The following is a 170,667-nucleotide window of genomic DNA, read 5'->3' as shown; positions in this document are numbered from 1 at the left end:
GTGTTCCTTGGCCAGCCGGTCCAGGCCGGGCGCGAGAACCCGCTCGATCTGCAGTGCGCGGGCCGGGAAGTCCTCGTCGACGGCGATGTTGATCGCCTCGATCGCGGTGGCGGTCTCCTCGCCGAAGCCGTAGTACGTGGTGCTGGTGCTCTGCAACAGGGCGTCGTTCAGGCTGTCGTACGCCTTGCGGAAGACCGGCTCCCGGGCCACGTACGCGGAGATCGACGACTTGCCGCCGCCGAACGACTTGGAGGTGGTGACGACGTCGGGGAGCAGCCCGGGATAGCGCATGAAGTAGAAGAGCGTGCCGGTCTTGCCCCAGCCGGTGTAGATCTCGTCGAAGATCAGCACGATGTCCTCGGCGGTGCAGAGCTCGCGCAGCCCGCGCAGGAACTCCTCGTCGCAGTGGCGCATGGTGGAGGCGCTGAACGGCTCGACCAGGATCGCGTACACGTCACAGCCGCCGCGGTCGTCGCGGGCCGCGGCGACCTGCGCCCGGAGCGCGTCCAGATCGCCGTACGGGTAGGCGACCGTGCCGGAGATGCCGGGGAATTTGAAGTGGTTCTGCGCGCCGCCGGTGAGGCTGCCCGAGCCGAGCAGCTTGCCGTGGAAGCTGATGTCGGCGTGCATGATCGTGTTGCGTCGCCCGCCGTGGTACTTGTACGCCAGCTTCACCGCCCCCTCGACCGCCTCGGCCCCGGAGTTGGGCAGGAACGACATGTTCAGGTCCCCGGGGAGGACGGCGGCCAGGTTGTGGCTGAGCGCGGCGAGGTACGGTGAGAAGTAGGTCTTGTGCACCTCCATCCGGCGCCGCTCCTGGAACCGCTGCCGGGCGGCGAGGATCCGCGGGTGGTTGTGCCCGTGGTTGAGCACACCGACGCCGCCCGTGAAGTCGAGGATCTGCCGGCCGTCGCGGGTGTGGATTATCGCGCCCTCGGCGTGGTCCACGAGTTCCCGGCCGAAACCGAATGACGTCATCAGGTTGACCTGGCTGCGATTGACGTACCGCCGATAGAGGTCGTGGACCTGCTTGGCGGTCAACTGTTCGGCCTGATCCAAGCTCATCAGCTCAGGCATGGCTCGGTCCTCCACGGGGCGGGTCGACGGGGGCCGGCGGGTGCCGGTCGTGGCGACCCTAGGCCGGCTCGCGGCCCCGCCGGCAGGGCGCAGAGGCGCTGGGGGGCGAAGTCTGCACCAAGGTCGCAGCGGGTCGTACGACCAAGGTGGTAAGCCTGCTCCGATCTACGTCCGAAGCGGGAACGGTCAATCTGCGACCACCATTCCCCCAGCACCGCAATGCGGGGTCGATCCGGTCCGGATCCGGCCCCGGCAAAATTCGGGGATCTGGGGGAGAGTGCCGTGGGCGTAATTCCGGGTGAGTCCGCCGTGCTACCGGTGGTGTCCGTTGTCCGGCCTGGCGAATCCGTCCGTCTGGCCTGGGCCGAGTCCCGCCCGACCGTACAGATAATGTTTCAACTTCGTTTCCTCGCCGGCGCCCTGCTGGGGGTCACCGGGTTCGCCGCGGCGCCGGGCGCGGCGCTGTCGCTGCCGGCGCTCGCCGGCACGGTTCTCGGCGCGGTCGCCTGGCTCTGCGTGACGTGGCACATCTACCTGCTGAACGGGATCTGCGACCAGACGGAGGACCGGCACAACGGCTCGGGACGTCCGTTGGCCAGCGGCGCGTTGCCGCTCGGCGCCGCCCGGGGCGTGGCGGCCGGCCTCGCCCTGGTGGCGATCGGGGTGGCCGCCCTGCTCTCCTGGCCGATGGTGGTCACCGTGGTCGCGATGCTCGCGCTCGGCTGGGCGTACTCGGCCGGGCCGCGCCCGCAGAAGGCGAACATGGCCGGGTTCGTGCTGGTGGTGACGGCGGGCGGGCTCCTCACCTACCTGGCCGGCTGGCTGGCCGTCGGGGCGGTGACCGGGGTCGGCGGCGGGGAGGACCGCCCCTCGCTGCTGCCGCTGGCGGTGCTGGCCGGGGCGATGTCGCTGTGGATGAGTCTGGGCGGCATGACCAAGGACCTGTCGGACGTGTCCGGTGACCGGGCGGCGGGTCGGCGGACCCTGCCGGTGTTGCTCGGCGACCGGCGGGCCCGGGTCCTCATGGGATCGTTCGCGCTCGCGGTCGGTGCCGGGCTCGCGGTGGTGGCCGCGTTCGGCGTACCGGTGCTGCGCCCCGCCGCCGGGGTGCTGCTGGCCGGCGGCTGCGCGGTGGCGGCCTGCCTCGCCGCCCCGGCCAGCCGGGGGCGCCGGAGCCGGCTGCGCCTTCCGTACCGCGCCTTCATGACAACGCAGTATGCCGTTCACGGCGCCGTCCTGGGACAATGTCTACTCTGATGGGTGCTACCTTGGTAGCGCTCCCAGTAGAAGTGTCGGAATTCGAGTCGCGCCACTGTCTGTCCGTTCGGAAAATTGTACGTTCGGTCGATTGTTGACCGCCGTAGACGTCGTACGCCTCGGGGGGAGGCCGGATTTGAAGTCACGGCAGCCGGATGAGGGGTCGCACTGCGACATACCCTCGCTCGCCGAACAGGTCTTCGACAGATTCCGACTGCGCCTGGAGTCGGAAAATAGTGTTCTCGTGCGAAATGCGGACACCCTCGGCCAACTACGCCACCAGGTGGCGTCGGTGGTCGAGGACGTGCTGTGCCAGGTGCCCGGCCAGCGGACCGCCGCCGATCCGCCGGCCGCCCGGGACTCGCTGGCCATCGAGATCGGGACCAGCCGGGCCCTGCGCGGCGTACACCCGGTGGAGTCGCTGCGGGCGGCGTCGGCGCTCTACGACGCGGCCCTGTCCGTGCTGGCCGCCCGGCACCACAACGCGGACGGTGCGGCGCTGGCCGAGGTGAGCAGCGCGCTGCACCAGGCGGTCATGAACCGGGTGGGGCTGGCGTCGCTGGCCTACGTCAGCTTCCTGATGGAGAAGCTGCACGCGTCCCGCCAGGAGGAGAGCCGGCGGATCGCCCGGGAGCTGCACGACCGGGTCGGGCACGGGATGGGCCTGGCGCTCCAGCACCTCGACCTGCACCGGCTCTACGCCGCGCAGGACCCGCGCCGGTCCGAGGCCAAGCTGGACGCCGCGGTGGCCTCGCTGGGCGAGGCGTTGCGCACCGTGCAGCAGCTCTCGGCGGAGCTGCGCCGGTCCGTCGGTACCGACGGGATCGAGCGGTCGCTGCGGGCCTACCTGCGGGCGAACGTGCCGGCCGGCGTGCAGGCCACGCTGACCGTCGACGGAGAGGTGACCTGCCGCGGCGTCACCAGGGAGCTGTGCTGATCACCGCGGGAGCGTCCCGCAACCTGCGGCACGCCGAGCCGAGCCGGATCACCATCGAGGTCGAGGTCGGCGAGACCGCCGTACGGGCCGGGGTGGTCGACGACGGCCGCGGTTTCGAGCCCGACTCGCTGGCCGTGAGCCAGGGCGGCGGGCTGCCCTCGATGCGCGAGCGCGCCGAACTGCTCCGCGGCCGGCTGGACCTGGACAGCCGGCCGGGCGCGGGGACCCGCGTCCGGGTCCTGGTCCCGCTCGGCGAGGAGCGGCTGTGACCGACTCCCTGATCCGGGTCGCGCTCGCCGACGACCACACGCTGTTCCGGCAGGGCATCCGCGAGATGCTCTCCACCGACCCGGGACTGCGGGTGATCGGGGAGGCGGCCAACGGCCCGGACGCGGTCGCGCTCGCCGTCGCGCAGCGCCCCGACGTGCTGCTGCTGGACGTGGAGATGCCCGGACCGGGCGCCGCCGCGGTGATCCGGGAGGTGCGGCGGAGCTGTCCGCAGACCCAGATCGTCGTGCTCACCATGCACGACGACGCCGACGTCGTACGCGAGCTGCTCAACTGCGGTGCGGCGGCGTACCTGCTCAAGACCATCCTCCGTGACGAGCTGGTGGTCGCGGTCCGTTCGGTGGCCAGCCGCTCCGGCACCGTGCTGCTCTCCGTCTCCCGGCGTACGGTGTCCCAACTGGACGGCCAGCGGAGCCGGGAGCCCGAGAACGGGCCGCTGACCGAGCGCGAGCTGGAGGTGTTGACGCTGACCGCGCAGGCGTGCAGCAACGCGCAGATCGCCAGCCGGCTGCACATCACCCAGGCGACCGTGAAGCGGCACCTCACCAACATCTACGCCAAGCTCAACGCGGTGTCCCGGGTCGACGCGATCCGCAAGGCCACCGCCGCCCGGCTGATCAACCCGGAGCCGGAGCCGCCGACCCGCTGACGGCCGGCGCGGTGGGTTGCCGGCCGGGGCCCTGCCGGCGCCGTCGATCACCCACCGTAGTCAAGGTTTTCTCCACGCCCGGTCCAGTTCGTACCCCTAGCGTCTGGTCCATGACGACCTCAGCGATCGAGCCGGGCCAGGCGGTCGGGCCCGCTCCGGCGACAGCGCCGCTCGACCCGGCGGAGACCGCGACCAGCGGCGTCCCGACCGGTGCCCGCCGGCCCTGGCGGGACTGGTCGCGCCGGACCCGCTGGCTGCTGGTGGCCGCCGCGCTCTGGCTGGGGTACACCCTGGTCCAGCCCGTGCTCTCCGGCCGCTGGTGGCTGATGCAGCTGCCCGACCTGGCCCCGCCGCTGGTCTTCCTGGCGGTACCGCTGGCCCTGCTGGCGCTGGCCGCTACCGCGCGCGGCGCCCGGCGGCCGGTCGCCCTCCTCGCGGCGGCCGGCCTGGTCGCCGGCTCCGGCAACCTCGGGATCAACTGGTACGCCCTCGGTGACCCGCCGCCGCCCGCCCCGCCCGGCGCACTGCGGGTGGTCTCCTGGAACACCAGCTACTGGCACCAGAGCGAGGACGTGGCCGACTTCTACGCGTTCGTCAAGAGCCAGCCCGCCGACGTGTACGTGCTCCAGGAGTACCTCTACCACGATCCCGACCGGATGTGGATGGTGTCCTACGACGACCTGGCGCGGCTGCGGCAGGAGTTTCCCGGCTACCACGTCAAGGCGGTCGGCGAGCTGGTCACGCTCTCCCGCTTTCCGATCGTGGCGAGCGTGCCGCTCTGGGTCGACGCCGAGATGCCCGAGCTGGGCAACGAGTGGCCGGACTACTGGAAGGTCAAGACGCTGCGTACCGACCTGTCGGTGGGGGACCGGGTCCTCTCGGTCTACAACGTGCACCTCCAGGTGTCGGTCGACACCAGCGCGACCCCGGTCGAGCTGGTCAGCGACTCCCGGGGGCGGTTCGGCAACCGGCGGTTGCAGTACCGGGCGATCGCCGACGACGTGGCGGCCAACCCCAACCAGTCGCTCGTGGTGGGGGACTTCAACACCTCACCGTCGATGAGCGAGACCCGGGACTTCGACGGGCTGGTGACGGACGCGATCCGGGCCGACCGGTCGTTCTACCCGGTGTCGTGGCAGACCCAGGGACCGCTGCAACTGTGGCGGGTGGACCGGGCGTTCACCACCCCCGGCCTGACCGTGCACGACTACGACCTGGTCGATCCCCGGGGCCGCTCCGACCACGCCCTCCAGCGCCTCCACCTCTCCCTCCCCACCCCATGACCGCCGTGATCAGGGAGTTGTTCCGGCGTGTCGTCGGCGAGTCCCGCCGTCAACTCCCTGATCACGCGGATCTTCCCGCCGCCCCACACCGCCCCGCCCCACGCCACGCACAGCCGATCGGAGGCAACCCATGACGACCGCGACCGTCCGTACCGTCGGGTCCCGTCCGTCCACCGCCCTGCGGGTGGCGCAGGCCGTGACCCGGATCCACCTGGTCCTCGCGGTCTGCCTGGCCGGCTACCTCGCGCTCTGGGTGACCACCCTGCAGTCCAGCGAGGGGCAGCTCACCGCGGTCGGGGTGACCCGGACGGAGATCAAGCTGATGTGGTTCTCGCTGGCCGGAGTGGTGGTGCTGGCCGTGGCCGGCGCCCGCCTGGTAGCCGCGCTGCCCGGCGCCCCACCGGCCTGGGCCCGCCGGTGGGCGGTGGGCGTACACCTGCTGGCCGTGCTGAACGGCATCTGGCAATCGACAATGGTCTATCAGCATGTCACCCTGGCGATCGTCCTGGTGCCGCTGCTGGTCACCGCACTGCTGCTGGTACGCGTCGACCGGACGGCCCGAGCCGCCCGACAGTGAAAGGAACAGGTGTGCAAACCGTAGAACTCGGCCGTACCGGCGAACGGGTCAGCCAGCTCGCGCTGGGCGCGATGCTGATGGGCACCCTCACCGACGAGGCCGACTCGGTCACCATGCTGGACCGCTACCTCGACCTGGGCGGCGCCTTCGTGGACACCGCCAACTGCTACGCCTGGTGGCCCCGCCGGGGCAACGACGGCGGCGAGAGCGAGGAACTGCTCGGCCGTTGGCTGCGCCGCAGCGGCCGGCGGGACCGGGTCTTCCTGGCCACCAAGGGCGGCGCCGGGCAGCGCGACCCCGACCTGCTCTGGGGTGCGGGTCCCGATCCCGACTGGGAGGTGGCCCGGCGGAACTTCGAGGGTGCCGGCGCCGACACGCTGCGCACCGCGCTCGACGCGAGCCTGCGACGCCTCGGCGTCGACCACGTCGACCTGTACTACGTACACGTCGACGACCGGTCCACACCGCTGGAGGAGACCCTGGAGGCGCTGGCCGGGATGGTACGGGCGGGCAAGGTCCGGCACGTCGGCTGGTCCAACGTACGCACCTGGCGGCTGGAGCGGATCCGGCAGCTCTGCGACCGGTACGGCTGGCCGGCGCCGGTCGCCGTGCAGCAACAGCACTCCTACCTGCGCCGTCGGGCCGGGCTGGTCAACCCCTCCATAGTGGATGACGAGCAGCTCGACTACCTGCGTGAGCACGACGACGTGACGCTGGTGTCGTTCTCGCCCATGGTGAAGGGGATCTACGACGACCCGGCCAAGCGGACGGGCCACTGGGCGATGGCGCCGTACGAGGGGCCGGACGCCGAGGCCCGGCTGGCGGTGCTCACCGAGGTGGCCGCCGAGGTCGGGGTCACGCCCAACCAGCTCGTGATCGCCTGGCTGCTGCACCAGAGCGCGCCCCGGGTGGTCCCGCTGGTCGGGCCGCGCACCCTGGAGCAGTTCGACGCGGTCTGGCCGGCGCTGGACGTCAAGCTGACCGAGGAGCAGCTTGGCCGGCTGGACGCGGCCGGAGCCTGAGCCCGCCTCTGTGGCGGGTACGGGGCCGACGGCGGTGGGTCGGGCTTTCCGGGCACTGCGGTGCGGCAGCCCGGCCGGCGCTACGGTCGCGGGATGCGATCGTCATCCGAAGAGTTCCCGGCCAGTCTGGAGGGCCCGGCCCTCGGCGTCACCGACTCCCACGAACTGCTCCTGGGCTACCTCGACTGGTACCGGGAAGCCCTGCTGCGCAAGATCGACGGGCTTCCCGACGAGCGGCTGCGTACCCCGGTCGAGCCGTTGGGCTGGTCCCCGCTGGCCCTGGTGAAACATCTCGGCTGGGTCGAGCGGCGCTGGCTGCGCTGGGGCTTCCTGGCCGAGGACGTCGAACCCCGCCCGCCGGGCGGGCTCGACGGCGAGTGGCGGATCGGCGCGGCCGAGACCACGGCCGGGGTCCTGGCGGACTACCGCGCGGAGGTGGACCGCGCCCGGACCATCGCGGCCGGCGCCGACCTGGCCGAGCGGGCCCGGCTCGGCGGACGCTTCACCAGCCCGGAGCAGGCACCGTCGCTCGGCCGGATCCTCTTCCACCTGCTCCAGGAGTACGCCCGACACCTCGGTCACCTCGACATCGCCCGCGAGCTGGTCGACGGCACGACCGGCGAGTAGCCGATGGCGCGACCGGCGCGATTAGCCGGCGGCCGGTCGGGGCCGGGGAACGAGGCGCCGCCCGGACGCCTGTAGAGCTGCCCCGGTGGTGCGCCCAGGTCTACAGGCCGGCGGGGCCGGGTCACCCGCGCGGAGCCGTGCCTGCCGGCCGGCCCATCGGTCCCGATCGACCGAAAGGACTAGGCGAATGACCGCAAAGGCCGTCCCAATGGTCGTGACCGGTCCCGGAACGACGGCCTAGGCTCCCTTCATCCGATTCCTTCCGGAAGGAGTACCGTGCGCCGCCTCGTCAGAAGCGTGGTGACATCGGCGACCGTGGTCCTCACGCTGGTCGCCACCCCGGTGGTCGCCAGGGCCGCCGACAATCCGTTCGATCACTATCTCAACCAGGAACTCGCCTGGGGGCCCTGCCTGTTCGCGCCGATTGAGGGGATGCGGCCCACGGAGTGCGCCCTGGTGACCGTTCCCCGGGACTGGGCGGCACCGGCCGCGGGCGTCGACCTGCGGGTCTCGATCAGCCGGGCGAAGGCCACCGGAGAGCGCCTGGGCGCGATCCTCATCAACCCCGGCGGCCCCGGCGGGCAGGGCACCTCCCTGGCCGGAATGCTGGCCGCGCTCCAGCCGGCGGTCAGCGAGCGGTACGACTTCGTCGGGATGGACCCGCGCGGCACCGGTCACGAGGGCGGGACCACCCCGGAGCAGCTCGGTCTGGTGTGCGAGATTCCGATCGGCCGCCTCTCGACCCGGACCGACCTCGACGCCCGGGACCGCTCCCCGGAGAGCATCGCCGAACACCAGAAGGCACCCCGGGCGATCGCCGAGGCGTGCCAGAGCGAGGCGCTGACCCCGTTCATCACCACCTGGCAGACCGCGCACGACATGGAGCTCATCCGGCAACTGCTCGGTGACTCCACTCTCAACTACCTCGGCTACTCCTACGGCACCTGGCTCGGTGCGAAGTACGCCTCGCTCTTCCCGGGCAGCGCCGGCAAGATGATCCTCGACTCCAGCGTCAACTGGCAGGGCCGGCTACAGGCCGCCTTCGAGGCCTTTCCGATGATCGGGCAGCGGCAGCTCGACGACGTGTACCTGCCCTGGACGGCGCGGCAGTTCCCGGAGATCGTCGGCGCCACCCCGGCCGAGGCGGCGCGGACCTGGGAGCAGGCCCGCGACTATGTCAAGACCCTGGGCATCTCCGGCGACGACTACGACAGCCTCTTCGTCGGGATGGGCAACCAGCTCCAATGGCTCCTCGCCACCCTGATCTTCACGTTGGCGGCGCAGGAGATGAACGGCGAGACCCCCGAGACCGGTGTACCGGACACTCTGCGCACCGAACTGGACGCGCTGGCACGGACGGAGTACGGCGTACCGCTCGCCGAACTGACGCTGCGGAGGATCGCCGCCGAGGCTCCCGACGACTACGCGCCGTTCCCCGGCACCAGGATCGCCGTCGCCTGTGGCGACCAGCCGACCAGGTCCGCCGCCTGGTACCGGAACCTGAGTGACCGTCAGGGTCCCCGGTACCCGCTGTTCGGCTGGGCGTACGGGATCTCCGAGCCGTGCGGCTTCTGGTCCGACGCGCCCCGGCAGAGCCTGCCGAACCTCCCCGCGGAGGTGGCGTCGAAGATCCTCGTCGTGCAGGCCGAGTTCGACCCGCAGACCGGATACGAGCAGGCTCGGGCGGCGGTCCGCGCGGCGCCCGGGGTCACCCTGGTCTCGGTCGACGACGCCACCTTCCACGGCCAGTACGCGGTCGACGGGAACCCCTGCGTCGACGGCATGGTCAACGTGTTCCTGCTGCACAACTCGCGCCCGTCCGACGCGACCTGTCCGGCCGTGCCGCTGCCGAATGAGACCGAGGTCCACCCGGTCGCCGGCCCGGTGAAGCGGGACCGGGACAAGCTCGACTCGGCGGCGCGGCTGGCGGCCGAGAGGTTGCCGGAGTTGCGCGAACAGGTGCGGGAGCGGATCGCACTGCTCGACCCGCGCGGGCCCGTCGCCCGCTGACCCCACCGGTCGCCCCGTGGTCCGCACGGTGCCACGGGGCGACCGGCCAGCGGGGGCGTCGGGGGCGTCGTGGCCGGGCGCCGGTGCCTGGTGTGCGCACTACACTCCCAGCGTGGAGCCCGTGCCGTTCTTCGTCGCCGGCCGGCCGGTACACGGCCCGGAGCCGTTGACCGTGCACCACCCGTACGACGGTCGGGAGGTCGGGCGCACCAGCAGCGCCGGCGCCGACCAGGTCGAGGCGGCGGTGGCCGCCGCCGCCTCGGTCGCGGACCGGGCCGCCGCGCTGCCGGCGCACGTCCGGACCGGGGCGCTGGACCACGTCTCCCGCCGGCTCGCCGAGCGGGCCGAGGAGACCGCCCGGCTGATCACCGCCGAGAGCGGCAAGCCGATCCGGTGGTCCCGGGTCGAGGTGGCCCGCGCGGTCTCGGTGTTCCGCTGGGCGGCCGAGGAGGCCCGGCGCTGGTCCGGCGAGGCGCAGCGGCTCGACACCGATCCGGCCGGAGAGGGACGGCTCGCCCTGGTCCGCCGGGTGCCCCGGGGGCCGGTGCTCGGCATCACCCCGTTCAACTTCCCGCTCAACCTCGTCGCGCACAAGGTCGCCCCGGCGCTCGCGGTCGGCGCGCCGATCGTGGTCAAGCCCGCCCCCGCCACCCCGCTCACCGCCCTGCTCCTCGGCGAGCTGCTGGCCGAGGTGACCGAGCCGGACGGCCCCGGCACCGGGCTGCCGGCCGGGATGTTCTCCATCCTGCCGCTGCCCAACGACCGGGCCGCCGGGCTCGTCGCGGACCCCCGGCTGCCGGTGGTCTCGTTCACCGGCTCCGGGCCGGTCGGCGCGGCGATCCGGCGCTCCGCACCCCAGCGGCACGTCACCCTGGAACTCGGCGGCAACGCCGCCGCCCTGGTCTGCGCCGACTGGGCGTCCGACGCCGACCTCAACCAGGCCGCGGAGCGGATCGCCACCTTCGGCAACTACCAGGCCGGGCAGAGCTGCATCGCGGTGCAGCGGGTCTACGTGCACGAATGGCTCCTCGACGGATTCCTGCCCCGGCTGCTCGCCGCCGTACGCGCGCTGCGCACCGGGGACCCGGCCGACGAGGCGACCGACGTCGGGCCGCTGATCGACGAGGCCGCCGCCCGCCGGGTGGAGAGCTGGGTCGACGAGGCGGTGGCGGCCGGCGCGACCATCGAGGTCGGCGGCCGGCGCGACGGCGCGACCTACCCGCCCACCGTGCTGACCGGGGTGCCGTCGACCAGCCGGGTCAGCGCCGAGGAGGTCTTCGGCCCGGTGCTCGTGGTGGCGCCGGTCGCCGACGACGCCGCCGGGTTCGCCGCGATCAACGATTCGGCGTACGGGCTCCAGGCCGGCGTCTTCACCCACAGCCTGCAGACCGCGTTCGCCGCCCACCGCGGTCTGCGGGTCGGCGGGGTGATCGTCGGCGACGTGCCGTCGTACCGGGCCGACCAGATGCCGTACGGCGGGGTGCGGGGCAGCGGCGTGGGGCGTGAGGGGCTGCGCAGCGCGATGGAGGACTACACCGAGCCTCGGGTGTTGGTGCTGAGCGGCATCGAGCTGTGAATCCCGCCCCGATCGGTGCCCCGCCCCGCACGGTCGCCGAGGCGGAGGCCGTACAGGACGCGCTTCGTCCGCTGGTCGATCCGGTCGGTCCGGGGCCGGCCGCGCCCCGCACGGTGGCCGGCCTCGACGTGGCGTACGCCGAGGACGGCGACCGGCTCGCCGCCGCGGTGACCGTGCTGGACACCGGCACCCTGGCGGTGCTGGACGAGGTGGTGCTCCCCGGCCGGGCCGCGTTCGACTACGTGCCCGGCCTCTTCGCCTTCCGCGAGCTGCCCAGCCTGCTGGCGGCGCTCGGCCGGCTCACCGTCGAGCCGGAGCTGCTGGTCTGCGACGGGCACGGGCTCGCCCACCCGCGCCGGTTCGGGCTCGCCTGCCACCTGGGCGTGCTCACCGACCGGCCGGCGATCGGGGTCGGGAAGACCCCGCTGGTGGGCCGCTGGGCGGAGCCGGGCCCGGGGCGGGGCGCCTGGTCCGCGCTGCGTGACGGTACCGAGGAGGTGGGGCGGGTGCTGCGGACCAGGGACGGGGTCAGGCCGGTCTTCGTCTCCGTCGGGCACCGGATGAGCCTCGACAACGCGTGCGCGCAGGTGCTCCGGCTGACCCCTCGGTACCGGCTGCCGGAGACCACCCGGCAGGCCGACCGGCTCTGCCGGGCGGAGCTGCGCCGGCTCGCCGGGCACGGTTGAGCACACCTCGGACGATTCGACGGAGCGCCGGCGGGGCATGATCACGGGAGGCGGCGGGCCCACCGGTAGCCTGTGCCCGGACCCGCACGGTGACGAGTGAGGTGATCATGTCGGTACGGCGTGGCGCGACCTGGCTGGGGATGTTCTCCGCGCTTCTCGGGGTCGCGGTGGCGCTCGGCGCCGCTCCGGCCGCCGCCGAGGGGGAGTCGGTCAGGGTACGGGCGCCCAGCAGCTTCAACGCGGGCGGCTCGCCGGGCTCGGTGACGGTGAACGTCTCGAAGCGCGCCGACGGCTGCGTCACCGTGCGCACCGCCCTCGGCGTACGGCTGGCGGGGTTGACCCCTGACCGGGTCGAGGTGCGGGTCGCCGACGACGGCGACTGGCGGCGGGTACCGGTCTCCGCGGCCGCCGGCGGGCTGGTCGTCGCCCAGCGCACCACCCCGGAGAAGTCCCGGCTCTGCGAGCGCAAGAGCATCTCCAGCCGGTACCGGCTGACTCTGCTGGCCGGTGCGCCGGGCGGCCAGGTGACCGTGGTGGCCGAGGCGTACTCGGCCGGCGGGCAGCTGCTCGGTCGGGGTTCCGACAGCGCCCGGGTCGGCGGTCGGACCGCGCCCTCGCCGTCGCGCACCGAGCCGGCGGCGGTGCCGTCCGGGACGCCGGAGGCCACCGGGGAGGCCGCGGTGGCGACCGAGGGGGCCGCGGTGGCGACCGAGGAGGTGGCCGCCGCGCTGCCCGAGCAGCGGGCCGCGCCGGACCAGTCCGGGGGCGGGCTGGGCATCGGCGCCGTGGTGATCATCGTCGGTCTGGTCCTGGTCGGGATCGGGGCAGCCCTGCTGGTGATGCTGGTGCGGCGCAGCCGCGCGGACCGCACCGAGCCGGCCACCCAGCTGCTGCCGACCGGCGGGGGCGACGCCCCGATCGCGCAGACGATCCCGATGGTCCGGGGCGCCGGCCCGGGTGGCGGGATCGGCCCCGTCGTCGACCGGGTGGTGCCGCCGAACACCCCCGGCCTGGTCGGGCCGGCGTCGGCCGGGGCGGACGGGTTGGCCGACGGCGGCGACCGGACCCTGATCCTGCCGACCGCCGGGCGGACCCCGCCGCGCCGGACCCGTGCGGTGCCGCCCGCGCCGCCGGGCCCCGCGCAGCCGACCGCCGCGCCGCCGGCCCCCGCGCCGCAGCCCCCGCCGCCCACCGCCGGGGGCGACCCGACGCTGATCCTGCCGCGCAACCCTGAGCGGCGATAGGGCGACGGATCGCCTTGGGGCAGGCCCCGGTGGTCGGCTCCGATACGCTCAGGCCGTTGACCGAGTTCCCGGCTGAGGGGCGAAGCCTTGTCTGATTTGTCCGCTATCGTCAAAGCGTACGACGTCCGCGGTACCGTTCCGGAGCAGTGGGACGAGCGGGCCGCCGAGGCGCTGGGCGCGGCCTTGGCGCAGGTTCTCCGCACCTCCGGGGAGCAGCGCGACACGGTCGTGATCGCCCACGACATGCGGGCGTCCTCGCCCGGGCTCGCCGCCGCCTTCGCCCACGGCGTCCGTTCCGAGGGCCTGGGCGTGCTCGACGTCGGGCTGGGCAGCACGGACCTGCTCTACTACGCCTCCGGCAGCCTGGACCTGCCCGGGGCGATGTTCACCGCCAGCCACAACCCGGCGCGCTACAACGGCATCAAGATGTGCCGGGCCGGCGCCCGGCCGATCGGCCAGGACACGGGTCTGGCCGAGCTGCGGGACCGCGCCCAGGCCCTGCTGGACAAGGGCGAGTCGCGGCCGGAGGGGGGCCCGCTGCCGCCCCTCGAACGGCGTGACCTGCTGCCCGAGTACGCGGCGCACCTGCGCACCCTGGTGGACCTGACCGGCATCCGGCCGCTGAAGGTGGTCATCGACGCGGGCAACGGGATGGGCGGGCACACCGTGCCGGCGGTGCTCGGCGACGCCGCGCTGCCGGCCCTGCCGCTGGAGATCGTGCCGCTCTACTTCGAGCTGGACGGCTCGTTCCCCAACCACGAGGCCAACCCGCTGGATCCGGCCAACCTGGTCGACCTCCAGGCGGCGGTACGCCGGCACGGCGCCGACCTCGGGCTGGCGTTCGACGGCGACGCGGACCGCTGCTTCGTGGTCGACGAGCGGGGCGAGGCGGTCTCGCCCTCGGCGATCACCGGCCTGGTCGCCGTACGTGAGCTGGCCAAGCACCCCGGCGCCACGATCATCCACAACCTCATCACCTCCAGCGCGGTGGCCGAGATCGTCCGTGAGCACGGCGGCGAGCCGGTGCGCAGCCGGGTCGGCCACTCCTTCATCAAGGCCGACATGGCGCGGACCAACGCGGCCTTCGGCGGTGAGCACTCCGCGCACTACTACTTCCGGGACTTCTGGTTCGCCGACACCGGCATGCTCGCCGCGATGCACCTGCTCGCCGCGCTGGGCGAGCAGGACCGGCCGCTCTCCGAGCTGGCCCGCGCCTACGAGCGGTACGTCGGCTCCGGCGAGATCAACTCGACGGTGGCGGACCAGCGGGCCAAGGTCGCCGAGGTCCGGGCCGCCTATCCGGACGCGGAGACCGACGAGCTGGACGGGCTGACCATCCGGTTCGCCGACGGGGCGTGGATCAACCTGCGCTCCAGCAACACGGAGCCGCTGCTGCGGCTCAACGTGGAGGCGCGCACCGCGCAACGGATGGCGGCCCTCCGCGACGAGGTGCTCGGACTGGTTCGCCGATAAGATCCCTCGCGCCGGTCGGGTATGCCAGACCGCCGCCCCGACCGTCCGCACGACGTGGAAGGAGCCGACAGTGGCCCTCGATCCGCAGTTGCTGGAGATACTGGCCTGTCCGGACACGCACCACGCGCCGCTGGAGTACGACCCGACGGCGCAGACCCTGACCTGCACGGAGTGCGCCCGGATCTTCGAGATCCGCGACGACGTACCGGTGCTGCTCCTGGACGAGGCGCGCGGTGGCCCCGAGGAGCGGCAGCCGTGATGGACGGCACCGCCGGCCTGCGCGGGCGTCGGGTGGCCGACGAGGCCCTGCTCGACGACGTCGCGGCCCTATCCAAGATCGACCCCGGCGACATGCTCCGGCACACCGCCTCCGGTGGCTCCCAGGTCCGCGAGTCGGCCGCGCTGGCCGCCGAGGCGAACCTGTCGGTGCTGGCCGACGAGGGGCGTCCCCGGGCCGTGGTCGTCGCCGGCATCGGCACCGCCGCCCGGACCGGTGAGGTGCTCGCCACGGTGGCCGGGCCGCGCTGCCCGGTCCCGGTCATCTCGCACCGCAGCGCCGGGGTCCCCGGCTGGGTCGGCGCGGCGGACGTGGTCATCGCGGTCAGCGCGTCGGGACGCAGCCCCGAGGCGCTCGGCGCGGCCGAGGCCGCCGCCCGGCGCGGCGCCCGGCTGGTCGCCGTCGGGGCGCCGGACTCCCGGCTCCAGTCGGTCGCCGAGGGGGCCCGGGCGCCGTTCATCCCGGTACCGCGCCGCGCGCCCGCCCGGGCCAGCCTCTGGGCGCTGACGGTGCCGGTGCTGCTCGCCGCCCGCGCGCTCGGCCTGGTCAAGGTGAACGAGGCGGACCTGGCCGAGACGGCGGCCCGGCTGGACGCCGACGCCGACCGCTGCCGGCCCTCCGCCGAGTCCTTCGTCAACCCGGCCAAGTCCCTCGCCCTGGGGCTGGCCGGCTCGGTGCCGATCGTCTGGGGCTCCTCGCCGCTGGCGACGGCGGCGGCCCGCCGCTTCGGCGACACGCTCTCGGCCAACGCCCGCTACCCGGTGGTGGCGGGTGCCCTCGGCGAGGCGGGCCGGGGTCGGGTCGGCCTGCTGGACGGCGTCTTCGGCGGCCTCGCCGAGTCGAGCCGGGACATCTTCGCCGACTCCGACTCCGCCGCCGAGCCGGCGGGGACGCGGCTGCGGCTGGTGCTGCTCCGCGACGGCGGCCTGAACGCCGACGACGACACCGACGAGCCGCTCGTGGTGGAGGAGCGGCGGGCCGACGCGGTGCAGACCCTGGCCGAGCGGCGCGGCGTGCGCTGTGACGTGGTGACCGCCGAGGGCGGCTCGTCCCTGGAGCGGCTCGCCTCGCTGATCGCCGTCCCCGACTTCGCGTCGATCTACCTGGCGCTGGCACACGGCCTCGATCCGATGGCCGTGCCGGCCATCTCCGAAATGAAGGAGCTCTCGAACCCGTGACCGAGCAGACCGGCCCGCTCGGCGCCGCGGCGCCCCGGGCCCCCGAGGAGTGCGCCGAGGTGCGGCCGTGAGCGCCAGCGGCGGCACCAGGGCGATCGTCGCCGCCCTGCTGGCCAACCTGGGCATCGCGGTCACCAAGCTCCTCGCCTGGGGGCTGACCGGCTCGTCGTCGATGCTCGCCGAGTCGATCCACTCGCTGGCCGACTCCGGCAACCAGGCGCTGCTGCTGCTCGGCGGGCGCCGGGCCCAGCGCAAGGCGACCCCGGAGCACCCCTTCGGGTACGGGCGCGAGCGCTACATCTACGCGTTCATCGTCTCGATCGTGCTGTTCAGCGTCGGTGGCCTCTTCGCGCTCTACGAGGCGTACCACAAGTTCCACGAGCAGACGGGGCCGGAGGGCCCGCACGGCTTCGACAGCTGGCAGTGGGTGCCGCCCACGGTGCTGATCGTCGCGATCGTCCTGGAGACGTTCTCGTTCCGCACCGCTATCAGGGAGTCGAACCACGTCCGGGGCACGGCGTCCTGGAAGCAGTTCGTCCGCCGGGCCAAGGCGCCGGAGCTGCCGGTGGTGCTCCTGGAGGACCTGGGCGCGCTGCTCGGTCTGATCTTCGCCCTGGTCGGCGTCTCGATGACCCTGGCCACCGACGACGGTCGCTGGGACGCGGCCGGCACCGCGGCGATCGGCCTGCTGCTGGTCGCGATCGCGGTCATCCTGGCGATCGAGACCAAGAGCCTGCTGCTCGGCGAGTCGGGCACGCCGGAGGACGTGGCGAAGATCGAGCGGGCCATCGTCGAGGGCGAGGACGTCGAGCGGGTGATCCACATGAAGACGCTGCACCTCGGCCCGGAGGAGCTGCTGGTGGCGGCGAAGGTCGCGGTCCGGCCGTACGAGTCGGCGGCCGAGCTGGCCGAGGGGATCAACGCCGTCGAGGCGCGGATCCGCGCCGCCGTGCCGATCGCCCGGGTGATCTACGTGGAGCCGGACATCTACCGCGACGCCGGGCAGCCGGACCCTGCCGCACGGGCCGCCGAGGCCGCCCCGCCGGTCGCCGATCCCGGTCCGGGCATCCGGGAGGGCTGACGGTGGAGGCGCTGGAGGGCCGGATCCGTGACTACGCCTGGGGGTCGCGGACGGTTCTGGCCCAGCTCCAGGGCCGGCCGGCCCCGGCCGAGGGCCCGGAGGCGGAGCTGTGGCTGGGGGCGCATCCCGGTGACCCGGCCACGGTGCACCGGGACGGCGTCCCGCTGAGCCTGGTCGACGTCCTCGCGGCGGATCCGGGTCGTTGGCTCGGCGCCGATGTCGTCGACCGGTTCGGCCCCCGGCTGCCGTTCCTGCTCAAGGTGCTGGCCCCGGAGGCGCCGCTCTCCCTCCAGGCGCATCCGGACGCCGAGCAGGCCCGGGAGGGCTACGCGGCCGAGGGCACCGATCCGGAGCTGACCCACCGCAACTACGTCGACCCGTACCACAAGCCGGAGCTGCTGGTCGCGGTCTCGCCGTTCCAGGCGCTCTGCGGCTTCCGCGATCCGGCGCTCTCCGCGGACCTGCTGGCGGCCTTCGGGGTGGACGCGCTCGACCCGGTGGTGGCCGCCCTGCGCAGCGGGACGCCGGGGCTGCGCGACGCCGTACGCACGCTGCTCGCCTGGCCGGAGCGGGAGCGCGAGGCGCTGGTGTCGGCGGTCGTGGCGGCGGACGTCGCGAAGGAGTACGCCGAGCCGGCGACGCTGGCCCGGGAGCTGGCGGCGCGGTACCCGGCCGACACCGGCGTGCTGGTGGCGCTGTTGCTCAACCACGTCAGCCTGGCCCCGGGCGAGGCGATCTGGATGCCGGCGGGCAACCTGCACGCCTACCTGTACGGGGCCGGGGTGGAGATCCTGGCGGCCAGCGACAACGTGCTGCGCGGCGGCCTGACCCCCAAGCACGTCGACGTCCGGGAACTGCTCCGGGTGCTCCGCTTCGAGGTGCTCGCCGACCCGGTGGTGTCGCCGGTGCCGGTGGCGCCCGGCGTGGTCACCTGGCCGGTGCCGGTGGAGGACTTCGCGCTGCACGGGGTGCGCCTCGACGGGGCCCGCGACTCGGCCCGGGTCGACGTACGCGGTCCGCGGATCGCGCTCTGCATGGCCGGTGCGGTGACCGTGACCGATGGTGGGGGTACGGTCCGGCTGGGCCCGGGACAGGCAGCGGTCGGTCCGGCCGACGGTGGCCCGGTGTTCTTCGCCGGCGCCGGTGAGGCGTATGTCGCCTCCGTCGGTCTGCGCTGAGTCGACGTCCCGCCGCCAGTCGCCACAAATCGGAACTTTGCGGATCAGCTTGACAGCGCTTTTGCTCAGTGTGACGCTTTGAGTGCGCAGCGTTACCGGAGTGGGGGGCCGAGACACGCGCGCGGGGAACCAAACCGGGGGGATGCGCGGGGCGGCCGGATACTGGGTGGAAAGCTGCCCATGCCCGACCGCCCCGCGCGCTGTCCGGCCCGCACGACTCCGGCCACCGACCGGCGCGTACCACCGGCCCGACGTCTACCACCCGGCGGCCGTCCGGGTCGCGACCGGACCAGGAGCCACGGTGACATCGCCGGGGCGTAACGTGGAGGGTCGCGCAGACCGTACGACAGGAGTCTTGATGACCAGCACCCTCCCGGCCCCCACGGGTGGCGCGTCCACCCGGCCCACGACCCTCGCCGAGGGCGACTACAAGGTGGCGGACCTCTCCCTCGCGGCCTTCGGGCGTAAGGAGATCCAGCTCGCCGAGCACGAGATGCCCGGCCTGATGTCGATCCGTCGCGAGTACGCGGCCGAGCAGCCGCTACGCGGCGCCCGGGTCACCGGCTCGCTGCACATGACGATCCAGACCGCCGTGCTCATCGAGACCCTGGTGGCGCTCGGCGCCCAGGTCCGCTGGGCCTCCTGCAACATCTTCTCCACCCAGGACCACGCGGCGGCGGCCGTCGTCGTCGGTCCCGAGGGGACCGTCGAGGCGCCGGCCGGCGTGCCGGTCTACGCCTGGAAGGGCGAGTCGCTGGAGGAGTACTGGTGGTGCACCGAGCAGGTGCTGCTCTGGCCGGACGGACAGGGCCCCAACATGATCCTCGACGACGGTGGTGACGCCACCCTGCTCGTGCACCGGGGAGCCCAGTTCGAGGGTGCCGGGGCCGTGCCGCCGGTCGAGACCGCCGACTCCGAGGAGTACGCGGTCATCCTCCAGGTGCTGCACCGCTCGCTCGCCGAGGACGACCGCCGCTGGACCCGGGTCGCCGCCGGCATCAAGGGCGTCACCGAGGAGACCACCACCGGTGTGCACCGGCTCTACGAGATGCAGCACGCCGGGTCGCTGCTCTTCCCGGCGATCAACGTCAACGACTCGGTGACGAAGAGCAAGTTCGACAACAAGTACGGCTGCCGGCACTCGCTCATCGACGGCATCAACCGGGCCACCGACGTACTGATCGGCGGCAAGGTGGCGGTCGTGCTCGGCTACGGCGACGTCGGCAAGGGCTGCGCGGAGTCGCTGCGTGGCCAGGGTGCCCGCGTCGTGGTCACCGAGGTCGACCCGATCTGCGCGTTGCAGGCCGCGATGGACGGCTACCAGGTGACCACCCTGGACGACGTGGTCGAGACCGCCGACATCTTCATCACCGCGACCGGTTGCTACGACGTCATCACCAACGAGCACATGGCGCGGATGAAGCACCAGGCGATCGTCGGCAACATCGGCCACTTCGACAACGAGATCGACATGGCCGGCCTGGCCAAGCGTCCCGACGTCACCCGGGTCAACATCAAGCCGCAGGTCGACGTCTGGCAGTTCGAGGACGGGCACTCGATCATCGTGCTCTCCGAGGGCCGTCTGCTGAACCTGGGCAACGCGACCGGACACCCGAGCTTCGTGATGTCCAACTCGTTCGCCAACCAGACCATCGCGCAGATCGAGCTCTTCACCAAGACCGACGAGTACCCGATCGGCGTCTACACGCTGCCGAAGCACCTGGACGAGAAGGTGGCCCGGCTGCACCTGGACGCGCTCGGCGTCAAGCTCACCGAGCTGAGCAAGGAGCAGGCGGCGTACCTCGGCATCCCGGTCGAGGGGCCGTTCAAGCCGGACCACTACCGCTACTGACCAACGAACCCGGGGGGACGGGTCGGCGCTGCGCGGCCGGCCCGTCCCTCCGGGGCGGGTCCGCCCCGCTCAGCGCTGCCCGTCGCCCCGCCCGGCGCGGCGCGGTCGCACCCAGGTCCAGACGCAGTAGCAGAGCCAGGCCACCGCGACCGCGGTGGCGAGCGGTCGCAGCCGCAGCGCGTTCAACGCGATGACCACGGCCAGCACCGTGAGCCAGGGCAGGAAGGCCTTCACCGGACCCGACCCTCCGCCGGCGACAGTGCGGCCCACGGGTCCGGCCCGTGGGCGGGCGTCGCCGGTCCCGGCCCGTGGGCGGGCGCCCCGAGGTGCGCGGCGGTCCCGGGTCGCGGCGCGGAGGCGGCGGTCGCGAGTTCCGGCCAGAGCGTGGCGGTCACCGAGCGGTTCCGGACCAGCCGCCGGGTGGCCCGGGCGTGCCGTTCGGCGAGCACCGCGCCCAGGTAGGTCCACTCGGGCAGCCCGGGCGGCGGTGGCGGCGACGTCGCGGCCGCGACCTCGGCCCAGAGCGTGCGGGCCAGCCGGTCGCGGGTGGCACCGGTCAGCGACGGGTACCGGTCGACGAACTGGCGTACCCCGAGCGCGAGGCCGTCGTCCAACCGGGTGAGGTCCAGCGTCCGGGCCCAGCCCGCCAGCGCCGGCAACATCGTCGGCACCGTCCGGTGGAAGCCGGAGGGGCTCCGGTCGTGCACCACCATCGTGCCGGCCGCCAGGTCGCCGAGCCGCCGCCCGCGCGGATCGGTCAGCATCGTGGTCACGCCGGCCACCCAGGCGAGCAGCGGCAGCACCAGACCGGGCCACTCCACCGTCACGCCGACCAGGGTGCGGGTCAGCGCCTGCCGGAAACCGACCGGCCCGCCGTCGTCGCGGATCACCCGCAGTCCCACGGCCAGCTTGCCGACCGTACGGCCGTGGTTGAGCGTCTCGCACAGCACCGGGTAGCCGACCAGCAGCAGGACCACCGCGACGGTCTGCAACCCGGTGGTGACCGCCCGGTCCAGCCGTCCCGCCAACGCCAGGGCGGTGGTCACGATCCCGCCGAGGATCACCAGCACGATGGCGATGCCGACCTGCACCAGCACGTCGACCAGCAGCGCCAGCACCCGGGAACCGAGCCGGGCGACCCGGACGTCCAGCTCGACCGCCTCGCCGCTGACCAGGCCGGCATCCGAACCCGGGCCGGCCGGTACGGGCCGGCGTGGCGCGGGCGTCGACCTCGGTGGTTGCGCCGTCACCAGCACAGTGAACACTATGGTCGCGACAGCGGGGGAGGGCCGTGGATCTCGACGCGTACGTGGCGGAGCACGAGCGCGAGTGGCGCCGGCTGGACCAGTTGTGCCAGCACCGCCGGCTCGGTGCCGACGAGGCGGACGAACTGGTCGCCCTCTACCAACGGACCGCCACCCACCTCTCGGTGGTACGCAGCCGCTCGCCCGACCCGGCACTGGCGGCCCGGCTGTCCCGGCTGGTGTTGACCGCACAGGGCCGGCTCACCGGCCGCCCCGGCTTCTCCTGGCGGGCCGTCGGCCGGTTCTTCGGCACCACCTTCCCGCTGGCGGTCTACCGGGCCTGGCCCTGGTGGTGCGCGGTCGCCGTCGGGTTCGGCGCGGTCGCCGGCTTCTTCATCTGGTGGATCGCCGGGCATCCGGAGAGCGCCGCCGCGTTCATCGGCGAGGAGGCCGCCGCCGAGCTGGTTGACTCCGGTTTCGCCGGCTACTACACCGAGCACGACGCGCCGAGCTTCGCCTTCCAGCTCTGGACCAACAATGCCTGGGTGGCGGCCCGCTGCCTCGCCTCCGGCATCCTGATCGTGCCGGTCTTCTACCTGCTCTGGCAGAACGCCCTCAACCTGGGCGTGATCGGCGGGGTGCTCTTCTCGTACGACCGGGCCGGGCTCTTCTTCAGCATGATCACACCGCACGGCCTGCTGGAGCTGACCGGGATCTTCGTGGCCGCCGGCGTCGGTCTGCGGATCGGCTGGGCCTGGATCGCGCCGCCGGCCCGGCTGACCCGGGGCCAGGCGGTGGCCGAGGCGGGGCAGACCGGCATCCTGGTCGCGCTCGGGCTGGTCGGGGTGTTCGCGGTCGCCGGACTCATCGAGGCGTTCGTGACCCCGGCCGAGGTGCCCACGGCGGCCCGGGTCGGCGTCGGGCTGCTCGCCTGGCTCGGCTTCCTCGGCTACGTGCTGGTCTGCGGCCGGCGGGCCCGGCCGGCCCGGTCCGGAGCCACGGAGCCCTCCGGTGAGACCCCGGCGTCGCCGCCACCGGCCGGTCAGAGCTGACCGAGCGCCTTGAGTCGCAGGTAGGCGTCGCTCACCATCGGGGCCAGCCGGTCGGCGGGGGCGTCCACCACGACCACGCCGTGCCGGTGCAGCGCCGCCCGGACCCGGTCCCGGTCGGCGAGCGCCCGCCACGCCGCGGCCGAGGCGTACGCCTCCTCGGGGCTGACGGGTGACCGGTTGGTCAGGTCGGTCAGCACCGGGTCGTGCGGCGTGGCCACCACCACCCGGTGCCGGGTGGCCAGGCTGGGCAGGACCGGGAGCAGCCCCTCCGCGACCGCGCCCGGTTCGAGGGCGGTGAAGAGCACCACCAGCGCGCGCCGGCGCTCGCGGCGCAGCACCTCGCCGACCAGCAGCTCGAAGTCGGTCTCCACCAGCGACGGTTGCAGCGGGGCCAGCGCGTCCACCATCCGGGCGAGCAGCCGGGACTGGCTGTTCCCGGTCACCGCGACCCGGACCGCGCTGTCCACGGCGATCAGGTCGACCCGGTCCCCGGCGCGGGCGGCCAGCGCCGTCAGCAGCAGCGCGGCGTCGATCGCGGCATCGAGTCGTGGCTCGTCGCCGACCCGCACCGCCGAGGTGCGCCCGGTGTCCAGGACGCAGACCAGCCGCCGGTCCCGCTCCGGTCGCCAGGTGCGGACCAGTACGTCGGCCCGGCGCGCGCTGGCCCGCCAGTCGACGGAGCGGACATCGTCGCCGACGACGTACTCCCGCAGAGTGTCGAACTCGGTGCCCTGGCCACGGCCGCGACTCACCGCCGCGCCGTCGAGTACGCGCAGCCGGGCGATCTTCTCCGGCAGGTGGCGGCGGGACTCGAACCGGGGCAGCACCCGCAGGGTCCACGGTGGCGTCGGCGGCTGCCGGGCCCGCTGCCGGAAGGCCAGCCCCAGCGGGCCGAACGAGCGCAGGGTCACCGCCACCGCCGCCCGGTCACCGCGCCGGGTCGGCGTGAGCCGGCTGGGCAGCACCGTCCGCCCACCGGGGTCCACCCGGACCCTCGGCGCGCCGGGGAAGGCCGCCCGGGCGCCGGCCGACGGGACCCAGGCGTCCCGGACCAGGGCGCGCAGCGTACGGCCGGAGGTGTTGTGCAGCTGCACCGCGACGGTGGCGGTCTCGCCGAGCCGGACGGTCCGGTCGCCGTCCCTCGCCAGGTGGACCGCCTGCGGCGGGACGGCGAGCGCCCGGTCCAGCACCGCCAGGGCCAGCACCGCACCGGTCATCACCAGCACGCCCCACCACGGCGCCGGCCAGAGCGGCAGGGTCAGCCCACCCAGCCCGAGCAGGAGCGCCGCCCGCCAGGTCATCGCGGGGTCGGCACGGTGTCCAGCACCGCGTCCAGCACCGCCGCCGTGGTGACCCCCTCCAGCTCCGCCTCCGGCCGCAGCCGCAGCCGGTGCCGCAGCGTCGGCCGGGCCACCGCCTTGACGTCATCCGGGACGATGTGGTCCCGGCCGGCCAGCCAGGCCCACGCCTTGGCGGTGCCGAGCAGGGCGATCGCGCCCCGGGGCGAGGCACCCAGCTCCAGGGCGGGTGCCCGCCGGGTCGCCCGGCAGAGGTCCACGACGTACTCGAAGAGGGGCTCGGCGACCCCGACCCGGCCGACCGCCGTACGGGCCAGCTCCAGGTCGGCGGGGCCGGCGACCGGCCGGATGCCGGCGGCGGCCAGCTCCCGCGGGTCGAAGCCGGCGTGGTGGGCGCGGAGCACCCCGAGTTCCTCCTCCCGGCTCGGCAGCGGCACGGTCAGGTTGAGCAGGAACCGGTCCAGTTGCGCCTCCGGCAGCGGGTACGTGCCCTCGAACTCCACCGGGTTCTGGGTGGCGGCGACGATGAACACCTCCGGCAGCGCCCGCCGGCTCCCCTCCACCGAGACCTGCCGCTCCTCCATCACCTCCAGCAGCGCCGACTGGGTCTTCGGCGGTGTCCGGTTGATCTCGTCGGCCAGCAGCAGGTTGGTGAAGACCGGGCCCTCCCGGAAGGTGAAGGCGGCGGTGCGCGGGTCGAAGATGAGCGAACCGGTCACGTCGCCGGGCATCAGGTCCGGGGTGAACTGCAACCGCTTGGACTCCAGGTCGAGCGCGGCGGCGAGGGCCCGGACCAGCAGGGTCTTCGCCACTCCGGGTACGCCTTCGAGCAGCACGTGCCCGCGGCAGAGCAGGGCGATCACCAGCCCGGTGACGATCGCCTCCTGTCCGACGACCGCCTTGGCGACCTCGGCGCGCAGCCGGTGCAGGGCCGCCCGGGCCCGGTCCCCGTCGTCCGACGGCCCGGCGGGCGCCGGCTCCGACCGGGCGGGGCCGGGATACGGCGAGTCGGCGTACGAGGGGCCGGCGGATCGGGTCACCGGGATTCTCCTTCGGGGGAGCGGTCGTGGTGGGGGTGCTCGTGGCGGGATGGCTCGGGCGGAGAGGGCTCGTGGACGGGTGGCCCGTGCGGAGGGGGCCCGTGGCGGGGCGGCTCGGGCCGGTCGCCGCCGAGGGCCCGGGTCAGCCCGTCGAGGGCGCGGGCCAGGTCGAGCAGGTCGCGGTCGCTGGTCGGCGCCGGGCCGTACAGCAGGTCGTGCACCTGGGCCGCGTCCCGGCCGGTCCGCGCCGCCAGCGCGGCCGCCACCTCGGTCCCCGGCGTCTGGACGCCCCGGTTGAGCGGGGGCAGGATCCGGTGCAACGCCGCCGCCCGCAGGATCCCCGCGGCCGGCCCCCGGGCTCGGGCCCGCCGGTAGAGCCGGGCCCGGCCGAGGGTGGTCTCGGCGGACCGGACCGTCACCGGCAGGGGCTCGGGCACCGGTGGCCCGAGCCGACGGGCCCGCCAGAGCACCACCAGGAGCAGGGCCAGCGCGAGCTGCACCAGCAGGGCCCAGAACCAGGGCGGGAAGGCACCCCAGAGCGGGTTCGGGGGATCGGGCGGCGAGGCCCGCCGGTCGTCCGGTCCGCCCGGTGCGGCGGGGCCGGGCCCGTCCGCGGAACCGTCCTCGGGTCCGGCGTCGGCGGGTTCCCCGGAGTCCGGCAGACCCGACCCGGGTTCGGTGTCCGGGGGGCTCTCCGGATAGGCCGGTGGCGGCGGCTCGGGCCCGCGCAGGTCGAGCCAGACGACCCGGGTACGGGTGGCCAGCAGGCCGACGGCGAGGGCGGCGTTGTTCTGCTCGTCGATGCGGTCGTTGCGGAACGGGTCGCTGGCGCCGACCGCCACCAGTTCGGCGCCGCGCCATCGGGTCCTGGTCAGCCCGCCCTCGTAGCAGCGGTCGGCGGTCGCCCGCCCGGCGGCCGGGGCGGTGTACCGCTGCCGGAGCGCGGCGGCCACGCCCGCCTGGCGTACCTCGGGCAGTGGGCAGGGCCGGCCGTCGGCGTCGGTCCCGACGGCGCGGGCGGCCCAGCGGCGGTCGGCGGTGGTGAACGGCAGGCCCGCGGTGCCGAGGACCCGGCGCGGCGGGTCGACCAGCACCAGCCGGCCCGAGTCGGCCGGCTCGGCGAGCAACGGCAGGTACCAGGGGTGGACCAGCCCGGGCGCCGGTACGAACAGGGTCAGTCCGCCCCGGTCGCCCGCCGCGCGCAGGGCCTCCCCGCTGCTGGTCACCCGCTGTACGGCGACTCCCCGGGCCCGCAGCTCGGCCGCGAGCCGACTCCCGCCGTCGTCGCCGTCGTGCACCGGGGAGAGGAAGCCGGACTCGTCCGGGTCGGGCTGGTCGACGGCGTGGGTGATCCAGGTGACCGTCAGCAGCAGGGCCGCCACGGCGACCGGGAGGGCGATCCGGTGCCACCGCCGTCGTCTGGCGGGCGCCGCCCGCGGGGCCGTGGGTGTGGTCATGCCGGCCCCCGTCCGTCGTCGGTCGGACGGCTCCGGGCGGTGAGGGTCCGGTGCAGTTCGGCGGCGTGCTCGCGCATCCGGTCGTCGTGTTCGGCCCGGGCCGGCCGCTGCCCGTACCAGAGTTCCGAGAAGATCCCGCCGGCGGCGGAGAGCGGTGGCGCCACCTCCGGGCGGGTGCGGGCCGCCGCCGAGGCGAGTTCGGCGACGGTCATCCCCGGGCGCTGCTCCAGTACCCGGCGGTCGACGAGTTCCCGGACCATCCCGCGCAACCGCTCCCGGACCGACTCGGCGTACCGCCCCTCGCCGGCCAGCCGGTCCGCGAGGGCGACGAGCGCCGGGACCGGTGGCAGCTCGGGGGCCGGACGGGGAGACGGTACGGCGGGGGCGGACCGGCGCGGTGGCGTCGCGCGCCCGCGTCGGCGCCGGGTGGGCCAGCGCGGCAGGCGCCGGGGTACCCAGGCCGGAAAGTGGTACCAGCCGAGCGCGACGAGCGCGGTGGCGAGCAGCAGCAGGAGACCGACCAGTGGCAGGGGCAGGACGTCACCGACCGCCGCCGTGGTCTCGGTCCACCACCGGCTGACGCTCACCGGCGCACCGCCGGGTCGAGGGCCGCCGGGTCGAGGGCCGCCGGGTCGAGGGCCGCCGGGTGGGACGGTGCCGGCGTGGGCGCCGCCGGGTCGGGCGGCCACGGGATGGGATGGGGCAGCTCGCCGAGGTGTCGGCCGGTGCGTCGGGCCTGCGCCAGGGCGATGTCCAGCCCCTCCGTACGGATCCGGGTCTCCAGGTGCAGGACGGCGTCCAGGCAGGCGAGCGCCGGGTACGCGACGCTGTTGACCGCGACCCAGGCGGCGGCGCTCATCGGCAGCAGCCAGCCGGACGGCAGCAGGTCGAGCTCGTCGAGTCCGTTGACCACCCCCAGCGCCAGCCCGAGTCGGAGGATCCACCAGACGAGGTAGCCGAGCAGCCGGATGCCGCCGGAGCGGGCGGCCGAGCGGGCGGCCAGCGCCGCCGCCCGGCGCAGCGCGGGCAGGGGCCCGAGCCGGTCCACCACGATCGTCGGCACCAGGGGGCCCAGCAGGGCGAACCCGAGCAGCCAGGCCGGCCCGGCCAGGGCCGCGACGAACATGACGGCGCCGGCGATCACCGCGGCCGCCAGGGTCGCGCCGAACCGGGCGCCGCCCGGGCGGAGCAGCCGTCCGGCCGGCGCCGCCCGGCCGAGCACCACCCCGGTGGCGGCCCGGCCGGTCAGGTTGCCGAGCAGCGCGATCGCCACCCCCTCGGTCGCCGCCCCCACCGCCAGCAACAGCCAGTACGGCGGGAGCTGGTGCAGGTGCGGCAGGTGGGCGGGTGGCTCGGTGGCGGCGGCCAGACGCAGCGGATGGAGCACGAACTGCTCGCCCACGGCCAGCACCAGGGCGACCGGTACCAGCACCCGGACGTGCCCCCGGAAGAGCAGGACCGCCGAGTCGAGCAGTTCGCCGACGGTCAACGGACGCAGCGGCAGTACGGCGGTGGGGCCGGCGTCGGGCAAACGTACTCCTGGTGGGTGGAGGCTCCTGGCGGCCGGAGGCTCCGGACGGGCGCGGTTGCGTAGGTGGCGGGGGCGCGGTACGCCGCGCCGCAGGAGTCATGGTGGCACGCCGATTCCGCCGGGGTTGACCCGCGCGCCGCTGTCCCGGTGCGGCGATGCGCCGGCGGTGCCGTACCGGACCGCCCGCGCGCCGGGATCCGCCGTCGGGTCCGACCGGCCGACGGGTGGGCCCGCCCGGCCGCCCGATCGGCCCGCCCGGCCCCGGGTCCCGGACGGGCCGGCCGGATCGCCGGACCGGTCGGCGGGCCCGGCCGCCCCGAACGGTCGCTCCGGGTACCCGAATGATCGCCGGCCGCGACGATCATCCGGGGCCCGGCGACGGCCCGGCGCGGCCCCGACGCCTCGCGTCTGGCTCCGCAGGTCCGGTCGGGGTATGCTTCTGCGCTCCGTGACCTGGGCGGATCGGCCGCAACGGCGCCGCCCGTCCGCCGAGCGGGCCGAACCGGCCGGCTCCATCGAGAGGCGCGAGGGCCGCGGTTGTGGATAGAGAGTGGAATATTGGTGCCATGAGAGCCCGGGTACTGGTGGTCGACGACGACCCCGCGCTTGCCGAGATGCTCGGCATCGTGCTGCGCAGTGAGGGATTCCTGCCCTCCTTCGTCGCCGACGGGGAGCGGGCGCTGGCGGCGTTCCGTGAGAACCGGCCCGACATCGTCCTGCTCGACCTCATGCTGCCCGGCATGAGCGGCATCGACGTGGCCCGGGCGATCCGCTCCGAGTCGGGCATCCCGATCGTCATGCTGACCGCCAAGAGCGACACCGTGGACGTCGTGCTCGGGCTGGAGTCCGGCGCCGACGACTACGTGGTGAAGCCGTTCAAGCCCAAGGAGCTGGTGGCCCGGATGCGGGCCCGGCTGCGCCGGGGCGAGGACGCCGCCCCGGAGCTGTTGACCATCGGCCCGCCGGGCAACCAGATCAACATCGACGTGCCGGCGCACACCGTCAGCCGGGACGGCGAGGAGGTCAAGCTGACCCCCCTGGAGTTCGACCTGCTGGTGGCGCTGGCCCGCAAGCCGCGCCAGGTCTTCACCCGGGAGGTGCTGCTCGAACAGGTCTGGGGTTACCGGCACGCCGCCGACACCCGGCTGGTGAACGTGCACGTACAGCGGCTGCGGGCCAAGATCGAGCCGGACCCCGAGCGACCGGAGGTCATCCTGACCGTGCGGGGAGTCGGTTACAAGGCGGGCACCGGATAGCCTGGGTTCACTGTGACCCGCACCGTGACCTCGCTACACGCCCAGCTCGCCCGCGCCGGCTCCGCCGGGCGGCGGCTGCGGCGTACCGCCTCGGCGCGGGCGGCGGCCGGTGGCGCCGCCCTGCACCGCACCTGGCGGCGGTCGCTCCAGGTGCGCGTCGTGACGATCACCCTGGTCGCGTCGAGCCTGCTGGTCGGCGGCTTCGCGTACCTGATCGCGGACAACATCACCAAAATCGTGCTGGACAACGCGACCAACGACGTCTCGGGACGGCTCAAGGAGGGCCAGGAGTACGCCTCGGCGCAGCTCAGCAACCACACCAACGTCTCGGAGCAGGGGCTCAAGGCCACCTTCGAGAGCACCGTCAGCTACCTGGCCGGCGGTGATCCGGCGCAGCTCGGCGGGGTGGTGGTGGCGCTGCGGGCCGGCGACCGGGTCTCTCCGGCGACCTCGCCACCGGAGGCGGACGTCGGCGGGATGCTCGGTGAGCCGCTGCGCAGGGCGGTGGAGGGCGGCGACGTCGCGCACCAGATCCGCACCGGCGAGCTGTTCGACGGGGAGTCGGCGAAGTACCTGGTCTACGGCTCACCCGTGCCCACCGGGTTCGGTCAGGTCGAGCTCTACTACTTCGTCCCGCTGACCCGCTGGGAGTCGATCGCCACCGCCTCGCGCGCGACCGTCCTCGCCACCGGTTTCGCGCTGGTCGTCCTCCTCGGGCTGCTCTCCGGCCTGGTCACCCGGCTGGTGGTGAACCCGGTCCGGGTCGCCGCCCGCACCGCCCAGCGCCTCTCGGCCGGCCTGCTCGACCAGCGGATGGTGGTCAACGGCGAGGACGACCTGGCGTTGCTCGCCGCGTCGTTCAACCAGATGGCCACCAACCTGCAACGGCAGATCGTACGGCTGGAGGAGATGTCCCGGCTCCAGCGGCGGTTCACCTCGGACGTCTCGCACGAGCTGCGTACCCCGCTGACCACCGTACGGATGGCGGCCGACCTCATCTACGCGGAGCGGGACAGCTTCGACCCCGCGGTGACCCGTACCGCCGAGCTGCTGCACGCCGAGCTGGACCGGTTCGAGGACCTGCTCACCGACCTGCTGGAGATCAGCCGGTTCGACGCCGGGTTCGCCATGCTGGACGCCGAGCCCACCGACCTGGTGCCGGTGGTACGCCGGGTGACCGACCGGCTGGAGCGGCTGGCCAACCGCTGTGGTGCCCCACTGCGGGTGGAGGTGCCGGACGCCCCGGTGATCGCCGAGGTCGATCCGCGGCGGGTCGAGCGGATCCTGCGCAACCTGGTCGGCAACGCCGTCGAGCACGGCGCCGGGCGCCCGGTGGAGGTCGTCCTCGGGATGGACGAGACCGCGGTCGCGGTCACCGTGCGCGACCACGGGGTGGGTCTGAAACCCGGCGAGGAGAAGCTGGTGTTCAACCGGTTCTGGCGCGCGGATCCGTCGCGGGCCCGGCAGACCGGGGGCACCGGGCTCGGCCTGTCGATCAGCCTGGAGGACGCCCGGTTGCACGGTGGGTGGCTGGAGGCGTGGGGTGCGACGGGTCGGGGCGCCCAGTTCCGGCTCACCCTGCCGGCCCGGGCCGGCGACCGGCTGACGTCGTCGCCGTTGCGCCTGGTGCCGGCCGACATCGCCGCGTCGGCCACCGAGGCGCTGGCCGCACCCGCTCCCGGCGTGCTGGCCGCGCCCGGCCCCGGCGCGCTGACCGCCCCGGTGATCGCGGCGGCCCCCGCCCCGCCCGACCGCGCCGACGACACCGCCCCGGCCGGCGCGCTGCCCGGCGCCGCCCCGCCGGTGCCGGCCGCCCGGAGCCGGGCCGGGACATCCGGGGCGGGCAGTGACCCGGCCGGTCCGGACGTGCACGACGACCGCGCGGACACCGGGGCGGCGCTCGGGGGTACAGCCGGCGGCGATGCGGCGCACGAGGACAGGGCCGGCGGCGACGCGGCACACGACGGGACAGGTCCCGAGCGGAGCGAGGTGGCGCGGTGAGACGACTTCCGCTCACCCTGGTCAGCGGCGCGGCGGCACTGCTGGTCGGGCTGGTGGCATGCGGCATCCCGGAGCAGACCGACGTGCAGATCGACGGCCGGGGGCCGGTGGCCGACACGGTGCCCGCCGGCGGTACCCGCCAGCCGCCGCCGGGCCGGACGGCGAGCGGCAGTGACGAGCGGGCCTTCGTCCGCAACTTCCTGACCGCGGCCGCGGGCGAGGCGAGCGAGGCGTACAAGCGGGTCAACGAGTACATCGTCGCCGACCGGCAGTTCAACGTGGCGCCGGCCGACGAGCTGGCGATCAACATCGTCCGGGCCGAGGAGCCCGAGATCGCCCTGAACAAGGACGGCACCTACTCGGTGACCCTGGCCGGGGTGGAGCAGGTCGGCGTCCTGCGGGCGAACGGTTCGGTGGAGGAGCCGGTCGCGACCGGGTCCAGCTACACCTTCACGGTGGGCCCGGCGCCGACCGATCCGGGCTCCGACGCCGGCCTGTACGTCCTCGACCCGCCGCCGGTGGTGCTGATGACCACCGACGCCCTGCTGGGCTACTACGAGGAAACCACCGTCTACTTCTGGAACACCGCCCGTACCGCCCTGGTGCCCGACCTGCGTTATCTGCCGATGACGGTGCCGGTGGAACGGCGCGCCACCGAGGTGCTCGGCTGGCTGATCGGTGGTCCGGCGGACTGGCTGGCGCCCACCGTGCTCCGGTTGCCCGACGGCACCGGGATGCCGGGCAACGTACCGGCGCCGAAGGACGGCGGCCGGCTGGAGGTCAACCTCTCGGTCAAGGCCGGCGCGCTCGACAGCGAGCGGGACCTCAGCCAGCTCTTCACCCAGATCGCCTGGTCGCTCCAGCAGAACATCCTGCTCCGCGACGAGCTGGAGTTGAAGATCCAGAATCAGATCCGCAAGACCGAGTCCGTCACCGACTACCGCCGGGCCAATCCGGTCTACCGGTTGAGCGCGCCGGAGCGCTTCGCGGTGCTCGGTGGGGGGATCTACCCGCTGGTGGACTCCGCGGGGCAGCCGCCGCCGGTCGCCGCCGCGGCCAACCGCGACATCGTCTCCGCGGGGCTCAACCGCAGGGAAGCGGAGATCTCGGCGGCGTTGGTGGTCAGGGACGGCGACCACCTGCGGCTGCGGGTCGGGGCCGGACACACCACCGTGAGCCAGTTCCAGACCGGTCAGCCGGTCAGTTCGATGGGCCGGCCGGTGTGGTTGAAGGGCCCGGACCCGGGGGAGCCGACCGGGCTGGTCGTCTCCGGCAACGAGCTGTACCGGTTCACCGCCGACAACCCGAGGCTGGAGAGGATCCGGGGGGTCCCGGCCCGGGTCAGCTCGGTGGGGGCGGCGCTGGACGGCCAGCGGATCGCCTTCATCGCCGGCGGCCGGCTCCACGTCGCGACCGTACGCACGGACGGCGGCGGGATGAGCGTGGGCCCGGTACGCCAGCTGGCGACCTCGCTGACCGGGCTGACCCAGGTGGACTGGCTGGGGGAGAACATGCTCGCGGTGGCCGGGACGAACGCGATGGGCCGGGCGGCCATCGTGCGGCTCGGGGTCGACGGGGTCCGCGAGTCGCCGGAGGTGAGCGACATCGGCGCCCCGGTCACCCACCTGGCCGCCTACCCCAACAACCCGGTCTCGCAGGCCCCGTTGCGCAACCCGCTCTACGAGGCGAACCAGGTGGCGTACGCCGCCGGGGCGTCGATCAGCCGGGATCAGGTCTCGCCCGGTTCCGGGACCCTGCCGGCCGGTAGTCCCGTGGCCCCCTTCTTCCTCTACTGAGCCGGGGGACCCTGGTGTTGGCGGACATCTGGGCGGAGCTGGCCGACCTGGTGCTGCCCGCCGAGTGTGCCGGTTGTCGCGGTACCCGGCTGCCGCTGCGACAGGGCGCCTGCGAGAACTGCGCCGCAGCGCTGCGGGCGCTGCGCCCCGCGCCGGCCCGCCCCACCCCGGCACCGCCGGGGCTGCCGGAATGCGTGGCGCTGGGGGCGTACCAGGGTGTGTTGCGGGAGATGCTGCTGTCGTACAAGGAACGGGGTCGGCACTCCCTGGCCAGGCCGCTGGGCATGCTTCTCGCCGAGGTGGTGGCCGAGGCGGCCGGCGGGCGGCGGCCGGTGTTGCTGGTGCCGGTGCCGGCCACCGCGCGGGCCGTCCGGGCGCGGCACGGTGACCACCTCCGCCGATTGGCCCGGCACGCCGCCGTCCGGCTGCACGGGTCCGGCTGGCCGGTCGCGGTGGCGTCGCCGTTGCGGGCGCTGCCCCGGCCCGATTCGGCGACGTTGGACAGCGCCGGCCGGGCCGCGGCGGCGGCCGGGGCGTTCCGGCCACGGGGGCGGCGGCTGGCCGCGGTCCGCCGGCTGGCGGCCGGCCGTACGGTCGTGGTGCTGGACGACATCGTGACGACCGGGGTCACGTTGACGGCCGTGGCCCGGTTGCTCGCCGGTGCGGGCATCGGGGTGCGGGCCGCGGCGGTGCTGGCCGCGACCGTACGCCGTTCGGGTGACCGGGTCGGCGGGTCGGACCGCAATGGAGTGTCCTTCCCCGACGGAATCAGGACGTAGCCGGTTCGCCGGCCCTCGCTGGTCACCGTGGCCGCTCGCGCTTCACTCTGCGTACCGTCCATTACACCCTATCGTGCCGTGCTCGCGAATCTTCTCGAAACGGTCTTGGCATCGGGGGTGACTGCGGGCGCGACAGGGGTTAGCGTTTTGTTTACCGGGGGTATGAGGGGTGTCTCGTTGCCCCGGGGGCACCTGGAAGGAGGCGTAACGGACAGTTACCGGTCGAGCCGAACGAACTTCCCAGGGGGCGGGCTGACCGGGCTTCTTGTTTCTGCACGACTCTCCGATGGCGCAGGGAGGTCACGCATGGATCTCGTGGTCAAGGGCCGTAACGTCGAAGTGCCGGACCATTACCGGGTACACGTAGCCGAGAAGCTCGAGAAGATCGAGCGCTACGATCACAAACTCATCCGCGTCGATGTGGAACTCTTTCACGAACGCAATCCGCGACAGTCCGATCACTGCCAGCGGGTAGAAATCACCTGCGTCTCGCGCGGGCCCGTGATCCGCGCCGAAGCGTGCGCGAAGGATTTCTACAGCGCGTTGGACGCGGCGATCGCCAAGCTGGACGCCCGGTTGCGCCGGGCCGCCGACCGCCGCCGCGTACACCGGGGGCGGCACGCCCCGGTCTCCGTCGCGGCCGCCACGGCCGGACTGCCGGTCGCCGACTTCGGCTCGGCGGTGGGCACGCTGACCGCGCCCGAGCGGCCGAACGGCGCCGGGTCGGCGACCGAGCCCGAGGTCGACGGGTACGAGGACGACCAGCCCTGGCACATCGCCCGGGAGAAGCTGCACCCCGCCGAGCCGATGACCGTCGAGGACGCCCTGTTCCAGATGGAACTCGTCGGGCACGACTTCTACCTGTTCCTGGACAAGGAGTCGGGCCGGCCCAGCGTCGTCTACCGCCGCAAGGGCTACGACTACGGCATCATCGCCCTGGACGGCTGACCCCAGCCCCCTCCCCATGATCGCCGTGATCAGGGAGCTGTACGGGCGTGTCGCCGGCGCGTCCCGTGGTCGACTCCCTGATCACCGCGATCGTGGCGGGCGACGAACGCCTCGCCCGCCCCGCACGTTCATCCGCGCGGGGCGGGGGTGGCGGTCCGCCCGCGGTGGCCCGGCGCGGCATCCGGGCCCGAGATCCCCAGGTCGGCGGGGAGCAGCGAGCCGACCCAGGCATCGGTCCGCACACCCCGGTGGCTGAGCGCGTGCCGGGCCGTTCCCTCGAACGTGAAGCCGGCCTTCTCGACGGCCCGCCGCGAGGCCGTGTTGCCCACATTGGCCCGCCACTCGATCCGGTCCAGGCCCAGCGTGGTGAACCCCCAGGCGCAGACGGCGGTCACCGCCGCCGGGCAGTGGCCCAGACCGCGCGCCCACGGCGCCACGACGTACCCCAGGTCGCCGACCAGCGGATCGGCCGGGGAGAGGCGCAACTCCATGACTCCGGCGTACGCGTCCGCGGAGTCGGTGATCGCGAACACCGCCCCGGTGCCCCGGGCCCACACGCCCGGCCCGTACTCGTGCACGAAGAACTCCGCGTCCGACCGCTGGTACGGGTCCGGCACGGTGGTCCAGCGGACCGTCTCCGGATCCCGGCAGACCCGCACGATGGCGTCCAGGTCGTCGGCGCCGAGCGGGCGCAACCGGAGTTCCCCGCCGCCGCGCCGCCCGGCGTACAGGATCGGTTGTGGCGCGCCGAAGACGGCGGCCCGGCGGGCCTCCGGCGACCCGGGGGCGGCCCGGCCCGGGTCGCCGCCCGCCTCCGCCGTCTCCGGCTGGCCGGCCTCCGCCTCCGCGCCCGCCGGCTCGTCGGCCAGGTCGGCGGGGAGGAGCGAGCCGATCCAGCCGTCCAGGCCGCCGCGGGGATGCCGGTGCGCCAACCGGAGCCGGCCCTCGACCGTGAAACCGGCCCGGAGCGCCACCAACCGCGAGGCGTGGTTGCCGACCTCGGCCTGCCAGATGATCCGCCGCATGCCCAGCTCCGCGAAGGCCCAGCGGCAGACCGCCCGGGTGGCCCGGACCGCCACGCCCCGGCCGCGCGCCCAGGGAGCGGTCCAGTAACCCACCTCGGCCGACCGGAGTACGGAATCGATCGTGACCAGAGCGCAGGAGCCCAGGAGTCCCCCGGTCGCCGCGTCGCAGACCGCGAACGGGGCGCCGGTGCCGGTGGCCCAGGCCCGGGGCGACATGGTGCTGACGAACCCGGTGGCGTGTTCCAGCCGGTACGGGGCCGGTACGGTCGTCCAGCGCTGGATGTCCGGATCCTGGCACGCCCGGTGTACGTCGGCGGCGTCCCCGGCCCGCCAGGGGCGCAGCAGCAGTCCCGACGCGACGATCTCCACCGGTTCGGTCCGATCCTGATCCATCCGGCCATCCTGGCTCAACGTTCGCGCTCGGCGTAACCGGATTTTGCGGCCCAGGGAGGCTCTTGTGGGGTGGAATGCCCGGTTCGGTGAACTCGGCAGCCGCCGCGACTGACAGTAGGCCCGGTGATGCGCCTACGATGGTTCGGCAGACTGTCTAGGGGAGCGTTGATCCGTGTCGATTCTGGAAAAGGTCCTCCGCGCGGGCGAGGGGCGCCTGGTGCGCCGGCTCAAGGCGATCGCCAATGCCGTCAGCTCGATCGAGGACGACTACGTCAACCTCACCGACGAGGAACTGCGCGGCATGACCGACCAGTTCCGGCAGCGGCTGGCGGACGGGGAGACCCTCGACGACCTGCTGCCGGAGGCGTTCGCCACGGTACGTGAGGCGGCCTCGCGGGTGCTCGGCCAGCGCCACTACGACGTGCAGCTGATGGGCGGTGCGGCGCTGCACTTCGGCAACATCGCCGAGATGAAGACCGGTGAGGGCAAGACCCTGACCTCGGTGCTGCCGGCGTACCTGAACGCGCTCTCCGGCAAGGGCGTGCACATCGTCACCGTGAACGACTACCTCGCCGAGCGGGACGCGGCCTGGATGGGCCGGGTGCACGAGTTCCTCGGCCTGACCGTCGGCGTCATCCTGCCGAACCGGCCGGCCGCGGAGCACCGCGCCGCCTACGAGGCCGACATCACGTACGGCACCAACAACGAGTTCGGCTTCGACTACCTGCGTGACAACATGGCCTGGTCGAAGGAGGATCTCGTCCAGCGCGGGCACAACTTCGCGATCGTCGACGAGGTCGACTCGATCCTGATCGACGAGGCCCGTACGCCGCTGATCATCTCCGGCCCGGCCGAGCACTCCGCCCGGTGGTACAAGGAGTTCGCCGGGGTCGTGGCCCGGCTCCAGCCCGGCAAGGACGGCGAGGGCGACTACGAGGTCGACTACGCCAAGCGGACCATCGCGGTCACCGAGCGCGGCGTGGCGAAGGTCGAGGACCGGCTCGGCATCGACAACCTCTACGAGTCGGTCAACACCCCGCTGGTCGGCTACCTCAACAACGCGATCAAGGCCAAGGAGCTCTACAAGCGCGACAAGGACTACATCGTCAACGAGGGCGAGGTCCTGATCGTCGACGAGTTCACCGGCCGCATCCTGCACGGCCGGCGCTACAACGAGGGCATGCACCAGGCGATCGAGGCCAAGGAGGGGGTGGAGATCAAGCAGGAGAACCAGACTCTTGCCACGATCACCCTCCAGAACTACTTCCGCCTCTACAACAAGCTCTCCGGGATGACCGGTACCGCGCAGACCGAGGCCGGGGAGTTCAACAAGGTCTACAAGGTCGGGGTGGTCACCATCCCGACGCACCGGCCGATGGTGCGGTTCGACAAGCCGGACGTGATCTACAAGACCGAGAAGGCCAAGTTCAACGCCGTGGTGGAGGACATCGCCGAGCGGCACGCCATCGGCCAGCCGGTGCTGGTCGGCACGGTGTCGGTGGAAAACTCGGAGATCCTCTCCCAGCTGCTGCGCCGCCGGGGCATCCCGCACGCCGTACTCAACGCCAAGTTCCATGCCAAGGAGGCGGAGATCATCGCCCAGGCCGGGCGCAAGGGCGGCGTGACGGTGGCGACCAACATGGCCGGTCGAGGCACCGACATCCTGCTCGGCGGCAACCCGGAGTACCTGGCCAACACCGAGCTGCGGCAGCGCGGCCTGGACCCGGCCGAGCACGCCGACGACTACGCCAAGGCGCTCGAGGAGATCCTGCCCCGGTGGAAGCAGGCGTGTGACGCCGAGGCCGACGAGGTCTCCGCCGCCGGTGGGCTCTACGTGCTCGGCACGGAGCGGCACGAGTCGCGGCGGATCGACAACCAGCTCCGCGGCCGGTCCGGCCGGCAGGGCGACCCCGGCGAGTCCCGCTTCTACCTGTCGCTCCAGGACGAGCTGATGAAGCGGTTCCGGGCCGGTGCGGTCGAGGCCGTGATGGAGCGGTTCAACATCCCCGAGGACGTGCCCATCGAGTCGAAGATGGTCAGCAAGCAGATCAAGAGCGCGCAGGCCCAGATCGAGGGCCAGAACGCCGAGATCCGCAAGAACGTCCTCAAGTACGACGAGGTGATGAACAAGCAGCGCCAGGTGGTGTACGCCGAGCGCAAGCGGGTGCTCAACGGGGAGGACCTCAGCGACCAGGTCCAGCACATGATCGAGGACACGGTCAGCGCGTACGTCACGGGGGCCACCGCGGACGGCTACGCCGAGGACTGGGACCTCGACCAGCTCTGGACCAGCCTCAAGCAGCTCTACCCGGTCGGGGTCACGGTCGACGACCTGGTCGAGGAGTCGGGCGGGGAACGGACCAGCCTGGACGCCGACTTCCTGCTCGCGCAGATCAAGGAGGACGCCTTCGCGGCGTACCAGCGGCGCGAGGAGGAGCTCGGCGTCGAGGCGATGCGCCAGCTGGAGCGGATGGTGCTGCTCCAGGTCATCGACCGCAAGTGGCGCGAGCACCTGTACGAGATGGACTACCTGCAGGAGGGCATCAGCCTGCGGGCGTACGCCCAGCGCGACCCGGTGGTGGAGTACCAGCGCGAGGGCTTCGACATGTTCGCCACCATGATGGACGGGATCAAGGAGGAGACGGTCGGTTTCCTCTTCAACCTGGACGTCCAGGTTGAGGAGGCGCAGCCGAGCCCGGCTCCGGCGCAGGTCGCGGCCGGTCCGGCCCCGATGCAGGTGTCCAGCGAGCCGGCGGTGGAGATCCGGGCCAAGGGTCTGGGCCGGGCACCCCGGACCCAGGGCCTGCAGTATTCGGCTCCCGCCATCGACGGCGAGGCCGGGGCCACCGGTGGACCGGTGGTGGAACGGCCGCAGGCGCCCGCGCTCGGCGTGGGCGCTCCGGCGCCGTCCTCGCCCCGGCGCCAGCCCCAGTCCCAGGCCGCGGCGGCGACCGCGGACAACGCCCCGTCCCGGAACGCACCCTGCCCCTGCGGGTCGGGTCGCAAGTACAAGCGCTGCCACGGAGCGCCCGGAGGCGCCTGACCGACCCGGCCCGGCTCGACCGGGTACGGGCCGTTCGACCGCGCGTGAGCCCCGATCGCCATCCCGGCGGCCGGGGCTCAGGCCGTTCTCCGGCGAGGGCTCACAGCACCTCGATGGAGATGGCGAGCCAGTTGCCCCGGCGGCGCTCCATCCGGAAGGCCACCGCCCGGGTGCGGTCGGCGATGTCGACCACGGCAGCCGCCTCCGCCACGCCGGGACGCGGCTCGCAGACCCGCATCCGCCGCAGCCGTACGGCCGGGGCGGGGCGGCCGGGGCGGGGCCGGGCGCAGAGCCGGGCCGCCCCGGAGCTGAGCTGCTCCACGATGTCGGCCGCCTCCTGCGGGCTGGAGAGCCTCCGGAGGTGCCCGATCGGTCGGTGCCCGTTGACGATCTCCAGGCAGGTGTCCAGGAAGCGCCGGGCCGCCTGCCTCGCCTCCGGCGTCGCGCTCGCCACGGCCCCGGCCGGGGGCGGCACGCCGGGGAGCCACTGCGTGGGCGCCCCGCCCGGCTGGCCGGTGGCCGGGCGCCATCCGACGGGCGTGGTGCGGGCCGGGGAGCGCGGGGTGGGCCGGTCCGCCGCCACCGGGCCCCGCCGGTACGGCCCGGTCGGGCGCCCGTCCGGCCGGCCCGGCGGCTCGGGTGCGCGCCCGTCCGGTCGGCCCGGCGACTCGGCGGCCGGCGCGGTCGGCTCGGTGCGGGCGCCGGTGTCGGGTCGGCCGAGCCAGGTGGTGGCGGCGCACTCGTCGTCGAACGGCGGGTCAAGGGGAGGCACGGGGCGCAGCCGCACGGTGGGGCGGACTGGCGGCCGGGAACGTACGGCGGCCATGCGGGTCACCTTTCTCGATCTTGCGTTTGCCTTCGTTTGCCTCCGACGCGCTCCATTTTGTAGCGGAGCCAGTGTTGGTCGTCAATGATTGTCGGCTTCCGGTCCGACACTTACCCGGCGTCCCGGACCGGCGCCGGCGCCGACCGCCCTCGGCGAGGCGGTCGGCGAACGGTGCCGAGGAGGCGGGTTGCCGGTGGCGGCAGGGCGTGGACCCGGCGGTGAGCGGGCCCGGCGGGGTCCAGCGCTAGTCGGGCAGCCGCTCGACCAGGGGATTGCCGGCGACCCACTGGGCGGTCTCGGCGTACTTGTGCTGGATGTACTCCTCCAGCCGGGACCGTTCCACCCGCCACTGGCCACGGCCGCCGATCTTGATCGCCGGGAGTTCGCCGCTGCGCACCATGTGGTAGACCTGCGAGTCCGAGACGTTCAGCTCGGCGGCGACGTCGGACAGCAGCAGGAACCTGGGCTCCACGAGGAACTCCCGGAAGTCGGTGGTTGCCTCAGTTTGCCATCGACTGCGGCACGGCCGCCTCCACCGTTAGGTTTCGCCCGGCCCGCCCCGGGCCGGTCCCCCCGGCCCTCCGGCACCACGCCGTCGGCGCCGCTGCTTCCCCTCGGCGCGTCGTGGGTGTAGGACAGGAACGGCGTCGGACATGATCGGCGTTGGCGCGGCCGGTGTCGTCGCGTGCGGGCGTCGAGCGGGGGAGACCTTCGGTGACAGGACAGCTTGTCCGGGTGTATGTACCGGCCACCGTGCCGATGCTCGCGCAGTTGCGGCGGGAGGGGGTGCTGCCGGCCGGACAGGGCCATGCGGTAACCCCTGAGCTGCGCGAGTGGTACGCGGAAGGCGACGAGGAGGAGTTGGAGTACGTCGCCTTCACCCGGGCCGCCCAGGAGGCGCTGCGGCTGCTCCGCGCCGATCCGGCCGCACCACGCCGCCGGGTGGTGGTCTCCGCGGACCTGACCGCCGGGGCGGTACAGCGTGCGGAGATCGAGCTCGGCTCCAGCACCGTACGGCTGGCCGGGCCGATCGGGATCGCCAGCGTCGCCGCGATCCACGTGGACGGCCCGGACGCCGGGGACGACGTCGCGGCGGCGGCCACGGTGGTCGAGGAGGCGCTGGCCGGTGACCCGGACGCCCAGTTCACCGTGGACGGGGCCGAGGACCACGAGCTGGAGTGGTACGACGCGTCGGAGCTGGACGGCATCGTCGACCTGCCCCGCTAGGTGGCCTGACCGTCAGCGGCTGACCCCGACGGCGTGGCCGATCGCCTGCCTGCCTGGCCGGCCGGACGGTCAGCCGGGCCGGCGGGCCGGAGCCGGAGCGCTCAGCGGCCCGCCCCGGCGACCGGCCGCCCGCCGGCCGGCTCCGCCTCGTTGATCGGCTCCGCCTCGTTGATCGGTGCGGCCTCGTTGATCGGCTCGGCCTTGTCGTCGCCGGCCGCCTCGGCGTCCGCATCCGGCTCGCCGTCGGTGGACGGGTCCTGATCCGCGTCGCCGTCGTCGGCCCGGGGATCGTCCGGTACCTGCACCGTCGACTCCGTCGCGGGCCGGAGCGTACGACCGAAGGCGATCATCGCGGTCAGGCCGCCCACGAAGAGCACCAGCAGCGCGTGGTTGAACCGCGACCCGCCGAGCATGCTCTGCGCGGCGCGGTCCGCCTCGCTGATCGCGCCGGCCAGCCGCAGCACCTCCGCCCCGGCGGTCCGGGTCAGCAGTTCGGCGGCGATCAGCAGCACCCCCGGCCCGGCCCCCGCGACCAGGTAGGCGGGCCAGCGCAGCGCGGTGACGTCGCCGAGCCGCCCGGCGACCCGGCGCTGGGCCAGCCGCAGGTAGTGGTACGCCAGCAGGCCGGCGGCCAGCCCGCTGGCCAGCGAGGAGGTACGGGAGAACCAGCGGAAGGCGCTGAGCTGCGACGCCTGCGTGTCACCGGAGCCGTACAGGGAGAGCAGCGGTTCCTGATAGTAGCTGAGCGCGAAGCCGACCGCGAAGACGGCCAGGCCGGCGGTGATCACGGCGGCCACCACCAGCGTGCCGCGCAGCCCACCGGCGATTCCGCCGACCGTGGCCGCCGCGGCGGTGGTGCCGGCCAGCACCATGATGGCCGGACCCTCGCCGTAGCTGAGGGTCACCGCCAGCGCGCCCAGCAGGCCGGTGAGGAGCCCTCCGGCGAGTGCCACGGCGAACCGGGGAGTGCTGCGCGCCACTCCCCGCCGGGTCAGCAGGTTGGCCAGGATCAGGCTGACCGCCGCCCCGCTGAGCAGGCTCGCCGAGATCACCCCGGGCAGGGCGTACGCGGCCGAGGTGATCGCCATCGACTCGCCGCCGGAGGTGGAGATCTCCGCCTTCGCCGACCAGAGCATCGCGGCCAGCCAACCCACCGCCAACAGGGCGAGTACGACGGCACCGGGCGCCGGCACGGGTGACGGCGCGGCGGCGGTCGCCGGCTGGACCGGGCGATCCGGGGCCGGGAGCGCGGTGGCGCCGGACTCTTTCGTCATCATCTCCCCTTCAACGGGTGACCGGCCGCGTCGGTGGGGCGGCGGTGGCGGGAGCTGCGGCCTTCGCCGGCCGCCGGTCCCTCAGCGTACGCGGGCCGGTCGGGACGGTGGCGCTGTGCCGGCGGGCGCGTCGGGGTCCCCGGTGCGGGCCGGCCGGGACCTTGCCCGCCGCGGGCGGCGCTGCCCCGGGAGCGGGGAAGGGCCGAGGGGCGCGGGACGGCATCGACCGGCCCGACGGCGCGGCGGTGCGCCCGTCGGTACGGCCGGGCGGCCGGCGCCCGGCCTGGTGGGATGCGCTGATGACCATGCGAGGATTGGCCCAGGACCCGCCCCCGCGACCCGGGCATCCCTCGGCGGACGGGCGACGGTGACCGGCCGACCGGCCGCCACCGGCGGGTCCGGTTTCGCCGACGTTGTCGAGATCGCCCAGGAGCATGCGATGGACGCCGTTCTCTCCGTACCCGAGCCGCGCAACGAGCCGGTGCGCGACTACGCCCCCGGCAGCGCCGAGCGGGACAGCCTGCGACGCCGGCTCGGTGAGCTGGCCACCGAGCGGTTGGAGCTGCCGATGACGATCGGCGGTGCGCAACGGATGGCCGGGGGTGCCGCGATCGACGTCGTGCAGCCACACCGGCACCGGCACGTGCTGGGGGTCACCCACAACGCAACCAACGCGGATGCGCTGGCGGCGGTGACGGCCGCCAAGCAAGCCGCCCCGATGTGGCGTGATTTGTCCTTTGCAGACCGGGCTGCGGTGTTTCTCCGCGCCGCCGACCTGCTCGCCGGACCGTGGCGGGACACCCTCAACGCGGCGACCATGCTCGGCCAGTCGAAGACGGTCATCCAGGCCGAGATCGACTCGGCGTGCGAGCTGATCGACTTCCTGCGCTTCAACGTCGCCTTCGCCCGCAAGCTCCTGGCCGAGCAGCCGCTCTCCTCGGCCGGCACCTGGAACCGGTTCGACCACCGGCCGCTGGAGGGCTTCGTCTACGCCGTCACCCCGTTCAACTTCACCGCGATCGCGGCCAACCTCCCGGCCGCGCCGGCGCTGGTCGGCAACACCGTGGTCTGGAAGCCGGCCCCGACCCAGCAGCTCGCCGCGCACCACACCATGCGGCTCTTCGAGGCGGCCGGCCTGCCGCCCGGCGTGATCAACATGGTCACCGGGGACGGCATCGCCGTCTCCGACGTGGTCCTCGCCGACCCGGACCTGGCGGGCATCCACTTCACCGGGTCGACCAAGGTGTTCCAGAAGCTCTGGCAGGGGGTCGGGCAGAACATCGCCAACTACCGGGGTTACCCCCGGCTGGTCGGCGAGACCGGCGGCAAGGACTTCGTCGTCGCCCACTCCAGCGCCGACGTGGACGCGCTGCACACCGCGCTGATCCGCGGGGCGTACGAGTACCAGGGGCAGAAGTGCTCGGCCGCGTCCCGGGCGTACGTGCCGAGGTCGCTGTGGGACGGCGGCCTGCGGGACCGGCTGGCGGCGACCGCCGACTCGCTGGCGTACGGCGACGTCACCGACTTCGCCAACTTCGGCGGTGCGGTGATCGACGCGAAGGCGTTCGCCCGGCACACCACGGCGCTCGACATGATCTCGAACGACGCCTCCTGCCGGATCATCGCCGGCGGCACCGCGGACGACTCCGTCGGGTACTTCGTCCGGCCGACCCTGTTCGAGTGCGACGATCCGGGGCACGAGTCGTTCACCACCGAGTACTTCGGGCCGATCCTCGGCGTGCACGTCTACGACGACGCCCGCTTCGACGAGGTGGTGGGCCAGGCCGAGTCGATCGCGCCGTACGCGCTGACCGGGTCGATCTTCGCCACCGACCGCCGGGTCGTGGACCGGGCCGGCGCGGCGCTGCGCTACGCGGCCGGCAACTTCTACGTCAACGACAAGCCGACCGGGGCGGTCGTCGGACAGCAGCCGTTCGGCGGTGCCCGGGCCAGCGGCACCAACGACAAGGCCGGCTCCTGGCACAACCTCGCCCGGTGGATGTCACCGCGCACCGTCAAGGAGACCTTCGTCCCGGCGACCGACCACCGCTACCCGCACATGGGCTGACCGGCCGCGCTGCTCGGGCCGGGCCGGGCCGGGCGGGCGGCCCCGGTGGTGGTGGTGGTGGCGCCGGGCCCCGGCGCCGGCGGTGGGGGACGCAGGTCGGTTCGCCGGTCGGCCCGGTGGTCCGGTCGTCAGCCGGGCCCGACGGCCTGGATCCGGTCCAGAACGAACATCCGCTCGTCGTCGCGCAGGTGACACCAGGCGGTCAGCAGGTGACCGTCGAGGTCGATCGGCTCGACCAGCCGGCTGGAGAAGCCGCCCCCGGAGTCCCGATAGTCGATCTTCACCGGAGTGCCCCGCTCGATCGCCGTCGACAGCAGTCGCTGTTCCTCGGGGTCGAGCTGGCCGCAGTGGCCCCGTACCGCCCGCTCGACCTGGGTGCCGGCGGCCAGCGGCAGCGCGATGACGGGGGCGAGATGTCCGTCGGGTTCCGGCTCCGGCTCCGGCGCGGCGGCGGCGAGTAGCCGTGCGGCCAGCTCCACCGGGTCGGGCCGGGGTACGTCTCGACGCTGGTCGCCGGCACGGTGCGTCGGGCCCGGGTCGGCCGCCGGCCGCCGGCCCGCCGCCGCCGTACCGGCCCGCCGGGGCGTGGGCGCCCGCTGCGGCCGGACCCGTTCGATCAGCGGTTCGCCGGTGTTGTCCTCGGTGGCCGGGGCGTAGCCGGCGTCCCGCAGCGCGCGCAGGGTCTCGGCCACCGGTTTCGCGCTGGCCAGCACGGTCGGCGCGAGTACGGCGAGCGCGAGCGGACGCAGTGCCCGGGTCCGGACGATCTCCGCCACCAACGCCGGGTCCTCGGCCCGCAGCACGCACCCCACCGCGCGGACCCGTACCCGACCGTGCTGGCGTCCGACGTCGGCGACCAGGTACTCCAGCGCCTGCGGCAGCTTCCCGCCGGTTGCCACCGCCCGGAGCGCGCCGAGCAGTTCCGCCGGGCCGGTACCGGCGTCCAAAGCCCCCCGCACGGAGGCGGGACCGAACCGCCAGATCGCGGCACCGCCACCTGCCTCGCGCTCCGCGCTGGCGTCGAGCAGCCGGCTGAGGGGGACCGCCGGGATGCCCGGCACCACCGCGGTCAGGTCGTTCTGGAACAGCGCCGTCCGCACCGCGGCGGGCAGCAGTTCGCCGGCGATCGCCGACAGCCGCCCGGCGGCGCCGCCGGTCCCGCCCGGAAGGTCGTCCAGCAGCGCCCGGCCGAGCGGCGTCAGCGCGCCGTGCGCGACCGCGCCGACCAGGCCGGCCTCCCGCCACAGCGCGGTCGGCAGGGCGGCCGGCCGGGCCGCCCCCGGCCCCGACGGCAGGGGTTCGGGGTCGGCCAGCAGCGGCAGCCGCCAGCGAAGAGTGCCGGCCGGCCCGTCGGGGCCGCCGACGGCGTGTCCCTCCGGCAGCTCGCTCGCGCAGCGCAGCAGTTCCGCGCGCAGGTCGGCGGCGACCAGCGCCGTACCGTCCCGGAGCAGGGCGGCGGGCGTCGGGCCGAGCTCCGGCGGGCGCTCCGCCAGGGGGGCCGCGGGCAGCCGGAGCCACGCCCGCAGCAGCACCGGGAGACGCTCCGCCGGTGGGGTTGCGGCCCATTCGTCGTACGCCCCGGTCGGCCGTACCCGCTCGGCGGCGATGCCGAGCAGGCCGGCGGCGTACCCGAGCTCCAGCCAGAACCGCAGCTCGGGCTCGGGGCAGCCGACGGACCGGGCCAGTCGGCGCAGTTCCCGGGTTCCCACGCCGCCGGCCCGCAGCAGCGCCACCGGGGCCGTCTCCACGGCGTCGAGCAGGCTCGTCATGCGCTCGACGGCGGCCAGCGCGGCGGCCGCCGCCTCCCGGGCGACGGCGTCGGGGTCCACCTCGGCCAGTTCGGGCCGGGGCGGCAGCGGGTCGAACGGCGCCCGCCAGTCGGGTCCGCGCAGCGCGATCGCGACCTCGGCCGGCAACTCGACGTGCCGCCAGCCGTCCCGGACCAGCAGCCCGTGCCGTACCGCCCAGTCCAGCGCGGGATCCCCGGGTGGGTCGGCGTGCGTCGGAAGCACCGGCCCGAGGTGGGCGAGGTCGGTCAGCAGGGTCCGCGCCTGCGGCGGGGCCGACGAGACGAGCGCGCGGATCGCCGGGGCGTCGGCGAGCGCGGTGACCACGGCGGCCAGGGTCCGCTGCCGGTTCCCGGGCACCACCGCCAACCCGAGGGCGCGGGCGATCCTCCGCAGGTCCTCGGCGGGCACGGTGTCGAGCATCGTGGCGGCGGGAGCGCCGAGGCCGAGCGGGTACGCGAAGGCGGTCCAGAGTGGCCCGGCCATCCGCAGCTCGCCGCCGGCCGGCCAGACCAGGGCCCGACCGGCCAACACCGCGAGGGTGGCGTCCAGCTCGGGGTCGTCGGCCGGCCGGCCGATCATCCCGGCGACCCGCTCCCGGGACACCGCCGGGCCGCCGAGCGCCTGCATCACCTCGATCACCTGTACCGCCGGGCGGGGGAGCGCCGAGACGGCGGCGATCACCGAGTCGCGGGCCTGCAACCGGACGGCGAGGTCGGTCAGCGCGTCGACCGGAGGGCCGGCGAGCACGTCGGGGCGACGGGTCAGGAGCGCGGCGAGCTGCTCGCGGTCATGACCGGCGAGCCAACGGACCAGAGGAGACGCCACGCGGGCCCAATCTGCCGTACGTCCGCCGGGCGGGTCAACCGACCGGCCGGGTGGCACGTCGGCCGGTCGGTTCGGCACCGCTGCCGAGGTCCCCGGTTCGTGCCAGCCCGCTCCGCAGCCGTCCAACGGCTTCCTTGATCGCCTTAGCGTCACCTGAGAGAAGCGGAACGTGACCGTCCGTTCGTGGTGGGCGTGACGGCCGCGCGATGTGGGAGGAACGCCGTGGACCTGGTGCTGGGTGGTCGCTACGAGCTTCAGCGGGAGATCGCGTGCGGGGCGCTCGGGGTCGTCTGGCGGGCGGTCGACGTGTCCGATCAGGAGCCGGTGGCGGTCAAGATGCTCCGGGCCGAGGCGGCCGCCCGGCCCGACCTGGTGGCCGCCTTCGCCGCCGAGACGCGGCTCGTCGCCGGCCTCGACCATCCGGGCCTGGTACGCGCCCGGGACGTGGTCGGCGAGGGCCGGCAGCGCGCCCTGGTGATGGACCTCGTCGAGGGGGAGGACCTGCGCCGGCGGCTGCGCCGGGCCGGGCCGCTGCCGCCCGCGGTCGCGGCCGACGTGGCGGCGCAGGTCGCCGCGGCGCTCGGCTACCTGCACGGCCGGGGGATCGTGCACGGCGACGTCAAGCCGGGCAACCTGATCGTGCCGGCCGACGGCGGCCCGGTACGGCTGGTCGACTTCGGTGCGGCCCGCTGGGCGGGACCGGAACCGTGGTGGCCGGCCACCCAGGCGACCCCGGAGTACGTCGCGCCGGAGGTGGTCGCCGGGGCCACCCCGAGCGCGGCCAGCGACGTGTACGCCCTCGGCATCGTGCTCTTCGAACTGCTCTGCGGGCGCAGCCCGTACCGGGGCGGGTCGCCGGAGCAGGTGCTCGGCCGGCACCTCGGTTGCCAGCCCGTACCCCCGCCCGGGCTGCCGGCGGTGGTCTGGCCGTTCCTGGATGACTGTCTCGCCGCCGACCCTGCCCGCCGGCCCGGGGCGGAACGGGCGGCCGCCCGGCTGCGCGGGCTGGAACCGGCGCTGGACGGCGTACCCGCGCTGCCCCGGCTCGACGCCGACCAGGTGACCTGGTGGCCCCGCCGGCCCGGGTCGACCGTCGCCGCCGTGCCGGTGTCCGGGCCGGTGTCCTGGGTGTCGTTGCCCGCCGCGCCGGTCTCCCCCGCCGCGTCGCAGCTGGGCCGGATGGTCGCCGTACCGGCCGCCCCCGCGGGCGCTGGTGCTCCGGCCGGCCCGGGCGGTCGTACCAATGCCGGGACCGACGGGCCGGACCACCGGGGCGGCTCGGCGGCCGCCCCGGTGCACGGGGCTGTCCCGCACCGCCCGGCCGACCCCGCCGGAGGTCCTCGCAGGCGGACCGGGGGTGCGGCGGAGACCGATCCGGACGGACCGGTCCGGCCGGCCGGCGGGTCGGGAACCAGTTCCCCCTCGGCCGGGCCTCCGCCAGCGGGGCCGTCCTCGGTCGGGCAATCGTCAGCGCGGCCGGGTTCGGCCGGTCCTTCGTCGGCGGGGCCGTGCCCGGCCGGGCCCTCCTCGATCGGGCCGTCCTCCGCCGGGCCGTCCTCGATCGGGCCGTCCCCGGCCGGCGCACCGACGGCGCCGCTGCGTGCCCGCCGGCCACCGCTGGCCGCCGCCGTGCTGCTCGCGGCCGGCCTCGCGGTCGCCGCCGCCGTCCTCGCCGCGCTCCCCACCGTCGAGCCGGCCGGTGCACGGGGAGCTGTCCCGGTACGGCCGGGGAGCGGCGCCGCCGTCGGGACCGTCCTCTCGGGCTTTCCGGAGGTCGCGCCCGGAGCCGGGGCGTGGTAGCTTCCGGCAATTCCCCACGTAAGCGTCGAAAGTCTACTAATCTCCCGGATTGGTGCAGGGCGCGGTTCGATCCGCGCGGCCCGGGGCTCCGGTCGCGCCGCGCGGCGCGCTCCGGCGACCTGGACCAGGCAGCCGACCCGAGCCCGGCCGGGCGTCGCAGGCCGGTCCGCCGGCCGTTGGACCTGGGGACCGGGGGGCTCGGGAACAGGGACCGGGGGCCGGTCGAGCGGCCGCCGGAGAGCCGCCCCCGGTGGGTTCGCCGGGGGGCGGCCCGGAGGGGTGGCCGTGGAGGGTCGCCGGGCCTCCGCACGCGCCGTCGCGCCCCTCCAGGCATTGATCGTCCTCATCCGACTGTCTGTCCAAGACAGTGCACAATGGAGAGGTTGACCAGCGGATAGTGCCAAATCCTGGACGCGACGCCGGCAAAGTGGCAGCGTGGAGGCTATGGCGGAATCTGGTATCAACCCCACGGCGGCGGCCCTGCTCGGGCTGCTCCACGAAGGACCGATGACGGGCGGCCAGTTGATGGCCGCCGCCGAGCGGCGCCTGGCGCCCTACTGGTCTATGACGCGCAGTCAGGTCTACCGGGAATTGCCCGCGTTGGCCGATCAGGGGCTGGTCCGGCTCGGCAAGCCCGGCCCCCGCTCCAGCCAGCCGTACGCGATCACGGCGGCCGGAAAACGGACATTTTCCCGCTGGCTCACCGAGACGCCCGGTCGGGACACGGTGCGGAACCCGACCGCACTGCGGGTCGCCTTCGGCCCGCAGCACTCGTCGAACCAGCTCCGCAACCTCTACAGCGGCGCCAACGAGTACCACACCGAGGCGCTCGCGATGGCCCGTGAGCAGGCCCGGGACGCGAAGAAGGCGGGCGACTCGTACGGGGCCGCGGCGCTGGAGTTCGCCGTCGCGTACCACAAGGCGGCGCTCTCCTGGCTGAAGACCGCTCCGGCGAGCTGACCCCGGCCGACGACTCCGGTCGGTCGATCCCGGCGGGCTCCTCCGGGCCGGTTCGGGGCCGGTCGTGCGGAGGCGGACCGGCGGACGGCGGAGGTCGGCACGGCCGGTACGCGCCGCGCCCTGTCGCCGGCGGTGACCTGCTCGCCCGGGCGACCAGTATTCTTGACTGTCGTGACCGCTGCCGAGTATGCCGACCAGCTCAAAGATCTTGACGCTACCCTCCGCAACATCGAGAACGTCCTCGACGTTGACCGGCTGCGCCGGGACAAGGCACAGCTCGAGGAGGCGGCTTCCGCACCCGACCTGTGGGACGACCAGGCCCGGGCCCAGGACGTGACCTCCAAGCTCTCGTACGTCAACGGCGAGATCGGCAAGCTGGGGAGCCTGCGGAGCCGGCTCGACGACGCCCGGGTGCTGCTGGAACTGGCCGAAGCCGAGGCCGACGCCGGGGTGTTGACCGAGGTCGAGACGGAGATCGGCGGGCTCCGGAAGGCGATCGACGAGATGGAGATCCGCACCCTGCTCTCCGGTGAGTACGACTCCCGGGAGGCGCTGGTCGCGATCCGGGCCGGGGCGGGCGGGGTCGACGCCGCGGACTTCGCGGAGATGCTGCTGCGGATGTACCTGCGCTGGGCGGAGCGGCACGGCTACCCGACCGAGGTCTACGAGACGTCGTACGCGGAGGAGGCGGGCCTGAAGTCCGCCACCTTCGCCGTGAAGGTTCCGTACGCCTACGGCACGCTCAGCGTCGAGTCCGGCACCCACCGCCTGGTCCGGATCAGCCCCTTCGACAACCAGGGGCGCCGGCAGACCAGCTTCGCCGGGGTGGAGGTCTTGCCGGTTACCGAGCAGACGGACCATATCGACATTCCGGAAAATGAGCTCCGATTCGACGTCTACCGGTCGTCAGGTCCCGGTGGACAGAGCGTCAACACGACCGACTCCGCCGTCCGGATCACGCACATCCCGACCGGGATCGTCGTCACCTGCCAGAACGAGAAGTCGCAGTTGCAGAACAAGGCCTCCGCGATGCGGGTGCTGCAGTCCCGGCTGCTGGAGCGCAAGCGGCAGGAGGAACAGGCCAAACTGGAGGGCCTGAAGACCGACGCCGCCGGGTCGTGGGGCGACCAGATGCGCTCGTACGTCCTGCACCCGTATCAGATGGTGAAGGATCTGCGTACCGAGCAGGAGACGGGCAACCCGGCGTCGGTCTTCGACGGAGACCTGGACGACTTCATCCAGGCCGGCATCCGCTGGCGCAAGGAGCGGCAGTTGGCCGGCGAGGCGGCGTAGCCAGGGCTCATGTCCGCGCCGCCGCGCCCGTCGGCGCCGTGTCGTGCCGGTTCACCGGGTCGCCGTGCCGGCCCGGCGCACCGGCGCGCCCGTGCGGCGGAGCGGCTCCGGCGTGTGCATGGCGTGAGCGCCTCTCGACGCAGCGCACAATTGCCACAAATGACGGTCGGACAGGCCGACTCCGGACTTGGCGTTTCCGTCACGACGCGTAGACTCACCACCCGTGATTCAGCTTGAGCAAGTGACGAAGACGTACCCGAAGGCGTCCCGGCCATCGCTCGACAGCGTGTCGGTCTCGATCGAGAAGGGTGAGTTCGTCTTCTTCATCGGTCCCTCCGGATCCGGCAAGTCGACGATCATCAAGCTGCTGCTGCACGAGGTGACCCCCAACAAGGGCAAGGTGGTCGTCAACAACAAGGACGTCACGTCGATGCGCTCCTGGAAGATCCCCAACTTCCGGCGCTCGATCGGCTGCGTCTTCCAGGACTTCCGCCTGCTGCCCAACCGGACCGCGTACGAGAACGTCGCGTTCGCCCTCGAGGTGATCGGCAAGACCAAGGCGGTCGCCCGTCGGGTGGTGCCGGAGGTGCTGGAGCTGGTCGGGCTCGGCGGCAAGGAGCACCGGTACCCGCACGAACTCTCCGGTGGCGAGCAGCAGCGGGTCGCGGTGGCCCGCGCATTCGTGAACCGGCCGTTGATCCTGCTGGCGGACGAGCCCACCGGAAACCTCGACCCGGACACCTCGATCGAGATCATGCGCCTGCTGGACCGGATCAACCGCACCGGCACGACCGTGGTGATGGTCACGCACGACTCCAACATCGTCAACCAGATGCGTCGTCGCGTCATCGAGATCGAGAGCGGTCGCATCGTGCGCGACCAGGCTCGCGGTGTTTACGGCTGAGCGGGTCCCCCGACCCCTGCTGCGCCGGCCCTGATCCGACGACCGACCCTCTGCGGAGATCCGGAAGGAACCCCCGATGCGCTTGAAATACGTCCTGTCCGAGGTGATGGTCGGGCTGTGGCGGAACGTGACCATGACCATCGCGATGATCATCACGATGGCGGTCTCGCTCACCATGCTGGGCGCCAGTGGCCTGATGTACCTGCAGGTCGACGCCATGAAAGACGCCTACTACAAGGACATCGAGGTGTCGATCTTCCTCGACGCCGCGGTGACCGAGGCGCAGCGTACGGAGTTGCAGGCGTCGCTGGAGAACGACCCGTTGGTCCGGGCGGTCAAGCACGAGACCAAGGAGGAGGCGTTCCAGCGGTTCCAGCAGCTCTTCGCGGACTCGCCCGACCTGGTCAAGGCGGTCCAGGCCGACAAGTTGCCCGAGTCGTTCCGGGTCAACCTGGTCAACCCCGAGCAGTACCAGCAGATCTTCGACCGATACAAGGACACCGAGGGCATCGACGACATCGTCGACCAGCGGCGGTTGCTCGAAAAGATCTTCAGCATCCTCGGCGCCGTACAGACCATGGCCCTGGTGTCGGCCTCGGTGATGGCGATCGCCGCCCTGTTGCTGGTCGGCAACACGATCCAGGTGGCGGCGTACAGCAAGCGGCGCGAGGTCGCGGTCATGAAGCTGGTCGGCGCCTCGAACTGGTTCATCCAGGCACCGTTCGTGCTGGAGGCGGTGGTCGCCGGCATGCTCGGCGCGATCATCGGCTTCGGTGCGCTGGTGCTCGGCAAGGTCTTCCTGCTGGACGGTTCGCTGCGGGACCTGACCGACCTGCTCACCCCGATCGAGTGGAGCACCGTACTGCTGATGTTCCCGTTCATGGCGGGCGTCGGCGGTCTGGTCAGCGCGATCACCGCCTGGGTCACGCTCCGCTTCTACCTGCGGGTCTAGGGCCGTCCGCCGGGCTTCCGGCGGGCAGCACCGATCCGGTCCGCGAACACGGCGGGGCCGACCCGACCCTGGCTACCAGGGTCGGGTCGGCCCCGCCGTCGTCGCGGACCGGCCCGTCCGGCCGCTCCCCGGACGGGCGCCGGACGGGCGCCGGACGGGCGCCGGCGCGGCGGAAACCCGGGCGGGGGGCCGGCGGCGCCGAGGTAGCATTGCGCGGTTGATCCACGAGTGAGAGGGGTGTGGCGCGGATGCCACGGGAGAAGGGGCGCAAGGTCGTCGCCTCCAACCGGAAGGCGCGCCACGACTACGCCATCCTCGACACCTTCGAGGCCGGCATGGCGTTGACCGGTACGGAGGTCAAGTCGCTGCGCGCCGGGCGGGCGTCGCTGGTGGACGCCTTCGCCCAGGAGCGCGACGGCGAACTCTACCTGCACGGGATGCACATTCCGGAGTACACCCAGGGCACCTGGACCAACCACGAGCCGCGGCGGACCCGCAAGCTCCTGCTCAACCGGATGGAGATCAACCGGTTGATTGGGAAGTTGAAGGAGAGCGGCCTCACCCTCGTGCCGCTCTCGCTCTACTTCTCGGACGGTTGGGCCAAGGTGGAGATCGGGCTGGCCAAGGGCAAGAAGTCCTACGACAAGCGGCAGGATCTCGCCAAACGCGACGCCGAGCGGGAGATGCTGCGGGTGTCGGGCCGGCGCGGCAAGGGGATGGAGTGATCCGGCGCCCGTCGCGACGTGCGTCCGTATTGTCGGGAATCTAGCGATCCGGTGTGGCTGTCCGCCCCGACCTGACGCGCCGGGCCGGTATCCGGGATGAAGTCCGCCGGGCGAGGCGTTAGGCTTAGGGTGACCGCCGATCAAGGTGGTCACCGGAAACCCGCCGGTACCGCCGGTGGGACGCAGGGGGTGACTGGTTTCGACTTCGTACGTTGCGGCAGGGGAAGCGAGCCGAGGAAGCCGACGTCGTCTCGAGAATCGGTCGTCGGAAACCAATAAGCGCCAAGCACAATCGCGCTGACTTCGCTCTCGCCGCCTGAGGCGAGTAGTGAGTCTGTCGGCCTGGGAACGCCTTCGTCCCAGTTAGCCGGCATCAGCTAGGAGGCTGGCCAATCGAATCCGGTCGCGGGGTTCGTGCGGCGAGATTAATCAGCGGCTGGGCCCGTCACACCGACTCGCTCGCGTGATCGGAGGGGCCGAGTAGAGGCATAGCGAGCTGCGCTCGGAGAAGCCCTGGTAAGACGCCGAAGGACCCGGGTTCGATTCCCGGCACCTCCACGACAGCGGCTGCGCCCCGGTCACCTTGACCGGGGCGCAGCCGCTTTTCGGGATCTCTGATGTGACCATCGGGACCGGCGCGACGGCTGGGGCCGATGAGGCAGATGAGGCCGGCCGGATGCCTGGACACCGGCCACTGGCCGGGCCCACCATCGGGACATCCGATGCAGGTGCCCTCCGGGAGGTGTCATGCCGACCGACCCGAACCAGCACCAGTCACCGATCCCCGGCCGCATCGTCCCGCCGGTCTCCGGCGCCGCGGTCCCGGCTCCACCGATTCCCGCCCTACCCGTCTCCGGGCTGCCCGTCCACGCTCCGGTGACGGCCGTCCAGGCTCCGGTGGCGGCGGCGCCGGACGACGTGCCGGCGCTGCGGGTCGCGCGCCGCAACCGGGCCGCGTTGCTGGGCGAGATCCACTGCCTGGAACAGGCCGTCGCGGCACCGGGCCGGGAACCCGGTTGGCGAGGCCGGGTGGGTGCCCGGCTGGGCGGTCTGCGGGGCGCGTTCGCGGCGCACATGATGGTGACCGAGGGCGCCGACGGCCTCTACGCGGAACTGCTCGACCACGCGCCGCGGCTCGCCCGCGGCGTACACGTGCTGATCCGCGAGCACGCCGCGCTGGCGGCCACGATGGCCGCGCTGCAACGCCGGGTCGACCTTCCGGAGACCTCTGTGGAACAGGTACGCGGCTGGGCCGGCGACCTGCTGCGGGAACTCTCCCGGCACCGGCAGCGCGGCGCCGACCTGGTCTACGCGGCGTACCAGACGGACATCGGCGGCGAGACCTGACCGATCGGGCTGGTCGGGCACCCGGGTCGTGGGCTCAGGGCAGCTCGATGGGGAGCTTGATCCCCTCCAGGCTGGCCGGGCAGGGGCAGGTGCGCTCGGTCGAGAGCCGGCCGATCGCGTCGAGCAGAAGCTCCCGCAGGCGTGCGGTGTTCTCGCCGAAGACGCGGAACACCTCCTCCTGGGTCACCCCGTGCTCGCCCTCCACCCCGGCGTCGAGATCGGTGACGAGCGCGACAGCGGTGTAGCAGAGCGCGAGTTCGCGGGCGAGCACCGCCTCCGGATGCCCGGTCATGTTGATGACCGCGCCGCCGATCGCCGAGTACCACCGGGATTCGGCCCGGGTGGAGAAACGCGGCCCCTCCACCACGACCATGGTGCCGCCGTCGTGGGCGGCGATGTCGTGGTCCCGGGCCGTCGCCAACACCGTGCCACGGCCGACGGGGCAGTAGGGGTCGGCGAAGGAGACGTGCACCGCCCCCTGGTCGTAGTAGGTCTGCGCCCGGCCGTTGGTCCGATCGATGAGCTGGTCGGGCACCACGAACGTCCCCGGGCCGAGCTCCGGGCGGAGCCCGCCGACCGCACAGGGAGCCAGGATCTGGCGTACGCCGATCGACCGCAGCGCCCAGAGGTTGGCCCGGTACGGGATCAGGTGCGGCGGATAGCGGTGGTCCCGCCCGTGCCGGGGGAGGAAGGCGACCGTACGGCCAGCCACCTCCGCGATGGTGACCGCGTCGGAGGGCTCCCCGTACGGCGTCGAGATCCGGTGCTCGGTGGCACCCTCCATAAGGGCGTAGAGGCCGGATCCGCCGATCACGGCGAGTTCTGCCTGCGGGCGCATGACCCCTGCCTTTCTCCTCCGGCTCGCGGCTCGCCGGGAAAGCGCTCTGTGGACTAGCCCCACAGACCTTAACCAGCGCCAGTTGCGCAGGCTATGGTGCGAGGCATGGCGTTGACTGCGCACACGTTCGCGACCGCTCGTCGAGGCTCCAGGGGCCAGGCGGGCCACCCGGTGGGCACCCATCCCGAGATCAGCCGGCTCACCGGGCTCGCGTACGGGTAGCGGGGTGACTGGCGTGCATGGCGAGGGGCAGGCGATCGGGGGGCGGTCTATGGAGTCGATGACCGGGCAACTGCTGGTCGCGACCCCTGCGCTGAAGGACCCGAACTTCGACCGTACGGTCGTGCTGATGGTCGCCCACGAGCCCGGCGGCGCTCTCGGGGTGGTGCTGAACCGGGCCACCGAGGTGCCGGTCTCCGAGGTGCTCGGCCCCTGGGGCGGGCTGGCCCGGGATCCGGCGGTGCTCTTCGAGGGCGGGCCGGTGCAGCCCGAGTCGGCGATCTGCCTGGCCCGGATGCGGACGCCCCACCAGCGGGTGAAGGGCATCCACCAGGTCTCCGGCGCGGTCGGCACGGTGGACCTCTCCGTCGACCCCGACCGGCTGCGGGAGGCGGTCAGCGGGATCCGGGTCTTCGCCGGCTACTCAGGCTGGTCTCCCGGCCAGGTCGAAGAGGAGATCGCCCGCGGCTCCTGGTTCGTCCTGGACGCGCTGCCCGGCGACGCCTTCATGGAACGCCCGGATGATCTCTGGCCGATGGTGCTGCGCCGCCAGGGCGGGATCATGGCGGCGGTCGCCCACTTCCCCCCCGACGTGACGCTCAACTGATCTTCCGGCTCGGTGCCCCCTCGGATGACCGCCCCGGGGAAGCTGTGTAATATTGCGCGGGTGCCCGGGAGACCGGGCAGGCAAGGGGCCGTGGCGCAGCTGGTAGCGCACCACACTGGCAGTGTGGGGGTCAGGGGTTCGAGTCCCCTCGGCTCCACCTTGTTCCACCGCAGGTGGGAGATCGGAATCCATCGACTTGGTTCGATGGATTCCGATCTTGTGCTCACCGTCGTGCTCACAATGATCCGTTACGCTGATTCCCATGGCGCTCGGCTGTGAGCACGGGAGGAACAGGTGGCGGTCTGTAATCCAGGTACAGGGCTAGTTCCTGACGCCCCGTCGTACCCGACGCGTAGCACCTCGACGGCCCCACGCGGGTCGACGATGAGAAGGGCCGCTGCGCGGTCAGATTTCCACCTGTCCCCCCGTAACGCCTCCGCTCGCCGCTTCTGCGGTACCTACGCGGGATGGCCCTCTCAGCCGTAGCGCTCCCGATAACCCTGGCCGCTCACGATGAGCGCGGTGAGATCACCGCGCTCCGGATCGTCGCGCCCAGGCATAGAAGGCGGTCCCGGCCACGTGCTCCACCACCTGACCGGGACCTTGATTGGACTCAGGAGGTCCAACCCATGAACCACCCTAAGACCCGACGATCGCGGACCGCTCAACCGGTCGCATTCGCGATTGTCCCGGCAAGCCGTCTAGCCGCGTACGAGCCGGCCTACGGCCGGTGGGCCGTCGCCCGTCGGGCAACTGCGGATGAACGCTTCTACGCCCACGCCTCGCTGAACGGGGGCGTGCGATGAGCGTCCGACAAGATCCGAAGCGGAGCACCTGGTACTACGTCATCGATCTGCCGCGCGGAGATGACGGCAAGCGTAACCAGAAGTTTGTCCGTGGGTTCGAGACGGAGAAGGAGGCGCTAAAGGCCGAGGACTTGGCTCGCAAGCAGTTCGGCCAAGCCGAGTTGGCGGCAGACGGGACGGTCGCCGCAGAACTGGTCAAGTGGCTGGAAGAGCGCGAGCTAGACGTTGCGGTGACGACGTTGAGCAACTACCGCAACGCGATCATGAAGTACATCATTCCACGGCTGGGTGCTCGGCGACTGTATGACCTGGACAAGCAAGTCATCAATGACTTCTATCGTCATCTATTGAAGAAGGGGGGAAGGAAGGGTACAGGGCTATCCGCAGAGACGGTCAGGCACGTCCACCGCACACTGATGAAGGCGCTCAAGGACTTTGGTGTCGTGATCGATGGCGTCCGGCAGCCTCGCCCGGACGAACGCGAGGAGTATGGCCGTAAGGGGATTTGGACGGCGAAGCAGTGTGCTCAATTTCTGGAGTATGTCGCCGGTGACCGGCTCTACGCAGCCTGGGTGCTCGTCATCGTGGCCGGTATGCGCCGCGGAGAACTGGCCGGGTTGAAGTGGCCGAAGATCGACCTGGAGCGCAAGATCGTTCATGTCCACTGGCAGCGCGCAGTTGCGTCGGGCGAAGTCGAGGGCGGTGTCGTCGAGAAGGCGCCGAAGGGCAAAAGCAAGAGGACCATTCTCTTCGGCTCTGCGCTGGGCATAGTGCTGTCGGATCACCAGCGCCGACAGCAGAAGGAGATGGCCGACGCTGGTCTGTTGTACAAGGAACTCGGGTACGTCTTTTGTAAGGAAGACGGCACGCCTTACCACCCGAAGTATTTTACGGACCGCTTCCGGGCTCTCTGCATTGCCGCAGGTGTACCCGTGATCGTGTTGCACGACGGGCGCCACACATCCGCGACCGTTGGTGCCGATCATGGGGTGCCGCGACACGCAATGCAGAAGCGGCTGGGTCATGCGCGGGCGAGGATGACGGACGAGGTCTACACCCACGTTCTACCGGAGTCGGAGCGACGATCCGCTGAGATCATGGAAGAGACGATCCTGGGAAGGCTTGCCCACCAGTAATCAAGGCGATACGGACGACGGGGCGGAGTCTCAAATGGGCTCCGCCCCTGCCGTGCTTCCGTCGATGCCCCTATGTCTGCGGACCGATCAACTGATTCCTCGTGCCGCCCGCCCTCCTGGCGGACGTACGGTGCTTGTATACGCGTGGGCCGCCGGGTGGGAGACCTGAGAACGCAAGGCGGTGGCTAGCCTTCGCAGCCGTTCAGCAGCGAGTTGCGCGGCGCGGGCCTGGTGAAGCCTGTCCTGGGCCTCGCGTATGGCGGCTAGGTTGTCCGCGATCATCGACATGCGCAGTACCAGTTGCAGCGCGGCGGCGGTGTCATGCTCGCTGGTGAGCCGGCCTGCTGCTGAAATGAGTCGAGACATGGACCGGAGCTGACCCGCAGCAGGATGCAGGGAACGGGGACGTCGTCGGCGTGGCTCGCGTGCCGCCCGGTCGAAGGTTTCCGAGGCGTCGGTGAGGTGCCCACCTTTGCGGCCCTCGAACGCCCGCGCCGTGGACGCTAGGACGTCGGCTGCGGCCTCGGCGAGGGATGCGATGTCGTCCTCGTCGCCGATTCGGTCAGCCGTGAGGTGACGGGCGCCTTTGTCCGCCGCTGCTGTTGCCCGACGGAACGCGTTCGTCCGGTGCTGGACCCCTGGGCGCCCCGGGTGCTGGGCGCTGCCGTGCGAGATCGTTCCGGAGCCTGAGCCCCAGCGTCGTCGGAGCTGGGGGAGGGTGAGATCCGGGGCGAGCCGGCCGCCGCCGTACCAGACGGTGTCGCCGGTGCTTGTGTGGTGGTCGGGGAGTCCGACGGCGTAGCCGGTGACCTCGTCCGGGTTGGCGGTGCTGTGCCGGAGCCGCACGAGAACACCCGCCGATTGGAGGCGGTCGACGAAGTCGTTCTCGTCGGCCGCTGCGGCTGCGGCGGCACGTACCTCGCGGCGGAGCCTGTCCCTGGGAATCTCTGGCTGGCCCTGTCGGTGGGACTTGTTCTGCTCGGCGGCGGTAGGTCGGCGGTGGCTGGTGTGGTCGACCGGGCCGACCTGGTGCAGGCCGTAGCGTTGTTCGAGGTCGCGGGCGGCGGTCTGGGCCTTGAGGCGTTCGTTCCAGGCCCAGACGGCTTCGCCGTCCTGTCGGACGAGTGTTGCCACGATGTGGATGTGGTCGTCGGCGTGGCGGACCGCCACCCATCGCACGGCATCTGGGTCGCCGTGCGGGGCGATACCGACGGCGGCGACCATCTCGGCGGCGATGTGCGCCCACTGGCTGTCACTGAGGATCCGGTCGGTGATGTGGTTGCGGACGGAGGCGTGCCAGACGAACTTCTGCGGAGGGTTCTTGCCGGCGCGGACCGGCTGTTCGAGCAGGCGGGCCAAGGCCCGGACGTCGTGGCGCCCGGATGCTTGGGTCGGCGGTTCCAGAGACGGTAGTTGGCTGGGGCCGGACCATGCAGCGACGAGGTGGGGGTTGACGTGTTCCTCAGCCTTCCCCGGGCCGAACAGGTAGCGGAGTAGGCCGCCTACATTCGTGCCGCGGGGGTGGATGGCGGGGATCAGTGCAGCCGCCGGTCGATGTCGGCCACGAGGGCGTCGAGTTTGTCGAGCGCCTGCACGCACCGCCTGACGGCGTGGTCGAGCCATACGGGCGCCTCGCCGGTGGCGTTGAATGCCGTGGTGGCTTGATTGAGGTTGGTGCCGGTGCGCGTTACGGCGGTCCGAGCAGCGAAAAGTTCCCGCTGCATGGTGGCGAGCTCTGCTCGGGTGACGCCAGTTCCGGCGATCAGGCCGCCAGGTGCGGTGTTGCCCCTGGCGGCGGCCAACGCGGCATCGGCGCAGAAGCCGGTCGGTGTCAGCCCGGCGCGGGCAGCAGCTGTCACCACGTCGCCGTGTTCGGCCTCGTCGAGTCGGAGGTTGATCCGTTGCCGCCGGCCAGGGAACTGGTGACGCCGGTCAGCGCCACGTGGGCTTGACGTGTCGCCGGTCGCTGCTCGCGTACGGATGTCCACCCTCGTCGCCTCCGCTTCGTACGTTCCTGCGTCCGAACGTGCGGCGGCGGGGTTATCGGAGACGCTACGGGCAGCGGTTCCGGCTTGGTTCCGGTTCCGCTTCCGGTCGTGCGTCACAGCGGAAGCAAGAGCCCACAACCGGAAGCGAACCCGCCAGACCGTCCCGCCGAGGGCGGAAGCGGAACCAGTCGAAATTGATCCGATGCGATGTAAGGCTTCCGCTCTGCAAGGCGGAAGCCTCCCAGAGGGTCGCAGGCGTGGTCGAGGTCGTGCGTGAGGGTATCGCTGTGTAGCCGAACGCTACGATCCCGGGGTGACAGAGCTGGAGTCCCTTGAGCACGAGCCGATCCGGGTACCGGTCCTGTACCAGCTGGGCTGGTTCCGATGGCTGCCACATGCGGCACTTGATTTCGAGATGATCCTGAATCAGTTCTCCGAGATCGCCCGGAGTGAACTCCTGGCTGCTCAGAACATCCTGCACGCTCGCCGCATTGGTATAGATCTGGACCGAGGCGAGGATCCCGAAACGCTCGTGGCGAGCCTTCCCGAGGCACCTGCATGGGAGCCAGCGGCGCCGCCGTCAGACGATGACCGCGACCCCGATGACCCAGATCATGATCCAGTCCAGGCGTTCGAGGAAGAGGTTGCCGAGCGCGCGGCGCGGGTCGCTGAGTACGACGTGCTGACGACGCGGATGGGTCTCGCGCCAGTCCGTACCGCAGAGCAGGTGCTCGACCTGATGGTCGCCGTAGGTCTCGTCCAGGCTGAGGCGCGTGGCGATGAGGACGTGCTGCGCCTGGCTGCCGATCCACCGTTGCCGACCGAAGCGCTTCCCATGACGCCCGAGGAGCGGGCGGCCGAGGACCGTGTGCGCTGGCAGTCCCGGTACGCCCGGCTGTCCCAAGCCGTCCTGCGGCAGTTCCTTGATGAGGACGGCGCCATCGCGCAAACCTCGCTGCCCTCCAGCCTTGACCGCCTCGCCGCGGCAACTGCCAGTGACCCAGAGGATGTGCGGCACGCCGTGCTGGTGCTGCTCGACGAGGGAGACTTCGCCGCGTTGCGCCACGGTAGGCCGGCCGACGTTGAACGCCTGGAGTCTCACCAGCGATTCGACCTGGTGCTCGATCCAGAGCGCTTCTACGCCGACAGGCTGTCGATCCAGCTGAACAGTCCTGTCGACCGCCCGGAAGCCTGACGTAGCGGCGCTACGGTGCCCACCGCGCTCCCCTCTTCACTGACCCCGCCGGGTCAGTGCTCCTACCGGTTGCCGGATGTGCCGACCGCGCTCGGTCGGCACATCCGGTGACCGGTACTACAACTTGCTCCGCCCCTCCACGCACCCGGGCTCCGGACTGGGACGGCGCAGCAGCGGCCGACTCGAATCACCGATAGGGCGGCGGTGTCCGACAACTCGATCTTGGGTCGCGCTGCCGAGGCGACTTGGCTGTCGGTGCCGAGGGGTGCAGTGGTGGCCAACGGAGCTGTGGTCGTTCCCCGTTTCTGCAGGTCAGATGACCTGGGAGGCTACCGCCCTCGACATTGATGCGGTATCATTACAAGTGGAAGGAGATCGAATCCTTCCGGACAGAATCCAGACCCCTTCCGGAGGTTCATGTGCCCCGTAGCGCTTCGGCTCCCGAGGAACGTTTCGACGTGATTCGCGCAATCCTGGTGGACGCTCGACGTGAGATCGCGGCTGCCATCGAGACCGTGCACCCGGCTGCTGCCCAATGCCTCCCGGTGCCCGAGTTGGTGGTGCCGGACATCAACGGCTTCACGGCCGTCTCTTCTGCCCTGAATGCCAACCTGTTCACAGCCAACGGCGGAAGGGCTGTGGCCTGGGTTGTGGCCCGATCTGGTTGTCCGCACGGCTCGGGGGCTGCCGTGGCCGCCTACGAACTCTGCTACGCCTGGTATCAGCTCATCAATGCCGGTCGTTCGCACATCGAGTCGACACCCGGTTGGACCAACTACATCGAACGGCTGTTGGAGATGCTGCCGGGGCGCATCGCTCGGCTGATCGGCACAGCCGCTCGCGTCGATCCGGGAGAGGCTGTATCGACCACCGATCGGCGCCAGTCCTAGATGCGGCATCATTACAAGGAGTGGGTGACGATGAACCTGATCAAGGAAACCGTGTTGTTCCGCTGGCAGTTCTGCGGCGGCGCCGACGAGGACTCCGCCGACGAGGTGCGTGCCTGGGCCGGCGCGCATGGGGACGTGTGCCTAGCGGTGGCCCTCCGCTCACCGGACGGCGGATGGCATCTGGGCTCCGGCGACGTGTGGTCGCCCGACCTCAGCGAGATGGATCTGCGGTTCAGCTCCGCACGCGCGGCGATCGAACACCTCGCAGAGGCCAACGCGGTGGCCCTTGTGCAGGCCGTTTGCCGCTGCGGCACACCGGCCGACTGCGACTAAACCCGTCGCCTTTGGTGCCCGTTAACCGCTGCCACCGGCCGCTCGTACGGCTCTGACCTCCCGACGTGTGTGGCCTACGGGTGTCGCTACCACCCGGCTCACGTCGTCACCGACAACCGCCAGACAGAAGGATCGTCCATGACGGCTCAAGGCAAGAAGACCACCGCCGGCCTGGTCCTCGGTGACCGGATCCTCATCACCGACGACCCGGCCAAGGCATCGACCCGCACTCGGGGCGACTGGCACCCGAGCCGAGTCAAGACCGGCGCGACCGCAGCGACGGTCCTCGACAAGGAGGCCCTCTCCGGTCGGCGCGCCCGCTACAACGTCGTCACCGACGCCGGCACGGTGCAGGACCTTTCCGGCGGACAGACCTTCCTGCTCGCCCCACCAGCACCATCATCCAAGGCGACGGGTACGGAGACGGACAGCATGATGGTGCTGCCGCACACCGGGCTGCGGGCGCCGCACGGACGCTTGCGCGCGCGAGACCTGCGGCAGCGCGACCTCGGGGGCTCCAGGGTGGGATACAGCGCCGTGCTGTATCTCGATGAGCAGGTTGCCGGCCGAATCCTCAACGACTACGGCACCGATACCTGGTTCGAGCCCGTCGAGGCCACGCCGTTTGACCTGGCGGAGTTCGTGGGGCAGTGCCGCGACGAGGCCGGTGCGGCCGTGACCGTCGAGACCGTGTTGGACGCCCTGATCGATGAGCAGGAGACAGCCGACGCCGTGCGTCAGGTGTTGACGAGGGGCCTGACGCCGGTCCGCCTGCTCACGCCGATCCAGCCCGCCGGGCAAGGCCACGGCCGCGTCAAAAGCCCCCCATTTGGCGCCGCTGCACCGGCCGACCCGACCTGGTGGGCTGCCATCGTGCGGGCGCTTCATCACAAGCGGCTCCTGAACGACGGCGAGACCTACCAGATCTGGACCGGACAGGTGTGGGAAGCCCTTCCGTCGATCGAGAACGTGACCAGGGTCGAACGCCCCGGCGGTGTGCAGTGACCGGCCAGGAATCCGGCGACGCCGAGCACTCGAACCCTGCGCCGGCCGAGAACGTGATGCCCACCCGCCAGTCCGCGACCTACATCGTCCTGACCCCCCTGCGCCCAGACGCCGGCCTCATCGTCGGAGGCGTGTGGGCGGTCGCCCACGCGGAGATCACCCGGCGTCTGCACGGCCCCGCCGTGCGCGATGCCCTCGTCGCGGTGTACGTCCGCATGGCCGACGCGCTGGTGCCGGTCGACGTGGAGACCGCCGAGCTACCCGCCGCCGACGGGATGGCCCGGTATCGGATCCGCACGTGGATGCACCAGCAACTGATAGGTCAGTGCGAGCTGGAGATCTCGCTGGACTGAGCGTAGCGGTGCCGGCCCGCGCGGTCTTGCGTCGCGCGGGCCGACACCGGGGCTCCAGGCCGCTACAACCCGAGCCCGGCGTACCGCCAGACGGCTCGCACGGGCCAGCGTAGCCGCTGCGGCCCGTAGCGCAGCTCATCGCCCTCCCACCCCCTCACCAACCGCCGCCGACGCGGTGGGCCAACCGTGCCCGCTGCCGTCGCAGTCGCTGCTGCCCGCACACTCCTTGGAAGGACCTTCACCGTGACGCTCCCTGCTCCCATGACGGCCACGGCCACCGCGACCGCCGTCGAAGACGAGCAGTTCGATGACGAGCAGTTCGAGGATGAACTGCTTCGTGTCGACCCCGCGACCCTGGTCGTAGGCGCCAACGTGCGCCTGGACCCACGGTTGCGCAAGACCTACGTGGAGAACGTCCGCACTCGTGGCGTCCTGGAGCCGGTTGTCGCCTACCGCGACGACCACGGCCGCCTCGTGGTGCTGCGTGGGCAACGCCGGACCCTCGCGGCCGTGCAAGCCCAGCGCCCGTGGGTGCGGGTGATGGTGGTCCCCAAGCCGGACGAGGCCGATCGGCTGACCGACCAGGTGAACGAGAACGACCAACGCGAGCCCCTCACCGTCGCTGAGCGCGTGGCCGCGTACGACCAACTCGCCCTGTGCGGTGTCCCGGCCGGGGAGATCGCCAAGCGGATGTCCACGAGCCGGCCCGTGGTCGACAAGGCGCTCACCGTGGCCCGCAGCAAGCTCGCCCGCGGCGCGACCCAACGGTGGGAGTTCCTGAGCATCGACCAGGCCGCAGTGGTCGCGGAGTTCGAGGACGACGCGGAGGCGGTCAAGCGGCTCGTGGTCGCCGCTCAGCGCGGCGGATTCGACCACGAGGCGCAGAAGTTGCGTGACGCCCGCGCGGAGGAGGCGGCGAAGGCCGAAGCCGCCGCAGCCCTCGCCGCCGCCGGGATCACCGTGGTTGACCGGCCGTCGCGGAACGACGAGAAGGTCAAGCGGCTGTCGGAGCTGAAGCACGGCGAGGAGCAACTCACCGAGGACAACCACGCCTCCTGCCCGGGGCACGCTGCCTTTCTCGACGACGAATGGGTCCACCCGGACGAGGACGATGCCGACGAGGACGACGGGGACGATCCGTGGGGCGACGACACCCCAGCCGAGGCAAACGAGGACGCTGAGGACCCGGAACCCGCGCGCCCGTACCGCGCCTGGCTGCCTGAGTACGTGTGCACCGACTTCGCCGCCCACGGACACGCGCCGCGCTGGCGGGGGCACGACTCCGGCAGCGGACGCAAGACCGTCACGGAGATGACTGACACCGAACGGGAGGAAGCCCGCGCCCAGCGCCGTGACGTGATCCAGTCCAACAAGGCGTGGGACAGCGCCGAGACGGTCCGCCGGAGCTGGCTGCGCACGTTCCTCGCTCGCAAGGCCGCGCCGAAGACGGCCGCCGCCTTCATCGCCGGCAGCCTCGCCCGTACCGACCACGCCGTCACATCGGCGCTGACCGGCGGCAACCAGCTGGCCCATGACCTGCTCGGCCTGCCGGACCAGGCTCCCACGCTCGGCCGGCGAGCCCCGGCGATGGTCGAACTCGTCGGCAAGGCCAGCGACGAGCGCGCCCAGATGATCGCGCTGGGCCTGCTGCTCGCCGCGTACGAAGAGGCGACGAGCCGCAACTCGTGGCGCACCGTCAGCGACAGCACCACCCGCTACCTGCGCTATCTCGAAGCCAACGGGTACGAGCTGTCCACGGTCGAGCTGCGGGCATGCGGTGAGTCACCGCTGCCGGCCACCGACGCCAACCCCGGCACCCTGGCCGCCCCCGAGGCGTAGCCAGCCGCGCGGCTCTCCGGCCGCCGCCTAGCGGTGGCCGGAGGAACCGGCGACCAGCGACGCCAATGGCGCCCAGGTCGACCTGCCCAGGGGCGGCGACCCGCCCGCTCACACCCCTCGAACAGATCAACGGGGGCACACCATGCTTGAACAACTCTCCCTGTTCGACCCTGCCTTCTGCCAGCGGTGGCGCGGCGGTAACCACACCTGGCGGCCGGTGCACGAGGGTGGCTTCGACCAGCGCCGCTACCGGCTGGAACCGGTACCGGAGGCTGCGGCCCGCCGATTCGTCGCCGAGCACCACTACAGCAGGAGTTTTCCAGCCGCCCGGATGTCCTTCGGGCTGCTCGAAGGCGACCATCTGGTCGGGGCGGTTGTGCTCGGCGTGCCGATGCACCCCGCCGTGCTGACCAAGCCGTTCCCCACCCTCGGACCCGGCCGGGCTGCCGAGATCAGCCGCCTTATCCTGCTCGATGAGGTGCCGTCCAACGCGGAGAGCTGGGTCCTGGGCCAACTGTTTCGGCTCGCCGCCGAGCAGGGCATTCGCGGGCTCGTCGCCTTCTCCGACCCGATGCCCCGGATCCTAGCAGGCGAACTCCTCATGCCCGGACACGTCGGGCACGTGTACCGCGTTACTCGCGGAAGGTACCTGGGGCGGGGAACCGCCAGGACCATCACGATCCTGCCGGACGGCACCGTACTGACAGCCAGAGCGGGCCAGAAGGTGCGCGCCGGGGAGCGCGGGGCGTCGGGTGTCCGGGCTCGGCTCGTGGCTCTGGGCGCCCGCCCGTTGCCAGAGATGGTGGCCGAGTACGCGCGGGCCGGCATGGACCTGACCCCCGGCGAGTGGCTGGAACTCGCCCTCGCCGGGATCGGCGCTCGGCGGGTCCGTCATCGCGGCTGCCACCGCTTCGCCTGGCCGGTGGGGGACAGGGGCTGGCGCAGGCGTTGCCCGATCGGCCTGGTCGAACTGCCGTACCCGCTCGCGACGGACCCGGCGGTGACCCTGTGACCCCGCTGCGGACCGAAGCTGACCTGCTGCGCACCCTGGAGCGTGGCTGCTACACCCTGCCCGAGCTGTACCGGCTGGCCGAGCAGGCGGGCCTGGCCGACCGGGCGGACGGCCGCCGGACCATCCAGGATGGTCAGGCCCAGTACAAGCGGCGACTGCGCTCGGCGCTGCACGCCTTCAAACGGCAGGGCCGCGCCCGGCCGGCGGGTACCGGAAAAGCCGTCTGGCTGCTCGAAGGCTCGACCACCCGGCCGCGCCGGGCGCTGCTGATTTGGCTGCCCGCCGACCCGTCGCACATCGAGCTGGTGCTCGGCGCGGCGGCCACCGTGCTGCGCGATGCGGCCGAGCCGATCGACCTCATCGTCGCGGACCCGCCGTGGGCGCTCGGACGAGGTGACCACCGTTCTGCCTACCGGCGCACGTACGGCCGGAACCAGGACCAGGTGATGCCGGGATACGTGGACGTTGACCCGGCCGCCTACGCCGCGTTCACCTCGGAGTGGATCGGGGCGGCCAGCACGGCGCTTCGCCCCGGCGGCTACCTCGCTGTGGTCACCGGCGCCCAGCAGGCAGCGCGGGTCCAGGTGACGGCCGAAGACGCGGGGCTCACCTACGTTAACTCGATCGCCGTCGCGCGCAGCTTCGGTCTCTACACCCGGCGCCGCTTCGTCCACCAACACCACCGGGTGACGCTGCTGTGCAAGGGACCGCTCACCGACCCCGCCCGGGTGTTCCACCTACCGCCGGAGATGCCCCGAGGCCGTACCGGGCAGATCTACGCCACGGACCTGTGGACCGACATCCCCGAGCAGCGCCGCCGGAACCTCCTGCGCTACGACAACTCGCTGCACCCGGCGCTGGTGTCCCGGGTGATCCGGGCCACCACCGACCTCGACCATCTGGTCGCGGACCCGTTCCTCGGCTCGGGCACCACCGCGATCGCAGCCCTCCAGGATGGGCGACGCTTCTACGGCGGGGACCTGAACGCGGAGAGCTTGCGCCTGACCATGGGGCGCATTCTCGCCGAGGTCGTGCCCGTCCTCCGGCCCGAGACCGAGCAGCTCACGCTCTTCGACGCGCCGGCCGGAGCGCCGGCATGACCGTCGACACGATCCGCCGCGTCACCGTCCCAGCCTCCGGCGTCTCCCCGCGACGAGCTGCGGAACTGCTGGCGTTCCTGGGAAAGCAGAACCTGACGCAGTGGCCCCCACCGCCACAAACGGCGCAGGAGCGTCGCGCCCGCTGGGACGCGCACGCGGCCCGGTTCGGCCTCGGCCCCGAACGCGTGGGCACGCCCTGGGGGCCGGTCACTCCCTGGACCATCAGCGAGTCCCATCCCGACGCCGCGCGCCGGACCACCTTCTACCTCGGGGTGGGGCATCCCCATCGGCTGAACGAATCACCCGTGCCGCTGTTCCTCTCGGCGACCACCCTGTCCAGGTACCGGCGGCGCGGCGACGACTTTCCGGTACGGATGAACGGGGCACCGTGGGCCGGTGACTCCGGCGCCTACGCCGCACTGATCCTGCGCGCCGATCCGGAGGGACACCCCTGGTTCGCGCACCCGGACGAGTACGGGGCCATGTGGACCCGCTTCCAGGAGGACGTGGGACCGCCCGATGCCGTCGGCATCCAGGACTGGCCCTGCGAACCACAGTGCCTGCGCCGCACCGGAGCCACCGTGCGGGAGCACCAGGAAGCGACCCTGACCAACTACCTCTACCTGGCCGAGCAGTTCCCGCACATCCCGTGGCTGCCGACGTTGCAGGGGTGGCATCCATGGGAGTACGTCGAGCACCACCGCATGTACCAGGCCGCAGGGGTGAACCTGGCCGGCATGCGCGTTGGTGTCGGCAGCCTGTGCCGGCGTGGCTCCCAGCGTGAGGTGGCCCGCGTCCTGGGTACCCTCACGCCGCTGGACATGCGGATGCACGGATTCGGCGTGAGCATCAACGCGCTACGGCTCGTCGGCCCGCTGCTGGCCAGCTCCGACAGCCAAGCCTGGTCGGCCACGGCCCGAAGAGAGCGCATCCGCCTGCCCGGTTGCACCCATCTGAGCCGTCCGGACCCTGCGACCGGCTGCCGAGTTCCTACCGACTGCCGTAACTGCTTCCGCTACGCCTTGGCCTACCGAGAGGAGGTGATGGACGCCCTGCGGTACGCCGCACGCGCTACGTTCGCGCCGCCGACACCGCTGGTCGACCTGCCGTCAGTCCCGCCCCTGACGTCGCTGAGCGGCCGGCATAGAACATCGGCCCGGCGCTCCCGTCCCCACGCTCCGCACCCCGACCAGCTCACGCTTTTCGATGACCCGGGCGGCAACCTCAACTAAGTGCGGTATCATTACAAGTCACGTCGGGCGGTACTGCCCGACGCCAAGTCCTCGGGAGACCTCATGACAACGCGCGTGACGAGCCACCTCGACGGGGCCGGCCGCCGCGCCGGCCGCCTCGGCGGTTGGCCTGGTGACCCGCTCGCTGCCGCCGACCTCGGTGAGGTGTGGCTGCACCTGCCGACCGGGGCCGCCGGCCTGATCGTCATCCGTCCCCACCACGACAACGGCCCGGTCCCGGCCCGCGGGTTCAGCTTGCTGGAGGCGACCACGCCGGTACCGCTGCCGGCCGGGCATCCCTTCGCCCAGCGGACGACGGCCGAGGTGGAGGTTGTGTTGCGCGCGGAGGGCTGGTGCGTCATCAGCCGCGCCGACGCCGCCACCCGGCTTCGCGCCGCCGGGTATCGACTCGGCACCCGCCGGGCCGCCGGTCACCTGCTCTATGCCGATGACGCCGACGACACCACCTGGAGGGAGCACTGCTCCGGCTACTGCGTCAAGGCGTTCGCCGCGCCGACCCGCCCCTCGCCCGGCCAGCCGCAGGCGCGCTGAGCGGCACCAAGCGGAGCGTGCGGTCAGGGCGGCCCGCCGCCCCCCGGCTGGGAAGGGAAATCCGAGCACCGTACACCAGGCGCGTTACCCGTAGCGCTGCCGATAACCCGTAGCTCCCACGATAAGCCGGATGATCACCCACCGTTGGTGCCCCATTCGGCCCGTAAACGCAGCGGTTCCGGCCGGTGGAGGCAACCCACCGGCCGGGACCTTGATCGGACAACGGAGGTCCGACCCATGACAGACCTTACGGCTTCGACACCGCCGTTCCCTCGGCCCCCGATTCACCAGGTGCCGGCGCGGGGAGTGCTGGAAGGCCCGGTGGCGCGATGAGCACCGACCTGACCAACCTGGCCCGGACCGACCGGCGAGTCGCCCGTGAGCTGGCGACCGCCGAACGGACGCGGCTGACCGGCGAGCAGCGGATCGCCGACGAGGACGCGGCGGTGGAGCGGCGCCTGCGCGAGCAGGAGGGGCGGCTGCGCCTGGATGACCAGCGCGATCGGCAAAAGGCTGACCGCGCCGAGCGTCGCCGGAAGGAGCGCGAGAACCAGCGCGAGGCGAGGCGGAAGCGGCGGCAGACCCGCCGGCAGGACACGGCGGCCTGGTACGCGCGTCGCGTCGAGTACGTACGGGCCAACGCCGCCTCGGTCTACTCCGGCGTGATCTACGGCCTCGCCGTAGCGGGCGCCGTGTATGGGCAGGTCGATGCTGCCAGGATCAACGGTCTGCCCACGCCGATCGGCGTCGTGGCGGCGGTCGCCATCGAGGGCACGGGCCTGGCGATGGCCCTGACCGCACAGCAGCAGCGCCTCGCTGGGGAGCGGGCGCTCGCAGCGCGGGCGCTGATCTGGATATGCACGGCGGCGGCGGTCGCGATCAACGCCATCGGCCACCACACCGACCCGGTCAAGGCGGTCGGGCTGTCGTTCCTCTCGGCGCTCGGCATCATCGTCTACGAGGTCCGCAGCGGAGCCAAGCACAGGCCGACGCTGCGCGACCGGGGCATGCTGCCGCCACCACCAGAGCGGTTCGGATGGCGGCGGTGGCTGGTGGCCCCCCGCTCGACCTTCACCGCCTGGCGGTTGGACGTGCTGGACCGGCTGAGCCCCGGCGCGGCTGCGCTGGTCGCTCGTGCCGAAGCCGCTCGCCGTGAGCGCCGCCGGCTCGCCGCCGTCGAGCGCGACCGGGAACGGCGGGAGGCGCTCGCGGCAGACGTCCGGAAGCAGGCGCGCACCGCCGCCCGCAAAGCTGCCCGTGCGGGGGAAACCGGCAAGGCCCTGACGCTGCTGCTGCACCTTGCCCAGACCGGCACCTCGGTACCGTCACTGGCGCTACCCGGGCCGGCGCGCAAAGAGATGGAAGCGGCGCAGGAGGATGCCCGCCTGGCCCGCGTGGCGCTGACGGAAGCGGAAGCGCGGCTGCATGCAGAAGCGACGCGTCTCGCTCAGGCGGAAGCGGAAACCCGGGCGGCTCGGCAGGCAGCGGAAGCGGAAGCAGCGCGGCGAGCGGAAGCAGCTGAGGAGGCGCAACGAGCGACGCGGCGGGCGGAGCACGAAGCGGCCCTGCGGGCGGCGGCCGAGGAAGCAGCAGCGACTGCGCGAGCGGAAGCGGAGCAGGCGGCCCGGGGCCGGGGGCAGGCGGAAGCGGAAGCTCAGGAGTGGCGCCGGCGCGGCGAACTCGCGGAAACGGAGGTCGCCAACTTCCGGCTCAAGGGCAGGGAGCAGGCGCGGGTACAGAGGGACCTGGAGGTGCGGACGGCAACCGCCGAGCGTGCCCTCGCTGACGAACAGCAGCGCCGCGAGGCCGCGGAGGAGCAGATCCGCGGGCTCATGGAGCGGATGTCGCCACGCCGTCGCCGGACGTCGTCGAACGCGTCAGCGGGCGAGCCACTGATGTTCGACGGGCGGCCGGTACCGCAGGTCGACCGGATCAGCCCTGCCACCGTCCTGGCGGTGCTCGAAGCACACCGGGATCACCCGAAGGCGAAGCAGCAGGATCTGGCGACTTTGGCGGGCGTCACCGACCGGACGGTCCGGAGTGTGCTCTCTGCGGCATCGCGGCGAGAACTCGCCACCGCCGGCACCTGACCTGCACGTCACTCCCCGATTCGGCAACGCCTCCCGGGCTTCCCGGGAGGCGTTGCCCGTACTCACACCGAGCGCGATGCCATCGCCCGCCCGCACAGCCCCGCTGGCCCCGCTCGATCCGCCGCCCGGCCGACGCCAGAGCGTCGCCAGATGCCTGCGGATGCTTATTACACCTGGCCACGTGCGCGGAGGACGGTTCATGATGCGGATTGACGTGGTGCTTCCGGAAGCAGCGGAAGCAACCGGTGACGTTGCTGCCGGTACAGTGACCCTCACCCGCGACCGGAGCCGCCCGGCTGCGGCGAGCGGAAGCGGAAACGGCTGCCTGGCGGGCGACGCCGGGGCACAGCGGGACGTGAACGCAGGGGGACGCGTGGAGCTACGGGTGATCAACGGGCGCCCCTGCACCAACCGACGCGGAGCTGCTGAATACCTCGACCGGAGCCTGCACACCATCAACCTGGTCGCCTCACCCAAGCAACGCCCTACCACCGGCTGGCGGGAGCCCGTCGACGTGGTTGACGGCCAGGAGTGGTACGCGCTTGACGATCTCGACGCGTTCAACGCCTCCTACTTCCAAGTCAAGCGGACCGCTCGCATGGCGAGGGTGCACCAGGTCAGTCTGGAGGGCGATCCGGACGAGCTGATCACCGCCAAGGAATTCCGCACCCTGATCCGAGTCACCCACGGAGCCTGGTCCAAGTACGTGGAGAAGAGCGCCCCGGCCTGGGAAGAAGGTCGGGACGGTTACTTGATCAAGCCGGATCTGGAGGAGCCAGGCCGTCGCGGGATCATCCGCTCCTGGAAGCGTCACCGGGTCGAAAGCTGGATCAACAATCGCACTGGATCCGCGTCGAGCACCGGCCGGCCGAAACAGGACGCGCAACCGGGCGCCGGAGGATGAGCCCGAGCTACCCGTAGCACTGCGGCTGGTTGTCGTCACCGGCCACCTGATCCGGCTGCGCTACGCCTAGCTCAGGACATCGCAGGGGTAGCCCTGGCGCCACCCCGTCATCGGCACCGTCGCTGTTGTCGCAGACCCCAAGGTCGGCACCAGACAACAGCGGGAGGACCGATGACGACCAGTACCGCGACCACGCCCCAGTCCCAGGTCTGGACCGAACAGGCCGTGCGCGCCCTCGGCATGACCACCGACATCGAAACCGCCGGGGAGATCCTCGGCATCGGCCGAACCAAGGCGTACGAGCTGGCCAAGACCAACGAGTTCCCGGTGAAGATCCTCCGCATCGGTCGCCGCTACCTCGTCAGCATCCCGGCCCTGCTCAAGCTCCTCGACGTCGACTAGCCCCGCCGACCGGGATCCTTCGATGATCACCCGAGTGCACGCCCGCGGCACCCTCGTGGGCGCCGCGATCCGCCGCGCGTACGCCGCCCGCGACGTGACCGATCCGGCACCCCGGTTGGTCGCCGCCTGGGACGGCCACGGCGAACTGGCAGACCTGGAACCAGCGTCCAGACCGGGCGGCTACGACACCGCACACCTGGCCACGATGCTCACCGAACCGATGAGGGCGGGCGCCGCCGGCCCGGCCCGGCCGGTCTGGCGCTGCACCCTCGAACTCGACCCCGCCGAACGGCGGCTCACCCACCGGGAGTGGGCCGCCGCGGTCAGGGATCTCCTCGACGAAGCCGGCCTGGCGCCACACGGCGACCGCAACGCGGTGCGGTGGATCGCTGTAGCGCACGGACACGCACGGGTCGACATCGTCGCCACCCTTGTCCGCCAGGACGGCCGGACCGAACCGGCCAGCGACGATCGGCACCGCTGCGCGTACGCCATCCGCAGCATTGAGCGCCGACTCGGGCTCGCACCGCCTTCGCCGGAGCCAGGCGCGACAACGCCAGGCACTCCGCACGACGCACCGACACGACGCTCTACGCCCCCCTCGGCCCGTGACCGGCTGCGGCGCCAGGTCCGAGCAGCAGCCGTCGTCGCCACCGACGAGGACGACTTCATACGCCGGCTGCGGGCAGCCGGGCTGCGGGTGCGACTACGGCGCAGCCGCGCCGACAACAGCGTCACCGGCTACGCCGTCAGCCACCCCGCCCCGCCCCGCGGCGACCAACTGCGCTGGTTCGGCGGCGGTCAGCTCGCCCCCGACCTGACCCTGACGCACCTGCGTATCCGCTGGGCCCAGGCACCCCGCCCCTCTGAAGCCCCCGTGCCCACCACGCCAGAGCAGCGCGAGCACCTGTGGCAGGAGACGGCAGACGCGGTCACGAGCGCCACCAACGACCTCACCCAGCCGTCGCAACCGCTGTCCGCACAGGCAGCCCACGCCGTAGCTGACGTCCTGACCGCCACTGCGACGGCGGTTTCGGAACCGCAGGCACAGCGCCTGGCCGACACCGCAGAACTACTCCGTCACGCGATCGGTGACCGGCGTCGAACCCCACCCTCCGCTCCGGACGCCCGCGCCGTGCACCTGCGCTCCCTCGCCCGGCTGGTAGGGCTCATGGGACAGCTCAGCAACGGCCGCGACGGCATCGCCGCCGTCCAACTGGTCTACCTGCTGGCCGGCTTCGCCGACAACCTCGCCACCATCCGACAAGCCCAGCAACGCCGTAGCCAAGCCGCCGCGGCCTCCACCGCCGCGGCCCACCTGCACTCGACGGCCGCCGTCCACCGGTGGCCGCCCGCAGCGCCGGCATCCGAGCAGCCGCTAGCCATAGCCCCGCGACGGCCCACCGCACGGCCCACCCGTAGCCGCTCCCGGTAGCGCCGCCGGAAACCCGCATCCCGCAGCGTCGACGATATGGAACCTGAACATCACGATCCCTGGAGCGAGGGCACCCAGCGTGCGATGGAACGACTCATGGCCTTCGGTGTACTCGTCGAGGCCGGATCGCGGCTGGCCGCAGAGAACGCCCGAGCCAAAGCCAACCGAGCCGAACAGGAGCTGCGCGACCAGGCTCGCCAGGAGCAGGACGATCGGAAGGCGAATCGGAAAGCCGAACGGCTCGCTGCGGCGGAGGCGTCTCGACGGAAGCGAGAGTGGTCCCGCCTCGCGGGGGACGAGGAGGGGCTGCGCGACTACCTCGCGGATCTGCCCTTTGTGGAGGTGGCGCGGCACTGGGGACAGGCCGCCCAAAACGCCGACAGCAACCCCACCGACGGCGCCGTGCTGGCCGCCGCCGAAGAAGAGCTCCGTCGCCGGGCCCCGAGCCTGATCGACTTCTACCACCTGGGACGCGACGCGGGACTGTCACGCCAGGAAGCGATGGCGGAGGCGGCCCGCTACGTCTGGTCCGGTTTCGGCCCCGCCCGCCCCCACAGCGGCCGACCATCCACCGCCGGCTCGCTCACCCAAGTCGGAGAAGAACTCGACCAAGAGATCAGGCGACTCGCCGGAACCTTGGACCCGGTCGGCCGGGCTCGACTGCTGCACAACCTCGAAGACAGCGGCTGGTCCGCGCAGTCACTCGCCCATATCGAGACTCTCCTCGACCGGGCCGAGGCCGATCAGCGTGCCGCGGCCACCACGGCCGGCGCGCACGACGACCCCGCCACAAGAGCTGATGAGCATCAGGAGGCCCGCGCCAGCGCCGCAGCAGCTGGCCACGCTGGTGATCTCGCCGCCGCCGACGCCGTCGTCCACGCCGCAGCCGCAGGGCCGGCCGAACCGGCACGGCTGGCCGGCGAGTCCTTCGCCCAACCCGCGCAGCGTGCACTCACCGCCCACCCGACCGCCATGCCAGCCCCTACCCCAACAGCACACTCCGCACAGAGGAGAACCCGGTGACTAGCCGCCGTGACGAGGACCTAACCCGTATGGTCGCCGCCTTGCAGAACCAGGTCGCTGAACTCACTCAGCGTCTGGACGACCAGGCACCCACCGCCACCGACGCGCCACCCGCCTTGAGGTTCCCGACCGTCGAAGCCTGGGTCGTCGGCCTGTTCCTACCGATGTTCGCGTGGCGCGTCGACGGGCAACGTTGGCACTGGTGCCCACAGTGGTGGCGTCACGCAGAGGCGATCTGGCGCCTCGAACTGCTCTGGCGCTCCTGGGAAGTCAGCCGTCTCGCAGCGACCGGCATGTCGGGCTGGTCGGCCGAAGTCGACCGGCACATCCACGAACTGCTCGGCGACGACGGACCCTTCCGACAGTGCCGGGCCGCGGACGACGATCGCGCCGCCCGCCACACCGAACTCCAGCCGGCGACCGCCGAACCTGCCCCCCAAGGCTGGTGGGAGTGATGACAAACCCGGCTCGGGTGATCGCTTACGGCGGCGGTGTCCAGTCGACGGCGCTCCTGGTCCTCGCCGCGACCGGCAGGATCAACTTTCCCGTATTCCTCTTCGCGAACACCGGCAATGACTCCGAGGACCCGGCCACTTTGGAGTATCTCCAGCGGTACGCCAAGCCGTACGCGACAGCCCACGGCATCGAGCTACACGAACTGCACCGCACCCGCCGCGACGGCACCGTCGAAACCTTGTGGGGGCGACTCACCCGAGCTGGATCTCGCAGCCTGCCTATCCCGGTTCGCATGTCCAACGGCGCACCTGGCACTCGAAGCTGCACCTCCGACTTCAAGATCAGAGTTCTTGGCAAATGGTTGAAGCAGCATGGCGCCAACCGCGACAAGCCAGCGACCGTTGGCATCGGGATTAGCCTCGACGAGATCGAACGTGTCAACAGGCGCAGGGCCATGCCGTACGAGATACCGGTGTACCCCCTCCTGGACCACGATCCGCCACTGCGTCGCCACGACTGCGCACGCATCATCGCCGCCGCGGAACTCCCGATTCCCCCCAAGTCGGCGTGCTGGTTTTGTCCTCTGAAACCACCCCGCCGCTGGGGAGAGATGCGCCGTGACCGACCGAGGCTTTTTCGTTCGGCCTGCGAACTAGAAGTCATACTGAACGCCAGGCGGCGCGCACTCGGCAAGGACCCGGTCTGGCTCTCCCGGTACGACCGTCCTCTTGCCGACGCAATCCCTGCAGCGCAACAAACGTTGCCAGGGCTCGATGCTGACACTGGCGGCCTTTGCGACAACGGTTCTTGCTTTACCTGATCCGCCTCAGAACCAACTCCGGGAGCGCGGGGCCACCGACGATCGCGCAGCCGGACACACTGAGCTCCAGCCCGTGATCGCCGAGCCGTGCCCCCTGACGGGTGAGGGGAGTGGCAGCAGTGCCGAGGCATTCGCCGACAGGCTCTCGCGATGGCCAGCCAGCGGCGGTCGGCAACGGGCTTCGCTGGTTATCCACAGACATCGCTGTCCCTGTAGACGCTCTTTCGCATCCTCGAAAGGATCCTGGGATGAACTACACAACTGCGTTGCAGAAGGCGACCACCCGCCTGAAGGCCCGGGGAGTCAAGGACGAGACCGAGGCGCAGGCCAGCCTACGACTGGCGTGTCTGGCCTTCGACTCCCCGGGCGTACCGGCTCAGGAGTGGGCGCTGCTCGGGTTCGAACTGCTCGCCGCGCTCGCCGAGCTGTACCCCGATCCGGCACCAATCGCCGTTACCACCACGCGCCCTTCGATCACGTCAACCCCGACACAGCAGGCCCTGGTCCGCTTCGTGTCGGTACTCGCGCAGGGCTACGACGAGGCGAGCGCGCAGCCGGAACTGCCAACGCAGCGGCGCTTCGCCTATGCCGCGACAGCCGCTCGCTTGAACGCTGCGGTGCGAGTGCTGACGTGACGTACGGAGAATGGCTCTCGCGGGCACACGAAGAACTCACCCACTCCCAAGCACGACTACAGTCCGATCCTGCCGTCACCCTCGATGATGTCGGTGCGACCGTCTTCGCCCGGTACCGGGTCTACCTCCGGCTGGCCAGACTCCTGGAACTGGTGGCCGGCGGTCAACCGGCTCGCGCCGACGTCGACCGCGACACCATCGACATTGCCTTGCGGATGCAGGCAGGGGACCACACAACACGGCTGTATCTGGGACTCACCGCGGCGGCTCGCCTCCACCGGGCCGTCCCAGCCACGCCGTCGATCTGCCGAGTCGGACGCCATCTGGAATCGGCGGGGGAGGCGGTCGCGGTGGCCGGGGAGATCCTGGCCGGCCACGCGCCACCGACGAGACACCCGCTGACTCCGGAGGGGGTTGCGATTCGTGCCGGCGCCGGGCAGAAAGCCGCCTTGGCCGACATCGCCGCGCTGGCCCACGACATGCTGACCGTCGACGCAGCGCTCCCTGATTGGTTGTCGAGCAGCCATCGACTCGCGTACAGCGTGTACGAGGCGGTAGCAGATGAGGCACGCTGGGCCAGCGAAGGTTACCTCCCCGAGGTCATCGACCAAGTGAGGTCGGACGCGGGCGACGCTCCACCTCTGCTGCACCTATTGGAGCCGCCGCCGATACCGGCAGGCGTACGGGCCATCAGAAATGGCGCGACGGCGCGACGTTCATTAGTCGCCGCGCGGGACTGGATGCACCGCAATCCTGGCGAGGTGCGCGCCGCTCACCTGGCCAAGGCGACCCGAGCGGCCCTCGCGATCAGCGCGCTCGCGACACCCAACGCTCGCGGAGCGGACTGGCGTTCCTGGAGCGCTGCGGCTCACGCCGCCGGTCAGCTGCACGGCACACCACCACACGGCCCGGCCACACAGATAGCCCGTGAGCTTGACCTGGTTACAAGCTGGGTCCGCCCCGGGCCACCGCGCCCCGCCCAGCTCAGAAGCTATGGCTCCCGACTCGAAGCGATCGACAAGCTCGCCGCGGCGCTGCCATCCCTGGCAGAAGTCCTCAGCACAGCAACCCAGAGCGCGGCTCGTCACGGCCACTTCTTTGTCGTCGGCAGCCGGGAACTTGAGCGCGCGCCCAGGTCGCTGGTGTATCACGCCGTCGCACGGTGGCGCGTCGCACGTCCAGACGACGAGCAGGTCTACCGGTTGAGATCAGCGCTCTCCTACGTAGGCTCATCCGCACTCGCCTCGGCGCCACCGCATCTAACCCGCGCGGCGCCGCGCCTGGCCAAGCTTGCCTTCGCGGCCACTGCTGGACCGGAGCCCAAGAACTACACAGAAGCCAGTATCCATCAGACGGCCCGACCGTTCCTCCCGGGTTCGAGTCAGCGCGACCGGTCTCAGCGGGGACACTGAGCGCCGAGCGTCCCAGGTACCGGATCTGGATCCCCACGCGCCGGACCCGGGCTTCCGTCGAGGCGGAACACCAGGCGCGTACCTTGCTGCTGTCCGGCAGGTCGGCGGCGCGTACGAGAGGAACCAGGATGACCGATAACGAGACCGAGACCGAGACCATCGCGGGGGTGCCGGTGCACTACCGCGGCGAGTACGTGTTGAGCGTCGAGAACGACTACGAACGGATCTATGAAGAGGATCGCCACGACAACGAGCACCTGGAGGGGCTGGACCGCGAACCGGGGACCACCACCGCCTTGTATGCCGTGGGCAGTGCTCGCTACCTGGCGGAAAAGGCCGGAACGTTGGGCGAGGTACTGCGAGAGCCATACACGCTGCGGACTACCCGGGACGTCGAGGCGATGCTGGCAGCTCTAGCCCAGCACATCGAGGCCCTGGCCGGGGTCGCGGAAGGTCTTGGCGTGTGGCTGGACGCCGCACACCAGCGCGGCGAACTCGACGAGGAACCGGCCGCCGCCCGCGCAGAGCTGGACAGAACTGCGGACCTGCTGCGAGCGGCCGGCGTACCGTTGCGCGACACGGTCGTGCCGGGAGACCGTAGCCCGGCCCTCGATATGGACACGCTGGTCGCCGGAGTGATCGAGCAACTGCGCGCCCGTGGAATCGAGGTCACCGCAGTGCAAGTCTCCGGTTCTGAAACGGTGTGGGAGCTAAGCGGGGACCGGCACCTGGTGCTGAGCAGCGAGAGCAGTTGGGACCTGTGCTTCCCGACCGGAAACGGGTCGAGCTGGAAGCCGATTCCGTTCGGCTTGTACTGCTGGTACGCGCATCCGGCGCAGGTCGCCGACCTCGTGGCCAAGACCCTGTCCGAAATGGAGGCGTGACGGATCAGCGTGACCCGGTGCGGCCTCCCGGAACCCGCCAACCCAACGCGACGTAGCGCCTAAAGTTACCGACAGTGACCAAGGAAGACGGTCGACGCAGGACCCAAAAGTCGCGAACATCTGCTCCCCGCTCTCACGAACGAAGTCATGAACGAGTAAGTCAGGTAGCGGATCGTCTACGGGAACTCCTCGGCTCCTCTTCGTAAGCTGTCAGAGACCAAGGGACTTGTGGGGGCGCAACCGGACAGATCATCCAGCTCCTTTGGCCGCATCTCACGCTGCGAGATGCGGCTACGATGCCGGAGGCACCGACTTCCAGGGGTCCCCCATGGCATCTGCCTGGGGGACCGCTGCCGTTTCCTGGCCCAGCTTCTCCACGAAACTTGCCGGGCCTGCGCTACCCCGTCGCAGAACTGTGGTCACCGGCGGCGGCCGGCGGACGGGCGGCTTTGTCTCCCCATTCCGGCCTCCGCTGGCGGTGCCGTCGCCGGAACTGCCCCTGGGCGAGTGAAGGAGATTTTCGCCAGGGCCGCCGCAGATCCCGAAGCCACCACCGCCGCTCGTGCCACGGTTCCGGTACTGGTGACTCGGGCTGGCGGGGCGGATCGAGCGTGGATGAGTAGCACTGCCGCACTCCCGACCCCTTGCTGTCCGACCGCGCTCACGAGCCGGTCTGCGGTGGCTTGGGCATCGCTCATCCCCGCTAGCTCGGCCGCAAGACGATCCTCGGGGACAGCGCGGTGCAGGGTGCTGTTGCATAGCAGAAGCGGACCCTCGTCGAGCGGGCACACGCTGATGTCACCAGCGCGGACACTAGACGTGAGGAGCAGGTCGGCGATGCTGCCCAACGCCCTGCTCTCCGCCTGGTCGCGGCGCTGCCGACCGACGGTGTGATCGGCAGTGATCTGGGCGAGCTGTCCGGCGCGAATGGTGTAGGCGCGGCAGTCCCCGGCCCAGGCGACCTCCCACCGTACGCCGTGGCGGTTCCCCTCGGCCGGGTGTGCCGCGACGACGAGCAGGGAGGCGTCGCCCGCCTGGCTGGCATGGACGCCGCCGTAGAAGGCGTTGATGGCGGCCCGCGCGGCGTGCAGACCGGCTGCGGGGTTGGAGCGCAAGGTGACCGTAGCGGCGATGTCGACGGCCATCTGTGCGGCGGTCGCTGCCTGAGCATGGCGGCCGATGCCATCGGCGAGGGCCCAGACGGTGATGCCGCTGTCCGAGGCGTGGCGTGTGATCACAGCGGTGGTGTCGACGATCCGGCCACCCACGCTGCGGGCCGCGCCGGACACCGTCGTGCGCGTCTCCTCCTGTCGGCGTGCGCTGGAGGGTGTTGGGCGGTCGACGGGCGGGATGGGCCGCGCCTCGGGATGCGGTGGGGCCGGCGCTGCGTCGGGAGGCGGGTCGGTGCCACCAGGGGCGCCCGTGCGGGCCTGCCACGCCTCGAACACGCCGCGTACCACGTCGGTGGAGTCCAGGCCGAGCTGCTCAGCGGCGGCCTCGGCCATCTCGCGGGTGGCGTGCGGGGCGTCGACGAACAGCTCTGCAACCGCTCGGTAGGCAGTGAGCCGATCCTCCACGAACCGAACCGGATCGGTGATTCGCTTGGTGTCGAACAGCCGGCTGATCGTGTTGGTCATCTGTAGCTGGGCAAGAGGCTGAACGGCGCCGACGATCTCACTCATCGCAAAGATTGGGTCCATGGTGGCAAGCACGTCGGCCGGGTCCTGCCCCTTGGGGAGGCGTACTCCGGAGACCTGGCCGGGCCACCGGGACGCAACCCGGTACACCCGGTCGGCGGCCCGGCGTCCGGCGTCGTCGCCGTCGAAGGACAGGATCAGGTGGGCACCAGGCAGGGTCTGTTGGATCAGGTCGAGCTGTTCGCGTGTGAGGTTGGTGCCGCACGGAGCGACCGCGTACACCGGCGGCGTCTTGGGGATGGCAGCGTGTGCGGCGGCCATGCGGTGCATCGCGAGTACGTCGGCGGCGCCCTCGACGACGAACACGACCGGGTTGCCAACGCCGGCGGGCCGGTTTGTGAGCTGTTGCCCGAGGCCGTAGAGCAGCAGGCGCTTCTGGTAGATGGGCGTTTCCGGGGTGTTGATCCACTTGGCCTCGGCTCGTCCGGTCAGGTCGCGGGCAGTGAAGCCCACAACGCGGTTGTGCGCGTCGGTGACGGGAAATATGAGCCGGTCGCGGAAGCGGTCCAGTAGGTGCCCACTCCTGCTGTGGATGAACCCCAGGCCAGCGCTGGTCACCTCCTCTTCGCTGAACCCCGCCGCCTGGAGGTGGCCGGCCAGTTCGGTCCACCGTCCCGGCGCGTAGCCCACCTGCCACGGCCCCGTTGGGTCCGCCGCACCACTGATGCCGTGACTGTGCAGGTAGCGGCCCGCCTTGCGTGAGGTGTTCAGCCGGTCGGCGTAGAACTGGGCTGCGGCGGTGTTGACCGCGTACAGGCGTTCCGGCGGTGCGGCCGGTCGGTCACTGGCCATCCTGGGCCTCCTCCGACCCGAGCGGCGGAACAACGCTGTTTGCCGCTGGTACCCCTTTGAGCGACGTGAGGGCGTGCACGACATGGGAGAGGGGCCGCAGCTCACCGGCGAGCTGGTCGATTTGCCGCTGTAGATCGGCGAGCATCGCTTCGACCCAGCGCAGGTCAGCCGGCAGCCGGGAGGGGTGCCCGCTCATGACAGGCCCTCGCGGTCATCAGAGGCTGGGAAATGCAGACTCGGCGGATCGGCGTCATGGCGGCTGGCGGCAAGGTCGGCACGGGCGAGCCGGGTGATGGCCTCGACGCTGGCGGTGGTGTCGGCGCCGATGGTATCGGCGTGGTCGCCGCTGTACCACGGCATCAGGTCGATCATGGCTGCTCGGGCGCCGGTCGCCAGCAGGATCGCCCGACCACGCTTGAGGGCACGCAGGTCGCCTGGTTCGAGGATTCGCCGCCGTTGGGCGCTAGTGGAGTAGCTGGTGTGCCCGTTGCCGTCTCGGTTGATCGAGGTCATCGCGACGTCGTGGTCGCCGATGAGTCGGGAGACATCTTCGGCGTGGCGGGCGTCATCGAGTCCGGCACCGATGAGCTTGATCGTGGCGGCGCTCCACAGCGCGGTCATGCCTCGTTCGCCCCACACCCGTTGGCCCTGGGCGATGTTTTGGATGATGGTGATAGGGATGATCGCCCTGCCGCCGAGGTGGCTGTACAGCTGGGGAAGATCGTTGATCTTGCAGATGTTCGCAGCCTCATCCAAGATCGCTAAGACGGGCGGATCGATGCGGCCACCAGCGGCTTCGGCGTGTACGACCGCGGTGCGGAACACGGCGTCGGTGAGTGCGGCGACCAGGGGAACGGCGGCTCCTGCTCCCTCCTTGCTGAGCATGTAGAGGGTGTCCCGGGAGCTGGGCAACGTCGTCACGTCGAGCCGGTCCATGGCGCCGGTCGGTGGGGTGACCCAGGCCATGATCTCCGGGTCGGACAGGCACCGGGCGGCCGTGCGTGCGGTCTCGTACACACCGTCTCTGGTTTCCGGGGCGCCACCTTGGCGCCCGGCGAGGGACCGGGCGGCCTGCGGGTATCCGGCGGCGCGTAGCAGCGTGACCGGCTCGCGGCTGGTCACGTCGGACAGCCACGCTTGCACGTCGGTGAGCGTGCCGTCGGAGTTGGCGGCGGCGAGGAAGAGGCAGGTGAGCAGGTCACCGGCGGCGAGCGGCCAGAACGGATCAGAGGAGCCGACGCCCCGGATCTCCTGGATGAAGTGGTCGCTGAGCCGGGCGGCGTCCTCGACGCCGTTGATCGTGGCGAGCGGGTCCCACCAGAAGGTTTGGGGTTGACGGGTGACCCGCTGGGGGTCGAACGACCACACTCGGCCGACCCGCTCGCGGGCTCGGGCGGTAGCCGCCCACAAATCGGAACGGTTGCTCGTGGCGAGGACCGGCCCTGGCGCGTCCAGGATCGGGGGTACGGCGAGGCTGGTCGTCTTGCCAGCCCGGGGCGCCATGACGGCGAGGATTACGTCCTCCCAACTTGACCGGAGCACCGGACCGCGGCGGCGACTATCGGTGACGAGCCGTCCGAGCGCGATGCCGGTTGCGGCGGCGGGTAGCTGCCTCGGGGCGAGTCCAGCGAGGCTCGGCCGCAGCCGTTGTGCCCGCCGTAGCGCGGTGGAACCGATGAGCTCGTCGACGTCGCGGGCGTGGGCGAGGGACGGCAGCGGGTCTCCGGCCTGCGGTCGGCGGGCCTGCCACCAGACCCAGCCCCAGAAGCCGGGAAGGAACGTTACGGTGAGCAGCAGCGCGTAGGTGAGCGCTACCAGGCGCGGCGCAACGCCGGGCCACAACTGCTGCCAGTCCCGATCAAGCAGCCGTCCGGTGAAGTCCCAGCCGAAAGGTGGGCCGGTGTCCCACGGACGTCCGGACGCTACGGCGGCGAGGCGGCCGGCGAGCCATGCCAACCAGGTCAACGCCATGGCGGTGGAGCAGGCACCCAGGATGAGCCACGGCGTTAGGGGGTATCCGCCGGCGCTGCCGCGCGGGTAGATCGGCTGCTGGTTGCGGATGCCGTTCACCGGGCACCCGCCCGCACGGCCGCGTCGGTGTCGTAGAGCGACACCTCGTCGCCGACCAGGTGCAGGGCGACGGGAAGCCCTGCCCTCTCGCCGGTCTTGACGAGGTACTTGCCGCGGCCGGGATGAGTCGCGCCGGGCACCAGGGCCTCCGGGGCGGCCCAGGACGCGACCATGTCCCGTTCGGGCCCCGAGAGACGGACCATCTGGCCGATCCGGTCCAGCTCCCGGCCGGGCAGCGCGGCCAGGATCTTGATCGCGCACCGCTCGGCCATGCCGCGCCCCTTGGCCCGGTCCTCGTCGCTGGCGAGAGCGTCGAGATCGTCAAGAGAGTGGGTGAGCATGATCTGCGCGACGCCGAGGTTGCGGGATAGCCGGGTAAGCGCGTCAGCGGGTTCGATCAGTCCGGGTGCCCCCCGTAGCGCTCGCCACAGCTCGTCCATCACCGCTAGGTGACGGCGCCGGGGCGCGAGGCCCTGGTCGGCGAGTACGGCCGCGGCGTCGATGACCGCGTAGCCGTAGCTCCAGGTGGACAGCATCGCGGCGGCGACAAGCTTGTCGCCTGCGGCGGCCACGCGGGAGATGTCGATGCTGACGGCCTTGGCGGACAGGTCGATGGGGGTGGATGTGGCGGAGTCGAAGACCCCGGCGAGGGTGCCCTCGCACAACAGTCGGAGGGTGGCGACAAGATCGTCGATCCGGCGGCGGTAGTCGGCCAGAGAGGTGGCTCGCGCGGCGGCGCGGATCGTGTCCGGTCCTTGATCGAGCACCGTGAGCACGTCGGGGATCACCGGGTCGCCGGTCCGGCGCGCGGCGAGCAGGTCGACCACCCTGCCGAGGACGACCTCCTCAGTGTTGTTGACCCGGCCGCCGTCGCGGACCAGGGTGCACAGGGCGATGAGCAGGGTGAGACGCCGGCCGCGCACCTCTAGGCGGAGCTGCTCGGCGTCCGGGCCGCTCATCCGCGAGAGCACCGCGCCGAGCGGACCGGCGTCGAGAGGATTGATCCGGTCCAGTCCTCTGCCGACGCGAATGACCTGGCCGTCGAGGTGCTGCACGACCCGGGTGTAGTCCGGCTTGGTATCACCCAAGATCAAGGTCTGGCTGCCCGTAGCGGCCATCCCTATGACCAGCCGCTTGGCCAAGGCAGACTTGCCCGCACCCGGCTGGCCGAGTGCGAAGATGCCGGTGTTGGTGATCAAGCCGGCGTTGAGCCACTCGAACGGGTCGAGTAGCACGGACTCGCCCCAGAGCTGGTGGCGGCCAATCGGTACGCCAAGCAGGGGAGCCCCGCTGCCGGCGGTGAACGGGTACAAGCCGGCGGCCTGCACGGTCGTGGCCTGGTACTCGGTGCCGGCCGTCACGTGGACGGCACGGCCGGCACCCGGTCGCCGCCACCCCCACACCGGGGCGACAGGGCCGAACGGGGACACGTCGATATCCGCAGATGTCACTGGTAATGCTCCTGAAAAGAGAAGAGTCAGTGCGGCCACTGCTGGGCCAGCACCGGCGGGCAGATGCCTGCCGGCAGGGTGACGGCGAACCCGGTCGCCTGGGAGCGCCACAGGCGGCGCAGCCGCACCTTGCACGTCTCGGCGCGGCTCTCCACGTCGGCGACGGCCCGGCCCAGGTCGGCTGGATCGAGCACGGTGGTGGTCACCCATAGGCTGATCAGCCCGACGCCGGCACCGAGCGCTTCTTCCCGGGCGGCTTGCGCGGCCTGCTCGTGGTCGGCGATGTCCCGGGCGGTCGGGTCGAGCTTGCGCGCCCGCCGGTAGGCCGACCGGAACTGGGCCGCATTGACCTGGCGTTCGACCTCACCAGCGGCCTGGGCCGCGGTGAGCGGCCGGTACAGCAGCGTGACCCGCTTCGGGTAGTCACCGGGTGCGAGAAGCCGTGCGAGCACGTGATGGGTGACTGGCTGGCGCGGCGCCTCGTGCCACGCCCAAGTCACGCTGGTAGCCCCGTCGTGCTCGTACCGGTCGGTGTGCTCCTGGGCGGCCACGGGACCCGCGTTGCTCCAGTCGAGCAGGTTTACTGCCGCGTCGGAATCGGCGCTGAGCAGCCGGGTCACATCACCTCGACTGGTTGGGTCGAAGCTGTGCCGCACGATCCCCGCGAGCTGTGCGGTTGTCGCCCGCCCCAGCACCGTCAGCCCGCATCCGGCCAGAGCGTCCTGCAATCCGGGCAGGGCGCGGTCGACCTCCGCGAGGCATTCCGGCACCGTCTTGGGACGTGCCGGCGACGACCCTGGGTCGAAGGTGATCGACACGCTCGTCTGCACATCTGCGGCGGCCTGCGGTGCGGCGGCGACGAGCTGCTGAAGCACACGTACCGCCGCCGCAGGCCCGTCCGGGGCCAGCCGGCCAGTGATGTAGTCGGCCAGTCGGGTGCCGGAGTCCGGGGCGGTGTCCACGGTGACCGCGACCCACCGCACGATCGGCACATGGCCGAGACCGGCAAGCCAGCCGCCCCAGTTCGACACCCACGCGGTAGCCGCCTCCGCGTCGGCCAGCCACGTGGACTGGGCGGCGCAGCGCAAGGTGACCGTCATGGTCCCGAGCCGGCGATGCCACACCACCCCGTAGGTGCCGCCGTGGCCGTCATCGGCGGACAACAGCACGGTCGGGGCGAGCACGCCCGGCAACTGCCAGGCGTGCTCCTCGGCCGACATCACACCGCCGCGGTAGCTGGTCCGACCCCGCGCGGTGCCGCTGACCCACCGCAGACGCTGCACCAGCGCCTGCGTCAGCGACACTCCGTCCCACTGGGCGACGTTGCCGACGATGATGGCTAGGCAGACCGGGCCGACCACCACGAGGGCGGCAAGACTTACCGACACGGTGATCATGGCGATCGTCATGGTCCCGAGCACCACCATGGTCTGGCCGAAGCCTAGGCCGAACATGCCCAGCGTTCGCGCCCGACGCCAACCGCCGTACGTGCGCGTCTCGTTGACCGGAGAGTCAGCAGACATCCCGCTCACCCGGTTTCCGTCGAACGGGCGGCTGTGCTCGCCGCGGACTTGACCGCCGCTCCCGCGACCTGGGCGCCGACGACGACACCAGCGACGACGGGCGCGGCAGGACCCGCAGCGGGGGAGGCTCCCACCGCGCCGGAACTCGCAGTGCTTGAACCGGCTGCCGCACTACTGCCGGTGGCCGTCGTCGTAGCGCTACCGGATGCGGTAGTCGCCGTCGTGGTACCCGCCGACGGGGTGGCGCCGGCGCTAGGGGTTGGACCGTTGAACGTTGGTGGCGTCGGTCGGGGTGCGCCCGAGCCGCTGTCGCCCCTACCGCGCGAGGGCGGCGGGTAGCGGCGGTCCATGTCGCGCGCATAGTCCGTCGCGGTCATGCCGGACGCGCCGCGGGACGACGCCACCGCGTGCAGTCCGGCCGCGCCTGCAGCGGCCAGCATGCCCGCCGAGTTGCCCGACTGCTGGACGGCGCCCACCGTCCAGTTGAAGAACCGCATCATGGCGGGCAGCGCGACGAGGGTCAGCCCGAGCATGCCGGCGCCAGTGAACCAGGTCGAGATGTCGCGGTTCTCGCGATCGCCTATGAGCATGAACGCGACCGCGTAGCTGGTGGCGGCGAACGGTTCGTAGAAGACCAGCGCCAGCAGCCAGCCGAGCACCCGCCTCAGCCAGTTACTCGTGGCTGCGGTGAAGCTGCCGCTGGCGGCAAGTTGCAGCATCCCGGCGAGGATGATGATGGCGCCGTTGCGGAACAGCAGCAGCATCGCTTGCACGATGCTCGCGACGAGCATGAACAAGCCCACAATGACCACCAGGATGCTGGCGATGTTGGGGCCGACCGGAAGCAGTAGCAGTTGCATCCGCTCGGCAAGCGCGTTGGTCTTGCATCCTTGGTCCTGGCCAAGACCTGGGGCGCAGTCCATGCCCCAGGTCAGGACCCACTCCGTGTAGGACTGACACGCCCTGAGCAGCATCTGGGTGCCGGTGAGGCTCACCGCGCCGAACAACGCCGTCGTGAACAACCCTTTCACGACCGTGACGAGCGGTTCGCCCTTCCGGTTGATGATCAGCAGAAGGGACTGCCACATGATGCCGCCGATAGAGACCATCAGCGCGAACGGCAGCATCCACTGCTGAAGGGTTCTCGCCGCCGGCGCATGTTCGACGTCAACCGGGGGCAGATACAGCCACCAGGTCACCGAGGACTTGATCAGCGTGGACTGCGCCTGACCGATCAGGATGGCGAGGTGCCCGATCATGCTGTCCGCCACCGCCCCGGCGACCTCGGTGGCGCTCTCCTTGACGACCTCGCACTTGAGGTCCCATGCGTCGCACATGGCTACCTGCCCGGCAGTGGCGTGTAGCTGCGGACGACAGCGGGACCGACCAGGGCGCGCACCGTCGACCAGTCGCCCTGCGGCGGAGCAATCAGGCGCCAATCCGAGCCCGACCAGGAAACCTGCACCACGGTGGCCGCGCGGGCGACACCACCTTCGTCGTCCGGCGCCTCAATGAGCAGCCGCAGGCTGGCAGCCTGCGAGCTGTACGCGTCGATCCGTACGCCAGCGATCGAGGCGTAGATGGGCGCGAGGGGTTCCCCGTAGGGAACTTGCAGTTGCTCGCGGCCGATGGCGTAGTCCTGGTTGACGGCATCGATGTACGCGGCCATGTCCGGCCCGACGACCTGCTCACGCAGCGTCGGATCCCACACGCGTGGGCCCACGTGAGGACTGGTGCGAACCAGCAGATGCAGCGCCGCGAGAACGGCACCAGGAGCTGTCTGGGCGAACTGCTGTGCCCGCCCGCCCGCCAGGTCGCGCGGACCCGCCGTGGCGGAGACGGGAAGGTCGAGTCCGGCCATCGTGATCCAGGTCAGATCGGTTGGCCAGACGATGGCTACGTCCGTCTGTTGAGTCGCTGGCGCCGCTTGGTCGCCGGTCGGCGGGTGCACCGTGATGAGTTGCTGGTCGGGCGAAGCGTGGTCCTCTTGTGAAGGCGTGTCGCCGCTGCGGGCGACCGCGAGCGACGCCAGCACGAGAAGCGTCAACCCGGCAGCGCTGACGGCCAGGGGGCGGATCCGGCGGGGCGCCGCGTGCCGGAAGCGTGGGCGACTCATGTCAGCGCCACCCCCGAGATGCCGGCGGCCAGGCTGGTCAGTGCCAGCCCGGCGAGCACCCAGGGAACACCGGCCGCACCGTCGACGGCAGTCTGCGACCGGTTTCTTCTACCGATGATCATCATGCCCGCGCAGATCATGAATCCGAGAACCCCGGCCACGAGCAAGAGCCACTTGCCCCAGCCGAGGAAGGTGTTGGCGATCGCTTCCATGCCGGGCGGCGCGGCGGGAGCCGGATTCGGGGGAGCTGGATTCGAGGGAGCCGGGTTCGGGGCCGCGGCGAGCACCGCTTGGCCGGCAACGACGAATTTGAGGATCATGGTGATCTCCTCCGACGTGGGAATGCGGCCTGGTCGGGCCGCTGCCGGAGACATTCGTGGGAGTCCGGTGCCGTTACGGGTGCCGCTGGCGTTGGCGGCAGCGCTACGGGCGCTAGGGGTAGCCCTAGCTGCCGGTTGCTGGACGGAAGGAGAGACAGGTCAATGAGCCGCCGCCGTCTCGATCGGGCGACGGCGAGCGGACGCCAGGGCTGTGCGACTCAACGGATTGTCGCGGCGTACGGGCCGAGGTCGAAAGTCGATGGCCGAACGGCGTCGAGCAGCGGGTCGAGCTGGACGCTGCGGGGGTCGAGATCATCGGCGAGTTCGACGCGAGGCTGGCCAACCTGCCCCGCAAGGAGGCCGCAGTCATAAGCGTCGGCTGATCGTCGGCGAGGGGACCGAGCCGAGCGGTGCGAGTGCCACGGCTCGGTGCGGGGACCGAGCCGAGCGGTGCGAGTGCCACGGGTGCCGGCAGCCCTTGCCGGCGCCGCGGGTACCCGTGTTTGATCCACCTACTCGATGTCGTAGTCGTACGGATCCTTGGCGGCAGCGTTCCTGCGGCTGCCTTCCGTGCCCGCTCGCCGAAGCCGCTGCGCGCGGTCGGTGAGTTCGGTCGCGTTGACCGCCGGCTCGACACGGTCGGCGGCCTTGTCGTCCATCAGTGTGGGGCGGGCCATGACGGCTCCTCGGTCGGCTCGTGCCCCGGTTACGTCTGGGGCCGCCCGCGCCCGGGCCACCCGCGCGACCCTGGTGATCGATCCCTGGGCTACGTCGGCGCCCGGCCCGCGTCTGTGTGGGCTGGGCGGTGGTCGATGTCGGCGGTGCTACGGGGTTACGGCAGCGTCGCCGGTAAGGCACGGACGTGAGCGTGACGAGCATGACTTGCATCCGGCGATCCACCGTCCTGGCGGTCGCTCTCATCGGATCGCTTGGAGCCTGTTCCACGGCCAGCCCACAGCCACGGCTCCAGGCATCCGCGACACCAGTTGCCCCGCCGGTCGACCCGTCGACCGACTATTCCGATCCGTCAGCGGTGTGCGAGGGGTTTGCCGCGACCGCGCACCGTATCGACACCACCATCGACCAGGACCCGGCCGCCGCCTACCAGCGGTCCGTGGCGTACCTGGACGCCAGGTTGGCCGCTGCGGTGGCCCGCCGAGACCCCGTACGCCAGACCGTTCAGTGGCAGGCGTGGATCCATTACCGGGCCTACACCGAGGTCCAGGTCGCCCCGTACGCCGGAGACGCGCTCCCGCCGGACACCGCTGAGCAGCGGCACCATGCCGTACTCGTCACCGTCCAGCCGGTCGGGCGGGACGGCTGGCGTGGTCCGTTGGAGCGCCACACCGTCGTGTGCACCCTTCAGCCGAGCACGATCGGCTGGCGGATCAGCGGCTACGAGATCGGCTGACCGCGATGACCGGCACAACCGGGCAGGCCAGCACGACTTCGAAAAGCGCCGTGGTGCTACTGCTTGTCGGCGTGCTCGCGGTGGGCGCTGGTCTGGTCGCCTTCGTCAGTTCAGGCGCCGCCACCCTGCTCGCCGGAAGCTCGGAGCTGGTCGCGGCGCCAGCTAGCGGCCAGCTCAACATCGACGCGATCTCGCCGCACGCTCGCCATCTCGCTCCCTGGGTGGCGCGGGCTGGCTCGATCTGCCCACAGATCGCCCCGCCGGTGATCGCTGCGCAGGTCGACCTCGAAAGCAGTTGGAACGCCGACGCGGTCGCCCACAATCCACCTGACCGTGGCGGGGACGCGATCGGCATCGCCCAGTTTCAGGCTGGCACGTGGGCGACGTGGGGCGACGACTACGACAACGACGGTCGCAATGGTCCGGACGACCCCGAGGACGCCATCTACGCGATGGGCCGCCTGATGTGTGACCTCGTCGCGTGGGCTAGCCGCAGCATTGAGGCGGACCTGCTGACCGGCAATCCGCTCGACATCGCCTGGGCCGCCTACTTCTGCGGCAGAGGCTGCGTCATCGGCGCTGGCGGCGTACCCGCTGCGGGCAAGGCGCACGACTATCCCCAGCAGGTCCGCTCCCGCATCGGCAACTACACCCTCGCGTCCGGAGGTACCGGCGCCTGGCGCCTGCCCCTACCCGCGGGCAGCTACCAGCTCGTCAGCAGGTTCCGACCGCCGAGCCGACCCAAACACGACGGCGTGGACCTTGCCGCGCCCACCGGAACCCCGATCTACGCCGCCGCAGCCGGAGTCGTCCTGGCCGCCCGGTGCGACAGCGCGTACTGCGACCGCCCCGGGAACCCGGGACTGCCGGGCTGCGGACTCCTGATCAACATCAATCACGGCAACGGCATCGCGACCCGCTACTGCCACGCGGTCCGTCTCGCTGTCTCAGCCGGCGCCCAGGTCCAGGCCGGGCAACTCATCGCTTGGGTCGGGAGCACGGGCCATTCGTCTGGACCACACCTGCATTTTGAGGTTCATCGAGACGCGCCGCCCCTGACCGCCGAGAACGCGGTCGATCCATTGCCGTGGATGGAATCGATGGGGGTGCACATCCGGCGATAACCGACCACCCATCACCTTCGACCCTCTGCACCGCTGGCGTCTGCTGGCGCTCCTCAAGACCCGGTAACACCTGGAGGTATCCTCGATGCTGGTAACTGCTTACGACTCCCAGTCCTCGCGACCGCTCGCGACCTCAATCACGGTGGGGGCGGCCGGCCGGACCGGTCCCCGAGCCCACCTCATCGACACCCGCGTCGTCGACGTCGGCGGTGGTTGGCACCCGGGCACCTGGCGCGAAGACCTGCGCCGGCTCGCCGATCGGGCCCGCGTGACCGCGCTGGCCCTGCGTACCCAGCCCAACGAGCGCCAGCTCTCCGACTACGACTGGTCGCAGATCATGCGCGGCATGACAAACTATCTCGGTCTGGCGGACCGGCCGTGGGTGGCCGTGCGAACTAACCCGACCACCCTCACCCTGCTCAGCGATGCCGCCAACGGGCCACTGAACACCGACGCCGCCCGCGCCTATGCCCGTACATCAGCCGTCACTTCCCGGCTCGCCCCCGCCCACCCGCGACCGGCGTCGGCCGCACCGGCCTCCGCTTCTAGCGCGGACACCGTCGAGACGGCCAAACCGACCTCTCTGCCGCGCGACATTGCGGAGTTGAGTTTCGCGGCCCCGCCCACGGCCGCGGCGGGCACTGCCGCCGCGCCCACGACCTTCCAGCCCAGCCGGGCGCCGATCCACCGAACAGCCGCTCGCCCGCACGGCCGATAGACGACGGATTCGCAGCATGCCCGCGCCATCGCGCCGACTACGCCACCGGCCGCAAAGCATGATCACGAAAAAGCCCACCCGGCCTCGGCCGGCGGCGATGCAGCTCCCGCTGCGGCTCGGAGGCGTCCCATGAACCCTCGACCTGTCGACCGGGACGCTGTCGCCGAGGCGGTCCGGGTGATAGCCGACGAGCGACCCGGCCAGCATCCTGTCCGGCTCGTCCGACTGGCCGCACCGAACGAGGTGCCATCGACCGCCGGCGGTGACTCGGCTGCCCGGGAGGCCCTCTGGGCGGCCCAGAACCACCACAACAACAGCCTGGATAAGGGCGACCCCAGGTCGCGGGGGATGTGATTCCATTGGCGAGGAAGCGCAAGGAGATAGCCGGGCAACTGTCGTTCGACGACTACCTCTGGGCGCGCGCGCCGGAACCGGCCGGTTCCGACGAGTTGGAGGTGGAGACGAGTGAACCAGTACGCAGCGCAAGCGAAGAGTCACTGGCGAAATCACCTGCCGAATCGGTACCGGCAGATCGCGAACCCGGACGAGGTTTTCACGGAGTTGGGGGAGCAGATCGCCCAACGGATCGAGGACCTGAGCAGGGCGCTGGCCGGTCCGGACCCGGAGCAGGAGACGTACCTGGACAAGCTCGGCCGGTTGAACAACGCCAGGCTGAGCGCCGAGGGCCAGGTCCTGCGAGAGATGCTGCCCGACCCGGAGACCGACCTCAGCCCGACCCGCTAGAACCCGCCACACCGCCGCCGGGGGCGGCGGCCCCGCCCCCGGCGGCGATGGCCTCATCCGACGCCACCGCGCCAGACGTGACCCGGCCCGCCCAGCGGCCGACGAACACATCCACCGTGGCCACCAACCTGCTCGGCGAGCTGGCGAACCTGCCACCCGCCCCGCCGGTACCCCCGGCCGAGCCGGAGGACGATCCCGTTCCTTCGGGGCCGCCAGCACACTCCTTCGGATCCGAGTCGCACGACGCAGGGGCAGTACCGAGCGGGCCGAGATTCCGGCCCACGGAGCAGGCCGATCTCGCCCCCTCCGGGGAGGCCGCCCGAATCAAGGCGAACATCGCCGCGCTGCGCGTGCTGCGCAGGCTGCAAGCCGACCAGCGGCCCGCCACCGAGGACGAGCAACAGGTACTGGCCCGCTGGTCTGGATGGGGCGCCGTCCCCGCGGTCTTCGACCCGGACCGCGACGACCACACCACCTACGTCTGGGCGCGGGAGCAACTCGCCGAAATGCTCGACGAGACCGAGTGGCGTGCCGCACGACGCACCACACTCAATGCCCACTACACCGACGCCTCGGTCGTCAAAGTCGTGTGGGACGCCGTGCAGCAGCTCGGCTTCACCGGCGGCGACGTGCTCGAACCCGGCAGCGGCTCCGGCAACTTCATCGCCTTCGCTCCCGAGAACGCTCGGGTGGTCGGTGTCGAGCTGGACCCAGCCACCGCAGCTATCTCTGCCGCCCTCTACCCGGACGCCCGGATCCTCAATGAGAGCTTCGCCGACACCCGCATCCCGACCGGCGCCGTCGACCTCGTGGTCGGGAACGTCCCCTTCGGTAAGATCGCGCTCGCTGACCGCCGCCACAACCCGGGCGGCCACAGCATCCACGACCACTTCGTGATCAAGGGATTGCACCTGCTGCGGCCAGGCGGGCTCATGGCGGTGCTCACCTCGCACTTCAGCATGGACCGCGCGAATCCCGCAGCCCGTCGAGAGATCGCCTCACTCGCGGACCTGGTCGGCGCCGTGCGCCTGCCATCGGGCGCCATGGCGAAAGCTGCAGGCACCGACGCCGTCATCGACGTACTGATCCTGCGCCGCCGCGAAGAGGGCCGCCCGGCCGCCCCTTCCCAGGATTGGGAAACCACCCGGCGAGTCACCCTGGGCGAGGACGAGGTACGGGTCAACGCCTACTTTCTCGATCACCCGAGGCGCGTGCTCGGCCGGCTCGGCACCGGCGGCCTGCACAGGGGGGACGAACTGGCTGTTGTCGGCGACCGTGACTGTGCACGGGCGCTACGAGCCGCCTTGCAGGACATCGTGGCGGAAGCGGAAGTCCAGGCGTTGACCTACAGCGATGCCCGGCAGACCGCTCAGTCGCAGCCGATCGCGTTTGTCGCCGCCGCGCAACAGCAGCCCGATGGCTACCTCGCGCTACGCAAGGACAGCACATTCACGCGGGTCATCGCCGGCCAGCCCGAACCCTACACGCCGCCGAAGACTCAAGCCGACGAGCTGCGGGAACTGCTGCGACTGCGCAATCTCGCCATGCGGCTGCTGGAGGCCGAGGCGGCGACCCGCGACGATACCGAAGAAATCGATCACTTGCGCGCGCAGCTCGGGCGGCGCTACGACGGCTACGTATCACGGTTCGGGCCGATCAACCGCTACAACACCTATGAGACAGGCAAGGTCGACGAAGAGACCGGTGAACCGATCCTGCGGCGGGTCGCGCCGGCCCAGGGTGGTTTCCGTGCCGACCCTTTCTCGAACGTCGTCTACGCCCTCGAACGCTTCGATGAAGCGTCCCAACTGGCCTACAAGTCCGACATCTTCACGACGAGGGCCATCGCTCCCCGCGCGCCGAAGCTCGGCGCGGAGACACCCGAGGACGCGATCGCCGTCTGCCAGGATGTGTACGGTCAGCTCACGTTGGAGCGGGTGGCGTGGCTGCTCGGCGTAAACGAGGCCGAAGCGCGCCAGCAACTGGCCACCCTGGTCTTCGACGAGCCCGGCACCGATCGGCTCGTCCCAGCGGCGGAGTACCTGTCCGGCAATGTGCGGGTCAAGCTGGACCAGGCGCGCGCCGCTGCGGAGGAGGACGAGCGGTACGCGCCCAATGTCGAGGCCCTGTCCGTTGTCAAACCGGTTGACCTCACCCCGGAGGAGATCCGCGTTCGACTCGGCGCGAGCTGGGTTAGTGGCAGCACGGTGCAGGAGTTCCTGCAGGAGCTTCTGGACGACCCCACGCTCGCGGTTGAGCACGGCGACGGCGGCACGGACTGGACGGTCGCCTCCAATCGTCGCGCGACGACCCTCGCGACAAGTACGTGGGGTACCGAACGGCGATCCGCAGTCGACATCGCGCAGGATCTGCTGAAGCAGCGGCCGGTGCGTGTGTACGACGTCGACCCGGTGAGCGAGAAGCGCCGGCTGAACGCCGACGCCACTCTCGCTGCCCAGACCAAAGCCACCGAAATAAACGAACGGTTCAGCGAGTGGCTGTGGGCAGATCCACAGCGCGCCAACGCCCACCTGACCATCTACAACGAGAGATTCAACTCCCTCGTCCTGCGCTCCTACGACGGCGTGAAGCTGGCCCTGCCGGGACTGGCTCTCACCTTCAAGCCGCACCCACATCAATACAGCGCGGTGGCCCGGATCGTCGGCGAACCGTCGGTCGGGCTCTGGCATGAAGTCGGCGCTGGCAAGACCGCGGAAATGGTCATGGGCGCGATGGAGCTTCGTCGCCTGGGTTTGGTTCGCAAGCCGATGATCATCGTCCCTAATCACATGTTGGAGCAATTCAGCAGGGAGTTCCTCCAGCTGTACCCGCAGGCTCGGCTGCTCCCCGCCAGCAGCGCGGACCTGGCGGCGGACCGTCGCAGGCTGTTCCAGGCCAGGGTGACGACGGGGGCGTGGGACGCCGTGATCATGACCCACCGTGCGTTCGAGCAGGTGGCCATGTCCCCGGAGTACCAAGGGAAGTACCTGAAGTCGAAGATCGAAAAGCTGGAGCGGCGGCTTGAACTGGCTAAAGATGCTGGGCAGAAGCGGCTTGTCAAACAACTCGAAGGTTCCATCAGCCGGGCCGAGGAACGGATCAAGAAGAAGCTCGACAAGAAGGACCCCGGCCTGACGTTCGAGATGATGGGCGTCGACTACCTGTTTGTCGACGAAGGCCACCTGTTCAAAAATTTGGAGCGGCCGAGCCGGATTCCGGGAATGGGCATCCCCGGATCCAACAGATCCACCGATCTGGACATGAAACTGCGGTGGCTGCGCGAGACTAACGACCGGGTGGGCACCATCGCGACCGCGACCCCCGTGGCGAACTCGCTCGGCGAGGTCCACACCATGCTCATGTACCTCGCCCCGGACCTGATGCGCTCCCTGCGTATTGACGAGTTCGATTCCTGGGCTGCGACGTTCGGTGAGACGGTCGAGGGGATCGAGGTCGTCCCCGAGGGCGGCGGCCTACGAATGAACAGCCGCTTCGCCAAGTTCTACAACGTGCCGGAACTGCTGCGACTGCTACACCAGGTCGCAGACGTGAAGACGGCAGAAGACCTCGCCCTGCCCGTGCCTGCGCTCAAACAGCGCGAGGACGGCCAACGCCTGCCCCGCACCGTGGTCGTCGCCTCCAGCGATGGGCTTACCGACTACCTCACTGCTCTTGTCGACCGGGCCGACAAGGTCCGCAAGGGGGATGTCGAGCCGACCGAGGACAACCTCCTCAAAATTACGCACAACGGCCGCTCTGCGGCGATGGACCTGCGGCTGGTGCCGCCAACGACAGACGAGATCGCCGACGTGTTGCGCCGCTTCGAGGTGCTCGAAGACGAGGAGGCCGTCACTGCGGTGGCTGGCAACCTTGCCGCCCTGTGGGCCCGGCAGCGGCCCAACCCTCTGGACCCCAGCACGGTGGTGTGGCCTGGCCAGATTTGGCAGGACGAGGGCGAGACGCTGTGGTCGGGGCAGTTCGACCACACCACCGAACAGGCCCTGCTTCGCCTCTCCGACACCCACGACTGGAGCGCCGGCCCGCTTGAGGGCAGCCAGTTCCTCGACACTCTGACCAACTACGACGGGCTCGGCCACGCCGACGTCCGGCAGCGGGTGGCCGAGCACCTAATTGACCAGTGGGCAACGGAGCCGCCGGACGAGCAGGTCTGGGGCAGCTTTCGCTGGCCCGACAGCGTTCAGGACGGCACCGGCCGCGTGGTCTGGAGCGGCGACCTGCCGCACACCCTCAAGCAGGCCCTGGCCTCCGTGTATCGGGCTGCGGGAGACGAGCACCCGGTGACCGCAGACCGGCTCGCTGATCTCATGGACACCTACGACCGCCTCGCGGACCCAACAATCCGCCGGCGGCTCGCCTCGGAACTCGCAGACCTGTGGAGTGAGCGCCACCCACCAGGATCGGACGCCGGTCACGATGGGGCCAGGGCGGCGGAGACGGCATGGCCGGCTCCGATCGTCGCTCCGCCCGAGTTGTTGTGGTCAGGGCCGTTCAGCGAGGAAGTCCAGTCAGCGTTACTGGGCATCCGCGGGATAGACCAGGATGCGCCAAGCAAGCTGACCGCCGCAGCGGAGACGATCGCCCGCATCTACGCCGAGCACCGCGACGACATCTTCAACGACAGCGACGGCCAACCCCACCCGCGCCCCGGAGCGCTTCAGATCGTCTTCAGCGACCTCGGCGTGCCAGCGGCCGGTTGGAACGCCTACGAAGAACTGCGGGATCAACTCGTCGCTCGTGGCGTGCCACGGGGTCAAATCCGGTTCATGCACGAGGCCGGAAACGACGCAGAAAAGGCGGCGCTGTTCGCCGCCGCTCGCGACGGACGCATCAGCGTCCTGGTTGGCAGCACCGAGAAAATGGGCGTCGGTACCAACGTCCAGGCCCGCGCGGTCGCGTTGCATCACCTGGACTGCCCTTGGCGGCCGGCCGACCTCCAACAGAGAGAAGGCAGAATTCTTCGGCAGGGCAACCAGAGCCCTGAAATCGAGATCATCCGGTACGTCACCGAAGGCTCATTCGACGGGTTCATGTGGCAGACGGTCGCGAGGAAGGCCGAGTTCATCGCGCAGCTCATGCGCGGCCGGCTCGACGTGCGAGAAATCGAAGACGTTGGAGATGCCGCCCTCTCGTACAACGAAGTAAAAGCGCTGGCCACCGGCAACCCGTTGCTGCTCGATCAGGCTGCCCTGCAAGCCGAAGTGACCAAATTGGAGCGGATGGAACGCTCGCACCACCGGGAACGCGACCGGATGGTCTGGGTCCGGCGCCAACGTGAGCAGGACATCGCCATCCTGCGAGCCGAGATCGAGGAGGCCGTCGCTGCACAGGCACGCCGCGTCGACACCACCGGGAACAAATTCCACATCACCGTGCTCGGCCAGGGCACCGGAGAGCGCAAGCAGGGCAACATGTTGCTGCGTGACGCGCTCAAGGCCCTCACCGCGCCGCCACCGCGCGGCGAGCAGGAGGTCGCCACGATCGGAGGCTTCCCGGTCGTCGCGGAACACCGGTGGATCGAAGCGCAAAACCGGCGACTGCTGTACGTCAACATGCCCGACCTGCCCCGAGCCGAGTTTGCCCTCTCCCATGCCGAGCTGGACAACGCAGACCTGGTCGGCCGGCTGGAGAAGCGGCTGCGCGGGCTCGACGCCATCATCGGGCAACTCCAACGCGACCTCGCCGCCCAGGAGCAGGACCTCGACCGGATCACGAGCGGACTGGACACGCCCTTCAAACACACCGATGCCCTGCGCACCTCCCGTCTCCGGCTGGAGCACGTGAATGCGCAGATCACCGAGGCGAGTAAATCCGAGCCGTCGGCGACCCCGGCTGCCGCGCCCGCTCAAGCTACGGCAGGACTGAGGCGCGTCGACCCCGCCATCATCCGCCCCGGCCGTCCCGGCAACCCGGAGGGCAACGACACCATCCAGGTCCTCACCCTCACCGCTGCGGCCATCCAAATCTACGGCTGGGTGTCCCGCCGGGACGCTGATGCCAGCGACGGCAAACTCGTGCCGACCGCCGCCATCGTCGACACCGCGATCAACGGCGAAGGGTACGACGCCGCCGGGCTGCGCGAGGAACTGGAAACAGCTGTCTCCGACGAAACCCGGGCCCATGCCGCCGCGGCGCGCGAGTACGCCCTCGCGCTACCCGACCATGACGTCAGTGACTACGCCTACCAGCTACGAGTCGCCGCCGCGGAGAACACCGTCAGCCAGCGTCACTTCGCCATCCTGGTCTCCGCCGTCTCCAGCTACCAACGGCATCAGCAAGACCGGGTCATCCGCGAGACCACCACCAACTCAACATGGCAGGGCAAGAGGGGCGACCAGGTCAACTTCGCCGCCCAGGTCCTCGCCGCCCGCAGCTACAGCCGTCAGCGGCGGGGCGGCCAGTCCGCCGCCACCACGCTCTACCTCGCCGACGCGGCGGGCAACCTGTGGACGTGGCGAGCGCCGAACCTCAACGCCTTCCGGGACGGAACCCATGTCCGCGTCAAAGGCAAGATCAAGGGCCACGACACCATGGACGGCCATCGACATACCGAACTGGGCCGCTGCGTGCTCGCGCCAATCGAGATGCCCCCGGACTGGCCGGGCGGCCAGAAGGCCACGACCAGCCAGCTGGCCCAGGTCGAACGGCCGGAACCCGTGCCCGAACCCGCGCCCGCGCCGGCGGCGCCGCCTGCGACTCCACCGCCAGATGCCGCCGTCGCCGTAACGGCGCCGGTGAACCTCGACGACTGGGCCGCCGGTCCAGGTGTACGAGCGAGCGCCGACGACGCCAGCTGGCTCTCCGAGGTGATGACCGGACTCGCCAACGAGCCACGGGTGCAGATGTTCGCGCTCGCCAACGCGGTCGACAACTTCGCGCATCCGTTTGCCGACATACTCGCCGACACCTTCATGGACGCCGTCGAGGAGCGTATCGACCTTTTGCGGTGGGCGTACTTCGGCGACAAGCAGGACCGGGTCGCGTTGCAGCAAGCCGCCACGCAGGCGGTTCACGCCGCGATCCATTCGGCCGTCGACATACAGGCCCTCGCTGCGCAGGCTGAGGCGGAACAGCCCGCCGAAGTGCCGTCATCGGCGTCCGGTGACGAGCCGAGCGCTGCGCTCGGTGACCGAGCAGAATCTGAGCAGGAGCTGTCTACGCCGGCCCCGGGCCGGGCAGAACCGGCCGCCGCCGAGGATCTCGAAGAGCGGGAACAGCACATCCGCCGGCGCGAAATCATGCTGAAGATCGAGGAGCATGCCGCCGGTTACCACAGGAGCACGGGTGCGGCTCACCGCTACATCGCCGAGATGGTCAATGCCACCGCGGGGGAGCTTGACTGGATCAAGAGCTACCTCGCTGGTCATCCCGAGGTGTTGGAGCTGCCGTACCGCACACCCGCACAATGGGACAAGGTGCGGCAACAGCGTGGCGAGGAGGCGTTCCAGCAGGCTGAAGCTGCACATGCTGCGGGCGACGTGGCCGGGGCGCTGGACTGGCTCGATGAAGCACGCGCCTGCGGGGTTCTCTCCATCGCGGAGTGGCACACCGGCCGCGACTACGTGCGAACGCATGAGGGCAACGCGGACCAACCCGCTTCCCTCCCGACCTCGGATGCCTCGGTGTCCGGCGAGCAACCCGAGCGCATGCCCGAGGAAGACGCACCCGTGGACCGGCGGGTCGAGGTACGGCAGCGCCAACTGATACTCGCGCTCGAACAGTACGGGCCTGGATACCACCGCATCACCGGCGACGGAGTGCGGTGCGCAGCCGAAGCCATACGTGCGACAGAGCCAGAATGGAAGTGGATGGCGGACTACGCCCAGGCCAATCCACAAGTTCTGGAGGGGGAACGCCTCGGCGACGCCCGGATCTACGAGATCAATCGCAAGGCCACCCGGAGGGCGTTCGCGGCTGCCACCGAAGCGATGAAGCGCGGTGACTTTGATGTCTCTCTGAAGCGACTCGACGATGCCGAGGTGCACTGCCCGGACGGCCACCCGGACCGGGGCGGCAGTTGGGATCACTATCGAGGAATTGTCCGTACCAAGGCGGACGGCGGCGCACCAGAACGACCGGGGACCGTTCCCATGCCGACACCAGAGAGCGAAGCCGCAGGAATCGGGGAGCGTTCGCTGCCAGCCTCCCTGGCCCGAGTCGGTTACGCAGTCCCGCACTCGACCTCGGCGGTCGGTGCCGGCCACTCATCGGCAGAACCTTCGGTGGCAGCCGCCACTGCCCGCAACGCTCATGGCCGATGATCAACGTGTGACGTAGCGTTCAACCGAGATTGGGTTGGGCGGGGGCAACGGCGGCCCCGTTTCACTACCCAGCACCCGCATGAGGCGCGTGCGTGACCAGCAGCAACTGGCCAGCCAGGTAGACATCTGACTTTTCGACAATCCACTGGGTGGCAGCAGCGAGGACCTCGGCTGGGCTGTGCCCACCGAACTCGGGCAGTCGCACAAGGGACGCCCGTCTCGAACAGCAAGAAGAACATCGACAATCGATCGGATGCCGAAGAAGCCAGTCGTGGACCGCAATTCACGGCGGTCCTCAGACATTCTCGTCTGACTTCCCGAGTGGCGAGCCGAATCCCCTGTCACCGGTGCTCGGAGCTTGATGAGGATAGGAAGGAGACAAGGGAACGGTGTAGGAGGGCAGGCATTTCCGTGTTCACCGCGGCCTAGCTAATTTTTCGACTACCGAGAGTGATGGCGTCTGCGGTGTCGACGTGGGCGCGAAGGCGCTCGGCGGCTTCGCCGAGGGGTCAGCTGCTGGATTCGTGCGAGGTCAGGCCCTGGACGAACGTCCTATCGGACACGCGCACGGGGGTGCGTGCGCCGGAGGACGCCGGTCGCGGCGTCTTTAACGGTGCGTAGCGGCGCCCGGTTCCTGTGCGCTAAGACCAATGGGTGCGTCCTACCGCGTTGGGAGGTGGCCGGGGATGCTCAGTCGTTCAGTGCTCAGGTTCACGCTCTTCGCCGACATGCAGACCGCTGTCGAACTGTTGCCTCACGGTCTGGCCGGCGAAGCTGGAGTGAGGACATCATCCCCACCAGTTGGGCCGTCTCGGCGCAACCAAGAAGATAGGGAGGCATCCAGATGATGGCGCGGACCAAGGTGGATAGATCATTCGTCACTGCGTTGGGAGTAGCGCTGTGCGTGCTCGCGGGTTGCACGTCGGAGCCCGCCTCCGAGCCAGACGCGAAGCCGACGTCTTCGGCGGTTACGGCAGCGACGCCCACCCTCAACACGGTTGAGGAGCAGGCCCGACACGATGTCCTCGCTGCCTACAACGGCTACCTGGAGGCGTACGTCAAGGCGTCGGCCACGGCCGACTATCGAACCACGGAGCTGGCCACATACGTGGGCGAACCGCTGCTCGGGCAGTTGCTCAACAGCCTGTTCAACATGTCACGCAGCGGCGTGCACAACGAGGGTCGCCCGACCTGGAGCCCGAGGGTCACCGAGCTGCGCCTCGACGCTAACCAGGCTGTGATCCAGGACTGCTTCGACTCGACGAACTGGAACACCGTCGGCGGGAAGGCGAAGCCCACCGCGCAGGCGAAGAGGTATCCGGTGGCTGTGAAGGCCAAGCGGGTCAACGACAAGTGGTACGTGTACGAGTCAACAGCCCAGCGGAGCTCCACATGCTGACTCGAACCCTGCGAGCCCTCGCACCCGCCCTCGCCGTCGTCGTGGTTGTCGGGTTGACGGTCGCGCCGGCCAGAGCGGACTACTGGGTGTGTCCCCCGATCGGGGACTGCTACCTGGTGATCGAGAAGCCCGGCGACGGCGGCGGCGGTGCACCGCCTGGCGGAGGCGGGGGCGGCGGTAGGCAGGAGTGCACCTCAGGCGGCATCGTCGTGCCCTGTTGGCAGGCCGGTTGGGGATACCTCAACCCGGCTGACGGCTGCTACTACATCCTCGAATCGCCACAGCCACCTGCCAACGATGAGGCATGGGCCGGTCACGAGCCCGGCGACGGGGCGGTGTACCGCCAACGGTGCTACGGCGACGTCATCGGCGCCCTGGTGTGGCGGGCGGATTCGCCGCCGGGAACGCCAGGAAGCCTGAGCCCAGCGGAGCTGGCAGCGCGGGCCGTCAAGGAGCTGCCGATGCGTGGCGCTCAGATCGGCATCAGCCCGAACCCGTCCGGCACCGGGCTGGTGGGCCTTCCGGTCTGGCTGTGGACCGTGGTCACACCGCAGACCTGGGGACCGATCACGGCGAACGCCTCGGTTCCCGGGATGTCCGTTACCGCTCGCGGGCAGGCCACCAGGATCAGGTGGGAGATGGGCGACGGGCGGGCTGTTACCTGCGACAACCCGGGCACCCCTTACGTCAAGGCGAGGCACGGTGCAGCCGAGTCGCCGATGTGCGGTTACGACGGGTACTCGCTGCCCAGCCGCACCGAGGCTGGCGGCCGGTACACGATCACCGCCACGACCACGTGGCACATCGACTGGTGGGTGGTCGGCGGCGGCGCGACGGGGACCGAGACGGTGACGCGCGAATCCACGACATCCGTTCGTATCGACGAGCTTCAGGTGGTGACCGGGTGACGACGGAGGACGTTTCGAGACTTCCCGCGGCGGCCATCCCGCAGCGGCGGGTGGTCCGGGGGCGCAGTGTGCGCCGGGGGCGTCTCGGCGTGGCGGTCGCCCTCATGGCGGTATGTGCCCTCGGCGCGGTGGCGCTGTTCGGCTACGTGAGCCGCACCCAGCCGTACCTGGCGATCGCCAGGGATGTGCCGGTGGGTGCCCAGGTGACCGCTGCCGACTTGGCCACCGTGCACCTCAACCCGGACCCGGGGATCGCCGGGGTGCGAAGCGACCGGGCCGATTCGGTGGTCGGCAAGTACGCCTCGGTGGCGCTTCTGTCCGGCACGCTGCTCAACGCGGGTGCCCTGGTTGATAAGCCGTTACCGGCCCCGGGCGAGCAGGTGGTCGGGGTAGCCCTCAAGGCGGGGCAGATGCCATCCACGCCGCTGCGTCCGGGGGCGAGCGTCCTGCTGGTGTCCACCGAAGAGGCGGTCCAGGACAAGCCGACTGCCGCTGCGCTGACGATTCAGGCCGCGGTAGTGCACGTGATCGCGGGGGCCCGCGACGACACGGCCACGGTGTCGGTCGCGGTGCGGGAGAGCGACGGACCGACCGTCGCTCGGCTGGCCGCTCAGGGCCGGTTGGTGCTGACCCTGACTGCGGGGAGCTGACGATGGCGGTCATCTGCCTCGCGAGCGCCAAGGGATCGCCTGGGGTGACCACGGCGGGTTTGGCCTTCGCTTTGAGCTGGTCGCGACCGGTGGTGCTCGCCGAGTGCGATCCGGCCGGCGGGGACATCGCGGCTGGTTACCTGCGGCACCTGGAGCTGGATGGTGGGCACGGTCTGATGCAGTTTGTCGTAGCCGAGCTGCGAGGGCAGGCCGGTGAGCAGTTCTGGCCCCAGCTGGTTGATCTGGAGCCTCCAGGGGCGCAGCGGTTGCTCTTGCCTGGCATCGCGACCCCAGCGCAGGCAGCCAGCCTCGACCCCAACTGGCACAGCATCGCGAGCTTCTTCGCGTCTCTGGAACACGGTAATCCGGGGTTTGACGTCATCGCCGACTGCGGCCGGCTCGTCGCTCCGCACGCCCCCTGGCCGCTACTAAGCCGCGCCGACCTCGCCCTGCTGGTGGTGAAGCCGACGTTGTCCTCCCTCCTACCTGCCCACGCCGTCGTGCAGACGCTGCTCGGGGCCGCCGGTCCCGCTAGCGAGGGCCGAACCGGGTTGTTGGTGGTCGGCGACGGCGAGTACGACGACCGCGCCGTGTCCCGGCACCTCGACGTGCCGGTGATCGCTCACCTGCCCGACGATTGCCGATCCGCCCGTGTGCTAGCACACGGCGGCACCGTCCGAACCCGGACGCCGTTGTTTCGCGCGGCGGCGGTAGCCGAGGGCAGGGTCATCCGATCCATCAGCGGCCGACGAGACCGCCTCCGCGGCCCTGTCACCCGAGAGGCTGCCCATGTCGACGTTTGAGCACCCACGATGGCGCGACCCGGTCGACAGGACACCCGCGACGAAGGGCAGCTTCCGGTCGTCACAGAACAGCCACACCAACGGCAACGCCGCCGCGCTCGTCGCACCGGCCAAGCCGCCGACACCCGCCTCGACGGTTAGCGATCCTGACTACGCGGTCGTCCGATTGTTGCAAAACGCGGTCAGCGACGAATTGTCGCGCCAGATGGCCGGACGTGAGTCCGTCAGCCCTTGCGAGCGAGAAGCCGAGGGGCGACAGATAGCATCACGGCGCGTCAGCCAGTACGTCGACCAGCAAAGAATGAGTGGCACGCCGCTCAACGGCGACTACGAACAGCGGCTGCTCGATGGTGTGCTCGCTGCGCTGCTGGGCCTGGGGCGGCTCGATCGGCTGCTGCGTGGCCCTTTCGATACCATCACCATCCTCGGATCCGACGGCGTGCGAGTCGAGCGTCCGGACGGGCGCGTCGACATCGAGGCCCCCGTAGCGGATAGCGACGAAGAACTCGTGCTGTTGCTCCAAGCCCTGGCGCGCCGGGCCGGCGGCACCGAACGCGCGCTCACGAAGGACAAACCCACGCTGAGCATGGAGATGCCTGGCGGTCAGCGTCTCGCGGCGACATACCTGGTGACACAGCGGCCGGTCGCGGTCATCCGTAACCACCAGCTCCTCAAGGTCACCCTCGACGAACTGGTCATCCTCGATCAAGCGGACCCGAACAAAAGCGCCATGATCGATCCGCTTCTGCGTGACTTCCTCCGCGCGGCAATGCGGGCCGGGCTCAACATCATGGTCGCGGGCGTGCCCGGCAGCGGCAAGACCTCTCTCCTGCGGGCGCTGGCGAGCGAGATCCCGGCCGACGAGTGGATGATCACCATGGAGGAGGCGCGAGAGCTGGGTCTACACAAGAGCGGACGTCACCCGTGGGTGGTCTCGATGGAAACCCGCGAGGGTCATGGCGAACGCGGACCGGACGGCCGTCCGGCCGGGGAGATCACCCTTGACGACCTGATTCCGATCGGCCTGCAGCTCAACGCACGGCGGATCATCGTCGGTGAGGTCCGGTCCCGAGAGATCGTCGCCATGCTTCAGGCGATGGGTACGACTAACGGCTCCTTGTGCACGATCCACGCCCGCGAGCCCGGTCTGGTCTTCGATCGCGTGGTGGAGCTGGCCCTCAGCCATCGCGACGAGCGGTCCGACCGACGCGTGTACCTCCAGGCCGCCAATGCACTTGATCTGGTCGTTTACGTCGGCATGATCGACGAAAGCGCGATCGGAGGCCGCAAGCACCGCTTCGTGTCCCACGTGATCGAGGTGGGCGGCCTGGTCGAGGATGGCCGCCCCCGAACCACACAGATCTTCGCGCCGGGGTCAGACGGCCGAGCGGTGCCGATGCACCAGCCGGACCGGCTCAAGCAACACTTCCTCCTTGCCGGTTACGACCCGACCATCCTGACCGCGCACCGCGGGCGGGGTGGCTGGCCGCATCCCCTGCCTCGACTGGGAGTGCGGACGTGAACCCGATCCTCATCGCCGCCATGCTCGGGGCCGGTCTCGTCGGCAGCGTCGTGCTTGGCATCAGCGCCATCGTCGGTTCTGGCGAAGCGGACCGCCCGCCGTCGTTGTGGACGACGCGCGCCCGCTGGCTCTGGTACGGATCAGGCAGCACCCACCAAGCCCAACGCCGCCACCAAGCCTGGGTGCTCGGCGCTCTCGCCGCCGGCGCCCTCGCCTGGGTCATCAGCGGAATACCGGTGGCGGCACCACTCGTCGCCGTCGCGATTCCGGGCGTGCCCTGGCTGCTATCGGCCGGCAGGGAGGAGCAGCGCACCATCACCCGCGTCGAGGCGGTGGAGGCGTGGACCCGCCGCCTACGCGATGTGGAGGACTCCGGCGTCGGCCTCCAAGAGGCCATCGTCGACACCGCGCAGACCGCTCCCGCAGCAATCGGCCCCGAGGTGCAACTGCTCGCCGCGCGCATCCAAGCCGGCTGGGACTCCGAAGCGGCGCTGTACGAGTTCGCCGAAACCCTCCAGGATCCGGTCATCGACCAGGTTGTAGTTGCCCTCGCGCTGCACCTCAGCGACCGAGGCGCCAGGCTGACCGACGCACTGACCGGCATCGCGGAAGCCACAGCCGACGAGATCGCAATGCGCCGCGAAACATCCTCTAAGCGGTCCCGAGCGCGATTTCAGATCCGCTTCCTCACCATCGGATCGGTTCTGATGGTCGGGTTCGGCCTGGCCAGCGACCAGTACACCGCTCCGTACGTCGAGCCCCGCGGTCAGGTCGTGCTCGCGATTCTCGCGTGCGGCTTCGTCGGTTGCCTGTGGTGGGCGCGGACGTTGAGCCTGCCGCCGGCGGAGGAGCGCTTCCTGTCCACCAGCGCGAGTGCCGGACGGAGCCCTTCATGACACCCACCTGGGTCGGCATCACCGCGGCACTCGGCGCGGGATTCGGTCTCGCGGTGGCCCTCGCCGCCCACGAACTCCGCCCGGCCAGCCCAGCGCTCGGCCCGGCGCTCGCCCGGCTGCAACCACCGACCGGCGTGGTCACGGCTCGAAATGGCGGGTCCAAGACCATCGGCCGTCTGGCCACCTCCATGCGGCGGATCATCCCTGCCACTGATCTGAGACTGCTGGGCCGCAGCCCGGAGGAGTTCGTCACCAGCCTTATCGTCGCGGGCCTGCTCGGGCTCGCCGTGCCGTCGATCGTGCTCGGCCTGCTGGCGCTCATCGGGCGTGGTTTCGGCACCGGGGTGCCGGTCGTAGCGCCGCTCTGCTTCGCCGCTCTGCTCATTGTCATCGTCTACCGGGACGTCGGACGCAAGGCTGTCATCGCGAGGCGCGAGTGCCGCCGCGTCGTATGCGCGTTCATCGAACTCGTCGCGTTGCAGCGAGCGGCGGGTCGGGGCACAGAGGAGTCCCTCACCAGGGCGGCGAGCAAGGGCGGCGGTTGGGTTTTCGCGACGATTCGGCAAACCCTGCTGCGTGCCGAGCTGTCCGTTTCCGCACCGTGGGATGGGCTCAAGCAACTCGGGACCGACCTCGGCGTGCCGGAACTCGGCGACCTCGGAGACATCATGCAGGCCGCCGGCGTGACGGGTGCCCAGGTCTACCGGACACTGCGGGCCCGAGCGACCTCCCTACGCGCCCAGATGCGCACCGACGCACTGGCCCGCGCCGAGCTACGCACTTCGCAACTGGAGATTCCCGGCGCATTGCTACTGGTCGTGCTCATGCTGCTGGCCCTCTATCCCTTCGCGGCCCGGCTGCTCGCCGCGCCCACCGTCAACTAACCACGATCAGGAGGCTGCTGCCATGGATGCCACAAGACCATCCGTCTGGGCCGCGTATGTCCTGCGGGTACTCGCTGCGCTGCGCCGCGATGACCGGGGCGAAGTTGTACCGACCGCAATCATCTATGCGATCGGTGCGGTGATCGCGGTCGCACTGTTGACCGCCGCGTCGGACTACGTGCTCGGATGGGTCGGGCTGTGGCCGGACGCCGCAGCCCCGGCCGCGCCTGCACCGTGACGGACACCCGAGTCAGGCGCCTGGGTCGGCGGTCACGCTGGCCCAGGCGCCTGACCGGCGACCAGGGCTCGTCCAACATCGAGATGGCGATCTTGTTCCCGGTCTTCGTGATGCTGATCCTCCTCGGCGTACAAGTGGGGCTGATCTTCTACGGAAGAACGGTGGCTCTGGCCGCCGCCCAGCGGGGGGCCGCCGCCGAGGCGGCCTACGGCGCCCCCGACGGGGCCGGCCAAACGCAAGCCAGCGCGTACCTGACCCGCATGGGTGACGTACTCAACGACTGGGAGATAACGGTCACGCCCCTCGCTGAGGGAGCGTCCGAGGCCACCGCAGTGCGCGTCACGGTCACCGGCAGCACCCTCGGCTGGCTGGGCATGCGGCACCACGTCAGCCAGACCGCCTACAGCCCCATCGAGCAATTCACCACGGAAGACGACTCGTGAGACGGAAAGCAGACAGACAACGAGGCTCAGTCACCATGGAGCTGGCCATCTTGGCACCCAGCCTGCTGCTGGTCGCCGCCTTCGCCATGCTCGTCGGCCGGGTCTCCCTAGCAACCGCCGCGCTTGACGCGGCGACCTACTCCGCGGCGCGGGCCGCGTCGCTCGCCCGCGACGCGGCCACGGCGCAAAACCGCGCGGAATCCTCGATCCACACCACGCTCGACGCCCAGGACATTCACTGCCTCAACCTGCTCGTTACGGTCGACACCACACAGTTCGCCCGCGACGTTGGCGAACCAGCCAGCGTGACAGTCACTGTCGAATGCCGCGTCGACCTGTCCGCCGGCGCGATGCCGGGCATGCCGACCTCGCGGTGGATCAACGCGATCTATAGCTCCCCCCTCGATCTCTTCCGAAGCAGAACCGGATGAACCAACGCATCTCTGCCAGCCCGAGCCACCGCGACGCCGGCCGGATCGGACTGTTCTACGCCATCTTCCTGCCCGGCCTGATCGCCATGATCGGCCTGGCCGGAGACGGGGCTGGATACGTCCGCACCACGCATCGGGCGAACAACATCGCCGCCGAGGCCGCGCGGGCGGGCGGCCAGGCGATCCGGCTTCCCGAAGCCATCAACGGCGAGACGAAGGTAGTCGACACGGCCAAAGCCATCGACGCCGTCGCGGACTACCTCAACACCGCCGGCATCACCGACTGGCACGCAACCGTCGACGCCGACGGCCAACAGCTCACCGTCACCGTCACCGTGCGGTATGACCCGCTCCTGGTCGACGTTGTTCCCGGCGTCACCACGATCCCCGCAAACGCAACAGTCACCGCAACCTTGTTGGTGGGATGATCCATGGCTAATCCGGCACCTAAGAACAGTCCGCTCGCGCGCAGCTCGCGCGTCGTCGGTTTCGCCACCCGCCTCGCCGCTCAGCTGAGCATTTTGACCACCCTCGGGGGAATCCCCTACGCCCTCTACACCCTGGCCGGAAATCCGCTGCCGGACCAGCAGCTACCCACATGGTCCCAACTCGGCGAGCTGCTCACCGCCCGCGACGACGGCAGCTTGTTCATGGCCGCCGTTACCTGGGTAGGCTGGATCGGCTGGGCATCTTTCGCACTACCGCTCCTCGTGGAGATCACCTGCCACGTCTTCCGGTGGCGGCCTCCCCGGATCCTTGGCCTCGCGTGGCAGCAACGCCGCGCAGCCGCGCTCGTCGCCGCAGCCCTGTCCGTCGGGGCAGCGCCGGCCGTAGCCAGTGCTAACGCGGTCACGATGCCGGCCGCGCCCTCAGGCATAGCCGCCGTGCACGCCTCCACACCGGCGCCTACCACTCACCTTGCGTCCCTCAACACAACACTGCCGCTCACTCTCAGCAGTGAGAAGACCGCAGCGACGAAGGCGCCGGTCTACGAAGTCGCACGCGGCGACTGGCTCTACCACATCGCCGAGCGATTTCTTAGCGACGGAGACCGCTACGTCGACATCGCCAAGCTCAACCCAGCGCTTGAAGAGGCGGATCCTCGGTTTCCGGACCACATAGTCGCCGGGCAGGTGCTGAACCTTCCCGCCGACGCCGACGACCGCGGCGCCCGACACCACGCCACCGGCAAGCTCCGCACGCCTACCAAACCGCCAACGACCCAAGACAGCACTCGCGCCACCCCGCAGCACGCACCCGCACAGGTCACACCTGTGGAGCCGACGCCAGCAACGGCGACGCCGGCTCCGTCGACAGGAGCCACCACCTCACCGACAACCGAGGCATCCGCCCCGTCCTCACCGACGCCCGTCGAATCGTCAACACCTGCCCCAGCGCACACCCCAGGAGGCGAGGACCACGAACCGGTTGTCAAACCGGACGATGGTGACCTCGACGCCGCACTGCCCATCACCGCAGCACTCGCGACCGCCGGCCTCCTCGCCGCGCTCCTACTGTTGCGCCTCGCGCAACGCCGACGCCGCCAACGCCAGCACCGCCGGCCCGGTCGCCGAATCCCCACGCCAAACCCGAGCATCGAACGGCGAGTCCGTGCCGCCGCGCAACCGGTCGACGTCAACCGGCTCGACCACGCCCTCCGCGCGTTGGCCGCCGGCCTACGTGATCACGATCCCGATGACGTGCCCGACCTCGCCGCTGCCTGGCTCTCCGCCGGCGAGGTTCACCTCATGCTCGCCCAGGCCAATGCCGGCGCGCCTCCGCCCTTCCAGGCCGACAGCACCGCGATGGACTGGATGCTGCCTGCCCACGCCACCCTCCCCGACGTCGACGACACCCTGGCACCGCTGCCGGTCCTAGCCACCGTGGCGTCCCGACCCGGCGGTGACCACCTACTCATCGATCTCGAACGCACGGGCCTGCTCACCGTCAGGGGCGATGCCACACGGACCGCTGACCTGATCCGCTACATCGCAGCCGAAGTGGCTACCAACCAATGGAGCGATGACGCCGAAGTGGTGCTCGCGGGCTTCGACCCCGTCGACGCCGACAACCTCATCACTATCGGCGGCAACCGTGTCACCGCGGCAATCTCAACAACCAACGCGATCGAGCGCGCCCGACGCCGCGCCGCAGCCAATGCCAAGGCCATGACCGACACCGGCATCACGTCCACCTTCGCTGGGCGGGTCAGAGACGTTGTTGCCGACGCCTGGATGCCACACGTCCTCCTCATCGCCGACGCCACCGACGCCGAAGAACATCTGACCGCCCTCGCGGACGAACTCCGCCTGGCTGGCCGATGCGCAGTCGCTGTCGTCGCCGTCACTGGAACCGCGACGACCTGGCACGTCGATGTCAACGAAGACGGCGGTCTGGCTGTCGACTGGCTCAACATCAGCAACACCGCCGCGACCCGGCTGCCCCGCGAGCAACTCGCCCGCCTGGCGCCCGTCATGCGCGCTGCCCGTGCCGCCGCACCAACCGAGGAGCAACCCGGCGACGAGCCGGTGCCCGTCGCGACCGATGCAGACTCCTGGGCCGATGGCGCCGACGCACACGGGCACCTGCTCAACGCCGACAGCACCCCAGATCACGCCCAGGGCGGGAACCCAGAAGACACCGACCACGCCGTACACGACGACCGGGCCAACGCGCACCGAGCTACGGACCAACACGCGCAAGAAAGGCGACCGGCCGTGCCCGAACCCCGCAGCACCCCGGCGCCCACTCAACCAGGCACGACCGTGGTGCAACCAGTCGACATCGCAGCCCTCACGCCGATCGCCAACGGAGCGACCGCCCGCACCGCACCCGCAGCCTCAAGCCGTCCCCGCGAACCCCATGACCCAACCCTCGATGAGGATCTCGACGCCTGGTATCGACCGGATCCGCATCGGCCGCGTATCGCCATCCTCGGCCCAGTCGAAGTCCACGCGCCTGGAGAGATGCCCGACGAGCGCATCCGCTTCTACGGCGAACTGGTCGTCTACCTCATGCAGCGGGGCCGAGCCGGGGCTACCGGCGAGCAAATCGACGAAGCGCTCTGGCCAGACCGAGGCGTCAACGCACGAAGTCGTCGCGTCGCCATCAGCAAGGCACGCCGCTGGCTCGGGGAAAGCGCCGAGGGCATCCACTGGCTGCCTCCCAACGCCGGGGCAGACCGGCTCTACCGCCTCACACCCGGCGTGCTCCTTGACTGGCAATTGTTCCGCCGTCTCCGTGCCCGCGGTGAAGCCAGGGGAGTAGCAGGCACAGTCGACCTGCGTCGCGCACTCGAACTCGTCCGAGGCGAGCCCTTAGCTGGTGCCGAGTTGCCTTACTCGTCCGGCTACCGCAACCCGTACACCTGGCTCCCTGGAAGCGACGTCCAACCGCACAACCTCGCCTCCGCCGTGGTCGATACCGCGCACCAACTCGTGGACCTCTACCTCGCCGCAGGAGACACCAGCGGCGCACGGTGGGCCGTCGATCGTGCCTGGCTCGCGGATCCCGCCCGTCTCGATGACCATCCCTGGGTAGACGCCATGCGGGTGGCGCGCGCTGACGGCCGCTCCGCCGAACTCCGCGCGCTCCTCGACGACCTCGTACGTACCCGCGAAGCTGAAGTCCCGGAGGACCTCTCACCGGACACCTATGGGGCCATCCATGAACTGGTCGGAGACCTCCTCCGGGTCGGCTAGCGAGTTCCTGGTCCGGCTCCTGCCGTTCGCCTGGTCGGGATGCCGGCGCCCCCGGTGAAGACCCTCAGGCAATCTCCAGGTCGCACCAACACGGTTCCCAGTGACCCCGCCAAGGGATACCCTCGAACCGCGGGCGCTTGCTGCCGCCCGGACAGCCTGGTCGATAAGCCAGGCTTCTCTATTTGGAGAGGAGGCGGCAGGTGGCAGTGTCGGCGTCATCTACAAGAGACTCAGTGCCGGTCAATCACCCGGGTCCGGGCGACGCGGTGGGATATGACGCTGCGGCGGTCCGGACCGTCGGTGATCTCGTGAGGGTTCTCGCTGGCGTAGATTCCGACACTCCGGTGTCGTTGGATCCTGTCGTGAGGGGAGCCGTCGGCCTTTCCTTCGAGAGCCATCCCCACGTCGTTATTGTCCAGGCGACTTCGCCTCCGACCCTCCGGATATCAGAACTGAAGCAGGCTGTGTCAGCGCTTGAATTGGGAGCGCGGTTGGTATCGGAGCGGGGCGCGCCGGTTCCGTGTGAGGCATCGCCTTGTGATCCTATCGATCGAATGGTTGAAGCCACCGACGCCGGCGATGTAGGCGAGGGCCTGCGCGCCGCCGCTGACGCGCTATCTGATGTGGCACGTCACCTGCTCTCCGAGGCGGCCGCTTGGCTTCCGCCTCAAAGTGCCAGTGGTGGTGTGCTTCGTGGTATCGGCGCTGCACTCAACGGCATCTCTGCAGAAATGCGATCAACTCTAGCGCCGGCGGTGTCTGCTGAGATGGCGGCGGCGGAGATTACCGAGGCGTAAAGTCGCCGCCAAAATCGGGTTGTCGGTTCGGTGCAGGAGCGAACGCATCGGCGTAGCGATGCCGCGCACAGGTTGAGCCTTCGGGCAACAGCGGGACCCCGTTCGGGGTCAGAGGCCGCGTATTCGTCGCCAGGCGTTGGTCACATCGAGCCCCGGTCCTCACAGCGACACGCTGACACGCAGTGCGCTATGTCGCCGCCAACCCAATCGTGGCCGCCGCCGCGAACACCATGAACGGTCCGTGCGGGATAGCGTCCCTACAGTACGCGCGCTTGAGCGCTAGCAGCGCAACAGCGGTGATCCCGGTGAGCATCAGGGCGAGCGCGGTCGCGAACAGCACAGCAGGCCACCCGGTCCAGCCGACGGTGAGACCCAGGCTGAAAGCCAGCTTCGCATCGCCGATACCGATCCCGCCTGCCGTTAGTAGGGCCGCAGACAGGTAGAGGAAGGCCGCCCCGAAACCAGAGGCCAACGCCTCCGTCAACCGGCCGGCGTCGTGGGTGATGACCGTCTGTGCCGTAAGGGCAGCTCCCGCGCCGACGGCCAGCAGCGCGGTCAACCGGTCCGGCAGACGATGAACCGCGAGATCGACGACCCCGAGGACAATGCCGACCGCAGCCATCCACCAGTACGCGAGTAGCGGCAGCACGTCATCGATCCTGAGCGTGAGTGTGCTGAGCGAGATCGCGGCGACCAACTCGACCGAACCTCCCGGAGGCCCAAGCTCCAGCCCACACCAACGGCATCTCCCAGCCGGTAGCGCTAGGTAATCCGGCAACAGCGACCTGCGGCGGAAAAGCGGCCGGGAACAGCGGGCGCAGTCGGCCCGTCTCGGGGGTCCGACGGGCACGGAACTTCGGAAAGCCTCCAGTCGCAATACCGGCCCGACTGCCACACCCAACCCAGCGGCGAGCGCAGCATCCGCAGGGTTCATTCCCGTCCCGACCCCAGGCCACGGTCGCTTACGCTTCGCGTCGTAGAAGTGTTCCGGCGGTCAGGGGCGGCGTCTCGACGTGTTGTGTGCTCACCCTGCCCCCGGAACGACAACGCATGGCACAATGCTTGAAGTGCCTCCAATCGATGTCGTCCGCTCTCGGTGAGCGCGAGGACCCTGTGCCCGTCCACAACGGAATCCGACGCGCTTCCGCTCTTCGTCAGCCGGTGGATGGTCCGCGTGATCTCGCCGTCGCCGACACGGTTGCCCGTCCACTCGCCGATCGCGCGGGCCAGCTCGCCGTAGCGCATTGGTCGATGACCAAGGCATACGAGCGCCCCGATTACATGCTGATATTGCAGCAGTTCCCGGATCTGTAATAGATCGTCGAATCTCACACCGACTCCATGCGTGGAACGCGCTGCGACGCGAGGAAAGGGGTAGGGCTCAGACTGGTGGTGTCCGGTCATCGGCTGGTCCTATCGGTCTGTCATTGTGGAGCTTGTCGGACAGGTGTTCCTGCTGTCTGCCTCCGCTCGACGAGACGGCTCGGCTGATCAGCTCCCGCCCGGTCAGGCAGGCGACTACCGCACTGCCGAACACGAGTACCAGCAGTGCGAAGGCGGCTAACGCGTACAGGGCCGGTTTAAGTCTCCACCCGAACCCAGGACCGCAAGTGTCCGAATGTGTCGGGTCGTGTGGGGGTTCCCTCTCGGCGAACTCGGTTGTGTTCGAGCTGCTTGGCGCAAGCTCGGGGATAGGGCGCGCCGAGGCAGTCGACCATCCTTCGAGCGGGGGCCGCGCGCCCCCATGCATGTTCGGATCGGCGGGCACCACGCGGTGATCGATGGATGCGGTTTGGTGCGCCTCCGCAGCATCGGCCCTGAGGGCGCCACATCGGCTACCCGAAACATGTGGCCAGACGGATGACGCTACCAATCCGGCCGTGAACAGTCCGCATGCTGCGGCGGCCCCTAACTGACGGATCCAATTCATTGTTCAAGACCCTCGTTTGGTCATTGCTGCTCCGGGTCGTAAGCTTCGAATCGTTGCTAGATAGCGTGTCCGGTGTTCGTGCGGATGCGTAGCTTCTGAGCCCCCGGTGATCGGATTCGCCTAGGCCAGTAGGTAATCCAGTGTCTGTTGGGCGACGTCGATCAGTGCGCGAGCGATGTCCCCGTACATGGGTAGCGTCTGCTGCTGGCTCGGTGCCCAAACAAGCCTGATGTAGGCGTTGCCGTCGTAGGTGACGAGAACCGGGCCAAGGTCTTCCTCGACGTACGCGTATGCGGCGGTGCCAAGGCCGGATACCGGGCTAACGACGGTGTCCTCGGGCACCGTACGGCGGAGCCACTGGAACATGTCCTCGGCGCTACCGTCTTTGATCAGGGTGATCTCGGCCATTGCCACGCCACGGCTGTCGCCCTCGCCGAGCGCCGTGCTGCACGTCATCGTAACGATCGCGCCCGACGCCGTGCGCTTTTCTTGCGGGTCGTTGTCTGGTCGACCGACGTGCGTTGCGATTGGCCCCCACCCGACTGCCGTGCAGGGGCGGCTAACGGGTTCGTAACTGCCGCCTGTCGGCTTCGGAGACACGGATATCCCGATCTGTCCGGGGATCGGCGGCGCCTCGGTGGATGGCGGCAGCGAGTGTTCCGTCGGGGATCCGTTCGGCCAGTAGATGACTGCCGTAGTGATCACGGATGTGCCAGCGATGGCGACCACAACGGCGAGGATGGCCATGGGGATCCGTCGCCGCGATTTGATCGGCGGCCGTAGGGCCATACGGCCATCGTGTGAGACCGAATCCATTTCGTTGGCCGGGATGGGACGCATCATAGTGGTATCCTTCATCTACTTTCCGGTGCAGGGGAAGCGATCACTCGCCGTTGGTGCCTCCGGCCGATGACGGGTCTGTGGACCCCTCACTTGGCAGCTGCCAGCCGCCGAGCGCCCAGTTGAGGTCCATACTCATAGCCCGAACGAGGTTGTGGAGACCGACGAGGTTTGCCCGGTCTTCTTGGCTACGCCGTGCTCTCCTGATGGAGACCCGAAGGGTGACGGCGGCGGCCTCAATGCGGGCAAGCGTGGCAACGTACTGGTTGTGGGGATGCCGTTCGGTGGGGGACTGGCCCACGCGAGCCGGGGTAGGGTTAGACATTGACGTCGCTCCAATCCGGGATCAGGTGCCAGATGTTGCCACGGAAATCCCGGCACGGTGTTAAGGCGGGGAGAGTTTATGGGCGGGTGACGGTAGCGGGATCCGGATCTGAGTGGCCGGTTTAGCTGGGCGGCCCGGATCGGGGACCCTGGTTGTGGTATCGCCCTTATCGAGGGAGCGGATGGGCATCGGCTGGCGACTGCGGCAGCAAGGCCCACGACCTGCTCAAGCCTCTAGTGCCGACGTGTTCGCCACCTGGGCGCTTCTTTGTGTGCGCGCCACCCCTCGAACGGATGGACATCTGGTCACGATTTCGGCCGCCAGATTGACCACTGCCCGGCGAGCTGCCGCGCCGAGGTGCCGTACGTCAATCGGTTCGGGCCTTGCCAGTACGGGATCCCAGGGCACGGTGATGACACCATGCACGGCATCGGTGGCTTGTTGCTGGGCGAGCCGTAGCTCTCGCGGGTTGTGTGGCCGGCCGGCGACCAGGGTGAGGATGACCTGATCGGCTAACGGGCTGGAGACCTGTCGGAGCTGTGTCAGCAGGCGGAGTGTGTGTTGAACGCTTTCCCGCGTCGCCCGAGACACGAGGACGGGAATCGTGCAACCCGCCAACGGTGACCAGATACCTCGGACTTCGACTTGCGGGAGATCGAGGAGAGCGATCGAGTAGACCTGGCGGATCCGCTCAACCAAGGCATACGTCTCATGCAGCATCGGGGCACGTCGCCCACCCCCGGCCACCGCATCCTCCGCCGCCAGTGCGTGTAGACCAGTCGGCCCCTGCTGCACGTGCCCCTCAATAGACCCTCTGTCGATGAGGGAGTCCGCGTTGGCCACCGCATCCCAAACGCTGCGCGGCGTTCCGGCCGAGACCCGGATCCCGAGTCCGCCCCAGGTACGACCGGTGGCGTCGATGGCTATCACAGGATCGGGACAAGCGAGCGCCAAGACCCCGCCGACAGCAGCGGTAATAGCCGACCGACCAACGCCACCGTCGGCGGACCCGACGCCGACCACGGCGCATGGCGGGCTCAGCCACGCTGAACGCAACCACAGAACATCGGCGCCATCGGATCGGAAGCGTCGTGGCACCGGTGGCAACGGCAACCCCTCATCGTCGCGGCTTGTCTGGTCACCCGGACTGGCGTTTCCGACCGAACCGCACACTTCAAGGGGCGGCCGGAATTCGTCGGACTCGTCAGCGCTTTCGGCCATATCAGCCACCTCCGGAAGTCGTCATGCCGCTGCCGCATCAGGCGAGGTATGAGCCGTGCCGGGTGCCGGGAGCGGACACCCGACACGGCTGCGATTCCCGCACGCACGGTCCCCCCTCACAGAGGTCACTCTCGACCCCATCGTGCGTCTCGCAGGTTTCACCCTTCGCAATCTGCCCTACCCCGTGTGCCGGCGGCTAGATGACGCCGGGTGACTAGGTGTGCCGGCATGTGCCGCATTGTGCCGCGTCGTGCTTACCGTTTGCCCTGGTAGGAGCGCCGAAGCTCCATTGCGAGTAACACGGCGGCACATGACGAAGTTCGCCTTTCCCGCTACGTTCCTGGAACGAAGGCGGCCCAAGTCGAGTCGATGCAGCCCACCGGTTGCCGTCTTATGCGGCAGACGCCAATCGCCCTCAACAAACACATTGAACGGAGGCGCATGATGCAGTTGCGGCCTTTCACCGGCACCTACCTCATCGACCCGGCCCTCGTCTGGCGCGAGCTGTTGAACGCTCCGCAGGACGCGCACTTCGCCGACGATCTCGGGCTGTGGTTGATCAGCCGGCACGAGCACGTTCGCCGGGCATTCGCAGACGCGGCGACGTTCGGCAACGCGCTCACGCTGGCGCCGGTCTACCAGATGTGCCCGGAGGCGCTGGCCGTCGTGATGCGCCTCGACGTTCCGCCGACCACGGCCGCGGCCGACTCCCCGGTGCACACTCGCACCCGCCGGGCGCTGCGGGCCACCTTCGCCAACACCGGTCCCCGGGTCGCCGACCAGTACGGCCCGATCGTGCGTCGCCGGGTGGACGAACTGGTGGCCGGGATAGCCGCCCGGCGCGGTGCGGTCGTCGACCTGGTCGGCGAGTTCGCCGCGCTGCTTCCGCTGCTGGTGGTGGTGGACATTCTCGGCGTGCCGGAACGGGACGTCCCGCGCATCCGAAGCTGGGCCGACGGCCAGATAGGGCTGATCTGGGGCCGGCCTGAGCCGGCCGAGCAGGTACGGCTAGCCCAGGGGCTGCTTGACTTCTGGCGCTACTGCCAGGGACTGGTCGCCCGGCGGATGACCGAGGGCGCGGCCGGCGATGACTTCGTCAGCCGGGCGCTGCGCCACCGCGGCGGCGACGACGCCGTGCTGACCCCGGCCGAGATCGCGAGCATGGCGTTCAACCTGTTGGTGGCCGGCCACGAGACCACCGCCGGGTTGTTGGCGCACGGCTTGGACCAGGCGCTGTCGGTGCCGGGGCGCTGGTCGGATCTCGCCGCCCGGCCCGAGGCGGTGCCGGCCTTCCTGGAAGAGGTGCTGCGGTTCGCGCCGGCGATCGACGGCTGGCTGCGGGTCACCCTCCGGCCGCTGACGATCGGCGGGGTCACCATCCCGGCCGGCGCCCGGTGCCTGCTGCTGATCGGGGCGGCCAACCGGGACCCGGCCGCCTTCGCCGATCCAGACCGATTCGACCCGACGCGTGCCGGGGGCCGGGGCCACCTCTCCTTCGGGTACGGGCCACATTTCTGCATCGGCGCGACCCTGGCCCACCTGGAGGCCCGGATCGCCCTGGTGCGCCTCGCCGAGGCGATGCCCGAGCTGCGGCTCGCCTCCGGCCACCAATCGCGGTTCAAGCCCAATCTCGCCTTCCGGGCGCACCGAACGCTCCTTGTCACCCAACCGCGCTCAAGCCAGCGCACCTGATCCCCGTCGAAGGACGGACCAACCGACTGCGGAGGGGGATGGTCGATACAGGCCCACACATCTGAAGACCACGAGAAGGAACAGGAATCGCATGTAAGGGGGGAAACAACATGCGCAGAAGGATCCTCGCCAGCGCAGCCGCGCTCCTCATCACACTCAGCGGCGTTCTCATTGCTACCGGCACTCCAGCTCAGGCTGCCAGCGCCGAATGCACCGCCCCGCTGTTTACCGTGGGAACCCGTGGCTGCACCACCGGCGCCATCTCAGCCCACCCCACGAGTCGCCACATCGACGTCACCTACTGGGGCTGCCGTGACACGCGCTGGCGCGTGTGGGACACCGGCACCGGACGGACCATCGGCAGCGGGAGAACACCATCGGGGGGGTACATGACCAGACGGATCGGCGGCCTTTACGGCAACTACAAGGCGCAGATCTCGATGGCCTGCTACCAAGATCGGATCAGGATCGACAACGCCTGACATCCGAATCCGCGGGGAGCCAACGTGGACGGCACCCGCGCGGCGGCGGAGTCGGAGTCCTTGACTTCTGATTCGACATCTATCCTTTAACAACAAAACCTGGCGGACGCGTCTTCCCGAGGAAGAGGAAGACGCGTCCGCCAACGCATGGCAGTTGCCTGGTAACACAGTCAACTCTGATGGTTTCGAGCCCATCGGTGCGGTAGCCCAAGTTACACGCCTTCGCGCCGCTGTTCGACAAGGTCGCACAGCTTTTGGGTACCGGCTCGGTGGCAGGCTGACCGGTTGTACTTGGACGTCGAGGAGGGTAGAAGGCCCCGTCCGCTGTCCCTGCCGTTCGAGCGTTGCCCCGTCCGTACGTTGGGTGGGGTGCTGCCTATTGTTCGGACCGCCGTCTCGGCGCGGGTGGGAAACCTGGCTTGCCGCGGTGACCGCAACAGTTCTTGGCGGAACCGTAGCGAGGCCAGTTCACCGCTGCGCTACTTCGCCCTGGATGGCACCGACCGAGAGGTGATTCAAGAAGGTTCAACGGAGGGCTACAGCTGTTCGTCCCGCAGGACGTCGAGGTCCCAAAACCGCGGGCCGTCGGTGCATAGAGGGACGAACGCTTGATGTGTGGCCTGCGTTTGAGGCAGGTTGGAGTTGATGGCGGCGTCCTCGGCGGAGTCGAACTCAAGGATTTCCATGTAGTGGGTGGGATCGTGGCGGTCGCGGCACACTCGGGTGCGGCGGGCTGTGCGAATTCCCGCTGTTGCGTTGATCCAGTCGGTGAGCACCTGGTCGACATCGTCGGGGCGATTGGTGCGGTAATCGATGATCTGGATGAAGGCCACGAGCTTCCTCTCGCTGCTGGTACCTCGGGGTTATCGGGATACGGGTCGCAGTTCGCGCAGGTAGTCCCGTACGAGAGGTGAGTCGTGTAGTTCCGCCACCTGTAGCAGGTGGCCAACTTCGTCGTCGAGGTCGTCACCGGTTGGGCCGGCAAGGTTGTGGACCTGTGCCTGGGGCTGCTCTCCGCTGTCCTTGGCGGCCGTTGCCGCCGTTAGCCAGCAGGCCATGACCGCGGCCTGTGCCTGCGACCCGGTCAGGCCGCTGGCCCGCACGTGCCGTTGGGCCACCTCCAGGGCTCGCTCGGTGGCGTAGCTGCGCAGTACCAGTAGGGCGTCCCGGATTTCGACGACGCGGCGGTAGAGCCCGAATCTTGCTCGTCCGGGCATGGCCACACCCGTCGACGCCGGGCTGAACACGACGTCGGGTACGGCGGTGACGAGGTCATGCCACAGCGGTTCGAGCCGGCGCATGGCGGTGCGGTAGGTCAAACGGCGGTGTAGGGATACCAGCAGCGGGGGTGCTGCGGCGATTACGAAGGACAGGCCCGTTACGGCGTCGATGGGTGCGATGGGGTCGAGCCACGCCGTGTTATTGGTTAGCAGCCAGCCGAGGTTAAGTGCCCACGGGATACATAGCAGCAGCATGCCTACGCCCAGTGCGACCAGGCTGATTCGCATCGCGCCGTGGGCCCGCCGGGCGGCATACGCGCACAGTGGCAGGGCGGCCAGGTGCGCGAGGGTGTGAAAGATCGACAGGAGATGCCAGTAGCCCAGTGGCACCTCCGGGGGGACGTCCACCGTCGGGGCGGCCGGGTCCGCGCGGACGTATATGGCGATCATCGTGGCGGCCACCATGGCGCCTGATGCAACGGCCAGCAGGCGGTAGCGTGGCCGTTTGGTCATCGCTGTGAGCAGGTACAGCACCCCGACGGCCTCGACCACGCTGACTAGATGAACGCCGATGAAGACCACGTGTCCGTTGACCGTGTCGTAGAGCGGGGCCTGGGTTTCGGGACGATAGAGTGTGATCTCTGCGGCAACGAGGGCGATGACCACCCACAGGACTCGCCGCTGCCGATTACGTACTGCGGGCGCGATCAGCAGCAGGGTGGCCACCCACAGGCAGATGAAACCGGCCTCCTTGACGAAGGTCATAATGCGTGGACTCCTTTAGTTCGACCTCGGTAGCCAAATGCGCTCTCCAGACTGGCCAAGAGGTCGCTTGAGTGCGATGGAGTTGAGCGGTTGCCAATTTCCTCCAGCAGGAGGGTGGCCGTCATCTCGGCCTCTTGCTCTTCGCGTGTGGAGTAGCGCGTTCGAGAGGAAAACCGCTTGATGATGTCCGAGTCGAGTGGGCTGGTAGGGGCGTGCAAGACGGCATTGTCTAGGAGTAGTCGGTCATTGTGGTTGAACAGGATATGACTCATCTCATGCAATATGATGGCGAGCCTATGGAGCCCGCTGGTTTGGCCGTCGTAGAAGATGTGGTCATCGCGGTTGGTAGCGAGCCACATGCCACTGGGGAGCCCCGGAGCGGTCGGCTGAGGAAGGGCGTGAAGGTTCAGAGGTCGTCCGCGGTGTTCTGCCAGGGCGAGCCGAAGCGCTTCCAGGTTGAACGGCCGGGGGAGTGGGATGCGCTCGATCATTCGTTCGCATCGCCGCCGCAGGTGGGCCTTGCTTCTCACGACTCCTCCTCTGCCGCATCGTTGTCAGGCGTCGGGAGCCCCTCAGCCAGCCGCGCTGTGTTGATCGCCTGCAGAATGAACCGCTGCCCCGCCTCGGACAGGGCGGCGGCCCGCATTGCGATCCGGGTGACCCCATGCCGTCGCAGCTGCACGAGGAGTTCGAGCTGCTCGTCAATGCTTCGTACCTCGTCGTCGCCCGAAAGCAGGTAGCTGACCGGGACCCCGAAGAAGTCAGCAAGTGCGTGCAGCACGTTGATGGTTGGGTTGTCTCGGATGCCGGTGCGCAGCATCTGAATGTATTGCGGGCTACGGTCGATGCCGTACCGTTCGCGCAGTGCGGTCGAGACGGCCTGCAGACTGTAGAGGCGGCCATCGACGTCAGTAACCGTGCTGAAAAGGCGGTCCAGTCGGCGCGCGATGATGTTGTCGCGGCCCTCGTTGGCGACCACACCACTCCTCGGTCTGCTCTTGGCGCGTCGCGGCCGGGGTTGATCAATTGGCGCCACGACGGGCTCAGTTGATTGCAGTACGCCCAGCATCAACTACCGTCGCCGTGACGGTCAAGAGTGTTGGAGCGACGGATCGTGATCGCGTCCGTGGCGACGGCAAGATCGCTACGAGAGCCGGGTAGTGGCCGGGGATCCACGACGGGCGCATCCGCAATCGTATTGATCACAGATGGTGCGTAAAGGAGGGATCGCTCCCGGGTTACTTGATCAAATGGTGGCCTCAGTCTTAAGTCAACGTAGTCGGATCCAGACAAAACGACGGAAACGCCCAGTCGGTGGAGACTGCCGCGAAAGGGGGTGCCGGGGGCGGCGTCGGAGCGTAGAGTTGCGCAAGGTCTGGTCTGGTTTAACTGGCAGTTGAGACGCGGGGGATCTTGCGCATCTGATAGACAGCCTGTCTGGCTGGCCGGGCAGGCCGTCCTGGGGAGGACCGCCGATGAACTACCCGACACGTCGACGCTGCCCACGGCAGCGCCTGTGGGGGCTCAGTCTGCAATGGACCCGCCTGCGGCGCCAGGACGGGCAGGTTGTTGCACCCCCTGGTCGGTGGGTTACGGTGCGCGCTGTCGCTTCTCGCGAGGAATCAGTCGTCCAACCGCTTCAGTCAGAAGACGCGGTACTGCCTCACCGGGTCCTGTTTCCGACTCTCGATCCGGCCATGGTCGACAGGGTTTTGGGCTTGGGGGGTGATGACGATAGCGACAACGCCCGACGGCGCCAGGCATAGACGCTTGCGGGTGGGCTTCCGCGCGTCGCGAACGAGTCTGCCTTCCACGCCTCGCCCTAAACGAGGGTGGACGTACTCGACGCCCGCGGAGCGATCGACGTCCCCTGTAGCCCGGCAAGGGCTCCGTGGAGCGGATCGCCAAGGACTCCGGCGCACCCGACGCCTGGACCGGTCTCGCGCCAGCGCCGACGAGGCAGACCGGGCCGCGGGCGGCCGGTCGACGCAGGGTCTACGGTCGTCTGCTGCCTGCACCGGGAGGAGATGAGGCGCTGTGAGGACCGGTCGCGGAGCGTTCGACGGCGATCAGGTGGTCAACAATGCCTGCGACCAGCTCCAGGGAGGCAGGCGAGAGACGTCCGATAGCACAGACGATCTCGTTAACCTTCGGATCCTTGAGTGCCTGTTGAACCTCGTTCAGCTCCTTGATCTGCGCCAACCGCTCAAGATCGCTGGTGACCTGCTGTGCGGTTTGGTCATCGAAGAAGTACCCAGGCGGCACACCGAAGTGGCGGGCAAGCCCGTCCATGACCTTCATGGACGGGTTGTCGCGTTGCCCCGTTCGCAGCATGTGTACGTATCGGCTCGAAATCGTCCTTGCATCATCAGCGGAGGCAAGCGCAGCCGCTACCTCAGCCTCCGTGTAGGGACCCCGCCCTGCGGGCACCACGCTCGCGAAGAGCCGGTTCAGTCTGTCGGCAAAGGTTTCCTGCCCGGTGGTCGCCACGGCGGCCCTCCCTCTCGCTCTGAACTATTGTTCCATCGCAACTACGGTCCGAACAATAGTTGACAACACAGCGTGATCTTGCTTCACTCGAAGTGAGAGTGATTCACGTAGATTCACGTAAGCGAGGTGCCAACCCTGTGCGGGGCCGACAGAGTCGGCGCACTGGTGGGCGCTCATCTGCCGGCGCGCGGGGGGCGTGCGGCCGGCCTATCTTGCTGAAGATCCTTTGTCTCTGTCGGGAGAGAAATGTGGCTAGGACGCGGGCGGCATGGCCAACCACGTCGAGTCCCTGGTGCGCCGACGAAGGAAGGCGACGCGACACCCTAGCCAACCTGGTCAGTCTGAACCTCGGACCAATGGTGTACTACTGCTCCGATTGGACACGCGAGTCCGGTAGCCGTCATTCATTCCTCAGAGCGCCAGCGCCTTGGGGACGCTCCAAGTTCGCCGACCGCTGGCGGCCAGGCGTGCCAGCGCGGCGATCTCCCGTTGGCAGAGAATCGGTCGACCGCGAGGCGAGTTCCTCGGCGATCCCGACCGTTGCAATCACGTCATCGCCCGCTGACGGCACTGGGGGTGCGCTTCCAGGACGGTCCGGGAACCTATTGGTCTTCTTCTGAGGGGCGGCTAGACCGGGGGTGTGTTCATGACTTCATTCTCGACAGGGGGCAGATCCATGACGCCGGGCGCAGTAATTCGGCGAGCCCGGATGCAGCGTGGGCGTGGGTGGACTCAGTATCGGCTCGCGCACGAGATGGCGCGCGTCGCCAACGCGTACGGGCTGGATTCTCCCAGCCTTGGATGCCTTCGATCCATGATTTCCAGGTGGGAGAATGGTCATCGAAAGCCAGACGAGGTGAACAGGCGACTCTTATGTGAGGCGTTGGGAATTCCTCTGGAGCACCTTATGATGCCGATCGATGAAGACATCCCATGGCCTCCCGTGAGGGTGGAGTAGCAGCTAGCGCGGCGGTGGCCGCCGCTATGCTGACCCGAAATGGCTGTTGAGGGCAAAAGCGAGTGCTGCGGCGTAAGCATGGAGAGCGCTAGGCAGGGCGGCGTCAATCTCTACGGCTCCTGCCGGGCGACGCCACATGCTCTCGCCCTCATAGAATGCGGCAGCATCACCTGTCACGCGCGATAGCGCGCCCATGACCGCCTCGCGGGCGGATGCTAGCTCTTCGTGGTCCTGTCCTAGGCGCACTAGCGGCACATAGACGTGCGGTTGCTTGATGACTTGCGAGGGTTCGATGGGTGTGTCCATGGGGTCCGGGGCCGGCCTGCTGGCTGCTATGGCTCCAGCAACTCGCACCGCAGACGTCGCGTACGTGGCTGCCCGTCGGGCGTAAATAAAGATCAAATGTTCTGTATAGTCCAACGCGGACAGTGCCAATTCGTGGGCAACTTCCCGCGTGTGACCCGCGCTACGACGGTCCGACTCTGCCGAATAGATCAGGCTCTGGGCCCTGTTCTCGATGAGATTTGCAGTTCGGATGGCGTCGACGACGTGGTTGCAGGCCACGCCGAGGTCGACAAGTCCGTCAATGACGACAGTTGGTAGAGCGAGGTTATCGCGTGGCGAAATTACCTCATGGGTCATTAGATCCATATGTGTCCCTAATGTTTTGCAGTGGCGGCGCGGCGAACATAACTCTGTTCGTATTCTAGGCGAGGGTCGGCTAGCCTGCGCAGGCTCCCTTCGTCTCTGGACCATCTTGTGATCGCCGAGAGCGCCGACGCCGTGGCAACCTGTGCGCGGCGATCCACACGGTCACGGCGGCTACGAACAGCGACGGTCCCCATTCCAGGACGTGATTGCCGCGCAGTATCGACCGGATGCTGAGGGCCACCACATAGGCCGCTAGGGCGGTGACGACGGCGAAGTGTCGTCGCCCCGTAGCACGGCGCCGAGGCAGCGAACTAAGGGGTTACGCCTGTTCGCGGTGATGCTCCATCGCTGGTAGCTGACGAAGGCTGCGGAGTTGGTCCTCGACCTCGGCTGCCTCCGCGTCGCCGAGTGCGGTGTAGATCTGGTGGGCCTGGGTGAGGTGGTCGATGGCCTCGGCGTGGTGGCTGGTGTGGGTGGCTAGGTCGCCGAATGCGTGCAGGGCTTGCGCTCGTCCGCGCGGTGAGCCCAGTCGGGTCATCTCGGTCAGAGCCTGGTGGAGGGTGGTGGCGCCCTGCTCGGGTTTACCGCTGTCGGCGAGGGCCCGGCCGAGTTCAATCCGGACCAAGGCCATGTTGTACCGGTCGGTGTCGCCAAGGTCGGCGAGGACCTGAGTCGCTCGGGTGAGGTGGTCGACCGCGCGCTCAGGGTGGCCGGCGTGGCGGTAGGTCTGGCCAAGGTGCCAGTGGGCCAGCCCGATGGCACGGAGCTTGCCGGCCGCAGTGGCGAGATCGAGTTCCCGGCCGAAGTGCGCCGCTGCCTCGGTGAGGCGGCGGTGAGCCAGGGCGACCAGGCCGAGGCCGGCGACCGAGCCGAGGACGACGTGACTGAGGTCGGGAAGGGCCTCGGCGAGTTGCAGGCTGCGGTCGAAGACCCGGCTGGCCTCATCGAGGTGGCCGGTGTCGTAGTGGGCGTAGCCCTGGCGACGTAGCATCGCCGCCTCGAAGGCGGGGTTGGCCAGTCGGCGGGCGCAGTCGACGGCGATCTGGTCGACGACGGCGCGATCGGTGTGGTGGCGGCGAAGATGGAAGAGCGGCCACATCGCGTCCGCAATCAGGTACACCAGGTCGGGCAGGTCGGCGGAGCAGGTCTGGCAGGCGGCGACCAGGTTGGGGCGCTCATGTTCCAACCAGTCCAACGTCCGGTCACGGTCGCCGTTGAATCCGGCAGGGTCTGGTGGCAGGTCGACGTCGGTGATCGGGGTGCGGTGCCGGTACGGGGTGAGGATTTCGTCGGCGGTGCGGGTGGCGGCCAAGTACCAGGTGAGCATGCGGCGGCGGGCCGGCGCGCGCTCCGGGTCATCCGCGGCGAGTTGGCGGGCGTGGACACCGGGCAGGTCGTCGTATTGGTAGCTGTCCGCCCCGGTCTGGGTGAGCAGGTGCGCCCGGACCAGCTCGTCCAACATGTTGGCTGTCTCCTCGCGCCGTGCGTTGAGGACGGCGGTCGCGACGGGGCCGCCGAATCGGGATCCGGGGTGGACGCCGACGACCAAGCGGTAGGCGCGGGCCGCCGTGGACGGCAGGGCCTGGTAGGCCACGTCCAGTGCTGCGGTCACGGACAGATCTCCGATCTGTAGCCGGGCGAGCCTCTGCTGCTCGGCGGTGAGGTCACTGACGAGGCCGGCGACGGGGCGGTGCGGGTGGCACAGCAGGTGGGCGGCGACGACCGTCAGCGCAAGCGGCATCCCCGCGCACAGCCGCGCCAGGTCGGCGGCAGCGGCCAGATCATGGTCCGAGCGGCGGTCAGGTATCGCCTGCCGCAGCAGCGTGTGTGCGGATGACGGGTCCAGGGGCCGCACGGTGATGATCCGGGCGCCGTCGATGAGCAGCCCGCTGATCAGCGTCCGCGCTGTCACCAGGAACACGCAGCCGGGTGTGCCGGGCAGCAGAGGACGCACCTGCTCCGAGGCGACGGCGTTGTCCACCAGGATCAGTAGGCGACGGCCGGCGGCCACCGAGCGCCACAGGGCGGTCTGCTCGGCGGGGTTGGCCGGTATCCGCTCGGCCGGCACGCCCATGGCGCGCAGCAGTTGACCGAGCGCCTCGGCTGCCGGCGCCGGGCCGGCGCTGCCCGCGTCGAGGTTCAGGTATAGCTGACCGTCGGGGAACGCGCTGGCGGTGCGGTGAGCCCACCGCACCGCCAGCGCGGTCTTACCAATCCCGCCGAGCCCGGTCAGCAACACCAGCACCGATCGCTGATCGATCTCGTCCAAGGCCTGGTCCAGGTCGGCCAGTTCACGCCCGCGGTCGACCCAGAGGTGCGGTCGCGGGGGTAACTGTCGCGGCAGCACGGTGAACAGGGCCGCGCCGTCGTGGTGAAGGTGGATGCCGCCGTGCACAGCACCGGCCTGCACGAGCGTGCCGCCGACCGTGCCGGCCGCCACGTTCCGCACCCCCGGCCCGTCGGCCGACCGGGATGTGGACCTGCCGCTCACCAGGCGTCCCGCACATCGGGAGGGGGCGGGCCGAAGCGGATGCCGCCGGTGATGTCACGGGCTTGCACCACCGGCCCGGCCACCCAGGCATGCCCCGCCACGGTGTTGACCACTCCACCGTGGGCCGAGGAGGGTTGCCCTTGGACCTGTTGCCACAGCCGCTCTGCCTCCCTCGCAAACTGCTCGTCGCCGGCGACCGCCGCCCGTACCGCGCTGACCAGCGCCGTGTCGTTTTCCTGGGATGGTGTGTCCCGGGCGGCGTCCAGGACGGCGCGCGAGGACGCGTCCAGGCCAAGCCTGTTCCGGATCAAATCCACCAGTGTGCGCAGGGCACTGCTGCCAGTCTCGGTCAGATGCGTCGCCGCACCGCCGGCCACCGCTGCCGCTATCGCCGTAAGAACCGTCTCGTCCATCACGGCCTCGCGAGTGCGGTACACAGCGGCGGGTTCTCGGGACTACCACAGAGGGTCAGAGCCACGCCGAGAGGTGCGACGAGCAGATCGGCGGTCGCTGGCAAGGTCGACCATCCTCGAAATGTTGGGCGGGAATTGGGCCTTGGGGGTGTGTGAGGTGGCGACTGGGTGCCACTTCCGCGCCGCGCAGCTGATGGCATCGAGCGATTCCTGTGTTGTAAGCGCGACATGCTGAATCCGTTCGAAGGTTTTTGTGAACTGGTCGATATGCGCTGGTTTGCTGGATAGGAACCATCTGCCCTCGCGTCTTTGCCAATGAAGCGCCGGCGGTTCAGGTTCTGGCAGCTCTAGTAGGGCGTACGGGGGTGCTTCACCGTCGTTGACGTCTTCGGGAAGGATTTGAAGTTGTACGTGAGGTAGAGCTGCGATGCTGAGCAGATGGCGCAACTGTCGCGCCATCGCGTCGGGTGTGCCGACCTGCCGATACAGTGCGCGTTCCCCAATCACCAGGTTCAACGAGGGCGGGTTGTTCCTCACCAGGATTTGTGTATGCCGTTGCTGCGCCTGCTGCAGCCCAAGTTGGATATGCGGTTGAGTGGCGATACCGCTGAGGGTGGCGCGGTGATAGTCTCTCGTCCGCAACGGCTCCGGAATCAGATTGGGTGCGTAGCGACGTTGCTGTAGTGCTGCGTCTTCGAGTCCGAGATACGTACAGTATTCCCGGGTTAACACAGAGGATGGGTATTCATTCCACCAGTCCTGAACGTTCGCTGCTCTCTTCGCAAGCTCGCGGAGTTCGGTGGTCTGCGCTTCGTCTGCTCTGTATCGGCGACACAGGGCGGCAATGGTCTCCGGGGTGATCCTCGCGACGCCGGCCTCGTGGCTGCCTAACCACTTGCCCGACCAGTTGACAGTCCGAGCCGCAGCGGCGCGGCGCAAGCCCCGTTGCAGCCTGAGTTCCTCCAGGCACCGGCCTAGAAAGCGCCGGGCCAAGGTAGGGCTGGGCGGCTCGTAGCGGCCTAACAACGACAAGCGCGACTCGGGTGGTGGATTGTTGGGCATCTCGCAACTTCCCAAAGGTAATACGTGCAGTGTCGGGGCGGCCCCTGGCGGCAGTGGCGGTCATGCTCTGCCGTCCTCCGTGTGCCCGGACGCGATGCGCGTTTCGCGCCGCGTCCCGGGCTTCCCTGAGTAGCCGAGCCGTGCCCTGCCGAGCCGTGTCGTGCCGTGAGCTGACGTGGCGAGTTAAGACGAGATCCGGCCGGCCGATGCGCTCCGCCCGAGGAGAGCGCGCAGCAAACCCGTCAACGTGCGTAACGCCCTACTGCCCGCCTCGGTCAACTGGGCTGTCGCCCGCCAGCCACTGCGGCGGCGATCGCGGTGAGCATCGCTTCGTCCATCACCGCTGACCCTATTCCTCAGGCTGCGTTGTCATCACGCTTGGCTTGCGATGCTGTAACTGGCGAGGAATCCGGCGACACTGAGGATGTAGCCAATGGGGTAGCCGAGCCACCAGCAGTCGTCCAGGCGCCGCAGCGATATGCGAAGTAGGAGCGTCACCGCGAGCGCGACCGTCGCGGCCCATTGCGGCAACTGGTACACGAACTGCTGTCCCTCGACGGTGCAGATGAGTGTCTCGGCGTCGTCGTTGCAGCCCGCGCTGGCGGAGGCGAACATCCAGCCGAGGAGTGGACTCACGAACCACAGGGCGACAGTGGTTATGGCGAAGCATCCCTCGGCGGCCCAGCGTCCGTACGAGGGCCTGCCGCGTCGGGTCGGTGGGACAGCGTGACTAGGGCTGAATAGAGGCGTCACGCGAACTCTCCTTGTCGAATTGTCCGGTGGGGCGATATTCCTGGCGAATGGCAGGCGCGGGAGCGTTGGGGTCACAGTGACTCGGCATAGAGGGATAGTTGGCGGACGTTGACCCCCGCAGTGGACAGGTGGCGATGGGCCACATCGACGTGATGTGCGATTAGCCGCAATCGGGTCCCGCACGGTGGCGACTGCGGGGTGTCCGAGGTTGGGACCGGGAGCACGGTGTGCAGCTGGCTCGTCAGGTCGAGTGCCGCGGCGATGTGCCTGGCGCCGGCGCGGATTTGGTCTTTGACCCAGCCGATGCACCCCTGCGGGTACTGGCCCGTGTACGGCTCGACGGCGGGCACGGCGGCCAGGCGCGCGTCGTAGCGGTACGAAAGGTACCGGTCAACCCCGTAGCTGACGGCAGTCGCCGCCAGAACCATCGCGACGGATCCCGGGAAGGTAGGCCGCTTCGCCCAGTTGCCCAGCAAGGGTGGCACCAGCAGGGGCGCGATGCGGACGAGGTCTGTCCCGACGCGCCCGCGGCGGGACAGCGTCTGGATGACGATGCCGAGGTGCTCGCTGACCGTGCAGAGGTGGCTACAGATGCCTCCACCGCGGCTGCCGTCCACTGCGTCCAGGCCAGCGTCGATGGAGGCGATTGCCGCGACGGCGCGGCGCCTCGCGACCTCGGCTCGCGCAAGGAGGTCACCCTGACGGAGGGCCCGAGCCGTCCGGGTCTGGCCGGCAGGCTCACTCGGGGTCCAGGTGAGCCCGCTCGGCTTGCGGCCGGTGTCGGCATACGCCACGACCGCCGCGCGGGCGGTGGGAACCGACACCCGCGCCAGGCCCGGGGGGATCGTGACGAGCCCGGAGTCAGCGTGCCGCACGACCACGATGGGCCGCCCCGGCGGCAACTTGACCGCGTACGTTCCGTCCGGTAGCCACCACAGGGCCGCACGACCGGCGACGATGTCGATGTCGACGCGCATCTCGGGCGCGTCGAGTGGTCCGATCCGCAGGGTCCGGCCGACGCCCCCGTCCGCCTGAATCGCCGCAACTTGCTCGTCAAACCATTCGTCCGCCTCCTCGCCCGAGAACAGGTAGGTCTGGTCATGGGCGTCGCATCCGTAGATGGGCTGAATCACAGGTCACTTCCCTCTTGCGATGGGCGCTGATAGCCCTATCGCGTGCTGAGCTGGGCGAGCATGGTACGTAACCGTTCTGCGGCGAGCGTGGCCAGAAAGCAGGAGGTTTCGGCTCGGGTCTGGTCGGTGAAACCCCGAGGACCGCTGTCGGGCAATGTGGTGCAGAGTTGTTGAATGAGTTGCAGCCCTGCGCGTGCGTAGTGCAGGGCTGTGGCACGGGGGCTGTTCCTTTGATGCGGAGGGAGAGGCCCGGCTCCATTTTCGCCCTGCTGGGCTTGGAGGTCGGTCCGGGCGAGCAGTCGGTGAGTTGCGTCGAGGTAGGCCGTTGCGTCGTCGAGTGCCTCAGCGGCCGGCGACGGACCGGGGCCGTGGGCTAGCGCGAGGTACCGGGAGGCGAGGCGGACGCATCGGGCTGCGTTTCGAGCTTGGCGAAGCTGATCCGCTGGTCTTGTTTGCCGCACCATGATGGTCCCTTCCTCCGAGGTCGATGGTTGGCCAGCTGGGAGATATGCCGCCGCCCGCCGACGGAACAAGCCAGTGATGGATCCTCAGTGCCAGGTCGGCCCACGCGTCCAACAGTGCTTTCCGGCCACGGCGTGCCAACGCTGAGGTCGTTCGTGTGCCAGGGACGCGACGCGAGATTCGCGTCGCGTCCCTGGCTTCCCTGAATGGTCGGAGCCTTGCCATGGCGAGACCTGACATGGCGAGTTAGGACGAGACCCGGCCGGCCGATGCCCAGGCGTGCCGTGCCTTGCCACGGGCTGGTCGTGGCCTTCCTACAACCCGCTTCCGGGAGGTAGGAAGCTCATCTGTGGGAGCCGCTGACTTTGTTGGCCTCCAGTTCGGCCAACCGCCGCTGCAACTGCTGAATCTCCGCCTCGTTCGCGTCCACGCGCTTCGAAGCCTCGTCGACGCGCGTGACGGCGGTCTGTGTTGTTTCCGTCAGCGCGGCCATCGCTGTCTCCAACCGCTGTTGGCGGACGTCGAACTGACGCATGATGACCGCCTGTCGGGCAAATCCCATCGCGGTTGCCTCGACCAGGCGCGCGGTTGTCGCGTCGAGCCCGCTGAGGTCAATCGTGTCGATCGCCGCGTGCCCGGCATCGACCTCGGCCACCGCTCGGGCCTGGTGCCGGTGCGCCAGCTCTATGACCTGTCCGGGCTGGGCGACCTGATATCCGTGGCCGCGCACGATGCGGAGGACTTTCTTTTCCTGGCGCTGTAGCTCGTCGGCAGCCTTGCGGGCGCTGACGGAAATTGCTTGTTTGTGGTCGTGGTCGAGGAAGTTCAGACCGAGCAGATTTCCCATCTCCTCGTAACTGATCAGATCGCCGGCGTTGAGCCGCGCCATCGCCTCGTACAGGACCCGCCACCGGGCCCGCCGATCTTGACTGTGCGCCGGCGCCGTGGCGGCAGACACCACCGAATTTGTCACTGGTCCCCCTCCAGGGTGCAGGTGAATCGTCCATACGTCGGCCGACCGTCACCAAGGCCGATCATGGAACCGGCTGTCTCAGCGGCATTACGGAGGTCGGCGAGGTTGATGACGGTTCCGTCGAACTGTCCGGTCGCCTCCAACGACCATTGGGGAAAGACCGGTCGTGTCCGCATAACCCGGGACGTGCCGACCTTGACCGGGGCGCGATGCACGAATCGCTTGTCTTCAAACAATTCCTGCGGGCTTCTCGGCCCCTCATACTGTAGCGGAATGAACATCGTATCGATGAGTACGCCCCGCTCAACCTTCTTTCCATCCTTGCTCAGTCGAGCCCCTTCGACCAAGGACTTTAACAGATTAGGACCGGGTATGAACGGCCCCGTCTCCGGTTGAAAGTAGATGCCACCGAGCCACTCCAGATGCGCCATTTCGGCGTGGTCCTGATCGGTTTTTCTGGCCTTGGTTGACACCGCCCTTATCTGCTTTACCAGAGTGTCCAACGGATCGATCATTCGGCCATTGTGCATCAGTAGCGGGGTCGTTCCCTTGCACACAATCTTGAACCTATTCACTGCTGTGATCCCCTGTGTAATCTGCGATAGTGTCCCGGCCGGCCCCCGGGCTGGCCTCGGTCACGCCCCGGCCCCGGCACGCCGATCCACGCTGAGGTACAGACGGATGTCGAAGACGCCACGGCGGCCGACATGCAGTACCTCATCGAAGGCGAAAAGGACACCGGTCGCCGGGTCGAAGAAGAGCCGGCTGGTGCTGCCGGCGGCCGTGACGGTGACGGCGACGCCAGCACGAGCCAAGTCATCGGCGGCGCCAACGACACCGATGCCCTCGATGGAGGCGAGTAGCCGCAGTACGGCGGCCCGCTGCTCCTGGCCGAGGTAGTGCACGTCAGCCATGTCAGCGATCCCGGTCATAAGCCGGGCGGGACCAGCCTGGGGCGGAATGTGGCGGGCGAGTTGGGTGGCGAGCGCGTCCGGGTCGGTGGCGATGGGCTCGGCCACCACCGCCGGCAGGCTCCCGGCACGATGGTCGACCTGCTCGAACTTCGCAGCGGCGAGCCGGGCACGGTCGTCCTCACTCGGCCGGGCCAGGTTGTCGGAACCCGGCAGGGTCTTTTCCGTGACCCGGCCGGCCCCGTCGGCGTTGCGCCACTGCCGCCGGACGAAACCTCTCAGCCGCGCCGAGTCGCGTGACCATCGCTCCGTGTGCTGGTAGGCGTACGGCCCGGGGTGCGCGTCGGCTGGCACGGTGCGGATCTGGTCGGCGAGCGAGTACAGGTAGGTCCGGGCATCCGTCGAGTGGAGTTTGGACCTCGGGGTGGCCATGACCGGCGCCGGTTGGGTGGATGGGGCGGTCGTCGTGGACGCTGGCCGTGCGGACGGGATCGGGCTACGTGCTGAAGCCATGATGCCGCCGCTGGCCGCGAGGACCAGGATGCCTGCGCTGACGGCGATGTAGCGTCGCGTCGACGAGTTCGGGGACTGGGTCATGGTGGTGCTGTTCCTTCTTCGGTAAGGGGTTCAGCCGGCATAGGCCGGGGTTGGTGTCGTTTGGAGGGCTGCCACCCGCGTGGCCGTCGTGCGATGCCGGCCTTTTCGAGACGGTTGATCACATAGGCGGCCGATACGCGGAGGTCATCGGCGATACGTGCGAGCGAGTGCAGCTTCACGGTGTACCGGTCGATGATCTCCTTGTCAGGAGGATGGGTCCTTCGCTGCTTGAGCGGACGGCCGCCCTTCGCTGGCACAGCCACTCCGGCGTTCGTGAGTCGGCGTCGGACGTACGGGTAGCTGCGGCCGATGGCCCTGGCGACGGCCTCGACCGACTTGACAGCCCCGTACAGGCTGGCGATCGCCTGAACCTCCGGATCGGGCTCTTCGTCTTCCACGAGAGAGGGGCGCGCTTTCTCCAAGGGCCGGACCTCGGCGTCGCAGGACATACGAGCCGCTGATGGAACTCGGCTCGGGCCGGCCTGTTCCGGCGACGGGGGTGCGCCGAAACAGGCCGGCTGCTGAGGGGCCGGTCACACAGTCGTGACCAGGGACTCGGCTACAGTCCGCCAGTCCAGTGCAGGGTGGCCGGTGATCGAGGACCAGGCGGCTTGATCGGCCCCGGTTCCTTGCCTCCGAAGATCGTCCACCAGATCCAGCTCTCGTAGTAGCTGAGATCGGTGTAGATCGTCGGCGCCACGCCACACACGAGGACCGTCTCGCGGCTGGCGCCACCGACGGCCCACCATCCGTTGCCCACGCGCTTTAGGGCGGGTCCGCCGCTATCTCCGTAACAGGCGCCGGAAACAGCGCCCGGGGAGTCAACGCACAACTCCCCGACGCCGATCCCGCCCGCCGCGCACGCCTGCGGTGGCAGGATCGTCGTGTCCAGCTCCTGCAAGGTACTGGGCAGTGGGCCCTCGCCGCTGGGTTTGGTCGACCCCCAACCCAACAGCCGCGCCGGATCTCCGACCACGCCGGCAACACCGATCGGGAACGGCTGCAACCAGACGGCCCTGGCCAACCACACCACCGCGATATCAGCGACCGGGTCCTGGCCCTTACCCCAGTCCCACAACCGGTGCGTCTTGATCCGGGTCACGTCGAGGACCTGACCGCCGCTGGCGTGATCGTGGGAACCGGCCCGGATCCGGTACCGGGCCGGGATCGGGGTGGCGCCGTCCGGGGTCGTGACACAGTGGGCGTTGGTGACCACATGCAACGGCGTAATCAAGAACGCCCCGCAGCGCAGGGAGTGTTGCCCCGTTCCGGTCCGGTCATACAGCACCGACACCATGCCGTCATACGATTCGGTAGCGCCACGCCCGCCGACGATGAGCGGTGTCGCGGAGGCGGGGGTGGGATCGTTGGCCGCCGCCGCAGGTGTTGCAGCCAGGCCACTGGCCAGGACAACCCCAACCGCGGCTAGCCGTTTGACGAAATTCAATGTTTTCCTTTCCTTCCGCTCCTGCCGGCGTGCTCGGAGGAGCACCCGCCGCTGAGTTGCGGCGGGAGTCATCGGACGTGGTGCCGTCGACTGGACGAGGCCGGGCGTTAGCACCGCCCGGTGCGTCTCACTGGGTCCAGTCATCGGATCCACGTGCCGTCGGCCGTGAGGCCTTCCGTGTGGAGGGGGCCCTGCCGAGAAGCAGCTGCGCGGTTGTAGCTCCGCAATGAGGTAGCTGGCCGACGCGAAGCCACTCGCTCCACTGACGGACGAAGCCGAGACCAGCCAGTGCCGTCGCGATACCGGGCAGCACATCGGGGTCCCAGATGAGGACGGAGTGGTTGTCAGTGTCGCGGACCGCTTTGACAGCAGTAGTAATCCGGTGTTGCGTAAGAGCCGGGTGGTCTTTGACCCAGCCAGTGCGGCCGTGACGAGCCGCCAGCCGAGCGGTGGTGGCGATGTATAGGCGGTACTTCGCTGGACCACGGCGGTTGGTGTCCGGCCAGTCGAGGAGCCGGATGGATCGGCGAGCCTGCTGCCGGGCCCAGTGCGACCCCGTATGACTGAAGACTTCTTGGGCAGTGACGTCGTGGTGCTGCCAGCCGTCGCTGGGTCGTAGCGCTTCCCGCACGTCGATCCACCCCAGAACACTGGCTCGCGCGATTCTCAGAACCTCGACCTGGTCGATCTGGCGAATCACCTCCAGCTCGTCCGGGTGAATGCGCATTTCTTCCTCCGGTGGGTGAACGAACAGGCGCTCGTAGTGCACCTGCGACCCTTCGGAGCGCATTCGCTCAATGATGTTGCGGAGACTGATGTAGTAGTCAGCCTCGCCGTGGGGGTAGACACCGGCGACAGTGACCCATCGGAGGGTAGCTGAATGCTGGTAGTACCAGACGGCCGTTTCGAGTCGCCGGAACCGACGTACGCGCAAAGCCTCCATCCTCGGTTGCCCTCCTCGCTTCGTGGATGGGTTGCTCACGGAATTTGCCGGCGAATCCGCCTGCCTGGATCTGGTGCCTCTACGAGGTTGTTTCCGATGCCCATCGCAGCATGAGCCGCTCGATTCCGACGAGACTAGAGAAGAAGGCGGTGCTCATTAGAGCGAGCAGGGTAATGGCGGCAAAAGCTCGCGGGGTGTCGGCCGTCGTGCCGGCAGTCAAGATCACGGTACCAAGACCGCTGTTGGAACTCGATAACTCAGCTACAACAGCCCCGATGACCGCTAACGTGACTCCGGTCTTAAGTCCTACGAGGACTTGAGGCAGTGCCCACGGCAGCCGAATCTTAACGAATGTCTGCAAGCGAGAGGCAGACAGCGAGCGCGCAAGGTCGGCCAGCTCCTTGGGTGTCGAGGCCAAGCCCGCTGTCGCAGCCAGCATGATCGGAAAAAAGCTGATCACGAGAACCATTCCAATCTTCGGCTCCGGTCCGAACCCCAACCAGACGACAAGTAGTGGAGCTACGGCGACCTTCGGAACGGAATGTAATGCCACGAGAATCGGGAGGATCGCGTGTTCGATCATCTTCGATGTGGCGAGTAGGGCAGCCACGGAGAGGCCGAAGATCGTGGCCAAGCCGAAACCAGCAAGGGTGACGCTGGCCGTAGCCGCCGTTTCTCTGAGCAGGTAGCCAGGAGCCGCAATAAATGCACGAACGATGTCGGGTGGGGATGGCAGGAAGAACGGATCAATTGCGAAAACGATGGTAGCCAACCACCAGCACCCAGCCATGCTCATCGCTGTAAGGCCGGGTATGACCCAGGCCATGCAGCGTCTCAAAGGACGCTTTGAACGCGTCGCGTCCAGCGTCGCCATATCAGACCCCACAGCATCAAGTTTCTCGGCGGTTCGCTCTTCTGTAGACCGAGCCCAGTGAGCGAGCCCTGATCCGATCCCTGGGAATACGCTCGCTCACCGGGAGCATTATTCGGGGCGCCGCCCGCTCGTGATGTAGAACGGATGACCGTGTATCACGAGGCCGGGATCGTCCAGGATCGCTAAGGTCTTGTGGAGTTGCAGGTCAGTCATACCCGCGGCGAGCAGTCGAGGCCGGACCTGTTGGAGGACCGCAGCCACGAAGCGCGTGCCGGCGCCGCCGCCGGTCCAGTATTCGGCACTGACGCGCGTTTCGACCTCGGTGAGCCCTGCGGTGAGCATCACCGGGTGGATCCGTCGCGCCCAGTTGCGGTCAGTGCCGGCCGCATCGAAGACGTCTTTCCCCACGGTCCGCTGATAGGTCGCGTACAGGTCGGCGGCCTCCTCGCTAGGAGCGGCCACGATGGTCTCTTCGCGGTCACGCAGGGTCGCCCAGTCGGCAACCACGAGCGTCCCCCCGGCCGCGAGCCTGTTCGCCAGGCGGTGAAGGATCGCCTCGCGATCGGGCAGGTGACTGAGGACGAGGCGCGCGATGATCAGGTCGTAGAGACCGCCGGCAAGCGGATCGTCGCCGCGTATGTCGTGTTGGACCCGAAGCAAACGTCGATGGTGAGGTATCTGGTCAGGGTCCATGTCGGTCGCGAATACTCGGCCGTCGTCGCCGACCTGGTCGGCGAGCCACATGGCGATGCTGCCGCCGCCGGCGCCGACGTCGACGCAGGTTGCGCTCTTCCAGTCGCCGAGTTCGCTGAGGCGGGCAATGGTGACGGGGTCGAGAAGTTCGGCCAGCGCGGCGTGGTGGGCCGGCGAGTGGCCGTCCTTGTTGTTCATGGGGTAGGGCCGGAAAGCAGTGGGTGCCATGTTGCTCACCGGATGCCGCTCGGGACGAGGTCGAAGTTGACGAGCTGGCGAGGCAGGTCAGGGTTTGCCCCCGGCGGTACGAGTCCAACGGACTGTAGGAGCGCCACGCTCTTGGCGACTCGGGTCTCATCGACGGCTCCGACCGGGGCGCCAGAGGCCGGGACGACGTAGGGGCGCATGAGCTGGAGCTCTGCGGCGGCCAAGTTCGCCTTCTGGCCCGGGACCCGCTGTGCGAGGATCTGCCCGGCCTCCTCCGGGTTGCGTACCGCGTAGTCGAGACCCTTGAGCAGCGCGGTGGTGAACCTCCGGACGAGGTCCGGGTTGCGGCCGATGGTTTCTCTCTGGGTGACCACTACGCCACCGAACAGGTCGCGCATGTAATCGCTGTATCCGAGATGCGAGACAGGCTCTTTCGCAGCGGCGGCGACACCCGGCTTACCGACGAGGAAGATACCGATACCGTCGGCTCGTTTGCTAGCCAGGTAGGCATTGAGCTGCTCCGCCCCCCCGTATTGCCAGGTGACCTTCGATCGGTCGATCCCCGCCAGCCGCGCGTATGCCGGGAACAGCACCTCAGGCGCGGCTCCCTTGACGGTCGCGAGGATCCGGCCCTCCAGGTCTCGGGGAGAGTTGATGCCGGATCCCTCTAAAGACACGACCGACAGCAGCGTAGACTGGTGTATCGCCCCGACGATCTGGAAACCGGTGTCGGCACCGGTCCCGTATCGGACGAGCGCACCTGAAGCGTCGACAACCGTGAACTGAGCCTGCCCCGACTTGAGCATCTGGTGGTTGTAGTCACCCGCCTTCCCAGGCTGGATGTCCACCTCGACGCCGGCCTCCGCAAAGTAACCCTTGGCATCCGCTACGAACGCGTAGGAGTCGCGCCCCTGGGTGCCCAGCGTCGTGACGAAGCGGACCTTGTCGATGCCGCCCTCGGACCCCGACTTGCTGCTGGCGTCGGTGCACGCTGACAGCAAGGTTACGCCGGTTAGAAGGCCCGCCCCCGCGCCCACCGCGTGCTGGTGGAACGCGCGACGGCTGAGCCCGGGTGTCGTGGGCGCGGCCGATGGGTGGGCCGGGTGACGTTGTCGCTGAGCCGATGAAGCTCTGGCCAGCACAGCTGTTGGCATCTTTCGGACCCTCCCGATGCACGGTTGAGAGCCGGACGGAGGTGCCCGTCCGGCGGCAAGACGTGGACACCGGGCCGGCGTGTACGCCAGTCGACTGGGAATCTTCCGGAGCCATCCGCCAGCCCGATGCCCTATCAGCCAAGCCAGTAACCGTCTCCGCGCGGAAGGTCATCGAAGGTGCGCCAGGGGGTTCTCAACGCGTGCGCTTGGGGGTTCTCAAGACGTGTGCCGGGGGGTCCGCGCGGCGTGTGCGGCGCCCGCTTCACTCCTAACCTTGACGGTGAGGAGTTTGTGATTCGCAGAGTGAATGCCAGACTGCTGCTAGCCCTAGTCCTCGGGACGGACGGGTGAGGTCCAGGCGCTGGGGTCTGGTCGGGTGACCGGACCCACGGCTCGCGGACCGAGGCCGCACCGATGCCCCCTGAGCCCTGCCCCTGGAGATGCTTGATGAGCGATGACCCGGCAGAAACGCCCTTCGTAGCAGGAATGTACGACTACTACTTAGGAGGGTCCGCAAACAGCCCCGCGGACCGAGTCGCTGTCGACCGGATCCGCGCCGTCCTCCCCGAAATCCCGCTAGTCGCGTGGGCAAATCGAGGCTTCCTGCAGCGCGCTGTCACGCGAATGGCCTCCGAGTGGGGCATCAAACAGTTCCTCGATATCGGCGCCGGCCTACCAACGCAGCGCAACACGCATGAGGTGGTTGGACAGGTCATCCCTGATGGCAGAGTCGTTTATGTCGACATCGATCCGAAGGTGATCGAGCGCGGCCGTGAAATGCTCGCCGCCGTGGATAATACGGCTGTCATACAGGGTGATGTTCGCCAACCCGACGACATTCTCGACCATCCGCAGACGCGCCAGCTGATCGACCTCGACAAGCCGGTAGGGCTGTTGCTGGTCGCGGTCACGCAGTTCATACCCGACGCTGACGACCCGTGGGCGATCGTGCGCACGTACAGAGACAGGATAGCCTCTGGCTCCTATCTCGCGTTGTCGGCTCCCACAGGCGATCACCAGCCCGAAAGGATTCTTGAAGCCATACGAAGCGTGTATGGGAAGACGCCGACGGCTGCGAAGGATCGAACGCGGCAAGAGATCGCCCGGTTCTTTGACGGCTTCGACATCCTGCCGCCGTACGAGGGTGCGGAGCCGGTGCTGACTTACGTCGGACAGTTCGGCGCGGAGGATCCCGCAGCCGCAGACGACGATGCCAGCCGCTGGTTTTATGCCGCAGTCGGTCGGAAGCTCTGAGGGGAGGTGGGACTATGAGTGAGGGTAAGCCGACGCTGGGGGAATTGGGCGTCGACGTTGATGGCCTTAATTGGCAACGGTCGAGTTCAGGGTCGGACGCGATCGAGATCGCCATGGTGGAGGCTCTCGGTAGGCAGTGGGTGCTGCTGCGGGCCGGCGGCGACCTGGTGTCAGTCTTCAGCCGGCACGAGTGGGAGTGCTTCCTCGACGGGGCACGCAACGGCGAGTTCGACGACGCTCTCTGACGACCGTGGCGTCGTCAGATCGCATCGCCCTCGGCGGCGGACGTCGCGACGATCGTCATCGTCCTGTCCAAGGAGGAGCTTGACCAGCCACTCCGCCGGCCCCAGGCCAACCGTCGACTGTGTTTGTGAATCACAATCTAGTGAGGCGTTATGCTGAGGCCCAAGTCGTGTCAAGGAGGAGCCAGGTGGCGGCTGTGGACACCTACGGTGCGACGATCGCCAAGCGCCGTGTCGCGAGGCGGCTTATGGAGCTGCGTCTTCGCAGTGGCTACACCGCCAACCAGGCGTGCGACAAGCTGAACTGGGGCCGCGGAAAGGTCGGCCGGTTCGAAGCCAACGTCTGGCGTCGGCCAGAGATGTCCGACATCCGTGATCTACTCCGAATTTACGGAGCCTCGAACGAGGAGGCGGAAGAGCTGGAGCGCCTGGCCGTCGTGGCCCGCCGGCGCCCGTGGTGGCGTGACTACCCTGAGGTGTTCGGCGACAGCGAGTTCCCGGGCTACGAGTCCGACGCCAGCCGCATCAGCGTCTACATGCCGCTGGTTGTGCCCGGTCTTCTCCAGACCCCGGCCTACGTTGAGGCGCTCACCGGTCGCAGCCCGCGACCGCCTGAATGGCGCAAGACAGCAGTCGAGGCGCGCCTACGTCGTCAGGAGATTCTCCATCGCGGTGACAGCGCTCCAAAACTGGTGGCTGTGATCACCGAGGCAGCGCTGATGTACCGCTGGGGCACGCAGGCTGACCGCCGTGCGCAGGTAACCCACCTGGTCGAAATGAGTCGGCGCTCGAACGTCGAGCTGCGCTTGTTCCGCTTCGCGGACGGTCTGCACCCCGGGAACAGCGGAATGATCAACATCTTCGACTTCCCCGGCGATCCCAGTCTCGTCTGGCTGGAAACCGACACCACGCTCAAGGAGGTGAGCGATAAAGAGGACGCCGCCATGCACATGACCTTGTTCAACGAGATTCATGCCGCGGCGATGGACCCGGCCCGATCCACCGAGCACCTTGTGATGCTTGCTGAAACACTGGAGTAGATCATGATCGACCTGTCTCAAGCCAACTGGCGCAAGGCCAGTCGCAGCGGGGGAAGCAACGGCGGTTGCGTGGAGATCGCGGGCAATGTGCCTGATTTGGTCGCCGTGAGGGACAGCACCCGCCCCGAGGACGGCGCACACGTGGTATCGAGGCCGGCGTTCGCGGCGTTTCTCCGCGAAGTGAAGGCTGGCGCGTACGAGATCTGACCAACCGCAGTTGCACAGAAGGTCCCCGGGGGAGGGCGCCCTCGGGGACCTTCTGTGATCGCCTGTCTCAAGGCTTTCCGCACTTTACAACGGGTGCCTGAGGGAGGACAGCCCGTTGATCGAGGGCCGTTGCAGGTCCATGTCCAAAGTCGCCACCCCGGCCGGGGGCCCTTCACCAGGCCCGCTAAGCACGTCAAGGGGCAGTCTGGCGCACGTTCGGGTTCGCCCTCGAACACGTCCGGCGCCACTCCTACGTACGCGCGACGTGCCTCTTCGCGCATGTTTGACGCGCCCCCTCGCGCATGGTCGACGCGCCCCCTCACAAAGGGATCAATCCTTCGACATGCCTTGTCAACGATCGGTGCGCCTACGTAATCTGTGAAGCACAGATGGGCGTGTCACTAAGGCAGATTGAGCAATCTGGATAGTCGGCACCGACTGCCGTCCAGGCTGCTGCGGTGTCGCGTCCGTTGGCGATCTGCCCATCCGAGGCCTCGGACGAGGTCGAGGTCAACGAGAGCGTGCAGATCCCCGGTTCAGGGTCAAACTCGACCGTAAGGAAGCCGCGATGCATCTGACTTTGAGGTCAGCGGGCGATTCCCGGAGCGCCGACGGTGGCGCCGATCGCAGTGAACTACGGCCCCAGCCGAACTCGATCGCTCTGAAACAGGCCCGCTGCGTTGCCCCACCTGGCCCCGGGGTGGGTCATCGCGCGTCTCGCCAGTCCTCATCAGCCGAGCCCCCGTCAACATCACCCATCCGAAGACATCCCGCCGCCCCCACGAGTGGAGATCACCGCGATGGCTGCTCCCGCATCCGACCCCTGGATCCGCAAGGCCGAGGAAATCATCCCAGCTGGCAGTTATGAGCCTGGAGACCCCGTATGGGTCCACCGGCGCGCTTGGCGGGCTGGGGTTGTTGAGATGGCATCAGCGTTGGCGGCGACCGTCACCTATCGGCCGACCGACGCACGAGGAACGCAGGTGGACACTGTGACCGCCATGTATCTCGACCGTCGCGCCGATACGGACCCGATGATCGACAGGAGGGACAGCAGTGAACGAAGCAGGGGATGAGACCCCCGAGGCGCCAAGAATACATAGATACCGCGTCCGACTTTTCGACCAGCTTAACAAGACCGAGTTTGGTCAGGTTACCGCAATCGTGGACCTCGATGACGCGACGATCGCTTTCAAGCTGCCCGGCGTCGTCGAAGCTAAGGTGGATGTAGTCACGGCCAGAGCCCTGCAGATGATTCTCTACGAAGGAGTCTTTGGGTCTCTTCAGCCCGGGGGGCCGCGCCTCCTGGTGGAACGAGATTCGGGCAGTGGATTCTAGGCCTGGGTAACGGAGGGAACTGTCTTGTATATGCGCGCTGCGCGAGTCGTCGCTGTTGCTGGCGTGGCTAGGGCGCGCTGTCGGTGGTGTGCACGGCACATTTATCTTCGCATCTGTGGGAATTGTTGGACCTGGGTGCACTTCGGAAATGCCTATACATGCCTCGACTGGTCCGGCCTTCCGCTCCAGACTTACGCTGAACCCCGCTCGGTGGCCAGCCCGGAGCCGTTGCTGCTTAGGGATGTAGGCGGCCGGGCAGCGGAGCGATTCGCGGGCGCAAGGAGGCTGCGTTGATCCTTCCGGCGAATGTTGCCAACCCAGTCCTCGGGGTCCTCATCAAGGGCTCCGGATATCCCTCCCTCGCTCAAGTCGCCATTGCTATCAACAAGCGGGGCCAGCACAAGTACGGCCTGGAATTGAGCTATGACCACACGAGCGTCAAGCGCTGGTTGCGGGGCGGTCGCTGTGATCATCAGGATCTTGTGGCCGAGGTACTGAGCGACGCCTGGGGTGTCGACGTGGCACCAGGCCTAGTTTGGTCCGACGCGCGCGAAGGCGCCAAGCCTCTGCCTGCCCACTACCATCCGTTCGTCGCCACACGTACTCTGGAGGAACTGGGAATCTTCCTGAGGAGCGACATGCTGACCAGGCGCTCGTTGCTGGCCAGCTCGATCTCTGTCGCGACGGGATCGACGTTTGTCGACTCGATAACGCGATGGCTCGGTACCGAGCCGGTCGGGCTACCAAGCTCAGAAGGGCACAGACCGGGGCGTATAGGTCTCGCCGTGGTCGAAGAGATCGAACAGGCCACGATGCGGTTCATGGCGGGTGATGCGGAAGTCGGGGGCGGACTCTCGCGGGAGGCTGCCGTGGGGCAACTCAAGTACGCAGTAGATCTTTTCGACGAGTCTACATATGAAAGTCTGACCGGAAATCGCCTTCTCGCGGCGGTCGCCAAGCTTTCTGGCGAGATCGGTTATATGTCTCATGACAGTGGACTTGAAGGACCGGCTCAGCGGTACTTTGTGTACGGGCTACAGGCAGCTCGTGAATCCACCGATGAGCGAGCGTCGCTGGTGGGCGTATGTATCCTTGCGGACATGGCTAGACAATTGCGGTTCCTGGGCCAGCCTGATGATGCGCTACGTCTTATCGACCTTGCGGTCAGCTATTTGCCCGAGAGGAATCGGCACACTGCTGTCCAAGCGATGCTGTGGAACCTTAAGGCCCACGTCCTCGCCTCGACGGGCACAAGCCGCCTCAGTGAGGTTCGCAGTGCGATCGATCTGGCCTCGGACCTCCTCGCTGAGTCTCGCGACGAGGACGAGCCCCCGTGGCAGCGCGAGGTGTTCCTATATATAGGCGACGCCGAACTGCACCGCCATGCCGCGGGCGCCTATATCAGACTCGGGACCATCGATCCTGCCCAAGCGCTCGGCCTCGGGGCGCGAGCAGAGACCGAAGCGCTCAATGCGTTGGCTAAGTGGGATCCTGGTTTCATCCGTGAGCAAACGTATAGCCGGATCGACCTTGCCCTTGCAAGGTTCCTGCTACGTCAGCCGGAACGAGCTTGCGATGACGGGGAAGAGGCGATTCGGATGTCCACACGAGTTGTCGGGTCTTCCAAACTTAAGGCTCGACTGCGCGATTTGGTGGCCGCGTCCGAGTCCTTTCGGGACCTTCCGCGGGTTAGGGAATTTCGCGAGATTTTACGGGCCGCCACTTGAGCGGCGGGACCTGGCTGTCCCGGGCTCGATAAGAATCCGAGTGGCGTACATCTCCAGACGCATGCCCTCGGGAAACCGCCCTTGGTAGTGAACGGAGCAATCTTTGAGTTGGCGGGCGTGGTCGTCGGTAGGTTCGTCTCGCCGCTCTCGTTGGATAGCAACGCCTGCCAGAGCCGCCTTAGTACTCCAGCCGGGGATGTTGACCTTTAGTTGAGCCGCGGGGTGACGCGGTGCGGGAACGAAGGCAGCCACGGTCGATCATGGACAGCTGTGTGGACCAACCATGACGCAGGTGGCTGCCGGATACAGGGCAGACGCCCGGCGTTGGCAGTTGTTGTTCGACGACCTGCTGTTGACTATCGGAGTACATTTCCGCAGGCTGGAGCCCTGTCGTCGGGTGGGTGACTTCCTGCGGGGGCTGTTGGCGCCGTTGCCGCGTAAGAACTGCTGGACGATCGCCGAAACACGCCGGCGACGCGAGCCCGGACGGGATGCAGGATCTGCTAACCCGCGTGAAGTGGGACGATGCCGCGGTCCGCGCCGATGTCCGTGAGTTCGTCGCCGATCAGCTCGGCGAGACCGACGCCGTGCTGGTGATCGACGAAACGGGTGATCTTAAGAAGGGCTTCCACACCGTCGCAGTTCAACGTCAGTACTCCGGTACCGCCGGGAAGATCGAGAACTGCCAGCTCGCCGTGCATTTCATCTACGCCACCGAGCAGGCGCACGCGATGCTCGATACCGCTCTCTACCTGCCCAAAGCCTGGTGCGACGAGCCGCAACGCCGAACCGGGGCCGGCGTCCCCGGACAGATCCGGTTCGCGACCAAGCCACAACTCGCGGCCCGGATGATCGAGGCCGCAGTGACCGCCGGCATGCCCTGCCGATGGGTGGCCGGCGATGAAGCCTACGGCGGCGACCCGCGCCTGGCCGCCGGGCTGCGCGGACTGCGGCTCGGCTACGTCCTCGCGGTCGCCTGCTCGCACCGGGTCACGACCGGCCTGGGCGTCTACCGCGCCGACCAACTCGCCAAAGACCTGCCCGCCACCGCCTGGCAACGGATGTCCGCAGGCCGCGGCTTCAAAGGCCACCGCTACTACGACTGGGCGTTCACCGTACTGCCGCTCGCCACCGACCAGCACGGCGGCCGGCACTGGCTGATGATCCGCCGCCACCGCCGCAGCGGCGAGCTGGCCTTCTACCGCTGCTGGTCACCGCAACCCGTCGCGTTGCACACCCTCGTCAGCGTGGCCCCCGTCGATGGAAGATCGAGGAGGCGTTCCAAACCGCGAAGACCGGCCTCGGCCTCGACCAGCACCAAAACCGCCGATGGACCTCGTGGCACCGCTGGACCACCCTGGCAATCCTCGCCCACGCCTTCCTCGCCGCCGCCCACCGCGACCAGCCCGACCCGGCCGGGCTGATCGCGCTGACCGTCAACGAGCTAGCCACCTGTTCAACATCCTGATCATCGAACCCGCCCGCGCCACACCGACGCGCTGCTCTGGTCCATCCGCCGACGCCGCCACCAAGCCCGAGCGATGAACAGCCACTACGCCAGACAGGCGCTCATCGAACCATGATCACGATCCCCGGCTGGAGTATTAGCGCCGGTAGTGACCCTGATCTGCTCGCTCACCACAGGTTGATCTGTTCAAGGGTCTGGGCGGGAAGAGGCAAGGGCGGAGTCGCCTGATTCGCGATCAGACCTTCGGGTAGTGGGACGTCTCGCCGGAGGCGGATGAGGTCTCGCCATCCGAGGAGTTGGCGCCACTGGGCTTGCACGGGTCCGCAGCGGGGGTTCCGGAGTCGGGTTGAACCGGCGAGATCGTCCAGGTGCCAGCCGTCGGCGAGGAGGGCGGCTGCCGTCTTGGGGCCGATGCCACGAATTCCAGGGATGTTGTCGACCGGGTCCCCGGTCAACGCGCGATAGTCCGGCCACTGGCGCGGCGTCACACCGTACCTGTCCTGCACGTCCGAGGCGGTCACGACCGCTCGTACCGGGGTGAGGATCGTGGTGGTCGGACCGAGGAGCTGGTACATGTCTCTGTCACCGGTAAAGCAGACAGTGGGTCGGCCCGCGCCCGAGGCGACGTTCGCGGCAGTGGCTATGACGTCGTCGCCCTCATGGTCGCCGAGTTCGACCCACCGCACACCGATCGCGTCCAGGGCCTGCTTCACGGCCGCCAGAGATTTGATCGGCGTGTGGTCGGCCGCCGCCCGGTTCGCCTTGTACGTCGGGTCGCTATCGGTTCGGGCTGCTGCAGCGTTCTCCCCGTCAAACACGACGATCATTTCGCTCTCGGGGGCGCGGAGCCGGTGGGCCTTGCGGGCGAGAGCGAGGAACCCGAAGACCCCCGTGAGGTCGCGAGTCTTGTCGCGGCTCATGATGCGGCCGGCGGCGAACCCGAACCAGGCCCGGTACAGCAGGTGGTGGCCGTCAACCACGAATAATCCTGGCACCGCAGACCCTCCCGATGGTGGGGATGATCGCCTGTGACCGCGGCGGCCGGGTGCTCGCATCACGAACGGACCGAAGAATACCCACCAACCCGCGACAACTGGAAGCACCAGCGCGCAGTGTCGGCCAGGTTGGGGACCACATCACGGCTGTCGACGACGCGCTGGTGAGCTGCGGTTCTCAGCATGGCGGCGGCACCTGGACCGAGAGCGAGCGCACGTCGGATCCCGGTGGTCAACGCACCGTCCTGGTCAGGGTCGTACAGCAGTCCGTTGACGCCGTCGCTGATCTGCTCAACGAACCCATCGCGGTTCGGCGCGACGATGACGGGCCCGGAGCGGCGGGCCCAGAGACTAACCTCGAACGGAACATTGGCCAGCGATTCCCCGCGCGAGGGGCAGACAGCGACGCGGGTTGCTGGGTGCGCTGCCAGCGCGCGCGGCAAATCGCGCGTGAACTGGGTGACGAGGCTTGCGCGGACGCGAGCCCGATTGATCTGCTCGATGTACTCAGGAATCAACGGATCGCGCCCAGGACCGGCGACGACGACGGCCGCGAGGTGAACGTTGTCGGCGATCGGGCGTAGCGCGTCGATGAGCAGGTCGAACCCTTTCGTCGGGTCTGACCGACCGATGAACATCACGATCGGTCGGTCGGTCGGGATCTCGAATTCGGCGAGGACGGCGGCGGCCTGGGCGCGGTCCATCGGGGTGAAATCGGGGGCTGTCAGGTCGAGGCTGGAGCGCCATGGCACGAAGCAGGCCGGGTCGACGTCGAACCGCCGGACGAGGTGCCGGGTGAGGAAAGCGCCGATGTCGGCGACGTGGACACGGCCGCCGACGGCACCGAGCCCGGTACGTTCCCAGCCGAGCCGCCAGGGGTCCGGGGGCCGGTCGTGGATGTAGCTGGTGCCGTAGGGAGCGAGTAGGACATGGATGCGGGCGGTCAACTCGGAGGGCAGGGTCCGGTGGACACGACCGCTGCCGAGAAAGGGGGTGTCGACGGCGATGAGGAGCACCTCGTCGTAGTCGGCGGCGATAGTGGCCGCGGTTCGTACTGCCGCAGCCGACAACTGTGTCCACACGGGTGGGGACCAGAACGGGGGGGCGGTGTCGTGGGGGAGGTGCAGAATACGGCCGCCCCTTGCCTGGACGACGCGGGTGGCGGTGCCGAGCTGCTGCGGATCGTACGCCCAGGTGCGCGGCCCGGGTGTGGGAATGGCCAGGTACGGGGTGAGGGGGCCGGTCACGGCGGTTACTTCGTCCCATCGACGCTCGATGGCCGACAGCAACGTCTTCGTCTGCCGACCGATACCGTTGGTGCAGTTCGCGACGCCGTTGAAGGTGGCGTAAAGCAGGGCTCGGCGCATGATCGACTGTCTCCTCCGCTCATCCGGCGAGGTAGAGGTCCTCGGGGTTCGGGTGCCACACCTTCGACTTGGTTGGGTTGGCTCGCAACCCACGGGCGGCGAGCGCGGCGCTGATGCGGCTGGCCGCAGCCTCGGCCTCAGGCCAGCTACAGCAGAAGGCGGTGTAGTTGTCCGTGACCCGGATCAGCGTCAGCTGAGTGAGCTGCTCGTCGACCGGGATGAGCCGCAGGTTGGTGAGCATCGGCGTCAGCCCGCCGCCGGGCGCCAGCGGCGTGGGAAGAGCGTCCAGGATCCTGCGCACGAGCGTGAGCACGGCGCCGTCGTGGACCCAGCGGGCCAGCTGGTCGATCAGTTCGCTGCTGGTCGCGCCGACAGTGGCGGCGGCTACGTCGAGGTCGGCAACCGCGGTCCGGCCGGTGTTGAGGTGCCGCGCCGCGGCGGCGACGGCGTGCAGGCGACCGGCGCGGGGCCGCCAGCCGTACAGCCATGGCGGGTAGGCGTCCTGGTCCAGGACCGGTTCGACCGCGGTTCGGATTGCCCGGTGAACGACACGGTCTTCGACGGTGGGGACGCAGATGGTCATCGTTTTGCCCCACGACGGCCAGCTTCTGACTTGCGTCAGCCCCGGTCGCCATTGGCCGGCGTGTAGCCGTTCCGCGAGCGTGTTGAGGCGGTTGTCGAGGCCGCGCCGGTATTCGGCCCAGGTGATCTGGTCGGCCCCCGGCGTTGTTGGCCGGCGCATCAGGGCACGGGCAACCTGCTTGAGCCGGCGGGGGTCGGCAATCAGCGGCATCAGGGTGTGGCTGGCCGGATGACTCATCGGCTGTCACCGGGGATCCACGGGTGTACGTAGCTGCCGTCGCGGAGCACCTGCCGTGCGCCGTCGGGGCCACACCAGAGAAGCAAGTCGATGGCGGCGAGATCCGGCGTGAACGGGCCCCGCCGCTGTGGGTACGGGGGATGGGTGTAGGCGGCGCATTCGACAGTGACCCCGGCCTGGGTGATTACGTCCGGGCACAGGTAGTTCCGGGAGCCGCCCATTCCGATGCGCAAGGTGTTGGCGTCCAGCCGGCGACACAGGTCGACAAGCATCTCCGTCTTTGCCCCCTCCGGCCTGATCCCAGAGGATCGCAGCAGGGTGACGGGCAGCCCGAGCGCGTCGAGGACGAATCGGGTGAGGGCGATGTTCAGGTCGACCAGCAGGGCCCACGGCCGCTCGTAGATCGACGTGAGGGGTGGCCCGAACATGGACCAGAACGGCGCGGTCCGATACGCCTGTTCGATCGCCCGCCAGTGCTTGACCGCCCACGGCTGATCGGCGATGTGAACCGCGTTGATCGGTTGGCCGAACCGCCGGCGGACCGGCACGGTGAGCCGTAGTTTTCCTCCGGTCGGTGCGAGGATGACGTTGCGGTGCTGCCGCCCCCGCTCCGCGAACTGCACATGATCGAGCAGGACGAGACGGTCGACGTCGAGCAGCCGGGCGAAGTACCCCGACCAGGGCAGGTACGCCGGCTGGTGCGCGACGAGGATCGCTGGGCGCATCATTAGCAGACCATCCGGTACGGGACAAACGCCTCCGCCCGGGGCGCCCCGACCCGCAGGCCGGTTGCCTCATCCAAGGTCGAGATGACCTCAATGCTGCGCGGGTGCGGGGCCGGCCGCAGCTGGGACTGGTACGCCGAAAGTGCACGCCGCTTGGCGTCCCATGTGCTGCTGGTGTCGACAAACACCATCCGGTTGAAGTCGCCGGTCCACTGCTCCTCAGGGCCGCTGTAGCCGAGTACGATTCGCGGCGCGCGTTGGGCGGTGCCGCCGAGCCGGGCCGCAGCCAGCCCCGCGCGATACACGGCGTGGTGGTCTTGGTGGAAGCCGTTGCCGGCAGGGATGAGCAACACGTCAGGGCGCACGCTCGCGATCGAGATGTCGGTGCCTGACTCGATCAGCTCGACCAGTTCGCGGGGATGCCGATGAGGGTGCACGGCCAGATCGGTGTCGACCCACGCGAGGCGTCGTCCGACGACTCCGAGCGCGTCACAGGCCACCTCGAACTCCTTGCCCCGCAGCCCCGGGTCGCTTCCCCCGAGACAGGTCACGTTCGTGCGGCAGGTCACGGCCAGAACGTGCACGGTGGCACCGTGGGCCGAGAGTTTTGCGATGGTGCCGCCAGCGCCGAGGGTCTCGTCGTCAGGGTGGGGAGCAACTACGAGGACCACATCGCCGAGGCGGGCGCTGGAAAGGTTCACCGTCGTCCTCCAGCAGGGTCGATTGCGGCCAGGAAAGCTGCTGCCGCGACGGCGGGTGTGTGGCCACCGACCCGGGCCGGCCCGGCGGCGGACGCCTGCCGGTAGGCGACCGGGTCGCCGAGCAGTCGACGGGCGGCGTCCCACAACCCGTCTGGTCCCAGCGACCGGTCGACGACGCTCCCGGCGGGGCCCACCAGCTCCGGCACATGCCCGAAGTCGTAGGCGACGACCGGTGTCCCGACCGCCAGCGCCTCCGCTGCGGCGTTGCCGAACGTCTCCGGGCTGGTGCTCGCCACGACGGACAACGCCGCCCCGCCGAGGAAGGGCGACACGTCGCGCCAGGACAGCGGGGGAAGGATTCGGACCTCACCGGTGGCGACCCCGGCGGCCTGGCGGCACTCGGCTAGCACATCTGCCTGCATGCCTGGCCAGTACTCGAAGCCAGCCTCGGCGAGCACCACGTCCAGCGGGCGGCCGAGGTTGCTGGGCATCGCGTCGATCAGCTCCCGAATCCCCTTGTGCGGCTCGGCCCTGGCCACCACCCGGACCGGCCCGGCCTGTCGTTGGCTCTCGCGACCGAGTTCCGTCGTCGGCATGCCGAGATCGATGAGCGCGTTCGGAACCACTGCCCAACGATCGGTGTCGTTGCCCAGCCGGGCACATTCGGCGGCCGTGAAACGGCTGTTGGTGAGGACCACGTCCGGAGGGCGGGACAGCGCCTTGTGGAGCGGGCCGTCGGCACGCGGCACCCGCACCATCAGAGCGGTCCGTATCCCGGGCGGGGCAGGGGCGAGGTAGCCGAGGCCCCACGTCGCGTCCGTCCAGCAGACGACGTCGGCACCCCAATGTGTCAACACCTCGACGACCTCGGCCCGGACCGGCGCCGGATCAGCCAAGACGGCGAGGAGATCCTCCTCAGTCGCGGGATCGGGAAGGCGTACGCTTCGCAGCCGCAGCATTCCTGGCTCGGTGCGATCGCGTCCCGCGCCGGTCACCGCCGTGCCCGTCACGATGAGAGTGCCGTGGCCGAGTTCGCGAAGCCCTGCGGCGAGGGCTGCGATGCTACGTTCGATCCCCGCCGGTGCGTCGGGCCTGTAGGTGAGCAACACGAAGGCGACGATCACAGCTAACGCACCCGCTCGGGGACCGGCAGCGGCTCGGTGGGCCTGCCCGCGTCCCTTTCCCATGGGAAGTGGACCCAGTCGCAGACGTCCCAGACCCAGCAGTCGGGGGCGAAGTCAGCGCCTGCGTTGCGGCAGAGGACGGCAGTTCGGATGGCGCTCGGTGCCCGCAGGCCGGTGATGGCGGCTGTCACCGCGCGGAGGGTGGCGCCGCTGCCGCAGATGTCGTCGACCACCAGAATCCGGTCCGCCTGCGGCAGTCGCTCGATCGTCTCTATGTCAACATGCACCTGGCCGGTGGCTTGGACCTCTACCTCGTCGCTGTCGTTGTGGCGGGCGCGAACGAAGCCGGGCGGCACCGCCATCAGTTCCGCGACCAACGCGGCCAGTTCTCGACCGCCGCGCTCGATACCGACGACGAGTTGAGGCCGGTACGGTTCCTCCGCCTCAACGATGAGTTCAGCCGCGGTGTCGAACGCCGGCCGGGACATGTGCCACGTCCGCTGTCCCGCAAACGTGCGGTTTACTGCCATCCCCACTCCTTCAACACACTTTCCGTCGCTGACCAGTCGGCCATCGGGTCGGTGATCCACCTAATACGGACGCCGGGTACCGCGAGCAGGTCCGCGAGCAGCACCAGGTACAGCGGTTCGACGGCGACGAGGACCTCCTCAGGAACGCCGTTGACGTGCATCTCCCTCCACAAAGCCCGGGTCACTGCCGGCCGCAGGACGACCGCCCGGTCCATGTCCAGCGGTCGGTCATACGGCAGCAAGGGCGTGTCGGCCCCGACGATCCCGTGCTCGGCGGACAGGACCCGGATGCGTGACCGCAAGTCCGGCCGGTGCCCGACCCGCGCCCGTAACTGCGGCACGGGCCCCTCCTGGTAGAGGTCTAACGCCGGGATCGGCACGAGCGTGTCCGCCTTCTTGGCGCAGCAGCAGACGATCACCAGTCGCCGCTGGGTCGCACTGCCGACCTGGACGGCCGGCGCAGCCATCCCGCTCATGCCGGCCGCACCACCCTGAGCCCGATCCCCCGTGAAGACAGCGACTGCGGGATGTCGTTGCCGAACCCGCATCTCGCATAAAGCCTGATTGACTGGTACGACCCGCCACGGACGAGCGCCCCACCGCCGGGAACAGTCGTCGCCGTCCACTCCCAAACGTTGCCGGCCACGTCAAGAAGCCCGTCCGGAGTCGCTCCTGCCGGATACGCGCCAACCGGTGTCGACCGGCCGGGGCCGAGATCGCGAAGGTTGGCGTGCCGAGCCGTCGGGTCGACGTCACCCCACGGGTAGCGGCGTACACCGCCGCCGGCCATCCACTCCCACTCGGCGTCGGTCGGCAACCGGCCCCCGAGTGCCGCGGCCACCGCCGACGCCCGAGTCCACGTCAGCCGCGTCATGGGCCAGTCGAGGTCACTGACAGGGGGCGCGGCACCTAGGCGTGTCGCCACGCCGGTCGTGACAGGCGTGCGTGACCACAGCATGTCCGCGACCTGCGTCGGGGCCCGCCACCGGTTGCCCGGCAGCAGCCCGCCACTGACGGGTACCCACCACCAGTCACCAACGGCTATGCTGTCGGTTACCTGGGCAGCAGGAACGATTCCCGCCACCGCAGCACATGGCCCGCTACCCGACACGCGCGGGCCGGTCGGGGGGAAACGACGGCCCTGCCCAGGCCCTCGCAGATCAGCGGCCACGGAGATCACCCCACAGCAGGATGTGCAGCCGGGTCGTTAGGTTCCACCCTCGCTCGATGACCGGGCCTGCGAGGAGTCGCATGCGGTCCAACACCACGGTCGGGTCGGTGCCCTCCGGCATCACCCACACCGGGGCGAGTCCGAACTGGTCCACCAGCTCGCTGATCTCGTCGAGGTCGTTGATATTGGTGGCGACGAACTTGAACGCCGCCTTCCCTGTGGCGGTCAGTGCGGCGAGCGCGGCAGGGTTGATCCGTCGTATCATGTCGGCCGGGGCGGCGAAGGACGCGAGCTTGGGAGAAACGTTGAACCCGCGCACTGCGGCGGCAAGTTCGTCGCGGGGCACGACGGTGCCGCTCGTCTCGATTTCCACCCGCCGCCCGGCCTGCGCCAACGCGACGACGACCGGCGTCACCCCCGCCTGCTGTAGGAGCGGCTCACCACCGGTGATCACCACCAGGTCGGCTGACGTCGACAGCACCCAGTCCGTGACCTCCGCCGGTAAGAGGCGGCGGCTCTGGGTGCGCAGGTCGTACCGGGAGGTGTCCCACGTGTAGGGGGTGTCGCATCGTGGGCAGGACAGGTTGCAGCGGGAGAGCCGGACGAAGGTGGCCTGCTGGCCGAGGGATGGGCCCTCACCCTGGACGGTTGAGGTGAACGTCTCCGCAACCAGGAGCGGTCGCACCGTCGCGGCGGTCATCGTCGCCCCTTTTCATCAGGGCCGTACTCCGCCCACGTCGATTCCGTCTCCGAGACCCGGATCGCCTCGATTCGGACCTGGTTCGGAAGGAGCAGCCCGCCGTTCGTGCACCAGTCGTACAGGTGGCGGGCGATGTTCTCGCTGGACGGCACTGCCACCACAACACCGAGGTCGCGGTGGTCGAGCTGCTCCGCCAGGTACGCCTTGACCGGGTCCAGCTCGCCGAAGTCGATGACGAACCCGTTCGCGTCGAGTTGCTCGGCGCCGAGGATTACCTCGGCCCGGTACGAGTGGCCGTGCAGCCGGGAGCATTTGTGGGTCGGCGGCAGCGGCAATCTGTGCGCCGCCTCGAAGCCGAACGTCTTCCCGATTCGGTACATCAGGCCACCCGCCTTCCCTCGTACTCGGTCGGGTCAGGGATGCACGCCAGATGGAACGCCTCGCGCCGCTCCACGCAGGTCCCACAACGGCCGCAATGCACCTCGTCGCCCAGGTAGCACGACCAGGTGTCTTCGAACGGCACCCCCAACTCGGCGCCGATGGTGACGATGTCCGCCTTCGTAGCGTCTATGAACGGCGCCAGCACCCGAAACCCGGCGGGCAGGAACCCCTGATTGCCGGCGAGCACCATCGCCGAGTACTTCCGCACGAACGCGGGCCGGCAGTCCGGGTAGATCGCGTGGTCGCCTGCGTGTGCGCCGAACACCACTGCGTCAGCGCCTGCCGGGATCGCCACGCCGACCGCCAGGTCGAGCAGCAGCGCGTTGCGGTTCGGGACCACCGTCGACCGCATCGATTCGTCGGTGTAGTGACCGGCTGGCACGTCGACCTGGGCATCAGTCAGCGCCGACCCTGCCAGCAGGGACCCCACCGCCCGCAGATCCACCCGGTGATGCCGTGCGCCGAGTGCCCTCGCAGTTTCGGCGGCGTACGCCAACTCGCGAGAATGCCGCTGCCCGTAGTCCGCCGACAGGAGGACCAACTCGGTGCCGCTGGCCCGGAGCAGGTAGGCGAGGACGGTGCTGTCGAGCCCACCGCTGATGGCCTGAACGGCGCGGCGCGGCGCCACCAAATCGGACCGAACCAGCCCGGCTTGACTCGTCATCTGGCTGAACCCCCCGCCCAGGTCAGCGATAGGAACTCGGCGCGGGCCGCTGGATCCTGCCGAAGGATGCCGCGCCACGCGGTAGTCGTCATCCGCGCGCCGGCCGCGTGGACACCCCGAGCCGTCATGCACATATGCTCGGCGGTGAGCATCACCGCGACGCCTCCGGCACCTAGTTCGCGTTCCAGCCAGTCAGCGACCTGCCCGGTGAGCATCTCCTGCATCTGCAATCTTCGGGCGAACATGTCGATGACCCGGGCGAACTTTGACACGCCCAGGATCCGGTTGCCAGGCAGATAACCAAGATGCGCAACCCCGACGAACGGCAGCAAGTGGTGAGCACAGACCGACCGGAACGGGACGTCGCGGACCAGCACGAGATCCTGCTGCCCCGAGCCAGTCTCAAACATGGTCGCGTCAAACGGCCGAGGCGTCAGCATCTCCACAAAGGCCATGGCCACCCTGCGGGGCGTATTCTCGGCCACCTCGCTACCCGGCGCGACTCCGAGCGCGTCCAGCAGGGCAGCGACTGCGCGCTTCACAGCCTGCGGGTCAACGGAGGTTGGAGTTGGGATGTCACTTCGGCCGTCAGCACGGGGGGCAGCTGTCTCTGTCTCTACCGCGGTTGGCACGTCGGCCTCCTCTGTGAGGGTGCCCCAACGGGGGCAGCCGTTCGGGTTCGACTCCGGTCCTGGCCCGTGACATACAGGGCCGGCGGTACAACCCCGTGTGCGTTCCCGCGCAGGCTCGCTGCGGGCTCAGGAGCCGGAGCGCGAAGACGAATTGACGCCGGGCGGCGTCAATGGGGCGGTGATCCGGGTGGAGGAGCGGCTTGTCGAAGCAGCGTGTCGGCGGCTTAGATCCGGTACCAGGCGGAGCCGGATCTCGGCCGCGTTCTAGAACGTGGCTCAACGGTAGTTCGCGTGCTAGAACGCGGTCAATACCTGTTGTCAAACTGCCGGCACAAAGAGCGAGGGACGGGCGAATGCCCGTCCCTGCGCATCTGTGGAGGGGTGCAGCTACCCCAGCTCGTACTCGTACGTCTGCCAGCGCTCAGGCGTGGAGACGTACTCGCCGTACTCCAGCACCTCGCCATCGGCGTCCCTGTACCAATTGCGGCCGATCAGGACGGGGCTGTGCTCGGCGACGCGGAGGTCGGCAGCGATGGCGGCGTCAGCCAACGCGGCGGTGAACTGGTCGCGGCCCTGGCGTGCCACGCGGCCGGTCTGCTGTTCGATGTAGCCAGGCGTGCCCTGCTTGAGCCGATCGGTGGACAGCAAACCAGGAGCCAACTCGGCCAGCTCGCCTGCGTACCAGCTGGTCGACGCGGACACCGGAGTCTCGTCCCGGTACGTCACTCGATGTCGCCGCACAACGAGCGAGCCGGACTCGATGCCGAGTGCTGCGGCTATGTGCTCAGGTGCGTCGACCAGCTCGGCAGCCACGATGCGGGCGTGCTCCCCGGGCGGGTAGATGCGGCCCCACCTGCGGACCGACAGCACCCGGTCCCGGGGGGATTGGCCGACGTCCCGAACGCTAACCAAGGTCCCGCCCGCGCCACCCGACGTGGTCGTCACCAAACCCTCGGCCCGGAGGGTGGCCAGCACCTTCGCGGCCGTGGCGTGCGCGACATGCCACTGCGCGACCAGTTGACGCGCCGAGGGGAGCCGGCTCCCGTCTCGCAACTCGCCGCTCCGGATCAGATCCCTGTAGTGCTGACAGATCTGGAGATACGGCGGCACCGGCCGTTGCACCTCTGGAGACACTGACCCTCCGTTCACGTTCCGCGTTCTATAACATCACTCTACGGACGACGTCTAACCGGACGGGTCGCAGGTCCCAGAGCTCAGCGCAGGGAGAATCGTGGAGCTAGTGCATCAAGGCAAGGTCAGGGATGTCTACGTCGACGGGGAAGACGTGATCCTCGTGGCGTCCGACCGGGTCTCGGTCTACGACGTGGTGCTGCCCACCCCGATCCCGGACAAGGGCAAGCTGCTCACCGCGTTGTCCCTCTGGTGGTTCGAGCAGCTCGCCGACCTGGTGCCGAACCATGTCGTCTCCGGCACCGACGTGCCACCAGAGTGGGCCGGGCGGGCGGTGCGGTGCCGACGCCTGCAGATGATCCAGGTCGAATGCATCGCGCGTGGTTACCTGGCTGGCCTTGGACTGCGGGAGTACGAAGCAGGCGGAGCGGTGTCGGGCGTCCCACTGCCGGCCGGACTGTTGGAGGGCTCTCGACTCCCCAAGCCGATCTTCACGCCCACCACGAAATCCGCCCCGGGGGCGGGCCACGACGAGTTCATCACGTTCGATGACGTGGTTGAGGGCATCGGGAGCGACGTCGCGACCGAGCTGCGCCGGATCACTCTGGAGGTGTATCGCCGAGGTGCTGCCATCGCCGCTGAGCGAGGCGTCATCATCGCGGACACAAAACTGGAGTTCGGGCTGACGCCGGACGGCACGTTGGTTCTGGGCGACGAGCTGTTGACGTCGGACTCGTCGCGGTTTTGGCCGGCTGCCGACTGGCAGCCGGGGCGAGCACAGCACGCGCTCGACAAGCAATTCGTCCGGGACTGGGCCGCCGGAACGGGCTGGGACAAGACGCCGCCAGCGCCGCAGGTGCCCGAGGAAATCGTTGAGGCGACACGGGCACGGTACATCGAGGTCTATGAGCGAATCACAGGGGAGCGCTGGTGACGTTGATTCCGACCACCGACCATGAGGACATGGATTCGGGCGCGATGCTGCGCCGAGCCTACGAGCGGGGAGAGCAACTGCAGACATACGACCCCGAGCAGCTCGTCTGCGAGGTTGCTGCTCTACTGCGCGACCGCGGCTTCCGCCCCGAGCTGCCGGCCGGCACGGGCCGGGCCGGCACGGCGTCCGGGGCCGCAGGGATGATGCTGCGCGCGTTCGGCATCCTGCCTGCGGGTGGCCTGGCGTCGGTCGCTCGGGACAACGCCCCAGATCCCGATTTCCGCTGAACAGTACCTAGTACTCCAGCCGTAGCTGGTTGGTTCGGTGTCTTCGCTGGTAGTGGGCTTGTTTGGCGCGGTATTGGTGTCGGCGTCGCCATCGTGACCATCGATGGATGTGGTCGAACGGTCGGGCGGTGGCGATCAGGTGTGCCAAGAGACGGCGGACCTCACCGAGGGTAAGGGGGATGAGCTTTTCATGATCGGGATCGGTGTCCCTTGAGCGTGGGCGGCGGTGATGGCGAGGTAGGCGTGTGCCACCAGTACGAGCGTTACGGAGCCTTTAGCGAGATCCGGGCTTGTCCGGCCGTCAGGTCTGTGCCGCGGCGCGCGCCAGACGAAGCGCTCGGTGGCGAAGGGGCTGGGAGAGTGCGGGCGAGTCCTTCATATCGGCCAGCACGTCGAGCAGGTCTCGGATCGGCCAGCCGGACTCCAACCAACCGAGTGCCAGTGCCGGCCAGTGCTCACCCCACGCGGTGAGCGCGAACCGCACGAGGGCGGGTAGCGGCGTGTCGGCCAGGGGCACGTGAGACAACGCCGCCCTGACGTCGGTCAGGGTGCGCTCCAGTAACGGCAACAGCCACACCAGTCGGTCTCCGGCGGCGTAGATCGACCCGTCGGCCGAACCCTGAATCAGCCAGGTGCCGACATTGTCCTGAACGAGAAGCAGGCCGCAGTCGTTGATCGCCAGCACCGAACGGTGGCTCTGCTCGGCAGCGCCCATGCCGAGCATCCTGTCATGCCGCTGACCGAGCGGTCGGCGGCCAGGCTTGCGGCCCACGAGCGGCACTCAAATCTCAGGAGCTCTGTCGGGCTGGGGTGAAGAGCAGGTGGCGAATAACGCCCCGCCACCAGGCCCACGACCGGACCTGTCGGTATACGACGTGCCCCTGCTCCTCGGCGAGAGCGACGAACCGGATGCGCCGCAGTAACCCGCTGACTATCGGGTCCGGTCTAGGAGTAGGCACCCCGGGCGATGCCGCATCGCATGCCCGCCGCCCGTGCTGATCAAGGGGCGCCCATCAGGGCATTTGGGACGGCTTCACGGCGGCGGCTAACCTGCGACCCCGCCAGCCGGAATCCGACCCGGTCTCGGCGGCCGGCCGACTCGAACATCCGGGCGTCGTCCTCGTAAAGGCCAAGATCCCTGTCGGCTTAGGAGAGGCCCTCCCGTCGGATCCGCTCGGCGAGCTGGCCGTCCTGCTCTGCGAGCAGGGCTAGAGAATCCGCAGCGCTGTGCGTGCCGGCCTCGACCTCGTCCCGGCCTACTCCAAACGCCCTGCGCCTTCAGAGATCAGTTCAGAATGATCGGACGGACTCTCCGTCCGATCATTCTGAACTGATCTCTAAGTAGGCTGGCCAGGCGCACGCCTAAGAGGTCCTAACAAAGCTGTGTGACGTGTCGATAGGTAATGATGCAGGTGGCGAGGGCGAGTAAGGCTTCGTGGATGGGTCCATCGTGGATCAGTCGGGGTGCAGATGATCTCGGCAGCTCGCCCGGAGTGGATCTTTCCGTTTACTGGGCTGCGGCCCGTCCAGTTCGCGGTCAGGGTGTTCGCCGTGACCGATCCGAGTACGTTCCGGCTGCTCAAGTTCCTCGGCTTCTTGTAGCCACCGCTGCCGAGTTAACTCGCGCCATTGGGAGCGGTGGACAGCCTGGCATGAAGGTTCCCACATTTTTCGTGCTCACGCGTGCGCTCACACATCAAGATCAAATGACCCTGACCAGTCGGTACGTGGCGACATTGGGCGGCACTCGGTGCGAAGAGTTTTGGCTGCTCAGCATACGTGGCGGTACGGGCCGGTAGGGCGTGACAGAATCGTTACCTTACTGGCAGTGTGGGGGTCAGGGGTTCGAGTCCCCTCGGCTCCACCCTTGCGGAAGACATGGCGGTAGCCCTGGTCGGGAGCGATCCCGAGGAACCAGGGCTACCACTGTCTTAGGGCGTCGAATTCCTCTACGTGCCAGATCCGTGCCAGATCAGGCAGCGGTCGTGCTTCTCGCCTCCTTGATCAGAGCGTCTAGAGCCGTCGCTATGGTGTGGTCGCGGTCACGGGTTCCGTACTGGTAGATCATCGCGGCTCGGATGCTTGGGTCGCCGATCCGGGCCAGCAGCTCCTGGAGCGTCGCGCCGCTCTGCACTGACCACGTGCTGTCCGTGTGTCGGAGGTCGTGCGGGTGCAGGGCCGTGTCCGCCAGAATGCCGGCATCCGGCGCTACGTGACGAGTGGCTGATAGCGCTCGTCACCGTCGCGGTGGGCCAGCGGGCCGCCGCCGATGCCGCGATGCGCGTAGCGGTCGAGGCTACGGGCCGTTCCGGGGGCTGTTTGCAGCACCCCGGGGCGCGGGCCGTTCTGCAATGGCTGCGCTCGCTTACTGCGTAGCGAACTACGTCAGGCATCGACTGTCGCATATGGACGACCGACAGATGTGGCGACGCGCATAGTCAATGAACGGGAGGGGTTGACTGGCGTATGCAGGTGTAGCACAGTGAGGACCGACGGTAACTGGCGGGGCAAAGGGACGAGGGCGTCGATCTCGATCTCGATCTCAACCGATGGCTTTGGTGTGTCAGTCGCAGGGTGATAAGGGCCAACCTTCGACAGCGAATGTCCCCATGCGTGATCAGCAGGTGCCGACCTGCTCCGTCATGGGTATCTGACCGGGCAAACCCGAATTCCAGTGTCCTCAACTGTGCGACGACTCTGATCAAGGAGGTGAATTCCAGGTCGGCTGCCTTCACCGCGCGCTCTCCGCCATAGGACAAAGGCATCGATACCGTTATCGCTACAACAGCAGACTGTCAACTGGGGAGGTTTCATGCGGAAGATTTCACGGGCGTTGATCACCAGCGCTGCGGCTTTCGGTCTGGTTAGCGTGGGGGCAGGGGTGGCAGTGGCCGAGTCCCGCTCAGCTCTGGCGTGTACGTTCCGGGTCGACGTGCCGAACTCGGCTAACGACGCGACCGTGGGTCGTGAAGGCTGCTCCGGCACGGTCGATGGTACTGGTCGTGTGAGAGAGGACCGGGGTAGCTGGCCCGACGACACTGTCGGTGAAGTGTCTGGCGGTGGCTGGGGAACCAAGACCGTCAACGGTTCCTGCGGCAACGGCAACGGCACCTACTATTCTGATTTCAGCTCTAGCAGCGGGGGCTCTGCTGCGTCGTCGCGTGCCAACCGATGCTGACTTCACTGTGACGTCTCACTACTACGAGAGTAAGCGGTTTGAGTGACAGGGATCGTCGAGGTCAGAGACCTCTGGTTCTCGTACGGGAGGCGTCGGGCTCTCACCGGCGCCTCCTGGACGATTGGTCCGGGGGTGACCGCCCTGCTGGGTCCGAACGGGGCGGGGAAGACTACGTTGATCAAGTGCATGGTGGGTTTGGCAAAACCCAGCCGTGGTCAGGTGATCATCGATGGCCGGGACGTCAGCGAGGGTAAGCCGGCTCAGGAGTTGCTCGGCTACGTGCCGCAGAACCCGTCACTTCCGGGTTTGGCGAAGGTGCGTGACCTCGTCGCTTACGCGGCCTGGCTGAGCGGAGTGCAAGCGGCGCGGGCGGACGCGGCGGTTGAGGCTGCGTTGGGGAAGATGCAGGCTTTGGACCTGGCGTCTCGGCGGATCCGCACCCTCAGCGGCGGGCAGCGTCAAAGAGTCGCGCTGGCCACCGGCATCGTGCACGATCCGCGCCTTCTTATCTTGGACGAGCCCACTGTCGGTCTCGACCCTGGGCAGCGTCTGAAGGCACGGGAGGTGATCCAGCAGTTCGCCATCGAGCGGCCGGTGTTGCTGTCGACTCACTTGACCGAGGATGTCGAGCACCTCGCGGACTCGGTCGGTGTTCTGGTCGACGGCAGGATCCAATACCACGGCCCGACTTCGCAGCTGACCATCCCTGAGGCGTCTGATGATGGCCGACCCGGGTCGCCGTTCGAGCGTGCCTACGATGACCTGATCATGTCCCTGGGCGGTTCCGAATGAATCGCCTGCGCCTGTTGTTCGGTTGGCCGGGCCCCCGGTGGGTGTTCCCGGCCGCAGGTGCTTTCATGGCGGCCGGTTCGTTTCTGGCAACCAGGGGCACGCTCGGGTCCGACTACGTTACCTGGTCGGCGGTCACCGCCGCATGGCACGAGTCACTCTGGATTCCCGGATCTTTGGTAGCCGGTGTAGCCGCCGCGCTGGGAGCGACGTACTTCCCCAAGGAGTCGCCGGTGGCCGCGCCGATCAGGCCGAGGGTGGACGCCGGCCTGTTCCTTATCCATGGGCTTGCGCTGGCGGTGTGGCTCTGCCTGGGACATGCCCTCGGGCTTGTCCCGGTTCACGTCGCCGCGGCGCGACAAGCGACTGCCGGTGCGCTGGCTCTCCAGGACGTGGTCGTCGGGGTGGCCGGTGTGACCACATTGGCGTTGATCGGATTCTGCCTCGGTGCTGCTGTCCGGCGCTGGGTGATCGCCCCCGCGGTCGCAGTTCTGGCCTTCGCCGTGATGGGTCTGCCCAACGAGCCGCTGTTCAGGCCGATCGGGCTGTTGCTGCCGATGCGCCAGTGGGTCAGCTCGCCCAGGTTTGAGATGAACCCGCCCACCGCCGCCTTCGCCGTTGTCGCCTCCATCGGGATCTGCCTGCTCGCCGCCTCGATCGCGGCGTGGGCCGGTTCCCGCGGATCGGTCCGCCGGCAAGGCCGACCCCTGCTCATGTGGCTGGCCGCCGTAGGTGCACTGACGACAATCGCCTTCGCGTGGCGCCCTGAACTCGTCGTGCTGGACCGTCCCGTCCCACGCGTGTGCCAACAGGTCGATCGCACAGAGGTGTGCCTGCATGCGGCCAACCAGCCAGCTATGTCGCGCACCGTCGATGTCGTGGCGCGGCTGCGCGCAGCCGGGCTGTCCCCGCTCCTGCACCGGGTAACGGATATCGCCGCATCCGAGCACACCATCCCGCGCACCGGGGAGGCGCTCATCCGCCTCGACCCAAGCCCTCTCGACCGGAGGTTCCTCGCCGCTACCATCCCCGACCAGGTGGCCTTCCAGGTGAGCGAAGCCGCGACGCTCGGCGGCTGCCTCCAGCCTGACCAGACCACCGACGGCCACGACATCGCCGCCGTCCTCTACGCACGAGTCCTCCAACTGGCCGGATTCGAAAACCTGGCAGCCGCCTTTGGACCCGCCGAACCATCACCTGCTGCGCAAAAGCTAACCACTATGAACGCCGAGCAGATAGGCACATTCGTCCGGACCAACCAGGAATTGATTCGCTCATGCCGCCTGTCACCAGCCACCCTCGGGTAGTGCGAAGCCGCAGCGCGGGACTGTGGCACGTCCGCAGTGGACCCCTCGCTGCCACCGTCTTCGTCGTCGCGTTGCTATTCACGGTGGTGTTTCCCGAGCTGAGCATCCAGGTAAGCGCCGTGTTCGACCTACCATCCAGGGGGATCGGCACCCCGGAAATAGTCGCGGTCGCACTGGCCAGCGTCCTCCCGGCCATCACCGTCCCGCGATTCGATGGCCGAGAGCTCACCGCCCGCCTGTCTGCCCGGCTCGGGCACTTGGCCTACTCCGCGGTCATACTCGCCGCACCCCTGGCCGTCCTGCCGATCTGGTTCTGGACGATCACCGCAAGTCACCCCGACGAACAGTTCCCACCCCTGCACGGGCTGATCGGCAACGTGGCCACCTTCTCGTGCATCGGTACCATCCTGTGCCTCGCCCTCGGCCCGCTGGTCTCCGCGGCAGCTACACCGGCCCTTTTCGCGGGCTTCGTCGTCACCCAGCACGCACTACCAAATTCCGTTCTCACCAACGAGTTCGCCACTGGCCGTTCCTGGCACACCAACTACTGGATCACCACAACCATGACGCTCCTGACCCTCGCCCTCAGCTGGCGCCTACGGGGCATCCCGTGGCCCAACCGCCCTTGATCGCGATTTCTGCTACGCGGCATCGCGAACGCTGAAGGGCATCCACGGGCAACAACCGGCGCCGTCCCGGGTTGGCCATCATGCGGGGCCATCCGCGGCTGACAAAGCGCCACTGGCAGTGTGGGGGTCAGGGGTTCGAGTCCCTCGGCTCCACCCTTGCGGAAGACATGGCGGTAGCCCTGGTCGGGAGCGATCCCGAGGAACCAGGGCTACCACTGTCTTAGGGCGTCGAAATCCTCTCTGTGCCAGATCTGCGCCAGATCAGGCAGCGGTCGTGCTTTTCGCCTCCTCGATCAGAGCGTCCAGCGCCGCCGCGATGGTGTGATCGCGGTCACGGGTCGCGTGCTGATAGATCATCGCGGCCCGGGTGCTTGAGTGGCCGATCCGGGCCATCAGTTCCTTGAGCGTCGCTCCGCTCGACAGCTGTCCTACCTGGAGCCGCGCACCTATCGATCACCGGCCCTGCCACACCCACCCCGAGCTGCAAGATCAGCTTGGAAAAGGCTGATATTTCGGAAAGTCACGCCTAGGCTCAACCGAAATCTGGGGAACGGTGCCATTTGTCGCCGTCAATCCCGTGCGATCGAGGTCGCGGCACGGGCCAACAAGATCCCCAGCTCGTGGAGACGCCTCAACCACACCCTGACGGCAGCGACCGTGGGAAGCGCGTTGCGCTCGCAGGCGCACGGCGGCCGCGTGGCGGCGAGCGGCGCCGATCTACGACGAATTGGGTGACCAGGCCACCGAGTACGTCCGCCGCCGTCCTCGACGTCTGGGCTGATCCTCCGGTCAGCCGACGATGAATTGAGTTGCCAGGTTGGAATTCCCACGAAGGGCTTCAGTCCGCAACTGGCCACCCATGTCCTTGTTGGACCCTTGTGCCCCACGTGTGCGACAGCTATACGCCGCGTGTACTCCTCCGGATATAGAGTGCGGAAGATCACCGGCAAGTTGTCAAGATGGGCCGCCGTCAGCCGTCGCCAGCCTTCAGGGATATCCCCGAAATTGTCGAAGCGGGGCTTTGCGGCGCAGGATCCGTGGTCCGTGCTGGCGCTTCGAGAAGAGGATGGAAATGACTGCCAAGTCAAGGATTGGCGGCGGCAGAGCGCTGTCCGTCATCGGGCTGACCCTCGGCATCACGCTCGGGACGGTCGCCGTCGTGGCCAGTCCAGCGCAGGCGATGCCGGGCAATTGCACCAGGACGCTGACCCCCGACTACTTCCGCGTCGTGTGCACCTCGGGAAGCGGCACCTACCGTGCGGGTGCGTTGTGCCGGCCCGTGGGGTCCGAATTCACCCGGTTGCGCTGGACTGAATGGGTGCGGGTCGGAGAGGTGGCGCTGGCCCGTTGTCTTCCCGGTCTCGAGGAGGTCCTGGTCGATGGGCGGGTGCAGCTCCGGGACGCCTGACCTGTGCACGCCGTCCTCGCGCCGCACGCAGCGGTGCGCGGTACCGGGCCACGATCGTCGCCGTGCGCGCCCGACTCCCTCCGGGGAGCGCGCGACCACGGTGCGAGATCACCACAGGTGGAAAAAGAAGTGACAGGACGAGGAGGAGCAAGATGAAAACAACACCAGCACCGCCCGCCATAGGTTGCGTCTCAAGGAATCCATCCGCAACGGTCGAGGCGCACTCCCTATCGAGGAGCGGTCCCATGTCCATCGGACGTAAGACGGTGGCGGTCCTGATGGCCGTGGCCGCAACGGCCGTCGTCGTCGTGGCCAGCCCTACTCCGGCCAGTGCCCTGCCGTCGAACTGCGGGGTCTACGCCCACCCCACCGGCCAGGCCGACGGCCGGATGGCTCGCTGTACCAGAGGAACTGGCGAGTACCGCCTCCGACTGCGGTGCAACGAAGGGGCGATCTACGACCTGCCCGACTACTGGGTTTACGGCCCGTGGAAGAGTCCCTCGGCGACGAGCTTCTCGGCCGCCTCCTGCTTCACCGGCAGGACCAGCGGATTCTACCGGGGGGCCTCGGTCGGCCTGCGGTAGCCGCAACCGTGGGCACGGCATCGGGTGCGAACCGGCCACCCGATGCCGTGCCCACGCGGCGTGCTGCTGCCCGTCGCGCGGGCAAGTCCCGGAAACCGACCCCGTCGCCGCCCGGGGAATCGAGCAGAATCGACCAGCGCCCCTCGCCGTCGTGTGAACCGCCGAACAGCGTGGCGACAGCCCGCAGATCGTTCCGGTCTGGACGCTGGCGCAACGGACAGCGCCGCCCCGGCGAGTCAGGGACCGAACCTCTCGCTTCCGCGACTTCCGGCCGGTGGCCGCACGGTGATGCCGGTGCTCCTGATGCGATGCCGTCCTTGCTGCTAATCGAATATCTCGATCCGGTCCAGGAGTACGCCGGTCTCGTTGGACATGACAGCGGCCTCCGGTTCGAGCAGCGGTATCGCGTCGTTCCCGCCGTCGTCCTGTTCGACGAATCAGCCTTTTCCAAGCTGATCTTGCAGCTCAGGGTGGGTGTGGCAGGGCCGGTGATCGATAGGTGCGCGGCTCCAGGTAGGACAGCTGTCGACCAAGACCCGAAGCCCTGACCGGGAGTCTCGCCATGCTGCCCTACCCCGCCACGATCCCGTTGTCTGGCCGAACCCTGAAGCACCTCACCGAACGCATTCGTGGTCACCGTAGGCAGTTCCGGTCCCTGTGGCGACGTCTCGAACCCGGCCGTCAGGCCCTGCTCGCCCTGGCCCATTTGCGCAACGGCGACACCTAATACCCGCCTCGCGGCCGGCTTCGAGATCGGCGTCGCCACCGCCTGGCGGCCGTCGACAAACGCCGAGTTTCCGTCGCTCCAGACCGTGGCGGCCCGCTGCCCGATGTGAAGTTCGGGGAACTGTCTCCTGTCTGGTACCGCGCCGCCGTCCGTGAGGCTGCGGGACATGACGTCGACGCGTCCCGCCAGCTCTGCCAGCCTCGACGCGATGCCGCGCAGATGATCCGGATCGGCCGATATGTCGCTCATGGAGCCTCCTCGGTCCGTGGAAACTGTTCCGCCGGGTAGAGATCGGGAAATCGGCCGCCGGATGCCGAACGTAGGACCTGCACGAGCGCCTCAGCCGGCTGCTCGAAGTGGTCGATGGGCACGTCGAGGATCCAGCGGGACGGGCTGACCAGACGTTGGGCGAGTTGTGTCACGGGGGAGGCCCGGACGGTCGCGCCGGTGGGGCCGGTCTGTCCGGATGTCCGCCTGGCGAAGATGAGCCGACGCGATCGGCGCGGTCGGGCCGTGACGACAACGTGGTCCAGCTCTGTCCAGGCGACGGATCCGGCGACGGCGCCGGACCAGTGTGCCCCGGCATCGTCCAGTACCAACGTGAAGTCCCTGAGCAGTGCCGCCTGGCGACGGACGTACCTGCCGACGAAC

At 69.5% G+C, this 170,667-nt stretch carries 154 protein-coding genes, 1 tRNA gene, 1 other RNA gene and 3 pseudogenes (1 of these 159 running past the window's edge); 94 read left to right on the top strand and 65 right to left on the bottom strand.

The window, feature by feature from the left end:
• Nucleotides 1-978 (bottom strand): aspartate aminotransferase family protein (locus ACQEUR_RS13440; protein ID WP_433030037.1); only part of this gene is annotated, 978 nt, incomplete at its 3' end.
• Between the two features lie 489 nt (nt 979-1,467).
• On the opposite strand from ACQEUR_RS13440, the gene ACQEUR_RS13435 reads away from it, so the two are divergent.
• From ACQEUR_RS13435 to ahcY, 18 genes are all read left to right on the top strand, one after another.
• Complete coding sequence (locus tag ACQEUR_RS13435) at nt 1,468-2,334, top strand: UbiA family prenyltransferase (protein WP_433030015.1); 867 nt, start codon at nt 1,468-1,470, stop codon at nt 2,332-2,334.
• A gap of 244 nt (nt 2,335-2,578) precedes the next feature.
• Nucleotides 2,579-3,271, top strand: a complete 693-nt coding sequence (locus ACQEUR_RS13430) for a histidine kinase (protein ID WP_433030013.1) — start codon at nt 2,579-2,581, stop codon at nt 3,269-3,271.
• Nucleotides 3,265-3,540, top strand: a complete 276-nt coding sequence (locus ACQEUR_RS13425) for a sensor histidine kinase (protein WP_433030011.1) — start codon at nt 3,265-3,267, stop codon at nt 3,538-3,540. The genes ACQEUR_RS13430 and ACQEUR_RS13425 overlap by 7 nt, the downstream gene beginning before the upstream one ends.
• Entirely contained in the window at nt 3,537-4,208 is a 672-nt protein-coding gene (locus ACQEUR_RS13420; protein WP_433030009.1) for a response regulator, read from the top strand. The genes ACQEUR_RS13425 and ACQEUR_RS13420 overlap by 4 nt, the downstream gene beginning before the upstream one ends.
• A 110-nt stretch (nt 4,209-4,318) precedes the next feature.
• Nucleotides 4,319-5,491, top strand: a complete 1,173-nt coding sequence (locus ACQEUR_RS13415; protein ID WP_433030007.1) for an endonuclease/exonuclease/phosphatase family protein — start codon at nt 4,319-4,321, stop codon at nt 5,489-5,491.
• Nucleotides 5,492-5,621: 130 nt separating this feature from the next.
• The gene (locus ACQEUR_RS13410; RefSeq protein ID WP_433030005.1) at nt 5,622-6,068 is read left to right on the top strand and encodes a hypothetical protein; all 447 of its coding nucleotides are present in this window, start codon (nt 5,622-5,624) and stop codon (nt 6,066-6,068) included.
• Nucleotides 6,069-6,079: 11 nt separating this feature from the next.
• Nucleotides 6,080-7,090, top strand: coding sequence for an aldo/keto reductase (locus ACQEUR_RS13405; protein ID WP_433030003.1), 1,011 nt, complete (start codon nt 6,080-6,082; stop codon nt 7,088-7,090).
• Nucleotides 7,091-7,183: 93 nt separating this feature from the next.
• Nucleotides 7,184-7,717 (top strand): DinB family protein, encoded by a 534-nt coding sequence (locus tag ACQEUR_RS13400; protein ID WP_433030001.1) that lies wholly within the window; start codon nt 7,184-7,186, stop codon nt 7,715-7,717.
• A gap of 276 nt (nt 7,718-7,993) precedes the next feature.
• Entirely contained in the window at nt 7,994-9,727 is a 1,734-nt protein-coding gene (locus ACQEUR_RS13395; RefSeq protein ID WP_433029999.1) for an alpha/beta hydrolase, read from the top strand.
• A gap of 112 nt (nt 9,728-9,839) precedes the next feature.
• The gene (locus ACQEUR_RS13390; RefSeq protein WP_433029997.1) at nt 9,840-11,303 is read left to right on the top strand and encodes an aldehyde dehydrogenase family protein; all 1,464 of its coding nucleotides are present in this window, start codon (nt 9,840-9,842) and stop codon (nt 11,301-11,303) included.
• Entirely contained in the window at nt 11,300-11,989 is a 690-nt protein-coding gene (locus ACQEUR_RS13385; RefSeq protein ID WP_433029995.1) for an endonuclease V, read from the top strand. Before ACQEUR_RS13390 ends, ACQEUR_RS13385 begins: the two co-directional genes overlap by 4 nt.
• An 89-nt stretch (nt 11,990-12,078) precedes the next feature.
• On the top strand, nt 12,079-13,233 hold the full coding sequence (locus tag ACQEUR_RS13380) for a hypothetical protein (protein WP_433029993.1): 1,155 nt from the start codon (nt 12,079-12,081) through the stop codon (nt 13,231-13,233).
• An 87-nt stretch (nt 13,234-13,320) separates the two neighbouring features.
• On the top strand, nt 13,321-14,706 hold the full coding sequence (locus ACQEUR_RS13375; protein WP_433029991.1) for a phosphomannomutase/phosphoglucomutase: 1,386 nt from the start codon (nt 13,321-13,323) through the stop codon (nt 14,704-14,706).
• 70 nt (nt 14,707-14,776) lie between these two features.
• A complete protein-coding gene (locus ACQEUR_RS13370) occupies nt 14,777-14,965 on the top strand; it encodes a Trm112 family protein (RefSeq protein ID WP_433029989.1) in 189 nt (62 codons plus the stop codon).
• Nucleotides 14,962-16,161: an SIS domain-containing protein gene (locus ACQEUR_RS13365; protein ID WP_433029987.1), complete on the top strand. Its 1,200-nt coding sequence runs from the start codon at nt 14,962-14,964 to the stop codon at nt 16,159-16,161. Before ACQEUR_RS13370 ends, ACQEUR_RS13365 begins: the two co-directional genes overlap by 4 nt.
• 67 nt (nt 16,162-16,228) lie before the next feature.
• On the top strand, nt 16,229-17,242 hold the full coding sequence (locus ACQEUR_RS13360) for a cation diffusion facilitator family transporter (protein ID WP_433029985.1): 1,014 nt from the start codon (nt 16,229-16,231) through the stop codon (nt 17,240-17,242).
• A 2-nt stretch (nt 17,243-17,244) separates the two neighbouring features.
• Nucleotides 17,245-18,420, top strand: a complete 1,176-nt coding sequence (gene manA, locus ACQEUR_RS13355; protein WP_433029983.1) for a mannose-6-phosphate isomerase, class I — start codon at nt 17,245-17,247, stop codon at nt 18,418-18,420.
• A 358-nt stretch (nt 18,421-18,778) separates the two neighbouring features.
• Nucleotides 18,779-20,272: an adenosylhomocysteinase gene (gene ahcY / locus ACQEUR_RS13350; RefSeq protein ID WP_433029982.1), complete on the top strand. Its 1,494-nt coding sequence runs from the start codon at nt 18,779-18,781 to the stop codon at nt 20,270-20,272.
• Between the two features lie 69 nt (nt 20,273-20,341).
• On the opposite strand, the gene ACQEUR_RS13345 is transcribed toward ahcY, so the two are convergent.
• Together ACQEUR_RS13345 and ACQEUR_RS13340 are read right to left on the bottom strand one after the other, a co-directional pair.
• Nucleotides 20,342-20,506, bottom strand: coding sequence for a hypothetical protein (locus ACQEUR_RS13345; protein ID WP_433029980.1), 165 nt, complete (start codon nt 20,504-20,506; stop codon nt 20,342-20,344).
• Nucleotides 20,503-21,528 carry an RDD family protein gene (locus ACQEUR_RS13340; protein WP_433029978.1) on the bottom strand — a complete coding sequence of 342 codons (1,026 nt, stop codon included), beginning with the start codon at nt 21,526-21,528 and terminating at the stop codon, nt 20,503-20,505. Before ACQEUR_RS13340 ends, ACQEUR_RS13345 begins: the two co-directional genes overlap by 4 nt.
• Nucleotides 21,529-21,563: 35 nt before the next feature.
• On the opposite strand from ACQEUR_RS13340, the gene ACQEUR_RS13335 reads away from it, so the two are divergent.
• Nucleotides 21,564-22,568 (top strand): stage II sporulation protein M, encoded by a 1,005-nt coding sequence (locus tag ACQEUR_RS13335; protein WP_433029977.1) that lies wholly within the window; start codon nt 21,564-21,566, stop codon nt 22,566-22,568.
• Here ACQEUR_RS13335 and ACQEUR_RS13330 read toward each other — a convergent pair.
• The 5 genes from ACQEUR_RS13330 to ACQEUR_RS13310 all read right to left on the bottom strand — a co-directional run bounded on the left by ACQEUR_RS13330 (nt 22,559) and on the right by ACQEUR_RS13310 (nt 27,894).
• A complete protein-coding gene (locus ACQEUR_RS13330; RefSeq protein ID WP_433029975.1) occupies nt 22,559-23,869 on the bottom strand; it encodes a DUF58 domain-containing protein in 1,311 nt (436 codons plus the stop codon). The two genes, ACQEUR_RS13335 and ACQEUR_RS13330, sit on opposite strands and share 10 nt — an antisense overlap.
• Complete coding sequence (locus ACQEUR_RS13325) at nt 23,866-24,795, bottom strand: AAA family ATPase (protein WP_433030035.1); 930 nt, start codon at nt 24,793-24,795, stop codon at nt 23,866-23,868. The genes ACQEUR_RS13330 and ACQEUR_RS13325 overlap by 4 nt, the downstream gene beginning before the upstream one ends.
• Before the next feature lie 107 nt (nt 24,796-24,902).
• Entirely contained in the window at nt 24,903-26,363 is a 1,461-nt protein-coding gene (locus tag ACQEUR_RS13320) for a DUF4350 domain-containing protein (protein WP_433029973.1), read from the bottom strand.
• Nucleotides 26,360-26,950 carry a DUF4129 domain-containing protein gene (locus ACQEUR_RS13315; protein ID WP_433029971.1) on the bottom strand — a complete coding sequence of 197 codons (591 nt, stop codon included), beginning with the start codon at nt 26,948-26,950 and terminating at the stop codon, nt 26,360-26,362. Before ACQEUR_RS13315 ends, ACQEUR_RS13320 begins: the two co-directional genes overlap by 4 nt.
• The gene (locus ACQEUR_RS13310) at nt 26,947-27,894 is read right to left on the bottom strand and encodes a hypothetical protein (protein WP_433029969.1); all 948 of its coding nucleotides are present in this window, start codon (nt 27,892-27,894) and stop codon (nt 26,947-26,949) included. The genes ACQEUR_RS13315 and ACQEUR_RS13310 overlap by 4 nt, the downstream gene beginning before the upstream one ends.
• 566 nt (nt 27,895-28,460) lie before the next feature.
• Between ACQEUR_RS13310 and mtrA the strand changes: the two genes are divergently transcribed.
• The 5 genes from mtrA to hpf all read left to right on the top strand — a co-directional run bounded on the left by mtrA (nt 28,461) and on the right by hpf (nt 34,674).
• Complete coding sequence (mtrA, locus tag ACQEUR_RS13305; RefSeq protein WP_101369873.1) at nt 28,461-29,150, top strand: MtrAB system response regulator MtrA; 690 nt, start codon at nt 28,461-28,463, stop codon at nt 29,148-29,150.
• Between the two features lie 75 nt (nt 29,151-29,225).
• Nucleotides 29,226-31,151 carry an MtrAB system histidine kinase MtrB gene (gene mtrB, locus ACQEUR_RS13300; protein ID WP_433030033.1) on the top strand — a complete coding sequence of 642 codons (1,926 nt, stop codon included), beginning with the start codon at nt 29,226-29,228 and terminating at the stop codon, nt 31,149-31,151.
• Complete coding sequence (locus ACQEUR_RS13295) at nt 31,148-32,947, top strand: LpqB family beta-propeller domain-containing protein (protein WP_433029967.1); 1,800 nt, start codon at nt 31,148-31,150, stop codon at nt 32,945-32,947. The genes mtrB and ACQEUR_RS13295 overlap by 4 nt, the downstream gene beginning before the upstream one ends.
• Nucleotides 32,944-33,726: a ComF family protein gene (locus ACQEUR_RS13290; protein WP_433030031.1), complete on the top strand. Its 783-nt coding sequence runs from the start codon at nt 32,944-32,946 to the stop codon at nt 33,724-33,726. Before ACQEUR_RS13295 ends, ACQEUR_RS13290 begins: the two co-directional genes overlap by 4 nt.
• Nucleotides 33,727-34,032: 306 nt before the next feature.
• The gene (hpf, locus tag ACQEUR_RS13285; protein ID WP_433029965.1) at nt 34,033-34,674 is read left to right on the top strand and encodes a ribosome hibernation-promoting factor, HPF/YfiA family; all 642 of its coding nucleotides are present in this window, start codon (nt 34,033-34,035) and stop codon (nt 34,672-34,674) included.
• 128 nt (nt 34,675-34,802) lie between these two features.
• Here hpf and ACQEUR_RS13280 read toward each other — a convergent pair whose 3' ends face one another.
• Nucleotides 34,803-36,092 carry a GNAT family N-acetyltransferase gene (locus ACQEUR_RS13280; protein WP_433029963.1) on the bottom strand — a complete coding sequence of 430 codons (1,290 nt, stop codon included), beginning with the start codon at nt 36,090-36,092 and terminating at the stop codon, nt 34,803-34,805.
• Between the two features lie 172 nt (nt 36,093-36,264).
• Here ACQEUR_RS13280 and secA point away from each other — a divergent pair, with 172 nt between their 5' ends.
• Nucleotides 36,265-39,135 carry a preprotein translocase subunit SecA gene (gene secA / locus ACQEUR_RS13275; RefSeq protein ID WP_433029961.1) on the top strand — a complete coding sequence of 957 codons (2,871 nt, stop codon included), beginning with the start codon at nt 36,265-36,267 and terminating at the stop codon, nt 39,133-39,135.
• Nucleotides 39,136-39,235: 100 nt separating this feature from the next.
• Here secA and ACQEUR_RS13270 read toward each other — a convergent pair whose 3' ends face one another.
• A complete protein-coding gene (locus ACQEUR_RS13270) occupies nt 39,236-39,961 on the bottom strand; it encodes an Rv3235 family protein (RefSeq protein ID WP_433029959.1) in 726 nt (241 codons plus the stop codon).
• 244 nt (nt 39,962-40,205) lie between these two features.
• Nucleotides 40,206-40,433, bottom strand: coding sequence for a helix-turn-helix transcriptional regulator (locus ACQEUR_RS13265; RefSeq protein ID WP_433029957.1), 228 nt, complete (start codon nt 40,431-40,433; stop codon nt 40,206-40,208).
• 242 nt (nt 40,434-40,675) lie between these two features.
• Here ACQEUR_RS13265 and ACQEUR_RS13260 point away from each other — a divergent pair, with 242 nt between their 5' ends.
• Nucleotides 40,676-41,188 (top strand): DUF6912 family protein, encoded by a 513-nt coding sequence (locus ACQEUR_RS13260; protein ID WP_433029955.1) that lies wholly within the window; start codon nt 40,676-40,678, stop codon nt 41,186-41,188.
• Nucleotides 41,189-41,505: 317 nt separating this feature from the next.
• On the opposite strand, the pseudogene ACQEUR_RS13255 reads toward ACQEUR_RS13260, so the two are convergent.
• Nucleotides 41,506-42,462: pseudogene (locus ACQEUR_RS13255) on the bottom strand (hypothetical protein); the annotation flags it as partial.
• A 439-nt stretch (nt 42,463-42,901) separates the two neighbouring features.
• Between ACQEUR_RS13255 and pruA the strand changes: the two are divergent.
• Nucleotides 42,902-44,530 (top strand): L-glutamate gamma-semialdehyde dehydrogenase, encoded by a 1,629-nt coding sequence (gene pruA, locus ACQEUR_RS13250; protein WP_433030029.1) that lies wholly within the window; start codon nt 42,902-42,904, stop codon nt 44,528-44,530.
• 128 nt (nt 44,531-44,658) lie between these two features.
• Here the strand turns inward: pruA and ACQEUR_RS13245 are convergent, their stop codons facing one another.
• On the bottom strand, nt 44,659-47,145 hold the full coding sequence (locus ACQEUR_RS13245; RefSeq protein ID WP_433029953.1) for a helicase C-terminal domain-containing protein: 2,487 nt from the start codon (nt 47,143-47,145) through the stop codon (nt 44,659-44,661).
• Between the two features lie 222 nt (nt 47,146-47,367).
• Here ACQEUR_RS13245 and ACQEUR_RS13240 point away from each other — a divergent pair, with 222 nt between their 5' ends.
• The 8 genes from ACQEUR_RS13240 (at nt 47,368) to ACQEUR_RS13205 (ending at nt 55,126) form a co-directional block, all read left to right on the top strand.
• Nucleotides 47,368-48,945, top strand: coding sequence for a protein kinase domain-containing protein (locus tag ACQEUR_RS13240; protein WP_433029951.1), 1,578 nt, complete (start codon nt 47,368-47,370; stop codon nt 48,943-48,945).
• A gap of 444 nt (nt 48,946-49,389) precedes the next feature.
• Nucleotides 49,390-49,905, top strand: coding sequence for a PadR family transcriptional regulator (locus tag ACQEUR_RS13235; RefSeq protein WP_433029949.1), 516 nt, complete (start codon nt 49,390-49,392; stop codon nt 49,903-49,905).
• 171 nt (nt 49,906-50,076) lie between these two features.
• The gene (gene prfB / locus ACQEUR_RS13230; protein WP_433029947.1) at nt 50,077-51,198 is read left to right on the top strand and encodes a peptide chain release factor 2; all 1,122 of its coding nucleotides are present in this window, start codon (nt 50,077-50,079) and stop codon (nt 51,196-51,198) included.
• A gap of 223 nt (nt 51,199-51,421) precedes the next feature.
• On the top strand, nt 51,422-52,102 hold the full coding sequence (gene ftsE / locus ACQEUR_RS13225; protein WP_433029945.1) for a cell division ATP-binding protein FtsE: 681 nt from the start codon (nt 51,422-51,424) through the stop codon (nt 52,100-52,102).
• Nucleotides 52,103-52,178: 76 nt separating this feature from the next.
• A complete protein-coding gene (ftsX, locus tag ACQEUR_RS13220) occupies nt 52,179-53,054 on the top strand; it encodes a permease-like cell division protein FtsX (RefSeq protein ID WP_433029943.1) in 876 nt (291 codons plus the stop codon).
• Nucleotides 53,055-53,302: 248 nt separating this feature from the next.
• Nucleotides 53,303-53,779 (top strand): SsrA-binding protein SmpB, encoded by a 477-nt coding sequence (gene smpB / locus ACQEUR_RS13215; RefSeq protein WP_433029941.1) that lies wholly within the window; start codon nt 53,303-53,305, stop codon nt 53,777-53,779.
• Nucleotides 53,780-53,964: 185 nt separating this feature from the next.
• Nucleotides 53,965-54,340, top strand: a transfer-messenger RNA (tmRNA) gene (ssrA, locus tag ACQEUR_RS13210).
• A gap of 186 nt (nt 54,341-54,526) precedes the next feature.
• Nucleotides 54,527-55,126, top strand: coding sequence for a hypothetical protein (locus ACQEUR_RS13205; RefSeq protein ID WP_433029939.1), 600 nt, complete (start codon nt 54,527-54,529; stop codon nt 55,124-55,126).
• 34 nt (nt 55,127-55,160) lie between these two features.
• On the opposite strand, the gene ACQEUR_RS13200 is transcribed toward ACQEUR_RS13205, so the two are convergent.
• Nucleotides 55,161-55,964, bottom strand: a complete 804-nt coding sequence (locus tag ACQEUR_RS13200) for an S-methyl-5'-thioadenosine phosphorylase (RefSeq protein WP_433029937.1) — start codon at nt 55,962-55,964, stop codon at nt 55,161-55,163.
• Between the two features lie 235 nt (nt 55,965-56,199).
• Between ACQEUR_RS13200 and ACQEUR_RS13195 the strand changes: the two genes are divergently transcribed.
• From ACQEUR_RS13195 to ACQEUR_RS13185, 3 genes are all read left to right on the top strand, one after another.
• A complete protein-coding gene (locus ACQEUR_RS13195; protein ID WP_433030027.1) occupies nt 56,200-56,790 on the top strand; it encodes a YqgE/AlgH family protein in 591 nt (196 codons plus the stop codon).
• Nucleotides 56,791-56,874: 84 nt separating this feature from the next.
• Nucleotides 56,875-56,947, top strand: a tRNA-Ala gene (locus ACQEUR_RS13190).
• 645 nt (nt 56,948-57,592) lie between these two features.
• Nucleotides 57,593-58,732: a tyrosine-type recombinase/integrase gene (locus tag ACQEUR_RS13185; protein WP_433029935.1), complete on the top strand. Its 1,140-nt coding sequence runs from the start codon at nt 57,593-57,595 to the stop codon at nt 58,730-58,732.
• A gap of 87 nt (nt 58,733-58,819) precedes the next feature.
• On the opposite strand, the gene ACQEUR_RS13180 is transcribed toward ACQEUR_RS13185, so the two are convergent.
• Together ACQEUR_RS13180 and ACQEUR_RS13175 are read right to left on the bottom strand one after the other, a co-directional pair.
• Complete coding sequence (locus ACQEUR_RS13180) at nt 58,820-60,355, bottom strand: relaxase/mobilization nuclease domain-containing protein (protein WP_433029933.1); 1,536 nt, start codon at nt 60,353-60,355, stop codon at nt 58,820-58,822.
• Entirely contained in the window at nt 60,268-60,720 is a 453-nt protein-coding gene (locus ACQEUR_RS13175; RefSeq protein ID WP_433029931.1) for a hypothetical protein, read from the bottom strand. Before ACQEUR_RS13175 ends, ACQEUR_RS13180 begins: the two co-directional genes overlap by 88 nt.
• Nucleotides 60,721-61,033: 313 nt before the next feature.
• Between ACQEUR_RS13175 and ACQEUR_RS13170 the strand changes: the two genes are divergently transcribed.
• The 20 genes from ACQEUR_RS13170 to ACQEUR_RS13075 all read left to right on the top strand — a co-directional run bounded on the left by ACQEUR_RS13170 (nt 61,034) and on the right by ACQEUR_RS13075 (nt 80,292).
• On the top strand, nt 61,034-61,915 hold the full coding sequence (locus ACQEUR_RS13170; RefSeq protein WP_433029929.1) for a DUF6042 family protein: 882 nt from the start codon (nt 61,034-61,036) through the stop codon (nt 61,913-61,915).
• Nucleotides 61,916-62,373: 458 nt separating this feature from the next.
• On the top strand, nt 62,374-62,805 hold the full coding sequence (locus ACQEUR_RS13165; RefSeq protein WP_433029927.1) for a hypothetical protein: 432 nt from the start codon (nt 62,374-62,376) through the stop codon (nt 62,803-62,805).
• 30 nt (nt 62,806-62,835) lie between these two features.
• Nucleotides 62,836-63,138, top strand: a complete 303-nt coding sequence (locus ACQEUR_RS13160) for a hypothetical protein (protein WP_433029925.1) — start codon at nt 62,836-62,838, stop codon at nt 63,136-63,138.
• A gap of 138 nt (nt 63,139-63,276) precedes the next feature.
• Entirely contained in the window at nt 63,277-64,143 is an 867-nt protein-coding gene (locus tag ACQEUR_RS13155) for a hypothetical protein (RefSeq protein WP_433029923.1), read from the top strand.
• Nucleotides 64,140-64,496, top strand: a complete 357-nt coding sequence (locus ACQEUR_RS13150) for a hypothetical protein (protein WP_433029921.1) — start codon at nt 64,140-64,142, stop codon at nt 64,494-64,496. Before ACQEUR_RS13155 ends, ACQEUR_RS13150 begins: the two co-directional genes overlap by 4 nt.
• 243 nt (nt 64,497-64,739) lie before the next feature.
• On the top strand, nt 64,740-66,335 hold the full coding sequence (locus ACQEUR_RS13145; protein ID WP_433029919.1) for a ParB/RepB/Spo0J family partition protein: 1,596 nt from the start codon (nt 64,740-64,742) through the stop codon (nt 66,333-66,335).
• A 142-nt stretch (nt 66,336-66,477) separates the two neighbouring features.
• Entirely contained in the window at nt 66,478-67,347 is an 870-nt protein-coding gene (locus tag ACQEUR_RS13140; RefSeq protein WP_433029917.1) for a hypothetical protein, read from the top strand.
• Nucleotides 67,344-68,447 carry a DNA-methyltransferase gene (locus tag ACQEUR_RS13135; protein WP_433029915.1) on the top strand — a complete coding sequence of 368 codons (1,104 nt, stop codon included), beginning with the start codon at nt 67,344-67,346 and terminating at the stop codon, nt 68,445-68,447. Before ACQEUR_RS13140 ends, ACQEUR_RS13135 begins: the two co-directional genes overlap by 4 nt.
• Nucleotides 68,444-69,679, top strand: coding sequence for a DUF7221 family queuine tRNA-ribosyltransferase-like protein (locus ACQEUR_RS13130; protein WP_433029913.1), 1,236 nt, complete (start codon nt 68,444-68,446; stop codon nt 69,677-69,679). Before ACQEUR_RS13135 ends, ACQEUR_RS13130 begins: the two co-directional genes overlap by 4 nt.
• Nucleotides 69,680-69,742: 63 nt before the next feature.
• The gene (locus ACQEUR_RS13125) at nt 69,743-70,231 is read left to right on the top strand and encodes a hypothetical protein (RefSeq protein ID WP_433029911.1); all 489 of its coding nucleotides are present in this window, start codon (nt 69,743-69,745) and stop codon (nt 70,229-70,231) included.
• Nucleotides 70,232-70,560: 329 nt separating this feature from the next.
• Entirely contained in the window at nt 70,561-72,321 is a 1,761-nt protein-coding gene (locus tag ACQEUR_RS13120) for a DUF2637 domain-containing protein (RefSeq protein ID WP_433029909.1), read from the top strand.
• Nucleotides 72,322-72,520: 199 nt separating this feature from the next.
• Nucleotides 72,521-73,225 carry a hypothetical protein gene (locus ACQEUR_RS13115; protein ID WP_433029908.1) on the top strand — a complete coding sequence of 235 codons (705 nt, stop codon included), beginning with the start codon at nt 72,521-72,523 and terminating at the stop codon, nt 73,223-73,225.
• A 171-nt stretch (nt 73,226-73,396) separates the two neighbouring features.
• Entirely contained in the window at nt 73,397-73,627 is a 231-nt protein-coding gene (locus tag ACQEUR_RS13110) for a helix-turn-helix domain-containing protein (protein WP_433029906.1), read from the top strand.
• A 22-nt stretch (nt 73,628-73,649) separates the two neighbouring features.
• Complete coding sequence (locus tag ACQEUR_RS13105; RefSeq protein WP_433029904.1) at nt 73,650-75,062, top strand: hypothetical protein; 1,413 nt, start codon at nt 73,650-73,652, stop codon at nt 75,060-75,062.
• Between the two features lie 84 nt (nt 75,063-75,146).
• On the top strand, nt 75,147-76,085 hold the full coding sequence (locus ACQEUR_RS13100; protein WP_433029902.1) for a hypothetical protein: 939 nt from the start codon (nt 75,147-75,149) through the stop codon (nt 76,083-76,085).
• 41 nt (nt 76,086-76,126) lie between these two features.
• On the top strand, nt 76,127-76,540 hold the full coding sequence (locus ACQEUR_RS13095) for a DUF4913 domain-containing protein (RefSeq protein WP_433029900.1): 414 nt from the start codon (nt 76,127-76,129) through the stop codon (nt 76,538-76,540).
• A complete protein-coding gene (locus ACQEUR_RS13090) occupies nt 76,540-77,361 on the top strand; it encodes a phosphoadenosine phosphosulfate reductase (protein WP_433029899.1) in 822 nt (273 codons plus the stop codon). The genes ACQEUR_RS13095 and ACQEUR_RS13090 overlap by 1 nt, the downstream gene beginning before the upstream one ends.
• A gap of 248 nt (nt 77,362-77,609) precedes the next feature.
• On the top strand, nt 77,610-77,996 hold the full coding sequence (locus tag ACQEUR_RS13085) for a hypothetical protein (protein WP_433029897.1): 387 nt from the start codon (nt 77,610-77,612) through the stop codon (nt 77,994-77,996).
• Nucleotides 77,993-79,408 carry a hypothetical protein gene (locus tag ACQEUR_RS13080; protein ID WP_433029895.1) on the top strand — a complete coding sequence of 472 codons (1,416 nt, stop codon included), beginning with the start codon at nt 77,993-77,995 and terminating at the stop codon, nt 79,406-79,408. The genes ACQEUR_RS13085 and ACQEUR_RS13080 overlap by 4 nt, the downstream gene beginning before the upstream one ends.
• Before the next feature lie 128 nt (nt 79,409-79,536).
• Nucleotides 79,537-80,292 carry a hypothetical protein gene (locus ACQEUR_RS13075; RefSeq protein WP_433029893.1) on the top strand — a complete coding sequence of 252 codons (756 nt, stop codon included), beginning with the start codon at nt 79,537-79,539 and terminating at the stop codon, nt 80,290-80,292.
• Nucleotides 80,293-80,711: 419 nt separating this feature from the next.
• On the opposite strand, the gene ACQEUR_RS13070 is transcribed toward ACQEUR_RS13075, so the two are convergent.
• From ACQEUR_RS13070 to ACQEUR_RS13030, 9 genes are all read right to left on the bottom strand, one after another.
• Nucleotides 80,712-82,781, bottom strand: coding sequence for a toprim domain-containing protein (locus ACQEUR_RS13070; RefSeq protein ID WP_433029891.1), 2,070 nt, complete (start codon nt 82,779-82,781; stop codon nt 80,712-80,714).
• Entirely contained in the window at nt 82,771-82,977 is a 207-nt protein-coding gene (locus ACQEUR_RS13065; RefSeq protein WP_433029890.1) for a hypothetical protein, read from the bottom strand. The genes ACQEUR_RS13070 and ACQEUR_RS13065 overlap by 11 nt, the downstream gene beginning before the upstream one ends.
• Complete coding sequence (locus ACQEUR_RS13060) at nt 82,974-84,851, bottom strand: type IV secretory system conjugative DNA transfer family protein (protein WP_433029888.1); 1,878 nt, start codon at nt 84,849-84,851, stop codon at nt 82,974-82,976. The genes ACQEUR_RS13065 and ACQEUR_RS13060 overlap by 4 nt, the downstream gene beginning before the upstream one ends.
• The gene (locus ACQEUR_RS13055) at nt 84,848-86,302 is read right to left on the bottom strand and encodes a hypothetical protein (protein ID WP_433029886.1); all 1,455 of its coding nucleotides are present in this window, start codon (nt 86,300-86,302) and stop codon (nt 84,848-84,850) included. The genes ACQEUR_RS13060 and ACQEUR_RS13055 overlap by 4 nt, the downstream gene beginning before the upstream one ends.
• Nucleotides 86,303-86,328: 26 nt before the next feature.
• Nucleotides 86,329-87,825 (bottom strand): SCO6880 family protein, encoded by a 1,497-nt coding sequence (locus tag ACQEUR_RS13050; RefSeq protein WP_433029884.1) that lies wholly within the window; start codon nt 87,823-87,825, stop codon nt 86,329-86,331.
• Nucleotides 87,826-87,830: 5 nt separating this feature from the next.
• The gene (locus tag ACQEUR_RS13045) at nt 87,831-89,162 is read right to left on the bottom strand and encodes a hypothetical protein (RefSeq protein WP_433029882.1); all 1,332 of its coding nucleotides are present in this window, start codon (nt 89,160-89,162) and stop codon (nt 87,831-87,833) included.
• A gap of 2 nt (nt 89,163-89,164) precedes the next feature.
• Nucleotides 89,165-89,872 carry a hypothetical protein gene (locus ACQEUR_RS13040; protein ID WP_433029880.1) on the bottom strand — a complete coding sequence of 236 codons (708 nt, stop codon included), beginning with the start codon at nt 89,870-89,872 and terminating at the stop codon, nt 89,165-89,167.
• A gap of 65 nt (nt 89,873-89,937) precedes the next feature.
• The gene (locus ACQEUR_RS13035) at nt 89,938-90,261 is read right to left on the bottom strand and encodes a hypothetical protein (protein WP_433029878.1); all 324 of its coding nucleotides are present in this window, start codon (nt 90,259-90,261) and stop codon (nt 89,938-89,940) included.
• 512 nt (nt 90,262-90,773) lie between these two features.
• Nucleotides 90,774-90,938: a hypothetical protein gene (locus ACQEUR_RS13030; RefSeq protein WP_433029876.1), complete on the bottom strand. Its 165-nt coding sequence runs from the start codon at nt 90,936-90,938 to the stop codon at nt 90,774-90,776.
• A gap of 356 nt (nt 90,939-91,294) precedes the next feature.
• On the opposite strand from ACQEUR_RS13030, the gene ACQEUR_RS13025 reads away from it, so the two are divergent.
• The 19 genes from ACQEUR_RS13025 to ACQEUR_RS12935 all read left to right on the top strand — a co-directional run bounded on the left by ACQEUR_RS13025 (nt 91,295) and on the right by ACQEUR_RS12935 (nt 115,209).
• On the top strand, nt 91,295-91,672 hold the full coding sequence (locus ACQEUR_RS13025; RefSeq protein WP_433029874.1) for a hypothetical protein: 378 nt from the start codon (nt 91,295-91,297) through the stop codon (nt 91,670-91,672).
• Between the two features lie 5 nt (nt 91,673-91,677).
• A complete protein-coding gene (locus ACQEUR_RS13020; RefSeq protein WP_433029872.1) occupies nt 91,678-92,796 on the top strand; it encodes a M23 family metallopeptidase in 1,119 nt (372 codons plus the stop codon).
• A gap of 85 nt (nt 92,797-92,881) precedes the next feature.
• The gene (locus tag ACQEUR_RS13015; protein WP_433029870.1) at nt 92,882-93,514 is read left to right on the top strand and encodes a hypothetical protein; all 633 of its coding nucleotides are present in this window, start codon (nt 92,882-92,884) and stop codon (nt 93,512-93,514) included.
• A gap of 129 nt (nt 93,515-93,643) precedes the next feature.
• The gene (locus ACQEUR_RS13010; protein WP_433029868.1) at nt 93,644-93,868 is read left to right on the top strand and encodes a hypothetical protein; all 225 of its coding nucleotides are present in this window, start codon (nt 93,644-93,646) and stop codon (nt 93,866-93,868) included.
• A 111-nt stretch (nt 93,869-93,979) separates the two neighbouring features.
• On the top strand, nt 93,980-94,258 hold the full coding sequence (locus ACQEUR_RS13005; protein ID WP_433029866.1) for a hypothetical protein: 279 nt from the start codon (nt 93,980-93,982) through the stop codon (nt 94,256-94,258).
• A 116-nt stretch (nt 94,259-94,374) separates the two neighbouring features.
• The gene (locus ACQEUR_RS13000) at nt 94,375-102,537 is read left to right on the top strand and encodes a hypothetical protein (RefSeq protein WP_433029864.1); all 8,163 of its coding nucleotides are present in this window, start codon (nt 94,375-94,377) and stop codon (nt 102,535-102,537) included.
• Between the two features lie 844 nt (nt 102,538-103,381).
• Nucleotides 103,382-103,936 carry a hypothetical protein gene (locus ACQEUR_RS12995; protein ID WP_433029862.1) on the top strand — a complete coding sequence of 185 codons (555 nt, stop codon included), beginning with the start codon at nt 103,382-103,384 and terminating at the stop codon, nt 103,934-103,936.
• The gene (locus ACQEUR_RS12990; RefSeq protein WP_433029860.1) at nt 103,930-104,844 is read left to right on the top strand and encodes a hypothetical protein; all 915 of its coding nucleotides are present in this window, start codon (nt 103,930-103,932) and stop codon (nt 104,842-104,844) included. Before ACQEUR_RS12995 ends, ACQEUR_RS12990 begins: the two co-directional genes overlap by 7 nt.
• On the top strand, nt 104,841-105,494 hold the full coding sequence (locus tag ACQEUR_RS12985; protein WP_433029858.1) for an SAF domain-containing protein: 654 nt from the start codon (nt 104,841-104,843) through the stop codon (nt 105,492-105,494). The genes ACQEUR_RS12990 and ACQEUR_RS12985 overlap by 4 nt, the downstream gene beginning before the upstream one ends.
• Nucleotides 105,495-105,496: 2 nt before the next feature.
• A complete protein-coding gene (locus tag ACQEUR_RS12980) occupies nt 105,497-106,297 on the top strand; it encodes a ParA family protein (RefSeq protein WP_433029856.1) in 801 nt (266 codons plus the stop codon).
• Nucleotides 106,284-107,819, top strand: coding sequence for a CpaF family protein (locus ACQEUR_RS12975; protein ID WP_433029854.1), 1,536 nt, complete (start codon nt 106,284-106,286; stop codon nt 107,817-107,819). Before ACQEUR_RS12980 ends, ACQEUR_RS12975 begins: the two co-directional genes overlap by 14 nt.
• Nucleotides 107,816-108,715 (top strand): type II secretion system F family protein, encoded by a 900-nt coding sequence (locus ACQEUR_RS12970; RefSeq protein WP_433029852.1) that lies wholly within the window; start codon nt 107,816-107,818, stop codon nt 108,713-108,715. The genes ACQEUR_RS12975 and ACQEUR_RS12970 overlap by 4 nt, the downstream gene beginning before the upstream one ends.
• Nucleotides 108,712-109,599 carry a type II secretion system F family protein gene (locus tag ACQEUR_RS12965; protein ID WP_433029850.1) on the top strand — a complete coding sequence of 296 codons (888 nt, stop codon included), beginning with the start codon at nt 108,712-108,714 and terminating at the stop codon, nt 109,597-109,599. Before ACQEUR_RS12970 ends, ACQEUR_RS12965 begins: the two co-directional genes overlap by 4 nt.
• Nucleotides 109,600-109,621: 22 nt before the next feature.
• Entirely contained in the window at nt 109,622-109,837 is a 216-nt protein-coding gene (locus ACQEUR_RS12960; protein ID WP_433030039.1) for a hypothetical protein, read from the top strand.
• Nucleotides 109,786-110,280 (top strand): TadE family protein, encoded by a 495-nt coding sequence (locus ACQEUR_RS12955; protein WP_433029848.1) that lies wholly within the window; start codon nt 109,786-109,788, stop codon nt 110,278-110,280. The genes ACQEUR_RS12960 and ACQEUR_RS12955 overlap by 52 nt, the downstream gene beginning before the upstream one ends.
• 35 nt (nt 110,281-110,315) lie before the next feature.
• Nucleotides 110,316-110,711, top strand: a complete 396-nt coding sequence (locus ACQEUR_RS12950; RefSeq protein ID WP_433029846.1) for a TadE family protein — start codon at nt 110,316-110,318, stop codon at nt 110,709-110,711.
• The gene (locus ACQEUR_RS12945; RefSeq protein WP_433029844.1) at nt 110,708-111,139 is read left to right on the top strand and encodes a pilus assembly protein TadG-related protein; all 432 of its coding nucleotides are present in this window, start codon (nt 110,708-110,710) and stop codon (nt 111,137-111,139) included. The genes ACQEUR_RS12950 and ACQEUR_RS12945 overlap by 4 nt, the downstream gene beginning before the upstream one ends.
• Nucleotides 111,140-111,142: 3 nt before the next feature.
• Nucleotides 111,143-114,412, top strand: a complete 3,270-nt coding sequence (locus tag ACQEUR_RS12940) for a peptidoglycan-binding protein (protein WP_433029842.1) — start codon at nt 111,143-111,145, stop codon at nt 114,410-114,412.
• 554 nt (nt 114,413-114,966) lie between these two features.
• On the top strand, nt 114,967-115,209 hold the full coding sequence (locus ACQEUR_RS12935) for a hypothetical protein (RefSeq protein ID WP_433029840.1): 243 nt from the start codon (nt 114,967-114,969) through the stop codon (nt 115,207-115,209).
• Nucleotides 115,210-115,396: 187 nt separating this feature from the next.
• On the opposite strand, the gene ACQEUR_RS12930 is transcribed toward ACQEUR_RS12935, so the two are convergent.
• The 3 genes from ACQEUR_RS12930 to ACQEUR_RS12920 all read right to left on the bottom strand — a co-directional run bounded on the left by ACQEUR_RS12930 (nt 115,397) and on the right by ACQEUR_RS12920 (nt 119,525).
• Nucleotides 115,397-115,906, bottom strand: a complete 510-nt coding sequence (locus ACQEUR_RS12930) for a prepilin peptidase (protein WP_433029838.1) — start codon at nt 115,904-115,906, stop codon at nt 115,397-115,399.
• A gap of 1,353 nt (nt 115,907-117,259) precedes the next feature.
• The gene (locus ACQEUR_RS12925) at nt 117,260-117,982 is read right to left on the bottom strand and encodes a hypothetical protein (protein ID WP_433029836.1); all 723 of its coding nucleotides are present in this window, start codon (nt 117,980-117,982) and stop codon (nt 117,260-117,262) included.
• 547 nt (nt 117,983-118,529) lie between these two features.
• On the bottom strand, nt 118,530-119,525 hold the full coding sequence (locus ACQEUR_RS12920) for a MinD/ParA family ATP-binding protein (RefSeq protein WP_433029834.1): 996 nt from the start codon (nt 119,523-119,525) through the stop codon (nt 118,530-118,532).
• A 444-nt stretch (nt 119,526-119,969) separates the two neighbouring features.
• On the opposite strand from ACQEUR_RS12920, the gene ACQEUR_RS12915 reads away from it, so the two are divergent.
• Nucleotides 119,970-121,217 carry a cytochrome P450 gene (locus ACQEUR_RS12915; protein ID WP_433029832.1) on the top strand — a complete coding sequence of 416 codons (1,248 nt, stop codon included), beginning with the start codon at nt 119,970-119,972 and terminating at the stop codon, nt 121,215-121,217.
• Nucleotides 121,218-121,327: 110 nt separating this feature from the next.
• On the top strand, nt 121,328-121,699 hold the full coding sequence (locus ACQEUR_RS12910) for a hypothetical protein (protein ID WP_433029830.1): 372 nt from the start codon (nt 121,328-121,330) through the stop codon (nt 121,697-121,699).
• 536 nt (nt 121,700-122,235) lie between these two features.
• On the opposite strand, the gene ACQEUR_RS12905 is transcribed toward ACQEUR_RS12910, so the two are convergent.
• The 5 genes from ACQEUR_RS12905 to ACQEUR_RS12885 form a co-directional block, all read right to left on the bottom strand.
• Complete coding sequence (locus tag ACQEUR_RS12905; protein WP_433029828.1) at nt 122,236-122,532, bottom strand: hypothetical protein; 297 nt, start codon at nt 122,530-122,532, stop codon at nt 122,236-122,238.
• A 30-nt stretch (nt 122,533-122,562) separates the two neighbouring features.
• Nucleotides 122,563-123,684: an MAB_1171c family putative transporter gene (locus ACQEUR_RS12900; RefSeq protein WP_433029826.1), complete on the bottom strand. Its 1,122-nt coding sequence runs from the start codon at nt 123,682-123,684 to the stop codon at nt 122,563-122,565.
• Nucleotides 123,681-124,214 (bottom strand): hypothetical protein, encoded by a 534-nt coding sequence (locus tag ACQEUR_RS12895; protein ID WP_433029824.1) that lies wholly within the window; start codon nt 124,212-124,214, stop codon nt 123,681-123,683. Before ACQEUR_RS12895 ends, ACQEUR_RS12900 begins: the two co-directional genes overlap by 4 nt.
• Entirely contained in the window at nt 124,211-124,663 is a 453-nt protein-coding gene (locus ACQEUR_RS12890; protein ID WP_433029822.1) for a helix-turn-helix domain-containing protein, read from the bottom strand. The genes ACQEUR_RS12895 and ACQEUR_RS12890 overlap by 4 nt, the downstream gene beginning before the upstream one ends.
• Nucleotides 124,664-125,679: 1,016 nt before the next feature.
• Complete coding sequence (locus ACQEUR_RS12885; RefSeq protein ID WP_433029820.1) at nt 125,680-126,174, bottom strand: hypothetical protein; 495 nt, start codon at nt 126,172-126,174, stop codon at nt 125,680-125,682.
• Nucleotides 126,175-126,820: 646 nt separating this feature from the next.
• Here ACQEUR_RS12885 and ACQEUR_RS12880 point away from each other — a divergent pair.
• Complete coding sequence (locus ACQEUR_RS12880; protein ID WP_433029818.1) at nt 126,821-127,132, top strand: helix-turn-helix domain-containing protein; 312 nt, start codon at nt 126,821-126,823, stop codon at nt 127,130-127,132.
• Between the two features lie 970 nt (nt 127,133-128,102).
• On the opposite strand, the gene ACQEUR_RS12875 is transcribed toward ACQEUR_RS12880, so the two are convergent.
• The 14 genes from ACQEUR_RS12875 to ACQEUR_RS12810 form a co-directional block, all read right to left on the bottom strand.
• A complete protein-coding gene (locus ACQEUR_RS12875; protein WP_433029816.1) occupies nt 128,103-130,274 on the bottom strand; it encodes an NB-ARC domain-containing protein in 2,172 nt (723 codons plus the stop codon).
• Nucleotides 130,271-130,687: a hypothetical protein gene (locus ACQEUR_RS12870; protein ID WP_433029814.1), complete on the bottom strand. Its 417-nt coding sequence runs from the start codon at nt 130,685-130,687 to the stop codon at nt 130,271-130,273. The genes ACQEUR_RS12875 and ACQEUR_RS12870 overlap by 4 nt, the downstream gene beginning before the upstream one ends.
• 42 nt (nt 130,688-130,729) lie before the next feature.
• Complete coding sequence (locus ACQEUR_RS12865) at nt 130,730-131,749, bottom strand: helix-turn-helix domain-containing protein (RefSeq protein ID WP_433029812.1); 1,020 nt, start codon at nt 131,747-131,749, stop codon at nt 130,730-130,732.
• Nucleotides 131,750-132,121: 372 nt separating this feature from the next.
• A complete protein-coding gene (locus ACQEUR_RS12860; protein ID WP_433029810.1) occupies nt 132,122-132,385 on the bottom strand; it encodes a hypothetical protein in 264 nt (87 codons plus the stop codon).
• Between the two features lie 188 nt (nt 132,386-132,573).
• Nucleotides 132,574-133,635: a hypothetical protein gene (locus ACQEUR_RS12855; RefSeq protein ID WP_433029808.1), complete on the bottom strand. Its 1,062-nt coding sequence runs from the start codon at nt 133,633-133,635 to the stop codon at nt 132,574-132,576.
• Nucleotides 133,636-134,440: 805 nt separating this feature from the next.
• Nucleotides 134,441-135,070 carry a hypothetical protein gene (locus tag ACQEUR_RS12850; RefSeq protein ID WP_433029806.1) on the bottom strand — a complete coding sequence of 210 codons (630 nt, stop codon included), beginning with the start codon at nt 135,068-135,070 and terminating at the stop codon, nt 134,441-134,443.
• Nucleotides 135,067-135,585, bottom strand: coding sequence for a hypothetical protein (locus ACQEUR_RS12845; protein ID WP_433029804.1), 519 nt, complete (start codon nt 135,583-135,585; stop codon nt 135,067-135,069). The genes ACQEUR_RS12850 and ACQEUR_RS12845 overlap by 4 nt, the downstream gene beginning before the upstream one ends.
• 120 nt (nt 135,586-135,705) lie before the next feature.
• On the bottom strand, nt 135,706-136,578 hold the full coding sequence (locus ACQEUR_RS12840) for a hypothetical protein (protein WP_433029802.1): 873 nt from the start codon (nt 136,576-136,578) through the stop codon (nt 135,706-135,708).
• On the bottom strand, nt 136,575-137,000 hold the full coding sequence (locus ACQEUR_RS12835; protein WP_433029800.1) for a helix-turn-helix domain-containing protein: 426 nt from the start codon (nt 136,998-137,000) through the stop codon (nt 136,575-136,577). Before ACQEUR_RS12835 ends, ACQEUR_RS12840 begins: the two co-directional genes overlap by 4 nt.
• 137 nt (nt 137,001-137,137) lie before the next feature.
• On the bottom strand, nt 137,138-138,025 hold the full coding sequence (locus tag ACQEUR_RS12830) for a S1 family peptidase (RefSeq protein WP_433029798.1): 888 nt from the start codon (nt 138,023-138,025) through the stop codon (nt 137,138-137,140).
• Between the two features lie 127 nt (nt 138,026-138,152).
• Complete coding sequence (locus ACQEUR_RS12825) at nt 138,153-138,968, bottom strand: hypothetical protein (protein ID WP_433029796.1); 816 nt, start codon at nt 138,966-138,968, stop codon at nt 138,153-138,155.
• Nucleotides 138,969-139,047: 79 nt separating this feature from the next.
• Nucleotides 139,048-139,740, bottom strand: a complete 693-nt coding sequence (locus tag ACQEUR_RS12820; RefSeq protein ID WP_433029794.1) for an ABC transporter permease — start codon at nt 139,738-139,740, stop codon at nt 139,048-139,050.
• 210 nt (nt 139,741-139,950) lie between these two features.
• Nucleotides 139,951-140,733, bottom strand: a complete 783-nt coding sequence (locus ACQEUR_RS12815) for a class I SAM-dependent methyltransferase (protein WP_433029792.1) — start codon at nt 140,731-140,733, stop codon at nt 139,951-139,953.
• A 35-nt stretch (nt 140,734-140,768) separates the two neighbouring features.
• Nucleotides 140,769-141,779, bottom strand: coding sequence for an ABC transporter substrate-binding protein (locus tag ACQEUR_RS12810; protein WP_433029790.1), 1,011 nt, complete (start codon nt 141,777-141,779; stop codon nt 140,769-140,771).
• A 564-nt stretch (nt 141,780-142,343) separates the two neighbouring features.
• On the opposite strand from ACQEUR_RS12810, the gene ACQEUR_RS12805 reads away from it, so the two are divergent.
• The 6 genes and pseudogenes from ACQEUR_RS12805 (at nt 142,344) to ACQEUR_RS12780 (ending at nt 149,287) form a co-directional block, all read left to right on the top strand.
• Nucleotides 142,344-143,150, top strand: coding sequence for an SAM-dependent methyltransferase (locus tag ACQEUR_RS12805; protein WP_433029788.1), 807 nt, complete (start codon nt 142,344-142,346; stop codon nt 143,148-143,150).
• Nucleotides 143,151-143,164: 14 nt separating this feature from the next.
• On the top strand, nt 143,165-143,395 hold the full coding sequence (locus tag ACQEUR_RS12800; RefSeq protein ID WP_433029786.1) for a hypothetical protein: 231 nt from the start codon (nt 143,165-143,167) through the stop codon (nt 143,393-143,395).
• 185 nt (nt 143,396-143,580) lie between these two features.
• Nucleotides 143,581-144,432, top strand: coding sequence for a helix-turn-helix domain-containing protein (locus tag ACQEUR_RS12795; RefSeq protein WP_433029784.1), 852 nt, complete (start codon nt 143,581-143,583; stop codon nt 144,430-144,432).
• Between the two features lie 3 nt (nt 144,433-144,435).
• Nucleotides 144,436-144,639: a DUF397 domain-containing protein gene (locus tag ACQEUR_RS12790; protein WP_433029782.1), complete on the top strand. Its 204-nt coding sequence runs from the start codon at nt 144,436-144,438 to the stop codon at nt 144,637-144,639.
• 1,628 nt (nt 144,640-146,267) lie between these two features.
• Nucleotides 146,268-147,704, top strand: a complete 1,437-nt coding sequence (locus ACQEUR_RS12785; protein WP_433029780.1) for a hypothetical protein — start codon at nt 146,268-146,270, stop codon at nt 147,702-147,704.
• A 292-nt stretch (nt 147,705-147,996) separates the two neighbouring features.
• Nucleotides 147,997-149,287 (top strand): annotated as a pseudogene (locus ACQEUR_RS12780) (IS701 family transposase).
• A 52-nt stretch (nt 149,288-149,339) separates the two neighbouring features.
• On the opposite strand, the gene ACQEUR_RS12775 reads toward ACQEUR_RS12780, so the two are convergent.
• From ACQEUR_RS12775 to ACQEUR_RS12710, 14 genes are all read right to left on the bottom strand, one after another.
• Complete coding sequence (locus tag ACQEUR_RS12775) at nt 149,340-150,152, bottom strand: 5'-3' exonuclease (protein WP_433029778.1); 813 nt, start codon at nt 150,150-150,152, stop codon at nt 149,340-149,342.
• A 74-nt stretch (nt 150,153-150,226) separates the two neighbouring features.
• Complete coding sequence (locus tag ACQEUR_RS12770; protein ID WP_433029776.1) at nt 150,227-151,534, bottom strand: glycosyltransferase family 4 protein; 1,308 nt, start codon at nt 151,532-151,534, stop codon at nt 150,227-150,229.
• 19 nt (nt 151,535-151,553) lie between these two features.
• Nucleotides 151,554-152,354, bottom strand: coding sequence for an RNA-directed DNA polymerase (Reverse transcriptase) (locus ACQEUR_RS12765; RefSeq protein ID WP_433029774.1), 801 nt, complete (start codon nt 152,352-152,354; stop codon nt 151,554-151,556).
• Nucleotides 152,351-153,082, bottom strand: a complete 732-nt coding sequence (locus tag ACQEUR_RS12760; protein ID WP_433029772.1) for a WbqC family protein — start codon at nt 153,080-153,082, stop codon at nt 152,351-152,353. Before ACQEUR_RS12760 ends, ACQEUR_RS12765 begins: the two co-directional genes overlap by 4 nt.
• The gene (locus ACQEUR_RS12755) at nt 153,082-153,780 is read right to left on the bottom strand and encodes a PIG-L deacetylase family protein (protein WP_433029769.1); all 699 of its coding nucleotides are present in this window, start codon (nt 153,778-153,780) and stop codon (nt 153,082-153,084) included. The genes ACQEUR_RS12760 and ACQEUR_RS12755 overlap by 1 nt, the downstream gene beginning before the upstream one ends.
• Nucleotides 153,777-154,967 (bottom strand): glycosyltransferase family 4 protein, encoded by a 1,191-nt coding sequence (locus ACQEUR_RS12750; RefSeq protein ID WP_433029767.1) that lies wholly within the window; start codon nt 154,965-154,967, stop codon nt 153,777-153,779. The genes ACQEUR_RS12755 and ACQEUR_RS12750 overlap by 4 nt, the downstream gene beginning before the upstream one ends.
• The gene (locus ACQEUR_RS12745) at nt 154,907-155,392 is read right to left on the bottom strand and encodes a phosphoribosyltransferase (RefSeq protein ID WP_433029764.1); all 486 of its coding nucleotides are present in this window, start codon (nt 155,390-155,392) and stop codon (nt 154,907-154,909) included. The genes ACQEUR_RS12750 and ACQEUR_RS12745 overlap by 61 nt, the downstream gene beginning before the upstream one ends.
• Nucleotides 155,393-155,424: 32 nt before the next feature.
• Nucleotides 155,425-155,910, bottom strand: coding sequence for a DUF6884 domain-containing protein (locus tag ACQEUR_RS12740; RefSeq protein WP_433029762.1), 486 nt, complete (start codon nt 155,908-155,910; stop codon nt 155,425-155,427).
• Nucleotides 155,907-156,392, bottom strand: a complete 486-nt coding sequence (locus tag ACQEUR_RS12735; RefSeq protein ID WP_433029760.1) for a formylglycine-generating enzyme family protein — start codon at nt 156,390-156,392, stop codon at nt 155,907-155,909. The genes ACQEUR_RS12740 and ACQEUR_RS12735 overlap by 4 nt, the downstream gene beginning before the upstream one ends.
• 202 nt (nt 156,393-156,594) lie before the next feature.
• Nucleotides 156,595-157,305, bottom strand: coding sequence for a 7-carboxy-7-deazaguanine synthase QueE (locus tag ACQEUR_RS12730; RefSeq protein ID WP_433029758.1), 711 nt, complete (start codon nt 157,303-157,305; stop codon nt 156,595-156,597).
• Nucleotides 157,302-157,685, bottom strand: a complete 384-nt coding sequence (locus ACQEUR_RS12725; RefSeq protein ID WP_433029756.1) for a 6-pyruvoyl trahydropterin synthase family protein — start codon at nt 157,683-157,685, stop codon at nt 157,302-157,304. Before ACQEUR_RS12725 ends, ACQEUR_RS12730 begins: the two co-directional genes overlap by 4 nt.
• The gene (queC, locus tag ACQEUR_RS12720; protein ID WP_433029753.1) at nt 157,685-158,374 is read right to left on the bottom strand and encodes a 7-cyano-7-deazaguanine synthase QueC; all 690 of its coding nucleotides are present in this window, start codon (nt 158,372-158,374) and stop codon (nt 157,685-157,687) included. The genes ACQEUR_RS12725 and queC overlap by 1 nt, the downstream gene beginning before the upstream one ends.
• 32 nt (nt 158,375-158,406) lie before the next feature.
• Nucleotides 158,407-159,042 (bottom strand): GTP cyclohydrolase I, encoded by a 636-nt coding sequence (gene folE, locus ACQEUR_RS12715; protein WP_433029751.1) that lies wholly within the window; start codon nt 159,040-159,042, stop codon nt 158,407-158,409.
• Between the two features lie 387 nt (nt 159,043-159,429).
• Nucleotides 159,430-160,176: a GntR family transcriptional regulator gene (locus ACQEUR_RS12710; protein WP_433029748.1), complete on the bottom strand. Its 747-nt coding sequence runs from the start codon at nt 160,174-160,176 to the stop codon at nt 159,430-159,432.
• Nucleotides 160,177-160,273: 97 nt separating this feature from the next.
• Here ACQEUR_RS12710 and ACQEUR_RS12705 point away from each other — a divergent pair, with 97 nt between their 5' ends.
• Together ACQEUR_RS12705 and ACQEUR_RS12700 are read left to right on the top strand one after the other, a co-directional pair.
• Nucleotides 160,274-161,107, top strand: coding sequence for a phosphoribosylaminoimidazolesuccinocarboxamide synthase (locus ACQEUR_RS12705; RefSeq protein ID WP_433029746.1), 834 nt, complete (start codon nt 160,274-160,276; stop codon nt 161,105-161,107).
• Nucleotides 161,104-161,394, top strand: coding sequence for a hypothetical protein (locus ACQEUR_RS12700; RefSeq protein WP_433029744.1), 291 nt, complete (start codon nt 161,104-161,106; stop codon nt 161,392-161,394). The genes ACQEUR_RS12705 and ACQEUR_RS12700 overlap by 4 nt, the downstream gene beginning before the upstream one ends.
• 301 nt (nt 161,395-161,695) lie before the next feature.
• On the opposite strand, the gene ACQEUR_RS12695 is transcribed toward ACQEUR_RS12700, so the two are convergent.
• A complete protein-coding gene (locus ACQEUR_RS12695; protein ID WP_433029742.1) occupies nt 161,696-162,109 on the bottom strand; it encodes a hypothetical protein in 414 nt (137 codons plus the stop codon).
• A gap of 1,257 nt (nt 162,110-163,366) precedes the next feature.
• Nucleotides 163,367-163,528: an integrase gene (locus ACQEUR_RS12690; protein ID WP_433029740.1), complete on the bottom strand. Its 162-nt coding sequence runs from the start codon at nt 163,526-163,528 to the stop codon at nt 163,367-163,369.
• Between the two features lie 1,086 nt (nt 163,529-164,614).
• Between ACQEUR_RS12690 and ACQEUR_RS12685 the strand changes: the two genes are divergently transcribed.
• The 3 genes from ACQEUR_RS12685 (at nt 164,615) to ACQEUR_RS12675 (ending at nt 167,297) form a co-directional block, all read left to right on the top strand.
• Nucleotides 164,615-165,364, top strand: coding sequence for an ABC transporter ATP-binding protein (locus ACQEUR_RS12685; protein WP_433029738.1), 750 nt, complete (start codon nt 164,615-164,617; stop codon nt 165,362-165,364).
• 65 nt (nt 165,365-165,429) lie between these two features.
• On the top strand, nt 165,430-166,668 hold the full coding sequence (locus ACQEUR_RS12680; RefSeq protein WP_433029735.1) for a hypothetical protein: 1,239 nt from the start codon (nt 165,430-165,432) through the stop codon (nt 166,666-166,668).
• On the top strand, nt 166,668-167,297 hold the full coding sequence (locus tag ACQEUR_RS12675) for a hypothetical protein (protein WP_433029734.1): 630 nt from the start codon (nt 166,668-166,670) through the stop codon (nt 167,295-167,297). The genes ACQEUR_RS12680 and ACQEUR_RS12675 overlap by 1 nt, the downstream gene beginning before the upstream one ends.
• Nucleotides 167,298-167,558: 261 nt before the next feature.
• Here ACQEUR_RS12675 and ACQEUR_RS12670 read toward each other — a convergent pair whose 3' ends face one another.
• Nucleotides 167,559-167,690: an integrase gene (locus ACQEUR_RS12670; RefSeq protein ID WP_433029732.1), complete on the bottom strand. Its 132-nt coding sequence runs from the start codon at nt 167,688-167,690 to the stop codon at nt 167,559-167,561.
• Between the two features lie 679 nt (nt 167,691-168,369).
• Between ACQEUR_RS12670 and ACQEUR_RS12665 the strand changes: the two genes are divergently transcribed.
• From ACQEUR_RS12665 to ACQEUR_RS12655, 3 genes and pseudogenes are all read left to right on the top strand, one after another.
• Nucleotides 168,370-168,705 carry a hypothetical protein gene (locus tag ACQEUR_RS12665; protein WP_433029730.1) on the top strand — a complete coding sequence of 112 codons (336 nt, stop codon included), beginning with the start codon at nt 168,370-168,372 and terminating at the stop codon, nt 168,703-168,705.
• Nucleotides 168,706-168,950: 245 nt separating this feature from the next.
• Nucleotides 168,951-169,289, top strand: coding sequence for a hypothetical protein (locus tag ACQEUR_RS12660; RefSeq protein WP_433029728.1), 339 nt, complete (start codon nt 168,951-168,953; stop codon nt 169,287-169,289).
• 562 nt (nt 169,290-169,851) lie between these two features.
• A pseudogene (locus ACQEUR_RS12655) lies at nt 169,852-170,065 on the top strand (transposase family protein); the annotation flags it as partial.
• Between the two features lie 196 nt (nt 170,066-170,261).
• On the opposite strand, the gene ACQEUR_RS12650 reads toward ACQEUR_RS12655, so the two are convergent.
• Nucleotides 170,262-170,667, bottom strand: the 3' portion of a protein-coding gene (locus ACQEUR_RS12650; protein ID WP_433029726.1) for a hypothetical protein. The gene runs 161 nt beyond the window's last position; the window shows 406 of its 567 coding nt (coding positions 162-567); the start codon falls outside the window, past its right edge; it ends in the stop codon at nt 170,262-170,264.

Origin of the sequence: Plantactinospora sp. CA-290183 (assembly GCF_050936375.1) — a bacterium.
Lineage (GTDB): Bacteria > Actinomycetota > Actinomycetes > Mycobacteriales > Micromonosporaceae > Plantactinospora.
Note: the sequence above shows the minus strand (reverse complement) of the source record. Positions and strands in the feature narration are given on the sequence as shown.

What these genes read in the sequence shown, in the direction of transcription:
- ACQEUR_RS12745 (WP_433029764.1), bottom strand. Translation starts at nt 155,392, where the DNA reads ATGTCCCGGCCGGCGTTCGACACCGCGGCTGAACTCATCGTTGAGGCG.
- ACQEUR_RS12910 (WP_433029830.1), top strand. Translation starts at nt 121,328, where the DNA reads ATGCGCAGAAGGATCCTCGCCAGCGCAGCCGCGCTCCTCATCACACTC.
- ACQEUR_RS13270 (WP_433029959.1), bottom strand. Translation starts at nt 39,961, where the DNA reads ATGGCCGCCGTACGTTCCCGGCCGCCAGTCCGCCCCACCGTGCGGCTG.
- ACQEUR_RS12955 (WP_433029848.1), top strand. Translation starts at nt 109,786, where the DNA reads ATGGGTCGGGCTGTGGCCGGACGCCGCAGCCCCGGCCGCGCCTGCACC.
- ACQEUR_RS12870 (WP_433029814.1), bottom strand. Translation starts at nt 130,687, where the DNA reads ATGGACGAGACGGTTCTTACGGCGATAGCGGCAGCGGTGGCCGGCGGT.
- ACQEUR_RS12950 (WP_433029846.1), top strand. Translation starts at nt 110,316, where the DNA reads ATGGAGCTGGCCATCTTGGCACCCAGCCTGCTGCTGGTCGCCGCCTTC.
- ACQEUR_RS12980 (WP_433029856.1), top strand. Translation starts at nt 105,497, where the DNA reads ATGGCGGTCATCTGCCTCGCGAGCGCCAAGGGATCGCCTGGGGTGACC.
- ACQEUR_RS12760 (WP_433029772.1), bottom strand. Translation starts at nt 153,082, where the DNA reads ATGATGCGCCCAGCGATCCTCGTCGCGCACCAGCCGGCGTACCTGCCC.
- ACQEUR_RS13010 (WP_433029868.1), top strand. Translation starts at nt 93,644, where the DNA reads ATGAACCCTCGACCTGTCGACCGGGACGCTGTCGCCGAGGCGGTCCGG.
- ACQEUR_RS13415 (WP_433030007.1), top strand. Translation starts at nt 4,319, where the DNA reads ATGACGACCTCAGCGATCGAGCCGGGCCAGGCGGTCGGGCCCGCTCCG.
- ACQEUR_RS13110 (WP_433029906.1), top strand. Translation starts at nt 73,397, where the DNA reads ATGACGACCAGTACCGCGACCACGCCCCAGTCCCAGGTCTGGACCGAA.
- ACQEUR_RS12665 (WP_433029730.1), top strand. Translation starts at nt 168,370, where the DNA reads ATGACTGCCAAGTCAAGGATTGGCGGCGGCAGAGCGCTGTCCGTCATC.
- pruA (WP_433030029.1), top strand. Translation starts at nt 42,902, where the DNA reads ATGGACGCCGTTCTCTCCGTACCCGAGCCGCGCAACGAGCCGGTGCGC.
- ACQEUR_RS13050 (WP_433029884.1), bottom strand. Translation starts at nt 87,825, where the DNA reads ATGTCTGCTGACTCTCCGGTCAACGAGACGCGCACGTACGGCGGTTGG.
- ACQEUR_RS12990 (WP_433029860.1), top strand. Translation starts at nt 103,930, where the DNA reads ATGCTGACTCGAACCCTGCGAGCCCTCGCACCCGCCCTCGCCGTCGTC.
- ACQEUR_RS13205 (WP_433029939.1), top strand. Translation starts at nt 54,527, where the DNA reads ATGCCGACCGACCCGAACCAGCACCAGTCACCGATCCCCGGCCGCATC.
- ACQEUR_RS13020 (WP_433029872.1), top strand. Translation starts at nt 91,678, where the DNA reads ATGACCGGCACAACCGGGCAGGCCAGCACGACTTCGAAAAGCGCCGTG.
- ACQEUR_RS12805 (WP_433029788.1), top strand. Translation starts at nt 142,344, where the DNA reads ATGAGCGATGACCCGGCAGAAACGCCCTTCGTAGCAGGAATGTACGAC.
- ACQEUR_RS12660 (WP_433029728.1), top strand. Translation starts at nt 168,951, where the DNA reads ATGTCCATCGGACGTAAGACGGTGGCGGTCCTGATGGCCGTGGCCGCA.
- ACQEUR_RS12995 (WP_433029862.1), top strand. Translation starts at nt 103,382, where the DNA reads ATGATGGCGCGGACCAAGGTGGATAGATCATTCGTCACTGCGTTGGGA.
- ACQEUR_RS13105 (WP_433029904.1), top strand. Translation starts at nt 73,650, where the DNA reads ATGATCACCCGAGTGCACGCCCGCGGCACCCTCGTGGGCGCCGCGATC.
- ACQEUR_RS13410 (WP_433030005.1), top strand. Translation starts at nt 5,622, where the DNA reads ATGACGACCGCGACCGTCCGTACCGTCGGGTCCCGTCCGTCCACCGCC.
- ACQEUR_RS13090 (WP_433029899.1), top strand. Translation starts at nt 76,540, where the DNA reads ATGACAAACCCGGCTCGGGTGATCGCTTACGGCGGCGGTGTCCAGTCG.
- ACQEUR_RS12680 (WP_433029735.1), top strand. Translation starts at nt 165,430, where the DNA reads ATGGCGGCCGGTTCGTTTCTGGCAACCAGGGGCACGCTCGGGTCCGAC.
- ACQEUR_RS12740 (WP_433029762.1), bottom strand. Translation starts at nt 155,910, where the DNA reads ATGAGCGGGATGGCTGCGCCGGCCGTCCAGGTCGGCAGTGCGACCCAG.
- ACQEUR_RS12725 (WP_433029756.1), bottom strand. Translation starts at nt 157,685, where the DNA reads ATGTACCGAATCGGGAAGACGTTCGGCTTCGAGGCGGCGCACAGATTG.
- ACQEUR_RS13235 (WP_433029949.1), top strand. Translation starts at nt 49,390, where the DNA reads ATGGCGGAATCTGGTATCAACCCCACGGCGGCGGCCCTGCTCGGGCTG.
- ACQEUR_RS13185 (WP_433029935.1), top strand. Translation starts at nt 57,593, where the DNA reads ATGAGCGTCCGACAAGATCCGAAGCGGAGCACCTGGTACTACGTCATC.
- ACQEUR_RS13115 (WP_433029908.1), top strand. Translation starts at nt 72,521, where the DNA reads ATGATGCGGATTGACGTGGTGCTTCCGGAAGCAGCGGAAGCAACCGGT.
- ACQEUR_RS13120 (WP_433029909.1), top strand. Translation starts at nt 70,561, where the DNA reads ATGAGCACCGACCTGACCAACCTGGCCCGGACCGACCGGCGAGTCGCC.
- ACQEUR_RS12840 (WP_433029802.1), bottom strand. Translation starts at nt 136,578, where the DNA reads ATGACCCAGTCCCCGAACTCGTCGACGCGACGCTACATCGCCGTCAGC.
- ACQEUR_RS13140 (WP_433029917.1), top strand. Translation starts at nt 66,478, where the DNA reads ATGCTTGAACAACTCTCCCTGTTCGACCCTGCCTTCTGCCAGCGGTGG.
- smpB (WP_433029941.1), top strand. Translation starts at nt 53,303, where the DNA reads ATGCCACGGGAGAAGGGGCGCAAGGTCGTCGCCTCCAACCGGAAGGCG.
- ACQEUR_RS12790 (WP_433029782.1), top strand. Translation starts at nt 144,436, where the DNA reads ATGATCGACCTGTCTCAAGCCAACTGGCGCAAGGCCAGTCGCAGCGGG.
- ACQEUR_RS12960 (WP_433030039.1), top strand. Translation starts at nt 109,622, where the DNA reads ATGGATGCCACAAGACCATCCGTCTGGGCCGCGTATGTCCTGCGGGTA.
- ACQEUR_RS12825 (WP_433029796.1), bottom strand. Translation starts at nt 138,968, where the DNA reads ATGGAGGCTTTGCGCGTACGTCGGTTCCGGCGACTCGAAACGGCCGTC.
- ACQEUR_RS12730 (WP_433029758.1), bottom strand. Translation starts at nt 157,305, where the DNA reads ATGACCGCCGCGACGGTGCGACCGCTCCTGGTTGCGGAGACGTTCACC.
- ACQEUR_RS12670 (WP_433029732.1), bottom strand. Translation starts at nt 167,690, where the DNA reads ATGGCCCGGATCGGCCACTCAAGCACCCGGGCCGCGATGATCTATCAG.
- ACQEUR_RS12940 (WP_433029842.1), top strand. Translation starts at nt 111,143, where the DNA reads ATGGCTAATCCGGCACCTAAGAACAGTCCGCTCGCGCGCAGCTCGCGC.
- ACQEUR_RS13075 (WP_433029893.1), top strand. Translation starts at nt 79,537, where the DNA reads ATGACCGATAACGAGACCGAGACCGAGACCATCGCGGGGGTGCCGGTG.
- ACQEUR_RS13400 (WP_433030001.1), top strand. Translation starts at nt 7,184, where the DNA reads ATGCGATCGTCATCCGAAGAGTTCCCGGCCAGTCTGGAGGGCCCGGCC.
- ACQEUR_RS12845 (WP_433029804.1), bottom strand. Translation starts at nt 135,585, where the DNA reads ATGATCGATCCGTTGGACACTCTGGTAAAGCAGATAAGGGCGGTGTCA.
- hpf (WP_433029965.1), top strand. Translation starts at nt 34,033, where the DNA reads ATGGATCTCGTGGTCAAGGGCCGTAACGTCGAAGTGCCGGACCATTAC.
- ACQEUR_RS12925 (WP_433029836.1), bottom strand. Translation starts at nt 117,982, where the DNA reads ATGATGCGTCCCATCCCGGCCAACGAAATGGATTCGGTCTCACACGAT.
- ACQEUR_RS13030 (WP_433029876.1), bottom strand. Translation starts at nt 90,938, where the DNA reads ATGGCCCGCCCCACACTGATGGACGACAAGGCCGCCGACCGTGTCGAG.
- mtrA (WP_101369873.1), top strand. Translation starts at nt 28,461, where the DNA reads ATGAGAGCCCGGGTACTGGTGGTCGACGACGACCCCGCGCTTGCCGAG.
- ACQEUR_RS13160 (WP_433029925.1), top strand. Translation starts at nt 62,836, where the DNA reads ATGAACCTGATCAAGGAAACCGTGTTGTTCCGCTGGCAGTTCTGCGGC.
- ACQEUR_RS13200 (WP_433029937.1), bottom strand. Translation starts at nt 55,964, where the DNA reads ATGCGCCCGCAGGCAGAACTCGCCGTGATCGGCGGATCCGGCCTCTAC.
- ACQEUR_RS13100 (WP_433029902.1), top strand. Translation starts at nt 75,147, where the DNA reads ATGGAACGACTCATGGCCTTCGGTGTACTCGTCGAGGCCGGATCGCGG.
- ACQEUR_RS12975 (WP_433029854.1), top strand. Translation starts at nt 106,284, where the DNA reads ATGTCGACGTTTGAGCACCCACGATGGCGCGACCCGGTCGACAGGACA.
- ACQEUR_RS12800 (WP_433029786.1), top strand. Translation starts at nt 143,165, where the DNA reads ATGAGTGAGGGTAAGCCGACGCTGGGGGAATTGGGCGTCGACGTTGAT.
- ACQEUR_RS13045 (WP_433029882.1), bottom strand. Translation starts at nt 89,162, where the DNA reads ATGTGCGACGCATGGGACCTCAAGTGCGAGGTCGTCAAGGAGAGCGCC.
- ACQEUR_RS12880 (WP_433029818.1), top strand. Translation starts at nt 126,821, where the DNA reads ATGACTTCATTCTCGACAGGGGGCAGATCCATGACGCCGGGCGCAGTA.
- ahcY (WP_433029982.1), top strand. Translation starts at nt 18,779, where the DNA reads ATGACCAGCACCCTCCCGGCCCCCACGGGTGGCGCGTCCACCCGGCCC.
- ACQEUR_RS12765 (WP_433029774.1), bottom strand. Translation starts at nt 152,354, where the DNA reads ATGAGTCATCCGGCCAGCCACACCCTGATGCCGCTGATTGCCGACCCC.
- ACQEUR_RS12945 (WP_433029844.1), top strand. Translation starts at nt 110,708, where the DNA reads ATGAACCAACGCATCTCTGCCAGCCCGAGCCACCGCGACGCCGGCCGG.
- ACQEUR_RS12735 (WP_433029760.1), bottom strand. Translation starts at nt 156,392, where the DNA reads ATGCTGTGGTCACGCACGCCTGTCACGACCGGCGTGGCGACACGCCTA.
- ACQEUR_RS13035 (WP_433029878.1), bottom strand. Translation starts at nt 90,261, where the DNA reads ATGATCCTCAAATTCGTCGTTGCCGGCCAAGCGGTGCTCGCCGCGGCC.
- ACQEUR_RS13130 (WP_433029913.1), top strand. Translation starts at nt 68,444, where the DNA reads ATGACCGTCGACACGATCCGCCGCGTCACCGTCCCAGCCTCCGGCGTC.
- ACQEUR_RS13320 (WP_433029973.1), bottom strand. Translation starts at nt 26,363, where the DNA reads ATGACCACACCCACGGCCCCGCGGGCGGCGCCCGCCAGACGACGGCGG.
- ACQEUR_RS12965 (WP_433029850.1), top strand. Translation starts at nt 108,712, where the DNA reads ATGACACCCACCTGGGTCGGCATCACCGCGGCACTCGGCGCGGGATTC.
- ACQEUR_RS13070 (WP_433029891.1), bottom strand. Translation starts at nt 82,781, where the DNA reads ATGGCCAGTGACCGACCGGCCGCACCGCCGGAACGCCTGTACGCGGTC.
- ACQEUR_RS13065 (WP_433029890.1), bottom strand. Translation starts at nt 82,977, where the DNA reads ATGAGCGGGCACCCCTCCCGGCTGCCGGCTGACCTGCGCTGGGTCGAA.
- ACQEUR_RS13155 (WP_433029923.1), top strand. Translation starts at nt 63,277, where the DNA reads ATGACGGCTCAAGGCAAGAAGACCACCGCCGGCCTGGTCCTCGGTGAC.
- ACQEUR_RS12935 (WP_433029840.1), top strand. Translation starts at nt 114,967, where the DNA reads ATGGTTGAAGCCACCGACGCCGGCGATGTAGGCGAGGGCCTGCGCGCC.
- ACQEUR_RS13085 (WP_433029897.1), top strand. Translation starts at nt 77,610, where the DNA reads ATGAACTACACAACTGCGTTGCAGAAGGCGACCACCCGCCTGAAGGCC.
- ftsX (WP_433029943.1), top strand. Translation starts at nt 52,179, where the DNA reads ATGCGCTTGAAATACGTCCTGTCCGAGGTGATGGTCGGGCTGTGGCGG.
- ACQEUR_RS12865 (WP_433029812.1), bottom strand. Translation starts at nt 131,749, where the DNA reads ATGCCCAACAATCCACCACCCGAGTCGCGCTTGTCGTTGTTAGGCCGC.
- ACQEUR_RS12770 (WP_433029776.1), bottom strand. Translation starts at nt 151,534, where the DNA reads ATGCGCCGAGCCCTGCTTTACGCCACCTTCAACGGCGTCGCGAACTGC.
- ACQEUR_RS13015 (WP_433029870.1), top strand. Translation starts at nt 92,882, where the DNA reads ATGCTGGTAACTGCTTACGACTCCCAGTCCTCGCGACCGCTCGCGACC.
- ACQEUR_RS12920 (WP_433029834.1), bottom strand. Translation starts at nt 119,525, where the DNA reads ATGGCCGAAAGCGCTGACGAGTCCGACGAATTCCGGCCGCCCCTTGAA.
- ACQEUR_RS13330 (WP_433029975.1), bottom strand. Translation starts at nt 23,869, where the DNA reads ATGACCTGGCGGGCGGCGCTCCTGCTCGGGCTGGGTGGGCTGACCCTG.
- ACQEUR_RS13280 (WP_433029963.1), bottom strand. Translation starts at nt 36,092, where the DNA reads ATGGATCAGGATCGGACCGAACCGGTGGAGATCGTCGCGTCGGGACTG.
- ACQEUR_RS12915 (WP_433029832.1), top strand. Translation starts at nt 119,970, where the DNA reads ATGCAGTTGCGGCCTTTCACCGGCACCTACCTCATCGACCCGGCCCTC.
- ACQEUR_RS12695 (WP_433029742.1), bottom strand. Translation starts at nt 162,109, where the DNA reads ATGGGCGCTGCCGAGCAGAGCCACCGTTCGGTGCTGGCGATCAACGAC.
- ACQEUR_RS12750 (WP_433029767.1), bottom strand. Translation starts at nt 154,967, where the DNA reads ATGGGAAAGGGACGCGGGCAGGCCCACCGAGCCGCTGCCGGTCCCCGA.
- ACQEUR_RS12815 (WP_433029792.1), bottom strand. Translation starts at nt 140,733, where the DNA reads ATGAACAACAAGGACGGCCACTCGCCGGCCCACCACGCCGCGCTGGCC.
- ACQEUR_RS13180 (WP_433029933.1), bottom strand. Translation starts at nt 60,355, where the DNA reads ATGGCTCGACCACGCCGTCAGGCGGTGCGTGCAGGCGCTCGACAAACT.
- ACQEUR_RS13125 (WP_433029911.1), top strand. Translation starts at nt 69,743, where the DNA reads ATGACAACGCGCGTGACGAGCCACCTCGACGGGGCCGGCCGCCGCGCC.
- ACQEUR_RS12900 (WP_433029826.1), bottom strand. Translation starts at nt 123,684, where the DNA reads ATGACCTTCGTCAAGGAGGCCGGTTTCATCTGCCTGTGGGTGGCCACC.
- ACQEUR_RS13435 (WP_433030015.1), top strand. Translation starts at nt 1,468, where the DNA reads ATGTTTCAACTTCGTTTCCTCGCCGGCGCCCTGCTGGGGGTCACCGGG.